Source organism: Rhizobium sp. P28RR-XV (genome assembly GCF_012641385.1).
Lineage (GTDB): Bacteria > Pseudomonadota > Alphaproteobacteria > Rhizobiales > Rhizobiaceae > Rhizobium.
Map to the genome: position 1 here is coordinate 171,245 of NZ_JABAIG010000007.1, position 220,288 is coordinate 391,532.

207 protein-coding genes and 17 pseudogenes (1 of these 224 only partly in view) are annotated in these 220,288 nt (G+C 58.8%); 108 read left to right on the forward strand and 116 right to left on the reverse strand.

The window, feature by feature from the left end; translation table 11 throughout:
• On the reverse strand, positions 1-456 hold the 5' portion of the coding sequence (locus HGP12_RS16485; RefSeq protein ID WP_168879300.1) for an SDR family NAD(P)-dependent oxidoreductase. It extends 336 nt beyond the left edge of the window; only the first 456 of its 792 coding nucleotides appear in the window; it begins with the start codon at positions 454-456; the stop codon falls past the left edge of the window.
• A gap of 97 nt (positions 457-553) precedes the next feature.
• Between HGP12_RS16485 and HGP12_RS16490 the strand changes: the two genes are divergently transcribed.
• Positions 554-1,474: a LysR substrate-binding domain-containing protein gene (locus HGP12_RS16490; RefSeq protein WP_168879301.1), complete on the forward strand. Its 921-nt coding sequence runs from the start codon at positions 554-556 to the stop codon at positions 1,472-1,474.
• A gap of 55 nt (positions 1,475-1,529) precedes the next feature.
• Here the strand turns inward: HGP12_RS16490 and HGP12_RS16495 are convergent, their stop codons facing one another.
• A complete protein-coding gene (locus tag HGP12_RS16495) occupies positions 1,530-1,802 on the reverse strand; it encodes a hypothetical protein (protein WP_168879171.1) in 273 nt (90 codons plus the stop codon).
• A gap of 66 nt (positions 1,803-1,868) precedes the next feature.
• Positions 1,869-2,256, reverse strand: a pseudogene (locus tag HGP12_RS16500) (AcrB/AcrD/AcrF family protein); the annotation flags it as partial.
• A 9-nt stretch (positions 2,257-2,265) separates the two neighbouring features.
• Here HGP12_RS16500 and HGP12_RS34805 point away from each other — a divergent pair.
• Positions 2,266-2,475, forward strand: coding sequence for an EamA family transporter (locus tag HGP12_RS34805; protein ID WP_409527222.1), 210 nt, complete (start codon positions 2,266-2,268; stop codon positions 2,473-2,475).
• On the opposite strand, the gene HGP12_RS16510 is transcribed toward HGP12_RS34805, so the two are convergent.
• From HGP12_RS16510 to HGP12_RS16530, 5 genes and pseudogenes are all read right to left on the reverse strand, one after another.
• A complete protein-coding gene (locus HGP12_RS16510; protein ID WP_168879302.1) occupies positions 2,447-3,748 on the reverse strand; it encodes a type II toxin-antitoxin system HipA family toxin in 1,302 nt (433 codons plus the stop codon). The genes HGP12_RS34805 and HGP12_RS16510 overlap by 29 nt on opposite strands.
• Positions 3,748-4,146, reverse strand: coding sequence for a helix-turn-helix transcriptional regulator (locus HGP12_RS16515; RefSeq protein ID WP_312862907.1), 399 nt, complete (start codon positions 4,144-4,146; stop codon positions 3,748-3,750). Before HGP12_RS16515 ends, HGP12_RS16510 begins: the two co-directional genes overlap by 1 nt.
• 507 nt (positions 4,147-4,653) lie before the next feature.
• Positions 4,654-4,764: pseudogene (locus HGP12_RS16520) on the reverse strand (L,D-transpeptidase); the annotation flags it as partial.
• Positions 4,765-4,808: 44 nt separating this feature from the next.
• Positions 4,809-5,334, reverse strand: a pseudogene (locus HGP12_RS16525) (VOC family protein).
• Positions 5,335-5,536: 202 nt separating this feature from the next.
• Entirely contained in the window at positions 5,537-5,959 is a 423-nt protein-coding gene (locus tag HGP12_RS16530) for a helix-turn-helix domain-containing protein (protein ID WP_168879303.1), read from the reverse strand.
• Positions 5,960-6,054: 95 nt separating this feature from the next.
• Between HGP12_RS16530 and HGP12_RS16535 the strand changes: the two genes are divergently transcribed.
• Positions 6,055-6,783 carry an SDR family NAD(P)-dependent oxidoreductase gene (locus tag HGP12_RS16535; RefSeq protein WP_168879304.1) on the forward strand — a complete coding sequence of 243 codons (729 nt, stop codon included), beginning with the start codon at positions 6,055-6,057 and terminating at the stop codon, positions 6,781-6,783.
• A gap of 315 nt (positions 6,784-7,098) precedes the next feature.
• Here the strand turns inward: HGP12_RS16535 and HGP12_RS16540 are convergent, their stop codons facing one another.
• Positions 7,099-7,773 (reverse strand): AraC family transcriptional regulator, encoded by a 675-nt coding sequence (locus HGP12_RS16540; protein ID WP_312862908.1) that lies wholly within the window; start codon positions 7,771-7,773, stop codon positions 7,099-7,101.
• A gap of 237 nt (positions 7,774-8,010) precedes the next feature.
• Between HGP12_RS16540 and HGP12_RS16545 the strand changes: the two genes are divergently transcribed.
• The 9 genes and pseudogenes from HGP12_RS16545 to HGP12_RS16585 all read left to right on the forward strand — a co-directional run.
• Positions 8,011-9,189 (forward strand): FAD-dependent oxidoreductase, encoded by a 1,179-nt coding sequence (locus HGP12_RS16545; protein ID WP_168879306.1) that lies wholly within the window; start codon positions 8,011-8,013, stop codon positions 9,187-9,189.
• An 11-nt stretch (positions 9,190-9,200) separates the two neighbouring features.
• Entirely contained in the window at positions 9,201-9,641 is a 441-nt protein-coding gene (locus tag HGP12_RS16550) for a hypothetical protein (RefSeq protein ID WP_168879307.1), read from the forward strand.
• Positions 9,642-9,881: 240 nt separating this feature from the next.
• Positions 9,882-10,388, forward strand: coding sequence for an RNA polymerase sigma factor (locus tag HGP12_RS16555; RefSeq protein WP_168879308.1), 507 nt, complete (start codon positions 9,882-9,884; stop codon positions 10,386-10,388).
• Positions 10,389-10,486: 98 nt separating this feature from the next.
• A complete protein-coding gene (locus tag HGP12_RS16560) occupies positions 10,487-11,422 on the forward strand; it encodes a FecR family protein (RefSeq protein ID WP_168879309.1) in 936 nt (311 codons plus the stop codon).
• Between the two features lie 136 nt (positions 11,423-11,558).
• Positions 11,559-14,012 (forward strand): TonB-dependent siderophore receptor, encoded by a 2,454-nt coding sequence (locus tag HGP12_RS16565; protein WP_168879310.1) that lies wholly within the window; start codon positions 11,559-11,561, stop codon positions 14,010-14,012.
• Positions 14,012-14,938: an ABC transporter substrate-binding protein gene (locus HGP12_RS16570; RefSeq protein ID WP_168879311.1), complete on the forward strand. Its 927-nt coding sequence runs from the start codon at positions 14,012-14,014 to the stop codon at positions 14,936-14,938. Before HGP12_RS16565 ends, HGP12_RS16570 begins: the two co-directional genes overlap by 1 nt.
• Positions 14,935-16,920, forward strand: coding sequence for a Fe(3+)-hydroxamate ABC transporter permease FhuB (gene fhuB, locus HGP12_RS16575; RefSeq protein WP_168879312.1), 1,986 nt, complete (start codon positions 14,935-14,937; stop codon positions 16,918-16,920). The genes HGP12_RS16570 and fhuB overlap by 4 nt, the downstream gene beginning before the upstream one ends.
• Before the next feature lie 138 nt (positions 16,921-17,058).
• Positions 17,059-17,865: an ATP-binding cassette domain-containing protein gene (locus HGP12_RS16580; RefSeq protein ID WP_246703456.1), complete on the forward strand. Its 807-nt coding sequence runs from the start codon at positions 17,059-17,061 to the stop codon at positions 17,863-17,865.
• 134 nt (positions 17,866-17,999) lie between these two features.
• Positions 18,000-18,245, forward strand: a pseudogene (locus HGP12_RS16585) (helix-turn-helix domain-containing protein); the annotation flags it as partial.
• Positions 18,246-18,484: 239 nt separating this feature from the next.
• Here the strand turns inward: HGP12_RS16585 and HGP12_RS16590 are convergent.
• The 9 genes and pseudogenes from HGP12_RS16590 to HGP12_RS16625 form a co-directional block, all read right to left on the reverse strand.
• Entirely contained in the window at positions 18,485-19,000 is a 516-nt protein-coding gene (locus HGP12_RS16590) for a DoxX family protein (RefSeq protein WP_168879475.1), read from the reverse strand.
• Positions 19,000-19,800: a DNA-binding domain-containing protein gene (locus HGP12_RS16595; protein WP_168879313.1), complete on the reverse strand. Its 801-nt coding sequence runs from the start codon at positions 19,798-19,800 to the stop codon at positions 19,000-19,002. Before HGP12_RS16595 ends, HGP12_RS16590 begins: the two co-directional genes overlap by 1 nt.
• Positions 19,787-20,719 (reverse strand): DUF692 domain-containing protein, encoded by a 933-nt coding sequence (locus HGP12_RS16600; protein ID WP_168879314.1) that lies wholly within the window; start codon positions 20,717-20,719, stop codon positions 19,787-19,789. Before HGP12_RS16600 ends, HGP12_RS16595 begins: the two co-directional genes overlap by 14 nt.
• A gap of 40 nt (positions 20,720-20,759) precedes the next feature.
• Positions 20,760-21,065 (reverse strand): DUF2282 domain-containing protein, encoded by a 306-nt coding sequence (locus tag HGP12_RS16605; RefSeq protein WP_168841546.1) that lies wholly within the window; start codon positions 21,063-21,065, stop codon positions 20,760-20,762.
• Between the two features lie 399 nt (positions 21,066-21,464).
• Complete coding sequence (locus HGP12_RS16610) at positions 21,465-22,199, reverse strand: NrsF family protein (protein WP_246703433.1); 735 nt, start codon at positions 22,197-22,199, stop codon at positions 21,465-21,467.
• A gap of 19 nt (positions 22,200-22,218) precedes the next feature.
• Positions 22,219-22,377: pseudogene (locus tag HGP12_RS34115) on the reverse strand (aspartate aminotransferase family protein); the annotation flags it as partial.
• Positions 22,378-22,739: 362 nt separating this feature from the next.
• Positions 22,740-23,375, reverse strand: a complete 636-nt coding sequence (locus HGP12_RS16615; protein ID WP_168841547.1) for an NrsF family protein — start codon at positions 23,373-23,375, stop codon at positions 22,740-22,742.
• Positions 23,372-23,929, reverse strand: coding sequence for a sigma-70 family RNA polymerase sigma factor (locus HGP12_RS16620; RefSeq protein ID WP_168879315.1), 558 nt, complete (start codon positions 23,927-23,929; stop codon positions 23,372-23,374). The genes HGP12_RS16615 and HGP12_RS16620 overlap by 4 nt, the downstream gene beginning before the upstream one ends.
• 112 nt (positions 23,930-24,041) lie before the next feature.
• Entirely contained in the window at positions 24,042-24,656 is a 615-nt protein-coding gene (locus HGP12_RS16625; RefSeq protein WP_168879316.1) for a TetR/AcrR family transcriptional regulator, read from the reverse strand.
• 155 nt (positions 24,657-24,811) lie between these two features.
• On the opposite strand from HGP12_RS16625, the gene HGP12_RS16630 reads away from it, so the two are divergent.
• Genes HGP12_RS16630 through HGP12_RS16640 form a run of 3 tightly spaced genes read left to right on the forward strand, consistent with a single transcriptional unit; the run spans position 24,812 to position 26,624 of the window.
• The gene (locus HGP12_RS16630) at positions 24,812-25,462 is read left to right on the forward strand and encodes a peroxiredoxin-like family protein (RefSeq protein ID WP_168879317.1); all 651 of its coding nucleotides are present in this window, start codon (positions 24,812-24,814) and stop codon (positions 25,460-25,462) included.
• Positions 25,463-25,500: 38 nt separating this feature from the next.
• Positions 25,501-26,307, forward strand: a complete 807-nt coding sequence (locus HGP12_RS16635; RefSeq protein ID WP_168879318.1) for an SDR family NAD(P)-dependent oxidoreductase — start codon at positions 25,501-25,503, stop codon at positions 26,305-26,307.
• 14 nt (positions 26,308-26,321) lie between these two features.
• Positions 26,322-26,624: a putative quinol monooxygenase gene (locus HGP12_RS16640; RefSeq protein WP_168879319.1), complete on the forward strand. Its 303-nt coding sequence runs from the start codon at positions 26,322-26,324 to the stop codon at positions 26,622-26,624.
• 59 nt (positions 26,625-26,683) lie between these two features.
• Here the strand turns inward: HGP12_RS16640 and HGP12_RS16645 are convergent, their stop codons facing one another.
• Entirely contained in the window at positions 26,684-27,430 is a 747-nt protein-coding gene (locus tag HGP12_RS16645) for an alpha/beta hydrolase (RefSeq protein WP_205926492.1), read from the reverse strand.
• Positions 27,431-27,629: 199 nt separating this feature from the next.
• Between HGP12_RS16645 and HGP12_RS16650 the strand changes: the two genes are divergently transcribed.
• Entirely contained in the window at positions 27,630-28,328 is a 699-nt protein-coding gene (locus tag HGP12_RS16650) for a thioredoxin family protein (RefSeq protein WP_168879320.1), read from the forward strand.
• Between the two features lie 249 nt (positions 28,329-28,577).
• On the opposite strand, the gene HGP12_RS16655 is transcribed toward HGP12_RS16650, so the two are convergent.
• The 4 genes from HGP12_RS16655 to HGP12_RS16670 all read right to left on the reverse strand — a co-directional run bounded on the left by HGP12_RS16655 (position 28,578) and on the right by HGP12_RS16670 (position 31,921).
• Positions 28,578-29,282 carry a glutathione S-transferase family protein gene (locus HGP12_RS16655; protein WP_168879321.1) on the reverse strand — a complete coding sequence of 235 codons (705 nt, stop codon included), beginning with the start codon at positions 29,280-29,282 and terminating at the stop codon, positions 28,578-28,580.
• Between the two features lie 75 nt (positions 29,283-29,357).
• Positions 29,358-29,771 (reverse strand): CopD family protein, encoded by a 414-nt coding sequence (locus HGP12_RS16660; protein ID WP_168879322.1) that lies wholly within the window; start codon positions 29,769-29,771, stop codon positions 29,358-29,360.
• A 6-nt stretch (positions 29,772-29,777) separates the two neighbouring features.
• Positions 29,778-30,518, reverse strand: a complete 741-nt coding sequence (locus tag HGP12_RS16665) for a haloacid dehalogenase type II (RefSeq protein ID WP_312862909.1) — start codon at positions 30,516-30,518, stop codon at positions 29,778-29,780.
• A gap of 11 nt (positions 30,519-30,529) precedes the next feature.
• Positions 30,530-31,921, reverse strand: coding sequence for a 50S ribosomal protein L11 methyltransferase (locus tag HGP12_RS16670; protein ID WP_168879323.1), 1,392 nt, complete (start codon positions 31,919-31,921; stop codon positions 30,530-30,532).
• A gap of 191 nt (positions 31,922-32,112) precedes the next feature.
• On the opposite strand from HGP12_RS16670, the gene HGP12_RS16675 reads away from it, so the two are divergent.
• Entirely contained in the window at positions 32,113-32,514 is a 402-nt protein-coding gene (locus tag HGP12_RS16675) for a hypothetical protein (RefSeq protein WP_168879324.1), read from the forward strand.
• Positions 32,515-32,674: 160 nt separating this feature from the next.
• Here the strand turns inward: HGP12_RS16675 and HGP12_RS16680 are convergent, their stop codons facing one another.
• The 8 genes from HGP12_RS16680 to HGP12_RS16715 all read right to left on the reverse strand — a co-directional run bounded on the left by HGP12_RS16680 (position 32,675) and on the right by HGP12_RS16715 (position 39,254).
• The gene (locus tag HGP12_RS16680; RefSeq protein ID WP_168879325.1) at positions 32,675-35,296 is read right to left on the reverse strand and encodes an MGH1-like glycoside hydrolase domain-containing protein; all 2,622 of its coding nucleotides are present in this window, start codon (positions 35,294-35,296) and stop codon (positions 32,675-32,677) included.
• A gap of 52 nt (positions 35,297-35,348) precedes the next feature.
• Positions 35,349-35,543, reverse strand: a complete 195-nt coding sequence (locus tag HGP12_RS16685) for a DUF2934 domain-containing protein (protein WP_168879326.1) — start codon at positions 35,541-35,543, stop codon at positions 35,349-35,351.
• Positions 35,544-36,088: 545 nt separating this feature from the next.
• Positions 36,089-36,295 (reverse strand): hypothetical protein, encoded by a 207-nt coding sequence (locus tag HGP12_RS16690; protein WP_168879327.1) that lies wholly within the window; start codon positions 36,293-36,295, stop codon positions 36,089-36,091.
• The gene (locus HGP12_RS16695; RefSeq protein WP_168879328.1) at positions 36,292-37,062 is read right to left on the reverse strand and encodes a hypothetical protein; all 771 of its coding nucleotides are present in this window, start codon (positions 37,060-37,062) and stop codon (positions 36,292-36,294) included. Before HGP12_RS16695 ends, HGP12_RS16690 begins: the two co-directional genes overlap by 4 nt.
• On the reverse strand, positions 37,062-38,159 hold the full coding sequence (locus tag HGP12_RS16700; protein WP_168879329.1) for a Rieske (2Fe-2S) protein: 1,098 nt from the start codon (positions 38,157-38,159) through the stop codon (positions 37,062-37,064). Before HGP12_RS16700 ends, HGP12_RS16695 begins: the two co-directional genes overlap by 1 nt.
• The gene (locus HGP12_RS16705; RefSeq protein WP_168841563.1) at positions 38,156-38,317 is read right to left on the reverse strand and encodes a hypothetical protein; all 162 of its coding nucleotides are present in this window, start codon (positions 38,315-38,317) and stop codon (positions 38,156-38,158) included. The genes HGP12_RS16700 and HGP12_RS16705 overlap by 4 nt, the downstream gene beginning before the upstream one ends.
• Position 38,318: 1 nt before the next feature.
• Complete coding sequence (locus HGP12_RS16710) at positions 38,319-38,534, reverse strand: hypothetical protein (protein WP_168879330.1); 216 nt, start codon at positions 38,532-38,534, stop codon at positions 38,319-38,321.
• A gap of 6 nt (positions 38,535-38,540) precedes the next feature.
• A complete protein-coding gene (locus tag HGP12_RS16715; RefSeq protein ID WP_246703435.1) occupies positions 38,541-39,254 on the reverse strand; it encodes an SDR family NAD(P)-dependent oxidoreductase in 714 nt (237 codons plus the stop codon).
• Between the two features lie 247 nt (positions 39,255-39,501).
• Here HGP12_RS16715 and HGP12_RS16720 point away from each other — a divergent pair, with 247 nt between their 5' ends.
• From HGP12_RS16720 to HGP12_RS16740, 5 genes are all read left to right on the forward strand, one after another.
• Positions 39,502-40,830, forward strand: coding sequence for a tetratricopeptide repeat protein (locus tag HGP12_RS16720; RefSeq protein ID WP_168879331.1), 1,329 nt, complete (start codon positions 39,502-39,504; stop codon positions 40,828-40,830).
• Between the two features lie 28 nt (positions 40,831-40,858).
• Positions 40,859-41,341, forward strand: a complete 483-nt coding sequence (locus HGP12_RS16725) for a hypothetical protein (protein ID WP_168879332.1) — start codon at positions 40,859-40,861, stop codon at positions 41,339-41,341.
• Between the two features lie 90 nt (positions 41,342-41,431).
• Positions 41,432-43,060, forward strand: coding sequence for a thiamine pyrophosphate-binding protein (locus HGP12_RS16730; RefSeq protein ID WP_168879333.1), 1,629 nt, complete (start codon positions 41,432-41,434; stop codon positions 43,058-43,060).
• A complete protein-coding gene (locus tag HGP12_RS16735) occupies positions 43,032-44,189 on the forward strand; it encodes an OpgC domain-containing protein (RefSeq protein ID WP_168879334.1) in 1,158 nt (385 codons plus the stop codon). Before HGP12_RS16730 ends, HGP12_RS16735 begins: the two co-directional genes overlap by 29 nt.
• Positions 44,190-44,196: 7 nt before the next feature.
• The gene (locus HGP12_RS16740) at positions 44,197-45,411 is read left to right on the forward strand and encodes a CaiB/BaiF CoA-transferase family protein (protein WP_168879335.1); all 1,215 of its coding nucleotides are present in this window, start codon (positions 44,197-44,199) and stop codon (positions 45,409-45,411) included.
• Positions 45,412-45,579: 168 nt separating this feature from the next.
• Here the strand turns inward: HGP12_RS16740 and HGP12_RS16745 are convergent, their stop codons facing one another.
• From HGP12_RS16745 to HGP12_RS16775, 7 genes and pseudogenes are all read right to left on the reverse strand, one after another.
• Complete coding sequence (locus HGP12_RS16745) at positions 45,580-46,191, reverse strand: DsbA family protein (RefSeq protein ID WP_168879336.1); 612 nt, start codon at positions 46,189-46,191, stop codon at positions 45,580-45,582.
• 36 nt (positions 46,192-46,227) lie between these two features.
• Positions 46,228-48,054, reverse strand: a complete 1,827-nt coding sequence (dsbD, locus tag HGP12_RS16750; RefSeq protein WP_168879337.1) for a protein-disulfide reductase DsbD — start codon at positions 48,052-48,054, stop codon at positions 46,228-46,230.
• A 71-nt stretch (positions 48,055-48,125) separates the two neighbouring features.
• Positions 48,126-48,407, reverse strand: a complete 282-nt coding sequence (locus tag HGP12_RS16755) for a hypothetical protein (protein WP_168879338.1) — start codon at positions 48,405-48,407, stop codon at positions 48,126-48,128.
• The gene (locus HGP12_RS16760; RefSeq protein ID WP_168879339.1) at positions 48,404-48,868 is read right to left on the reverse strand and encodes a YHS domain-containing (seleno)protein; all 465 of its coding nucleotides are present in this window, start codon (positions 48,866-48,868) and stop codon (positions 48,404-48,406) included. Before HGP12_RS16760 ends, HGP12_RS16755 begins: the two co-directional genes overlap by 4 nt.
• 102 nt (positions 48,869-48,970) lie before the next feature.
• Positions 48,971-49,516 (reverse strand): hypothetical protein, encoded by a 546-nt coding sequence (locus HGP12_RS16765; RefSeq protein WP_168879340.1) that lies wholly within the window; start codon positions 49,514-49,516, stop codon positions 48,971-48,973.
• Positions 49,517-49,651: 135 nt separating this feature from the next.
• A complete protein-coding gene (locus HGP12_RS16770) occupies positions 49,652-50,461 on the reverse strand; it encodes an alpha/beta hydrolase family esterase (protein WP_168879341.1) in 810 nt (269 codons plus the stop codon).
• 221 nt (positions 50,462-50,682) lie between these two features.
• Positions 50,683-50,939, reverse strand: a pseudogene (locus HGP12_RS16775) (LysR substrate-binding domain-containing protein); the annotation flags it as partial.
• Position 50,940: 1 nt separating this feature from the next.
• Here HGP12_RS16775 and HGP12_RS34120 point away from each other — a divergent pair.
• A pseudogene (locus tag HGP12_RS34120) lies at positions 50,941-51,277 on the forward strand (DDE-type integrase/transposase/recombinase); the annotation flags it as partial.
• Positions 51,278-51,309: 32 nt separating this feature from the next.
• On the opposite strand, the gene HGP12_RS16780 reads toward HGP12_RS34120, so the two are convergent.
• Together HGP12_RS16780 and HGP12_RS34125 are read right to left on the reverse strand one after the other, a co-directional pair.
• Complete coding sequence (locus HGP12_RS16780; RefSeq protein WP_246703458.1) at positions 51,310-52,029, reverse strand: substrate binding domain-containing protein; 720 nt, start codon at positions 52,027-52,029, stop codon at positions 51,310-51,312.
• An 18-nt stretch (positions 52,030-52,047) separates the two neighbouring features.
• Positions 52,048-52,221: pseudogene (locus HGP12_RS34125) on the reverse strand (LysR family transcriptional regulator); the annotation flags it as partial.
• A 140-nt stretch (positions 52,222-52,361) separates the two neighbouring features.
• Between HGP12_RS34125 and HGP12_RS16785 the strand changes: the two are divergent.
• Both HGP12_RS16785 and HGP12_RS16790 read left to right on the forward strand, forming a co-directional pair.
• Complete coding sequence (locus tag HGP12_RS16785; protein ID WP_205926493.1) at positions 52,362-53,468, forward strand: NADH:flavin oxidoreductase; 1,107 nt, start codon at positions 52,362-52,364, stop codon at positions 53,466-53,468.
• 613 nt (positions 53,469-54,081) lie between these two features.
• Positions 54,082-54,792 (forward strand): SDR family NAD(P)-dependent oxidoreductase, encoded by a 711-nt coding sequence (locus HGP12_RS16790; RefSeq protein WP_168879343.1) that lies wholly within the window; start codon positions 54,082-54,084, stop codon positions 54,790-54,792.
• A gap of 21 nt (positions 54,793-54,813) precedes the next feature.
• Here HGP12_RS16790 and HGP12_RS16795 read toward each other — a convergent pair whose 3' ends face one another.
• Positions 54,814-55,701, reverse strand: a complete 888-nt coding sequence (locus HGP12_RS16795) for a LysR family transcriptional regulator (protein ID WP_205926494.1) — start codon at positions 55,699-55,701, stop codon at positions 54,814-54,816.
• Between the two features lie 123 nt (positions 55,702-55,824).
• Here HGP12_RS16795 and HGP12_RS16800 point away from each other — a divergent pair, with 123 nt between their 5' ends.
• Complete coding sequence (locus HGP12_RS16800) at positions 55,825-56,523, forward strand: peroxiredoxin-like family protein (protein ID WP_168879344.1); 699 nt, start codon at positions 55,825-55,827, stop codon at positions 56,521-56,523.
• Between the two features lie 752 nt (positions 56,524-57,275).
• Complete coding sequence (locus HGP12_RS16805) at positions 57,276-57,944, forward strand: hypothetical protein (RefSeq protein WP_246703437.1); 669 nt, start codon at positions 57,276-57,278, stop codon at positions 57,942-57,944.
• A gap of 286 nt (positions 57,945-58,230) precedes the next feature.
• On the opposite strand, the gene HGP12_RS16810 is transcribed toward HGP12_RS16805, so the two are convergent.
• Positions 58,231-58,863: a TetR family transcriptional regulator C-terminal domain-containing protein gene (locus tag HGP12_RS16810; protein WP_168879345.1), complete on the reverse strand. Its 633-nt coding sequence runs from the start codon at positions 58,861-58,863 to the stop codon at positions 58,231-58,233.
• Positions 58,864-59,113: 250 nt separating this feature from the next.
• On the opposite strand from HGP12_RS16810, the gene HGP12_RS16815 reads away from it, so the two are divergent.
• From HGP12_RS16815 to HGP12_RS16900, 18 genes are all read left to right on the forward strand, one after another.
• Positions 59,114-59,941: a uracil-DNA glycosylase gene (locus HGP12_RS16815; RefSeq protein ID WP_168879346.1), complete on the forward strand. Its 828-nt coding sequence runs from the start codon at positions 59,114-59,116 to the stop codon at positions 59,939-59,941.
• 5 nt (positions 59,942-59,946) lie between these two features.
• Positions 59,947-61,569, forward strand: coding sequence for a GMC family oxidoreductase (locus HGP12_RS16820; protein WP_168879347.1), 1,623 nt, complete (start codon positions 59,947-59,949; stop codon positions 61,567-61,569).
• A gap of 10 nt (positions 61,570-61,579) precedes the next feature.
• Positions 61,580-61,918, forward strand: coding sequence for an NIPSNAP family protein (locus HGP12_RS16825; protein ID WP_168841582.1), 339 nt, complete (start codon positions 61,580-61,582; stop codon positions 61,916-61,918).
• Positions 61,919-62,024: 106 nt separating this feature from the next.
• Positions 62,025-63,047, forward strand: coding sequence for a BMP family ABC transporter substrate-binding protein (locus HGP12_RS16830; RefSeq protein WP_168879482.1), 1,023 nt, complete (start codon positions 62,025-62,027; stop codon positions 63,045-63,047).
• Positions 63,048-63,174: 127 nt separating this feature from the next.
• Positions 63,175-64,770 carry an ABC transporter ATP-binding protein gene (locus HGP12_RS16835; RefSeq protein WP_168879348.1) on the forward strand — a complete coding sequence of 532 codons (1,596 nt, stop codon included), beginning with the start codon at positions 63,175-63,177 and terminating at the stop codon, positions 64,768-64,770.
• The gene (locus HGP12_RS16840; protein WP_168879349.1) at positions 64,767-65,804 is read left to right on the forward strand and encodes an ABC transporter permease; all 1,038 of its coding nucleotides are present in this window, start codon (positions 64,767-64,769) and stop codon (positions 65,802-65,804) included. The genes HGP12_RS16835 and HGP12_RS16840 overlap by 4 nt, the downstream gene beginning before the upstream one ends.
• Entirely contained in the window at positions 65,801-66,694 is an 894-nt protein-coding gene (locus HGP12_RS16845; RefSeq protein ID WP_168879350.1) for an ABC transporter permease, read from the forward strand. Before HGP12_RS16840 ends, HGP12_RS16845 begins: the two co-directional genes overlap by 4 nt.
• Before the next feature lie 16 nt (positions 66,695-66,710).
• Complete coding sequence (locus HGP12_RS16850) at positions 66,711-67,142, forward strand: VOC family protein (protein WP_168841586.1); 432 nt, start codon at positions 66,711-66,713, stop codon at positions 67,140-67,142.
• Positions 67,139-68,077 carry a nucleoside hydrolase gene (locus HGP12_RS16855; RefSeq protein WP_168879351.1) on the forward strand — a complete coding sequence of 313 codons (939 nt, stop codon included), beginning with the start codon at positions 67,139-67,141 and terminating at the stop codon, positions 68,075-68,077. Before HGP12_RS16850 ends, HGP12_RS16855 begins: the two co-directional genes overlap by 4 nt.
• Entirely contained in the window at positions 68,074-69,606 is a 1,533-nt protein-coding gene (locus tag HGP12_RS16860; RefSeq protein ID WP_168879352.1) for an amidohydrolase family protein, read from the forward strand. Before HGP12_RS16855 ends, HGP12_RS16860 begins: the two co-directional genes overlap by 4 nt.
• Positions 69,607-70,299: 693 nt before the next feature.
• Positions 70,300-71,334: an ABC transporter substrate-binding protein gene (locus HGP12_RS16865; protein ID WP_168879353.1), complete on the forward strand. Its 1,035-nt coding sequence runs from the start codon at positions 70,300-70,302 to the stop codon at positions 71,332-71,334.
• Positions 71,335-71,339: 5 nt separating this feature from the next.
• Complete coding sequence (locus HGP12_RS16870) at positions 71,340-72,152, forward strand: ABC transporter ATP-binding protein (RefSeq protein ID WP_168879354.1); 813 nt, start codon at positions 71,340-71,342, stop codon at positions 72,150-72,152.
• Positions 72,143-72,982, forward strand: a complete 840-nt coding sequence (locus HGP12_RS16875; protein WP_205926496.1) for an ABC transporter permease — start codon at positions 72,143-72,145, stop codon at positions 72,980-72,982. Before HGP12_RS16870 ends, HGP12_RS16875 begins: the two co-directional genes overlap by 10 nt.
• A gap of 27 nt (positions 72,983-73,009) precedes the next feature.
• Complete coding sequence (locus HGP12_RS16880; protein ID WP_168879355.1) at positions 73,010-74,368, forward strand: FAD-dependent oxidoreductase; 1,359 nt, start codon at positions 73,010-73,012, stop codon at positions 74,366-74,368.
• A complete protein-coding gene (locus HGP12_RS16885; protein ID WP_168879356.1) occupies positions 74,365-75,522 on the forward strand; it encodes a CaiB/BaiF CoA-transferase family protein in 1,158 nt (385 codons plus the stop codon). The genes HGP12_RS16880 and HGP12_RS16885 overlap by 4 nt, the downstream gene beginning before the upstream one ends.
• Positions 75,519-76,295, forward strand: a complete 777-nt coding sequence (locus HGP12_RS16890) for an enoyl-CoA hydratase-related protein (RefSeq protein WP_168879357.1) — start codon at positions 75,519-75,521, stop codon at positions 76,293-76,295. The genes HGP12_RS16885 and HGP12_RS16890 overlap by 4 nt, the downstream gene beginning before the upstream one ends.
• A 35-nt stretch (positions 76,296-76,330) precedes the next feature.
• The gene (locus HGP12_RS16895) at positions 76,331-77,254 is read left to right on the forward strand and encodes a LysR family transcriptional regulator (protein ID WP_168879358.1); all 924 of its coding nucleotides are present in this window, start codon (positions 76,331-76,333) and stop codon (positions 77,252-77,254) included.
• Positions 77,255-77,260: 6 nt separating this feature from the next.
• Positions 77,261-78,658 carry an amidohydrolase family protein gene (locus tag HGP12_RS16900; protein WP_168879359.1) on the forward strand — a complete coding sequence of 466 codons (1,398 nt, stop codon included), beginning with the start codon at positions 77,261-77,263 and terminating at the stop codon, positions 78,656-78,658.
• An 18-nt stretch (positions 78,659-78,676) separates the two neighbouring features.
• Here the strand turns inward: HGP12_RS16900 and HGP12_RS16905 are convergent, their stop codons facing one another.
• The 3 genes from HGP12_RS16905 to HGP12_RS16915 all read right to left on the reverse strand — a co-directional run bounded on the left by HGP12_RS16905 (position 78,677) and on the right by HGP12_RS16915 (position 81,223).
• Positions 78,677-79,567 carry a dihydrodipicolinate synthase family protein gene (locus HGP12_RS16905; RefSeq protein ID WP_168879360.1) on the reverse strand — a complete coding sequence of 297 codons (891 nt, stop codon included), beginning with the start codon at positions 79,565-79,567 and terminating at the stop codon, positions 78,677-78,679.
• A gap of 21 nt (positions 79,568-79,588) precedes the next feature.
• Positions 79,589-79,930 carry a ferredoxin gene (fdxA, locus tag HGP12_RS16910; protein WP_168841598.1) on the reverse strand — a complete coding sequence of 114 codons (342 nt, stop codon included), beginning with the start codon at positions 79,928-79,930 and terminating at the stop codon, positions 79,589-79,591.
• A 570-nt stretch (positions 79,931-80,500) separates the two neighbouring features.
• Positions 80,501-81,223 carry a DUF72 domain-containing protein gene (locus HGP12_RS16915; RefSeq protein ID WP_168879361.1) on the reverse strand — a complete coding sequence of 241 codons (723 nt, stop codon included), beginning with the start codon at positions 81,221-81,223 and terminating at the stop codon, positions 80,501-80,503.
• Positions 81,224-81,498: 275 nt separating this feature from the next.
• Here HGP12_RS16915 and HGP12_RS33790 point away from each other — a divergent pair, with 275 nt between their 5' ends.
• Positions 81,499-81,720, forward strand: a complete 222-nt coding sequence (locus tag HGP12_RS33790) for a hypothetical protein (RefSeq protein ID WP_205926497.1) — start codon at positions 81,499-81,501, stop codon at positions 81,718-81,720.
• Positions 81,721-81,883: 163 nt separating this feature from the next.
• On the opposite strand, the gene HGP12_RS16925 is transcribed toward HGP12_RS33790, so the two are convergent.
• The 5 genes from HGP12_RS16925 to HGP12_RS16945 form a co-directional block, all read right to left on the reverse strand.
• Positions 81,884-82,996: an ABC transporter permease gene (locus tag HGP12_RS16925; RefSeq protein ID WP_168879362.1), complete on the reverse strand. Its 1,113-nt coding sequence runs from the start codon at positions 82,994-82,996 to the stop codon at positions 81,884-81,886.
• 2 nt (positions 82,997-82,998) lie between these two features.
• Positions 82,999-85,770 carry a ribosome-associated ATPase/putative transporter RbbA gene (gene rbbA / locus HGP12_RS16930; protein ID WP_168879363.1) on the reverse strand — a complete coding sequence of 924 codons (2,772 nt, stop codon included), beginning with the start codon at positions 85,768-85,770 and terminating at the stop codon, positions 82,999-83,001.
• Positions 85,767-86,843, reverse strand: a complete 1,077-nt coding sequence (locus tag HGP12_RS16935; RefSeq protein WP_168879364.1) for an HlyD family secretion protein — start codon at positions 86,841-86,843, stop codon at positions 85,767-85,769. Before HGP12_RS16935 ends, rbbA begins: the two co-directional genes overlap by 4 nt.
• Positions 86,844-86,968: 125 nt before the next feature.
• Positions 86,969-87,655 (reverse strand): hypothetical protein, encoded by a 687-nt coding sequence (locus HGP12_RS16940; RefSeq protein ID WP_168879365.1) that lies wholly within the window; start codon positions 87,653-87,655, stop codon positions 86,969-86,971.
• Between the two features lie 343 nt (positions 87,656-87,998).
• Positions 87,999-89,243, reverse strand: coding sequence for an acetate/propionate family kinase (locus HGP12_RS16945; protein WP_168879366.1), 1,245 nt, complete (start codon positions 89,241-89,243; stop codon positions 87,999-88,001).
• Positions 89,244-89,382: 139 nt separating this feature from the next.
• Here HGP12_RS16945 and HGP12_RS16950 point away from each other — a divergent pair, with 139 nt between their 5' ends.
• Together HGP12_RS16950 and mgtA are read left to right on the forward strand one after the other, a co-directional pair.
• Entirely contained in the window at positions 89,383-91,755 is a 2,373-nt protein-coding gene (locus HGP12_RS16950) for a phosphoketolase (RefSeq protein WP_168879367.1), read from the forward strand.
• A 615-nt stretch (positions 91,756-92,370) separates the two neighbouring features.
• A complete protein-coding gene (mgtA, locus tag HGP12_RS16955) occupies positions 92,371-94,944 on the forward strand; it encodes a magnesium-translocating P-type ATPase (RefSeq protein ID WP_246703438.1) in 2,574 nt (857 codons plus the stop codon).
• An 82-nt stretch (positions 94,945-95,026) separates the two neighbouring features.
• On the opposite strand, the pseudogene HGP12_RS16960 reads toward mgtA, so the two are convergent.
• Positions 95,027-95,435: pseudogene (locus HGP12_RS16960) on the reverse strand (alcohol dehydrogenase catalytic domain-containing protein); the annotation flags it as partial.
• A gap of 251 nt (positions 95,436-95,686) precedes the next feature.
• On the opposite strand from HGP12_RS16960, the gene HGP12_RS34500 reads away from it, so the two are divergent.
• Both HGP12_RS34500 and HGP12_RS16965 read left to right on the forward strand, forming a co-directional pair.
• Positions 95,687-95,809 (forward strand): hypothetical protein, encoded by a 123-nt coding sequence (locus HGP12_RS34500; RefSeq protein ID WP_281408521.1) that lies wholly within the window; start codon positions 95,687-95,689, stop codon positions 95,807-95,809.
• Positions 95,806-96,840, forward strand: coding sequence for an ABC transporter transmembrane domain-containing protein (locus HGP12_RS16965; protein WP_312862911.1), 1,035 nt, complete (start codon positions 95,806-95,808; stop codon positions 96,838-96,840). The genes HGP12_RS34500 and HGP12_RS16965 overlap by 4 nt, the downstream gene beginning before the upstream one ends.
• Before the next feature lie 595 nt (positions 96,841-97,435).
• Here the strand turns inward: HGP12_RS16965 and HGP12_RS16970 are convergent.
• Positions 97,436-97,627: a hypothetical protein gene (locus tag HGP12_RS16970; protein WP_168879368.1), complete on the reverse strand. Its 192-nt coding sequence runs from the start codon at positions 97,625-97,627 to the stop codon at positions 97,436-97,438.
• 165 nt (positions 97,628-97,792) lie between these two features.
• Between HGP12_RS16970 and HGP12_RS16975 the strand changes: the two are divergent.
• Positions 97,793-98,498 (forward strand): annotated as a pseudogene (locus tag HGP12_RS16975) (IS6 family transposase).
• Positions 98,499-98,578: 80 nt separating this feature from the next.
• On the opposite strand, the gene HGP12_RS16980 reads toward HGP12_RS16975, so the two are convergent.
• The 9 genes from HGP12_RS16980 to HGP12_RS17020 all read right to left on the reverse strand — a co-directional run bounded on the left by HGP12_RS16980 (position 98,579) and on the right by HGP12_RS17020 (position 108,421).
• Positions 98,579-100,333 carry an ABC transporter ATP-binding protein/permease gene (locus tag HGP12_RS16980; RefSeq protein WP_168879369.1) on the reverse strand — a complete coding sequence of 585 codons (1,755 nt, stop codon included), beginning with the start codon at positions 100,331-100,333 and terminating at the stop codon, positions 98,579-98,581.
• A gap of 84 nt (positions 100,334-100,417) precedes the next feature.
• Entirely contained in the window at positions 100,418-101,743 is a 1,326-nt protein-coding gene (locus HGP12_RS16985; protein ID WP_168879370.1) for an MFS transporter, read from the reverse strand.
• Between the two features lie 14 nt (positions 101,744-101,757).
• Positions 101,758-102,186 carry an EF-hand domain-containing protein gene (locus HGP12_RS16990; RefSeq protein ID WP_168879371.1) on the reverse strand — a complete coding sequence of 143 codons (429 nt, stop codon included), beginning with the start codon at positions 102,184-102,186 and terminating at the stop codon, positions 101,758-101,760.
• Between the two features lie 98 nt (positions 102,187-102,284).
• The gene (locus tag HGP12_RS16995; RefSeq protein WP_168879372.1) at positions 102,285-104,510 is read right to left on the reverse strand and encodes a copper-translocating P-type ATPase; all 2,226 of its coding nucleotides are present in this window, start codon (positions 104,508-104,510) and stop codon (positions 102,285-102,287) included.
• A complete protein-coding gene (locus HGP12_RS17000; RefSeq protein ID WP_168879373.1) occupies positions 104,503-105,180 on the reverse strand; it encodes an isoprenylcysteine carboxylmethyltransferase family protein in 678 nt (225 codons plus the stop codon). Before HGP12_RS17000 ends, HGP12_RS16995 begins: the two co-directional genes overlap by 8 nt.
• Positions 105,173-105,439: a DUF2933 domain-containing protein gene (locus tag HGP12_RS17005; RefSeq protein WP_168879374.1), complete on the reverse strand. Its 267-nt coding sequence runs from the start codon at positions 105,437-105,439 to the stop codon at positions 105,173-105,175. The genes HGP12_RS17000 and HGP12_RS17005 overlap by 8 nt, the downstream gene beginning before the upstream one ends.
• A 55-nt stretch (positions 105,440-105,494) precedes the next feature.
• A complete protein-coding gene (locus HGP12_RS17010) occupies positions 105,495-106,979 on the reverse strand; it encodes a multicopper oxidase family protein (protein WP_168879375.1) in 1,485 nt (494 codons plus the stop codon).
• A 110-nt stretch (positions 106,980-107,089) separates the two neighbouring features.
• On the reverse strand, positions 107,090-107,467 hold the full coding sequence (locus HGP12_RS17015) for a hypothetical protein (RefSeq protein WP_168879257.1): 378 nt from the start codon (positions 107,465-107,467) through the stop codon (positions 107,090-107,092).
• Between the two features lie 489 nt (positions 107,468-107,956).
• Positions 107,957-108,421 (reverse strand): SDR family oxidoreductase, encoded by a 465-nt coding sequence (locus tag HGP12_RS17020; protein ID WP_168879485.1) that lies wholly within the window; start codon positions 108,419-108,421, stop codon positions 107,957-107,959.
• Between the two features lie 230 nt (positions 108,422-108,651).
• Here HGP12_RS17020 and HGP12_RS17025 point away from each other — a divergent pair, with 230 nt between their 5' ends.
• The 7 genes from HGP12_RS17025 (at position 108,652) to HGP12_RS17055 (ending at position 116,008) form a co-directional block, all read left to right on the forward strand.
• Positions 108,652-109,587: a sugar-binding transcriptional regulator gene (locus HGP12_RS17025; protein WP_168879376.1), complete on the forward strand. Its 936-nt coding sequence runs from the start codon at positions 108,652-108,654 to the stop codon at positions 109,585-109,587.
• Between the two features lie 86 nt (positions 109,588-109,673).
• Positions 109,674-110,303 carry an SIS domain-containing protein gene (locus HGP12_RS17030; RefSeq protein WP_168879377.1) on the forward strand — a complete coding sequence of 210 codons (630 nt, stop codon included), beginning with the start codon at positions 109,674-109,676 and terminating at the stop codon, positions 110,301-110,303.
• 4 nt (positions 110,304-110,307) lie between these two features.
• Complete coding sequence (xylB, locus tag HGP12_RS17035; protein WP_168879378.1) at positions 110,308-111,768, forward strand: xylulokinase; 1,461 nt, start codon at positions 110,308-110,310, stop codon at positions 111,766-111,768.
• Positions 111,769-111,773: 5 nt separating this feature from the next.
• The gene (locus HGP12_RS17040; RefSeq protein WP_246703440.1) at positions 111,774-112,787 is read left to right on the forward strand and encodes an ABC transporter permease; all 1,014 of its coding nucleotides are present in this window, start codon (positions 111,774-111,776) and stop codon (positions 112,785-112,787) included.
• Positions 112,788-112,856: 69 nt separating this feature from the next.
• Positions 112,857-113,813 (forward strand): substrate-binding domain-containing protein, encoded by a 957-nt coding sequence (locus tag HGP12_RS17045; RefSeq protein ID WP_168879380.1) that lies wholly within the window; start codon positions 112,857-112,859, stop codon positions 113,811-113,813.
• Positions 113,814-113,882: 69 nt separating this feature from the next.
• Positions 113,883-115,373, forward strand: a complete 1,491-nt coding sequence (locus tag HGP12_RS17050; protein ID WP_168879381.1) for a sugar ABC transporter ATP-binding protein — start codon at positions 113,883-113,885, stop codon at positions 115,371-115,373.
• Positions 115,370-116,008: a hypothetical protein gene (locus HGP12_RS17055; protein ID WP_168879382.1), complete on the forward strand. Its 639-nt coding sequence runs from the start codon at positions 115,370-115,372 to the stop codon at positions 116,006-116,008. The genes HGP12_RS17050 and HGP12_RS17055 overlap by 4 nt, the downstream gene beginning before the upstream one ends.
• Before the next feature lie 353 nt (positions 116,009-116,361).
• Here the strand turns inward: HGP12_RS17055 and HGP12_RS17060 are convergent, their stop codons facing one another.
• Positions 116,362-117,195: an AraC family transcriptional regulator gene (locus HGP12_RS17060; protein ID WP_168879383.1), complete on the reverse strand. Its 834-nt coding sequence runs from the start codon at positions 117,193-117,195 to the stop codon at positions 116,362-116,364.
• Between the two features lie 21 nt (positions 117,196-117,216).
• Here HGP12_RS17060 and HGP12_RS17065 point away from each other — a divergent pair, with 21 nt between their 5' ends.
• From HGP12_RS17065 to HGP12_RS17075, 3 genes are all read left to right on the forward strand, one after another.
• Entirely contained in the window at positions 117,217-118,074 is an 858-nt protein-coding gene (locus HGP12_RS17065; protein WP_205926498.1) for an AzlC family ABC transporter permease, read from the forward strand.
• Positions 118,071-118,391: an AzlD domain-containing protein gene (locus HGP12_RS17070; RefSeq protein WP_168879384.1), complete on the forward strand. Its 321-nt coding sequence runs from the start codon at positions 118,071-118,073 to the stop codon at positions 118,389-118,391. The genes HGP12_RS17065 and HGP12_RS17070 overlap by 4 nt, the downstream gene beginning before the upstream one ends.
• A gap of 148 nt (positions 118,392-118,539) precedes the next feature.
• Entirely contained in the window at positions 118,540-119,088 is a 549-nt protein-coding gene (locus tag HGP12_RS17075; RefSeq protein ID WP_205926499.1) for a sugar O-acetyltransferase, read from the forward strand.
• A 362-nt stretch (positions 119,089-119,450) separates the two neighbouring features.
• Here the strand turns inward: HGP12_RS17075 and HGP12_RS17080 are convergent, their stop codons facing one another.
• On the reverse strand, positions 119,451-121,805 hold the full coding sequence (locus HGP12_RS17080) for a helix-turn-helix transcriptional regulator (protein ID WP_168879386.1): 2,355 nt from the start codon (positions 121,803-121,805) through the stop codon (positions 119,451-119,453).
• Between the two features lie 136 nt (positions 121,806-121,941).
• Between HGP12_RS17080 and HGP12_RS17085 the strand changes: the two genes are divergently transcribed.
• The 9 genes from HGP12_RS17085 to HGP12_RS17125 all read left to right on the forward strand — a co-directional run bounded on the left by HGP12_RS17085 (position 121,942) and on the right by HGP12_RS17125 (position 133,667).
• Positions 121,942-122,970: an ABC transporter permease gene (locus tag HGP12_RS17085; protein WP_168879387.1), complete on the forward strand. Its 1,029-nt coding sequence runs from the start codon at positions 121,942-121,944 to the stop codon at positions 122,968-122,970.
• Positions 122,970-123,851, forward strand: coding sequence for an ABC transporter permease (locus HGP12_RS17090; protein WP_168879388.1), 882 nt, complete (start codon positions 122,970-122,972; stop codon positions 123,849-123,851). The genes HGP12_RS17085 and HGP12_RS17090 overlap by 1 nt, the downstream gene beginning before the upstream one ends.
• A gap of 3 nt (positions 123,852-123,854) precedes the next feature.
• Positions 123,855-125,501: an ABC transporter ATP-binding protein gene (locus tag HGP12_RS17095; protein WP_168879389.1), complete on the forward strand. Its 1,647-nt coding sequence runs from the start codon at positions 123,855-123,857 to the stop codon at positions 125,499-125,501.
• Between the two features lie 17 nt (positions 125,502-125,518).
• Positions 125,519-127,075: a hydantoinase/oxoprolinase N-terminal domain-containing protein gene (locus HGP12_RS17100; protein ID WP_168879390.1), complete on the forward strand. Its 1,557-nt coding sequence runs from the start codon at positions 125,519-125,521 to the stop codon at positions 127,073-127,075.
• The gene (locus HGP12_RS17105) at positions 127,068-128,201 is read left to right on the forward strand and encodes a DUF917 domain-containing protein (RefSeq protein ID WP_168879391.1); all 1,134 of its coding nucleotides are present in this window, start codon (positions 127,068-127,070) and stop codon (positions 128,199-128,201) included. The genes HGP12_RS17100 and HGP12_RS17105 overlap by 8 nt, the downstream gene beginning before the upstream one ends.
• A 41-nt stretch (positions 128,202-128,242) precedes the next feature.
• Entirely contained in the window at positions 128,243-129,838 is a 1,596-nt protein-coding gene (locus tag HGP12_RS17110; protein WP_168879392.1) for an ABC transporter substrate-binding protein, read from the forward strand.
• A 181-nt stretch (positions 129,839-130,019) separates the two neighbouring features.
• On the forward strand, positions 130,020-131,096 hold the full coding sequence (locus HGP12_RS17115; RefSeq protein WP_168879393.1) for a DUF917 domain-containing protein: 1,077 nt from the start codon (positions 130,020-130,022) through the stop codon (positions 131,094-131,096).
• A complete protein-coding gene (locus tag HGP12_RS17120) occupies positions 131,093-132,631 on the forward strand; it encodes a hydantoinase/oxoprolinase N-terminal domain-containing protein (RefSeq protein ID WP_168879394.1) in 1,539 nt (512 codons plus the stop codon). The genes HGP12_RS17115 and HGP12_RS17120 overlap by 4 nt, the downstream gene beginning before the upstream one ends.
• Positions 132,632-132,722: 91 nt before the next feature.
• Entirely contained in the window at positions 132,723-133,667 is a 945-nt protein-coding gene (locus HGP12_RS17125) for an isoaspartyl peptidase/L-asparaginase family protein (RefSeq protein ID WP_168879395.1), read from the forward strand.
• A gap of 234 nt (positions 133,668-133,901) precedes the next feature.
• Here the strand turns inward: HGP12_RS17125 and HGP12_RS34810 are convergent, their stop codons facing one another.
• The 18 genes from HGP12_RS34810 to HGP12_RS17220 all read right to left on the reverse strand — a co-directional run bounded on the left by HGP12_RS34810 (position 133,902) and on the right by HGP12_RS17220 (position 149,451).
• Positions 133,902-134,039 carry a hypothetical protein gene (locus tag HGP12_RS34810; RefSeq protein ID WP_409527218.1) on the reverse strand — a complete coding sequence of 46 codons (138 nt, stop codon included), beginning with the start codon at positions 134,037-134,039 and terminating at the stop codon, positions 133,902-133,904.
• 290 nt (positions 134,040-134,329) lie between these two features.
• Positions 134,330-134,734: a hypothetical protein gene (locus HGP12_RS17140; protein ID WP_168879396.1), complete on the reverse strand. Its 405-nt coding sequence runs from the start codon at positions 134,732-134,734 to the stop codon at positions 134,330-134,332.
• A gap of 18 nt (positions 134,735-134,752) precedes the next feature.
• Positions 134,753-135,148, reverse strand: coding sequence for an RHS repeat-associated core domain-containing protein (locus HGP12_RS34815; RefSeq protein WP_409527219.1), 396 nt, complete (start codon positions 135,146-135,148; stop codon positions 134,753-134,755).
• Positions 135,149-135,166: 18 nt separating this feature from the next.
• The gene (locus HGP12_RS17150) at positions 135,167-136,231 is read right to left on the reverse strand and encodes an ABC transporter permease (protein ID WP_168879487.1); all 1,065 of its coding nucleotides are present in this window, start codon (positions 136,229-136,231) and stop codon (positions 135,167-135,169) included.
• Positions 136,232-136,236: 5 nt separating this feature from the next.
• Entirely contained in the window at positions 136,237-136,413 is a 177-nt protein-coding gene (locus tag HGP12_RS33795) for a hypothetical protein (protein ID WP_205926522.1), read from the reverse strand.
• Positions 136,414-136,564: 151 nt separating this feature from the next.
• Positions 136,565-136,831 (reverse strand): hypothetical protein, encoded by a 267-nt coding sequence (locus tag HGP12_RS17160; RefSeq protein ID WP_168879398.1) that lies wholly within the window; start codon positions 136,829-136,831, stop codon positions 136,565-136,567.
• Positions 136,832-136,993: 162 nt separating this feature from the next.
• Positions 136,994-138,025 carry an LLM class flavin-dependent oxidoreductase gene (locus HGP12_RS17165; protein WP_168879399.1) on the reverse strand — a complete coding sequence of 344 codons (1,032 nt, stop codon included), beginning with the start codon at positions 138,023-138,025 and terminating at the stop codon, positions 136,994-136,996.
• 79 nt (positions 138,026-138,104) lie between these two features.
• Entirely contained in the window at positions 138,105-138,791 is a 687-nt protein-coding gene (locus tag HGP12_RS17170; protein ID WP_168879400.1) for a YoaK family protein, read from the reverse strand.
• Positions 138,792-138,814: 23 nt separating this feature from the next.
• Positions 138,815-140,251, reverse strand: a complete 1,437-nt coding sequence (locus tag HGP12_RS17175) for an alginate export family protein (RefSeq protein ID WP_246703441.1) — start codon at positions 140,249-140,251, stop codon at positions 138,815-138,817.
• Positions 140,252-140,274: 23 nt separating this feature from the next.
• Complete coding sequence (locus HGP12_RS17180; protein WP_409527220.1) at positions 140,275-141,183, reverse strand: glyoxalase; 909 nt, start codon at positions 141,181-141,183, stop codon at positions 140,275-140,277.
• Positions 141,184-141,360: 177 nt separating this feature from the next.
• Positions 141,361-142,947, reverse strand: a complete 1,587-nt coding sequence (locus tag HGP12_RS17185; RefSeq protein ID WP_246703442.1) for a Na+/H+ antiporter — start codon at positions 142,945-142,947, stop codon at positions 141,361-141,363.
• A gap of 35 nt (positions 142,948-142,982) precedes the next feature.
• Positions 142,983-143,426, reverse strand: a complete 444-nt coding sequence (locus tag HGP12_RS17190; protein WP_168879401.1) for a DoxX family protein — start codon at positions 143,424-143,426, stop codon at positions 142,983-142,985.
• 25 nt (positions 143,427-143,451) lie between these two features.
• On the reverse strand, positions 143,452-144,078 hold the full coding sequence (locus HGP12_RS17195; protein ID WP_168879402.1) for a hydrolase: 627 nt from the start codon (positions 144,076-144,078) through the stop codon (positions 143,452-143,454).
• A 105-nt stretch (positions 144,079-144,183) separates the two neighbouring features.
• Complete coding sequence (locus tag HGP12_RS17200) at positions 144,184-146,166, reverse strand: amidohydrolase (protein WP_168879403.1); 1,983 nt, start codon at positions 146,164-146,166, stop codon at positions 144,184-144,186.
• Positions 146,166-146,453, reverse strand: coding sequence for a XapX domain-containing protein (locus tag HGP12_RS17205; protein WP_168879404.1), 288 nt, complete (start codon positions 146,451-146,453; stop codon positions 146,166-146,168). Before HGP12_RS17205 ends, HGP12_RS17200 begins: the two co-directional genes overlap by 1 nt.
• A gap of 63 nt (positions 146,454-146,516) precedes the next feature.
• Complete coding sequence (locus tag HGP12_RS17210; protein ID WP_168879405.1) at positions 146,517-147,206, reverse strand: hydrolase; 690 nt, start codon at positions 147,204-147,206, stop codon at positions 146,517-146,519.
• A 306-nt stretch (positions 147,207-147,512) separates the two neighbouring features.
• Positions 147,513-148,430: a LysR family transcriptional regulator gene (locus tag HGP12_RS17215; protein ID WP_168879406.1), complete on the reverse strand. Its 918-nt coding sequence runs from the start codon at positions 148,428-148,430 to the stop codon at positions 147,513-147,515.
• Positions 148,431-148,518: 88 nt separating this feature from the next.
• Positions 148,519-149,451 carry a VOC family protein gene (locus HGP12_RS17220; RefSeq protein WP_168879407.1) on the reverse strand — a complete coding sequence of 311 codons (933 nt, stop codon included), beginning with the start codon at positions 149,449-149,451 and terminating at the stop codon, positions 148,519-148,521.
• A 120-nt stretch (positions 149,452-149,571) separates the two neighbouring features.
• Here HGP12_RS17220 and HGP12_RS17225 point away from each other — a divergent pair, with 120 nt between their 5' ends.
• Both HGP12_RS17225 and HGP12_RS34135 read left to right on the forward strand, forming a co-directional pair.
• Complete coding sequence (locus tag HGP12_RS17225) at positions 149,572-150,471, forward strand: LysR family transcriptional regulator (RefSeq protein ID WP_168879408.1); 900 nt, start codon at positions 149,572-149,574, stop codon at positions 150,469-150,471.
• 115 nt (positions 150,472-150,586) lie between these two features.
• Positions 150,587-150,877 (forward strand): annotated as a pseudogene (locus HGP12_RS34135) (hypothetical protein); the annotation flags it as partial.
• Positions 150,878-150,938: 61 nt separating this feature from the next.
• Here the strand turns inward: HGP12_RS34135 and HGP12_RS17235 are convergent.
• Positions 150,939-152,441, reverse strand: a complete 1,503-nt coding sequence (locus HGP12_RS17235) for a mechanosensitive ion channel family protein (RefSeq protein WP_168879409.1) — start codon at positions 152,439-152,441, stop codon at positions 150,939-150,941.
• Between the two features lie 383 nt (positions 152,442-152,824).
• Between HGP12_RS17235 and HGP12_RS17240 the strand changes: the two are divergent.
• From HGP12_RS17240 to HGP12_RS17255, 4 genes and pseudogenes are all read left to right on the forward strand, one after another.
• Positions 152,825-152,977: pseudogene (locus HGP12_RS17240) on the forward strand (helix-turn-helix domain-containing protein); the annotation flags it as partial.
• Positions 152,978-153,460: 483 nt separating this feature from the next.
• Positions 153,461-153,700, forward strand: a complete 240-nt coding sequence (locus HGP12_RS17245) for a hypothetical protein (RefSeq protein ID WP_168879410.1) — start codon at positions 153,461-153,463, stop codon at positions 153,698-153,700.
• 209 nt (positions 153,701-153,909) lie between these two features.
• Positions 153,910-154,239: a helix-turn-helix domain-containing protein gene (locus HGP12_RS34820; protein ID WP_168879411.1), complete on the forward strand. Its 330-nt coding sequence runs from the start codon at positions 153,910-153,912 to the stop codon at positions 154,237-154,239.
• A gap of 717 nt (positions 154,240-154,956) precedes the next feature.
• Positions 154,957-155,277 (forward strand): low affinity iron permease family protein, encoded by a 321-nt coding sequence (locus HGP12_RS17255; RefSeq protein ID WP_168879412.1) that lies wholly within the window; start codon positions 154,957-154,959, stop codon positions 155,275-155,277.
• A gap of 320 nt (positions 155,278-155,597) precedes the next feature.
• Here the strand turns inward: HGP12_RS17255 and HGP12_RS17260 are convergent, their stop codons facing one another.
• Entirely contained in the window at positions 155,598-157,262 is a 1,665-nt protein-coding gene (locus HGP12_RS17260) for an alpha-amylase family protein (RefSeq protein WP_168879413.1), read from the reverse strand.
• Positions 157,263-157,478: 216 nt separating this feature from the next.
• Entirely contained in the window at positions 157,479-157,643 is a 165-nt protein-coding gene (locus tag HGP12_RS17265) for a DUF1328 domain-containing protein (RefSeq protein WP_168879414.1), read from the reverse strand.
• A gap of 899 nt (positions 157,644-158,542) precedes the next feature.
• Between HGP12_RS17265 and HGP12_RS17270 the strand changes: the two genes are divergently transcribed.
• Entirely contained in the window at positions 158,543-158,770 is a 228-nt protein-coding gene (locus HGP12_RS17270) for a hypothetical protein (RefSeq protein ID WP_168879415.1), read from the forward strand.
• 118 nt (positions 158,771-158,888) lie between these two features.
• Entirely contained in the window at positions 158,889-159,329 is a 441-nt protein-coding gene (locus tag HGP12_RS17275) for a DUF4189 domain-containing protein (protein WP_168879491.1), read from the forward strand.
• 86 nt (positions 159,330-159,415) lie between these two features.
• On the opposite strand, the gene HGP12_RS17280 is transcribed toward HGP12_RS17275, so the two are convergent.
• Together HGP12_RS17280 and HGP12_RS17285 are read right to left on the reverse strand one after the other, a co-directional pair.
• Positions 159,416-159,811 (reverse strand): DUF805 domain-containing protein, encoded by a 396-nt coding sequence (locus HGP12_RS17280; protein WP_168879416.1) that lies wholly within the window; start codon positions 159,809-159,811, stop codon positions 159,416-159,418.
• 786 nt (positions 159,812-160,597) lie between these two features.
• A complete protein-coding gene (locus HGP12_RS17285; RefSeq protein ID WP_168841622.1) occupies positions 160,598-161,065 on the reverse strand; it encodes a hypothetical protein in 468 nt (155 codons plus the stop codon).
• Positions 161,066-161,692: 627 nt separating this feature from the next.
• Here HGP12_RS17285 and HGP12_RS17290 point away from each other — a divergent pair.
• From HGP12_RS17290 to HGP12_RS34140, 7 genes and pseudogenes are all read left to right on the forward strand, one after another.
• A complete protein-coding gene (locus HGP12_RS17290) occupies positions 161,693-162,112 on the forward strand; it encodes a hypothetical protein (protein ID WP_246703443.1) in 420 nt (139 codons plus the stop codon).
• 485 nt (positions 162,113-162,597) lie between these two features.
• A complete protein-coding gene (gene bioB / locus HGP12_RS17295) occupies positions 162,598-163,566 on the forward strand; it encodes a biotin synthase BioB (protein ID WP_312862914.1) in 969 nt (322 codons plus the stop codon).
• Positions 163,567-163,571: 5 nt separating this feature from the next.
• The gene (locus tag HGP12_RS17300; protein WP_168879493.1) at positions 163,572-164,705 is read left to right on the forward strand and encodes an 8-amino-7-oxononanoate synthase; all 1,134 of its coding nucleotides are present in this window, start codon (positions 163,572-163,574) and stop codon (positions 164,703-164,705) included.
• Positions 164,702-165,340: a dethiobiotin synthase gene (gene bioD / locus HGP12_RS17305; RefSeq protein ID WP_168879417.1), complete on the forward strand. Its 639-nt coding sequence runs from the start codon at positions 164,702-164,704 to the stop codon at positions 165,338-165,340. Before HGP12_RS17300 ends, bioD begins: the two co-directional genes overlap by 4 nt.
• Positions 165,337-166,608, forward strand: a complete 1,272-nt coding sequence (locus tag HGP12_RS17310; protein WP_168879418.1) for an adenosylmethionine--8-amino-7-oxononanoate transaminase — start codon at positions 165,337-165,339, stop codon at positions 166,606-166,608. The genes bioD and HGP12_RS17310 overlap by 4 nt, the downstream gene beginning before the upstream one ends.
• Complete coding sequence (locus tag HGP12_RS17315) at positions 166,605-167,591, forward strand: beta-ketoacyl-ACP synthase III (RefSeq protein WP_168879419.1); 987 nt, start codon at positions 166,605-166,607, stop codon at positions 167,589-167,591. The genes HGP12_RS17310 and HGP12_RS17315 overlap by 4 nt, the downstream gene beginning before the upstream one ends.
• Positions 167,592-167,704: 113 nt before the next feature.
• Positions 167,705-167,833, forward strand: a pseudogene (locus tag HGP12_RS34140) (GntR family transcriptional regulator); the annotation flags it as partial.
• A gap of 52 nt (positions 167,834-167,885) precedes the next feature.
• Here HGP12_RS34140 and HGP12_RS17325 read toward each other — a convergent pair.
• Positions 167,886-168,590: an IS6 family transposase gene (locus HGP12_RS17325; RefSeq protein WP_168879420.1), complete on the reverse strand. Its 705-nt coding sequence runs from the start codon at positions 168,588-168,590 to the stop codon at positions 167,886-167,888.
• A gap of 311 nt (positions 168,591-168,901) precedes the next feature.
• Here HGP12_RS17325 and HGP12_RS17330 point away from each other — a divergent pair, with 311 nt between their 5' ends.
• Positions 168,902-169,081, forward strand: coding sequence for a helix-turn-helix domain-containing protein (locus HGP12_RS17330; protein WP_168879421.1), 180 nt, complete (start codon positions 168,902-168,904; stop codon positions 169,079-169,081).
• Here the strand turns inward: HGP12_RS17330 and HGP12_RS17335 are convergent.
• The 3 genes from HGP12_RS17335 to HGP12_RS17345 form a co-directional block, all read right to left on the reverse strand.
• Complete coding sequence (locus HGP12_RS17335) at positions 169,078-170,937, reverse strand: TRAP transporter large permease subunit (protein ID WP_168879422.1); 1,860 nt, start codon at positions 170,935-170,937, stop codon at positions 169,078-169,080. The genes HGP12_RS17330 and HGP12_RS17335 overlap by 4 nt on opposite strands.
• 147 nt (positions 170,938-171,084) lie before the next feature.
• The gene (locus HGP12_RS17340; protein ID WP_168879423.1) at positions 171,085-172,095 is read right to left on the reverse strand and encodes a TRAP transporter substrate-binding protein; all 1,011 of its coding nucleotides are present in this window, start codon (positions 172,093-172,095) and stop codon (positions 171,085-171,087) included.
• A gap of 356 nt (positions 172,096-172,451) precedes the next feature.
• Positions 172,452-173,195: a GntR family transcriptional regulator gene (locus tag HGP12_RS17345; protein ID WP_168879424.1), complete on the reverse strand. Its 744-nt coding sequence runs from the start codon at positions 173,193-173,195 to the stop codon at positions 172,452-172,454.
• A gap of 218 nt (positions 173,196-173,413) precedes the next feature.
• On the opposite strand from HGP12_RS17345, the gene HGP12_RS17350 reads away from it, so the two are divergent.
• The 9 genes from HGP12_RS17350 to HGP12_RS17390 all read left to right on the forward strand — a co-directional run bounded on the left by HGP12_RS17350 (position 173,414) and on the right by HGP12_RS17390 (position 183,835).
• Positions 173,414-174,490 carry an ABC transporter substrate-binding protein gene (locus tag HGP12_RS17350; RefSeq protein WP_168879425.1) on the forward strand — a complete coding sequence of 359 codons (1,077 nt, stop codon included), beginning with the start codon at positions 173,414-173,416 and terminating at the stop codon, positions 174,488-174,490.
• An 11-nt stretch (positions 174,491-174,501) separates the two neighbouring features.
• Positions 174,502-175,962, forward strand: coding sequence for a sugar ABC transporter ATP-binding protein (locus HGP12_RS17355; RefSeq protein ID WP_168879426.1), 1,461 nt, complete (start codon positions 174,502-174,504; stop codon positions 175,960-175,962).
• Positions 175,955-176,920, forward strand: a complete 966-nt coding sequence (locus tag HGP12_RS17360) for an ABC transporter permease (protein WP_168879427.1) — start codon at positions 175,955-175,957, stop codon at positions 176,918-176,920. The genes HGP12_RS17355 and HGP12_RS17360 overlap by 8 nt, the downstream gene beginning before the upstream one ends.
• Positions 176,917-177,852 carry an ABC transporter permease gene (locus HGP12_RS17365; protein ID WP_168879428.1) on the forward strand — a complete coding sequence of 312 codons (936 nt, stop codon included), beginning with the start codon at positions 176,917-176,919 and terminating at the stop codon, positions 177,850-177,852. The genes HGP12_RS17360 and HGP12_RS17365 overlap by 4 nt, the downstream gene beginning before the upstream one ends.
• Before the next feature lies 1 nt (position 177,853).
• Positions 177,854-178,591: a cyclase family protein gene (locus HGP12_RS17370; protein WP_168879429.1), complete on the forward strand. Its 738-nt coding sequence runs from the start codon at positions 177,854-177,856 to the stop codon at positions 178,589-178,591.
• A 26-nt stretch (positions 178,592-178,617) separates the two neighbouring features.
• Positions 178,618-179,814 carry a mannonate dehydratase gene (uxuA, locus tag HGP12_RS17375; protein WP_168879430.1) on the forward strand — a complete coding sequence of 399 codons (1,197 nt, stop codon included), beginning with the start codon at positions 178,618-178,620 and terminating at the stop codon, positions 179,812-179,814.
• A gap of 3 nt (positions 179,815-179,817) precedes the next feature.
• Entirely contained in the window at positions 179,818-181,233 is a 1,416-nt protein-coding gene (locus HGP12_RS17380; RefSeq protein WP_168879431.1) for a mannitol dehydrogenase family protein, read from the forward strand.
• A 39-nt stretch (positions 181,234-181,272) separates the two neighbouring features.
• On the forward strand, positions 181,273-182,289 hold the full coding sequence (locus HGP12_RS17385) for a Zn-dependent oxidoreductase (protein ID WP_168879432.1): 1,017 nt from the start codon (positions 181,273-181,275) through the stop codon (positions 182,287-182,289).
• Between the two features lie 418 nt (positions 182,290-182,707).
• Positions 182,708-183,835 carry a Fic family protein gene (locus tag HGP12_RS17390; protein WP_168879433.1) on the forward strand — a complete coding sequence of 376 codons (1,128 nt, stop codon included), beginning with the start codon at positions 182,708-182,710 and terminating at the stop codon, positions 183,833-183,835.
• A gap of 541 nt (positions 183,836-184,376) precedes the next feature.
• Here HGP12_RS17390 and HGP12_RS17395 read toward each other — a convergent pair.
• Positions 184,377-185,600 (reverse strand): ATP-binding protein, encoded by a 1,224-nt coding sequence (locus HGP12_RS17395; RefSeq protein WP_168879434.1) that lies wholly within the window; start codon positions 185,598-185,600, stop codon positions 184,377-184,379.
• Positions 185,601-186,171: 571 nt separating this feature from the next.
• Here HGP12_RS17395 and HGP12_RS17400 point away from each other — a divergent pair.
• The gene (locus HGP12_RS17400) at positions 186,172-186,585 is read left to right on the forward strand and encodes a hypothetical protein (protein WP_168844167.1); all 414 of its coding nucleotides are present in this window, start codon (positions 186,172-186,174) and stop codon (positions 186,583-186,585) included.
• A 141-nt stretch (positions 186,586-186,726) separates the two neighbouring features.
• On the forward strand, positions 186,727-187,329 hold the full coding sequence (locus HGP12_RS17405; RefSeq protein ID WP_168879435.1) for a hypothetical protein: 603 nt from the start codon (positions 186,727-186,729) through the stop codon (positions 187,327-187,329).
• A 715-nt stretch (positions 187,330-188,044) separates the two neighbouring features.
• On the opposite strand, the pseudogene dnaE2 reads toward HGP12_RS17405, so the two are convergent.
• The 3 genes and pseudogenes from dnaE2 to HGP12_RS17420 form a co-directional block, all read right to left on the reverse strand.
• Positions 188,045-188,523, reverse strand: a pseudogene (gene dnaE2, locus HGP12_RS17410) (error-prone DNA polymerase); the annotation flags it as partial.
• Position 188,524: 1 nt separating this feature from the next.
• Complete coding sequence (locus HGP12_RS17415; RefSeq protein ID WP_168879436.1) at positions 188,525-189,946, reverse strand: diguanylate cyclase domain-containing protein; 1,422 nt, start codon at positions 189,944-189,946, stop codon at positions 188,525-188,527.
• Positions 189,947-190,503: 557 nt separating this feature from the next.
• A complete protein-coding gene (locus tag HGP12_RS17420) occupies positions 190,504-191,403 on the reverse strand; it encodes a LysR family transcriptional regulator (protein ID WP_168879437.1) in 900 nt (299 codons plus the stop codon).
• 92 nt (positions 191,404-191,495) lie between these two features.
• Between HGP12_RS17420 and HGP12_RS17425 the strand changes: the two genes are divergently transcribed.
• Both HGP12_RS17425 and HGP12_RS17430 read left to right on the forward strand, forming a co-directional pair.
• Positions 191,496-192,476: a zinc-binding dehydrogenase gene (locus HGP12_RS17425; protein ID WP_168879438.1), complete on the forward strand. Its 981-nt coding sequence runs from the start codon at positions 191,496-191,498 to the stop codon at positions 192,474-192,476.
• Between the two features lie 56 nt (positions 192,477-192,532).
• Complete coding sequence (locus tag HGP12_RS17430) at positions 192,533-192,697, forward strand: hypothetical protein (protein ID WP_168879439.1); 165 nt, start codon at positions 192,533-192,535, stop codon at positions 192,695-192,697.
• Between the two features lie 801 nt (positions 192,698-193,498).
• Here the strand turns inward: HGP12_RS17430 and HGP12_RS17435 are convergent.
• Positions 193,499-194,923 carry a PLP-dependent aminotransferase family protein gene (locus HGP12_RS17435; protein ID WP_168879440.1) on the reverse strand — a complete coding sequence of 475 codons (1,425 nt, stop codon included), beginning with the start codon at positions 194,921-194,923 and terminating at the stop codon, positions 193,499-193,501.
• A 60-nt stretch (positions 194,924-194,983) separates the two neighbouring features.
• Between HGP12_RS17435 and HGP12_RS17440 the strand changes: the two genes are divergently transcribed.
• Both HGP12_RS17440 and HGP12_RS17445 read left to right on the forward strand, forming a co-directional pair.
• Entirely contained in the window at positions 194,984-196,162 is a 1,179-nt protein-coding gene (locus HGP12_RS17440) for an MFS transporter (RefSeq protein ID WP_168879441.1), read from the forward strand.
• Between the two features lie 114 nt (positions 196,163-196,276).
• Positions 196,277-196,843 (forward strand): dihydrofolate reductase family protein, encoded by a 567-nt coding sequence (locus tag HGP12_RS17445; protein ID WP_168879442.1) that lies wholly within the window; start codon positions 196,277-196,279, stop codon positions 196,841-196,843.
• A 154-nt stretch (positions 196,844-196,997) separates the two neighbouring features.
• Here HGP12_RS17445 and HGP12_RS17450 read toward each other — a convergent pair whose 3' ends face one another.
• The 11 genes and pseudogenes from HGP12_RS17450 to HGP12_RS17500 all read right to left on the reverse strand — a co-directional run bounded on the left by HGP12_RS17450 (position 196,998) and on the right by HGP12_RS17500 (position 206,277).
• Positions 196,998-197,420 carry an SRPBCC domain-containing protein gene (locus tag HGP12_RS17450; protein WP_168844175.1) on the reverse strand — a complete coding sequence of 141 codons (423 nt, stop codon included), beginning with the start codon at positions 197,418-197,420 and terminating at the stop codon, positions 196,998-197,000.
• A gap of 162 nt (positions 197,421-197,582) precedes the next feature.
• The gene (locus HGP12_RS17455) at positions 197,583-197,924 is read right to left on the reverse strand and encodes a hypothetical protein (RefSeq protein WP_168879172.1); all 342 of its coding nucleotides are present in this window, start codon (positions 197,922-197,924) and stop codon (positions 197,583-197,585) included.
• 434 nt (positions 197,925-198,358) lie between these two features.
• The gene (locus tag HGP12_RS34145; protein ID WP_246703444.1) at positions 198,359-198,496 is read right to left on the reverse strand and encodes a hypothetical protein; all 138 of its coding nucleotides are present in this window, start codon (positions 198,494-198,496) and stop codon (positions 198,359-198,361) included.
• 34 nt (positions 198,497-198,530) lie between these two features.
• A pseudogene (locus HGP12_RS17465) lies at positions 198,531-198,918 on the reverse strand (amidase family protein); the annotation flags it as partial.
• Positions 198,919-198,959: 41 nt separating this feature from the next.
• Positions 198,960-199,667: an ABC transporter ATP-binding protein gene (locus tag HGP12_RS17470; protein ID WP_168879443.1), complete on the reverse strand. Its 708-nt coding sequence runs from the start codon at positions 199,665-199,667 to the stop codon at positions 198,960-198,962.
• Positions 199,660-201,417: an ABC transporter permease subunit gene (locus HGP12_RS17475; protein ID WP_168879444.1), complete on the reverse strand. Its 1,758-nt coding sequence runs from the start codon at positions 201,415-201,417 to the stop codon at positions 199,660-199,662. The genes HGP12_RS17470 and HGP12_RS17475 overlap by 8 nt, the downstream gene beginning before the upstream one ends.
• Positions 201,410-202,243 carry a branched-chain amino acid ABC transporter permease gene (locus tag HGP12_RS17480; protein WP_168879445.1) on the reverse strand — a complete coding sequence of 278 codons (834 nt, stop codon included), beginning with the start codon at positions 202,241-202,243 and terminating at the stop codon, positions 201,410-201,412. The genes HGP12_RS17475 and HGP12_RS17480 overlap by 8 nt, the downstream gene beginning before the upstream one ends.
• A gap of 51 nt (positions 202,244-202,294) precedes the next feature.
• Positions 202,295-203,443, reverse strand: a complete 1,149-nt coding sequence (locus HGP12_RS17485) for a substrate-binding protein (RefSeq protein WP_168879446.1) — start codon at positions 203,441-203,443, stop codon at positions 202,295-202,297.
• A 33-nt stretch (positions 203,444-203,476) separates the two neighbouring features.
• Complete coding sequence (locus tag HGP12_RS17490; protein ID WP_168844181.1) at positions 203,477-204,322, reverse strand: nitrilase family protein; 846 nt, start codon at positions 204,320-204,322, stop codon at positions 203,477-203,479.
• 196 nt (positions 204,323-204,518) lie between these two features.
• Positions 204,519-205,142 (reverse strand): ANTAR domain-containing response regulator, encoded by a 624-nt coding sequence (locus HGP12_RS17495; RefSeq protein WP_168879447.1) that lies wholly within the window; start codon positions 205,140-205,142, stop codon positions 204,519-204,521.
• A 1-nt stretch (position 205,143) separates the two neighbouring features.
• Complete coding sequence (locus HGP12_RS17500) at positions 205,144-206,277, reverse strand: transporter substrate-binding domain-containing protein (protein ID WP_168879448.1); 1,134 nt, start codon at positions 206,275-206,277, stop codon at positions 205,144-205,146.
• A gap of 583 nt (positions 206,278-206,860) precedes the next feature.
• Between HGP12_RS17500 and HGP12_RS17505 the strand changes: the two genes are divergently transcribed.
• The 4 genes from HGP12_RS17505 to HGP12_RS17520 all read left to right on the forward strand — a co-directional run bounded on the left by HGP12_RS17505 (position 206,861) and on the right by HGP12_RS17520 (position 208,624).
• Complete coding sequence (locus tag HGP12_RS17505; protein WP_281408295.1) at positions 206,861-207,319, forward strand: mobile mystery protein A; 459 nt, start codon at positions 206,861-206,863, stop codon at positions 207,317-207,319.
• 5 nt (positions 207,320-207,324) lie between these two features.
• Entirely contained in the window at positions 207,325-207,918 is a 594-nt protein-coding gene (locus HGP12_RS17510; protein WP_168879449.1) for a mobile mystery protein B, read from the forward strand.
• 48 nt (positions 207,919-207,966) lie between these two features.
• Positions 207,967-208,104, forward strand: coding sequence for a hypothetical protein (locus HGP12_RS17515; RefSeq protein ID WP_205926503.1), 138 nt, complete (start codon positions 207,967-207,969; stop codon positions 208,102-208,104).
• Between the two features lie 199 nt (positions 208,105-208,303).
• Complete coding sequence (locus HGP12_RS17520) at positions 208,304-208,624, forward strand: SDR family NAD(P)-dependent oxidoreductase (RefSeq protein WP_246703446.1); 321 nt, start codon at positions 208,304-208,306, stop codon at positions 208,622-208,624.
• A gap of 8 nt (positions 208,625-208,632) precedes the next feature.
• Here the strand turns inward: HGP12_RS17520 and HGP12_RS17525 are convergent, their stop codons facing one another.
• Complete coding sequence (locus HGP12_RS17525; RefSeq protein WP_168879450.1) at positions 208,633-209,334, reverse strand: helix-turn-helix transcriptional regulator; 702 nt, start codon at positions 209,332-209,334, stop codon at positions 208,633-208,635.
• Between the two features lie 129 nt (positions 209,335-209,463).
• On the opposite strand from HGP12_RS17525, the gene HGP12_RS17530 reads away from it, so the two are divergent.
• Positions 209,464-210,231 carry a metallophosphoesterase gene (locus HGP12_RS17530; protein ID WP_168879451.1) on the forward strand — a complete coding sequence of 256 codons (768 nt, stop codon included), beginning with the start codon at positions 209,464-209,466 and terminating at the stop codon, positions 210,229-210,231.
• Between the two features lie 50 nt (positions 210,232-210,281).
• Here HGP12_RS17530 and HGP12_RS17535 read toward each other — a convergent pair whose 3' ends face one another.
• The 5 genes and pseudogenes from HGP12_RS17535 to HGP12_RS17555 all read right to left on the reverse strand — a co-directional run bounded on the left by HGP12_RS17535 (position 210,282) and on the right by HGP12_RS17555 (position 214,502).
• A complete protein-coding gene (locus tag HGP12_RS17535; protein ID WP_168879452.1) occupies positions 210,282-211,460 on the reverse strand; it encodes an aminotransferase class V-fold PLP-dependent enzyme in 1,179 nt (392 codons plus the stop codon).
• A gap of 76 nt (positions 211,461-211,536) precedes the next feature.
• Positions 211,537-212,166 carry an NAD(P)-dependent oxidoreductase gene (locus tag HGP12_RS17540; protein WP_168879453.1) on the reverse strand — a complete coding sequence of 210 codons (630 nt, stop codon included), beginning with the start codon at positions 212,164-212,166 and terminating at the stop codon, positions 211,537-211,539.
• Between the two features lie 83 nt (positions 212,167-212,249).
• On the reverse strand, positions 212,250-212,618 hold the full coding sequence (locus HGP12_RS17545; RefSeq protein WP_168879454.1) for a hypothetical protein: 369 nt from the start codon (positions 212,616-212,618) through the stop codon (positions 212,250-212,252).
• Between the two features lie 2 nt (positions 212,619-212,620).
• Complete coding sequence (locus tag HGP12_RS17550) at positions 212,621-213,580, reverse strand: alpha/beta hydrolase (RefSeq protein WP_168879455.1); 960 nt, start codon at positions 213,578-213,580, stop codon at positions 212,621-212,623.
• 44 nt (positions 213,581-213,624) lie between these two features.
• Positions 213,625-214,502 (reverse strand): annotated as a pseudogene (locus HGP12_RS17555) (NmrA/HSCARG family protein).
• Positions 214,503-214,621: 119 nt separating this feature from the next.
• Between HGP12_RS17555 and HGP12_RS17560 the strand changes: the two are divergent.
• Positions 214,622-215,521 carry a LysR family transcriptional regulator gene (locus HGP12_RS17560; RefSeq protein WP_168844199.1) on the forward strand — a complete coding sequence of 300 codons (900 nt, stop codon included), beginning with the start codon at positions 214,622-214,624 and terminating at the stop codon, positions 215,519-215,521.
• Between the two features lie 31 nt (positions 215,522-215,552).
• Here the strand turns inward: HGP12_RS17560 and HGP12_RS17565 are convergent.
• Both HGP12_RS17565 and HGP12_RS17570 read right to left on the reverse strand, forming a co-directional pair.
• A pseudogene (locus HGP12_RS17565) lies at positions 215,553-215,804 on the reverse strand (IS6 family transposase); the annotation flags it as partial.
• 277 nt (positions 215,805-216,081) lie between these two features.
• Positions 216,082-216,378, reverse strand: coding sequence for a DNA-binding transcriptional regulator (locus HGP12_RS17570; RefSeq protein ID WP_168879456.1), 297 nt, complete (start codon positions 216,376-216,378; stop codon positions 216,082-216,084).
• A gap of 496 nt (positions 216,379-216,874) precedes the next feature.
• On the opposite strand from HGP12_RS17570, the gene HGP12_RS17575 reads away from it, so the two are divergent.
• Positions 216,875-217,414: an AAA family ATPase gene (locus tag HGP12_RS17575; protein WP_168844195.1), complete on the forward strand. Its 540-nt coding sequence runs from the start codon at positions 216,875-216,877 to the stop codon at positions 217,412-217,414.
• A gap of 146 nt (positions 217,415-217,560) precedes the next feature.
• On the opposite strand, the gene HGP12_RS17580 is transcribed toward HGP12_RS17575, so the two are convergent.
• Together HGP12_RS17580 and HGP12_RS17585 are read right to left on the reverse strand one after the other, a co-directional pair.
• Entirely contained in the window at positions 217,561-217,872 is a 312-nt protein-coding gene (locus HGP12_RS17580) for a DUF982 domain-containing protein (protein ID WP_168844196.1), read from the reverse strand.
• A 78-nt stretch (positions 217,873-217,950) separates the two neighbouring features.
• On the reverse strand, positions 217,951-219,741 hold the full coding sequence (locus tag HGP12_RS17585; RefSeq protein ID WP_168844197.1) for an ABC transporter ATP-binding protein: 1,791 nt from the start codon (positions 219,739-219,741) through the stop codon (positions 217,951-217,953).
• Positions 219,742-220,288: the final 547 nt, after the last annotated feature.

Consider the following 220,288-nt stretch of genomic DNA (forward strand, 5'->3'; position numbering starts at 1 on the left):
GTGGATCATGTCCTCAGGGATAGCGAGACCTGACTCGCTCGAGATGAAGACGATGCGGCCCCAGTTGCGATCCAGCATGCCGGGAAGATAGTTCCGCGACAGGCGCACGCCACTCATGACGTTGACGTCGAACAGATGACTCCAGTCGGTGTCGGGGATGTCGCCGAACGCCTTGCTCTCGTAGATGCCGAGATTGTTGACCAGGATGTCGATCGAAGGCTCGACGCTGGCGATAATCGCAGCACCCTCGGCGGTGGCGGCATCTGACAGAACGCCGGTAATCTCAGATCCACCCGAAGCTTTGACGGCAGCAATCGCGCTGTCGAGCTTGGTGCGGTCCCGTCCCGTGATGATTACACGCGCGCCTTCTGTGGCGAGCGTGCGGGCGATTTCCAGGCCAATGCCGGCGGTCGCGCCGGTTACAAGGGCGGTCTTTCCTTTGAGTTGCAGATCCATATCGTCTCTCCAGATTGTTGCTGGAGGAAACCTATGATTTAAGCTCAATTCGCACTATTGCCTGCGAAAGACACGCACCTGTGAATGAGGATCATCAATGCCACGCATCCTGATGGAACGCTCCGGCGAGATGGAGGTGTTTGCCCGCGTTGTTCAGGATGGGGGTTTCTCCGCCGCCGCCCGCAACCTCGACCTGACCCCATCGGCGGTCAGCAAGCTGATCGCGCGGCTGGAGATGAGGCTTGGCACGCGCCTTCTTGTGCGAACGACCCGTGCCCTGACGCTGACCGAAGAAGGCGAGGCCTATCACCATGCGGCGCTGCGGATTCTCCAGGAGTTGAACGATGCCGATGAGGAAGCGACAGGTGGTGCGGTCCGCGGGCGGTTGCGGATCAATACCACCATACCGTTTGGCACGATGTTCGTCGCTCCCGCGATTCCGGAATTCGCTGCGCGCAATCCGGGTCTGGTCGTCGATCTCTCCTTCACCGACGGGATTATCGACCTTGTAGCGGAGAAAACCGACGTCGCCATCCGCATGGGCAACCTGCCCGACAGCGGGCTCATCGCGCGCAAGCTTGGACAGAGCCGGCGCGTGGTCTGTGCCGCCCCGGCCTACCTCAGGCGCAAGGGGACGCCCGAAACGCCGGCGGATCTTGAGCATCACGACTGCCTGACATTCAACTTCCGCCGTGCAAGGCCGTCATGGCCATTTCGCAGCGATGGTCGGGATATCGCACAGCCGGTCAAAGGCACGATCGTTGTGAACAACGGCGAGACGATGAAGCAGATGGCGTTGGCTGGCGCAGGCATCGCTCGGGTGGGCCTGTTTCATGTGGCGGACGAGATCGCGGTGGGAAGGCTGATCCCGTTGCTCGAAGACTACAATCCGGGCGACCTGGAACTGGTCCATGCCATTTATGTCGGCGGCGGCCCCCTGCCCCACCGCGTCCGTGCCTTCATCGAACATATGATCCAGACATTGCGCGATTCACCGTTACTGAATGGCACGTCCTGACCCGGAGAGGCGGAAGAAAGGCGAGCTTCCGGATGCCTCACCTTTCTTCACCCGATCAGTCTCGATAGTCCGGCGCTTGCCGGTGCAGCACCCGCCGGATGCTTTGCAGATGCATCCTGGCACTTTCCGGGTCGCCTTCGCGCATCCGCCGTGCCGCTTCGGCGGTAACATCGGGCAAAACCGGCAGGAGATTGCGGCCCGAACCCATCGGTGATCGGGCGGCTCTTTTGTGACGGTTGGCGATGCCCTCTTCGTGCGCTTCGGCGGGAACTGCGTGAAGTGGCCAAGGCAGGAAGCGATCGTCCGATCGCCGGATCATATCGGTCAACTCGGGCGCGCCCCCTCAAACCAGCTGAGCGGCGGCAGCGGACAGCTCGATGGATCGCGAACGAGCTCAATTTTCCGCCGGTTTCGGTTCCTTCAACCAGGCAACATAGAGCGCCGACAGAAAGAGCAATGTCAGCACGGTGCCCGCAATGATGCCCCCCATCATCGCGAAAGCCATCAGGCCCCAGAAAATCTCGCGAGCGATCGGGAGCAGCGCAGGGGTCGCGGCGGCCGCGGTCAACATCATTGGCCGCATGCAGTGCTCGGAGGCTTCGGCCATTGCTGTCCAGGATAGCCACGAAGCCATGCGGCGCGCCGCTTGGCACAAGAGGCGCGACCGCGACCACGAGGAACAACCGCTGGAAGCTCTGCAGCTGCAGGATGAACCCGGTAACCGGTTGGCTGCGTGCCAGGGGCTCGGATATTACGCCGCCGGCTTCACCATGGCCACCAACATGGCGATCATGCTCTCGCTCGTGCCGCTGCTGACGCTGATCCTCAGCGCAGTTTTCCTCGGTGAAAGGCCGTCCAGCCTCGCCGTGATCGGCGGTGTCGTTTCCCTGTCGGGCATATTTGTCGTCCTGGGCCAGGGCGATCCGTCCCGCCTCCTGTCACAGGGTATGGGACGCGGAGAGCGCTCACTTTCTATTGACCTTTCGCGAGCCCACCTCTGATTTCGTCCACCAGTGTGAGCGTATTCAATCGGTCGAGCAGCCTCGCTGCCTTCTCCTCTCCCAGCAAATGGGGAGCAACCGACGGCCATGCCTCGAGCGCGCGGATAACGGCTGTTCTGACTTCGTGAAGGATTAGTTTGGGATCAAGTCGCAGGAAACTTGCGACGCGCTCAAAGCGGTGAAGATTCACGGTTTCAAAATTGTGCGTTTTGACAAAGCGGAGCGCCATTGTATCAGTCGGCTGAAAAAGGACCGTGGGTACGATATCGTAGGCGGGTGAGAGCCGGATTCCCCCCCGCCTCGGAAACCAGAACGACCAGTTCTTGAGATGATTATCTCCATTGCCAAGCAAAACGTCGGCGACGACGCGGCGAACGGCTTCCAGGATGTCGTCTCGATGATCGGAGCTGAAGCGACGAACCATGTTGAAGACCGTTTCGGTCGTCGCCATCGTATATTTCCGCTCGCCAATGGCTCCGATGACCTGGCCGGCATCCTCGATGTGAATTCTTCCGCCGTCTTCTGTCCGGTCAAACCGATCGACGACTAATACATTTTCCCCGTGAGCGAGCAGCTCGGACGGTACGTTGCTTACCGCATCACGCGATACGAGCCGGCATCTGGCGGTCCTGACGCCGATCATCGCAGCCATACGCATCCCTGCATATTCGGCCTCCGGAAGGCCGGGAAACCGGTCCGTTGCAATTTTTATGATGCAGCGGCCGGACTCGCCGCGGGCCGGTGCCGTGAGGCGTTCGCCGACGGGATTGCCGGTAAACTTAAGTTGGACGCCGGCGAGCGAGAACTTAACGGTACCCTCCGGTAGCGGCGCCTTAAATCCCTGTACCCTCTCAAGATCGAGGGGACCAGCTGAAGACGGCACGCGGGTTTCCGGGACAACGAAGACCGCTCCGGGCAAGTCTGCGCCGAGGCGGGTCAGAACGTCAAACTCGTCGTGATCGCCAGGTCCCATTTCAGACATGACCAGTTCTCTTAAGGCGCCTTCCGGCAGCAGGCCCGAAAACCAGGGAGGCAAGGTGCCATACAGTCCAATTTTATCCCCACGACTTGCGAGCCGATCGCGGGTCTTGCTCTCATCTTCCGGATCATACCATCCGAGACTGAGGATCGGACGGGTGGGATCCCGCAGGAAGGTTTCTGCTACCACGAAGGACACCGCGCCATCTCCGTCGCGTGTCATAGTCCCCGCCCTGATGGGGCCATGCATCTGATCAAGGATGTAAACGCCGAGAACAGCCGCTGTTTTTGCCATTATCTCTCCTGAGAATCACTATCATCATCGAGATCGATGAACAGGTCATCAAACGCAGAGGATGGTTTCGCCGACTGCCTGGGTGGCAGATCGTGTTCGATGAAGGGCCGCAGTTCCGAGACGCGCGATTTTGGGACGAGAAGAGGCACGAGATTAAGAGCGTCACAAAGTTCCACAAAAAGGGTTAGCCGATCCCGTCCAAGACGGTTGACCGCCAGATCGCGTTCCAGTTCCGATATGCGCGCGCGGTTGCGTCCAACTCGTGTGGCAAGATCGGGCTGGGTCAGACCGCGCCGACGCCGCGCCGCAAGCAGCTGTTCACCGAGAAAGTTGAAGATCGTAGAATTCATGCGGTATTTCGATCCAATACACAATAACGAGCGGAATTCCGCACGCACTTCATTTACCTGAATAAGCGGAATTCCGCAACAATTGTTTCAAGAGAGCGGAATTCCGATGAACCTTGCGTGCATTTGGCCCATAACTATCGGACCCATATCCGGGCTACTTCATAAAGGAAGCCGCAGCCGTTCAGCGATCTGATCCCGTTTGCGACTGTAAATCACGCCGCGCCCACCCATTTGCAGAGTAGTCTTGATCTATCTGCTTTCGTGTAGGATGAGTTCGTCGGACAAACGGATGTCGATCGCTTCGAGACTAGCGAGCACGAACTCGCCGCTTAACCGCTTCAGTACTTATAGTGGAACCTCAAGTGAGCGACGCTTGCAATTCAGTAGAATAACATACTCGAAATAGCTAAGTCGTTGGAAATATTTATCCGATTTTCGCGACGCGCTTCTTTAAACCTATGAGCGCAATCCCTACGTCATCTGCATCGACCGCATAGGCGCTCAATCTCCCCGCCTTATCAATCAACACCAACCGGGCGGCTGTCGGGTGGAGACTTACTGCTTGACGACGATCGGCGACTTTGTCGGCGCGCGATCGTAGAGGTCGATGATGTCCTGGTTGAGCAGGCGCACGCAGCCCGACGAAACGGCCTTGCCGATCGAACGCCTGCGGCGGGACGTTGTGTTTTCAACGCTCATATCGCTCTGTCCTAGGCCTGCCACCTGCGCAGATCCGTGTGGTCATTGTAGGCCATGCGGTCGGGCGTGGTGATAAACTCAATCGCCGTGCCCCATGGCATGCGGCAATAGCAGGCCTTGTTTCCAAGACCTTTTTCGGTTGCATAGGGAATAGCGCGCGCCGCGGTAAAGGACGTGCCTCCAGCCTCTTCGAAGCGCTCAACCGAAGCGTCGATGTCGTTGGTGTAGACAGCGAAGTGCGTAATGCCGAACTAGCTCGCTCGAACCGGCTGGGCTTGCTGGGGGCCGTGCATTTCGAAGAGCTCGATGTCAGGTCCGGTTCCGATTTTAACCATCGCCTGCGCACGGACGACCGTTCCAGGGAAAGCGTCAACGGCTCGCTCGAATTCCGGTCCCTGACGCGTCGGAGCCTGCGGTCCGAAGGACTGATAGATCACCCTGGCCGCCAAGAGCTTCCACCAGGAACGATTTTGCTGCTTCGATGTCGGGCACCGTGATGCCGATATGATTAACGCCGCGAACGACAGGTGCGGTCATGGTAGTTTTCCTTTCTTGTTTCATCGATCGGACGCAACTCGCCCGCAATGTCATGATCCGCCCCCCGCGACGGGCGGCAGAATTTTAATTAACCTTGAGGAAATCGATCAGAGCGGCCGCTACTTCATTGGGCCGCTCGTCAGCGACATAGTAGCTGCACCGCCCCGGTCGAACATTCGAATGTCGGCCGATGTCAGCCGAGCTAGTTTCGAACCCGATCGTATTCTTCTTGCGCGCGTTCAAGCTCCGGACCGTAGGTCATGGACCAGGCGTAGAGCGCCTCGAACGGTTGCTGAAGGGAACGGCCGAGCGAGGTGATGGTATATTCGACGCCAACCGGCGTTGTCGTGGTGAGCACTTCACGGCGAACGAGGCCATTGCGCTCCAGACGCTTCAACGCGTCGGCGAGCGCTTTGTGCGTAATTCCGTCGAGGCGCCGCATGATGTCGTTGAAGCGTGACGGCCTGGTGCACAGAACGGTCAGGATCAGGACCGACCACTTGTTTGCGATCTGCTCAAGCACGGGGCGCGCCTTCTCAACGTCCAATAACGCCTCGGCGGAGACAGCCTTGTGGCTATGAGACGAGCAAGCGTTGATGAGCAGACTTTTGTTCGTTGTGGGCATCGATATACTCCTCGATATCTGCTTTACTATTAGTGCGTAATTGACCGTAGGTATAGAGGATATATCTTAGCTTCATCATTGTTGATGGAGTTAGCATGAGCAGATTAGCAAACAAAATCTCCCTCGTGATCGGCGGTGTCGGTGGGATCGGCGGAGCCATTTCTCAAAGGTTCGCGGGCGAAGGAGCGCAGGTCTACGCGACCAGCCGCAAAGGCGCAGAGAGCCAACCAAAGTCAGCCGCCATGGGCAGCATCCAGACGGTCCAAGCAGATGCCAGTGACACCGCCGATCTTCAGCGCGTCTTCGAGCAGATAAGATCGGAACAAGGCCGCATCGACGTGCTTGTCGTGAACGCGGGCCTATCCGAATACGCACCGCTTGAAGACATTTCTGAGGATCATTTTGATAGGACATTCGGCCTGAACGTCCGGTCCCTCGTGTTCGCAGCGCAGGGTGCCATCGACATGATGCAGCCCGGTGGAACGATTGTGCTGATTGGCTCAATCGCGGGCGAGATAGGCACCAAAGGATACGGTGTCTATGGCGCGACGAAAGCCGCAGTCCGTTCGTTCGCACGCACGTGGGCCAATGAACTCGCTCCAAAAGGCATACGCGTTAACGTTGTCAGCCCTGGACCGACCGATACGGTGATGATGGCGGCTGCCTCACAGGAAATTCGAGACGCACTGTCCAGCATGATCCCTCTTGGGCGCATGGGTAGACCTGACGAGGTGGCGGCAGCAGCCCTCTTCCTTGCAAGCGACGAGAGCAGTTTTACCACAGGAGCAGAGCTCGTCGTTGATGGGGGTATGGCTCAGGTCTGAGGCCTTCCTTCGAGAAGCCGGAAACGACACCTAAACTAAAGTACATAGGCAGGCAGGCCGGCCGCCGACCGATCGTTTCTCCAGGGATGATACGAGGCATCATCCCTGGAGAAGCAAGCTCCGTGTTGGACATGAGATGACGGAGTTACGTGACGCATAATTGGCCCGGCGATGATAACAATACCCATTTTGCTCCTCAAGCGATCTGAACCGGCGACCCTATTATTATAACGAGCAGCCACCACAACGCCGACGCGTGGCGGCCTAAAGACAGGAAGATATCCTTCGCGGACGCCGAACGACCTTCGGCGTCCGTCACGATTTTCTGACGGTAAGATAGCGGCGCGGCGACAGGCCGAATGCCTTCCTGGACATGGCGATGAAGCTGCTGGCGCTTGCGTAGCCCAAGCCGTCCGCCACCTCGATAATCGATCGGCCCGCAGTTAAATATTCGAGCGCAAGCAGCAATCGGGCTTGCTGTCGCCAATTGGCAAAAGTCATGCCCGTTTCCACATTGAACAGTCGCCTTGCCGATCGCTCGGAGATACCGGCTTGCTGCGCCAGTTCATGAAAGGTTTGCTCGCGAGCGGGATCCGCGAGCACGGCGTCGGCAATACGGAGCACGCGCCGATCCGTAGGCATGGGTAGGTGCAGACTTTCGGTCGGCGCCGCGCGAACCTCATCCATCAAGACAGCAGCAAGACGGCGCTGCGGCGGCGAGAGCCTTTCCTCCCAATGCCAGGTGGCGGTTCTTTGTACCAGCGCGCGCAAGACCTCGGTGACGCTGAGAACGCATGGGGTTTTCGGCAAGCCGACGCTCGCCGCTGGCGTCAGCAAAATGCCCCAACCGCTCAACACGCCGTTGGTGCTTGCCTTGTGCATCATATCCGGCGGAATCCAGCCAGATCGGCGCGGCGGAAACAACCAGGAGCCCTCCGGCGTACGCATGTGCACAAGCCCGCTTTCTATGCAGAACAGCTGACCGCGCACGTGGGAATGCCAGTCATATTCGAAGGTGCCAAGACGGAACGCGCTGTCGGGCTCATCCGATCCCCAGAAGGTAATAAGCGGCGGTCCATCAAGGCTGTCGCCAATGTTTTCAAGGTCCACGTTTGTTTGACCGGTTTGCGATATTTATAGTCCGAATGTCATTATCACGTTCACGGCTACCTGCGCTATCGTTCTTGCGAACTGAGAGTTTGGACGTGGAACGGAACCGAAGAATTCATGCAGGATTTTCATGTCGTCATCATCGGCGCGGGCCCTGGAGGCCTATGCCTCGCACAGGGTTTGAAGCGCGCTGGCGTCAGTTTTGACGTCTATGAACGCGACCCGGCGCCCGATAGCCGCGTTCAGGGCTACCGCATCCGGATAGACGCCGACGGGCAAAAGGCTCTGCGAGCATGCCTGACACCCGAACTCTTTGGCCTCTTTCGAGCAACGGCTTCCATCAGCACCTCGGCCGGTCGCTTCCTGACGCCGCAACTTCTGCCCATCTCGGGCCGAACGCCGGCAAGCTGGAATACGGATGAGGACGAGGACGCAGGCGATCTGAGCGTCAATCGGCAGACCCTTCGCGAAATCCTGCTGTCCGAAATCGAAGAGCATGTTCATTTCGGGCATGGATTCACAGGCTATCGCTGCATGCGTGATGGATCTGTGGAGGCTCTATTCAAAAGCCTCTCTCCAATATCCTGCAGCCTGCTGGTCGGCGCGGATGGCGTGAATTCGGCGATGCGTCGACAGCTGATCCCCTATGCCGAACCGATAGATACAGGGTCGCTCTGCGTCTACGGCAAGATCGACTTGCCACTGGTGATGGATTCCGGCGTCTTCAGCGATGGGACCACTGTGATCTTTGCCGATGGCTGCACCGCGATTTTCGATGCCATGCGTTTTGCTGACGATTTTTCGAAGCTTGCCACAGGACATGCCCCCGACTGCAAACTGACCCCGATAGCCGACTATCTCTATTGGGCGTTGATCGGCCCGGCTGAGCGACTTGGTCTGAAGAACTACGATCACGCACAAGACCTGCCGATCCTGCTTGGGACTGCGATGCGCGGCTGGCACGCCGACCTCAAGCAGATCGTCACCCGCAGCAAGCCGGAGGCGGTGGCTGCGCTACCCGTTCGAAGCGGGCGCCCCGATGCCCTCTGGCCGTTCGGCTCTGTCACGCTTGTGGGGGATGCGATCCATGCGATGAGCCCGGCCGGCGGGCTCGGCGCGAACACGGCGCTTGAGGACGCGCGTGTACTGGCGGAAATCCTTGCCGATGCCCGAGCGACCGCAAGGCCGGCCAATATCGCGCTGCTCGACTACGAAGCCGACATGCGCGAACGCGCGGGCCGCGCCATTGATGCGTCCCAACGCGGCGCAGCGATGTTGTTCAAAGATATTGCTTGAGGAAAAATATTATGACAATCGACGCAACCACCTTCATCTTTCACGATGTCTCCCTGTGGCCGATCGTCCGCCAGAGCGCTCAATCGGTACGGCCGGGCTATGCTGCACAATGGGAGCGGGAGATGGATTCCTTCCTCGCCATCTCCATGCCCTTCGTCGTGATCATGGAAGGTGACCAGCCGGCAGAAGATCATGAGGATCGCAAGGCAAGGGGCATCTGGCTGAAGAGAAACAAGACAGCTCTGGCCGCAACCTGCAAGGCCGTCATCGGCATCGAGACCAGCTCCATCAAGCGTGCAGCCATACAGGTTCAAATGAGCCTGGCGACGAAAGCATTCGGCACCCGCATGGAAATTGTCGCCTCACAGAAGGAGGCGCTCGACCTCGCCGAGAAGATTCTCAAGGCAAAAGCGGACGGTACGGATGGCTGGTATCGGCCGCGGCTTGCGTAACGATACGTTGCTCAATGGCAACAGATGTTTAAAAACTTGAAATTCATAGTCAAGATAAATCCCGCCTGTGAAGGAGGCCGATCGAATAAAAGCAAGCACTTACCGCGGCGGCGCGCTAATGACCATGAAGCGCGCACCCCCAATTTAGAAGGGATCTAATAGATTGAGATTGCGGGGAATTTATCGATCACCTACAGCCGACATTCGGGTCTTTCGAGGCTTGAAGTCTGGATGAAGTCGATGAATGCTAAGACCTTTGACATCGCTGGTTTATACGTTTCCGAACAAGGGCGCCTGCGCCAGATCGTCAGACGCCTTGTCGGCAACAAGGCGACGACGGAAGATCTCGTCCATCAGGCTTTCATCAAGCTGCTCGCTGCCGCGGATGCTAGCAATCTCGACAATTGCCCGGCCTATTTGACGACGACGGCGCGCAACCTCGCGCTCAATCACCTCCGTGATCTCAAGCGGCACGGCGAAATCGGCATTTCGGACGCAGAGCTCCACGCCATACCGGACGCCCGTCCCTCGCCGGAAATGACGGCAGTTTATCGCTGCGAGTTGCGGCGCGTTCTGCAGGCGGTCGCATCGCTACCGCCGAAACGCCGTGAGGCCTTCGTCCTCAACAAATTCGAGGGCATGAGCTACGACGAAATCGCCGCGCGCCAGGGCGTTTCCCGTAACACCGTGATTTCTCATATTGTTATCGCGCTTGCCGATCTCGACCGGAAGATCGGTCGCAATTAATCCGGTTTCCCATTCATTAGATTGCTCGCTTGAAGTGTCATGAAGAATAGAGGCCTTGAGACACCGGAGCGGGCCGAGCGCCCGGACTGTGCAGCGATATGAACGAAGACGCCACTGATCCGATCGTCATGGAAGCCTTGGAATGGTTCGTGCGGATGCGCGACGACAAGGTTACGGCGGCCGACCGACAAGCCTTCGAAGCCTGGCTCACCGCAAATGAAGCCCATGCCGCCGCCTGGAAGCATGCGCAGACCCTGTGGGCACGCTTCGATATCATGCAGCCGGAATTCGATCGAATGCGCCGTGGTCGTCCCCTTCTGTCACGACGCAATTTCATCCTGGGCTCTGTCGCGGTCATCGGAGGGCTTGGTGGCCTCTATGCCATCAATCAGCCAGGCCTTTTTGCGGAATACAAAACCGACATAGGCCAGCGCATGACGATCGGTCTACCCGATGACAGTACTGTCGAGCTGGGGAGCTATTCGGCGCTCTCGGCGCATTTCAGCGAAACGGAGCGGCGCGTCGAGCTTTATCGCGGCGAAGGCTTCTTCGATGTGTCACGCGATCCGGCCCGCCCATTTCTCGTCGATGCTGGCGGTGGAAGCACCCGGGCGCTCGGAACGAAGTTCGACGTGAAATTCGTAGACGATCTCGTCATCGTCGCCGTCAGCGAGCATGCCGTGCAAGTGCAGGGAGGCAGCTTTTCCAATCTGCGACTGGAAGAGGGATGGCAGGTGAGCTATGGCCGCAACGGCCTCGGCCAGCCGACCGAGGCAAGTCTCGACACTGTGCAAGCATGGCGCAGTGACCGTATCATCTTCCAGGACGTGCCCCTACGGCGCGTATTGGCGGAACTGGAGCGATACCGGCGCGGCCGCATCATTCTCATGGACAGCAGCATCGGCGACATACCGGTTACGGCGATCTTTGAAACGGCCCGTACCGAGAGCGCTTTGGAGACCATTGCCGATACGCTCGGTATCCGCCTCTTGAGCGCCGCCAACTATGTCACGCTTGTCTACCGCGCCGGCTAAATTCTAAAAATATGAATTTTTTTCTCAACTCTTTCATTAGCTCCACCCGGTCGGGTGTCTAACTTTTCGGGGCCATCGAACCGAGGCCTTCTTGAGCAGCAATCCCGCATTGGCGGGCACAGAATGCAGGTGGGCGATGCAGTACCGCGGAAGTGACAATCGGAGATCTCAGCAAAACGAGGGAAGCGGCAATTCGCGCCGTGACCGTTCCTTTGCATTCGCGCTGCTGGTCACGACTGCGCTCGGCACCATCATTGCTGCCCCTGCACCGGTCTTCGCGCAAGCGGCCGAGAAGACAGGCCGCGTCGCCTACAACATCCCGCCGCAACCTCTGTCCCAAGCTCTCGTCCAATTTTCGAAGGTGGCCGGCATCCAGCTTTTCTTCAGCGCCGATGTCGCGCGCGGCATAAGCTCAGGAGGTGTCAGTGGATCGCTGACCCGGACCGAAGCGCTGGACAAGATCCTGGCCGGATCAGGCCTGACCTATCATTTCACCAACACAACGACGGTGACGATCTCCAACCCGAGCGCTGCAGCCGTAGGCGCGGCGGCTGCCAATGGAGCAACTGCGCTCGCTCCCATCGTGGTGCAGGCGGCCAAGCAGAACGGTTTCGTCTCGACCGACGGCAATGTCGCGTCGAAGTCGGGCATCCCGCTGCTGGAAACGCCGCAATCGGTGCAGGTTGTGACGAAAGCCCAGCTTGAGGTTCAAAAGCCGCAGACCGTCCGCCAGGCCATTGCCTATTCGGCCGGCGTGACCTCGCCTGACAGCCCTGACAACCGGCTCGACAACTTCCTGGTCCGTGGCTTCCAGATCGATCAATATTATAATGGCTTGAAGCTCCAGCAGGGAACCTGGGCCGTCCCGAAGGTCGATCCCTTCTTCCTCGACAGCATCGAAGTGCTCCAGGGTCCGGCCTCGGTTCTCTACGGCCAGGGATCGCCCGGCGGTCTTCTCAACATGGTCGGCAAGAGGCCGACGGATGAACCGCTGCACGAGATCCAGTTTCAGACCGGCAGCTACAGCCGCGCCCAGGCGGCCTTCGATTTTAGCGGACCTGTGAATGACGATGGCACATTGCTCTATCGCCTGACCGGATTGGGCCGCACGACCGGCACCCAGGTCGAGAACCAGCGCGAAGAGCGCGTCGAGATTGCCCCGTCGGTGACCATCAAGCCGGATGAAGATACCAAGCTGACGATCCTCGCAGACTACCTCAACGACCCCAGGGGCGGTTTCTGGAGCCGTCTGCCGGCAACCGGAACCATATTCCCCACCAGCCGCGGCACCTATTTTCCGACCGACCTCTTCACGGGCGACAAGGATTTCGATTACATGCGGCGCCAGCAGCAGAGCATTGGTTACGAATTCGAGCACCGCTTCAACGATGTGTGGGCCATACGGCAGAATGTGCGCTTCCAGCACATGAGCGTCGACTATGCCGAATTGCAGGCCTCCGCCCTGGCGGCCGATGGCCATACGTTGAGCCGATCGGCCTATATGGCGCAGGAGCAGCTCAACACGCTTGCAATCGATAACCAGGCCGAAGCCGACTTCGATACGGGTCCTGTCGCGCACAAGGCCATTCTGGGATTGGACTACCAGTATAAGAACTGGAACAATCTCACCCGTTATGGCGCAGGCCCGTCACTCGATCTCGACAATCCCGACTATACTCAGGCCGTCAAGCTTCCTCCCATTTTCCAGAATGCCAACCAGAGACAGCAGCAGTTCGGCATCTATGCGCAGGACCAGCTCAAGCTTGATAATTGGGCGCTGCTATTGTCCGCTCGTCAGGATTGGGCTTCGACCGACAGCGACAACTATCTGAAAAACACGACCACCGATCAGAACGACCATGCCTTCACATGGCGCGCCGGCCTGACCTATCTCTTCGACAACGGCTTCGCGCCCTATGCGAGTTATGCAACCTCCTTCAACCCCACGATCGGTGTCAACGCCTCGGGCGACCCCTTCAAGCCGACGACCGGCGATCAATATGAGGTCGGTTTCAAATATCAGCCGACGGGCTATGACAGCTTCATCACTGCGTCACTCTATGACCTGAGGCAGCAGAACTACCTGACCAATACCCTGACGACACCCGTCGTCCAGACACAGGTTGGAGAGGTCAGAAGCAGAGGCGGTCAGATCTCCGGCGTTGCCAGCATCAATGACGAGCTCAACCTGACGGCCTCCTACGCCTATCTCAGCAACGAAATACGGAAGGCGAGCGACGGCACGGCGGGCAATCGCATCGCCAATCTGCCTGCCAACACCGCGTCGCTGTGGGCCGATTACAAATTTCAGGATGGAACCGCCGACGGCCTCGGCCTCGGCTTTGGCGTCCGCTATATCGGCAGCCGTTACACCACCAATGCCAATACGGCGAAGATGCCCGATCATGTCGTATTCGATGCCGCCTTGAACTACGATCTCGGAAAACTCTCGAACGAAATGCGCGGAGCAACATTTGCCTTGAACGTATCGAACCTGTTCGACAAGCACTTCATCAGCGATTGCACCGCGGCGGGCTGCGTATACGGCATGCGTCGCACCGTCTTCGCTACGCTTGGGTACAAATGGTGATGAGAGACGGAAGGCATCCCATAGCAAGCATCGGGCGGCGCGCGCTGCTGGCAGGTCTTGTGGCCTCGTTGGCAGGCGGATTTTCATTGCGGGCAGCCGGCCTTCCTGACGGCTCAGCTTCAGGCGTTCCTCGGATCGCTGTTCTTGACTGGGGTATTGCTGCTACGCTGGTCGCTCTCGGGGTGGTGCCGGTCGGAGTGCCGGCACCTGCCTGGTATGCGCGCTATGTCGTCGATCCCGTTCTGCCGAGTTCGGTGGTCGACATCGGCCTGTTGTTTACGCCGAATTTCGAGCTGCTGCAGGCGCTTGCCCCACAGCTCATTGTCGCCACGCCCGTCCTGCAGCAGGCAGCGCCGATGCTCCAGCGGATCGCGCCCGTCTATACCAGCCTGCTGTTTCAACCTTCGCCAGATGTATTGGAAACTGCCGAACGCGGAACGCTCAGTCTTGCCGACAAGATCGGAGTTCGCGCTTTGGGCGAGCGCCTCGTCGAAGCTACTCGCGCCGAATTGATCCTGACCGGTCAACGCCTTTCGGGCCTGAAAGATCGCCCCCTGCTCCTGGCAAGCCCGCTCGATAACAGGCATGTCAGCCTCTTCGGGCCGAACAGCCTTTATGGCGCCGTGCTGCGACAGGTCGGCCTGACGCTCGCGGAACCGAACATCGCCGGCGAGTTCATCGCAGTCGGGCTGGAGAAGCTCGGCGCCTTTGGCGACGCCACGATGGTTCTGCTCGACAGTCCGGCCGCGCCGGGAATGGCGGGCCGATTGGGGAATAATCGTTTATGGCAAACCTTCCCCTTTGTCCGCGAAGGGCGATTGCGCGTCCTGCCCGCTGTGCTGGGCTCTGGTGGCTTGCCGTCTGCATCCCGCTTCGCACGCTTGCTCACCGTCGCGTGGAGCGACAATGAGGGGGGATCGCGATGATGCCGACACAAGAGAAGAGTCGCATCGGTCCAGCCGCGATCATGCTGTGCCTGTTTTTGGCCGCTCTCATTTCGGCCGCGATGCGGCTGTCGGAGCTTTTGCCCTTACATGACTGGTGGCAGGTCGCTATCAACCCCGACCTCAATTCCTATGCACAGGTTCTGGTTCATGACAGCGTTCTGCCGCGTTTCCTTATCGCGCTTTCCGCCGGCGGGGCGCTAGGACTGTCGGGCATCATCTTCCAGCAGGTACTGCGCACCCCCCTTGCCGATCCTTCGACGCTCGGCGTCTCAGCCGGGGCTTATCTCGCCCTTGCATTTGCAACCTTGTGGGCACCCGCCCTGGCAGCGTCAGCGCGCGAGCTGGTGGCCCTCATTGGCGGGTTGGCAGCCTTTGCACTCGTTTTCCTGATAGCATGGCCTCATCGCCTTTCGCCCGTATCTTTGATCCTGGCCGGTCTCGTCATAACCTTCGTCTGCGGAGCCGTGTCGGCCGCAGTCAGCCTGTCCTATGGCATGGGAATGACCGGTCTCTTCGTCTGGGCCAGCGGCTCGCTCACGCAAAACGACTGGGCGGCGGTTTCTCGCCTGCTCCCGTACACTTTGTGCGCCTGCCTCGGGGCTGCATTCTTGGTCCGGCCTCTAGAACTTCTGTCGCTGAACGACGAAGGAGCCAGATCACTCGGGCTACCGCTTTTTCACGTGCGCCTGCTGTCGATCATTCTTGCTGTATTGCTCGCCGCCTTCACTGTCAGCGCCGTCGGCGTCATCGGCTTCGTTGGATTTGCAGCGCCGTTTATCGCTCGTGCCGCAGGTGCCCGCAGACTGCAGCCGCGCATGATCGCCAGCGTCGCGATCGGCGCGATTCTGCTGCTTGCCGCCGATGAAGCGCTGCAGCAGGCTGCGCGCTTCGTACGCGAAATCCCTGCCGGTGCCGCGACCGGCCTTCTCGGTGCACCGCTCATCGTCATCTTCCTGAAACGGTTGCCGGTCGTGGATACCCCGGCGTCGCCAATCGCAGAGAAACGCATCCATCGTCCTCTCATCTACCTGGCGACCACGACGGTCATGCTGCTCGCCCTGATCTGGGTTTCCCTGTCGCTCGGCCCATCGCTGAATGGCTGGAGCTTTGTGTCTCCTTCACAGATGCAATCGTTGTTGATCTGGCGGCTTCCGCGTCTCGCTGCCGCCGCCGCCGCTGGCATTCTCTTTGCGCTCTCGGGAACGATCATCCAGCGCATGACCAGCAATCCGATGGCAAGCCCTGAAGTCATCGGCGTCAGCACTGGGGCCGCTCTCGGCATCCTCCTGCTCGTACTGCTTGCACCGAGTTTTACGCCCATCTCACAGCTGGGGGCCGCTGCTGCCGGTGCTATCGTCAGCTTGGTCGCCGTTCTCCTGATGGGGTATCGAAGCCGCTACAATCCAGACCACGTGCTGCTTTTCGGCATTGCGATCAATACCGCTTTCACCGCTTTGATTGCGATCCTGCTCGGTACCGGACTGCCAAAGATCTTCGGGGTTTTACAATGGATGGTGGGCTCGACATACAGCACAACCCCGATGCAAGCGACGATCGCCGTCGCCGTCGCTGCGGTGGCCCTCGTGATAACACCGCTCTTCACCCGCTGGCTCGACCTTCTGCCATTAGGCGAGGCTTCATCGAAGGGCCTCGGCCTCAGCACATCGATCAGCCGGGCGGCACTTCTCCTGTTTTCGGCGATATCGGCTTCCGCCGCAACCCTGCTCATCGGCCCTCTCAGCTTTGTTGGCCTGATGGCCCCGCATATTGCGCGAACGCTCGGCTTCCAGCGAGCGCTTCCGCAGATGATCGCCGCGGCTCTCGCCGGAGCCGCCATCACCACAGGCGCAGACTTTATCGGGCGCATCGCGCTGTTTCCGAACCAGCTGCCGGTCGGCATCGTCACCAGTTTGATTGGCGGCCCGTATTTTCTATGGCTCATGCGAAGACAAGGTCGATGACGCGACGACACCAGCGGCAACCAAGGTCGATCTCATGCCGGAATCAAATGCAACCATTGGAAATCCGCCTGCGGGTCAATGCTGCGGAAAGACAAAGGACCACGAATGATGACGACGACTGCCTACGAAGCATCCGCCATGCCGTCGGTGAGCGGACCAGCAGCGAATGACGAAGCACTCTTCCAACTCGATGCGGTCGGCTTTGCCGTGTCGGGCCGGACGTTGCTCCACCCGCTCACCCTGGCGCTGGCACCCCGGAAAGTCGTCGGCCTCATCGGCCATAACGGCTCCGGTAAATCAACTTTTTTGAAACTGCTTGCTCGCCAGCAGAACCCGACCAGCGGCACTATCCACTTCGAGGGCATGTCCCTGTCCGAATGGGGCGACCGCCCCTTTGCTCGCAAAGTTGCCTATCTGCCCCAGTCGACACCTGCTGCCACCGGCATGCTGGTGCGCGAACTCGTTGCGCTTGGACGTTACCCATGGCACGGGGCGCTCGGCCGTTTCAGCCAGATTGACCGTGAAAAAGTCCAGGAAGCTATGAAGCTCACGGATGTCGCCGGAATGGCCGATCGGCTCGTCGACACACTTTCTGGTGGCGAACGCCAGCGCGTCTGGCTCGCCATGCTGATCGCCCAGGACACGGAATGCCTGCTCCTCGACGAACCGATCTCTGCACTCGACATCGCCCATCAGATCGAGGTCCTGTCACTGGTACAAAGCCTCAGCCACGCCAGGGGTCTGGGCGTGGTGGTCGTTTTGCATGACGTCAACAGCGCCGCCCGCTTCTGTGACCACATCATCGCCCTGCATTCGGGCAGGATTATCGCAAACGGTCCGACGGATGACATCCTCACCACCGAAGCGCTACGCGCGATTTACGGCATTGAGATGCACATCCTCCAACACCCAGCTTCGGGCCGCCCAGTTGCTATACCGATGTGAGCGATCCAATCGTCACAAGCAGACGGTACGCCGCTTCTTGGGAATTATGTGCGAATTGCCAGATGACCCGAGAGATAGGTGACGTTTCGTACCGGACACATGGGTAACACTTTTCCCTTTTGCGGGAGATGTTGATGCCGTGGAAAGAGACCTCGGTGTTGGAGGAACGTCTGCGTTTTGTCGCCCGGCTGCTGGAGGGCGAAGGCATGAGCGACGTGTGCCGGGAGTTCGGCATCTCGCGCAAGACCGGTTACAAGATCTTCGATCGCTATACGGACCGGTCTCGAAGGCCCGTGCGTTATGCCAACCAGTTGCCTAAGCCGGTCGAGGCGATGATCGTCTCGTGCAAGAAGAACAAACCCCACTGGGGTGCCAGGAAGACGGTAATGTTTGCTGCGAGGCAATGCCCGCCTTGATAGGAATAGGACCAACGACCCTGCCCTTCTATACTGCCAGCGTAAAGGATTCCGTTGGTGAAGGAGGAACTTAGGTTGCCGGCACTGGACGATCTGGGCTGGTAGGCTGGCTATTCTCCCCTTCTGGCCTCACTGCGAATGCAGACACCTGATCCGGTAGATTAGTATTGCTATAGAAAGGCACCAACTGCCGGCCGATAGTATCAAACTCTATAAACGAACCATTTCGCCATGAGATGATCGATAGAAAGCTTTCCCGGACCCCAGGCCATAAGCGAGAACGCCATCGCAGCCCAGGTGATATGGATCGGCCACCCATCCGGCACGGTGAGTTCGACGATGAGCGTCATAAACAGCAGGCCAGACGCAGCGAAACGGGTAGCTAGGCCGAGAACCAGCAGGATCGGAAAAGTGATCTCCGCCGAACCGGAGAGGAAGGCCGTAGTCACCGGTGCCGGGTAGGGATATGGGCCGCCGGGCAGATGCAGCATGAATTCATCGGTAAAGAGGGTGACGGCCGTGTCGTTCAGTTGCAAGAATCCGTCCCATTTCAGAATGCCCGATTTCCAGAAGGGTACGGCGAGGGCGACACGCATAACGGCTTGAACGAGCGCCGGCTGCGCGATTATACGAACCAGGTTTTGCGCCATCTCGACGAGCGTCACGACCGGCTGTAACCGCGCTTTGATGGAGGATTGCTGTGTGGTGGTCGATATCATCATAAGTCTCCAAGAGTGATGGCCGAAAACACGCCGGCTTCGATCATGCCCGCGACACTGACCGCGATATCGAAGGATGGGCAGACGTCGATGGCCTTGGCGGCGGCGATGCCCAAAGGCTCGCCGGAAATGAGGAAGATCAGGAATTCCGCGCCGCCGGGAGGAAGGTGTCGCACGATCACCTCCATATCCGGCCGGGTGATGAGTGTGTCTTCCGGCTCGTTTGCCTCGATCGGCCCGACGAGATCATCACTGCGGTTGGCGGCAAAGATTGTCAGCGCCCGATAGTGCGAGCGAACGATCCTTGTCGCCGGATGAGCTGTAAAAACCAGTTCGGCGAGACGCTCCGGCGGTACGGCTCCGAGAGCGTCGGCAGCAAGCATGTGAACATCCAGCGCATGGTAAGCGTCCAGCCAAGCCCGCTCGATCCTCGCAACGTCCGCCAGCCAAGGCAACGACCGGGCGTATTCGTAACGTTCGATGAAAGCTGGAAAACCGCGGCCATATTCGAAGAGCAGGGGTGACGTCGGCGGGCTCTCGCGCAAATGATAGCGCGCCATAGCCCGAAAGAATTCGACACCGGTCAGGCGCTGGACAGCAGGGTAAATCCCTGAAAGCGCGTCGATCAGGCTGACGGTAACGTTGTTGCGATAAACATTGTAGCGCTTCACCGCTCCCTTGCCGTTCGGGCCGACAATGCCTAGGGGTGTCTCTGCGTCCGGGTTCGTCAAGGCCGGCGCGAAATCCGCAGCATAGCCGAGAGGTTGTGTTCGTTCGAACGTGGTTTCAAGCTGCTGCATGGCTTCGACCCGGTAAGGCGATGGAGACGTCACGGTCGAGGATAGCCTGTGCAGCGAGCGCCTCGGAGCGCAACACCGGCCAGTCCGGAATATCGCTGTCCCATTCGATAAGCGTCGGGATTGGACCGCAACGAGCAACCACGATCTCATAAAGCTTCCAGACGGCATCCGCGACCGGTCCGTCATGGCTGTCGATCAGGAGCAGATCGCCCTCGTCGTCGGCTTGTTCGGCATGCCCGGCAAGATGGATCTCGCCGACTGCGGCAAGCGGAAAATCCGAAAGATAATCTAATGCCGAATAACCATGATTGGTCGCCGAGACGAAGACATTGTTGACGTCAAGGAGAAGACCGCATCCGGTGCGCCGGGCGATCGAGTGGATGAAATCGGTCTCACTCATCGTCGATTGGCGGAACGTCACATAGGTGGAAGGATTCTCCAGGAGGATCGGGCGTCCGATGGTTTCCTGCACCTGTTCAATGTGTTCACAAACCCGCGCCAAGCTCTCCGGGGTATAAGGCAGAGGAAGGAGGTCATTGAGAAATGTCGTCTGATGCGTCGACCAGGCCAGATGTTCCGACACCAAGGCCGGTTCGTAGCGATCAACGAGAGATTTGAAGCGGTCAAGATGTGCTTTGTCGAGTGGCTGAGGTCCACCGATAGACATGCAGACGCCGTGAAGCGACACCGGATTGTCCCGGCGGATCTGCTCGAGCATCCGCAGTGGCGGCCCGCCTGCGCCCATGTAGTTTTCGGCGTGAACTTCGAAGAAACCACGATGCGGCCCTTCTTCGGTGATCGCGGCGAAATGTTCGTGCTTGAAGCTGGTCCCTGCCAAACCTGCGATCGGATAGGGTGGAAAGCGGAGAGGATGTGCCTCTGGCGGTGACGAATTTACGACACTGTATGTCTGCTGCATTTGTTCTTCTCCGCTTCCAATTTGTTGCGGCTCCCGCGAATTAAATCGCCTTCAACGAGCCGTGCTTACCGTTTGGCAACTTGATCGACGTGCAGGTGCCCCCTTGAACGAACTTCCAGGAATTGCCCTGGAAATCGACCGTAGACGTACCCTGGCAGGTCGTTCCCGGACCGGCAGCGCAATCGTTCTGGCCCTTAAGGGCCACGCCGAAGCATTTTTCCTTATGAGCAGCAACTGCAGCGGTGGCCTCAGCCTTGGTGAGCGGAGCGGCACTGACGATTGAAGCAAGGGCAGTGGTAACGGCGCCGGCGAGCACAACGGATGAAATCGCGGTTTTAACGGACATGAAATTCTCCTGTTTGGTAGACGCTCTTTTTGAACGCATCAGGAGTTCGCAAACGTTCGATCTTTCGTTACGTGTCCCTCGGTCACATGTTTGTGATGAGCTACGTTGAACGATCCTGTCCACGAGGTCCGTGAAATTAATAAGCATGTCACGGCCATGGTCGCGACCGCTCGTGAGCAATCAACTGGCCTGCAGGAAATCGATAGCGCCGTGGGGCCTTAGACCCGGTAATTCAAGACAACGAAACCATGGTTCGACTGACCACAGAGGCAAGCCGCAACCTTGCCCAAGAAGCCGAAAGCGTTAAGGACGTTCTCGCTCAATTCTCTCTTGACCGATGCCACGTATGCGCGAGAAGGCAAAAAGCCGGCGTGCGGCTTGAGAAGGAAGGGCGGTCCTTCACCAGCGCAAAAAGCGCCTGCCCGCAACATATCCGACCGCGGTCACGATTAACGTCGCCAGTGGGTACCAGATCACGACGAACAAGGGGCTGTCGTCAAAACAATTCGAGGCGTAAAGGGTGGCCGCTATTCCCACTGAAATCAGGCCGGCCAACGCACCGGCGAGGCCTGGATGTTCGGGCGCACCTTGACGCATGGCGACGAACAGCAAAAATCCAGGTAACAATGATAGTGCCGGAATAATGGTGAGGCAGTGCAGCGCGTTGTGCCCGACCAGCTTGTCGAGCCATAATTGCGACGGCGTCACGCTCAGCTCCATGGCGGTTGCCGCCAAGAGCAGGGCTGGTGCTGCCACTAAGACCCATCGGCGGGCGCCCGGATCCCTGCCGGGTCGAACGGTTGCGCCCAAAAGCGAAACTGCAGTCGCCAGCAAGGTTAGCGTCACCACGAATTTGAAGATGAACCGGACCGTCTCGACAGCCTGTGCAATGTCGTGTCGAAAGCCAATGGTTGCAAAGAATGCCATTGCAGCAAGCACGGCGCCGCCCAACACCGCGCCCGCCAGGAGCAGAGACAAATTGACAGGCCGCCGCGTGTCTTGCGCCATCAAGGTAATCAGGTCTTCTGTTTTCACGCCGTCACTTCCCAATACGCCAATCCGATCACGTAGAACGAACTCGCAAACATCCATAAACGCACATTTGGTGTTCAAACAGCAGAACATCAACGGCATCGGGCAATCCACCTCTCATCATGTCCCTCGAAACCGCCTCCGCGATCCGGTCTCGTCCGTGGCCAGTATTGACACACCAGAGACCTGCGGTGCCGTCGCGATCTTCGAAGAACATGCCTTTCGCTGAGGAAAGCATCCGCGGTGACGTCCTATATTGACGATTTGCCGTGAATGGCATTCAAAAATTCGATAGCGATTGCTTGTTTGTGTCTTTGTTCATAGGCCTCTGCCGGATCAAATCAGTCAGTTTCAATGGTTGTTCACACGTCGGCCCGCGAGGGGCGAAGCGCGACTTCCCGCTTTGCTTGTTGCCACGCCTGCGTTGTACGCAGACGGGCGATAAACATCAAATGCAGGCGCGTGGGCGGGAGCGAATTCGAACCAGGTCAAAAAATTGAGCGGGTCGACAAGATCAAGCCTGTGATAGAGTTGGCGTAATGGCCGCAGCGGCGGTCGCCGTAGAATGGATCGGACGGCGTTGATACGCCACTGTCCGTCTCCGGCCGCACTAAAAACGGAAGGTATTCGCATTCGCAGAACCTACCAGCGAAGGAGACGACACCCGGCCAGGGCACCTGCGGCCGTAACAACGCAAATGGCAATCGGATACCAAAGCAGGACAAAGAGCGGGCTGTCGTCGTTGCAGTTCGCAGCGTAAAACGTTGCCGCGATTCCGGCGGACGCCAAGCCCGCAACTGCGCCAGCGAATGCAGGCTTTGCTGGAGCTCCATGGCGCAACGCGAGCAAAAAGCATGCTAAAGGCCCGATCGAAAGCAACGGGATAATCGTCAGACATAACCTCGAATTATGTCCGATCATGCGTATACCCCAAGTCTCAGGCGGCATGACCGACAACTCGAAGACCGCTGCGCCGATCGCAAGAGCCAGGGGGACCAGCAAACTCCATGCCACCGATTGCCAGGGAACGCCTGGCTTGCCAATCCGGAACATGACCAATCCACCGCTAGTCGCCAGCGAAATGGTGATTACGAACTTGAACAGAAAGCGCCCGGTGCCCATCGCGTTGTCGATGTCAGGGCGGAAACCGATGGCTGAAAAAAAGCCGATCGCTGCAATCAGGATCGCGGCAATTATTGCCTGCTGAAGCATATGGTCGAGATTGGAGCGAACCTGTGCATCTTGCGCAATCAGCATAATGAGATTGTCGGTCTTCATTTCATTTGCTCCGAATAGAGCACTGACAACGCTTTTAACGCGCGATGGAGCGACACGCGCACTGCTACCTCCGTCATCTTCAGACGCTCCGCCGTCTCGCGGACGCTCGAGCCCTCGATTGATATCGATTGCACGATCGTCCGCTGAGGATCCTTCAGACGCCCTAGAATCTGCTCGACGTCCATCCGGTCGCCGGCATCCATCCGCTCCTCGCTTTCGAGTATGGCGATCACATCATCCAACGGAACGCTGGCTTGTCGCCCTCTCCGACGAAGGCTGTCGATCAACTTGTTGCGCACTAGAGCGGCCATCCATGGGCCAAGCGGCCGGGCCGGATCCCATGTGCCTCGCTTGAGGTGTATTGCCAGCAATACTTCCTGAACCACGTCTTCCGCCTCGCTCGCCGACGCGCCATACCGTTCGCACCGTCTGCGGGCCATCGTACGGAGATGGGGCGTGACCGCTGTGAGCAGCTTATGGTAGGCCCGTCCGTCGCCCGCGATTGCGGATCGCATCCAGGAGGCCCATTCATCTTCGCGCGTCGAGTTGTTCATTCGACATACCCGTTTTCGGAAAGCAGACAGGATTCGTTACAGGAGATGTCAGAATTTTTTCGCTGTTGAGATAAAGTTGTGGGCGGGAGATCTCGTCTAGTGCGGCATTCAATCATGATCGAGCGGCTTCCAATTGCTTTGTCGCATTGGGTTCGAGCAGCGCGAAGACGGGCTGGATCAGCCCCTCTAGCAATTCCTTTTCAGGCCGGGTACGCGCAAGAACCCGGATGCCAAGCAGGCTTCCCAGTAGCGTGCGCGCGAGATTGGTCGCGGGGTGCCGGTTACCGATGCTTCCGTCCTCCTGCCCCCTCTGAACGCAGCGCAGGAAAAATCCCTCGACCTGGACGAGAACGTCCGCGACCACCCGTTGAAACTCGGCGTCGTGCGGCGCGACTTCGAGGGCGGAATTGACAAGCATGCAGCCCTTCCGCTTGGAATCGCTCAGGGATCGTTCGATGATCTCGGAAAAAAAAGCGTCGATCGCCAAGCGGGGGGACTTCGTTTCGAACCGCCCGACGCGATCGACAAAACTCCGCTCTACATAGAAATCAAGTGCCCGTCGATAAACGGCCCGCTTATCCCCGAACGCGTTGTAGACGCTGGCGGTCGTGAGCCCCATGGCCTCGGCAAGGTCTCGGATCGATGTCGCTTCGTACCCCCGTTCCCAGAATTGCTCCACTGCCAACTCCAGCACTTTTTCTTCATCGAACTCTCTTGGCCGGGCCATGCATCGTCTCTCGGAAAATTGATTACGCCAGCAGCATAGCCGCGAACTTTCGGAGATACATTTTATAACGATTGATTTAAAACGCAATCATGCTCCGATCACGGATGCGCGTTTCCGATGGGCTTGCGGCCCAAAATTCACAAGGGTAAGCGGTGATGGGTCTGGAGCAGGAGTTCGCTGACTTTAACGCAAAATTCGAGGCGGGGGCATCTGCCGGTGCCGCGGCGTTTCTGAATGCAAAGATCGATGAGCTGACGGCGGTCTTTCCGTTCGATCGCGTCCTGAAGCCCGGCGATCTTGCTCCTGAATTCGCCCTGCCCGGCGCCACCGGCGAGACGATCTCGTTACTGGAGACGCTCGCCGGCGGCTCAGTGGTCTTGTCCTTCTACTGTGGTGCCTGGTGTCCCTATTGTAACATTCAGCTCGCAGCATACGAACGGGCGCTTCCGGCGATCTCTGAAGCAGGTGGATACCTTATTGCCATTTCGCCACAGAAGCCGGACGGGTCCTTGATCATGGCGCAAAAGAATAATTTGACATTCGAAGTGCTCAGCGACGCCGGAAATGTGGTCGCGAGGAAGTTCGGGCTCGTCTACAAACTATCTGACGACCTCGTGTTGGACTTTCCGTCGTTCGGCGTCGATCTCACCGCCATCAACGGCGATAACAGCTGGGAGCTGCCGATAGCCGCGACGTTCGTGATCGGTCGCAACGGCCGTGTGCGGCTTGCCAACCCTGAAACAGATCAGCGCAAGCGACTGTCTCCGGAGGCGATCGTTGACGCATTGGTGGCGGCTGGCGTGTGAGCCCAAACTGCATCCAAAGAGGGAACGAGACGAAGAGCATGAATCTCGAAGGAAAGCGTGTTCTGATCACGGGTGGCTCGAGTGGCATCGGCTTGGCGATCGCGCGGGCCATGCTGGCAAAAGGCGCGAGGGTTGTTGTCACGGGCCGCAATGGGAAGCGGCTGGCGGAAGCGGTCGGGAGCCTCCAAACGGGCGGTTTGCCCGCTACAGGGTTCGTGGCGGATGCAGCGACGCGACAAGGTCGGGCTCTGACCCTGCAGGAGGCAACGGAAATCCTCGACGGACTTGATGTGCTGGTGAACAACGCCGGCGGCGTTCGGGCCGGGCGTCTGGAAAACATGGCCGAGGAGGAAATAAGGACGATGGTCGAGGTTGATCTCGTCGCGCCGATCCTGCTGACGCAGGCCGCTCTTCCGCATTTGCGTGCGTCAGGCGATGGACTTGTCGTCAATGTGACTTCCGGAATCGCTCTGGTGGGCGCGCCGTTCTATACGGCCTATGCCGCCGCGAAAGCGGGGCTCTCAAGATTCGGCGAGGCTTTACGGCGAGAATTGAAAGGCGAAGGGATCCACGTTCTGACACTCTATCCCGGCGCAACCGATACGCCGATGATGAGAACCTCCAGAGCCGCGTCGGAGCTTGGCTTCACGCGAGAACCGGCGAGCGCCGTCGCCGATGCCCTGATCGATGGCATCGAGGCAAACGTCTTCGAGGTGATCCGCGGAGGGGAAGCGCGCGCAAAGATGATTGCCGCCAATCGCGACTATCCGGCGACAATCGATGAACGCTTTATGACGATGAAACCCGCGCTCGAAGAGGCGGTCAGCGACCACTTTGCACTCTAGAAGAGGAGACGACCATGACCAAAGTAGCTCTGTTTGTGCAGCTGAAGGCTAAAGCTGGAAAGGAAGAGGAGGTCGCCGCGTTTCTGAAAGGCGTGCAGGCGCTCCTTCAGCAGGAGCCGCTGACCGTTGCGTGGTTTGCGGTTCGCTTTGACGCCTCGACATTCGGTATATTCGACGCTTTCGAAGCCGAAGAGGGACGCCAGGCACATCTCAACGGGCAGATCGCAGCTGCCCTCATGGCAAAGTATGACGACCTATTCGAAGGTCCGCTCGACATCAGGCAGCCTCAAGTCCTTGCCGACCGGTTACCCGGCTGAGACGCTCGCGGCGAAGCCGGGTGCCCGCCCGGCTTGGTATCGTGGGGACGCGGGGTCGATCAACGACGCGGGAAGGCACCATCGAGAAAGGCCATCACATGCTTCCAGTTTTCGGAGGCACCCTGTGGATCTTTGTCGATCCTAAGCGTCGATGATCCGTGGACGCCGTTGTGCGGAACATATTGAACCGCTCTATGATCCGGTACAGCCCGCGCCAGCGCTTTCGCGCTTAAAATCTCATCATTGTCCGGCGCGGACGTGATGAAAACCGGAATGGAGAGCTTTGCGGCTTCTTTCTCGATGGAATAGCCCGATATGTATTCGCCCGGCGAAAATGCAAGCAATGCCTTTACCTCGGGATGCCTTGCAGCAGCGACGAACACCAATGCCGAGGAATAACTTGATCCCCAGAGAGCAATGGGACCGGAATGTTGCGCATTGCCATAGGCTATGGCTGCCTCCAGATCCGGCAAAGCGTCCGCGTATCCGGCGCCAGCCTTTGTTTTGGCTGCGGTCTGATTGACACTGCCCCAAAGATCGCCACCAGAGCGCTGGTCGATCGCAAGCGTGGCGAACCCCGCCCTATTGAGAACAGGCGCCAGGGGTGCATACTCCTGTCTGTTGGACCCTGCCATATGGAACAGCAGAATGGTAGCCCTCGGCTTACCCTCGGGGCGCTGGAATTCGCCATATATTTTCACACCATCCTTCGCATTGAAGGAGACTGGTTCGGCGAAGGCTGGCATGGCCAACGCGGCACAGATCGCTGTCGTCGTGCCCAGAACGATGGATCGGAACGGAATCATGGTCTCTCCCATAGAAAATTGTGATGACCCAACACATACGCAGGCGGTTGCCCAGTCGTTACGATGGAGCCAATCACTGTTTTGTCATCGCGATTTGACGGATCACGAAGATGTGACGCTGTAACTTTATCGCTGGCTCGAGCGAACTCCCTTTAGACCGCCCGGATTGCCTGGTGCGGCCTCGGTTAGGAGCATCACCATGGATAAACCCGGCAGGATCGGCGGATCGATCCTCATGTCCTTGTTAACGGCCGTTGCGGCAACTCCGGTTGCGGCGGCTGACTTGCAGCCGAAAGTCGTCGAACTCTTCACCAGCCAGGGCTGTTCGTCTTGTCCTCCAGCAAACGCCAACCTGATCAAGATGAGCAACCGGAAGGATGTGCTCGCTTTGAGCTTCTCGGTAACCTACTGGGACTATCTCGGATGGAAAGATACTTACGGGAGACCTGAATTTACCGAGCGTCAAGTCGCCTACGAGCCCGCCTTGAAACAAGCCGGTCCTTTTACGCCGCAGATGGTCGTCAACGGTGCGTCCACGGTGGTCGGAAATGATCTGTCCGAAGTTGAAAAACTTCTTGCCCAAGCAGCTCCTCTGAAAGGCCCGGCTCTGGCGTTCAGCGGAGATCACATCGAAATCGGTGCGGGCGCTGAACACGCAAATGCCGACGTCTGGCTGGTGCGATATGATCCCCAGGTCGAGGCCGTGCCGATCGCGCGAGGAGAAAACGAGGGAGCAACATTGCAGCATACGCATGTGGTCCGTCGACTGGATCGGTTGGGCACATGGGACGGCAGCAAGACCTCATTCTCCCTGCCCAACAAGGTCGCGAGATTGAAAACCGCGGTACTCGTACAGCGCCCCGAAGGTGGCCCGATCCTGTCGGCGATCACTGACTGACGGAGTGACCAGACACACTTGAAAGGCCGGCCGCCGGAACAGAAAAAGAGCGAGCGACCGGCCGGGCGACTTGGTGGGAGTATCATGGCTCGCTAGGAGCGGGTGCCTCCAGCTTTATCTCAGACTTCGTGTCGACATTGGAGGCGATTGCAAGCAGCTCCTCCACCGTGATCGTGACCTTCTGACGATCTGGCGCGCATGTCGGCAAGGCTAAATCCTCAGTTTCCGATCCGGCAATCCCCGCGTCGCTTATACTGTGGGCGGATAATTCGACGGAAAGAGAGCTCTTCTCGTTTCCTCGTCGTTTATCCGCTTGAATGCATGATCCTTTCCCACCGCGCGAGCGCGAGCGACCGCTGGACGCGCGTCGACTGTGCTAAAGAGGCGTTTCAGGTTCGGATATGTCGCAAAAGGATCTTCCGTCCCCTTAAGCACCCTCGACGCCCGGTCCAGCCATCCCCAAGCCGACATGTCGGCAATCGTATATCCACTACCGACCAAAAAGGACCGTCCTTCCAGATGGTCATTCAACACCTGATAGTGGCGTTCCGCCTCACGCCGATAACGGTTGACCGCATAGTCGAGCCCTTCTGGTGCAGAATGCTGGAAATGCACCGCCTGACCGGAAAAGGGCCCGAGGCCAGTCGCTAGAAACATCAGCCAGGAGAGCAGTTCTGGCCGGTCTTCCGGCGAACCCAAAAACTGACCGGTCTTCTCAGCGAGGTAAACAAGGATTGCCGTCGAATCAAAAACCCGGGTCTCATTGCCACTAGGTCCGTCTGTATCGATAATCGCCGGCACCTTGCCGTTGGGATTGATCGACCGAAACGCCGGCTGATGCTGCTCTCCCTTGCTGGTATCGACGGGCACCGTCTCGTAAGCCAGCCCCGCCTCTTCAAGAAAGAGCGCGACTTTAGCGGGATTGGGTGTGGGATGAAAATAAAAGCGGATCATTTGCGTCTCCTGTGTTTGTCACTCTTTATGCGCCGCGTTCGATCTATCTTCGCCACCGCGCGGTCGGCTGCCTCATCAAAAGGGCTTGGCGATCGCTAGCCAGTCGACCACCGCAAAGGCCAGAAGGATTGCAATTGGCGCCCTCCGGTAGAGCGCGATTGATCGTCGGCTCTGGAGAAACCGCTTCAAGGCCGATCCTTGGAAAAGGTGCATGCCGGTTAGAAACGCAGCGGGAACCAACTTGAGCAAGAGCCAGGATGAACCGGTCCAACCCGCACCGAATGCCATCGTCAAACCTGCCATCCAAACCACCGCGAGTGCCGGCGTCGTTACCAGGCCGTCCCACCGCAGAAGGTATTCGCCGAATCGCCGGGCGGCCATGTCGCCCGGCATGATCGCGAGGATCCGCAGTGCAAATGCCATGGCAAGCATTCCGCTGATGAGGAGAACGACGGCAAAGACATGAACCGCTTTCACATAGAGATACATTAGGCGTCATGCCCCCGGGCTTTCAAAGATGTGCGGAATTTCCGCCAGCGAGCGCACGGTTAAATCCGCAGTGTAATTCAAGGTCTCGGCCCGACCGCGCAGAAGGTCGAATAGAGCGCGCTCGTCGACCCGCCGGCGCATGGCCTTGTCGCGATCTCCCGAACGCGCGACACGAATAACCGTGAACCCAAAACTCTTCGCCCCGCAAATATCGAAGCCGTTCGAAGACACGAAGACGACCTCGTTGGGCCTTACGCCGAACGTCTCACCGACCAAGCCATAGGCGTCTGGAGCCGGCTTGAACGCTTGTTTGGTGTCGACGCTTAGCACGCGATCGAAACACTGATCGAACCCGGAGAATTTTACAAGTTCGGCAAGCATCGCGGGACTACCGTTCGACAATATTGCGCGCTTGTGCGAAATCAGCCCATCGAGACAATGTCGCGCGTCATCATAAGGCCGCAGGTGGAAATAGGCAGCGGCTATGCACTCGACACGATGTGCCGTCGCGTCCAGATGGAGCGAACGAAGCGTATAGTCGAGAGCACGCTTCGTCAGAACCCAGAAGTCCTCGTACTTGCCCATCATCGACGTGAGCCATGTGTATTCCAGCTGTTTCATTCGCCAGACGGCGGTGATTAGGCTCCCGTAGCCCGGAAACGCGGCCTCTACCGTTTGCTCAACCGATCTGATGTCGTAAAGCGTACCATATGCGTCGAAGACGAATGCCTTGATCCCTTGTCGCACCGATTTCCCTCTCACGAAAATGAGTTTGAAACGCTATCAGCCAGTAGCGGCGCCGCCATCACGATCAGGCTGTTACGGTCATGACCGACAACGACCTTGAATGTCGTCCCCTGCACGACTGAGATCGGCGCTGGAAATGGATGCAGGACCTGCAGCCATCCACCGTCTGAATAGTCGTCTGGATGGTTGGTGAATTCGATTCCTTCTGCAAGATCGATCTTCAGCCATTGCACGATGCCGGCGGCCATTCCGTTCGATGTGACGGGAATGTCGATGACGCGATATTCCCCGGCGTGAATCGGGACGGTTAGGTCGATGGTCTGCAAATCAATATCGTGCGACAGACGCTTCCATTCGGTCATCGTTCCGTGGATTGGAAGCTTATTCGGCGCGAGCGATGAAAAAGCGGAGACGTCAAAGCCAGAAACTTCGTCGACAAATGCGTATTTGCTTAAAATCTCGCTTTCCACGAGGCAACCGACCGCGGTCGCGCCTCGCGGAATGATAATCGCATCCGCGTTGATCAACCGCTTATGTGCGTCCTCGAAGGTCTCGACAACATCCTCTGCGAGAAGATCACTCGACAGGATTTCCGATACGAGGATGTCGGCCCGGCAGTCCATATCCGTGCCGACAACAAGTTCGGAAGAACTTTTGTTGACCACGACGACGCGATCGGAAAGGCCATTTTGCTCTACAACTTTTCTGGCCGTTTCGGCGATAATCGGGACAACCTCACAGGTGACGACATGCTTTGCCCCTGCTCTCGCCGCCATCATCGACAGCAGCCCACTGCCGGTCCCGATATCAAGAATTTGCGCATCCGGCCCCCGATCGGCGATCGCTTTGGCAATAGCCGCTTCGAACGCATCGTTCCGGGGAGCATCGTTCAGCATCGGAATATGCCAGAACGGCACGATGCGGGACGTCAAGCGACGAAGCTGGTGTTGCGCCAAGACGTTGCTCGGTTGATGTTGCACCAGGGCGCGGAACTTCTCCAGAGCATCATGTTGGCGATTGGCTTGGGTAAGCGCGACCGCGAGATTGTTGAGTGCGAGCATATTATCCGGGGAGCCCAGCGTTGCAGCTTCAAAACAGCTCACTGCCTCAGCCGCCTGCCCCACTTTCAGGTGAAGAGCGCCTTTTTCGAGAAGCGCGACCGGGTGGTCGGGACGAATCCGCAACAGGTCGCTCCAATATGCAATCGCGGCCTCGTACTTTCCACGCGCGCCTACCACCCCCGCAAGCAATGGTAAGATGTCCGGGATCCGGTAGCTTTGCTTCAACACTTCGACATAATACTGCTCCGCAGGTTCGAGATCGCCGGAGGCGTGGAATTTCATAGCTTCATTCAGGAATTCACGCGCCTTTGAGAAGTCCTGTTGCAAATGTTCTGCCGTCATCAAATGTCCCCGAGCGACTAGATCGATCCTCGTGCGTCTTCGCTGGCAGAACTAGTTTCGTTACAGTCGCTCGCAGAAATAATCGGAATTCGTCGCCTTCCCTGCGCCCGGATCGTCGCTCCGCCGTCCGCACACGCCTTCATGATTTCGAATCACAATCCCATTCTCTGAATTATCAAGAGATTAGCTCCGTGAATTGCGCCTATCCGGCCGCTCCCGAAGGATATCTGAACCTCTCTAACACGCTGGCCAAGAGCAAGCTTGCAGAACCGACCCACGAACGCATCGCGCTTGTCGTCGCGCAGATCAAGGGTACGACTATTGCCTTTCAGCCCATCACTACCTCGGCAAGAACCTTGCCAAGCTCGACGAAGCCGAAAACGCTGCCAACCCAAATGGTGCTTCGAACCATCCCGGCACCGATACGGCGGGGCGCTTTGCCACTGAGGTGGCACGCGAGCGCGGCCATGTCGAGGACCTCTCTGCATAGACGTGGCGCCGGCTACAGTGATGGCGAGATTATCGAAATCCTCCTTCATGTCGCTTTGAATCTGGACGAATTATCTCAACGAAATCGCCAAGACCAATATTGATTCCCAGCACGTGAAGACGAAGCCATGGCCTCCCGGGATTCCCCCTCGAGCAGGGGTGCCCGATCTGATAACGATTTGGCTCCGTTGACGACCGGCTATAACAAGGCGGCGGCCAAAACGACTTCGCGATATGCGGTCGCTCACACGGTCTAAGGTGACATTACCGCTGGATGAGGTTCGCGATAAGCGCAGTCCAGCCCGTCTGATGTGCGGCGCCAAGGCCCTTGCCGGTATCGCCGTGGAAGTATTCGTGGAACAACAGATTGTCGTCAATCACCGAATCCGACGTCAGCGAGGCGCGGCGTCCTTTGGCGTCTGCAATGAAGAGCCGTTGCAGGCGCCGACTCAGCTCGTCGGCGACGCCGGCAAGACTGAGCATCACACCCGAACCGACAGGGCATTCCACACGGTAGTCGTCGCCGAAGTAGGTGTGAAGCTTTTGCAAGGAGTCGATCAGCAAAAAATTGACCGGCATCCAGATCGGTCCCCTCCAATTCGAATTGCCTCCGAAAAGTCCGGTCAGGGACTCTCCGGGCGTATAGGTCGCGTCGAAGCGCATACCGGCAAATACGAGATCGCAAGGAGCCTTAAGATGGGCCTTCGACATGGATCGCACGCCAAAATCCGATAGAAATTCCTCCGGATCGAGCATTCGGCGAAGCAAATCTCTCAAGCGATCGCCATGCAGCAACGAAAGGAGGGCGCGTTCCCCGGATCCAGGTTCGGTCCACTTGGGAACAAGGTTTGCAAGCTGTGGTCGATGCTGCAGAAGCCAACGCAGACGTTTTGAAAATTCCGGAACCTTGTCGAGCATTGCCTGATCGAGAACCTCGACTGCAAAGATGGGGATCAGGCCAACCATCGACCTCACTGGGATCGCCTGGATTTCGCCCCCTCTCGTATGCAAAGTGTCGTAGAAGAAGCCGTCGGCCTCGTGCCAGAGGCTTTGCCCGCTGCCTGCCACGTCAGCCATTGCGCCGGCGATCGAGAGGAAATGCTCGAAGAACTTTGTCGCGACATCCTCATACACCGGATCTGTCATCGACAATTCAAGTGCAATGCGCATCAGGTTGAGCGCATACATTGCCATCCAGGCGGTGCCATCCGCCTGGTCGATCGAGGCACCGTCCGGCAGGATCTCCGAGCGATTGAACGGGCTGATGTTGTCGAGGCCGAGAAAGCCTCCCTGAAAGATATTCCGGCCCCCACTGTCCTTGCGATTGACCCACCAAGTAAAGTTCAGCATCAGCTTGTGAAATATTCTTTTGAGAAAAGCCGTATCAGCAATACCGGTAAGGCTGCGATCCGCCTGATAGACCTTCAAAGCTGCCCACGCATGAACCGGCGGATTGACGTCACCGAACTCCCATTCATAGGCAGGAAGCTGCCCGTTCGGATGCATGAACCATTCGCGAGTAAAAAGAACCAGCTGGTCTTTCGCAAAACCCGGATCGACAAGAGCGAGAGATACGCAGTGGAATGCAAGGTCCCAGGCCGCATACCAAGGATATTCCCATGTATCTGGCATGGAAATGACATCGGCATTGTTGAGATGGCGCCAGTCGGCATTTCGGCCCTTCAGCCGCTGGATTGGCGGCGTTGGCTGAGCCGGATCCCCCGCCAGCCAGATCGGGACGTCAAAATAGTAAACCTGCTTTGACCACAGCATGCCTGCGAGCGCCTGCCGATGGATTCCGCGCGCATCCGCATCACGGATACCTACCTGAACGACCTCGTAAAATTCATTTGCCTCCACGATACGCTGGTTGAAGATCGCATTGAAGTCTTCGAAAGGTTCGCTTGCAACGCCGTCCGGGCGCCAGCGCATCCGGATCTCGCGACTTCCAAGAGGTGGCAGGTCGAGAATAATATGAGCCGCTGCTTTCGTCCCGAGCCCATCGACGCTGACGGCGGTCTTCGTTGCGTTGACGACGTAGTCGTTGATGCCATCCTTGAATAGGCCCAGACCCGCCGAACCGAACAAAAGAGGCGCGTTTGTTTCGTTTTCACAAAACAGCAACTCCGCGGTACTGTCGCTGCTCCAGCGCCACGTCTTCTTGCCTGCCCGACACGCCAGCACGTCCCCGGATGCGGTCGCCTTGAGGATCGGCCGTTCGCTGCCCGGTTTCCACGACCATGTGTTTCTCGCCCAGACATGCGGCAAGACGTGGATACGTGCGGCGTGTGGTGCAGCATTCTTGACCGATACCCGCATCAAGATGTCATCCGGTGATGCCTTGGCGTACTCGACCGTGACGTCAAAAAAGCGCCCATCGGCAAAAATACCGGTGTCGCCGAGTTCATACTCCGCGTCCCACCTGGAACGCTGTCCGTTGACTCGGATCAGTTCCTCATAGGGAAACGCCCCTTGGGGGTAGCGATAGACCATCTTCTGATAGGAATGTGTCGGGGTCGCGTCGAGATAGTGATAGACTTCCTTGACGTCCTCCCCATGATTGCCCTGTTCGTTGCTGAGACCGAACAGCCGCTCCTTGAGAACCTTATCCTGGCCGTTCCACATCGCCAATCCGAGGCACCATCGCATGCTCTGGTCACAAAAGCCGGCGATTCCGTCTTCGCCCCAGCGATAGGCGCGGCTACGTGCATGATCAAAGGTCAGCGCGTTCCACGCATCACCATTGGCGCTATAGTCTTCCCGGACGGTGCCCCACTGCCGCTCCGCGAGATAGGGGCCCCACCGGCGCCAGCCGACGCCGGTCGCTATTTCGCGCAGGCGCCTGCCTTCGCTGGTTTCGAAGATCGATGAGATCGTTGAGGCCATGGTGGTCCCATGTCAATTCGGGGGTCAGGGAAACTGTCCCCCGAAAGAATTACTAGTTCGTTGCATCCGCCCCGGTCGTAATGGGATCGGTTTTGGAAATCGATCCAAGCGCATCGGCACGCGCCTTGTGCCAATGCTCGTCGGCTCGTCCTTCCGGCTGTCCATCCTCAAGCCACAGCAGATAAGCCCGCTCGCGGATGATGTCCTCGTCAATATCTCGTCTCGTCTCGTCGGCTGTTGTTTTCATGGGCGTATTCCAGATTTGCGTTTCGGAAAGTCCTCTTGAAGATCTTTCGTTTGCCAGTGAGCGACGAAAGATGGGACATCCCATATTCGCCGCCACAGCGCAAAACGTTACAGCACATCGCGTTTTTGGGTAACTCAAAGCCAAGAATCCCAATTCTACAGTCGGTGGGCCAACGCGACCCGCGGCGGGCCAGGGTTCGTCGTATTCCGTCTATGCCATCACAACGGAGTCGAACTGTCCCTTCTCATCGACAAATGGGCGTCGGCCGATCCATGGCTTTGACCGACAGTTCCATAGAACCGGCTTCATTAAGGTGCGGATGGTTGGAAAGCCGGTGGCGCGGCATCTCATCAGAGTATATGTCGGCATGGGCCAACGCGCATTTTCACGTCACCTCGACCAGATAATCGGACGTCTCACGTTCGGTGGAGAGCATAATGGCAGGACACCGCAAGCGTGATAGATGTTCGGCGGGAATGTCACGCAATCGGGTTGCATCTCACATCGCTCGGCAATGGAACAGTCATACTGATCCTTTTGGAGGCTCACATCAGCTTCGTCATGAGGGCGTTCAGGCCCGAAAGAAGTCCAATCACCACGGCGCCGAAGATTGCGTATCGCAATTCCTCGAATGGTGTCCCGTCGAGATACTCGAGCGCATACTCCCAGATGAGCACGATGACGGCGATGGCGATGGCAGCCACCAAAAGGCCAAACAGATGACGCCACATGCCCTGGACAGGCACCGTCATGCGCCCGTTCCGTTCGCAAAGCGATCGACTCTGAAGATGAAGAGATCGTCCCGACGCTCGACGCGACCTTCAAGCACAACCGGTACACTCGTCTTGTCGAGTAGCCCTGCCGGCATAGGGCCACCATCTTTCGACGCGAGCATGAAGAAAACACGGCCGTCGACCGGTGCGGTGGAGACGAAGACCGGCGGAACGCCGCCGGAAATGCAAAGATTGGCGCAGGCCTTGTGCGCGAGGCCCGTTCCGGGCTTCATTGCCCCGCCTCCGCATTTCCCGTCACAGATCTCGCCGGTCAGCCGCCATCGTCCGAGATCCTGCGGGGCCGAAATCGCAGGCGCTGCGGGACTTTGCGGGTCAGCGGCCTTCAATTCATCTCCCCCGCCCACGAGAAGCATTTCGAGATCTCCGCGCTTGACGAAGATGCCGCCAACCCTTGCCGCTTTGCCCGCAAGTGGCAACGCTCGGTCATCGACGCCAAATTTGCCGGACCCTGCCAGCATAATGGCGCGCGCAGGTGTCGTACCATTTCCAGGCACGCGCAATATCGGATAAGGTTCGACCTCCATCGTGCCAGTCAAGTGCTCGCCGTGTAGCTCGTCGGCATAGCTTCCCGCGCCGGGACTTTCGGTATTAAGAGACAAAAACACCGATGCTGATGCCATGCCGGCGAGAAAGAATACCATGAAGCCGATCATCAGCGCTCGCACATCGGACGGCACCTTCTTGAAGTACCCGACGAAAAATCCTCGTTCCCTAGGTCCTAGCATCACTGTCCACCTAACTTGGCTGAGCCAGCAACCGCGGCAAGCAACTCCGCGGGAATACGAAACGGCTCCATCTTCGTTCCAAGCGGCAGGGGCTCAGGATCGACGAGGACGCTCGAACCCTGCATTTGCACACGATATTTGCGGATACGCTCCCGGAACGGCGGCGGTGAACAGCCATCCTCAAGCCGATACTGATAGCCGTGCCATGGACATGTGATGAAACCGGCAATGACCTTGCCCTCGCCGATCGGCCCGTTTTGGTGCGAGCAGACATTCGATACGGCGGACAAACTGCCCTTTGAGCGAAAGACCGCGATCCGTTCACCGCCGGGAGAAGCGCCAATGATCGCCCTGCCCTCGGCGATCTCGGAAAGATCGCCAACGATGATCCAGGGCTCCTCCGGCGCCTTGGCGGAGGCGGCCGCATCTGCTGCCGTCTCTCGGCGCCCGGCGATCAGATGTAGCGTGCAAAGCAGCGCCAAGCCGCCAATCAGTAGCAAGCCGAGGGCAAGATCGTGACGATCGAGCAGCGCGCCGAGCGCCACATGGCAGACGATTGCGGCATAAGCGAAATAGACGCTCATGTGGATGGCCTTCCATATGGGCGGCGTCAGAAAGGAAAGCCAGAAGTCATGGCTGGTGGCCGCGAGAACAGCCAAAACGACGAGCGCGAAGACGCCAAACAGCTCGAACGGAAAGCCGACGATGCTTGTAAAACTAGTATTACTTGTAAAGAGCGCCGTCAGTTGCGGGGTTGGGCTGTAGGAAAAATACCAGCCGAAAACGTAATAGGCGTGCGTTGCCGCAACGATCGCCGTCATCACGCCGAAGTGGCGCCTGTTGTAAAGCAGCGGAATGAAGCGCGTATCGATGCGGGCGAGCGGCCCGATCGCCAGCACGATTGTAAGCATCAGCAGCGCCAGCGAACCGAAAGCGCGCATCCTCTGCGTCGGGAGATCGATATCGCGCAGCGCTAGTGAAAGCAACGGGCCGGCCTTCAGGAAAGTTAGGATGTAGATCACGATGCCGGCGAGCAGCACGCCATCGTAGATCATTTTGGTCCGGTTCCAGATGACTGGCTTGTAGGACACGCTCATGGCTGCCCTCCGCCCGCAACCTTGCCGTCGAGACGGATTGCCGGCGCGTCGGCCGGCAGTTTCGGCGCACTTGCAAAGATGATGGCAAGAAACAGTGGTAGAGCCACTGCAAGTCCAGCCCAGATCGCGGCATGGGCGCGACGATGGCGACGCTGCATCTTACCGTCCTCCCCTCACGAGGCTCAGCCAACGCCAGATGACGAGCGGCCAAAGGAGAACGAGGCCGGGAATGAGAAGGGGCCTCACCGCATAGGCATCATGAGCGCCCGGATCGACCTTGTCGAAGCCGTAAAGCAGAAACGCAGCAGCGACGACAAGCCCGACCCCGGCCCATAGCGACAGCGCTGCAGCAATCGGATCGGATGAATTGAGCATAGTCCCTCACACGCGTCCCATTGCCGGGATCGCCGCGCCTGTGACGATGCCGCCTGCTGGCGAGACAAGAAAACCAATAAGCTTGGCAATATCGGCCGGTTGAACCCAGGCGTCTGTCTTTGCGTTCGGCATCGCCGCTCGATTTTGTGGCGTGTCGATCGTGCCAGGCAGGATGCAATTTGCGGTGATGCGCCGATCACGGTTTTCCGCGGCGATTGCCTCCGTGAGGCGGATGACGGCACTCTTCGACGCGGCGTACGCTGCCTGGCTGGCACCCGCCTTCAACCCGGGTGCGGCCGCGATGTGGACGATACGGCCGTAACCTGCGTCCTGCATGGGCTTCAGAGCTGCGGCACTGATTGCGTAGGCGGTCCGAGCATTCATCTGGAACATGTGGTCCCATTGGTCGAGGCCCTGCTCCTCGACCGGTCCGGTCTGGAAGCCGCCAACCGTGTTGACGAGCGCATCGAGGCGGCCAAAGGCATCAAGCGTCCGCCGAACAGCGTCCTGACAGGCGGAGAGGTCCGTGAGGTCGATACCCTCAAGGTCCAGGATTTCGCCCTTCTGCCAACTTGCTCGCCTATCTTGATCAAGCAAATGTCGTTCGACAGCTGCCACCTTTGCACCGGTATCAAGGAACTCCGCAACAACCGCGCCGCCGAGATTGCCGGCGGCACCGGTCACCATCACGACAAACTTGTTTCTTGATGCTTCTCCCATTGGCGTGCCCCTTTTCGCTCTACCGATCGGAAATCATAACCGCATTTATACGAACTAGACATTCATTTTGTTACGGATGTTTTAAAATTTTTCCAGCGTCATTGAATCCGAAGGTGATTTGCTGCGGTAGCGAAAAAAGTGTCGGCCGATGTAACGAACCCGGCCCCACCACCGTAAAGGCCCTTGTCGGACCTGAGCTTCTGGTTTTCCCAATCCGAACTGAAAGGCCCTCCTGAAGGAGAATAGCATGAGACGCGATGCATACGACCTTGTAACCAGCACGGACAGCATGGAAGCACAGCGCGCGTTTGAAAGCGCCGTGTTCGGAATTGCGGCGCACAGGCCCAACACCGGTGCGGCACTTCAGGCGACGCTTGCGGCCGATCCGCACCATGTCGCCGGTCATGCGCTGAAGGGATTTGCAAACCTGATCCTAGCCCGCTCCGAACTTACGACGGTTGCCGCTGGTGCCTTGGGCGACGCACGGACCGCGCTGCTGAAGAACAACGGTGGAACGACCGATGAGCGCATCCTGATTGCAGCGCTTGAGGCGGCGGAGGCTGGCCTTTTCGCACAGGCCGCCCGTATTCTGGATGCCGGCTTCGAAGACCGCCCTGCGACCTTCCTTCCTTTCAAGCTCGCCCATGCGCTGCGGTTCATGGTCGGCGATGCTGCCGGTATGCTCGCTGCGAGTGCGCGCGCCGCGCGGCATATCGATACGGCAAGCAATGCGGCAGGGTTTGTCCTTGGCTGCCATGCGTTCTCGCTGGAAGAACACGGGCGCTATGGCGAAGCATTGCGGATCGGCCAACGCGCCGTTGCGCTGCAGCCTGACGATGCCTGGGGATTGCATGCCGTCTCCCACGTCTTCGAGATGAAGGGCGACGCGAAGCAAGGGATCGACTGGCTCGAAGGCAGCCGCAAGAGCTGGTCGCGCTGCAACAATTTCTCGTTTCACATGGCCTGGCATCTTGGCTTGCTACACCTCGAGCGCGGAGACCACGACCGTGTACTGGCACTCTACGACGACGAAGTCCGTCCGCAACAGACAGATGACTTTCGCGATATGGCCAATGCGATTTCCCTCCTATGGCGCCTTGAGCAATCGGGTGTGCATGTCGGGAATCGCTGGGCGGATGTTGCGGAGATTGCCCGCCGGCGCACGAGTGACACGACGCTCATTTTTGCGGCACTTCATAACCTGGCTGCGCTGGTAGCGGTTGGCGACCTCGAGGGCGTCGCCGAACTTGTGGCTCAGATTGACGCCAAGGCGCTCGGCTTCGACGATCAGGCCCATATCGCAGCCGAGATCGGCGTTCCGATGGCGCGCGTGCTGGCCGGTCTCGACGCGCCTGCCGATCAAAGGATGATCGACCGGATGGTCGCCAATCTGCCCAAGATCGGCGGCAGCAATGCCCAGCGTGACTTTTTCGTCCTGGCCCTGGCAAAGGCGGTGGGTGCGGGCGGCGATGGTGCCGCGGTCTATCGAATCGGCCAGATCCGCCAGCGGCTGAAGGCCGACGACCAGCTTTTCAAATCGATCGAACGCTCCGTCGGCATGCGCCTGTCGGCCTGAGATCATCTGTGGAATAAGGAGAACTTCAATGTCCATGATGGGAATGCAGAAGGCGAATGTCTTCCCCGACATCCAACCGACCCTCGCCCGAACAATCGTATTGTCGGGACTTGCCGCCGATATCACCTGGGAGATCTGGGCCCGCATCATCACGCCGCTTTGGGTCGGCGGACCGCTCGAACCCGCTGCACTGGTGCAATCGGTCTTCGGCTTCAACAACCTGCTGCTGGCAGAATTGATTCACGCCGTCGTCGGCATCATCTTATACCCGATCGGCTATCTGTTCATCGCTCGTCCACTGCAGAGATTGATTTTTCCGAGACTGCCGGTGCTTCTGACGGGTATCGGATTCGGTACGGGCCTCTGGGTGTTTGCACTTTATGTGATGGCTCATCTCTTCGCCGGATTGCCTGCATTTCTCGGCTTCATCACGCTGACCTGGGCCTCACTGATCGGCCATATACTGTTCGGCACCGTCGTCGCGTCCGTCGTCCGCCTGACGGAACGTTGACAAGTGTCGCAGAGGAGGCCTGTCCGGTCTTACCATCCACCGGACAGGCCTCTGACCGAAAGCATCCTCCAATCGAAATGGCTGTTTGCAATGTCTGAAACAGAAAACCCCACACGCGTCGCGGATATCGTTGCACTGACACTGCATGGACATCAGGTTCGCCACGCCTTCGGCGTGCCGGGCGGAGAGGTCGTCACTCTGATGGACGCTCTGCAGGCCACCGGCATCGCTTTTAACCTGACACGTCACGAAACATCAGCCGCTATCATGGCAGCCGGTGCCAGCACCATCAGCGGCAATCCCGAACTGCTGGTGACGACCGTCGGTCCCGGACTTGCAAACGCAGTCAACGGCATTGCCGATGCGCTTCAGGAACGTGTTCCGCTGATTGTCATTTCCGGTGTCGTCGATCGCGCCACCCGGGCACGCTATACTCATCAGGTGATCGACCATGCCCAGCTCCTGCGTCCGCTGGTCAAGGCCTCTTTCGAAGTCGAACCTGAAAGCGTTGCTTCCACCGTCGCACGCGCTGTCGCGATCGCAACGGCGGAGCCGATGGGCCCGGTGCATCTGGATCTTTCGCCCTCGGTTGCAGCAATGATCGCTCCGAATGTCTCTGTAGCCATCCCTCCGAAGCGGTTTGCAGCAAGTGCTTCAGTGACGGATCCGGCTGTTCGCGCTCTCTCGGAACGCCTCCGTACGGCCGACCGGCCGTTGATCATCGCTGGCCTGGAGGCGGTACGCAGCAACGCGGGGCCGTCTCTGCAACACCTGGCCGAGACGATTGGAGCGCCCCTCATTACGACCTATAAGGCGAAGGGCATCATTCCCGAAGACCACCCGCTGTCCCTTGGTAGCGCCGGCCTGTCGCCGCTTGCCGACCACGTCCTGCTTCCCTTGTTCGAGAGGGCGGATCTGGTGCTCGCCTTCGGCTATGATCCAATCGAGATGCGGCTCGGCTGGCTCGATTTCGTGGCCGACCAGACGAAGCTCATCGATATTTCCAAAGCCCCCCGCGACCACGGGATGCATCATGCTGGAACGTGGATCTCTGCCGAACCTCGCAGCATATTACAAGCGCTCAATGGTTCGCTGGTGGAGCGCAAAGCCTGGGCCGGCGGTGAACCGGCTGAAGCGAAAGCCGAGCTTGATCGCGTCTTTTCAACCAGGCATGCGTGGGGCCCGCACGCCATTGTCGACCACCTGAATGAAGCGGCGGGGACAGATGGCCTTGTTACGGTCGACAGCGGCGCCCACCGTATTCTGCTCTCGCAAAAATGGCGCGCGGCAACACCGCTCTCCCTCCTGCAGTCGGCCGGGTTCTGCACGATGAACGCGGCTTTACCGCTGGCGATCGGCGCAAAGGTCGCCGACCGTTCGCGGCGGGTGTTTGCGGTCATGGGTGATGGTGGTCTGGAGATGGGTATTGGCGAACTTGCGACCGTTCGGGATCTCGGCCTCCCGCTGGCGATCGTCCTGTTCCAGGATCGCAGCCTCGCACTGATCGCCATGAAACAGGCATCCGCCGGCCTAGCGCCAGCGGGGGTCACCCTCGGTGAGACAGATTTTGCCACCGTAGCGTTTGGGTTCGGTGGCTACGGCGTGAATGTGGAGACGATCTATGACTTCCGTAACGAACTTGAGGCTGCCGGCAGACGCAAGAGCTTCAGCCTCATCGCCTGCAGGTTTGATGCCAGCGCCTATGATGGCGCTTTCTGATGCCACGTCGGCGGTAACGCCAGCCGGACAAAAAGTGAAGCGTCCTCGCGATCCGCGCCTCGACTTCTTTCGTGGCGTCGGCATGCTCATCATCCTGCTTGCGCATATACCGAGTGACGGATGGGCCCTCTGGATTCCCGCCCGCTTCGGTTTCTCCGACGCCACAGAGATGTTCGTCTTCCAGTCGGGCATGGCTTCCGCCATCGCTTTCGGCTCTACCTATGACCGCAACGGCGCGATTGCGCTGATTGCGCGCGTTGCTCAACGCGTATGGCAAATTTTTTGGGCACACATCCTGGTCTTCATCGTGGTCGCAGCCGCCATGGTGGTAGCAGGAACCCGCTATGACGGCGTCACTTATGTCGACAGCCTGAACCTCGTGCCGTTCATGAAGGATCCGGGTCACCTGCTGGTCGGCTTGCTGACGCTGACCTACGTGCCGAACTATTTCGATATCCTGCCGATGTATATCGTCATCCTGGCGCTGATGCCGTTGATGATCTTCAGTTCGATAGCCGGCCGCTATCTGCCGTTTTTTCCGATGACGGCCTTATGGGTTGCTACACAATTCGGCCTGACGCGTCTGCCGGCTGAACCGTGGTCGGATCGGCCATGGTTCTTCAATCCGTTCGGCTGGCAGTTTTTATTCTTCACCGGTTTCTTCTTGATGCGAGGCGTCCTGCCGGCGCCTGGCTATGACCGCCGACTGATGACGCTCGCAATTGCTGTCGTTATCCTGACTGTACCTTTTGCATGGGTTCGCTTCCAGGAACTCCATCCGTTCTTCCAACAGGCAGCCGCACGGATCGCGCCGCTGACCGACAAAACCGACTTCGGCCCGCTGCGCTTCGTCCATTTCATGGCACTGTGTTACATCGCCGTCCATCTGGTCGGCGAGAATGGATCGCGGCTGCGGGGACGGGTCGTCCAGGTCCTGACCGTCGTCGGTCAGCAATCGCTCGCGGTTTTCATCACGGGCATGCTGATCGCTCAGCCGATCGGTATCGCACTGGATCACGCCGGTCGCACGACCGCCGCAGAGGCCGTCGGGAATCTGTTCGGGTTCGCGACCCTGATCGGTACGGCCTATCTCGTCCGCTGGTTCAAGTCCTCTCCCTGGAAATCGTGAGGCATCGATGTCCGATCATCAAAAACCCGCCAGCCTCCAGGGTCTTCGCATCCTCGATCTCTCACGGATCCTCGCCGGTCCGACAGCGACACAGCTTCTCGCCGATCTCGGAGCGGATGTCATCAAGGTCGAGCGGCCGGGCGCCGGCGACGACACGCGTGGCTGGGGTCCGCCTTTTGTCCCGAACGCCGACGGCAGCGACAGTGATCTCAGCGCCTATTTTCTTTCTGCCAACCGCAACAAGCGATCGATCGCCATCGATCTTGCAAGTGAGGACGGGATCTCTCTCGTCAAACGGTTGGCGGCGATATCCGACGTGGTGATCGAAAATTACAAGCCGGGGGACCTCGCCCGCCGCGGCCTCGGCTACCTGGATATCAGCAAGATTAAACCGGATATCGTCTGGTGCGCGATTTCCGGCTTTGGCCAGTCTGGGCCTTATGCCGATCGCACAGGTTATGACTTTCTGATCCAGGCGATGGGCGGGATCATGAGCATCACAGGCGACAGCGATACCAACGGCGGCCGTCCCGTCAAAGTTGGTCTCGGGATCGCCGACGTCATGTGCGGCATGTACGCGACCGTCGGTATTCTTGCCGCCCTGCGTCATCGCGACAGCACTGGCGAAGGGCAATACATAGATCTCGCTCTCTATGACACGCAGGTGGCATGGCTTATCAATGCCGGAACCAACCACCTCGTGTCCGGCAGGGTGCCAGGGCGTATCGGCAACCGGCATCCCAACATTGCACCTTATCAGACGTTTGCTACGGCCGATGGAGAGATTGCCGTGGCCGTCGGGAACGATCAGCAATTCCAGCGTTTTGCCGTAGCGATCGGCAGGCCGGAGCTATCTAACGATTTGCGTTTCCGCCGTAACCGCGACCGGGTTGTCAATATCGATGCGCTTGACGCGTTGATCTCCAGCGCGCTCGCACACGGCACCGCCGACGGATGGGTCGAGAAGATCCTTGCGGCAGAGGTTCCTGCCGGAAAAGTGGCCGATATCGGTCAGGTCCTGAGCGATCCGCACACGCTTGCCCGTGACATGGTCGTCACCATGAGGGCCGATAGGCTCGGTGACGTGAGGCTGCTCGGCAACCCATTGAAAATGTCCGCCACGCCGGTCCAGTTCCGACGACCTCCCCCTCATGTTGACCAGGACCGCCTCGATGTTCTCGCGGAACTCGAGGAGATCGAGGTCCGAGGGGAAAACGAATAGATACGCTGCCTCCACCGGTTCTCGAAGAAGGTAGAGCCCATCTGTGGAGACGGATCTTCCGATGGGCAAAAGCTTGTCAGACGCCAACATTTATGGCGAAGACGCGACTGATGTGGGTGAGATCCTTCCCACTCTCACCAGACCGGCGGTCAAGTGCGAAGCCATTTCCTAGACGGCACGCGCTTGTCGTATGGCTTCAATCAGTTGCTCCTTCCCGAGCACGCCCGAAAAAGTGCTCTTTCCGATCACAAAGGACGGCGTACCGGCAAAATGAAAAGCCAGGGCCTGATTGTAATTGCGGGTAAGGAGATCTGAAATCTTCCTGTCATTGCGCTGCACGGCCTCAGCGATCTCGGAAAGATCAAGACCAGCTGACGTCAGAAGTCTTTTGACGTCATCTTCACTGAGCGATGCGGGCGTTGCCATCAATGCATCCATGGCTTTCCTGTAGGCGCCGATCTCGTTCGCGCCAAGAACCGCCTGCGACGCGAATACGGAAACGTCGCCGAAGACCGGCCAGTCCTTCATGATCAACCTGACATTGCCATCTTCGGCAACGACCGATTCCACGTCTCGATAGCTTTTCTTGCAATAGGGGCATTGATAGTCAAAAAACTCGACGATGGTTACGTCGCCATGGGGGTTGCCAAGAACCGGAGCATCTGGATCGCGGAAAACATCGTCCTGCGTCAACTGTTGGGCAAGGCTCAGCCGAGGAGCCAAAGCAGCAGCAACGACACCCCCGGCGGCGACAGAAAGAAATTGCCTGCGAATGAACATATCGTTTTCCTATTTTTGAATAATGCCGTCTTGGGCCTAGGGATCGGCTCTTGCGGCCAAAGCTGCTTTCAAGACTTCGTCTGCGCCGAACTCACCAATCAACCGTCCGACAGTGTGTCCGCCATCGGCCGGAAAGAAGATCATTGTCGGCGGCCCTACGACGTTCAGTTCGCGCATCAACTCACGCCGTTCAGGACTGATATCGGTCAGATCGACCTTGAATGTCTTCAGCGGCGTCAGCGCATCGGCGACGTCCGGCCTGGAGAAAACATTGCGATCGATCGAGCGGCAGCTCACACACCAATCGGCAGTAAAATAGACGAGGCTCGCCTTGCCAGCCGAACGCGCTGCATTGAGTTGGATGGCGAGCTGCGAGTTCGATGCGAGTGACGACATTTGGGCTTCTGGGTCCGCCCGCGAGGCGGCACGCACGCCGGCGAAGCCATCAAGCGGACGTAGCGGATCGACGGAACCTGCAGCAAAGCCGACAAGCAGCACCACCGCATAGACGGCCGCAAGCAACCCCAGTGACTGCAAGCCCATACGAATTGGGGTCGTGCGGCCTTTCGCGACGTCAAATGCGCCCAAGAAAACAGCGATCGCCATGGTCCAGATAGCCCAGAGAGCAAGAGGTAGCCATTGCGGCAACACGGGTTGCGCCATCCAGATCGAAAAGGCGAAAAACATGAAGCCGAACACATGCTTGACCGAAGTCATCCAAGCGCCAGCTCGCGGCAAAGCCTGAGCGCCAGCTGTTCCGAAAATCACCAGCGGGATGCCCTTGCCGAGACCGAGGGCGAAGAGCGTCGCCGCCCCGAGAACGATATCTCCCGTTCGAGCGACATACAGTAACGCACCCGCGAGCGGCGCTGTCACGCAGGGACCGATGATGAAGGCGGAGGAAAATCCGAGTATCGCGGCCGAACCAACCGAGCCGCCTCGCTTCTTATCAAACCGGCTGAGACCCTTCACCCAGGCCGAAGGCAGTTGGAGTTCGAACATACCGAACATAGACAACGCCAGAAGAGCAAATATGCACGCCACGGCGGCGATCGTTATCGGCGATTGAAGGGCGATCTGCAGGTTCTCTCCCGTCCAGGCAGCCGCCGCGCCAAAAATCGCAAACGCCGAGGCGAGCGCGATTGCATAGCTTGCAGACAGGACGAAACCGCGCTGCGCAGTCAGCCTTTCTCCTTCGCGCGCGAGTGTGGCCGCCAAAATCGGATAAAGCGGGAAAACACACGGGGTAAACGCCAAGAGAAAGCCAAACCCAACGAAAGCGGCAAGGAGAAGCGGGACGCCCCCACGCGACAGGAAACCACCGACGATATCGTCCTCATTTGCCGCAGCCACTGCCGATCTGGCATTCACGGAGGTTGGCGCATCAGTAGCGCTGTCAGCCGTTGTCGGATTGGACCATGCTGATTGTCCGCCCATCGGTGGTGAAAAGACCGGCTGTTCGGAAACCGCAAGCGTTGTCGGATCGATGATGCGCCGAGCTGGAGGATAGCAGAGACCATGCTCCTGGCACCCCTGGTAGGTGACAGTCACGGGCGAGCTCACGGGACCGAGCTCCGCATCGGTGTGATCGAAATAAACCTCAGATGTGCCGAAATTCGGGTCATTCTTTTCCGCTCCGGGCGGAGTTACGAGCGGAACAGAAGCGCCACCTGCGGTCTTGGCTGAGAGATATTGTCGGTAGAGATAATATCCTGGCGGCATCCGCCATAGCAGACGGATCGATCCGGACGACGTGCGATCCACTGAAAACTTGAATGCGTCGTTCATCGCAAGCGGCGTCTCGGCCGCGAGTACCGGGCTGACGGCAAAGATGAATAAGAAGACAAAGGTCGGGAAGCGCATGCTTTGCTCGCAGAACGTGGAAACATTAAAAACGCCAGGCCGCTACGCCACGCGGCGCGACGGCTGGCCAACTAGTCGACCATTGTGCGAAGCAAGCCACCTGCGTCTTCTGGTTCGGCATCCAACAGGTCGGCACGGACCATGACGACCTCCCGCCTGCTCCAGCCCGCAACGGTTGCCCGATCGATCAGGTTGTCAAGATCAGTGACAATCGATCTTTGACAATCGTGAAGTCGGTTCGGATGGTCATGGGAAATACGAGGTGCAGCAATCATGGCTTGGGACCTGAAATTGGTGATGTTCTGCCCGCCCGCGATCGCGGACGAGCGATGCTTGGTGACCGCGTCAGTCATGGAGCAGGCTGGGTCCTTACAGCATCCCAATTGGCATTTGCCTTTTTGATGTAACCGCCAATATCGGACCGCCAAGTCTTTGCGACCTCGTCGTTGTAATTGAGATAGAGCTTGTCATTGACGACGGTGAAAGCTTGCGGCTGGGTGGGCGCCTTGTGCCCCTCGGCGGTCCCGAAGGCACAGTATCCACCATATTGCGGAGCATAGTGTCCCGGGTTCTTTGCAAAGGCATCGCGATGTGCAGCGGACGCGAAATAGAAGGTCGCGCCCTTGTAAGAGGTCGAGAACTCTCGCGCGCCCTTTACCGGCTTATGGTCGGTGAAATATGCGACAACGTCGTAGCCGTTGATGGCAATGCCATCGGTTGTGAAGATTTCATCGGCGAAAGCGATCGACGCCGAAGACAGCGCGAGGACGGCTGCCGCCGCGAGAGGCACGATACGCGGGATGAACAAGGTCATGGTCTTTTCCTCTTAAGTTGACGAACAGCCCCGATACGCAGATGGCCGGAAAGACGTTACAGGTCACAGCCTTCACGATTTTGTGCGTCCCTGTGCAGAAGCTCACTGCGAGCACATCGCAAGCACGACCTGAGCTCGAAGCTGCTGAATTTCCTGATCCTTCGCGGTAGACTCACGCTGCAGCTGATCGAAACGGGCATCGCCTGCCCGCGAAATCTCCCAAAATGTCACGCTGAAGACGACAGGAATGGTGGAGGCCATTTCGGGTTTGCCGGAAGGTTCCTGTCCAGTCGATCCCTCCGCTGATGCGCGCCCCCAGAACTTGAGGGTGCAGTCGCCGTCAACATTGAGGCGAATAAAGGTCTCGACGGTGGCATCCGGTCGGCCGGTGGCATGGCGAAAAGCCGTCGTTCCAATATGAAGCCGCAGTGTCGATGCATCCATGACGTGGGGCAGCATGGCGATGCCCGTCTCGACCTCGAAAACAATTCCAGGGCGGACGCGGGAAAAATAGATAGGAATCTCGCGTTGGGATTGAACCAGGTGAGCGATGCTCGGTGTGATCACTTGCCCCCATGCGGCGGCGCCTTCCCCGAAATGATGTACGATGGCGTGGCCCATGCTGGGACAAACGATAGAATGCATCATGATCAAGTTCCTTTGTAACCTCTAGGCCGAACCTCTCGGTCAGATCTTGCCAAGGCCGAACACCTTGCTGATCATTAGTTCGCAAGATGCCGCCCGGTTGTTACAAGGATCATCAGCTAATTTTCGGAAAGAGGGTCATCGCGGAAAGCCGATCGCCGTCAGACCGGCATCGAGCATGTCGGCAGGTGCCTCGTGGCCGCCGGCATGGATACACATGATGCTGTCGCCCCGGATGCAGCCAGGCACATCGTCGCACTTGATTCCGTCTAGCGTGATCGCCTTTGCATCCTTCACGTCACATTTTGCGCGCGCACGCAGGATAGCCATGCTGTCATAGGCGTTGCCCTGGTGAAAGTTTGCGCCAATGGAGCGCCCGGCAAGCGGAAAGGTCTGATCCGCCGTTCCATGAAAATGGATGATTGGTGGAATGTCCGCGATGCAATCGTCAGCCCTTGGAAGGGGATCCCAGAAAACGCCAGAGAAGGTCACCATCGCGGCAGCTTTATCACCCTGTTGGCATGCCGTGTACCACGCCATCGAAGCGCCTATGGAAAAGCCTCCGACAATCGTTTTATCAGGCGTGAACCCGTAGCGTTGTCGCAGATCGTCGAAGACGCTGGCGATGAATGTCTTTTCATCTCGTCCTGGGCGGGCGCTGTGGGGAAACGCCCAACTGCCATCGATGCCATCCACGGCAATATATGCAAGGTGATGCGACAGCGTCGTATCGACGAGTGGGCGTTGTTGCATCTGCAATTCAGCTGAGCTTTTGTATCCATGGAAAAAGACATAAGCACCGCGAATGTCGCCGTCTTTCGGCAGCTCGATCCGATAGTTCCCATCTAGAACCCGACACGGGGTCGGCCCGCCACAAGCAACTGCGGCGAAAAGATGGAGCGGCAACACCATCAATATCAAAAGGCATAACAAAAGACTTCTGGCCATCGAGACGGTCTCCACTGAATGCAGTGAGATGCGTAGGCGCTCGTTTGATCCAAGACAATTTGCTTGAAGATCAAATTAGCGAGAGGGGTCAGCAGGGACGGCGCTGTTTTCATCTTATTGAGACACTCTGACTTCATACGGAAGTAGCGATGCCACATGAGGTAGGGTCCCATGAGGGCGGACGTATAAGAGCTTCGCACAAGCGGTTTCGCCCGTGACCGTCAGGGTAATTCGGTCAAGGTGTCGAGAAAGGCGCAAACGGCCGGGCTGGATCGGCGGCTTCGGGCCACAGCGCCGTGATGTTGTGTCGATCTACGGCACAGTCCGCGAGCATCGAGACCAACGCTCCACACCTCACCCATACAGCGGCCATAAAGCTCGTCGCCATTCCGATACCCGCGCCCGCAGCAATGGTCGCGAGTACAGCCTCGCTCGCATCGACGACGATGCCGAATGATGGGACGATCTCGATCTCTCTATTGCGCTCCTATGGAGCAGCCCGCGCCAGGCCATCCCGCACGTTGAACACCGATCCCGCGAGGGTCTGAACACCGGGCTGAGAATTCACATGTGCCGCTGCGAAAACGGGAGCGGATAATGCAAGGCCTCCTATCACCAGAAGGCCTTCAGCGGTTTCGTCTCTGTCTTTTCCGCTGTCCGTAACCTCTTTGTCCCACCGCGCTCAAACCCTCCGCATTGCAAAACCGCGTTCACCGCATCCAGGCGATCGCACAGTGGGGCCGCTACGGCCGACGCCATGCCCTGAGACCAATCCCCAGAGCCGTCTCCCGTCTATCCGAATTTAAGTTGAGGTGACATCGCCACGACAGGCCTTAATTGATGCGCAATCAAGGAATTGCGGCCGTCAGACGCCTTGGTTGAATATCCGTGAGCAACCGCTCCCGCAGCGCATCAATGAAAACTCGCACCCGGGCGGGCACGCGGGTACGAGTAGGGAAAACCGCCCAGATACCAATTCCGACCGGTTCGACGTCAGAAAGGACGATGCTCTGCAATTCTCCGCGTTCGATCAGTTTGTGGACGTCCCAGTAGGTCATCATGGCAATACCGACACCCGCGACGCACGCTGCCCGAACTGCATCGACCGAACTAGCTGAAAACGGACCGCTTACACGAACGCGATGAAGTTCGCTACCAAGCATAAACGGCCAAGTGTCCATCGCGTGTAGTTTGATGCACGGGTGCGCCACCAGGTCGCCTGTCGTCGATGGTCTTCCATGGCGGTTGATGTAATCGGCTGACGCGCAAAGGGTATAGGGATTGTCGGCCACTTTCGTCGCAACCATGTCGGAAGGCTTCATTAGCGCGACGCGAACGGCAACGTCCAGACCCGTCGTCGCAATGTCGATAACACCGTCGCTGAGAGTCAGGTCGACGTGTAGCCCGGGATTGCCGGCGATCAAATCGGCCACGACGGGAACAACGATGGAGTGGCCGATAACGTTTGGAGCCGTAATTTTCAACACGCCTGAGAGGCCTGAGCGGCCGGAGGACACCGACTCAAATGCTGAATCGCGAGCTTCGATGAGTGCAATGGCATGGGGCAAAAAGGCCTCGCCCTCAGGCGTTAGCGAAAGGGATCGCGTTGTTCGGTGGAACAAGCGCGCGCCCAACTCGGCTTCAAGGCCTGCTAACCTGCGGCTGACTAGCATTGGTGTAAGACCCAACTGACGAGCCGCGGCCGACAGGCTGCCGACGGACGCGATGACACGAAAGAGAGTTACGTCCGCTAGGTCCATATTTTAACGCTAGGCGATATACTGCTTAGCGTCAATCCCATCTTCTCCCCTCGGCATTCAAAAGCTATTTCTAGAGCCAGCAGCCGATTATCTCTGACATTCATGCTGAGTACGGCCGATTTTATGCTCTGGAGGTTTGGATGATAAACATTGATACTAGCACGCTTTTCGCGCCGATCGTTATAAACGGCCATCCTGTGAAGAACCGCCTCTCGGTCGCGCCGATGACACGTATCACCGCGACCGAGGACGGCCGGGCAACCGAGACGATGACCCGCTACTACGAGCGCTTCGCGCGGGGCGGTTTCGGCGCGGTGACCACGGAAGGCATCTACACCGACCAGGCTTTCTCGCAGGGTTACATCCATCAGCCGGGCATGACTGACGAGGCCCAAGCCAGCGCCTGGAAGCCGGTCGTCAACGGCATCAAGGCACATGGAGCGCTCGCTATCGCCCAGTTAATGCACGCCGGCGCAATCAGCCAGGGCAATCGCTTTCGAGACACCACGGTCGGGCCGTCTCCAATCCAACCCAAGGGCGAGCAGATGACGTTTTATCACGGCAGGGACCGCTACGTTTTGCCCAGCACGATGACGGAGGAGCAGATCGCCGATGCCATCGCTGGTTTTGCCGGCTCAGCCGCACGGGCGATCGAAGTCGCCGGGTTTGACGCCATCGAAATCCACGGCGCCAACGGCTACCTGCTCGACCAGTTTTTGACCGACTACGCCAACACGAGAATGGATCGCTGGGGCGGTGCCACTGAGAACCGCATGCGATTGATTCTAGAAACGTTCAAGGCGGTTCGTGCGGAGGTCGGCGCCAATGTCCCTGTCGGCGTCCGGATCTCGCAAGGCAAGGTTAACGATTATCATCATAAGTGGGCGGGTGCGGAGAGCGACGCCGAAATCGTCTTCGGCAGCCTCGCCGATGCTGGCGCCGACTTCATCCATGTTACCGAGTTCGAGGCCTACAAGCCTGCGTTCGCCGAGGGTGGCCCATCATTGATGCGCCTCGCCAAGCGATACGCACCCAAAGCAGCGATCTTTGCCAATGGCAGTCTGCACAATGTTGAGCAGGCCGTGGCTGCGCTTAACGACGGCGCCGATGTCATCACGATAGCGCGGGGAGCGCTGGCAAATCCCGACCTGCCTAAACGCTGGTCCAACAACATCGCCCTGGAGGAGTTCGATCCCACGATCCTCGGTCCAATCGCGAACATCAAGGAAACTGAACTGGCGATGTGATGGCCGCGCTGCTGGCAGCTGCCTTGAACGCAGATCAAGGTCAATCAAAATGGGTAGCGTTGCAATATTCTGGTTGCAGCTTCTGGTGAATTGCGTCGTCTTTGCCGTCCTCGCGGCATGGCACGTATGGCCAACACTGGCCAATCTACGTCGCAATTTTGCTCTAATTCCGCTGCTCTGGGTGCAATGCCCCGCTAAGTGGGAATGACCTTGTTGGCTATGGCATGGTCGATCCGAAACTGCCCAACGAGCTCCTTTCCAGTGCGGCTTGCGGTGATCTGTTGGAAGCGGCGCTGGCTCTCGCCTCCCTGGTCGCTCTGCGGAGCAATTCGCGGCGCCGTTTTGCTCGTACGGGGGACCAATATATAGGGATTTGTCGATCTACTAAATGGTGTACGCGGTGTCTTGCAGCTGAACGTTCCAAGCTTCAACCTGGCCACCTTCTGGTATATCTACACGTTCTACACCGTGGTGATTATCTCTCATGCGATGGTCTTCTGGGTTTTAATCAAGTCTGGATCATGGAAGAAGTAAGGCTTCAGCTATCGGCGTCAGGAAACAACATTCGCCGCATCGTCCGCAGCTTGGGGACCAAGTAATTTAGGAGGCACAGATGGCAGAGCGCGCAACTGCGATCATCTTCGGCGTTGGCCCCGGCCTTGGGTGGGCGCTTGCAAAGCGTTTCGCGATAGAGACTATGCAGGTCGCAGTAGTCGCTCGGAACGAAGAGAAGCTGAATTCACTAATTCAGTCCGAAGGGGCTCACGATATTCGCGCTTATGCTGCCGACGTTTCAAAGAGCGATGATGTCCTCCGGGTCTTCAATGATGTCGGTCGCGACCTCGGAGAACCAGATCTCGTCGTATTCAACGCCGGCGCCTTTCAAAAGGCCAACGTCCTCGACATCAATCCTGCCGACTTTGAGCGATGCTGGCGCATCGGCTGCCTTGGGGGCTTGCTCGTCGCGCAAGCGGCCGCACGTCGTATGATCAAGCGGGGACACGGGACAATCATCTTCAGCGGTGCGACCGCCGCGCTGCGAGGCAGCGCTGGCTTTGCCAACCTGGCCGTCCCGAAATTCGGCTTGCGCGCCCTCGCCCAGAGCATGGCTCGGGAGCTGGGACCCCAAGGCATACATGTCGGATTCGTTATTATTGATGGACAAATCGAGTCCGAACGCTATCGGCATCTGGTCGAGGAGCGCGGGGAGGATTCTCTCCTGGCACCGGATGCGATCGCTGAGCTTTATCTGCAACTACATCGACAGCCGCGCAGCGCCTGGTCCCACGAGATCGATGTTCGTCCATGGTCGGAGAAGTTCTAGCTTGCTGGACCGGCGGTGATGTTAGACCGCAGAGAAGTTTTCCTCAAACCAGTTGACGAAGGCGCGTGCTTTCGCCGTCGGCAGTCTCCCACTCGGATAGAGAGCCCACAAGTCAGCGCCCGGAAGCTTCCAGTCAGCAAGCACCGGAACAACGCTCCCGCTCGCAAGCTCTGGTTCCATCATCCAGCGTGCGCTGATCGCGACGCCAAGACCGGCGATTACCGCCTCGCGAACGCCCTCGGCTGCACTGAATGAGAGCCGGGTGGGAATGCGCACGGACGTATCTTCAGTTGCGCGACGAAAACGCCATTCCTCCGCCACCAAGCCCTGTGTGTAGACAATTGCAGTGTGGTCGAGGAGATCATCCGGAGCGGATGGTATACCCATTCGCGAGAGATAGGCCGGGCTTGCCACGACCAAGCGTTCGCAGCTTGCAAGTTTACGTGCGGTAAGGCTGGAATCGGGTAATTCGCCAGCACGCAGGGCCACGTCAATATTCTCGCCCATTAAGTCAATGTAGCGGTCATCCATGACGAAATCGACGCGAAGATTGGGATGCGCGTCCAAGAATGCGCCGATCCTCGGGACAATGTGTAATCTGGCGAAGGTGACGGACGCGCAAACGCGCAATCGCCCATCGAGCCCTTTGCTCAATCCACGAGCAGCAGTCTCAGCCTCATCGGCTTCCGCGAGTGTTCGGCGCGCGCGCTCATAGAAGGCCTGCCCAGCTTCCGTTGGGTGAAGTTGGCGGGTCGAGCGGACGAGAAGTCGAACCTGGAGATGATCCTCCAATGCCGCAACCAATTTCGACACAGCCGGCTGCCCAATCCGCAAATCCTGCGCAGCCGCCGAGAAGGAGCCTGTCTCAACGACCCGGACAAATACCTCCATTGCATGCAACCGATCCATATTACACCATATATTCTAATTAGGAATATATCCTATCGCCTCAGCCATCCTTCCGCAAGGATGAGGAATAGTTCATTTAGGCATTACGCCAGCGATATTGCTGGATGGACCAGGAGAATTTTGATGACCCTTCAGGAAACCCTCGCCACGATCGCGAAATCCGGCCTGCCGCTGCAAGGCAAGCTCGATGCGTTAAAATTCGAGTTTGATAACAACATCGCGCCGCCGGCGGCCGTCGAGGTACTGCACCGTGCCACCGAAGAACTGATCTCGTCCGGCGCGCAGAGCCGCGCACTGAAAGTTGGGGACGTTGCGCCAGAGTTCATCCTTCCTGATCCTGATGGCAAACTCGTCTCTTCCCGGGTGCTCCTCGAATACGGACCACTTGTGGTCACGTTCTATCGCGGCGCCTGGTGTCCATTTTGCAACTTCGACCTGAGCGCGCTTGAAGAAGCCCGTTCGGAAATCGAAGCGCGCGGCGCGACCTTGGTTGCGATCTCGCAGCAAACGGCGCCCAACAGCCGCAAATCACAGCGGCAGAACGGACTGGGGTTTCCGATCCTCGGTGACCATGGCGGGGAAATCGCCGCTCAGTTCCGCGTGCGCTGGACTTTGCCGGCCTACCTGCGTGAGGTCCAGAAGGCGCTCGGTGCGGACCTGACGCAGTTCAACGGAGAGGACAGTTGGACCCTGCCGATGCCCTCTCGATACGTGATCGCCCAAGATGGTACGATCGCCTACGCTGAGGTCAACGCAGACTATACGCGGCGCCCCGAGCCCTCTGCGATATTCCCGATTTTAGAACAGCTGTCGCGCCGGTAGGCCGACGATCCTTTGGCAATTCGCCCATTCAAGTCTTCGGCGCCTAAAATGCTGAAGACTATGCGCCCAAATCCAAAGTTCTATTTGTTGCGGGTTGCGATCGCCTATAACACACCACGAAAGATAATGATAACGATGCCCCTTCCAGTAATCCCCTCGATCGAAACCGCCTCGGCTGTGGTGGCGTCGCTTTTTTGGTGTCCGCCATCGTCCAACATTTAACGAATACGATTAAGCGCGGCGCCCAGTCTGGCATGGCATCGTAAAGTTAAAGGGCTCCGGTCACTCCGCCGTTTATGGTATGGCTCGGGCACTCAACGTGCTCAGTGCCCGACACCTGCCTGGGCACAGCAGCAGACTTATTGAGCCATAACCACGCCTGACAGTTACAGTACGGACGCCGGCGCGGAGCGGGGCATCTCGCGCATCTGTTTCAACATCTGAACCGCAGCTCAGATTCCCAATCCGCTTTGGAAGGAAGATCTGTATGGGCGCCCAACCACTCCATCGGAGCCAGAAGGAGGTGGGCAGCAGTACTTACCTCGTTTCTCGGAAATCGGTTGTCGCGCGTCTGGCGGATTGTAAAAAACGAGGCGCGCACTACAACTTATCTGGCAACGATTAGGATCGATAGCGCTCTGTTACACGTCGCGGCTAAGCGGCATTGGCGCGGATCGGCGACGGGCACCGAGACGCCTGATCGGAGATAGGTTGGGAATTTGCGAAAACAGCTTTCATTTCCGAGGTTTGATATGCAGATCATATGGCGCGCCGTTGTTCTGGCGACCACAACATTTCTTTGCGTCACCGCATTTCAGGCGCGGCGGCAGACGAACGGGCAGAAATGGTTAAAGGACCCGAATTATCCGTGCGCATCGGTCTCGCCGGTATCGCTCACCGTCGGCCGAACCTATTGGGTCGGCGAATGCGCGGTCAATAAGGCAAGTGGCTTCGGAATGCTCAGGCGGCGCGACGGCGACCACGCCGGTCGCGCCTTTTATGGCGAGATGCGCGTCGGCGTTCCGGCGGTCGGCGTTATCGACAACGAGGGTTACCGCGTCGGCCGCTTCAAGGATGGCGACATCGGTGACGATGCGGAGCTTGTGTTTCAAGTCAGGATGGATGCATTCGAAGCGGCTGTCAGAGCAGCGCGCGAGGTTGATGCCGATATGCCAAACAGGGAAATCAGACTTCCGCCCGCCTGCACGAGGGGGTCGCGAAACAGCTTGAGGAGCAGATCGAATAATGTCGCAAGCTCTCATCCGGCCTTTGTTGCTCGCAGCCTTGTCGCTCACAATCTTGCCGGCCTTTTCCCGGGCTCAAAGCATCCCGTCAAACGGTCCAGCCCTTCCGGCGGAGGTCAAAGCCTTTATCACCCGGCGGAACGACTGCGACCATTTCCGTGGCGAAGCCTCGCCTGATGCGGGCCGTCAGGCTCAGATCGACAAGGAGGTACGCCGGCTTTGCACCGGCACCGACGCCGCGTTGGCGCGTCTCCTGAAGCGCTATGCCAAGAACGCTGCAGTTCAGGGGGCGTTGGCAGATTACGAGTCAAATATAGAAAGACACTGAAGTCCTTCTTTTCTCCCAAGCGTGGGTGGTTCAGCATCGCAGCTTGAGAAACTCATGACACGATCGGATTTATCAAGACGAACAATAGATCGTCTGAGCGTTGCTCAGTCCTTCGCAAAGTTCTCGCTTTGCCAATCATGCCTTTGGCAATATGCCGCAGAGAAGGGTTTCAATAACGGTTTCTGCTGCCTTGTCGTAATCCTCCGCCTTGAGGCGACTTTTGCGCAAAGCGTCACATGCCAGCGGCTCGAAGTCGCTATAGAACTGCGTTGCGGCCCATAGCATGATAAACAGATGCCGAGCGTCGGTCGGCATCATCTTCCCAGCGGCTATCCATCCGTCCACGACCTCGACATGCCGATCCGTGACCTGGCGCATATGTTCGCGATCCTTTTTCTTCAGAAAACGCGCGCCATGGATAATCTCACTGGCGAACAGGCGGGATTCTGCGGCATTCCTGCGCGTATATTCCAACTTCGCCCGCACGTAGTTTCTGAACGCGTCAGCAGGTTCGCTTTCGGCAGTTATCGGCTTGAGTGCATCGTCCCAGCTTTCGATCAGATGGGCGACGATGGCGGTATAAATCTCCTCCTTGGAGGAAAAGTAGTAATAGACGTTCGCCTTGGGTAGGCCGGACTTTTCCGCGATTTCCGCAATGCGCGTCCCATCGAAGCCCTTGCGTGAGAAGACGTCTATTCCAGCCTTCAAGATCAGCCGTCTGTTGCGTTCGCGAATTCGCTCTTCCTGGTCTCTCGCCGTTCTTGCCATGCCTGCTCCTCGCCTCCCGTCGCTTCCCGATCTTTCCAAGGCAGCACCAACGGATTTGCTCCATGTGTCGCCTTTGCGCTGGAAATGCAAGCTTCCGTCCTTGTGAAAATCCTGACCATATCGTCAGCTTTTTTTGACTGAAACGTCATTTTCTGTGTTTCGTAAGTTGACACTTTGGTCAGCTTTTGCCTAGTCTTCTCGTCAACGATAAAGGGGACAACCGCTGATGCCGATGCGATTGAGAGATGCGATGGCGGAATCATTGGGCGGTTGGGAAGCCGACCTTCCGGTTGCCTGGCGCGCGGCGATCGGACCCATTGGAGATGATCTATCGGGCATTGACGCCGGACTGGAATTCGAAGCCTGGGAACCCATCTTCCCGGTGCGCCGCGGCAAGCACTTTCCCGGCCAGCCCAGCGGTGCTCACGCGCTGCGCGCCTTCGACGACATCGCCCCCGAAGCAGTGCGCTGCGTGGTCCTCGGCCAGGACCCTTATCCGGAGCCCGGTTTTGCAACGGGCCGTGCCTTCGAGGCGGGCAATCTGGCGGGGTGGCATGAACTCGACAAGATGTTTTCGAAAAGCATCCGGGCCTACATGCAGCTGATCGTTGCTGCGCGCACCGGCAATGATGCTTATGCCCGCGCCTTCGACGACTGGCCGGCCACGCGAAAGTATCTGGAAAATCCGGAAAACGGCTTCGAGAGCACAGCTGAGATAGCAGATCGATGGGTGCGGGAAGGCGTACTCCTGCTCAATGCGTCGTTGACGCTCTCACGTTTCAAGGTTGATATCGATCCACACCAGTCTCGTGGTCACCTGCCCTTCTGGAGGCCGCTTATGCTGCGCATCGCCGAAATGCTGATTACGCGTGGTAGTCCACTGGTTTTCATCGGCTTCGGCAAGGCAGCCCAGAGCATTCTGGGAGAGGCGGGCCTGACGGAGGGCCTTTCCGGCCAGGTCGGCTGCGTACTGCGCGAACATCCAGCTTTCGCGGACGAGGTGCTTGGCAAGGAAAACCCTTTCACCCTTTGCAACAGCTATCTGGAGATGATGGGTGCGCAGCCCATCGCGTGGTGACGGCGATGGTTCAGGCAAATCACTACGATTTCATCATCGTCGGTGCCGGGTCGGCGGGTTGCGTGCTTGCCAACCGGCTCTCGAGAGATCCGGCAAACAATGTGCTGCTTCTGGAAGCCGGTGGCCGGGATCGCAACCCGCTGTTTCGCCTGCCCATGCTCATGGGGAAGCTGTTCCATTCGGGTATCTACAACTGGCACTATCATACGGAGCCGGAGCCCTATCTCAACGGGCGCTCGCTTTATTGGCCGCGCGGCAAGGTGTTGGGCGGCACATCGACGATCAACGGCATGATCTATGTTCGGGGCAACCGTCATGATTACGATCGCTGGTCGCAAATGGGCTTACCCGGCTGGTCCTATGATGAAGTGTTGCCGGCCTTCCGCCGATCCGAGGTGCACGTCGAGCGCAATGATGCGTTTCATAATGATGACGGCGAGCTGACGGTCTGCCGGGCACGCGGCTCCAATCAGCTGATCGATGTCTTCTGTGAAGCCGGCAGCCAGGCGGGCTATCCGCTGAACGACGATTTCAATGGCGCGAGCCAGGAAGGTTTCGGGCGTTACGACTTCACGATCAAGAAGGGCAAGCGGTGGTCCTCCGCTTGGGCGTTCTTGCGCCCTGCGCTCGATCGACCAAACCTGACGGTTCTAACGGAGGCTGAGACCAGCCGGGTTTTGATCGAAAATGGCCGTGCCGTTGGTGTCCGCTATATCGTCGGCGGCGTCGAGGCCACCGCCCATGCAGATCGCGAGGTCATTCTGTCAGCCGGAGTCGTCAACACGCCGAAAGCGCTGTTGCTGTCAGGAATAGGACCTGCGGGTGAATTGATGAAGGTCGGCGTGAAACCGCTTCACGATCTTCCCGGTGTCGGCAAGAATCTGCAGGACCACGTCGACTGTGTTATGAGTTGGGAATGCCGCGAACCGATCACTCTTTTCGGCGATCTGCGCGCCGACAGGCTTATCCCGGCCGTCGCCCAGGGCCTGCTTTTTGGCAAGGGCATCACCACGACATTTCCCTACGAAGCCGGCGCATTTATTCGTTCGAATGATGCCCTGGTAGCGCCTGACATTCAGCTGCATTTCATGCCGGCACTGGAAAAGACCGCGAATCTGCATTTTCCGAATCCGTTCCGGAAGCGCGCCACCGAGGCCGATCACGGTTTTACCCTGCGCGTCGGCCCGGTCAATCCGCTGAGCCGTGGCGAGATCACCTTGCGATCCTCCGATCCTGCGGACGCGCCGAAAATACAGGCCAACTACCTGCAGGCGGATTTCGACATTCGCACCATGATCGATGGCATCAGGCTGACCCGCGACGTGATTAGCCAGAAGGCCTTCGACAGATATCGCGGCCGGGAACTGGCCCCCGGCCCCCAAGCGGACACTGATGCCGCGCTGACGAAATGGCTGCGCGCCACGGCCATGACGACATTCCATCCCGTGGGTACCGCGAAGATGGGTACCGATCCGATGGCCGTCGTCGACGCGAAGCTCAAGGTCCATGGAATAGACGGCCTGCGCGTAGCCGACGCTTCGATCATGCCGATCATTTCGAGTGGCAATACCAATGCCCCTTCTATCATGATCGGCGAGAAATGTGCCGAATTCATCCTGACAGCATAGGACCGGACCGATGATCCTCGAACACCGCATGTACACGTTTCGGCCCGGTACGGTCGACAGATGGATGAAGAAGTACGAGGCCGAAGGCCTGCCGGTGCAGAAGCGGCATCTCAATACCTACGTTGGCCTATACGTCTCCGAGATCGGCACGCTGCATACGACGGTGCTGATGTGGGCCTACGACAGCCTTGCAGATCGCGAGCGGCGGCGCAAAGCCATGTACGCAGATCCCGACTGGCAGAAATTCATCTCCGAAGTCTGGGCGCTCGACGCGATCCAGAAGCAGGAGGTGATGATCATGTATCCGGCGCCCTCCTCTCCCGCCGTAACAACACAAACCGGAGAGTAATTACACGGTCGGAACCACCGGCCGAACCCGAAACGCAAGTCAGGCAACAAAATAAGGGAACATCACCATGACTGGCAACAACATTGGGACTTTCAAGAATATGACAATAGGCCGGCGCAGCTTTTTGCAGATGGGTGTGGGTGCCGCTGCACTGGGGCTTGCAGACGGCCTGATCCCCGACCTGGCGCGTGCCGCAGGCGGTCTCGTCGCCCTGGTGCATACGCAGGCCGCGGGCGATAATGGCCCTGTCGATTCGATGATCGAGAAGCTCAAGCAGCTCGCGGGTGAAAAAGGCTTCCAATACCGCGCGGTCTACGCCCAGGACCCGGCTACCTACGAAACGGTATTCCGCACGCTGGCAGATGCCGGTGCGGCGATCATCGTTTCGACCTTCAACGAGGTGGCCGAACCCTTCAAGGCACTCGCGCCTTCCTATCCCAACACCAAGTGGATTCAGCTCTTCGCTGACCCCTTCACTCCAACCATCGCGAATGTCGTCACAGTTTCATACGACTACTACCTGGGATGCTACCTCTCCGGTATGTTCGCCGCCAAGGTCTCGAAGACCGGCAAGATCGGCTATATCGGTGGTATCTCCATTCCGCCACTCAACGCCGATTTCAATGCGCTGAAGGCCGGCGCGTTGTCGGTCAACCCGAATGCTGCCGTTACCTCCGCCTTTGCCGGCTCGTTCCAGGATCCGGCGAAGGGTCAGGAAATCGCCACACAGATGTATAATGACGGCATCGACTATATCCAGACGGATTCGGCAGCGACCGACGGTGGCATCATCGCGGCGGCCAACGAGAAGGCCGGACGCATGGTATCAGGCATCTCGCCAGCCCAATACAAGCTCGGACCCAAGTCAGTCATTGCACTCGTCTCGCTGGATTTCGGCCAGTCTCTCTATAACGAGGTGACGAAAGCACTCGACCCGAGCTGGAAGGGTGACCATATGCCGACCGGCCTCGGCACAGGCGTCATCGACTTCATCGCTTCTCCGGTCTTTGCCAGGCAGGGTCCGAGCGAATTGGCAGCCGAGGCACAGGAAGCCTGGGCCGATCTCGAAAAGGCGAAGAAGGGCATCCTGGACGGAACGATCAAAGTGCCGTTCAGCACCACGCTCTAATCTGAGGCAAGGAGTTGGCGATCCCTACCCGGATTGCCCTGGGTCCGCGGCCCCGTCACACTCGCCCTCGTCAGGGCCGCGAACCCGTCCGTCGATGGCCTTTTTAGTCGGATCTTTGGGGTAAGACATGTCTAATTCGTTTCAACCCGCGCTGGGCCTCGGCGGCGTCACCGTGCGCTATGGCGAGGTGGCGGCACTTTCCGGTGTTTCCGTTGGATTCGCGCCGGGTCTCATCCATGCTGTCGTCGGCCAGAACGGCGCGGGCAAGACGACGTTCGCTCGCGTCGCCGCTGGCATCGTCCGGCCGGCCGACGGCGTCGTCAGCATCCACGGTCGCGCAATCCGCACCGGCGATGTCGGAGAAAGCCGGGCGGCGGGCGTGGAGCTTGTGCATCAGAGTTTTGCTTTGCCTCCCTCCTTCACTGTTGCGGAAGCTATGGAGTTCGGCGCAAGCGGCAAGGGTGGCATCTTCTCCCGAAAGGGTTTGGTCAGGCGCTGGACACCGCATCTCGAAAGCCTCGAAGTGCAGATCGATTTCGGCAAGCGCATTCGCGATTTGCCGATCGAAACGCAGCAAGGTATCGAGATCGCCCGCGCGCTGGTGACGGATGCCAAGATCCTCGTCCTCGACGAGCCCACCGCTGTACTGTCGCCATCGGGCATCGAGACGCTTTTCGCCCGCGTTCGAAAGCTGAAGGAACGCGGCGTCACCGTCATCCTTATCCTTCACAAGATTCGCGAAGTTCTGGGTATCGCCGACACGGTGACGGTGCTGCGTGGCGGGAAGCTGATCGACGGCCCGCTCGCCTGCACCGATATCAGTGCCGAACGCCTCGCAACACTGATCGTCGGCGACGCCGTCCGGAACATTGGAGCCGACGACCGAAAAGCCCTGACCGGCTCGGAGACTGTTGATCATGCGCAAGGCCAAAGTTCGCTGGACGCAGCTCCTGTCCTGGCATTGTCAGGCATTTCCACCAGGCCGGACAGCGAAGGCACGGCGCTGGATGGCATCAATCTTTTGCTCAGGCCAGGCGAGATACTCGGCATCGCCGGCGTCGAGGGCAATGGTCAGAAGACATTGGTGCGAGCCATCGCCAATCTTGCCGACCTTGCTTCGGGTAATATCACACTGGGCAGCCACGACATAAGCACCGAACCGCTGACCGTCCGCCGTCGACTGGGACTTCGCATCATTCCCTTCGAGCGCAATGTTGAAGGGCTCAGCCTCACGAGTTCGCTCTGGGAAAACTGGAGCGCCCGCGACCTGCTCCAGGGATCACTGCTCCGGCTGGTCAATCCCTCGAAAATCCGAAGTCTTTGCGACAAGGCGCTCAAAGGATGGGACGTTCGCTATTTCTCGTCGCTACAGAAGGCTGGATCACTTTCAGGCGGCAATGCCCAGAAGGTCGTCCTCGCACGCGAGATCGATCAGGACGCCAAGGTTATCATCGCCGCACAGCCGACACGCGGGCTCGACATTGGCGCCACAACCTTCGTCTGGCAATCGCTGCGGGCAGCGCGAGATCGGGGTTCGGCCATCTTGCTTATCTCCTCCGATCTGGATGAGCTGTTCGATATTTCCGATCGGGTGATGGTCATGCTGTCCGGCAGGTTCGTGGGCGAATTCGCTCCTGCGTACGATATTCAGGCTGTGGGTGCTGCCATGACGGGGTTGGGAGGAAGTGCGGCAAGACTGGCGGCTACGGAGGCATTCACATGAGGGACCGTATCCTCACTATCATTCGCAGTCTGATTTTCGTGGTTCTGGCCCTGGTGCTCTGCGCCATCGTCTTCCAGTTTGCCGGCTACGACGCCTGGCTTATGCTCACTTCGGTGGCTGACGGCGCCTTCCTGCATCCAGGCGCGTTGCAGCAAAGCCTTCGCTGGGCCCTGCCGCTGTTTATAACCGCCGCTGGTGTCTCGATCTCCTTTCGCGCCGGCTTCTTCAACATTGGCGCACAAGGTCAGTTCTACGTCGGCGCAATATGCGCGGCCTTTGCGGCCGAATGGCTGAAAGGCGGCCCCGCGGTAGTTGTCATACCTGCCTGTTTCATCGCGGGAATGACCGGCGGCGCGCTTTGGGCGCTATGGCCAGGTTTGCTGCGGCTTCGCTCCGGAACGGACGAGGTGATCACCACGCTCATGGGCAACTTTCTCGCAGGCCTGCTGCTAATCTATGTCACCTCCGGCCCGCTCAAGGATCCATCCGGCTCCGGCCAGCAAGCCTCTAGCCGACCGCTCGATGCCGCTTATCGGATTTCCAATTCGCTTGGTCTGTCGCCGGCCATCATCGTCATCGCGGCGTTAGTCGGCATTGCCATGTGGTTGCTCGTCAACCGCACCGCCTTCGGTGTGCTGGCGAACCTTGCGGGCCGCAATGGCACCATGGTGCAGTGGCAGGGTGCAAAGCTCTGGCAACTGGGCCTATCCTCATTCCTGATCTCAGGCGCAATGGCGGGACTTGCGGGCACGATCGAGCTGATGGGTCCGAATGGTCGTCTTGCCTCCGGCTTCCTGCCGACCCACGGCTTTACTGCCATCCTGATTGCCCTGGTCGCCAATCTGTCGATTGTCGGAACCGCGGTCGTCTCGCTCTTCTTCGGCGGGCTTGCCTCTGCTGCTCTCTATCTGCCGATTATGGCGGGCCTGCCTGCAGCGGCCATCGACATCATCAATGCCGCCATCGCGCTCTTCATCACCGCCCGTGCCGAGTTTCTCGACCGGCTTCTCAAGATCGGAAGGCGCTCACCATGAACGACGTCATAATTGCCATCCTTCGATCCGGCACGCCGCTCGTCTATGTGACCCTTGCCGGCATGATTGCACAGCGCGCCGGCGTCTGGAACCTCGGCCTCGAAGGCATCATGATCATCGGCTCGTGTGCGATCATTCTCGGCATCATGCTAACCAATTCCTTCTGGCTCGCCATGCTGATCGCGATCGTCCTCTGCGTGCTGGCTTCCGTCCTGCTCTGGTTTGTCATCGACCGGCTCAAGGCAAATCCGATCATCGCCGGCCTGGGCCTGACGGGGCTCGGCATCGGCGGCACAGCTCTCGCGGTGGAATCGATCTTCGGCAGCCAGGCGACCGTCTCTGCCCCTTTCGGCGCGCCGAAGCTGGGTCCGGCCTTTGGCGATTACGGAGTGCTTTCAGTTTTCGTGCCTTCCATGCCCTTCGTCGTCTTAGGTCTGTGGGTGCTACTTAGACGCACCCGCTTTGGCTTGCGGCTTGCAGCCTGCGGCGAGCACCCCTTCGCTGCGCGCTCGATTGGCGCCAACCCATCGCGGATGCGGCTGATTGCCCTTTGCATAGGCGGTGTGCTCTGCGCTGTCGGTGGAGCGGAACTGGCGGCGGGCAGCCTGCAGTTCTTTGCCCAGGGCATGACGTCGGGGCGGGGATTCATGGCTTTCGCCGCCGTCATATTCGGCGCCGCCCATCCCATCGGCTCAAGCTTCGCAGCACTCTTTTTCGCGGTCGTGGGTGCCATCGGCATTCGCGCCCAGCTTACTTTCGGTGACAAGGTTCCCCAGGATCTCCTACAGGCACTGCCTTACCTGGCCACCATCCTCGGCGTCTGGCTTTCGGGCAAGCTGCGCGGCGGCGCGAAGGCGGCGACCGGTTTTGCCGAACTCAAAGACCAATAATCAGGGAAGAAACATCATGAAATTCGCGCAAGTCCATCCGATCCAGGATGTCTGTATTCTCGTCACCGACATCGAGAGGTCGATCCGCTTCTATACCAAAAAACTCGGCTTCGACCTGAAGCACCGAGCACCCGGATTTGCTGATTTTACCGGCGCCGGCCTGACGTTGGCACTCTGGGAACGCAACCATATCGAACACCATGCCGGCGTACATGTGAAGGCAGGATCGGCATCCGCTGTGCTGATCGCCGTCAAGCTCGATAGCGCTGTTGAACTCGATCTGGTTCATGATCAACTGAAGGCCGATGGTGTCGAATTCGTCAGCCCGCCGGCCGATTATGCCTGGAACGCACGGGGTGCCTATTTCTACGGACCGGATGGCGAAACCTGGGAGCTCTACGCATGGCTTGAGGGCGGTGCGCCGGGCAAGATTGAGGCGGCGGCATGACGCGCAAGCTCATCATTCTTACTGACCCAGGTCAGGATCAAGCGGCTGCAATCCTGATGATACTCGGTCAACGCGAGGCTTTCGACGTACTTGGCCTTGTGGCAACGGCCGGCAACATCAGCCTCGACCATACGATCACCAACTGCCTGAAGCTGGTGGAACTGGCCGGACGGCCCGATATTCCGGTCTTTGCAGGCTGCCCGCAGCCGATCATCCGGCCGCTGGTCATGGCCGAGCATGTTCACGGACCAACAGGGCTCGATGGCGCCCATCTGCCCATGCCGGCCATCAAGGTGCAGCAGAGACACGGCGTCGATTTCATCATCGACACCGTGCGGGCGCATCCCGGCGAGATTACCATCTGCTCCCTGTCTCCACTCACCAACCTTGCCGTGGCCCTGCGCAAGGCCCCGGACATTGCCGGGAAGATTGTCGAGATCGTCGCCATGCTCGGTGCCTATTTCGAGGTCGGAAACATCACGCCCACGGCCGAATTCAACTGCTATGTCGATCCCGAGGCCGCCGACATCGTCCTGAAGGCCGGTATCCGGACGACCCTGTTGCCGCTCGACGTGACCCATCAGATGCGTTCGACGCCGGAGCGCCTACAGGCCATGCTGGCATTCGGCAACAGATGCAGCGTCGCCACTGCCGAAATGCTGGAATTTTCACAGGCTTTTGATCTCGGGAAGTATGGCTGGGAAGGCGCGCCGCTGCACGGACCCTGCGTCCCGGCCTTCATGCTTGCGCCGGAGATTTTTTCGGGCCGGCTGATTAGCGTCGCGGTCGAACTGAATGGCACGCTGACTGCAGGCATGACGGTTGCCGACTGGTGGCAGATAACCGATCGACCGAAGAATGTGTTCTATGTCAGAGATGGTGACCCGAATGCCTATTATGACCTCCTCATTCGCTCGCTGGGAAACCTGCCATGACTGAGACCCTTGTCCGCGGCGCTAAAATTCTCTCCGTCGATGAGAAGCACGGGACTGTGCCTTTCGACGGCGATATCCTGATAGAAGGCACGACGATCAAGGCCATCGGTTCGAACCTCCAGGCTGAGCCGGGTGCACAGGTCATCGATGGCCGCGGCAAGCTGGTCATGCCGGGACTGGTCAACGCGCATACGCATTCGAGCGAGACGTTCTTTCGCGGTCGCTATCAGGGCATGCCGTTGGAAATCTGGCTGCTCTATGCCTATCCTCTCCTGATGAACGACGCGATAGGCGAAAGGCTCCTCTATCTCCGCAGCCTGCTGCTAGCGATGGAATCTCTCGGGAGCGGCGTGACGACATTCTGCGATGACTTCTTCGATCCGCCTGCGCACGATCTGGACCGCTTGAGCACGGTGTTTCGGGCTTATGATGATGTTGGCATTCGCGCAAATGTCTCAAGCGCGGTCATGAACATCCACACACTCGACGCCCTTCCCTACGCCCGGGAAGTCATGCCGCAGCATTTGCAGGACATGCTCGATTTCGGGCCGCCGATAACGACCCATGACTACATCGATTACTGCAGGTCCGCTTTTTCCGCCCTTCATGACCGCGCCGGCCGGCTGAATTTCATGATCGCACCTTCGGCGCCCCAGCGCTGCACGCCGGATCTCATGGTCGCATGCATGGATCTCGCGATCGAAAAGGGCGTCCCTTATCACACCCACGTCCTGGAGACGAAGACGCAGGCTGTCACGGGTCACGAGATCCTTGGCAAGTCGATTGTTGCCCATATGAACGGACTTGGCCTGCTCAAGCGCAATACGACCTTTGCCCATTCGGTATGGGTGAGCGAGGAGGATATCGCGCTGATGGGGGAGGCCGGCATGTCGATCGCCCATAATGCCGTTTCCAACCAGAAGCTTGGCGCCGGCATAGCGCCGATCAGACGGCTATTGGACGCAGGGGTCACGGTAGGATTGGGGACGGACGGTGTCTGCTCCAATGACACATCACGCATTTTCGACGTCATGCGTGTCGCGGGCCTGATCCATAGCGCATCCGGCCCGGATTACTCGAAATGGGTAAGGGCCGACGAAATCTTGCGCATGGCCACAATCGGCGGTGCGCGCAGCGCGATGCTGGAAGAGATCACTGGGACGCTGGAGGTCGGCAAGGCAGCCGATCTTCTGATCCTCAATCTCAATTCTTATGCCTTCACGCCTTTCAACGATGCCACCCGACAGCTGGTCTTTTCCGAGAATGGCTCTTCGATCGAGACCGTGATGGTCGCGGGTCGTGTGGTTATGCAACATGGTCAACTGACCACGGTCAACAAGGCGGAAATCTTCGCCGAACTCGGCGAGCTGCTGCCCGCTTACCTTACCGAACACGCCGAACTTGAACGCCGAAACAGTATCTTCGAACCGACCATGGCCGAAATTCACCGTCGTGCGACGCTTCAAGACATCAGCCTCGACCGTTACCAAGGAGACATGCCTGCTTTCGATGGCTCAAACCTGGCGTAATATAGCCGCACGGCGCATTGGGCCCGGGACGCACGCCCGTGGCAGTCCAGCCCGCCTCGAAAAGATGCCTATGTCTTGAAGGATGCGGACCGCTGACCGTAATTGCGCTGACCTTATTGAAGTTTGCTTTTCGCATAGGATCTAGCGACTGCGTCGCGGTGGTGCCCAATATCATCGTGCAAGGCTGCCCGCGGTGATCGGCCTCAGCCAACCGCAAGACGTTTTCGCAGCTTGCGCATTTGATCCAACAAGGGCCGTGACGTGCACCTTTCGGTCTCATCCGCACCCTCGCCCAGCCGGTGGCTGAAGGCTCAATGATAATCGGGCCCTCAGGCTAGCAAAAGGATTCCAAGGACGCGAGCTGCTTCAAAGATGGACAAGCGGGGAGCCAGTTCGAATTGGATCCCCTCCAAATCCGGGTTTGCGCTGCCAGGATGCTCTTCCCAAGAGCCGCCTGATTATCTGAAAATCCCTTTTCCCATATCTTCCCGCTCCCCCATCTCCGCCGGGAGTCCGCGATCGGCGGACGAACCTCCCGCATCGACCTAAACGAACCCGAGCAGAGTTGCCTTTTTGGCAATGGAGAATGCGCATAATTGTTCTTTATTAGAACACGGAATTCCCCCATCATCCGATCATTGGTGGATAACGAGGCAAAAGTCCGATCGCCCAATCAACAGGGGAACTGTCAAAATGCCGCAATTCATGATGAATCGTCGCCGCTTCCTATCCAACGCTGCTGTAATCGGAGGTCTCGCCGCCACCCAGAGTCTCGTCAGCATCCGTGCCGGAAATGCTTCCGATATTGCCGAAGTACGCATGCAGCTCGGCTGGCTTGCTTCCAACGGGCTAATCGGCGAAGTCGCGGCACAGAAGAAGGGTTTCTTCACCGAGCAGGGCATCCATCTCACCATCGTCCCCGGTGGCCCGAATGTCGATGGCGTCGCCGGTGTGGCGGCCGGGCAATCCACGATCGGCCAGATCTCCTCAAGTCCCTCCGTCATGCTCGCGCGCTCGGCCGGCATGCCGGTTAAGGCGTTCCTTGCCGGATACCGCAAACACCCATTTACATATTTCTCGCTGAAGAAGTCGCCCATCCGCGAGCCGAAGGACATGATCGGCAAGACGATTGCCACACAGCCGACCGCCTTCATCCTTCTGCGCGCGCTCCTCGCCAAAAATGGCATTCCAGAAGACAAGGTGAAGATGGTCAACATGGGTTCCGACATGAACCAGCTGATCACCGGCCAGGCCGATGCCGTCACCGGTTGGGTGACGAACACCAATGCGCTGAAGGTGCTGGGCGATGAGCGTGTCGACATGATGCTCTGGGATGCCGGCCTGCAGCTCTACGCCAACGTCTATTATACGACCGACGAAGAGCTCGACCAACATTCCGACGTGCTGGTGCGCTTCACCACGGCCGCCGCCAAAGGCTGGGGTTACGTTCGCGACCATCCGGAAGAAGCCGTCGACATGCTGGTCGACGCCTATCCCAATCTCGACAAGGCGAGCGAACTTGAAGCCGTCCACCCGGTCATCGATTTCTCCTTCGGCAATAGCACCAAGCAGACCGGCTGGGGCGCGATGAATAAGGACAATTGGGCAGCACAGATCAAGGCTTACGCCGACCTGAAACAATTCACCGGCACGGTACCGACAGTCGACGACGTCGCCACCATGGCGATCCTCGATGCGACGACCGAAATCCGCAAACAAATCGGGTGAACGCCATGATAAGCGCCGCCACCATAAAACAGTCGTTGCCCGTTGCCGAAACGGCAAGGCTCGCCGTCTCCATTCGCGATCTCGATATCCGCTTCGGCGACAAGGGCAACGAGTTCACCGCTCTTTCCAACGTGTCAGTCGATATTGCCGAAGGATCCTTCGTCACCATGCTCGGGCCATCAGGCTGCGGCAAGTCGACCCTGCTGCGCTGCATTGCCGATCTTGTTGGCATCAGTGACGGCTCGGTCTCGGTGTTCGGCCGCCCGCCGCGCGAGGCCCGCGAAGGTCGCGATTTCGCCTTCGTTTTTCAAGAAGCGACACTGCTGCCGTGGCGTAGCGTTATAGACAATGTCCGCCTGCCGCTCGAAGTCGGCAGGCACGACAAGAGTTCCTACGCGGACCCCATGGAACTGCTGGCCCTGGTCGGCTTGAAGGGGCGCGAAAATGCCCTGCCGCATGAGCTGTCGGGCGGCATGCGACAGCGTGTGGCGATCGCCCGCGCGCTGGTGACCAAGCCGCGCATCCTGCTGATGGACGAGCCCTTCGGCGCGTTGGACGAAATCACCCGCGACAAGCTCAACGAGGAATTGCTGCGTATCTGGCGGGAAACGGGCACGACCATCGTCTTCGTGACCCACTCCATTCCGGAAGCCGTTTTCCTCGGCCAGCATGTACTGATGCTGCAGGCCCATCCCGGCCGTGTAAAGGAATTCATGAAGGTCGACCTTCCCTATCCCCGCGCGCTTTCCATGCGCGACACCGTCGATTTCATCAGAGTAACCGCGCATCTACGCGTACTGCTGGAGGAATGCATGTGAGCAACGCTGTGCACCCCGAAATCGGTGGTATTGGCAAAGCGCCGCGCAAGGCCGCGATCCTCGATGCAACCATTGGCGTTCTGTCTTCGAACATGCCGGCGATCCTGGCGGCCCTCGGCTGCATCGTGCTGTGGCAGGCCGTCATCTGGATCTTCAAGATCCCGACCTTCATGGCGCCAGCTCCGGTCGATGTCCTCTACGCGTTTCGCGACAATGCCGCGACACTAACGCGCAACCTCCTGCCGACGCTACTCGAAGCCGTTCTCGGTTTCGTCTTCGGCAATCTCGTCGCGATCATGCTGGCGATCTGGTTCGTTCACAGCGCGACGGCGGAAAGGGCCTTCTATCCGATTGCCGTCTTCGTCAAGGCGATCCCGATCATCGCCCTGGCACCGATCCTCGTTTTGATCTTCGGCAACGGCGTCGCCCCGAAGATCATTATCGCCGGCCTCATCTGTTTCTTCCCGACGCTGGTCAACATGGTCCAGGGTCTTCGCGCGGCCAGTCCGGCCATGCTAGACCTCATGCGGGTGCTTTCGGCCAGCAATTTCGAAATCCTCTGGAAGGTCCGCCTTCCAAGCTCCCTCCCCTTCCTGTTCGCAGCCTTGAAGATCGCGGCGACCAGCAGTGTCATGGGAGCGATCGTCGCCGAATGGATCGGGTCTAGCTTCGGGCTCGGCGCACTGATTATCGAGGCGACCTATAATTTCCGCTCGCCGCTTCTCTACGCGACGGTTGTCATTGCCGCCCTGCTCGCCGTGATCCTCTTTTTCATCGTCTCGATCGCCGAGGCGAAGATGGTCCGCTGGAAACCGGCCGGGCAGCACTGAGCGCTCAACAACATCAAGGAAACACCAATGACACAGGTTATTCATCAGCCTGCACGGGATATCTCTGTCGTCGATCGCTCCGATGTGGTGGTGGTCGGCGGCGGACCGGCCGGGATCGCAGCAGCCGTCTCGGCCGCCAGGAACGGCGCCAGCGTCACACTTCTCGAACGCTATCCCTATGTCGGCGGGCTTGCCGCCGGCGGCATGGTGCTGGTGCTCGACGACATGATCAACGAGCTTGAGATCACCGTGCGCGGCATCTGCTTGGAAATGATCGAGCGTATGAAGGTTTGGGGCCTTTGCGTGACACCGACCGATCGCGACCGCCTGATCGAGTTCAGGGAGACGCCGGAGGCCTGGCAGCGCTGGGCACGCTGGGGTCTCTTCGACTTTCACACCAAGGCGATGCCGCACCCTATCTGTTTTTCGGCAGCGTTCGATCCCGACGCGTTCAAGCGCGCCGCCTATGACATGATCGGCGAAGCCAGGATCAAGCTTAGAACCCATAGCTGGTTCTCCTCGGCGATCGTCGAGGATGGAACGATCAAGGGCGTGATCTGCCAGACGAAGGAAGGCATGCAGGCTATTCTCGGCGATGTCGTCATCGACACGACAGGCGATCTGGACGTGGCGGCCAGCGCCGGCGCCGCCTATATCGAATCCAATTTCATCCTGACCACGGTTTCGCGCTGGGGTGGCATCGATACTGGGGCCGCCGAGCGCTTCGAACGGCAGGAACCCGAAGCCTTCAAGGCGCTCGATCACGAGGCCAAGCGACTGATCGGCGGCTGCTGGTCCTTCTGGTGGCTAAAGACACCGCTGCCAGGCATCGTCTGGCTGAACTGCCCGCATATGCCGACGCTGAGCGGCCTGAAGGTGGCGGACCTGACAAAAGCCGAGATCGAGGGCCGCTCGCGCATTGCGAAATTGCTCGAATTTGCCCGTCAGAAGATGCCCGGCTTTGAGAATGCCTATGTCGTCGACTTCGCGCCGCAGACGGGCGTGCGCCAGACACGGCAGCTGGAAGGCGCCTACGTAGTCACCAAGGACGATGTCATGTCGCGCCGTCACTTCGCCGATACCGTCTGCCGTGGCCGCGACTACTACACCCCCTATCGCGCAATGCTGCCAAAGGAGATCGATCAGCTGATCGTCGCCGGCCGGCATTATTCGGCAACCCCGCAGGCACAGAAATCCAGCCGCGAAATCCCGCCGTGTATGGCGATGGGCGAGGCGGCGGGCGTTGCGGCAACCGTCGCGCTCAATGCCGGAACGACTGTCCGCAGAGCCGATATCAGTACGATACAGAAGCAGATGCGAGCCCAGGGAGCCGACCCCGGCGACATCCCATCGGAGAACGCCACATATTTGGAGGCTGCAGAATGATGACTTTGCCACTCGACGGAATCCGCGTGATCGATTTCACGCAAGTCATGCTTGGACCCTCCTGCACGCAGGTTCTGGCTGATTACGGCGCCGAGGTGATCAAGATCGAAAAGGTGAAGATCGGCGATCTGTCGCGCTGGTCGCTCGGCTCCGATCCTGATGGACTGAACAATCCCGTCTTCTGCTCGCTGAACCGCAACAAGAAGAGCCTGGCACTGGATCTCAAAGATCCGGCGGCACAAAAATCCGTCCTGACGCTGCTGGAGACGGCCGACGTGGTCGTCAACAACTTCCGGCCCGGCGTCATGGAGCGCATGGGCTTCGGCTACGAGGACCTGAAGAAGATCAATCCGCGTCTGATCTACGCCGTCGGCACCGGCTTCGGATTGACCGGCCCCTATCAGCACAAGGGCGGTCAGGATGTGCTTGCACAGGCTGTCTCCGGTGTCATGCGCAGAAAGTCCGACAACAGCCATCCGACTTCAATCTATGCCACGCCGCTCGCCGACTATTCGGCCGGCATGCATCTCGTCCAGGGCATCCTGCTTGCCCTTCTGCAGCGCGACAAAACAGGCGAAGGACAGCAGGTGGCCGTCAGCCTCTACAACTCCATGATCGCCATGCAGATGCAGGAAGGCACGACGCATCTGATGCGGCAGAAAGATCTGAACTGGGGCGCATTCCCACTGACAGGCGTCTTCGAAACCACGGACAGCGCCATCGTCATGGTCGGCGCGTTCAAGCCGAATCCGCTGCGCGACATCTGTGAGGCACTGGAGATCGAGGACCTGTCGCAATATCCGCACTACAAGGATTTCGACGCGCAGATGGCGCGACGGCCGGAGCTGCAGGCAATCTTCCGTGAGAATTTCGCCAAGAACCGCACCGCGCACTGGATCGCCCGACTGGAAGGCGTCGATATCCTCTGCGCGCCGGTGCGTTCACTCCCCGAGGCGTTGAAGGACGAGCAGACGATCATCAACAAGATGATACTTGAGGCAGGCGAGACCGCCGCCGGTCCGATCCGCTTGATCGGTTCGCCGATCGACATGTCGGCCGCACCGGTCACCGTGCGGATCGCACCGCCACAGCTCGGCCAGCACAATGAGGAAATTCTGGCCTCGCTTTCCGCGCTGCAGGGAGACGCCGCATGAGCGTTTCCTTCACCGTTGAAGACCGCGTCGCCCGCGTTACGCTTGACCGGCCCGACCGGATGAATGCGGTTGATGCGGAGACCGAGGCAAGGCTGGAGTCGGTCTGGACAGAGATCGAGAGGCGCGACGACATCAGCTGCGTTGTCCTGACGGGCTCAGGCGAAAAGGCCTTTTGCGCAGGCGCGGATCTGAAGGGCGGAAGCGGCAGTTCTGGCGTCGACTACTGGACGGTCGGGCGAGAAAACGGCTTTGGCGGCCTCGCCTTCCGCCGCTCGCTCGACGTGCCCGTCATCGCCCGGGTAAACGGCTACGCGCTTGGCGGCGGTTTCGAGATGGTGCTCGGCTGCGACATCGTCATTGCTGTGGAAACGGCACGGTTCGGCCTTCCAGAAGCACGCGTCGGCCGGATGCCGCTCGATGGCGGCATGGTGCTCCTGCAGCGCAAGATTCCGTTCAACCGTGCCATGGCCGTGATGCTGACGGGGCGACAGTTCGGCGCGCAGGAAATGGCGAGTTTCGGCGTCGTCAACGAAGTCGTGTCGGCTGCCGAACTGGACGCCGCCGTCAATCGCTGGGTCGCCGACATCGTTGGCTGTGCGCCGCTGTCGTTGCGGGCGATCAAGCAGACGGTCAATCGCACAGCACATCTAAGCCCTGCAGAGGCGCAAGCGTTGCGGACGCCCGCGCTCATCAAGGCCTTGAAAAGCGAGGATGCCATGGAAGGTGTAGCGGCCTTCCGCGAGAAGCGGGCGCCCGTTTGGCGCGGCAGATAGGCATGCTATAGCTTCAAGATTGCCGAGGGCTTTTCATGCATGCCAGCATTCTGAAATATTTCGCCGAGGTCGCACGCTCCGGATCGATCCGAAAGGCATCTGAAGAGCTGCATGTGGCAACGTCCGCCGTCAGCCGCCAAATCAAGAAGCTGGAAGACGAGCTTGGGACACCGCTGTTCGAGCGCTTTTCCGACGGTTTGCGCCTAACTTCTGCGGGCGAAATCGTGCTGCGCCATGCCAAGGAGACGCTGCAGGACTTCGAGGTCATGAAGTCCAATCTCGGCGACCTTCAGGGAAAGAATACGGGCCGCGTCCATATCGCCGCCCTCGATAGCCTGCTCGTCACGTTTCTTCCTGATTTCATCAAGAGGTTTCATAAGCTGCATCCTGCAGTCGACTTTCGCGTGCGAGCAGGAGCCTACAACAATATTTTCCATTTCATGGCGGCTGGCGACATTGATATCGGCATCAGCTTTGATCTTGCAACCCCACATGACTTGAAGCTTGTGGGCTCGATCCGCACAGCCTTCATGGCCATGGTCGCTCCATCGCACCCATTAGCGCGGGCGAAATCGGTGACCTTGCCAGAATGCGCCCAGTTTAAGCTTCTTCTGGCGCTCGACAGCGAAGTCGTCAGTTCGGCGATAGCGGTCGAACTTGCGGGGCTCAATCGAGTGGGGCGAACGTTGGTCGCATCCAACAATCCAATCCTCCTCAAACCATTAATCATGTCTGGAGACGGCATTGGTTTTTTTACGCCGGTGGGACTCTGGCCGGAAATCCAGACGGGCGAAATCGTTGCCATCCCGATCCGGGACTTCAAGCTTAGCATAGTGGATATCGGTATTTTCGTGCCGCGCGACCGGCATCTAACTCATGCCAGCCAAGCAGTTATCGAGCAGCTTAATACCGAACTGCGCAGGTTTGGCGAGGATTTGAGAACCATTGTCAGCAGATGAGAAAGCATGAAAAAGATCCGCCTGCTAAAATGTCCTGGCTATGGCCCGGCCACGCGCTTCGACACATTGACAGACCTACCACTGCAATTCGACACTGCGACCGCGCTGCCCGGCGATCTGATCATGCCGTCACCTGTCAATGCTCACGATCATGGCTACGGCATCCGCACCCTTGATTTCGGCGCGACCGACGACGCACTGGAAGCTTGGATACCGGGCCTCAGACTGCGGCCGCGAACGGATGCCTACCTCGAAGCGCTCGTCGCCTTCGGCCGGCTTGCCAGAACCGGCATCGGCGCGACCATGCATTGCCACAACTCCCTCAACATTGATCGTCTGGTCGAGGAAGCAAGCGCGGTTATGCGGGCAGCAGGTGATGTCGGCATTCGGCTTGGCCTCTCCTGCCCACTGCTCGACAACGATGCCTGGGCCTATGATGGCGGCCCGCAGCGATTGCGCCCATTTCTCTCCGAAGGTGATTGGAATGCACTTGCCGGAACGATTCCGAACTATGCTCCCATTCACACACAGCTCGTTGCCGTCGAGGCTGTCGCCGCCGCAAATACCAATCCCCTCATCGATGTGCAGTATGGCCCGATCGGGCCGCAATGGTGTTCGAATGCGCTTCTGGAGGCGATTGCTGAGGCTTCCGCGCTGCGTGGCCGGCGCATCCATATGCACTTGCTCGAAAGCCCGCGGCAACGCTTCTGGCTCGATCGGCGTTTTCCCGAGGGCATCGTCACCTATCTCGACAAAATCGGCTTTCTGTCGTCGCGGCTCGCTATTGCCCACGGCGTCCAATTGCGCCCCGATGAACTCGAACTGCTTGCTGAGCGGGGCGTGCAGCTCGTTAGCAATCCCTCAGCCAATCTCCGCCTCCGCTCAGGCGTCGCTCCGATCACCTCCACGTTAGAGATCGGCGGCCCCGCCTTCGCCATTGGTCTTGACGGCACCGGATTGGATGACGATCAGGATCTATGGCGGGAGATGCGGCTCCTCTATCTCCTGCAGGGCGGTCGCGGCCTGACGCGACGGCTGACGGCGCGGAATGTGTTCGATGCCGTCATTCGCGTCGGCGGCCAAGTGATCAATGCATACGAAGCCGAAGATTTCACCATCATCGACTATGAGGGCTTGATCACCGAAGCACTGTTCGACGACGCCGACGAAGCGGAAATCCTGTTGACCCGCATGAGCGCTAAATATGCCAAGGGGCTTGTCATTGCGGGCCGAGAGGTCATGCACCAAGGAAAACTGACAGGCATCGACTTTGACGCAGCCTTGTGCGAACTCCTGGCCCAGGCCAGAGCCGATCTGACAAGGCTTGAGAAGCAACGTCCTCTTGTTCGAGCTTTGTCCGAGGCCACGCGTGCCTATTATGCGACCTGGCCGGGGATCTTATGATTTCGAGCCCGGCGGAGATCATGCGTCGACTACCGCGACGAGTCGCAACGCATCGAGGCTATCGAGCCTTTTCCTGTCAGTAATCGGCAATTGAGGCGGCAACACCCTGGTCCAGACCGGATTTCCGCTGCGCTTGCCAACGAGGTACTTGACCCCCGGAATAAGGGGATGAGCGGCGATGTTCTGCCGCAGACGACGCACCTGATCCCGCAGCTGGGCATTCTCCTGATCGTGCCATAGTTGTTGCGACGAGGGAGGGTCGATGTTGACCGTCGCTGAGATGCAGCCCGCATAGCCATCGCGACCGGCATCGGCAAGCGCCGCCTCGCTGCTCGGGAAGACGCCGAAGCCGGCGATCTTGGCGAGCTCACGCGCATAGGCAAGATTGCCCGAACTATCCTTCGCCCCAAGAATCCGCTTTGGAAAAGCCTGCGAAAGCCGCGCTGACAAGGCGGGTGAAAACTCGATGCCGGTCAATTGCGGGAAGTTATAGAGGTAGATCGCAATCGGCGTCTCCGCCGTCCTTGCTACAAGCTCGGCAAACCACGCAAACAAGCCGTCTTCCTCAACAGGCTTGTAGTAATAGGGCGGCAGCACGAGCGCTGCCGCAAAACCAAGATCGAAGGCACGGCGCGTCAATGCAACCGTCGTTTCCAGATCCGGCGTGCCGGTCCCGACCATCAGCCTGCTGCCATCCAATTCCCGCGCTGCGGTCATCATGAGAGCGCTGCGCTGGGTGGCGGAAAGAGAGTTGGCCTCACCCGTCGTTCCTAGCACGTTCAGGAAATCGCAGCCATTATCAAGGCACCAGCGAGCGTGTTCGATGAAGGCGGCATCATCGATGTCGCCATGATAGTCGAAGGGCGTGGGCAGGGCGGCGATCACGCCGGAAATCCGGGTCTGCGTCACGAAAAGGCTCCTCCCATTTTATCAGATTCTGCGTTCCATCGGGCTACGATAGGCTGCCACGAAAGGATGATCGAGGCTGGTGACGCGGCTCTTGTCCCAACCGCCGGGGGCGCCCCATCCGGTGACGTCATTGGCAAAGAAATCGCGATTGACCTCGCGCAGGAACAGCCGCTCCGTTGGCATTTCCTCGTCCCACAAGATTGCGTCAACTGGGCAAACAGAAAGGCAGAGCCCGCAATTGATGCATTCCTCCGGCTGAATGTAGAACATCCTTCCGCCCTCATAGATGCAATCGACCGGACAGGCGACCGTGCAGGCCCCATCCTTCGTATCGATGCAGGGTTCAGTAATTACATAAGCCATGTCCTTCGCCTCACGGCGCTCTGAACGGCGCCTTTAGCAAACTATGACAAACTAGAGCGTTCTTAAGAAGCGCCGATTTTCGGCTCTTTCCTTGCCGAAACGGCAATGCTCGGGCCAAGCGAGCGGTTCGCAATACAGATGGTGTAGTTCTTTCAGCCGGCATGCAGTAGCTGCTTGCTGGTCTACTCATCCGCTGCAATATCACGCGACAATCGCCTTTCTTTCGCAAGAAAGAGACGATGGGGAGCGGGAAAGTCGTGAAGCAGCTCGTGGGCGATGTCACGTTGTTTCTTGGAGGCCTGAGCAAGGCGCTTGTTTTTGACGTCAGGCCGTTGCGCCGGTTACAGTTGCGCCATTGCGCGGACCCGATTAATCTGAAGGGAAAGGCTGGGCGTTTCCAATGCGGCGGAGCGAAGAGATTTGGGACTGCGGAAAAGATCGATGTGAAACGCTCAGGTCAGGTATCCGAAATTTAGGCTCTTGAACAGATTCGAACCATCGATCCGGCCGCCCACTCTGTAATTATGATGCGCAAAAGTCTCAACACTTTAGCTTCCGCCGCAGGTCGCCTCATCTGAACATCCTGCGGGCCGCATCGCAGATTGCAAAAACCTGCATCGTTAGCGCGTTTTCGATTGCGGCGCCGGAAGCGGTATTGTCGAACACGCACCAGCCGTCCGGCGCCAAAAGTTTCGAGAACGATCGGATGTCCTCATCTGCGTAGCTCGAGTAGTAGATTTTCGGTTTACCGTGGAGACGAACGTATCGCGGCACCGTGTCGAAATCCTCCGCCGGCCACACCGGCGCAGGATCGGCGAGAACCCGGTCGATCGCAAAGCTTTTGATCAGATCCAATGCCTCGGCCGATGCCCAGCTCTTGTGCCTTACCTCGATCACGATCGGTCCCTTATCGGCGCTCCGCATCGCCTGAAACGTCGTCTCGAACGCATCAGTGTCGAACGCCAGCGACGGTGGCAGCTGGCAGAGCAGCGGACCGCGTTTTTCTCCAAGGGGCGCGATCTCATCGAGAAATGTGTGGAACGGCTGGGCGATGCCTTTCATCGCTCGAGTATGGGTAATCTCTTTGGGGATCTTTACCGCAAACCGGAAGTTCTCGGGGACCGTTTCGGCCCAGCGTGCGAAAGTTGATGTTCTGTGATGGCGGTAAAACGTGGAATTGATCTCGACGCCATCGAACACCGAAGCGTATCGAGTCAAACCGCTTCCCTCCTGTGCAAACCGGCCGGCCACTTTTTTGGGAATGGACCAAGCCGCGGTGGCAATGATCGGCAAATCGACTTCCTCCGAGCTTTTGGGCGCTCGAACGAAACGAGGGAGCCAATGGCAGAGTTCCCGCCGCTGGGCATTAGCAAATGGCTCGATTGCGTTCTATGTCGCGAAACGGGCGCCATCCAGGCATGACAACGCCATCAACGCAGGTCAGCGCGCAGATCGCGCACGCCTCTTCCCAGGCGCTGGCGTAAGAGCGTGCCTAGTGTCGCCCCGTCGATATAACCGACCTCGGCTGCTATAGCGTCGAGGTCGAGACCGGTTCCATGGAGGAGAGATTGGGCGTGCTCGACACGCGGGATGCGTACCGCGTATGGGTCTTCCGTGTACACAACGATATTGTTTGCCCGCACGATCATTTCCCGCGTACCTTCGACCCGACCGGGCCGGTAAAGTCGGGGGTGCTCTGGAAGCTTCGCGACTTTGGTCTAGATATCATCTTTCAATCTTTGCGCTGCGTCGGGATTGTCGTCAGAGATGTAGTCGATAATCGCAGTTGATCGGCTCGAGCTGGTTTCAGCCATTCAAGCTCGCGCACGGACGTATCCATATGGCAAACGCTGCTTCCAATGAGCACGACGCGATCACTCTCGCGAGTTCCCTCGCGTCCTTTGATCGTCTCGCGGTAATGCTTACGCCTTTCATCGCGACACGATGGCTATCTCATCTCAAGAACTGTCGGAACCTATGAAGTGAAGCTATAAAAAAGATAGCTGCGATCAATGCCAGCACAAGCAGTTGAGGCCAGACGACGCCAATTCCCGCACCCCGAAAAAGCACGCTTTGCGCCAGAATGACAAAATGGGTGTTGGGCGCGGCCAACATAATGGTCTGAATAATCTCTGGCATGCTCTCACGGGGCGTCATTCCGCCGGATAGCATCTGAAGAGGCAACAGAACCAGCATGAGGAGCATTCCGAATTGCGGCATCGATCCGGCAATGGTCGCCAGGAATATGCCCAGGCAGGTCGTTGCGATGACGTCCAGAACGGTCGCGAGCATGAAAAGTGCGATCGATCCTTCGATCGGCACTTTGAGCAGCAACTGAACGACAACCACGATGGAGAAGAAGGCAGCAGCAACCACGACCGCTCCCATTGACCAAATCTTGCTCAGCATGATTTCAGTCGGCGTGACGGGCATGACGAGAAGATGCTCGATCGTCCCGTGCTCACGTTCCCGGATCAGGGCAGCTCCGGCGAGGATGATCGACAACATGGTGACAGACGAGATGACGTTGTTGATCGCCCCGAACCACCCTTTATCGAGATCGGGATTGAACCGCGCCCTTAGGGCCAAATCGATCGAAGGGGGCTTGCTAGATCTGGAATGGTCAACGAATTCGTTGACCTGGCCGGAAACGATAGACTGAACGTAACCGCCGCCGGTAAATGCCTGCGACATTCGGGTCGCATCAATATTGAGCTGGATCGACGGAGATCTGCCCGCCAAGAGATCGCGTTGGAAGTTCGGCGGTATGTCCACCGCAAACGTGTCCAGGCCGGCGTCCATGCGATTGTCCATCTGTGACGCTGAAATCAATTCGGGAACCGCGAAATAGGGCGGGTAGAATGCGGTGATAACACGGGACGATATCGGGGATTGATCTTCATCGACGATCGCGATCGGTGCGTTATTGAGCGTATCGGGCGATGCTCGCGATGCCGTATAGACCGAAAGTGTAAACGCGTAGACAATCAGGATCATCATCATGGGATCGCGCGCGAGACCCCACAACTCTTTTACGCCTAGCCGCAAAACACTCTCGACACGCATCTTCAGCGCTCCTGCTTGCTGAGCAACAATACGCCCAACATCATCACTACAGGGACCGCGAGGATCAGCGGGAAGAAGGACCCTGCCAGATCCGCGAGCCCCAAGCCTTTCGAAAACGTTCCACGAGAAATGGTGACAAAGTGGGTGGCAGGGTAAATCCGACCAATAAAAGCCCCCGCCCCGCGAAGCGAGGAAACGGGATCGGTGATACCGGAATACTGCGAGGCCGGAATGACCGTTGCCAGCACCGTGCCGAAAATAGCTGCGATCTGGCTGCTCATGAAGGTTGAGATCAGCAGACCCATGCTGGTCGCCACAGTTACGTACAAGATTGCTGCCAGGGCGAACGTCAACAGGCTGCCGGTGAACGGAACCGCGAATATAAAGACTGCAAACGCCGTCAGCATCGCAAAATTGAGCATCCCAAGAGCGATATATGGAAGTTGTTTGCCAAGCAGGAATTCAAACCGTGAGACCGGGGTGGTATAGAAGTTGATGATAGACCCGAGTTCCTTTTCCCGCACGACGCTCAGGGCAGCCAGCATCGCAGGTATCATGAGAAGTAGAAGCGGGATGACGCCGGGAACCATGGCCACTAGGCTCTTGACGTCAGGATTGTAACGATAGCGCACTTCGAGTTGAAACGCTCCCGTCGATGAGGTTGCACTCGAACTGGCGTCCTGGACGCGTTGCGCGAGCCATTGCGCGTGAACGCCCTGCACATAGCCGAGGATTGTTTCGGCGCGAGAGGGCATTGCGCCGTCAATCCACACCCCGATCTGCACGTTGCGACCTCGCGATACGTCCCGACCGAAGGCCGGTGGGATCTCGACCGCCATGGTCAATTCCCCATTGCGCATGCGACGATCCATGTCGTCATAATCGACGATAGGCGGCTTCTCGCTGAAGTAACGTGAGCCGGCAATCTGGAGAACGTAGTCCTGGCTGATCATCGTCTGGTCACGATCGAGGACAGCAAACGAAAGGTTTTCGACATCCAGATTGATGCCGTATCCGATCACGAACATCAAAATAACACTGCCGAGGATCGCCAAGGTTGCCCGGATTGGATCCCGCTGCAATTCCAGGGCCTCGCGCCTGGAGTAGGCAAACATCCTGTTGAAACTGAATAGACGCTGTGAACGATCGTCTGTGGCATGGAACTTGAGATCTGAAGCCTCGGGACCGGCGGCGGGTGCTGTCGAAGCGATGGCCAGATTCGCATCTCCGCCGATTGCGTCTTCCAGATAGGCGATGAATGCATCTTGTAGGCTTTCGGCCGATCGGCTCTCCACGATCGCCGCAGGGCTGTCGGTCACCAGGATCCTGCCCGCGTGCATCAGCGAGATGCGGTCACACAGGGCAGCCTCGTTCATGAAGTGCGTTGAAACGAAAATCGTCACATTGTCGTTTCGAGATAGATCGGAAAGGATCTGCCAGAACTTGTCTCTGGCGATAGGATCGACGCCGGACGTGGGCTCGTCGAGAATAAGGATGTCTGGGCCGTGGATCATCGCGACCGCAAGCGACAATCTCTGGCGGATTCCGAGTGGCAAGGCATCTGGAAGCGTATCGATGACATCAGCGAGATCGCAGCGTCGGACCATCTCCCGCATGCGGTCCGGGATAACTGAGGCATCGACGCTGAAAAGGCGGGCGTGAAGCTCCAGATTCTGCCGCACGGTCAGTTCGCTATAAAGCGAAAAGGCTTGCGACATATAGCCGACTCGGCGGCGCACCTCCATGTTGGCGGCATCAATCTCTTGACCGTTGAGACGCGCCGTACCGACGCTTGCCGGCAGGAGGCCGGTGAGCATTTTCATCGTCGTCGTCTTTCCACAACCGTTGGAGCCGAGAAAGCCAAAGATCTCACCACGCGCGATACTCAGATTGACGTCGTCGACCGCCGTGAAATCACCAAAACGCATCGTCAGATGCTCGGCCTCGATGGCCGGCTCGCTGCCTGAGGTGCTCGATCGCGCCGGGATATGCACGTCGACATGGCCTATCCGCCTTTCTTCAGGCAAAAGGGCGATGAATGCGGCATCAAGATTGGTCGTTCCGGTTCGTTCCAAAAGGTCGGCCGGCGATCCGGTTGCGAGGACGCGCCCGGCGTCCATTGCAACCAGCCAATCGAAGTTGGCCGCTTCCTCCATATAGGCCGTGGCGACGATTACACTCATCCCGGGGCGGCCTGTGCGGATCGCGGCGATCAGGTCCCAGAATTGACGGCGGGAGAGCGGGTCCACGCCGGTCGTCGGCTCGTCGAGAATGAGCAGGTCGGGATCGTGGATCAGGGCGCAGCAGAGGCTCAGCTTCTGCTTCATACCCCCCGAAAGTTTGCCAACAGCGCGATCGGCAAAGGCTGAAAGACCAGTATCCTTGAGCAGGGATCCTATTCGCTGCCTGCGCTCGGCTGTGTCCTGTCCGAAAAGGCGTGCAAAAAAATCGATGTTTTCAAAGACGGAGAGCGTCGGATAAAGATTCTTGCCGAGACCCTGGGGCATGTAAGCAATGCGCGGAGAGGTGCGCTCGCGGTGCTTTGCATCGGCTATATCGCCGTCCAGAACTGTGATTAGGCCCTCTTGCACGACCCGGGCTCCCGCGATAAGCGACAGAAGACTGGACTTGCCGACGCCGTCAGGCCCAATCAATCCGAGCATTTGCCCAGCAGGCAAATCCAGCGTTACCTTCTCAAGCGCGCGTGTTTTTCCGTAGGAAAGCCCAACGCCGTGAAGACATCCAACAAGCGCGCGATTGCCGGCCGCGCTCATTGGACGACGGTTCCCTCAACATTCTTTGGCCATACAGCCTGAGGATCGAGCTTTACATATGCCACTCCCGGCAGGCCGGTCTTGACCATCTGGATGTATTTGCGAAGCAGGTCTTCCGGGATTTTGGCCTTTATACGGAACATGAGTTTCTGGCGTTCGTCGGCCGTCTCGACTGTCTTTGGCGTGAATTGCGCCACATTGTCGACAAACGTCACCTTCGCTGGGATGACGTATTTGGGGGCCGCATCGAGCACAAGCCGCACGTCGGCTCCAAGTGCAACGCGGCCCGCCTGATCGGTGGGCAGGAAGAAGGTCATATAGACGTCGCTGAGATCGACGAGGTCAAGAACGCGCCCGCCAGCGGCAAGCACCTCGCCCGGCTGGGCAACCTTGTACTGGATACGGCCGGCGAGCGGTGATTTCAGGGTACTGTCATCGATATCGGCCTGAATGCTCTCTGCGGCGGCACGGGCTGCATCGACCGCAGCCTTGGCATCTATAACTTGCGCGTTCGACGAAGATAGCGCGGCCTCTGACGCGGCGACCTGAGCCTGCGCTGCCGAGAGCGCGGCCTTCGCAGCAAGGGCTGCGGCTCTGTCGTCGTCCAGAACCTGTTGCGCAGCGGAGTTTGCCTTGACCAGCTGTTCAGATCTTTTTTCCTTGATCTGCGCGGAATCGAGTTCAGCCTGGCGTTGCGCTACCACCGCATCGGCCGATGTTTTCTCCGCCTGTCTTTGTTTGACGAGGCTGCTTGCGGTGTCGACACCGACCACTGCCCTCTGTACTTCCGCCAGAGCCTGCCGCGACTGTGCTTCCAGCTGAGCGATATCCATATGAGCGAGCACCTGTCCGGCTTGGACGAGATCGCCCTCATCCACGGTGACATCCTTGATTCGCCCGGCGGCTTTCGTCGAAATGTCGACCTCGACTGCCTCGATACGGCCGTTGCCGCTTGCAATTCCCGCCGGCTGCCCTTGGCCAGCATATTTTTGCCAAACGAACCAGCCGATGAGGCAAGCTATCACGCCGATTACCAGCCAAACCCAGTTGCGGCGCAGACCGGTTTTTGTCATCCCGGCGACCGATGCTTCAGACGAAACCGACTTATCCATATGGTGAAACTCTATGTCATTGCTAATGTAATGTGATGGTATCTTTGCGATCGAATTCGAAGGACAAAGCTCTTGTCTAAGTCATGTCAACAAAGCTGGCGAGCTCGAGGCCGACATAGGAATGTTCCAGCTGGCGGGAGGCGATGAGGCGCGGTCGAGCGCGCTTTGACGCGCGGGGAGACAGCGATCTGGCCGCCTGGTGGCTCGCTTTGTGCGCCGACGGGAAAATTGGCACCGATCGGGCCGCAAAGGTCATCGACGGAAATATTAAACTGCTTCACGATCGCCTGGACCGCCTCGCTCCGCGGCAGCTCGTAAAGCAGATGCTCGGTATCGACTTCACACTTGCCGTACTGGACGGCGTGCTCGGCTGCGTGCTGAAGAATTTCCTTCGCCTGCTCGCTGAAATGGTACTGCGGACCGACCGAATCGCGATCGGGTCGAGCCAGAGGCACTGAACCTTTGCTTTGGGAGCTTGCGGTGCCCGGATCGAATAAGTTGTAGAACGGGCCGCCGCGAAAGAGGGATTCCAAGGCCGATAGGTCGCGCTGACGTCGCGTCAGCTGCGCATAGTCATGATCGCAAACGTTCGGCTGCTTCGGCCTACCGTTCTGGACAACGGCGGCGCGCTCGCTGGCAGGCCGCGCACTAAAAATATCGGACGTGATTGCTGCCATTTCGTTTTCCTTCTCGTGGCGCGGCGTTCCCAGGCAGCAGGAGCCAGGAAGATTCTGGCACCCATCCTCGGGAATCCCCGCTTCTGTTGCGAACAAGCAACCGCTCTGACGTGCCGCAAGCTTGCCATGCTGGCACTGATCTTAATCAATTTGCGATGAATTCTGATCAATTCGTTGCTGTCGCTGCGAGCCGTTTCCGTGGATCGAAGCGGCAAACCGTGGCCGGATAACCTCAATGACTTGGGAGCGGCCAACAGCGCCTTTTACGAGCGGCAACTGCATCTGCTCGGCGCACCAGCAATTTGGACCGTCGAAAGAACGCCTCAGTAACCTCGCGCTTGATCAGGCGGTTCTTCAACTGCCGTTACATGAGGCGAATATTGGCGACCGTCAGACGAAGCAGCATCTGAACAGCGCGCCACATAAAATGTGCTTCAATCTATCCATTCGTTGGCCGGCTTCTGTCGAGACCCGGCAGGAAAGCCGCGGCAGGCGCTCTTGCCGACCGGTCAAGCGCTTCTGTCGTGTGAAGTGCAATCATTCGCTCCTCGTCGGTTGGTAAAACACGGATAATCACACGGCTTTCAGCCGTACTGATAATCGCGTCATGACGGGCATTGGCATCTGGGTCGACTGCAACATCCAGCCAGGCAAGCCGTTCACAAACCAGACGGCGAATTTCCACGGCGTTCTCGCCGATACCGGCAGTGAAGATGAAACCATCTAAGCCGCCCATCGAGCTCACAAGCGCGCCGGCTTCACGGGCAATGTGGTAGCAAAACAGCTCGACAGCTTCGGTCGCGTGCGGATTATCGCTGCCGAGAAGCTCGCGCATGTCGCTGGAGATTCCGGATACACCGAGCAAGCCGGATTGATCGTAAAGGAGATGGGATAACGCTGCCGGCGTCATACCCTGATGTTGGAGCAAATAGAGCAAAACGCCGGGGTCGATAGATCCGCAGCGCGTCCCCATGACCAGTCCGTCCAGCGCGGTGAAGCCCATGGTCGTATCGATGCTACGCCCGCCCTTGATAGCGCACAGGCTGGCGCCGTTGCCGAGGTGAGCGACGATGATCTTGCCGGCGGCGAGAGCCGGATCGATCTCTGCCAGACGTCGGGCGATAAACTCATAGGAAATGCCGTGGAAGCCATAGCGCTTGACGCCCTCGGCGCTAAGGGCACGCGGTATGGCAAGCCGTGATGCGACCGGCGGCTGGTCATGATGAAACGCCGTGTCGAAACACGCCACCTGCGCAAGCTGCGGCCGCACTGCAGCGACGGCTTCGATAGCCGCCAGGTTATGCGGCTGATGCAGCGGCGCCAGCGGGATCAATGCTTTCAAGGCTCCGAGCAACGAAGGCGTCACACGAGCCGGCCGATAGAAGTGCGCACCGCCATGAACCACGCGGTGACCTGCGCCAATCAGCTCAGCGCCACCGAGATGCTCCTCGATCCAGTCGAGCAATTGCCTGAAAAAATCTTCATGCCCAAGACCTGAACCGTTTTCCCAGCGGTGCTCCGTCAGCACCCTGCCGCTCATGTCTTTCGCAATGAGGTGCGGCGCTGTCCCGATACCCTCGATCTTACCGTGGACCTTTTGATCTAGCGCAATGCCATCATGGCTGAACACTGCAAACTTCAGGCTTGATGAGCCTGCGTTCAATGTGATGAGGGCTTTAGTCATTCAAACACCGTGAGAAAATCGTCACTGCCGGCACGCCATTTTTCTGTCAAACAGAAACTGACATCACCGGATAACGGTTTAAAAGTCTGTCTCACAAAAAGGCTACGTTTCGATCGCGTCAATAGGTTGAGGTTGAATAATGAATACGCTTTTTGAGAACCACCTTCCAGCGATACCGCAAGACGAATTGCTCAGGATGCACGCCTGGTGGCGAGCGGCGAACTATCTCAATGTCGGACAGATCTATCTCCGCGCCAATCCGCTGCTCAAGGAAAAGCTGACGGTCGAGCATATCAAGCCCCGTCTGCTCGGCCATTGGGGCACCTCTCCCGGCCTCAACCTCGTCTATGTTCATCTCAACCGGCTGATCAAGAAGTACGATCTCGATACGATCTACATGGCCGGTCCCGGCCATGGCGGCCCGGCGATCATCGCCAATGTCTGGCTGGAAGGCAGCTACAGCGAATTCTATCCCGAGATCACCAATGACGAAACCGGCATGCTAAAGCTGTTTCGACAGTTTTCGACGCCGGGCGGCATCCCCAGCCACGTCAGTGTGCCGACACCTGGCTCGATTCATGAAGGCGGCGAACTTGGTTATGTCCTGCTCCACGCCTTCGGGGCCGTCATGGACAATTCCGATCTGCTCGTCGCGGCCGTCGTTGGCGACGGTGAATCCGAAACAGGCCCGCTAGCGGGCAGCTGGAAGAGCATCGATTTCATCAACCCGAAGCGGGACGGCGCAGTGCTGCCGATCCTGCATCTCAATGGTTACAAGATCTCCGGCCCGACGGTCTGGGCGCGCCATAGCGACGAAGATCTGAGAAAATTTTTCGAGGGTCAGGGTTACGCGCCATGTTTCGTGGAGGGCGACGATCCGATGATCGTGCATCAGAGCTTCGGCGCGGCGATGGAAAAAGCCGTCCTTGCGATCCGTGCCATTCAGAAGGCTGCCCGTGAGGATGGTGCCGACGAGCGGCCTCGGTGGCCATTGATCGTATTGCGAACACCAAAGGGATGGACCGGTCCGAAGATTGTCGACGGTATCCAGGTCGAAGGCACGTTCCGCTCGCATCAGGTGCCAGTCGCCGATATCCTGACCAATCCAGAGCATCTTCATATCCTCGAAGCCTGGATGCGGAGCTACAAGCCGGAGGAGCTCTTTGACGACCGCGGCGCCTTCCGCCCGGAATATGCCGCCCTGGCGCCTGAAGGCAAACGACGCATGGGGTCGAACCCGCAGAGCAATGGCGGCGAGCTGACGCAGGCGCTCAAGTTGCCGAACTTTGAAGAGTTTCAAGTCAAGTTCGAGCAGCGCGCCCGGGAGCGCCTCGGATCGACGCAGATATTGGGAAGCTATATCCGGGAAATCTATCGGAACAATCCGACGAACTTCCGCCTGTTTTGCCCCGACGAGACGAACTCGAACCGCCTCGGCGCTGTCTTCGACGTCTCCGACCGCGGCCTTATGAGCGAGATACAACCCGGCGACGATCACATCTCTCATGACGGCCGGGTCATGGAAGTGCTGAGCGAGCATTGCTGCCACGGCTGGCTCGAGGGCTATAACCTCACCGGCCGCCATGGTCTGTTCGCGACCTACGAAGCCTTTGCAATGATCGTGGATTCGATGGCGATGCAGCATGCCAAATGGATCGAGCACGCCGAACGCGTCTCCTGGCGCGCGCCGATCCCGTCACTAAACTATCTCTTGACGTCAACCTGTTGGCGCAACGACCACAACGGTTTCAGCCATCAGGGGCCTGGTTTCATCGACACGATTATTCACCGCAAGCCGGCAGTGGCCCGCGTCTACCTACCGCCGGACGCCAATTGCCTGCTGTCGGTGGCCGACCACTGCTTTACCAGCCGCAACTATCTGAACCTGATCGTCATCGACAAGCAGCCACAATTGCAATGGCTGACGATGGAAGAGGCAAAGGCCCATTGCGCCAAGGGCGCAGGCGTCTGGGACATGTACAGCAACCAGCCGGACGAGCCGGATATCGTGCTCGCCTGCGCCGGCGACATCCCGACTCAGGAAACGATCGCCGCCGCCTGGCTGCTGCGGCGTTATGCCCCCGATCTCAAGGTGCGCGTCGTCAATGTCGTCGACCTAATGCGGCTATGCTCCTCAGACCGGCATCCGCACGGCATGAGTGATACTGAATTCACCGGGATTTTCACGACAAAAGCACCGGTGATCTTCGTCTTCCACGGCTACCCCGGCGTGATCCACGATCTCTTGCACGGCCGGGAAGCACACGATCAGTTTCACGTGCGCGGCTACCTGGAGGAAGGAACGACAACCACCCCATTCGATATGGTCGTGCTCAATCGCATCAGCCGGCTACATCTATGCCTCGACGTGCTGCGCTATGTACCTGACCTACTGGTCAAAAGCCCCGAGCTGGCCGTCCATTGCAAGTCTCTCTTAGAAGAGCATGACCGGTACATCCGGGAGCATTTCGATGACCTTCCGGAAATCAGGGACTGGGTCTGGTCGGACTGATGAAAGAGTCTTTGCTGGCCTTTTCGGGATGGGTGTGGCCTACCGCGACTGGCGGAACAGTTTTGCCAATATCTTCATGCTCCCCTGTTTGCTTTCGTCGACCAGCGACCACAGCGCTCAGGGCCGGACAAAACTTCTGTCTTCGGACTGCGATTGATCGTCATAATGGGCACATTACTCCTCATACTTAACAAGTGGGAGACCGTGACCGGGGATTTATGGGGCCACTACACCCACGAAGAGCACGCGAGCGTTGAAATCCGCTTTCTTCGGAGCCTCGGTTACACTTTATGAAATCGGTAAGTTTGCCGCCTTCTTCATGAAAGAAGAAATCCTGGGTCTGGTTACCGGGAGGCCGATATGCAGATAGCCATATTCCGCGGTCGAGATAGGCGCGGTTTCGTCCCGTGGAAGATGCCTGCAAACCCAAAGGGCACCTATTGGCAGCGCTAATCGCTCGATTGACGTCCGCTTTCGACTTAATCGGCGTTTTCTCCCGCGCGACGTCCCGGGACTGAAAGAGGTCCACCGCAATGAATCGCGAGTTTTGACTGGCGTCAATGAAGCACTGGGATCGGCCGGCTAATGTCAGTTGTACTCACGGGATCAATTGATATGAACGCTCCGCTTAGAAGTCCAGATTCCGCAAACCAAAATTCAATGCTTCCGGCCTCGCCTTTTTGGTCGAAGACCGAAGACGTCCTAGTAGAAGATCTTGGTTCGCGGATAACAGGTCTTTCGCCTGAAGAAGCAACTTCCCGGTTAAAAGCCCACGGACCGAACACAGTTCTCGCTGTGACGCACACGAATGCCCTTCACATTCTGCTACGTCAATTCCTGAATCCCCTCGTTCTCATTCTTATCTTTGCCGCGACGGTATCATCACTGGTTGGGGAGATGCATGACGCCATCATCATCAGCGTCATCGTCCTTGCGAGCTGCCTGCTCGGCTTTTCCCAGGAATATGGAGCGACGAAGGCGCTGGAGGCGTTAAAGAAAAGCATTTCGTTGTCCGCGACAGTCGTAAGGGGCGGAATAGAAGTCCTCGTCCCGGCAAGTACAATCGTCCCGGGTGACATCATCAAGCTTGCGGCCGGCAGTCTTGTGCCGGCCGATGGTATGATCCTTTGGTCGCGCGACTTGAGTGTCAGCGAGGCCACTCTGACGGGCGAGACCTTCCCGGTCGGCAAGATGGCCGGTGTTTGTCCACCCGAGGCTCCGATCGCCGCTAGGTCCAATTGCGTTTTCACCGGCACATCGGTTCGCAGCGGTACGGCAACTGTCATCGCTGTCGAAACAGGTGGACGCACCGAATATGCAACCATCGCTGGAGCAATCGCGAAACAGATACCCGAAACGGACTTTTCACGAGGTATACGCCGCTTCGGCTATTTGATGACACGCATCATGCTGGTGATCGTCATTAGCGTGTTTGTTGCCAACCTGCTCCTTCATCGGCCGTTGATCGACTCTCTCCTATTTTCTCTGGCGTTGGCGGTCGGCCTCACTCCGGAGCTTCTGCCGGCGATCATCAGCATGACGCTTGCCCGCGGCGCGCGCGCCATGGCCGCCGGCGGCGTCATCGTTCGCCGGTTGGACGCCATTGAAAATCTCGGGAGCATGAACCTTCTATGCACCGACAAGACCGGCACGCTGACGGAAGGCATCATAAAACTCGATGATTGCGTCGACCCCGGCGGCATGCACTCGCAACATGTCCACTTACTCGCCGTTTTGAACGCATCGTTGCAGGCGGGCCTCAAAAACCCGCTCGACGATGCTATACTGGCGTCCGGCGAGATTGGCGCAGATCTGAAAGCCTTCGTGAAGAAAGACGAGATTCCATATGATTTCATGCGCAAACGGTTGTCGGTCATCGTGGATGAGGCCGGCCAGGATGCGATGTTGGTCTGCAAGGGCGCCGTCGTCAATATTCTTTCCGTGTGTACCACCGTCAGATCAGGCGATGCTACCGAATCCCTCAACGAAAAGCAGCGCCTGCAAATCGACACGCGCTATCGCGATTGGGGCGAGAACGGCATTCGGGTGATCGCAATCGCCACCCGGTGCTTCGTAGAGAGCAAAGAATCCTATGACGTGGGCGACGAATGCGAACTTTGCCTCGAAGGCTTTCTCCTGTTTCTTGACCCACCGAAGGCAGGAATTAAGAATGCCCTAGCAGGATTGAGACATCGTGGTATCGGCATCAAGATCATATCCGGGGACAACCGCTACATCGTCAAGCACCTGGCCGACACGATCGGGCTAAGGACGAAACGTGTTTTGACTGGCGCAGAACTGGTATCGATGAGCAGTGATGCATTGTTCGCCCGTGCGCCCAAAACAGATCTGTTTGTCGAGATTGATCCCAACCAGAAAGAGCTCATTATCAAGGCGCTGCGGCGGTCTGGCCATGTGGTCGGATATATGGGCGACGGCATCAACGACGCTCCAGCCCTTCATGAGGCCGACGTCGGCATTTCCGTCGACGGCGCAGTCGATGTCGCCCGGGAGGCTGCGGATCTCGTCCTGTTGCGACAAGACCTCAACGTGCTGATCCGCGGCGTGGACGATGGTCGGAGAACCTTTGCCAATACCATGAAATACATATCGATCGCGACGAGCGCGAACTTCGGCAACATGATCAGCATGGCGATCGCCTCGCTGTTCCTCCCATTCCTGCCACTGCTCGCTAAGCAGATCCTACTCAACAACCTGCTTGCCGACATTCCATCTATGGCAATCGCCACGGATAGGGTCGATCGACAGCAAGTGCGGCGCCCGCGGCGATGGGACATTCGTGCCATCCAAAGATTTATGATCTTCTTTGGCCCGGTCAGTTCGTTGTTCGATTTCGTGACGTTCGGATTTCTGTTGTTTGTCGTCAACGTAACAACCAGTCAGTTCCGCACGGCCTGGTTTGTCGAATCACTCATTACACAGCTCGTGACCATGCTGATCGTTCGCACGACCCTGGCGGCATGGAAAGATAGACCGGGGCCTCTACTCCTTTGGTCGACGGTGGTCATCACCCTCATCGCCCTCGTGCTTCCCTATTTTCCGCTGGTTGCAGGCATATTCGATTTCACGCCGCTGCCCATTCCGTTGTTGGGAGGGCTGATCGCGATCTCGGCAATCTACGCCGCCGCGCTCGAGCTGGTGAAGCGATTCTATTTCCGACAGGGATGAAAGTGTCGGCGGGATGGCAAGACCCGTTGTCATATCGGGTAGCTTGCCTCGGGCATCAATACCGCGGCCCCGACGAGACGCCCGGCACGGCGTCCGCATCGAGATCGAATGCAAAGGATGCGTCGGCCACAACAGCGTCGTGAAGCCGCCGTCGCGGGCGTAGCCGGTGAATTGCGGCCGGTCATACTCAGTCTTCATTTGACAGAAGAAATACGTTCCGTACGTGTGACCGAGCCAGGGAACGCCGACGCGGCGCCCAAGTTTGTCATTCTCAACGCAGCAGCCTACCGTATCGACAATACCCACGATCTCATGACCAGGTGCGAACGGAAGCTTCGGATGGTTGAGGTCCCTTCCACAACGTGAAGATCAGTATGACAGACGGCGCAAGTCTCAACCTTGATCCTAAGTTCGCCGACGCCAGACTTTGGATCATCGCGTTCGACAAATACCAACGATTTCCCGATTTGTTGAAGAACCATTGCTTTCATGGCTGAAGCCCATCGAAATTGTGGCTGGTTTCGAAGTTCGGTATCGGGCCAAAAGGCGGGAAACGGCGTGTCGCCTCTCCGTTCAATCGGATTTTTTGTCTCTGAATGACTTCGGCGAGCGGGTTAATTTACCACTCTTCGCGTCCTACAGAAATGGTGCGTCGGCTTTGACGCGAATCAACGCATGCGCCGCGAGAACGTGAAAACGTCGAAAAACCGGGCAAATCATATGGCGTACCAGGAGGGTATCGGTGCAAAAGCTATTACTGATCATATTGATCGCCATGATCGCCACGATCATGGGCATCTTATGGGTGAGGCCGATCTCCAAGACTGGACGACAGGCAGCGCTTGAGAGATCGGGAACGCAATGAGCGTCCTGAAAACATATTGCAGTCCAACGGCGGCGATATCTCGTCAGTTCTCGAAGGAAATCATTCTGCCGCGAAAGCTATATGGCTTCGTTTTTCGATCATCAGGATGGCACCAACTCGTTACCGCGATCTTATCCGTCATGCTCTTTACAGCGGGAACGATACCCTTGGAGATACAGAGACGGATCGTGAATGCGGCAACAGAGAATGGGTCTTATCGAACGATCGCCTTTCTGGTGCTGTTGTACATCCTTTTGGCTCTGACCGAGGGGACCGTGAAGCTCGTGCTTAAAATCTACAGCAGTTGGATTGGAGAAGCCGCCGTGCGACGGCTGCGCCTGCAGATGTTCCAGGCGGCACCCGCATCAGGGACAAGCAGCTCCATGATGGCGAGCGAAGGCGTCCAGCTCTCGATCATCCTGGCTGAAGCCGAACCCGTCGGAGGCTTCGTCGGCACAAGTATCTCCGAGCCTTTATTGCAGATCGGCATATTGACGGCTGTTTGCAGCTATCTCGTTTATCTGCAGCCGATGATGACGATCATCGTCATCACGATCTTTCTTCCCCAAAGTGGCTTTGTCCCGATCATGCAGGCAGCGATCAACCGACGCGTCGGCAAAAAGATCAGCATCATGCGCAATGTCAGCGAGGACATCGTCGAGATGGGGCGCGCTATTGACACGAACGGGCTTCAGGCGTCGCGCATCGGAGATGTCTTCCGCATCAACATGAGCATCTACAAAATCAAGTTCACGATGAATTTCATGATGAACATGATGACACAGATAGGTTACGCGGGCATTTTCGCGACGGGCGGCTACCTTGTGGTCACCGGAAAGACCGAAATCGGGACTGTCGTCGCCTTCATATCTGGCCTGTCAAAAATAAACGACCCTTGGGGCGATCTCGTCAACTGGTATCGCGATTTGCGCGTGACGCAGGTTAAGTACGGCCTCATATACAATTCTGCCCAGATTGGCACCGTATCAGCGGGCGAATTGCCTCTCGAGGCTCATTCTTCCAAAACATGACGAGTCACTCCGCTGATCATCGCAAGCGCCAGCACCAAGATTTTGTGGAAAGCGGCAAGCCGTGTTGAGATTTGTCACATCTTAGCAACGAAGGTTCTGCCGGCCGAATACGCCGCCTAGATTGCCCTGTAATTTCCTACAAGGCCAGTTACTGCCGCGACCGAGTGGCCAACGCCTTCGCTGCAATGCCGGAAGGAAACGGACAGCAGGTGGAGAGTGTTGTGCGAAGACACCCCAGATATCGACGACCAGAATTGCTACCCATGTGGCTTAGCCTGCCCGTCGGGACATCACAAATTGCGGTGCCTGCCAAGAGCCATGTGAGAATTGACAGGCCGTCAGGCTTCGTCAGAAGCCGGCGCTTGGGCATTCTTCCGCGATATTTGTGTTCTCAGGTCGTCAGAAGGCACCACTGACAGATGCAGCACCAGACGACGTCGCGGATTTTGCGTATCCGAGGAAGAAATACCTGGGAGACGAAAATCTGATCTCCTACGGGCTTCCGGTCAACAGCGTCGCGCGAGGGCGACGACGTTGACCACGACAATCGGGTTGCATTTTGCCATTATGTCATTCCCCTGAACATCGTTAGAAATCAAAAGCCATTGCCTTTTGTCGGCGGGATGTAGGGATCGGGATAGCCAAGCTTAGGTTTGGCGGTTCCGTTGCCGGTACTGCTCGACGACCGTTCGCTTGGTTCTTTTGGTTTGTCGGAGCCACTGGATTGGTAAGCGTATGCACCGAAGATAACACCTGCTATCACGGTAACCAGCAGAGCTGTACGCATGCTTTTCTCCTTATCACGAATCAATCGTTTGAAATCACAGCGAATGATGAGATTTCCGCTGCATTCGTGATCAAATTCTCGGCTCCATTGGGGATTGCGGCCTTGATATACATCAAAAGGGCATCAACTTAACAGAATTTGAAATGTGATGTGCGACGAAGGTCTATGACACCCCGCAATCCACTGTACCGCCGCCATCGTTTTCCCGCAGACATCATCGCCCACGCCGTGTGGCTCTATTTCCGTTTTCCATTGAGCCTACGGATGGTCAAAGACTTGCTGGCGGCACGAGGGATTATCGTCTCTCACCAGACGGTCCGACTGTGGACGGAGAAATTCAGCCGCGCATTCGCCAACGGACATCCCGCCGCCGCTCATCAGGCCGGCTCGGCGACAAATGGCATCTCGATGAGGCCGTGGTTTTGATCCGCGGCAAGAGGACTGGCTCTGGCGTGTCGTTGACCAGGACAGTTTCGTTCTGGAGGTTCTGGTCCAAAGCCGCCGCGATGCCTAGGCGGCCAAACACCTGATCCGTAAGCTTTTGAAGGGTCAAGGCCGTGCGCCGCGTGTTATGATCACCGACAAGCTTCGATCCTACGACGCAGCAAAACGAGAGATCAGGCCGGATGTCGAGCATCGATCGCATAAAGGACTGAACAACCGGGCGGAGAATTCACACCAGCCCATCCGACGACGAGAACGGATCATGAAGCGCTTCAAGTCGAGACGACAATTGCAATCCTTCATCTCTCTTCAAAACCCGATTGCCAACCTGTTCCACATCCCACGCCACGACATGTCTTCCAACCATCGTCGCGAACTGCGCGCCGAGGCGATGAACCTGTGGATCAGGCCCATATGGCAGCTCTGAACGCACCATAAAATGATACTCCCTTGCCATGTTCTGCTCCGCATTGCGTCATGTTGCTGACCATATCAGCTCGCCCTTGATCACGTCTTCTTTGGAGTTGCGTCGGCTCGTGGGTGCACGGTTAAATGAAGTATCCTTGAATAGAAGCCGTACTGCGCGTCGTTACTGGATATGCTGACGACGGCAGTCTTTGAAAGCTCGTTGCCAAAGATCGAAAACAGCATCCTGCGATCGTCGTCGTTCAGGTGGCATAGGGCCTCATCGCTGACGACCCATTGGGGCCTGTGGACGAGAATCCGAGCGAACGCCAGGTGCTGCTGCTCGTCGACCGTCAGTTCCCTGTCCCAGCGCGTGACGCGATCAAGCAAAGGCACCAGATGGTGCAGATCGGTACGTTCGAGCGCGCAGGCGAAATCCTTCTCCGCAAAGGCAGAGGGGTCGAATGGATAGGCCAGAACCTCGCCCAGGGAGCCGTTCGGAACATATGGCCTCTGGGGCAAGAAGATTGTGCACGCCCTCGACGGCAGGCGCACCCGCCCGGTGCCCCGCGGCCAGAGTCCCGCCAGCGCACGGAACAGCATGCTCTTGCCCGTCCCCGGCTCGCCGATGATGAGCAGATGTTCGCCCGGTTCGACGGCAACGACCGGCTCGTCGACGGTCACCAGCCGGTCCGCCACGTGCACGGTCAGGTTTTCGAGAACGAGCGCCGGCTCGTCCTCGATGACGGCGATGCGGCTCTCCGAGGGCGCGGTCTGGTCAAGGTCGAGGAGCGCCTGGCGCAGGCCCATGACACGCTGGAGTGTGGCCCGCCAGTCTGCGATGTTGCCGGCATTGTCGACGTACCATCGCAGGGCTTGCTGAACCTGATTGAAGGCTCCGACGACCATCATCAGCTCGCCGAAGGTGAGCTGGCCACCGAAATATCCCGGCGCGGCGGCAACGATCGGGGCCACGGTGGCGAACCATCCGTACCCCGACGTCACGCCCGTCAGCATCGTGGCAACGTTGGCGATCCGCCGCGTGACGCCGATCACACCGTCGAATTCGCGTTCCAGTCGCACTCGTTCGCCCAGCTCTCCTCCTGAAAGGGCTATGCCATCACTGGCTTCGTTCGCCCGTATGAGTCCGAAGCGAAATTCCGCGTCGCGGGCGTATCGCGTTGCGTTAAGCTCAATCAGCGGACGGCCCAGACGCCAGCTCAGCCACGAGCCTGACGCCGCATAGATCAGAGCCGCCCAGACCATGAATCCCGGAATATGGAAGCTGCTCCCACCGTATTCGAACACGAAGCCGCGGGACAGCAGCCACAGCACGCCGACGAAGCTGGTGAGCAGCAGCGTGGACTGGAAAATTCCGACCGCAAGGGACACGGTAAGCTCCGTCAGCCGCCGTGTGTCCTCCTGGACGCGCTGATCAGGATCCACGCCGACCGGGCCTGCGCCGGCGAGCAGAAAAGCCCTTCGGGGCATGAACCACTGGAGCAAGAGCTCGCGGGTGACGCAGTCGCGCAGGGCGATCTTCGTCCACTGGTCTAGCCATGTCTGCGCGATGTTCAGGAAAATGAGGACTCCGGCGACGACGGCGAACACGGCGATCTGCCGGATAAACGAGGCAAGGTCCTTGTTCTTCACTGCATCGAAGAATGGTTCGTACCAGGCGTTCAGCCGAAGCTGGCCGATCGTCGTCGCGCCGATGGCGACAGCCAGAGCGGCGACCAGCAGGAGAAGTTTATAGCGGCCCACTGAGCCGCAGACGGCGTCGCCGTAAGCGCGGAGCTGCCGGGCGGTTCCAAGTGCGCCCGGAACCGAAGCGAGCAGGGATTGGTCTTGTGACATGGGGCCTCGATCTGGAATCCGGGGAATGTGGGGCGTCGGCGGGGGCACCTGGAGAAAAGGGCATCCTCCTTGGCGCCATGCCTCTCACGGGCTGCGTCCTTCTCCAACGACCGCCACGGATGATTCGACACATGGAGATGGCGGGCCTCGTTCATCCGACTCGTCCCGCCCGGGCTGCGTCAGAAGGCGCGGCACGCCCATGCTCGCGGCAAGCCCAAGGAGAACGACCACCGCCGCCAGTATAAAGGACGCGTTCGGCACGAAGGCGACGCCGAAGAGAAGACCTCCGACCGCCGATCCGGTGGCCTGGCCGAGACTGGCGGACGCGGTCTGCAGGCCGAGGTCGGCGCCCTGCCGTATACCGGCGCTCATCGAAATCCAATAGGTGGCGACGGGTGAAAGAATGCCGGCGCTGGCCGCGATCATGGCGACGATGATCGCAATGCCGACGGCCGACGATGCAAAGGGCACGGCCGCAACTCCTACCGCCAGGATCGCCAGCGATGGCGCCACAAGCCAGCGCGTGGACTCCGGCCTGACAAGCGGCGAGAACACGATCGACTGTGCGATCAGCATGACCAAGGCGCACTCGGTGAACATGAGGCCGAGCCTGTATGTGTTCATTTCGAGGTCCTGGACGCCACGTAGCGACAGACCGACTTCGAATGCGCCGACAGCCAGCGCGGTCACAAAAGAAATTGCCAGCAATCGAGGCAGTGCGGCTCGTCCCTCTGGCGCTCTCGCATCCTCCCATCCGACTGAGCCACAGATGATCCCGCCAGGCACCAATGCAAGAACGAGAACGGCCACAATAAACGCGAAGGCCGCGGTGACAAAAAATGGAGACCGAGAGATCGCCACTTCGCTCAGGCCGGGCAGAACGACGCCTGCGCTCGAGATGACAAGACCTCCCAGCATTGGTCCGACAAGGAAGCCGCTTGCTCCAGCGATGTTGAGGAGGGCGAACCGATGGGCGCGCCATTCCTTCGTGGACGCGTGATCTCCGACAAGAGCGTAGGCCGCCGGCGCGATCGCTGAGGCGAACATCCCGTTCAGGAAACGGCCGAGATAAAGCTGCGGCAGGCTTCCTGCCACGGCAAACAGCGCCAGGCTCAAGGCGAAGCCCATCAGCCCCAAGACGATCATGGGCCGTCGTCCGTACCTGTCCGCGAGACGACCCCCCAAGGGTGCGAATAGGAACAGCGCAAGCGTGTAGGTTCCCGTAAGGACGCCGGCATGCCGTGCCAGGACAGCCGGATCCGAGGTGCCGGCGATCCTCGCGATCGTGGATGGGAGGATCGGCAGCAGGAATCCGTAGCCGAGGGCGATCGCGAACATCGCCAGGAGCAGTGCCGCCAACGACCGTAGTCGCAGCGACTGAGGGAGGGAGTTATCGATCCTCTCGGTCATGTGTCCGGAGCCTACTATCGCCAGAAGGCCTGCATCTCTTCGGGTGTGACCTTGCCGTCCTTGTTGGCGTCCACGGCGTCGAAGATCCGCTTATGGATCGCTGTCATCTCCTCGTAGGACAACGCGCCATCTCCGTTGGTGTCGGCGATTGCAAACAGGATCTTCATCGTAGGCCCGTGCGCACCCATCATCGGCATGCCACCCATCATGCCAGGCTGCATCATGCCCCGACCCATCATATCACCTGGCATCATGTTAGAGCCGGGTAGGCCTTCCCCACCCTGTCCGGTCATCCCCTCCATTCCGGAAGGCGAGCTCTTCTGCGACGCGTTCGCCGGATGATGGGGATCCGTCTCGTTCGTCTGGGCGAAGGAATAGCCGGCTCCGCCGATCGCGATTAGCGCGGCCAGCAGGACCACGTTTGAAATTCTCGTCGTTCTCATGTCGTTTTTTCCTTTGACTTGATTTCTTTTGCGCCTGCTTTCTGAAACGGAAGCAGGATGGAGTCGATGTGGTGTCCGGCGGACGCGCCGCCGACCATCTAGTCGATCGCCGAGCGGCGCAGCCGCAGCGAGTTGCCGATGACGCTGACCGAGGACAGCGCCATGGCGGCTGCCGCGATGATTGGCGACAGCAGCAGTCCGAAGGCCGGATAGAGGACGCCGGCCGCAACAGGCACGCCGGCCGCGTTGTAGATGAACGCGAAGAACAGGTTTTGGCGGATGTTGCTCATGGTCGCGTGGCTGAGTTTGCGCGCCCTGGCGATGCCCTGCAGGTCGCCCTTCAATAGCGTGACGCCGGCGCTCTCTATGGCAACGTCGGTTCCCGTCCCCATAGCGATACCGACGTCGGCCGCAGCGAGCGCCGGAGCGTCGTTGACCCCGTCGCCAGCCATGGCGACGATACGTCCCTCGCTTCGAAGGCGCGCGACCACCTTGCCCTTGTCCTCCGGCAGGATCTCTGCCTCGACCTCGTCAATGCCAAGCTTTTTCGCAACCGCCTGCGCCGTCGTGCGGTTGTCCCCGGTCAGCATGACGACGCGGATGTTCTCTTGCTTCAGCGAACGCAGCGCCGCCGGCGTGGTCTCCTTGACCGGGTCTGCGATGGCGATAAGGCCGCCTACCCTGCCATCGACGGCGACGTAGATTACTGTCGCCCCCTCGCCACGCAGCGCCTCCGCTTCGGGCATAAGGGCCGAGAGGTCGACGCCCGCTTCCGCCATGATCCGGTGGCTGCCGATGACAAGCCTCCTTCCGTCGACAATTCCGGTGACACCCTTGCCGACGGGGCTGTCGAATTCGCTGGCTTCGCCGAGCGCTAGTCCCTTCTCCTTGGCCGCCGCGACGATGGCTGCAGCAAGCGGATGCTCGCTGGCACGTTCGAGAGTGGCCGCGATCCGCAGAAGTTCCATGTCGTCAATACCGCCCGCCGCTTTCAATGCCGTGACCTTCGGCCGGCCTTCCGTCAGCGTGCCGGTCTTGTCGACGACGAGCGTGTCGATCTTCTCGAAACGCTCCAACGCCTCGGCGTTCTTGATGAGCACACCCATCCGGGCGCCACGGCCGACGCCGACCATGATCGACATTGGCGTCGCCAGTCCGAGGGCGCAGGGGCAGGCGATGATCAGAACCGCGACCGCTGCGACGAGGCCGTAGGCGAAGCGCGGCTCCGGCCCCCATATCCCCCAGGCGACGAAGGCGGCGATCGCGATGAGGATCACGGCTGGGACGAACCAGCCGGAAACCTGATCGGCCAGTCGCTGGATCGGCGCGCGGGAGCGCTGGGCGTCGGCAACCATGCGCACGATCTGCGCCAGCATGGTGTCGCGGCCGACCTTGCCAGCGCGCATGACGAAGCCGCCGCTCTGGTTGAGCGTGCCGCCGATCAGCTTCGCGTCGACTCCCTTGGTAACCGGCATTGATTCACCGGTGATCATGGATTCGTCGACGGAGCTACGTCCCTCGACGAGCTCGCCATCGACCGGCACCTTCTCGCCCGGCCTGACGCGCAGGCGGTCTCCGACCACGACGACGTCTAGCCCCACGTCTTCGTCGGTTCCATCCTCCCTGATGCGGCGGGCCGTCTTCGGTGCAAGGTCGAGCAGCGCCCGGATGGCGCCGCCGGTCTGCTCGCGCGCCCTGAGCTCGAGCACCTGTCCTAGCAGCACGAGGACGGTGATGACGGAGGCCGCCTCGAAGTAGATGGCGACGGAACCGTCAGTGGCGCGGAACGTATTTGGGAAGATGCCGGGCACCGCCGTGGCAACGACGCTGTAGATCCAGGCCACACCCGTTCCCATCGCGATCAGCGTGAACATGTTGAGACTGCGATTGACGAGCGACGCCCAGGCCCGATTGAAGAATGGCCATCCCGCCCACAGCACGACCGGCGTTGCCAGCATGAGCTGGATCCAGTTCGAAAGCTGCGCGCCGAGCAGCATGTGCAGGTTCGTGAGATGGCCGCCCATCTCCAGGGCGAGCACGGGCACCGTCAGCACGAGGCCAATTTGGAACCGCCGCGTCATGTCCATAAGCTCGGCGCTTGGCCCCGTCGCCGCAGTCGCGACCTCCGGCTCCAGCGTCATGCCGCAGATCGGGCAGGTACCGGGACCGAGCTGCCTAATCTGGGGATGCATCGGGCAGGTGTAGATCACGCCTTCCCGAGGCTCTGGCCCGACGCTCGCCTGCGCGGCGGGCTTCTTCTCTTCGTGATGATGATGATCGCCATGGGAGTGCGTATGGCCTTCATACGCGTGATGATCAGTCATGGATCGCTCCTCCTGAGTGACGTCCTGCCGCTTCAGCCCGGCGGCCAAGCCTCGGGATGAACCGAGGTACGGTTCTCGCATAGGAGTCCCACGCCGCTCCGAACTCGGCGCGCGAGGCCTCCTCCTCCCGTTTCGCCAGGCGCACATAGACCCAGACCAGAACTGGGAACATGGCGAGGGTCACCAGTGTCGGCCACTGCAGCAGGAACCCGATCATGATCACCACGAAGGCATCGTATTGCGGATGCCGGACGCGAGCATATGGCCCGGTTGTCGCCAGGCGATGGTCGCGCTGGGCGGCGTAGAGCACATGCCAGCTCGACGCGAGCAGCCAGAAGCCGGCAATGATCAGGACGTTGCTTGCGAGATGGAACGGCCCGAAATGCGGATTGACCCGCCAGCCGAACATCATCTCCAGCAGGTGGCCGGCGTCGTGCGACCAGAAGTCGACACCGGGAAACTGCCGTCCGAGCCACCCGGACAACAGGTAGATGGTCAGCGGGAAGCCGTACATCTCCGTGAAGAGCGCGACGATGAAGGCGGAAAAAGCGCCGAGCGAACGCCAGTCCCGCTTGGTCTCGAGCTTGGTGAAGCTTGCAGCAAAGACGATGAACACCACGGAATTGATGATCACCAGGCTCCAGAGTCCATAGGCCGGGGTATCAGACATCGTCGGCCTCCTTCTTTGGCTGGTTCGTACCGGCCCCATGGCCCGCATGGTCGTGGCCGGAATGGCCACCATGACCGCCATGGCCGTGATACATGAAGACATGCATCAGCGGGCAGGCCAGAATGAGAAGCCACGGCAGGATGCCGAGGACATGCACGCGATGTTCGTAGGCGATGAGAAGCAGCGCGATTGCCGTGAAGGCGATAAAGACGGTCCGGCTGTAAACGCTCCAGGCCGACCGAGGATGATTGTCGTTCATGAGGATGCCTCGTTCGAATGAGTTCGGAAACAGCTTCGCGGTTGCCTGAACCGCGTCAGCCAATGCCGTCGTACGTGACGTAGGTCATCATCCCCGTCGCCATGTGATACAGGTGATGGCAATGGAGCGGCCAGTGGCCGGGATTGTCGGCGTCGAAGGCCAGGATGACGCTCGCCATTGCCGGCAGAAGGACCGTGTCCCTGACTGCGCCCGCGACCGGTATTCCGTTGATACCGATCACCTGGAAATGGTGCCCGTGCAGGTGCATCGGATGCGCCATCATCGACGTGTTGGTGATGGCGACCTCGACCCTTTCACCGCGCTTGACGACGAGACCGTCCGCGCCGTCAATCGCCCAGTTATAGGCGGCCATGTCGCCGGTCAGCGAAAGTTCGAAGCGGCGGTCCGCCGGGCGTGCCGCCAGCGGGCTGATTGGACGCAGCCGCTGTTCCAGATCGAGGCCGAGAACCGGTCCCTTCGCATCGCCTTCGACCGCAATCTTGCGGATGGCCGCGCCCGCGCTGGCAAGGATGATACCGGTACGCTCCACGGCTCCCTCGCGCAGGCCGAGGATGGGAAACGCACCGCCGTCCTTTGGAAGGCTAAGAAGGATGTCGAGGCGCTGGCCCATCGAGACCGGAAAGGACGTGCCGGCGACTGGCTGCACGCCCTGGCCGTCGACAGCGATCAGTTCCCCGGAGAGGCGACCGGTGTCGATAGTGAAGGCGGTCGCAGTAGCGCCGTTGATGATGCGGAGACGGACCCGACCGCCCTTCTCGACTCTTACGACCTCGGGATCGTCGAGCGTCCGGTCGTTGGCGAGATAGGCATCGTAGTCGATATCGTTGAGATCCATGGCCGCCATTCCCGGCATCGCCATGCCCGACATGCCGTTGCCGGCGGACATCATGTGCTGCATGCCGGCCATGCCCTGCATCGAACCGTGGTTCATCGGCATGGCGCCGTGCGTGGCACTTCCCTTCAGCTTCGCTAGCAGCTCCTCCGCCGACAGGAAGGAGAAATCGTGCAGCAAGACGACGACCTCCTGCTCGTCCCGCCTTTTATCGTCCGCGGTCCGTACGATGAGTGGAGCGGCGAGCAGGTTCTGCTCCTGCAGCGTATGCGCATGCATCCAGTGCGTGCCACCCGTGCCGACCGGAAAGGCGTAACGACGGGTTTCCGACGGCGTCAACAATGCGGCCGGATTGTCCGGCACGCCGTCGGTCGCCCAGGGCGGCGTCAGTCCGTGCCAGTGGATCAGGGTCGGCTCATCGATGGCGCTCGACAGTGCGACGTCGAAATCGGTTCCGGCGTCCAGTGCCAGTCCTGGCGTTCCGTCGGGCTGGACGAGACCGTAGACGCGGGCCGATCTGCCATTTACCTCGATCGTCCTGTAGCCGACGGAGAGAATACTGGACGCTTCCTTTGCGGATGGGGTTTGGGCGTCCTGCGCAAAGGTGTGGATGGGACGGAGAGCGGCCGATGTGACGAGCGCTGCCGCGCCGACCATCAGGCCGTTGAGAAAATCACGGCGGTTCATTGTATTGATCCTTGGGTCGAGGTCGGGCGATGCCGACCATTGGTCTTGGGCGTCCGAAGGGAAGCCCATGGAATCGACCGGGCGCCGCTATGGTGCGGCCCGCGGCACCTTCAGACCGAAAGACGAGGAGGACCAAGCATGGGCGGAAGCGCCAGACCGCTGCCAGTCTGGTCAGCCCATGCAAAACGAAGGAAGGAACTCATGGCAGCGGGAGCATCCTCCCTATCGACGACCGCCAGGACGACGCAGAAGGCACACCGAACGGCACAGCAGCCTTTATGGTCGGGTGTATGGAAGCCGCTATCGGACGAAGCCTGCGTGTTCCTCAAGACGGGAGAATGCACGAAGCTGGACTGTTGTGCATGATCCAGACGGTCATGACATGCCATCGCCTGCACACTTGCCACTGGCGCGAAGAGAAGCGCAAGCGCGACCAGCAAGGTCAGCATCGCGTCCATCCATGCGAACCTGCGGCGGTCGGCGGCCATGTGTGCGGGTCCTTTTCCCTGATCAGCCGAAGTGTCGGCTAACGACGATCGTCCGGCAATTTGTTATTGGCGTCTTTGATTCAGGTCAAGAATCGTAGATGGACATGTGACGATCGATTGGGTCGCCTCATCGATTATCTCCGTGTCAGCACCGAGGGACAAGATTTAGTCTCTCAGCTCGACCGACGCCGCCCGGCCGAATGCAGTCCAATTTTTTAAGAGAAGCGTCTTGGTAGGAGCACCTGCGATCGTCCCCAGCTTCGGAAGATGTTGAAGGAGCTAAAGGCAGTGGCCTTGAACCCTTTATCGACACCACCTCGAAAAATCTCTGCAGAGAGAAGGCTATGGCTTTTCGGACTTAATCGGGTGGCCTGCCAAGAAGGCATTCGCCGTGATATTAACTGCGAAGCAAAGAAGTGACATCGCTTCCATCACGACCCGCACGCCCGGCGCGAAGCCACCCTGACGTTGGCCAAATCATTGCCACTCTCAACGGCAGAGTGTTTGTCGTTTGCACCCCCTCGGTGACGGTACGGCCGTGGATTGACGTGCGACCGCACCAGGGCTGACTGTGTTGACGCGGATTTTGCGGTCGAGCAGTTCAGCGGACCAGGTGCGGGCCAGCGAGCGCACGGCTGCCTTCGATGCCGACAGCATCGACAGTCCAGGCGTGCCGACCTTGTTTAGCCATGACATGCTCAGGATGACCAAGGCACCCTCCCGCAGGATGGGCGAAACGGCCTGCATGGAGAAGAAGACGCCCTTGACGTTGATATCCATCAGCTCGTCGTAACGTGCTTCCTCTGTGGCCGTCAGCGGCGTGCCGAAGGCGCCGCCGGCATTGGCGCGCAAGACGTCAAGGCCGCGAATGCGAAACAGGAAGATCTTGACGTCCGCTAAAGGAAATCTTTGTCGTCGAACTTTGGCACTCCGGTCGCGCCGGCAACTGGATATGAGTTCTGTAGAATGCCCTCACCACGCCAAACGACAAGTGCCGCCTTACTCAGCGTCAAACCCGATTGGAATTTGTCGAAATCCGTGTCGGCCATATTCGTTGTCGCAGCGATGTCGGATCTTGGCTGGATCGCTGAGCGGCGCTTTCGACACTGCGCCGGCATTGCCGAGCGTATCACGATCTGTCACTACATTCCCTATACGCAACAAATGAGCAGAAGGGCTCTCAGATGGCACGACGCCCATTACAGAAATTGCAGGCTTCACTCGTTGCCCGTCGCTTCTATATCGAGCAAAAAACAAAATCTCAGATCGCCGACGAACTTGGAATCTCACGGTTCAAAGTGGCCCGGCTGCTGGATACCGCGCTTGCCGATGGGATCGTCAAGATCGAGATCAATGATCAGGGGGACATGAATACAGAACTGGCGGAAAAGCTGCGGCAGAGATTTGGTTTGAAGGCTGCGCTGGTCCTTGATGGTCCTGATCTCCATTCAAGCGAACTGTTCGAGCCGCTCGGACTGCTTGCTGCCGACTATCTCGAGGAATCACTCATAGACGGACAGCTGCTCGGCATCTCCTGGGGGCGAACATTGTCGGCAACCAGCAAGGCGCTTGGACGACTGCCGCGAGTCGACGTGGTGCAGGCGGGCGGGAGCCCAGCCGGCTTGGATCTGTCCCAGAACCCGACCGAGCTTGTGCACCGTGTCGCGCGAGCCAGCGGTGGCGCAGCCTACCCGTTATTCGGCCCGATGTGGGTGGACGATCCGGACTTAATCGCAAGGCTTCGCAAAGAGACGTCAATTGCGAGCGCAATGTCGCGATACGACAAGATCGACGTCCTTGCGGTTGGCATCGGTTCCTGGCGCCCGGCTGAATCGTGCCTCTGCTCGGGCTTTCCAGACGGCTGGAGACGCGACGCTTTGAAGAAGAACGTCTGCGCCGACGTCTGCGCCACCCTGATCGACGAGACCGGTGCGGCTGTCCCCAGTCCGCTCGACCAAACCGGCCTTTGCCTCAGTACGGAACAGCTCAGGCGGATTCCCGAGCGCATTGGCATCGGCGGAGGCGTGGAGAAAGCTGTCGCGATCATGGCGGCGTTGAAGGGCAAATGGATTACGACGCTCATCACGGATGCGGGCGTGGCCCGCAAACTTGTCGCGTAGATCATAGCGCTCAAATGAGCGCTATGATACTCACTTGACGTATTTTCGTTCGTGTCTTATGACTCCCTCATCAAGGGAGGCTTCTTATGCAGGCAGAACACGAGTGGGCTAATCGCGCTAAACAGGTCATCCGTGCGGACGCCGCGGCAGTCCTTGGCGTACTCGACGGAGTTGACGCGACCTTTCTCGCTGTCGCCAAGAAACTCACAGAATGCACCGGCAAGGTTCTGGTCACCGGCAGCGGAACGTCGGGCGCGATTGCCAGTCGTGCAGCGCACCTGCTCTCTGTAGGCGGCACCCCGGCCTTCTATCTGCCTCCGGCCGACGGCCTTCACGGTGGTCTTGGCGTCCTACAGGCGGATGATGTCGTTCTCGCCCTCTCAAAGGGTGGTGGCTCGGAAGAGCTCAACGACTTTTGCAATCGCGCCAAAACGCTGTGCGCCGGCGTAATTTCCATTACCGCCGATCCGACGTCTCCACTCGCGCTCATGTCAGATCACGTGATTCGGCTGGTTCTGCCGGCGGACAGCGATCTTGGCGCCGTCGTCGCTACCGGCAGCTCGCTTGCAACGGCTGCACTCACAGATGCCCTCGTCGAAGTCTGTCGCGTCGCCCGCGGCTACGGATGGGACAAGCTTCTGTTCACGCACCCTTCCGGCGCGGTCGGACGCGACGCCGAGGAAAGTTTGAAGCGACTTCAGGGCTCGGGGGGCTAACGCGATGCACCGCGATCTGGTTGCCGGGATCGACTCCTCCACGCAGTCCTGCACAATTGTCCTGCGCAGCCTGCAGGACGGTGCGGTCGTCGCCGAAGCCCGCAAGCCGCATCCCCGGACGACGCCGCCCTTCAGCGAACAGGCGCCGCAGGCCTGGTGGGACGCGCTGGTTTCCGCCTTTGGGGAATTGACAGCCCATCTTCCGCGCATTGCCGGCATCTCGGTCGGCGGACAAGGGCATGGATTGGTCTTGCTCGGCGCCGACGGATCGCCGCTTCGCGATGCCAAGCTTTGGAATGATACGCAATCAGCTCCCGATGCGGACGGCCTGCGTCTGAAGCTGTCGGCCAAGGAATGGGTACAGCGGACCGGTTCGGTTCCGGCCGCCGCCTTGACGATCAGCAAGCTCGCTTGGACTGAGAGGGTGCATCCCGGTCTGGTCGGCAAAGCAAGCCACATCATGCTACCGTCCGATTACCTTCTCTATCGGCTGACCGGCCGCGCAGCGACGGAGCGGGGCGTTTCCTCCGGGACCGGTTACTTCGATCCGTTCACGAACAAATGGGACTACGCGCTCGCCGATCTAACTGCGCCGGGCATCGAATGGGATCGCGTCCTGCCCGAGATCATCGGGTCGAGCGAGGCATCGGGCGCTGTTCAGCGGATCGACGGGCTCGAGGCGATTGAGGGCGCGATCGTGGGAGCCGGTTCCGGCGACAACATGACCGCGGCTCTCGGCATGGGCATCCGTCAAGGGGATGTTGTAATTTCGTTCGGTACCAGTGGAACGGTCTATGGGCGCACGGCAGTCGGCATCAAGGACCCGGCGGGCTTCGTCAATGGCTACGCTGACGCCGCCGACGCCTTCCTCCCGATGATCACGACCTTGAATGCCGCAAAGGTAACCGACGCCTTCCGGCGAATCTTGCGGGCGACGACCGACGAGTTCGACGCCATGGCGCTGGCAGCAGAGCCGGGTGCTCGCGGCCTCGTGCTGATCCCCTATCTTGACGGCGAGCGGACCCCGGATCTGCCAAACGCGACGGGAATTCTCGCAGGGCTCCGCAGCGACGCTGAACCTGGCCAGATCGCCAGGGCCGCCGTCGAAGGGGTCATCTGCGGCCTGCTCGAAGGCAGCGACCATCTCGCCGCGCTCGGCCTGGAGCGGAGCGGACGTCTGATCGTTACCGGCGGGGCATCCCGATCGCAAGCCTACCGTCAGATCCTCGCCGACCTGACAGGCAAGGAAGTTTGGACTTGCAATTTGCCGGAAGCAGCTGCGGCTGGCGCTGCCGTTCAGGCTGCAGCAGCCGTCTCCGGACGGACGACGTCGCAGGTCGCCGAACAATGGGAGCCGCAATACGAAATCGTGGCGGAGCCGCGCGAGGGAGATCTCGCGCGAATGGAAGAGGTGCGGGGCGCCTACCGGGCGGCGCTACCCCTCGCACAGTGGAGGAAGGAATGACAGACATGACACGGACCCAACCGCATGAAAGCAAGGGGATACGCGTTCCCGCCGAAGCAGGAATAGCCCTCGTTCTCCTCGTTGTGATGATCGCCGGCGCCGTTGCGTCTCCGAACTTCCTCACGCTATCGAACATGTTCGTCCTGCTTCTCAACGGCGCTGTAATCGGCTTCCTTTGCCTCGGCCAGTCCTTCGTGCTGTTTACCGGCGGCATCGATTTGTCCTGTGGTTCGATCGTGGCCATGACCTGCGTTCTTGCCGCTGTGTTCATGGAATATCTCGGCTTGCCTTGGCCGGTAGCGGCCATTTTGGTGCTGGCTGCCGGCGCCCTTGCTGGCGCGCTAAACGGATTGCTCATCGATAAGACAGGTGTGCCGCCGTTCATCGTCACCTTTGCGATGATGGGTGTGGCCGCATCGATCCCGCAGATTATCACGGGGGCGGAATCGATCCGGGTTATGGATTTCGGCTATCGCTTCATCGGACAATACAAGCTGTTCGGCATTCCGTTTCCGGTCATCGCCCTTGTTGTCGCCGTCGTCGTTGCCGCGCTGTTCATCAAAAGGACTGTCACCGGTACCCACATCTTTGCGGTTGGTGGGAACGTCGATGCTGCCCGCCTTGCCGGGGTCAACACGTCCCGGATCACAGTGCTGGTCTACGCTATTTCCGGCTTCTGCGGTGCCTGTGGCGGCCTGATCTACGGCTCGCGTCTGATGACAGGTTATCCGACCGCCGGGCGTGGTGACGAACTGTTCTTCTCGATCGCGGGTGCCGTGGTCGGTGGGGTCAGTTTGTTCGGCGGCATCGGATCGATCTGGGGCGCCATGATCGGAGCAACTCTGATTGCCACCATTTCCAATCTCATGAACGTGCTGAATGTGAGCGCCTACTGGCAGCCCCTCGTCATCGGCGTGATCATTCTCGTCGGCGTCACCTTCGACACGATGCGTTCATCAAGCCGGCTATCCCTTCCCTGGGTGGCATTGCTCAAGAAGAAGTTTTCGGCCAGCGCCTGAGGCGTGAAGCAGGGACGGCGCCGGCCGAACCGGTATCTGTGAAGTTCATCATCCAAGAGGAGGATAACGATGAAGAGACTTTTGAAGAATTCCGCATTGGCAGCGTTGGGAGTGTCCCTGATTGCATTGGCAGGATCCGCCTATGCACAGGACAAGAAAGTTCTGGGTGTGGCGCTTCCAAACCTGACCAATCCCTATTATGTCGCGATGAAGAAGAGCTTCGAGGAAAACGGCGCGAAGCAAGGCTTTGAAGTCCGTGTTCTGATCGCCGATAACGACGACGCCAAGCAGCTCTCTCAGATCCAGACGATGGTCCAGCAAGGGGTGAACGCCGTTGCCCTCAACTGTGTCTCGTCCGGTCCTTGCGTCGCATCTGTCTCCGAATTGAATCAGGCAAAGATTCCGGTCTTCACGATTAATCTGCTTCCCGACCCCGAAGGTCTGAAGGCTGAGAAACTGAAGGTCGAACAGGCCGTTCAGACCGACCAGAAGGCAGGTGGCGTCTACATCGGCAAGCAGCTTCTCAAGGATATCGGCGCCGACGGCAAGGCCGTTGTCGGCATCGTCGGCGAGCCGACCTCGGTCGCCGCCAACGCTCGTGACGACGGTTTCAAGGAAGCCGTGGCTTCCAACCCCAACGTCAAGTTTGTCGCGCTGGTCAACGGCAAGGTCGAAGAAACGACTTCGCTCAAGGTCACAACCGAAATGCTTCAGGGCCATCCGGACATCACCGTCGTCTATTCGGACACGGAACCGTCCGCTCTCGGCGCCATCGCCGCAATCGAGCAGCTCGGCCGGGACGACGTGAAGCTTTACGCCTTCGTCGACAAGCTCGGTGTCAAGCATATCCAAGACAACACCACGCTCAAGGCCGGCGCGATCCAGGAGCCCGCTAAACTCGCCCAGATCCAGGTCGAGAACATCAAGAAGTTCTTCGCCGGCGAAAAGCTTGCCCCTGTGATCGATAGCCCGCCGCTGCTGGTCAATAAGGACAATGCCGCTGACGTCGTCGACAAGGCCTATTAAGAGCCTTCGGGGCGCGCGAACAAGTTTCGCGCGCCCTACCGTTCAGCCTGAAGATCTGAGGGTATGCAAATGTTGAGCTACAAAGCGACGGGCATAACAAAATCCTTCGCGGGCGTCGGCGTGCTGCATGGCATCGATTTCGACGTGAAGCCCGGAACGATCCACGCTTTGCTCGGTCATAACGGCGCTGGAAAGTCGACGCTACTGAAGATCCTCGCCGGAGCTCAGCCGCAGGATGATGGCGTGCTGTCGGTCGACGGCGAGACAGTTCGGCTCGCATCCCCCAGGGAAGCGTTGGCGAAAGGCATCGGCTGCGTCTATCAGGAACTCCGCTTGATCCAGAACCTGACAGTGGCAGAGAATATTTTTCTCGGCCGCGAGGTCACGATGCGGGGACTAAAATGCACCGCGGAGATGAACGACTATAGCCGGATGCTTCTTTCCAGCTATGGCCTCGATATCGATGTCACGCGGACTGTTAAGGGGCTTTCCCATCCGGAGAAGCAACTCGTCGAAGTGGTTGCAAATCTCGAAGGCAAGGCGCGCTATCTCTTTCTCGACGAACCGACGACGGCACTCGACGGCAAGCAATCGGCCGAATTGCTTACCCATGTGCGCCAGATCGCGATCGAGCGCAACATTGGTGTCGTGTTAGTGTCGCACAAACTGGACGAGGTTCTTCCCGTTTGTGACGAGGCAACGGTGCTTTCAGGCGGGCGCGTCGTCTATCATGCGGTTGGTGCCGACGTCAGCAAACAAGCCGTGGTCGGCGCAATCGTCGGCGACGCCCATGGCAAGCATGCGGTGGACCGGCATGATGCGCGAACGGCGGGTGACGTCTTCCTGCACGTTCACGGCTTGGCGGGCAAGAGGCTGAAAGGCGTGGACGTCGAGGCGCGCCGGGGTGAAGTCCTCGGTCTCTATGGGCTCGTGGGCTCCGGGCGGACCCGTTTTCTCAGAACGCTTTACGGCATGGAGCCACTGACGGCCGGGACCGTCGAGATCGATGGAAAGCCCTATGAACCGTCCAACCCCAGGCATGCGATCGGCAACGGGATCGCCTTTCTCACGGAAGAACGCAAGATCGACGGCTTCATCCCGCTTATGTCGTCGTTTCAGAATGTCGTGCTGTCGACGATGAGCCGGTACCGCCACCATGGATTGGTGGATCTTGCCGAAGCCCAGAACGCCGCACGCCGCACCCTCGCCTCTATCGGAACACGCGGACGCCTGGACGCGCCGACCAAATCCCTTTCGGGCGGCAACCAACAAAAAGTGCTCCTGGCGCGCATCATAGAGCAAGGTGCTCAGCTCGTTCTTCTCGACGAGCCGACAAAGGGGGTCGATATCGGCGCCAAATCCGACATCTACAACATCATTCGCCGCCTCGCCGACGAGGGTCGCTGCATCGTTGTCGTCTCCTCCGAAGAAGAAGAACTGGTTGAAATATGTGATCGCATCGCGATCTTCCAGCATGGCTATTGTACTGCAGAGCCCAGATCGGTTGGAGAGTGGTCGCTGGCCAAACTTCGCGAAGCGGCGTGGGCACCGGCGGCATGACGGCTCTCTCCGCATCGTTGTTCGCAGCAGACCCGTTTCGACTTGCTGAAGAGATTGACGCGGTCCTTTCCAATGTGGAATCCTTACACCTGGATGTCATGGACGGCATCTTTGCACCCGAGTTCGGGCTAAATGCGCGCATCATTCGAGACTTGAGTGAACGTTCTTCAACTCCGCTCGACGTCCACCTGATGATCGCAAAACCAAAGCACCTAGCCATCCGCTTCGCGGAGATGGGAGTGCGATCGATCGCCATCCATCTGGAATCCGACGACGATTTTGTAGAGATATCGAGGATCGTCAGAAGTAACGGCACTGAGGCATACGTGGCTTTGCGGCATACCACGCCGGTGTCGGTGCTACTTGAAATGGCCGACCACTCGGATGGCTGTCTCCTGCTAACCGCCCCGGCCGGTGGTGGTGCGTTCGACGAACATGCATTCACGCGACTGGCGCAGCGCCCGGCTGGACTCTACACTGTCGTGGACGGCAAGATCGGTCCTGATCATTTTGAGAGCCTGATCGACCTTCAGGTTGATCTAGCCGTGGTGGGTGCCGCTCTTTTCGATGGTGACGACGCTAAGGAGCGTGCGAAGGCCTTCTCAAGGATGCTTGCAGGCCATCAGGTATCCTAACTCCGTATTGTTGTTGGCAGGCTCCTGTTCTGCACTGTCTCGTATGATGCATTGAATTGGGCCAAAGACATGCCGTGATGGTTCGCATCCACTTGAACGAAACCGTCCGCGTCTGGCTGGCAAAACGTGAAACCACAGCGCCGGCGGCGTGCGGGACTGGCGGTATTGTCGGGTACTGCTCTCTCCAATGTCGGATAGGCTCATCCCTAGTCCTGACAAGAAGGCGGAGAGCACCGCGCTTCGTAACCTCCGCCCCCAAAAGATTGGGGCACGGTAAGCTCAAGGCGGAGACCTAGGCGGTTTCGCGAGCTCAAGCATGTGGGGGATCGCGCCTAAAATGCGTTGGCGGCATCCTAGCAGCAGGCCGCAGCAAACTCGCGGGGCGTCGCACCATAGTGCTGGCGGAAGTGGCGAATGAGATGGCTTTGATCGAAGAAGCCGACGCTCACCGCAGCTTCGACCGAGCTTACGCCGCAAGACAGCAGGCTTTTCGCTCGATTGAGCCGTATCTGGGTCAGGTAGCTATGCACGGACAGTCCAGTGCTCGCCCGGAACACGCGCATGAAATGATATTCACTAAGGCCGGCGACGGTTGCGACCTCGCTGACGGAAACGGTTTCGGCAAAGTGTTCTTGCAGGTAGTCGATTGCCCTGCGCATATCGGCCCGGCCGACACGCGCAAGGCGTCCATGACGTGACTGTTGGCCGTAGCGGGCGATGATCGCGCCAAAGCCGTCATAGGCGGCGCATTCCTTCTCCATTCGATCCGGGGCGCTGGCAATGACGGCATGCGCACGAAGAAGGTGCCGCGTGACATCGGCATCATCGAGTATTGGGTCATTGCCGAAGTCGAGATACCCACCCCTGCCAAGAAGGTCGTCGGCGATGGATTCGAGAAAGCGACGGGTGGGGTAGAAGGCACAATAGTCCCATCCGCGATCCCGCTCAGCGGCCTCGCCGGTCTGAACCTCGCCGGGCGGGATAATGAGGATCGTCCCTGCGCTGGCGACGCCTTCGCGCCCTGCGATCCTGTGGCGCTGCGCCCCGCGGGCAAAAGCCGCAACCACAAACTCTTCATGGAAATGCGCCGGATATCGGTAGTCGAAGCAAGACGCGCGCAGAAGTTCGAGCCCGTCCGGGAGGCTGCTGTCCCGCCAAAGCCTGATCTTTTCCTGCTTCCTTGTCATGCTTGCTCTCCGAGCCATTTCTTGCGCGCCGGCCAGGCGATGCGCAGGATTCTCCAATCCTGTTTGCCATATCGGGGGCTAAGACGCGCTCAAGCAGACGTTAGGCTACGGCCGACTATGAAAGAGATTATTTCAGTGAACCTCACCATCCGCCATCACGATCAACTTCCCTTAGCGCTTTTTCGGCAAGGTGTCATCGCCTGCCTGCCAACGATACTCGGTTTTTGGAGCATCGGCTTTGCGGCCGGCGCCATCGGTTCGTTGGCCGGCTTCTCGGTCCTCAACATCACGCTTCTAGCGGTCTTCCTCTACGCCGGATCGGCGCAATTCATGTTTTACTCGCTGCATGCGGCCGGGGCGGGCGTTCTGGGAATTATCCTTGGTGTCATGCTTATCAACATGCGCTATGTCTTGATGAGTTCCTATATGGCCATCTATTTCACCAAGGCCAGTTCCCTCGAGAAATTCGTCAGCGGCGCGCTCCTGACGGACGAAACTTTTGGCGTCGCCGCCCAACACGGCAACCGAACCGGCGAATTGCCTTTTGCCTGGATGCTCGGCCTCAACGTCACGGCCTGGCTCAACTGGATCGTGGCTAATCTGGCAGGGGCGCTGCTGGCAGCGTCGCTGCCGAAGCCGATCACGCAAGGTCTGAGCTTTAGCCTTGTCGCCATGTTCATCGGACTGCTGCTGATGACATGGTTCGGCAGCCGACATCGCCTGCTCGAAACCGTCGCCATAGCAATCTCGGTCGCCGTAATCGCCGCCACCTCCCAGACTCTCGACGTCAATATCGGCGTGCTGGTTGCCACGGTAGGCGCTGCAACCGTTGCGACTTTGTTGGTGCGGCGGAACCTCGCCGGGAAAGGCGAACAGTGACCAGTTCTCTCTACTTTGCGATCACACTTTCTGCCGTGGTCACCATCGCCCTCCGATCCTTGCCGGTGCTGCTTTTATCCCGCTTCGCCATGCCACAAATCGTCCGGGACTGGCTCGGCTTCGTTCCGGCCGCCATCATGGCGGCGATCGTGGCGGCGGAGCTCATCCACAAGCCGGAACTCACCCCATCGGGCATAAGCATTTCGCTGGTCGCCGCTGTCGCGGCGTCGGTGACCGGCGCTGTCTCCCGCAGCCTGTTTCTAACAGTCATCGCGGGCGTCGCAGCATTTCTGATGGTGCGGACGTTTTTGGGATAGGCTCGTGAGATGTGTTTAACGCCAACGCAGTCGCTTGCCCGCAGCGCCTGAGGGTAGACGCGATCCGTGGCGTTCGGGCAATTGTGAGCGCAGATGGCGGACGAGATGAAACTGTGTAACCTAGAGGCATATTTCGATGAATTCACCAATGACCGAAAAGCAGAAAATGCTGGCGGGCGAGCTTTACCACGCCGACGAGGAGCTGATCGCAGAGATTTTGCGAGCACAAAGCCTGCTCCTGCAGTTCAACGGATCTCGGCCTGATGATTTCGCTGGCTCTCTTGGTATTCTAAAATCACTTCTCGGACATGTAGGCGATCAGGCCTATGTTAGGCAAACCTTCCGGTGTGACTATGGCTACAATATTTCGATCGGCGACCGGACCTTCGTGAACTTCGACTGCGTGTTTCTCGATTGCAATCCCATAACTATCGGAAATGAGGTTCAAATCGCTCCAGGTGTACATATCTATACTGCGACGCACCCGTTGGAGACAACGGCGCGCCGATCGGGGCTGGAGTTCGCTGAGCCCGTAACCATCGGCGACGGAGTGTGGCTTGGAGGGCGCGTCGTCGTGTGCCCAGGCGTCACAATCGGAGAAAACACTGTTGTAGGCGCCGGAAGCGTCGTGACGGAAAACCTTCCAGCTAATGTACTCGCAGTTGGAGCGCCAGCTCGTGCAATCCGCGCTTTATAATTTCGTCAAAGAGCGTTCGATCCAGAGGTGGTTGTTGCTTCCATCCTACGGCTGGATACTATTTCATGTGCGCGACAGCGAGATCGACCGAACTCGCTAGTGAACTCGTGTTTCATCAAGTTCGACGTAGTCCATTGCCAAGGGGATAGCGGAGAAACTCGCTTCCAGCAGAGTCTTGCTATGCCGATTTGGAGATCCACGTGCTGTAATTGCGTAATCGGGTGATCACGGGTTTACAGGAAGCGGAGGAATGGAAAAGCCCAGCAACAGGTAGCCAACAGCGCACGAGGTCGTGAACCCATAAAACTGACGGCGCGAAATCGATTGCGAAAGGTTCCTTGCTGGCGCTGATGATAGGGCACTTACAACCAGCCGAGCGCGGTTGCCGCTCGGATGGCTTCGGCGCGGCGATGACAGCCGATCTTGCGAAACAGATTTCCGAGGTGAAACTTCACCGTCACCTCGGAAACATTGAGGGTGTGGGCAATGCGCTTGTTCGACATGCCGCTGGCGATCAGCTGGATCATCTGCACCTCGCGCTGCGAGAGGCCGCCCTGCAAGGCCTTCGCCTGCGGCGAATTCATCGAAGCGGCAAAGAGCGAAAGCGCGGTGCGGACATCGGACGAGGTCTCGATGAAGGTGCGGATGCGCTTGTTCTTGAGCAGCGGCGAAAGGAAGATTCGCTCCTCCGAGAGCACGCCGTTGCAGCCGAGCCGCGTCGCACCTTCAAGCGCGGATAGCAGGTGTGCGCGCGTCGCGGCATTGTCACGGCGCTGATAGGAAGTATAGCTCTGCCAAAGCTGGAGCGCGACTTTCTCGCGGTTGGTGACTTTTGGGTTGGCGATCAGCGCATCGATCTGGCGCGACAAATAGGGGCGCGGCCCCGAAAGGCGCACGGAATCGCGCAACCATGCCATGGCGTAGGAAATCTCATCCCGTCTCGTCAGGCGGGTCAGCTCTTCATTGGCGCTTTCGACCCAGTTGCGGCCGATGCGCATACGGACAGCAGACAGTGTTGCTGCCGCGTCACTCCAGCGATTGGCGTTCTGGTAGGCGATGGCGGTGCGGATCTCCATCATGGCGTGAAATTGCAGACCTTCCGACAGATGAATCCAGAGCCCATCGAGAAAACCGGGCCGGATCACCATCGGAAAATGATCGGCCAGGACCTGTGACGCATAATGAAGCGCGAACTGCATCAGGCTCGGCCAGATTTCGGCGGCAGCGAAACCATCAAACTCGTTCTGAACAAACTGCAGGAGATCGCGGGGCTGTCCGGCCTCATAGGCGATGCAGGCTTCGGCGAGCCGCAGCATACGGAATTCCGCCTCTGCCGCGTGCGGTACCTGTTCCAGTTTCTGCCGCGCCTCCTGGATGGCCCGACGTGCAAAAAGAGCATCGCCGCTCATCAGACGCAATACCGTCTGATGGAGATGGATGAAGAATTCCAGCAACGGCTGGCCGCCCATATGGCCAAGATAGATCAAGGTACGGGCAGCGGCGGCCTCCGCCTCGCGAAAATTCCGGCGGCGAATTTCGAATTCCAGCAGCGCGTTATAATAGGCCGCCCATTTGCCGTGATCACCCATTGGATAATCCGCCATGAACTCTCCGAGGCGGGTGATCATGGCGTCGGTCGGCATCAGGTCTTCGGAAATCATGAGATTGAGCCGAAAGGTTCGCGCCGCGAAGGAAAAACGCGACCCACGCAACAAGACCTTCAACGGATCGAGATAATCAGAACCCAGATGCTTGCCAACCAGATGGCGCACGCGCTGCAGCTCGCCAAGCTTCAGGAGTGTGCGGGCCATGGCAAAGAGTACGACCTCATTGGTCGCGATCATCTCATGGGAAAAGCGCATGATGATGTCGCGAAAGGTCTGGAGGCTATTTCGATAAATCAGTTCCAGGCCGCGGGCACGCTCCAGAATTTGCGCAGCATGGGCCTCGTGCCCGTGATCCAGAAGCAGGGCCATGGCGTCAAGTGGTCGTCCCGCTCGTTCAAAGGCGGAGGCTACCTCGACTACCGCGGCCGTCGTCTGAAAGCTTGCAAGCCTTTCGCTGGCGGCGATCGCAAGAAGCTTCAAGAATGCCAGGTGGTCATTTGGGGCTCTTGCAAGAAGGGGTGGCAATAGGCTTTCCCATTCTTCGTCCGGGAACGAGGTAGCGGTCTCGAGCCAGATTGAGAGGGACGCCGTCTGTCCCGGCGAAAGGTGTGCAAGGAAATTTTCGCGCAGATAGTCGATGGCCAGCCCTTCATCCTGCAGCAGCGTCAGCGGCAGAAATGCCGGCCAGCCGGCATAATCCTTGACAAACCGGTCTGCCTCTTCAGCAGGAAGCTCCCCCAGCTCCTGCCGGGAAAAAGTCAGATCACCAGCGTCGAGCGTGACCGCGCCCCGATGCAGGACAAGCCGCGCCAGACCACTGATGCGTTGATTGGGACGGCAGGCAACCACCAGAACGTCGATGGTCTCCATGAGCTGGGCGGAAAGGCGGACCGATCGAGCTGAAACGGGTACGTCCCAGAAAAGCTGCCCAGCCTCGACATCGCTCATGCGCGGCTGCTGCAGGCTGCAAACCTTCCTGCCCATCGCCTCTGCGGCCATGGACAGAACAGTGGTCTTTCCGGAACCTGCAGGGGCGCGCAGAAAGATCACACCGGCTCGCTCTGCAGCGATGCGACGGCAAAGATGGGGCCGTGGGATCAATCTGTTCATGCGGGGTTTGTAAGCATATATCGAAAAATAACCTATACCATAAAGCTAAAAAACTATACCTTTGTCCTGTTGTTCATCGCCGGAAGATGCGGATTGTTGTTGCCAGGTTAGCTGGCGAACAAGGAACCTCCCGTCGATGCAGCAACATCCGTTGGTCGCAATCCTGACGCGGCTCGGCACTTTCATGCTGGTCATGATCGCGCTCTCCATCATGATTTTCGCGCTGGCGCGCGTCGTGCCGGGAGATCCGGCGCGCATGGCGCTCGGCCCCGCGGCAACGCAGGAGCAGGTCGATGCGCTGCGTGTTCGGATCGGATTGGATAAGCCGCTTCCGGTGCAATATGTCGACTATGTCGGCAAGGCACTGCGTGGTGATCTCGGCATGTCGCTGGTTTCTCAACGTCCCGTCACGACCGATCTGGAGCAGACGGTGCCGGCCACAGTGGAGTTGGTACTCGTCTCCGTGATCTTTATGTTCGTGGTGGCTGTTCCGCTCGGCGTCATTACTGCGCATTTTAGGGATCGCGCGTTGGATCATATCGGCCGCATCCTGTCTTTGACCGGTGTGACCATTCCGAGCTTCCTATTTGCGATCAGCCTGCAATTACTGGCAGCCCGTTGTCTACCGAACTGGCCGATCATCGGCCGCCTCGATCACTCCTTGAACTTTCAGGCAGGGCCGACTGGCTTCCTTTTGGTTGACGGTTTGCTGGCAGGACGTGTGGATGTGTTCGTCGATGCGCTCCAGCACCTCGTCCTGCCGGCCTTTGCGCTTGCCATGGCCGGCATTGGGCAGATTACCCGCATTACTCGGTCATCCATGCTGGAGAACCAGCGCAAGGACCACGTTCTGACCCTGCAGAGTTTCGGCGTGCCGGAGCGGGTCATCATCTTCCGCTATCTCCTCAAGCTCTCGTCGATCGCGCCGCTCACGATCATGGGCCTCGAATTCGCGTCGCTGATCGGCAATGCCTTCGTCATCGAGATGGTGTTCGCCTGGGGCGGTTTTGCCTCCTACGGGCTGAACGCCATCCTGCAGAAGGACCTCAATGCGGTGACCGCCGTCGTGCTGGTCGCCGGCCTGTTTTTCATCGTTGCGAACCTGGTCGTGGACGTCCTGATCTCGATCATCGACCCGCGTCTGCGCCGCAAGGAGGCACGCTGATGGCCGACATAAAGATGCTTGACGCGTCCGACCGCAGGCTGAGCACGAGTTACATGATGTGGTATCGCTTCAGCCATAATCCAGCTGCGGTGATCGGCACGCTGATGCTCATTTCCGTCATCGTGCTGGCGGTCTTCGCGCCATGGCTGACGCCCTATCCCAAGCATGTGGGCGCCGTGGTCGATTTCCGTGCACGGCATGTGGCGCCCGACGCCACTCATTGGTTCGGCACCGACAAAGTCGGCCGGGATATCTTCTCCCGCACAGTTTTCGGCATGCGCGTCTCCCTGCTTCTGGTCATCGGCGTACTCGGCATTTCCGTGCCGATCGGCACGGTACTCGGCCTGATCGCCGGTTATTTCGGTGGCTGGGTCGAAAAGATCATCACGGGCCTGACGAACGTCATGCTGGCGATGCCGCCACTCGTCATGGCGCTTGCCGTGTCGAACCTGCTCGAGCCGAACCTGATGAACGCGATGATCGCCATCACGCTGCTATGGTGGACATGGCATGCGCGGCTGATTTACTCCGTTTCCAAGTCCGTTGCGTCCGAAGATTACATCGAGGCGGCCCGCCTTGCCGGTGCCGGCCCAATGCACATCCTTTTCCGAGAAATCCTTCCGAATTGTGTTGCGGTTATTTCCGTCAAAACGACGCTGGATGCAGCCTTCGTCATTCTGTTCGGCGCGACGCTCAGCTTCCTCGGCTTCGGGGTGAAGCCGCCCATCCCGGACCTCGGCTCTATGGTCGCCGATGGCCGCCAGTTCATGCCAAACTATTGGTGGGAAGTGGTTTGCCCCGGTGCAGCCGTCTTCTACGTGACGCTCGGTTTTAATCTTCTGGGCGATGGCTTGCGCGACATGTTCGATGTGGAGAGCTAAGCCATGAGTGAGCCGCTTCTCAAGATCGAGGCCTTGAACGTTTCCTTCACGACCTATGGCCGCACACGCCAAGTGCTGCGTGACATCGCCTTCACCGTCGCAGCTGGCGAGCGCGTCGCACTGATCGGCGAGACCGGGTCGGGCAAATCCGTCACGGCAAAGGCGATCATCGGCACTTTACCGAAAAACGCATCCATCGCCTCGGGTACGATCTCGGTCGCAGGGCGCAACGTTTTGAAAATGCACCGCAGGGAGCGGGAAGCGCTAAAAGGCACGGCCTTTTCCCTGATCATGCAGGATCCGCTTTCCTCCTTCAATCCGGTCTTCAAGATCGGCACACATCTCGATGACGTCATGCGTTTTGCCGACAAGCGCGACGGCGTTCGCTCGTCGAAAGCCGAGCGTCGGACGCGGATCGCCGCCGTCTTGCGGCGCGTGCAGCTTGCCGATGCCGCGCGTGTGATGAACGCCTATCCGTCCGAGCTGTCGGGCGGCATGCGCCAGCGCGTCCTGATCGGCCTTGCGCTTTTGCACCAGCCGAAGCTCCTGATCGCGGACGAACCCGGCACGGCGCTCGACGTGACGACGCAGGACGAGATCCTGAACCTGATCAACCAGCTGGTGGTCGAGGAGAATATGGCCCTCCTCATGATCACCCACAATCTCGGTGTCGTGCGCAAGGTCGCGGACCGTGTGGTGGTCATGCATCACGGCGATATCGTCGAGGCCGGCCCTTGCGCCGAGATTCTCACCAGCCCGCGGCAGCCTTATACCAAGGCGCTGTTGGAAGCCGTGCCGCCTCTTTACGGCGAGCGCGTCAGCGATCTGCCGCAGAGCGACCGGGCGCCCATCGTCAAAGTCGAAGGCCTGAACAAGATTTATGGCAGGAAGCCGGGTTTCCATGCTGTTCGCGATGTGAACCTGACGTTGCGTCAGGGCGAAATCTTCGGATTGGCCGGCGAATCTGGCTCCGGCAAGACATCGGTCGCACGCATCATCATGGATCTGTCGCGCCCGACATCGGGCAGCGTCACCATTGATGCGCCGGCACCGGGGCGTGGCAAGCCGCTGACCCAGATCGTCTACCAAAACCCCGGCACGTCGCTCAATCCCAAGCGCAATGTCCAGCAAACCCTGTCACTGCCACTGAAATCGATCGGTATGGATGGGCCGGCTCGTGACGCTCGAATGAAGCAGCTCATGGAGCTCGTGCGTTTGCCGCGATCCTATCTGGCAAAATACCCGCATGAGCTTTCGGGCGGCCAGAAGCAGCGGGTGGCGATCGCCCGCGCGCTGGCGGCAGAACCGAAGATCCTGATCCTTGACGAGCCGACCGCGGCGTTGGACGTCTCGGTACAGAAGACCGTCATCGAACTGCTGCTACAGCTGCGCGAGGAGCTCGGCCTCACCTATCTGATGATTTCGCATGACCTGTCGCTGATGCGCAATTTCTGCTCGCGTATCGCCATCATGCTGCGCGGCGAGATCGTTGAGGAAGGGCCGACGCCGAAGGTTTTTGCCGCACCCAATCACCCCTACACACGCGCGCTGATCGCCGCGATCCCTGTCGTCACTGATGAGGAGGAGCGTCAGAAGCCCGTAGTAACCGAGGAAGAGCGCACGCGCTTCCTCGTCAAAACCACAGATTGATCGAAGAGGAGCCTGACGTGTATCGCGTTGGAATTGACGTCGGCGGCACCAACACGGATGCTGTCGTCCTGGAGGGAAAGATCGTTCTGGCCGGGGTCAAGGCCTCGACGACCGAGGACGTGACTTCGGGCGTAATCGAGGCATTGGAGAAGGTCATCGAGGCCTCCGGAATCGATCGTACACGCATTGCCGCCGTCATGATCGGCACCACACATTTCACCAATGCGGTGATCGAGCGCCGTCACATGGACGAGGTCGCAGCCATCCGGTTGAGCCTTCCGTCTGGCGCCGGCCTGCCGCCGATGGTCGACTGGCCCGATGACCTGCGCGATATCGTCGGCAATCATGGCTATCAGGTCAAGGGCGGCTACGAGTTCGACGGGCGCGAGCTTTCGCCGCTCGATGAGGATGCCATCGTGCGCATTGCCGGCGAAATCCGTGCAAAGGGCCTGAAGGCTGCCGCCGTGACCTGCGTCTTTGCCGGCATCAACGATGCCATGGAGCTGCGGGCTAAGGAAATTCTGCAGCAGCATTGCCCGGGCCTGCCGGTCGTCATGTCGAAGGACATTGGTCGTCACGGCCTGTTGGCGCGGGAAAGTGCCGCGATCATGAATGCGAGCCTGCTGTCGCTTGCGGAGCGCACGGTTGCCGCTTTTGGCAAGGCGCTGGCGACCGCCGGCATCCCCTGCCCGTTTTATATCACCCAGAACGACGGCACGCTGATGGCGGCCGATGCCGTGCGTGCCTTTCCGGTGCTGACCTTTGCCTCTGGCCCGACCAATTCCATGCGCGGCGCGGCGTTCCTCACCGGATTGAAAGACGCCGTCGTCGTCGATGTCGGCGGTACCACCTCGGATGTCGGCGCTCTGTCGCACGGCTTCCCGCGCCAGGCCTCCACAACGGTCGACATTGGCGGAGTCCGCACCAATTTCCGTATGCCCGACGTCTTTTCGATCGGCCTTGGCGGCGGTTCGCTTGTTGTCAGAGGTGACGCGGGTATCACCGTCGGACCGAAATCGGTCGGTTATCGCGTGCGCAAGGAAGCGCTCTGCTTTGGCGGGTCGACATTGACCACCACCGATATCGCCGTTGCCGCCGGTAAGGCCGATATCGGCAATCATGCGCTGGTCGCCAATCTCGACAAGACGCTTGTCGAGGCTGCCGTTGCAAAAATCAACGCCATGCTTGAGGCCTGTGTCGAGCGGAGCCGCATTTCCTCGACGCCGGTACCGGTCATCGCGGTCGGCGGCGGCTCGATCCTGATGCCCGATCGTATCGGAGATCTCGAAGTGATCTTGCCGGAAAATTTTGCCGTGGCCAATGCGGTTGGCGCCGCCATTGCCCAGATCAGCGGCGAGACCGATCGTGTCTTCTCGCTCATCGACGGTCGTACCCGCGAGAGTGCGCTTGCCGAGGCAGAAGCCGAAGCGCGCCAAAAGGCAATCGCCGCCGGCGCGCTTGCAGAAACTCTTGAAGTTATCGAGCGCGAGGATACGCCGCTTGCCTATCTGCCAGGCAACGCCACGCGCATCCACGTCAAAGTCGTCGGTGAAATGGGAGGCCATCATGCCTGAGACGCGCAAGCAGAAATATGACGACGCCGCCCTACGCCGGCTGACGCCAGAGGATCTGGATGCCCTCGAAATCGGTGCGGGCATTCTCGGCACCGGTGGCGGCGGCAATCCCTACCAGGGCAAGCTTCTTGTCCTCGAAGCCATGAAGGCTGGCTACGAGATGAAGGTGCTCGCAACGGACGCCATCGAACCGGATGCTCTGTGCATGTCGATCGGCGGCATCGGTGCGCCGGTCGTCGGTGTCGAGCGCATCCGCGAGGGGCGTGAGGGGTTGCGTTGCCTGCGCGCCATGGAAGAGCTGATCCGCACGCCGATCGATGCCATCGTCTGCGAAGAGATCGGCGGTGCGAATTCGATGAACCCGCTCGTCACAGCGGCTCTCGGCGGCCTGCCGATCCTCGATTGCGACGGTATGGGCCGTGCCTTCCCCGAAATGCAGATGACGACTTTTTCGATCTATGGCCACAGCTCCACGCCTTCGGTCATGTGCGACCTGCATGGCAATGCCGTGATCTTCAGCCATGCCGTCTCGGAGGTCTGGCATGAGCGCATGGCGCGCGCCTGCGTCGTGGCGCAGGGCGGCGGTGCTATGCTGGCGACGGCGCCGATGCAAGCTCGCTACGTCCATCAGTACGGCATTCCGAAGAGCTTCACCAAGGCGATCGCGCTCGGCGAAGCGGTAATCCGTGCGCGCAAGGCGCAGGAAGACCCGATTGCCGCCGTTTGCGCCCTGGAAGGCGGTCGACGAGTGTTCAACGGCAAGATCACCGACCTGAAGCGCCATCTGCGCGGTGGTTTCGTCATCGGCGATATGGAACTCGCTGGCTTCGACGACTGCAACGGGCAGACGGGGAACGTGGCGATCCAGAACGAATTCCTCGTTTTCCGCCGCGATGGCGTAATGGAGGTCTGCGTGCCGGACCTGATCGTCCTGCTCGATGTCGATACCGGCTATCCGATCACCACCGAAATGCTGCGCTACGGCCAGCGCGTCGCCGTCGTCGCCATTCCCTGTCACGAGCTGTTGCGCAGCGCGCGTGCGCTCGATGTCGTCGGCCCGACTGCCTTCGGCTACCCGGACATCACCTATTCGCCGCTGCCGGCTCCAGGCCGAAAGGCAGCCTAATCATAAGCGGGCCAGTTCCCGCATCAAAGAGGAGAACTAGAATGAAGATGGGTTCCAGAAATCTGCGTCTTTCGGCACTTCTGCTCGCCAGCGCCTTGGCGTTACCGTTGGCTTCGGTTGCTGCATCGGCGGCCGACAAGGTGTCAATTGCCGTCAACACGATGCAGATTTTCAGCTCGCTCGATCCGGCCAAGGTCACGGACTACACGGGCTATATGGCGATCGTGAATATGTATGACGCGCTCACGACCGTCAGCCCTTCGGGCGAGATCGTGCCGCATCTGGCAAAATCCTGGGATATCTCGCAGGATGGGCTGACATACACGTTCCATCTTCGCGATGACGCCAAGTTCCAGGACGGCACACCGGTCAAGGCTTCCGATTTCGTCTGGTCGATCCGGCGCCTGATCGGCATCAACAAGGGTCCCTCGAACCTTATCGTCGGCCTCGTGCAGCCCGACAACGTCACCGCGCCCGATGACAAGACCGTCGTCGTCAAGCTCGATCGCCAGTTCTCTCCATTCATGGCCGTGACGCCGCTAATGATGGCGCTGAACGAGAAGCTGATCGAAGCCAATACCAAGCCGGACGACAAATGGGGTGAAGCCTACGTCGGCGAACACTCCGCCGGTTCGGGTCCCTACAAGCTTGTCAGCTATAATCGCTCCGCGGATATGGTGATCGCGCGCAATCTCGATTATTTCCTGGGCTGGACCAAGGGGACACCAATCGACGAAGTGCGTTTCGTCCAGACGAGCGACGACGCCACCGTCAAGGCGCTTGCCGAAAAGGGCGAGCTCGGACTTTCCTCGCACGGTCTTGGCAACGACACTTATGAAACCATCGGCAAGATGCCGGGCTACAAGTTGCTCCAGTCGACGACGGCCGGCGGCTTCGTCATCAAGCTGAACAGCAAGGTCTACCCGACGGACGATGTGCATGTGCGCCGGGCAATTGCCTATGCCACTGACTACAAGACCATCCAGGAAGCAATCTATCCGGGCTTCGACATGACCGGCCCGCTTTCGACCGTCTTCAAGGATGCGCACAACGACGACATCCCGCCCGGCGTCTTCGATCTCGAAAAGGCGAAGGAAGAGCTCGCCAAGTCGAAATATGCCGGCCAGAAAATCACGCTGGTCAACAGCTATGTCGCCTCGCTCGCCTTCGAATCTGAAGTGGCGCTGCTGATGCAGGCCAATCTCGAACAGATCGGCATCACGCTCGACATCAAGCCCGAGCCCTGGAACCGCATCGTCGAGCTCTCCTCGAAGCCCGAAACCACGCCCGCCTCGACGCAGGTCAACATTTCGCCCAACTATCCATCGCCCGACGCAATTTTCTATAACCAATATCACTCCAAGGCTTCCGGGACCTGGATGTCGATGGAATGGCTGCAGAATCCCGAGGTCGACGCGCTGATCGACAAGGCAAGGGCGACCACCGACATCAAGTCGCAGAACGCGACCTATAAGGAGCTGCAAGTCAAGCTCGCCGAGCTGCAACCCGATGTGTGGGCGGTATCGCCAAACCGGCGCTATGCGGCGAACAAGTGCTTGCAGGGCTATGCGTTCATTCCCATGCAGAGCTGGGATCTGAACTTCTCGAACTTCCATTGGGACTGCAAGGCGAACTGATCTTTGCCTGCATAAGATCTAAGCCCGACCCTTTTCGGGGTCGGGATAGCAAAAGCAATTCCAGGAAAAGTGCGGAGCGGTTTTTCGTGCGGGATTGCGAGAAAACAACGAGAAAACAACAAGATAAAGCGGCTCAGAGTTTCCGTGAAAAGCTGAACCCCTCTATTGCCGAAGGTGAAACATGCTTCAGGATTTTTCCGAAGACGATATCGAGCCGCTCGCAACGGGAGCCTGGATTCTGGGAACCGGCGGCGGTGGCAATCCCTATATCTCCACCCTCAATCTTCGCAGGCTCTATGCCGAGGGCCGTCGCGTGCAGGTGATGGATCCCATGGTGCTCGATGATGACGATATGGTAGCCGTTGTCTCGAAAATGGGCGCACCGTTGGTCGGGCAGGAGCGCCTCGGCGACCCCGTGCATCTGGCGCGAGCGGTCGAGGTCATGGAGGACTATCTCGGAAAACCTTTCCGCGCGATTATGAGCGTCGAGATCGGCGGCTCAAATGCGTTGTCCTCCTTCCTTGCCGCCGCGATGCTGGGCAGGCCTGTTGTCAACGCGGATGCCATGGGGCGTGCCTATCCAGAGGCTCAGATGACCTCCTTTGCGATCGGCAATCTGCCGATGTACCCGCTCTCCCTCGTCGATGTGCGCGACAATGAGGTTATCGTCACAAAGGCTGCATCCTGGAAGTGGATGGAGCGGATTTCGCGCAAGGTCTGCACTGAAGTTGGTTCCACCGCCGCGACCTGCAAGGCCCCACGTACCGGACGCGAGGTGAAGGAATGGGGTATTCACTACACGATCACCAAAGCGACTGAACTCGGCCGTACCGTCATCGAAGCGCGTGCGCGTCACGACGACCCGGTGAAGGCGGTTCTCGATCATGAAGACGGCACGCAATTGTTCCGCGGCAAGGTAATCGATGTGGCGCGAGAAACCACAGGCGGCTTCCTGCATGGCAGGACCGTGATCGAAGGCATCGATGCCGACAAGGGCTCCAGGATGGAGCTCGCCTTCCAGAACGAATGGGCTGTCGCCTTCCGCGACGGCGAGCCCGTAGCGATGACACCGGATCTTCTTTGCCTGCTCGATACGATTTCGGGCAGCGCGATCGGCACGGAGTCGGTGCGTTACGGCCAGCGCGTGACCGTTGTCGCTCTGCCGGCGCCCGAGCTCTTGACCTCGCCTGCGGGAATTTCCGCCGTTGGCCCGCGTGCTTTCGGCTATGACATTGATTTCAGATCGGTATTCGCATGAAGCGCATTGGTATTGACGTTGGCGGCACCAATACGGACGCCGTTCTGATCGACGGTGAGAAGATCATCGCCTCCATCAAGGTTCCCACGACACAGGACGTCATGTCCGGCGTGAAGACGGCCTTGAGCCATGTGGCCGGCCATGCCGGCACATCCGGGCGGCCGATCGATGCTGTCATGATCGGCACCACGCATTTCACCAACGCCGTCGTCGAGCGGGCGCGGCTGGAAAGAGTGGCAGCGATCCGCATTGCGCTGCCGACCGGTGCCTCTTTGCCGCCCATGTGCGACTGGCCTGATGATTTGCGCGCGGCTGTCGATCCACTCATCTTCATGGTTCATGGTGGTCATGAATATGACGGCAGTCCGCTCGTGCCGATGATCCCCGACGAGATCCGTGAAGCGGCCATGAAGATCCGCGATGCCGGCATCACGTCGATCGCCATATCGGCGACCTTCTCGCCGCTGACGACCGAATGCGAGGTCAGGGCTGCCGAGATCGTCCGCTCGGTAATCCCGGACGCGAAGATCACGCTATCGCATACCCTCGGGCGGATCGGATTGCTCGAACGCGAGAATGTCGCGCTTCTCAATGCGGCGCTGCAGTCGCTCGGCAGGACCACGGTGCAGGCGTTCTCGGATGCGTTGCGCGACGCAGGCGTTACCGCACCGTTCTATCTGACACAGAACGACGGTACGGTGGCGCTGGCGGATGTCGCCGCAGCCAATCCGGTTCATAGTTTTGCTTCTGGCCCGACGAACTCGATGCGGGGCGCGGCCTTCCTGACTGGCTTGAGCGACGCCATGGTCGTCGATGTCGGCGGCACGACATCGGATATAGGCTGCCTCGTCGGCGGCTTCCCGCGCGAGGCTAATAACATCGTCCATATCGGTGGCGTGCGCACGCTGTTCCGCATGCCTGATCTCCTGCCGATCGCCCTTGGCGGCGGAACGATCATCGATCCGGAAACGGGCAAGATCGGTCCGCGTTCGGTTGGCTATCGCATTCTGAGTGAGGCGCGCGTCTTTGGTGGCAACACACTGACCACCTCGGATGTCGCGGTTGCGGCCGGTCTGATCGACATGGGAGACAAGGATCGCGTTCGCGGTCTCAATCCGGCTTTCGTGAAGGCAAGCCTCGAACGCATCCGCGACAAGGTGACGGATAGCTTCGACCAGATGAAAACGTCAGCCGAGGATGTGCCACTGATTGCTGTCGGTGGTGGCGCCTTCCTGATCCCGGAAAAGATCGCGGGAGCGTCCCAGGTTCTTCGCATCGAAAATGCCGGTGTCGCCAATGCGCTCGGCGCCGCGATGGCGCAGGTGTCGGGCGAGGTCGACCAGGTGTTTTCGGGGTTGAGCCGCGACGAAGCCATCGCGAAAGCGGAAGCCGAGGCGCAGGATGCCGCCGTTGCTTCCGGCGCGAGCCGCGAAAGTTTGAAGACGCTCGAAGTCGAAGATATCCCGATCGCTTATCTGCCTGGTGGTGCGCGCCGCGTGAGAGTGAGGGTCATCGGCGATATCGCCTTCAGCTGAATCAGGAGTGCCTGATCGTTACAGTCATACATCATTCATAGGGGCGGCGATCGGTGAACAGGTTTGGTCGATGCCGGATCGGGAGCAGGAAATGACAAACATTGCGCTGGCTATTCACGGTGGCTGCGGGGTCATGCCGGAAGACAGCATGACGCCCGACGAGTGGGAGGGTGCGCGCCGTGATCTGGCCGCCGCTTTGCGGGCTGGTTATGCGCGGCTAAAGGCGGGTGATAGCGCGATCGACGCTGTCGAGGCCGCCGTCATGGTCATGGAAGACAGTCCACATTTCAACGCCGGGCATGGTGCAGCCCTCAACGAGAACGGCGTGCATGAGCTTGATGCGTCGATCATGGATGGAGCGACGCTGCACGCTGGCGCCATCAGTGCCTCGCGCGCGATCCGCAATCCCGTCAGGGCAGCCCGAGCATTGATGGAGGATGGTCGCGCCGTCTACATGACTGGCCCCGCCGCCGATCGTTTTGCCGAGGCCAAGGGGCTGCAGGTCGAGCCACAATCCTATTTTACCACGGAGAAGCGGGTCGAGGCGCTGGAGGCGATGAAGCGCCATGCTGCTGCGGGCACCGAAGGGACGGAAAACGAAAAGCACGGCACCGTCGGCGCCGTGGCCCTCGATGCTGCCGGCCATCTTGCCGCGGCCACCTCGACGGGTGGCTACAACAACAAGCCTGACGGTCGCGTGGGCGACAGCCCGATCATCGGGGCCGGCACCTATGCGCGCGATGGGGTCTGCGCAGTTTCGGGAACAGGCAAGGGGGAGTTCTTCATCCGCTATGTCGTTGGGCACGAGATCGCCTCCCGCATGGCCTATCTGAGGCAGGATCTCGCAACTGCAACCGACGAGCTTATCAATCATGATCTGGCGCCGCATCAGATCGGCGCTGGCTTGGTCGCCATAGACGCTCAGGGAGTCGCCGTCGCGCCATACAACACGCCGGGGATGTTTCGCGGCTGGATCACACCCGAAGGCAAGGCCTTCGTAGCGACCCATGAGCAAGTCTATGAGGTCGAGCCGTAAGAAAATTACCCAAGGTGAGCTTATGACGGCATTGGACGCAATCCTCCGATCTAAGAGGGTCGAATCTTTCGGCAAAGCTACCCCAGCAGCGCTCGAACGTCTGGTAAATGAGCACGGCGTATGTCTTTCCAAGGACTACCTACCGCTTCTGACCCGCTGCAAGGGTTTGCGCACGACATTCGACTTGGATGAAGTGAGAAAGCTTTTCAGCAATATGCCGCTCGACATCGCTCACTAGGGCTTCAATGAGTTTATTCGCCTGCTTCTTGCTGATGCCCTCCTTCTCTGGATCACGGTCGCCCTTATGACAGAGTCCGCTCGATCGAATGAAAGGTCGATGTCCTCGGAAAAGCGACGGATGGCGCCGAGCACCTTGGAAAGGGATGTACCACCCCTGAAACCAGGGATGTTACATCTTTCTCATGCAGGCCAAAAAGCCTCTTCAAGGTCCAGCAGACCCAGAAGTCCTTTTCGATGATCGTGTTACCCCGCGCTTGGCGCCGGTTTCGCCAAAAAGGGCAGCTCGATCGTCGGATCCCACCGGCCAAGGAACTACGGCGGCGCTTGCGGAAGCTCATACGCTATTCCACGACTACGTCGGATGGTCATTGAGAAATTGACAGGCCGTTGGTCACCGGTGGGAGGTGACTGATCATTGTAGCTCACGTCGTCGTGGAGTAAAATTCATCAATAAATAATAGCGCTTTCTTCTCGTCGTGGGTAAGCTTGGCGTCCTCTAGGCCTTTTCCACCTAATCTGTATCTTCTATCTAATCCGGTCATTATCTGATAAATTTCAATCGGAAGCGTCTTAACAGATTTAATGATCGCCTCAGATTCGCCCGGAGCTGCAACCGCCAATCCTGTTTCTCTATCAAAATTACAATTTTCTTGGGTCGTTATTCGCCTAGCGTATATTTTCTTACTATCTACATGTGTAACTATACATACTAGGCTCGCGCCGTTTTTTGACTCGGCATGGAATATATCCAGAACCTCAAGCAGTTTTATTTTTTCAATCAACGAGTTTTCGTTGAGATTCTGGTTGGACACTCCCACCACGATCATATAATCCTCGATTATACTTCAGCGCCGCAAAAACAGCTTAAGCGTTTTCTCTTGTTCCACCCCTGCGTCATCTTCGAGCCTCAGTCTTTTTACTGCACAATCTCGACAAATATTTCTGCCAGATACGCAATACATGGCGCTCATTCCATAAGTACCTCCCGCACTGCGATTGGCATCCACAAATTGATAGGATTGCCCAAGAGGATCAGTTTTATAAAGCGGGTCAAGCAGTACAAAAGTGTAAAGATTCGCGACAGAATCGGTCCCCTTCCCTACCGGATCCTTCGACAGCCACCGTCCGGTATCGGGCCTGTAGGCGCGAAACCAAGCGAGAGAGAGCACGACGCGATCACTCTCGCAAGTTCCCTCGCATCCTTTGATCGTCCCGCGAAAATGCTTACAAACGCCTTTCATCGCGACACGATGGCTATCTCATCTCAAGAACTGTCGGAACCTATGAAGTGAAGCTATAAAAAAGATAGCTGCGATCAATGCCAGCACAAGCAGTTGAGGCCAGACGACGCCAATTCCCGCACCCCGAAAAAGCACGCTTTGCGCCAGAATGACAAAATGGGTGTTGGGCGCGGCCAACATAATGGTCTGAATAATCTCTGGCATGCTCTCACGGGGCGTCATTCCGCCGGATAGCATCTGAAGAGGCAACAGAACCAGCATGAGGAGCATTCCGAATTGCGGCATCGATCCGGCAATGGTCGCCAGGAATATGCCCAGGCAGGTCGTTGCGATGACGTCCAGAACGGTCGCGAGCATGAAAAGTGCGATCGATCCTTCGATCGGCACTTTGAGCAGCAACTGAACGACAACCACGATGGAGAAGAAGGTAGCAGCAACCACGACCGCTCCCATTGACCAAATCTTGCTCAGCATGATTTCAGTCGGCGTGACGGGCATGACGAGAAGATGCTCGATCGTCCCGTGCTCACGTTCCCGGATCAGGGCAGCTCCGGCGAGGATGATCGACAACATGGTGACAGACGAGATGACGTTGTTGATCGCCCCGAACCACCCTTTATCGAGATCGGGATTGAACCGCGCCCTTAGGGCCAAATCGATCGAAGGGGGCTTGCTAGATCTGGAATGGTCAACGAATTCGTTGACCTGGCCGGAAACGATAGACTGAACGTAACCGCCGCCGGTAAATGCCTGCGACATTCGGGTCGCATCAATATTGAGCTGGATCGACGGAGATCTGCCCGCCAAGAGATCGCGTTGGAAGTTCGGCGGTATGTCCACCGCAAACGTGTCCAGGCCGGCGTCCATGCGATTGTCCATCTGTGACGCTGAAATCAATTCGGGAACCGCGAAATAGGGCGGGTAGAATGCGGTGATAACACGGGACGATATCGGGGATTGATCTTCATCGACGATCGCGATCGGTGCGTTATTGAGCGTATCGGGCGATGCTCGCGATGCCGTATAGACCGAAAGTGTAAACGCGTAGGCAACCGAAGAAAAGGGCATCCTCCTTGGCGCCATGCCTCTCACGGGCTGTGTCCTTCTCCAACAATCGCCACGGACGATCCGGCACATGGAGAGGGCGGGCCTCGTTCATCCGGCTCGTCCCGCTCGGGCTGCTTCAGAAGGCGCGGCACGCCGATGCTCGCGGCGAGCCCAAGGAGAACGACCACCGCCGCCAGCATGAAGGACGCATTCGGCACGAAGGCGACGCCGAAGAGAAGACCTCCGACCGCCGATCCGGTGGCCTGGCCGAGACTGGCGAACGGTAGCGGGCCGTGAAAGGTTGGTCCTCAAGCAGCGACAACGATGCCTCGGTCGATTGTCATTGAAGAAGGTTTCCTAGGGCCTAGTTCAGGGTGCATCATGAGGTGCGACCGGATGGACAGTCGTGTCACCATCAGCTGAAACCGTTGCACTGAAACGACGCTCGCCGACAGCGTCACACAGTACGATGCCCGATCCTCCTGCGTTATTGAGGAAGACGTATGAGGTGGCACCGCCCATGCGGTCGAATTTGACATGTGCTCCCATATCATCGATCTCGAGCGACACCGTCGGTAGGGCGGGCGAGAGGTTGTCAAACACCAGGGCCGGTCGACCAACCGCGTCGAGCTTCAACGAAGCCGCCTGGCTACCGTCGATCCGCATCAAGCGGAGGGAGGGCTGCCCCCGTCAGTGGTCAACACGATGCGGGCGCGCCCGTCCGTATCGACGATCGTCAGCGCAGAGGTCTCGATCGCGGTGCTGTCTTTTGACATCCATGCAACTCCAATTCGGAAATCAGGCAAGCAGCTTGCGCACGAGGGGGACCACCTTCGTGCCGAATAGTTCGATGCTGTTCATGAGCTTTGCATGCTCCATCGGTCCGGCTGAATATTTCATCTGGAACCGGGAGATTCCAAGCGTACGGACGAGAGATGCAATCTTCCTGGCGACTGTCTCGGGAGATCCGGCGTAAAGCGATCCACGCTCGATTTCGTTTCCGAAATCCTGTTCGGTCACGGGCGGCCAACCGCGTTCTCTGCCAAGCCTGTTGCGGATCTTCTTGAAATGCGGGAAGAGATCCCGGCGCGCCTGCTCGTCGCTCTCGGCAACATAGCCTGGCGAATGGACACCGATTTCCCGGGGTGCTCGACCGGCCTGTTGCGAAGCCTTCCGGTATAGCTCGACGTAAGGCGCAAACCGTTGTGGGTCGCCACCGATGATCGCAAGCATCAGTCGCATATCATACCGCACGGCCCGGAGGACGGACTCAGGGCTGCCGCCGACCCCGATCCAGGTCTTCAATCGTCCGTCCGCGATTGGCGGATAAACATGCTGGTCCTTCAAAGGCGTGCGCCAGCTCCCCTCGAAGTTGATGGTGTCCTGCGTCGCCAGTTTCGAGAACAGCTCGAGCTTTTGTTCGAATAGTTCTTCGTAATGCGACAGGTCATATCCGAAGAGCGGGAAGGATTCGATGAATGAACCTCGGCCGAGAATGACTTCGGCCCGTCCTCTGGAAAGGGCATCCAAGGTCGAAAATCGCTGGAAGACACGGATCGGGTCATCCGAGCTCAAAACCGTGACGGCCGAGCCAAGGCGGATACGGTCCGTACAGGCGGCGATGGCTGCAAGCACCACTTCGGGAGCGGACACCGCGAAGTCCTGTCGGTGGTGTTCGCCAATCCCGAAGAAGTCGATGCCGCTTCTGTCCGCCATGACGGCTTCCGCAACGACGTTGCGGATGACTTCGGGCTGCGGAAGAAGGTCGCCATCCGCGCCGATCGTGACGTCACCAAAAGTATCGAGGCCGAATTCCAGAGGGAATGTCATTTGAACTCACCAAAAAATTTTAAACTGCGGCGTCCGATGTGGGAACAGATGGCTATGGCAAATGCCTTTGCGGCAGGGGCTATTTTGCGTCGCCTTCGGGTGTCTCGATCTCGGCTAGCAGCGCGAGTAGACCAAGGATTGGCGGAATCGCGAGGCACCAGATACCGAGCCAGATGAACGACGCAGCCGCGACACCACATCCGATGGCGAACGCGCACACGCTGGTCAACATCTTAAGCATCCGCTTCTTGGCCGTGGTTGCGGCTTCCAGACTCTCGCCACGGATGACATCCGCCAGATCGATCATGATCTGCGTGGTATTGCCAGTCATCATCGTCGTCGGAGGCGCCTTGGCGAGATGGATCTTGTGTGCGGCATTCTGGATCGCCATCGCCGCCACAAGTACCATACCGGTCACGATCGCCGGCCAGCCATCTCCCTTGGGGAAGGGACCATAGGAAACAGCGAGAACAGCCGCCAGGATCAGCAATGCGAGCTTGACGCGCATCATGGTACTCAAGACCGGATATTTCTGCTTCATCAGCCAGAAGCTTGCCAGTCTGGTGACAAGGATGACCGCGCAGAAGACTGGAAGGGCCAAAAGCTTGGCGATGATACCAGACGTCCCAAGGACCACGGCGGCTCCAAACGTCACGAAGTTGCCGGTCACATGTGCTGTGAACAGTCCCTGGAGCGCCAGAAAGCCCGCGGTATCGACATATCCGGCATCGAAGCTCAGGACGGTGGCGAGGGAAATCTTCTTCATCTGTTTTATCCTTTTGCGTCCCGTTACCAGGAGAATTTCAGCTCTGCGCCGAGATAGTTGCTGTTGTGGCCACCCGCCTGCCGAATGGTGTCACCCACATCGTAGTGAACGGCTTCGACGGCACCGGTCAGATTGGCGTTGAAAGCGTAATCGGCGCGGGCCTGAAAGTAGGCGCCCGTCCAGAGGCCTCCGTGACCGGCGGTTCCAGCAAGCGCAATGTTGGGTTGGACGTAGATCGCATCCCGCGTCGTCTGCCGCCATAGCATTCCGACCGCACCCATTAGCGTCAGCTGGTCAGTAGGCTTGACGGTGATGGACGGCTTCAACTGGATGAGGTTCGCATAGCCCGTGTAGCCGGAAAGCGAGAAATAGTTGCCATTCGGGAAAAGCGGATTGAAGGTACCGACCGTGTTGTCTCCAGCGTGGCTGTCGCCGGAAGCGATGTCCGCCTGTATGCCGATGCGTGGTGCCCAGCCGATGTCTTCAAATGTGTAACCGGTTCGCGCACCCGCCGCCCACGCTCGAATATCCTTGGAGCCGATCGTCCCTATCTGGCCCATTGCTTCAAGATCCCAGTCCAGGCCATTGCTGGAGCCGGCAAAGCGGGTGTCGAATATGTGCCTCTGCTCGTAACCGCCGCCATCGTGATAATGCGCATTATCTTTCTGATAGAGCGAATAGTAGGCGGAAAGCTCGTTCTTTCCGAGCACTTGCCGCTCGATACGCAAGGTACTGAAGCGGAAGTCGCCATTTGAGGTATCATCGAAGGCCTTCTCATCCGCGTACTGAACGGGCTGACTGACGAAGCCGATAAAGCGCCACGGCCCGGTCTCCCAGTCCGCCCAGATCGCGTCGAACGACTGACGTACGTTCGGCCCGTCACGCGATGAGACGAAGCGCTGCAAATCGAAAGCAAAATCCTGCCGTCCGACACGAGCCTTGAAAGTGCCGGCTTCAAAATCTTCGGTATAAGCGAGGAAGGCGAGGCGCAGATCGACCCGGTCCTGGTCGGCCCCGCCAATCGTCGTCTTGCCGAATGCGCGATCGTCTTCCAACTGCGTAAAGAACTGCCAATTCTCGTTGATGTGAAAATCGGCATGGATCTGCGCCCGCTGCAACAGATAGGAGTCATGCTCCACGCCGCCGATGCCGAAGGAGGGTGCGCCATTGCTCTCGAAGCGCTCTCGAACCGTCGCGCCGAAGGAAACGTAGCTCTGCGGATCCGAAGGGATCAAAGGAACATACTTCAAACTGTCGAGTGGCTCCGTTCGAAGGGCTGGATCCGCCAGCACCGACCAATCCTCCTGCCAGCGGTTGGTCTTGATGGCGGGCCTCTTGGCTGCCTGCTTCGGACCTGCGTCTGCGGACAAGGCGCCTGCCGCAGATGACAGCAGAATGATCGTTGCAATTGCGACGCTAGAAGCGTTTCGGCCGATCGACATCGACTTTTTCTCAACCATCTTAGCAGCCTCCACGAAGTTGATCATTGCATGGCCAGCGGTGCGTGGATCTCTGCGATGTATCCGCCCGGAAATTGAACGATGGCCGCTTGACGCTTGTCGGACTTGTAGGGCTGGACGAGCACTTTTGCGCCTGAAGCCGTAGCCTTGGCGAGGGTCGCATCCAAGTCCTTCACTTCATAACCTGTCGTCTCATAGCCATAGGGATAGGGGAGGTGTCCGTCGGTTACGAGAACCGACATGTTGCCGAAGTCTGAGGTGATGCGAACGCGCCTGTAAGTGTCGGCTGGGCGACCGATCTCAATGCCGGGCGCAGTTTTGTCATCGGAAACAACCTTTCCCTTAGAGAACGTCAGGAAGTCACGGATGAAGGCGCTGACAGAATCCTTCGAAACGTAGATCTTGTTTTCGGGGACGGTATCGAATTTTGCGTAATTCGGCGCTTTGGTGTGCCAGTAGAGCTGCATGTTGACACCGCCCGGCCATTGAATGACGGCATCACGGCCGATGGGGTCCGGAAAAGCCTCGACGATGACGGAAGCGCCGGCGTTGCGGGCATCGCGGATCGCACGGTCCATGTCTGTGACGAGATAGCCGGTCCGTTCGTTGCCAAATGGGTAGGGGATCGGCGTCTTGAACCCGAACAGCGAAACCGTGCCGGCAGGTGTCTGGATCAGCTGTGAGGTCGTGCTGCTCGGGGTCGGGGTGACCGTGGCAACGATCTGCTTAGTGGACGTTCCGCCGAAGGTGGCAACGAAGCTCGTTGCGAAAGCATCGACATCGGCGACCGGAACGTAGACATGAGTAGTGTCGTACTGCGATCCCACCGCAAGGCTTTTGCCGGCGGCCTGAGCAGGGGATGAGCCCAAGATTGCAACAAAGGCCGCGGCTAGGAGTTTCAATCCTGTTGAACCAGCAGATGGAAATGTCACGGTATCGTCCTCAAGATGTTGGCAGGAAAAGTATTCGGCTTGGCTGAATCTCTGTTGCGAGCAATATTGCGCCGAGACAATGCGGCAAACAATTGCAACAATCGTGTCGAGTGAATTGCGTATTTCGTAATTATAAGGAGGTTTTCTCCATCGACGGCAATCTCGTCGCGACGGTCCCTAACTTCGGTTTTCAGCGGCCATCTCCTGCAGATCTAAGTCATGTTCGAGTTGGCGCATGACGGTGTCGTGGATCTCGCCGGCGCGATGCATCTTTAAAATCTCCGTGCGGCCGGCTTTTACAGCAGCGAGCACGGCCTTGAAGTGTTGTGACTTGATGCCGTCATGCGTGGTCCGATCCGATTCGTAGGATGCGGCGACTTTGGCACGATGATCGTATTGCTCCAGAAGACGAGGATGCTTGACGGCGCCATCTTCTCCGACGGCAAGCGATCGGATGGCTCGATATTGGGCTTCGGCCATCCGCCTCCAGGCAGCCGCTTCGTTGTCCTTCATGGAATTTGTTTCTTCTGGATTGATGATCTTCAGGAGAGATGCGAGGCTTCCCAGCGTGCTGCCCTGCAAAAGCACGGTGACTATGATGACGGCGAATGCGGTAACGAGAATGATGTCCCTTCCCGGAAACGTTGCTGGCAGCGAAAGGGCTCCTGTCAACGTCACGACACCGCGCATCCCGGCCCAACTCATGATCGCCGTCGTTGCGAAGGCGGAGCTTGGATCAAATCGTTTCCGGTTGCCGCACAATAGCAGCTGGCCGGCGCCGGCGCCGGTCATCCAGACGAAACGAGCAAGAATGACGGTAAGCACTATCGCAAGGAGCGGCAGCCACAACTCCCCCAGCCCATGCCTGAGGCCCCCGATCCGTTCAAGAACGCCGCGTAGAGACAACCCGATCAGCACGAACAGCAAGGATTCCAGTAGGAAGACCAATATCCCCCAAAACGCCTGCGCGCGTACGCGGGTCTCGGCTGAAAAGGCTCCGTGTTGATGCCAGCCGAGAAGCAGTCCAGTCGCAACTGTTGAAAGAACGCCTGAACTTCCTATCGCTTCTGCGGCTATGTAGGAAATAACTGCAAGCAGAAGCGTTGTGGTGATGACCAGATCACTGTTGCCGAGCCTGCGTATGACAAACAGGCCGACCAAGCCGATCAACAATCCGGCGGCAATGCCACCTGTTGATACCCACGCCAATGAGCCCAGCGCTTCGACGGTGCTGAAGGTCCCTGTCATTGCCGCGGCAACGGCAAATCGCAGAAGCACCAGGCCACTCGCATCGTTTACCAGACTTTCGCCTTCTAAAAGCGTGGTGATGCGACTTGGAAGCTGGAGCCGTTCGAGTATCGCGCTGGCGGCAACAGCATCGGGAGGTGACACGATTGCCCCAAGGGCAAACCCAACGGCCCAGGGGAAATGTGGCACCAGCAGGTGAAATACGATGCCTACCGCGAGTGTGGTAAAAGCAACGGCACCCAACGCCAGGGAGGTAATGCCACCGATGTAACGCTTGAAATCGCTCCAGACGGTAAAATAAGCGCTGCTCATCAAAAGCGGTGGGAGGAAAACCAGCATAACGAGATCTGGATCGAGCGAAATCGATGGGATGCCGGGAATGAGGGCAAGCACGATGCCCCCGATGATCAATGAAGTCGCCGGAGGCAACCTGAGGCGGCGGCCCGCCAATTCCAGCACGACGGTCGCAACAAGCAGGAATGCGATGAATTTGTAGGTAGCTTCCGAGCTCATCATGGCTTCAAATTCTCATCGCGGTTTCCCCGCATTCCTCATGCTTTCGTTGTGCGGGCATTAGCCTGCTTTCGCAGATCGTTGAGAGCAACGAAGACGAAAGCGCCGCTAAGGCCGATATGCTCGAAGAAACCATTCATGGCGGCTGAATGTTCGGGGCCGGCCGGGACCTCCCAGAACCGCAAGGCAAGGTATGTCGCCATCAGGGTGAATACGGCCAAAGCGAGCGCACCCAGCCAGCGCAGCCGTCCCGAAAGGATAAGGGCCGACATGGCGAGCTCAAAGATCGGAACGGCTACCGCGTAGAACGGCGCTGGCGCCAACCCGAAATGGTTCATCTCGGCAATAGCGGCCTGGAAATCGAGAGCTTTCGTTAGCGGTCCCTGGATATAGGCCGAGCAGAGAGCGAGCAATGCCAGGAACTCTGCGGTAGGCGCCTTGCCAGCGGTGCTGCCGGCATTCTGCGTGGTTACGGTTGTCATAAAATTGACCTCGAAGCGTCTAGCGTTAAAGCGGGTGGATCATGTCGCGGGCATAGGTGAGACCGATGCCATAGCCACCGGCATGTGCCTCGACGATGGCGCGGGCGTCGGCATAGGTTTCCTTCCGTGTCCAGTCGCGCTGGAGCTCGAGAAGGACCTGAAGCCAGGATGTCATCGTCGCGCCTTCGGCTTCCATTCGACGCAGCGCAAGAGCATGGCTATCGGATGTGACGCCGCCGCACGCGTCGGCTACAACGGAAACCGCATAGCCCTCGGCAAGCGCCGAAAGCACGGGGAAGGATATACAGGCCTCCGTCAGAAGCCCTGACACCAGCAGTGTCTTTCGGCCAGTCTGAGCGACTGCCGCCTTCACCGCGTCGTCCTCCCAGGCATTCATGTTTCGACGCTCGATGGATGTAACATCTGGAATGATGCTCTGAATGGCAGGCATCAGCGGGCCGCTATAGACCTTCGAGGCGGAGGTCGAAACGATCACCGGTAGGTTGAACGCCGTGGCTATCTTTGCCAGCGCGACCATGTTGCTCAGAAGGACCTGGCGATCGGTCGACCCGACACCAAAAGCGAGACCAGCCTGCTGGTCGATCATCAGGACAGCCGGCTGTGCCGGTTCAAGTAGGGGGATGTTTTGCATGACTGTCTCCAGCTTTGAGCGTTTCGGTCCAATCAGATTGTTCACTTGAGGCGTCCGCCTTCGATTGCGGGCGGGCGCAGCGCTCGTATCGACTTGATGGCGTGCTCAAACGGCCCAGCACGAGCACCCGAGAGCACCGAAGAAGCCCTTGAGATCGGCGATCGGCAGCTTGGATGTCCAGGCTCCGGCATGGTCATGGCCATGGACGCCGCAATCGCTGGCGCAGCCGCAGGTCGAGATGGCCGTGCGGCGCAGCGAGCGTGCTCCTGCACCCTCCGGTTCGCCCCAGGCGGCATAACCGCCGAACTTGCGCACCGGCGACCAGTCCGGCATGGCGGGCGGAATGTCGTTCTCGTCGAGCGTCGAAAAGTCGCCCGCACCATAGACGATCTTGCCGCCGACCATGGTCAGTTCCGACACGAGGAAGGAAATCTCGTCTTCGGCGCAGGCAAAGAAGTCCTTGTCCGGCACCACGAGGTCGGCGAACTGGTCCTTTTCGATACGGCCCTTCTTGCCCTCCTCGTTGGAGAACCAGGTGACCTTTTCTGTCCACATCCTGAGCGCCGTTTCGCGGTCGAGGCAGTTGGCGCGCGGATAAAGCTGCATGCCGCCGACGGTCTTGCCGGTCACCATCCACGACAACGATACCCACGGATTGTAGGAGGCGACACGGGTGGCATCGGTGCCGGCCGAAACGTTTACACCCTTGTCGAGCATCTTCCTGATCGGCGGCGTCGCTTCAGCAACGCCATGTCCGTAACGCTCGACGAAGTATTCCCCCTGGTAGGCCATGCGATGCTGCGTGGCGATGCCGCCGCCAAGCGCCGCGATACGGTCGATCGAACGATCGGAGATCGTTTCGGCGTGATCGAAGAACCAGTTCAGCCCTTCGAGGGGCACGTCTTTGTTCACTTTCTCAAACACGTCGAGGGCGCGGGAGATCGTTTCGTCATAGGTGGCATGCAGACGCCACGGCCAACGGTTTTCGGCAAGAATGCGCACGACGTCTTCAAGTTCGCCTTCCATTTCCGGCGGCATGTCCGGGCGTGGCTGACGAAAATCTTCGAAGTCTGCCGCCGAGAAGACGAGCATTTCTCCGGCGCCGTTGTGGCGGAAGTAGTCATTGCCCTGTTTGTATTTGACAGACTGCGTCCAGTTCAGGAAGTCCTGCTTTTCTTCCTTCGGCTTCTGGGTGAACAGATTATACGCCAGACGAACCGTCATCTGGTTCTCGTCGGACAGCTTCTGGATGACTTCGTAGTCGTCGGGATAGTTCTGGAAGCCGCCGCCGGCATCGATGACGCCGGTTACGCCGAGGCGGTTGAGCTCGCGCATGAAATGGCGGGTAGAGTTGACCTGGTAGTCGAGCGGAAGCTTCGGTCCCTTGGCGAGCGTCGAATAAAGGATGCCGGCATTCGGCTTGGCCAGTAGCAGGCCCGTCGGGTTGCCGTTGGCGTCGCGGGTGATCTCGCCGCCCGGCGGGTTGGGCGTGTCTCTGCTGTAACCGACGGCGCGCAGAGCTGCACCGTTGAGCAACGCGCGGTCATAAAGGTGGAGTAGGAAGACGGGCGTGTCCGGCGCGACCGCGTTGATCTCTTCGATCGTGGGGAGGCGTTTTTCCGCAAACTGATGCTCGGTGAAGCCGCCGACCACGCGCACCCACTGTGGTGCAGGCGTGATCGCCACCTGGCGCTTCAGCATGTCCATGGCATCCGCCAGCGAGCGTACGCCGTCCCAGCGCAGTTCCATGTTGAAGTTCAACCCGCCGCGCACGACGTGGGTGTGGTTGTCGATCAGGCCGGGCAGCACGCGCTTGCCTTTGAGATCGACGATCTTGGTGCCGGATCCAGCCAGCGCCATGATTTCGCTATCCGAACCAACCTCTTGGAACAGGCCGTTTTTAATGGCGACTGCAGTCGCGCTCGGATTGGCGCGGTCAAGCGTGGTGACGCGGCCGTTGTGCAGGATCAGGTCGGGATACATGCTGTCTACTCCGGTCTGTGTGGGATCGGCGGCATTAGCCGTTGAGAAGAGGCTCGAGAACGCCAGGCTTGATGCTCCTCCCAGAAAGGATCGACGCGTCGTCATCAGCCATGATCCCCCATTTTCGCCTCCGCCTGACGAGCGCCGACAATGCTGTCGCCACCCTTCGGCAAATGACCGAACATATGCGGCTTGATTTGATGGATCCACGAGGTCGCCGCCGGCTCCTTATTCACAAGGGTCTTGGCGAACGGTATCAGTTGTTCGCCGACCAGAATGCCGAGGAGGCCGACGAGTGCGATGACCGGTGGGGCCGGCGAACGGACGTTGAGCAGGCTGTAGACAATGCCAACAAGCAAGCCCGCGCCTAGCGACAGAAGGTAGACTTTCATGGGATGTTCTCCGGTTGCGAGAAAAGCCGTTCCGACGGGATTGTCGGAGCGGCGGGGAAAACACTATTTCGCGGGATTCGGGCCGATGCGGTTGCCGTGCTTTACGCGTTCTTGGGCTCCATGAACCATGGTATAGGCGTAGTCGATGCCCATGCCATAGGCGCCGGAATGCTCCTTCACGAGCGTTGCGACCGCGTCGTAGGTCTCCCTATGAGCCCAGTCGCGCTGCCATTCGAGCAGAACCTGCTGCCAGGTAACCGGGATCACGCCAGCCTGCACCATCCGGTCCATCGCGTACTTATGCGCGTCGGCCGAAGTGCCGCCGGAGGCGTCTGCGACCATGTAGATTTCATAGTCAGGAACGTCGTGGAGGGCGGAAAGCGAGAACGTCGTGTTGCAGACTTCCGTCCAAAGGCCTGACACGACGATCTTCTTGCGGCCGTTGGCGGCGTTCTTCGCCAGCGCGTCGCGAACGTTCTGGTCGTCCCAGGAATTCATCGAGGTACGCTCGAGGATGTCGTTCTCCGGATAGACGGAGAGCAGTTCCGGAAACGTGTTGCCCGAGAAAGACAACGTCTCGACCGTCGTAATCGTCGTCGGGACGTTGAAGATCTTCGCAGCCTTGGCGAGGGCGACGACGTTGTTCTTCAGCGTCTGGCGGTCGATCGACTGCACGCCGAAAGCCATCTGCGGCTGCTGGTCGATGAAGATGAGCTGGCTGTTCGCCGGGGTCAAGACTTCGAGCTTAGACATGATATTTCCCTTTGGTTGTTTGGGCCGCGAATGCGGCTGGTTGTGAAATGAGCTGGTCGGACGGACGCCATGTTCTGGAACACGGCTTTAAAGGCTCTAGAGTCGAAACCGATGCTTCGTTGCCTCGGCTGCTGAAAGGGATGTAGCGTGACTAGAGCTTGCGAAAAATGGCATATTAATTGTGATTGAATTGCCTTCCGCGCAATAATTAATGGCAACTCCCATGAGCTGCGGGAATAGCTCGAAAGAGTTGATTGGAGAAGCCCGTCGTTGTGGAGTAACTATCCATGAAAATAGATAAAGCCCCTAGGATGGGCCTGTGCCATCGTCGTAGGCCGAAAATACGCCTGCAACCCAGTCCGCAAAGACCTGATACTTCACGCTTGGAAACCGGCCCGCTGGCCTTAGAATGTGAACAGGATAACGTGGTGGCGCCCAGCCGTTCATGATTGGGACCAGAGCGCCACGAGCGATATGGGGCCGTGCCAAGAATTCAAATGTCTGTCCTATGCCCAGTCCTGCTAATATCCCTTGCAAATGCGCCGTCGCATCACTCGTGGAGAGTTTGATCGGGCTGTAGATCTCTATTTTCTCATCGCCTTTCATCAGTCGAACGGGTGCCGCTTTCAGGCTGCGTGCAAAAAAGTATTGCACGAAAACATGATCACCCTTTAGATCCGATGGCGAATTTGGCACGCCGTACTTTTCAAGGTATCCCGGAGTTGCGCAGGTCACTATCTCGACGCTGCATAACTTCCTAGCCACAATAGATGCGCTTGGCAGATCGCCTGCGCGTATGACGCAGTCTATACCCTCTTCGACGATGTCCGCCTGACGTTCTGTTACACCAAGATGTAACTCGATCTCTGGATAGAGCGCGTAGAACTCTGGCAACCGGGGGATCAGAATTGCGTTCGCGAAGGTCCCTCCTACGTCAACCCGAAGTTTTCCCCGGGTGGCTAGGCGCCCACCGGTAGCCTCGTTGTTCATTTCATCGAAATCGGCGATCAGGCGAATGGCGCGCTCATAATAGGCGACGCCCTCAGATGTCACGGTGAGTGAACGTGTCGTGCGTTCGAGTAGTTTGAGACTCAAGCTTGCCTCGAGATCCTGAACAAGCTTACTCACGGTCGACCGTGGCGCACCCATCGTGTCTGCAGCCTTCGCAAAGGACCCCGCCTCTACGACGCGCACAAAAGCTCTGATCGCTCCCATTTGATCCATTGCCATCTCTCCATCGAATTCGCGCGAGCGACTGCCATAGGCTTAGTTGTCAATCAGTTGCGAAGCACACTGTTCTTGCGCAGTGTTATCAGGCAGCCAATGGGACGAGGTTGGCCTCTATCTGGCTTCGAAATTCCTCATAACGGCTGGGCAACTTGAGCGCCTCGCCGAGATGCGCCGTGTCTTCGTCACGGTTAAACCCAGGCTCGTTCGTGGCGACCTCGAACAGGATACCACCCGGCGTGCGGAAGTAGATTGCCCAGAAATAATCGCGATCGATAACCGGGGTCACCTGGTAGCCAGTGTCCATTAAGGCCTTCCGGACTTCGAGCTGCTTTTCCCGGTTTTCGACCGCAAAAGCGATATGATGAACCGAACCGGCGCCTTGACGAGCAAATGGGGTCTTCGGGAGTGCCGCAAGGTCTATCGTGTCCGCACCATTGCCGTCCGGGATAACATAACGAGTAACATTGCCCTCGGCTTCAGAGCGCTCATAGCCCATGAAGCCAAGAAGCTCCGCGGTAGATGCCGTATCGTGCAGGTTGAAACGAGCGCCCGAAAAGCCGCGAATTGCAACATCGTTCGAAACGCCTTCGCTGCTCCAGGCAGGGCGCTTGTCATCGGGCGTCTCCACGAGTGCGAAGGCATCACCGTCGGGACCGATGAAACGCAGTCGCTCGGCACCGAACACGGTGTCGGTCTCTACGTCGCCCACCCCTTGTGCTGCAAACCTTTCTTTCCAGAAAGACAGCGATCCTTCGGGGACCGAGAACTGGGTCTCTCCGACTTCGCCGACACCTGGACGACCGAGCATCATGTTCGCGAACGGAAAATAGGTCATGACAGTGCCGGGCGTACCGTTTTCGTCCCCAAAGTAGAGGTGATATACGTTCGGATCGTCGAAGTTCACCGTCTTCTTCACGCGACGCAGACCCAGCGTATCCGTGAAAAACCTGTTGTTCTGGCGGGCGTCCGATGCCATCGACGTGATGTGGTGAAGACCTTTGATGTCCTTGATCATGGCGTGAGCCTTTCTTCGCTAACGGTGTTTGTGCTGTTGGATGAATATTTAGCTGCATTGATCAACGGAGAGAATTGCAATATTACTGTCGAATGAATTGCGTATTTTGAAACAATTGGCATGAACGATTATAAAGCCCTCAAGACCTTCCTACTGGCTGCCGAGAAGCGCAATTTTGCCCAGGTCGCCCGCGAACTCGACATGACACCGGCCGCAGTTACGCGGGCAATCGCCGCTCTCGAGGACGATCTCGGGGTCCAGTTGTTCGTGCGGACCACACGCCAGGTATCGCTGACAACGGACGGCGCGGTGTTTGCAGCGCAGATCCAGCCCGCTGTCGACGCGCTGGAAAGTGCTCGCAGGGAAGTGCGCAATGCCCACAAGGTAGACGAGGGCCGATTGAGGATCAGCGCGCCGACCTGGTTTGGGAAGGCGGTTCTGCCACCCATCCTTTCAGGCTTCCGGCAGCTTTATCCGAAGATGAGCTTCGAAATCTCGTTGTCCGACGGACTCATCAATATTGTCGACGACGACTACGATCTGGCGATCCGCATCTCTGCGCAGCCGTCGGACAAATTCACGATTTGGCGAAAGATTCGCGTCGTGCCGCGCATCCTCGTCGCCGCACCGGGCAGCTGCTTCGTCGGCATGCAGCATCCAAGTGAGCTGACACCTGATGATTGCCTTGCCTATAGCGGCGAAAGCCGAAGCGAGACCTGGGTGCTCTCGGATGGCGGGTCAAGCATGACGGTCTCTGCAGGCAGGGCGTTCAGCGCCAATAGCGGCGAGGTTCTCGCCGACATGGCCGCCGACGGCGCCGGTGTCGCCATGCTGCCTGGATTTCACATCTCGGAGCATCTGCGGACGGGGCGGCTGGTTCACGTCCTGCGCGGATGGGCTCCACCGGACCTGTGGCTGACCCTGTATTATCCGCCCTATCAGGCTTTGCCCCCGAGGATCGCGTCATTCTCCAAATTCTTTGAAGAACAGGTCGCATCGCATATGGTGACGCTCGACTAATTGGTGATGCACACGAATTGGTTGGTCATCTTTACGGAACCTGGAATTGCGCCTTCTGAAGTCCAATGATCTCATTCGCCACAAGCTCCTGCAACACCGCTCTGCAAAAGGCTGTATGAAGGCTCGCTCGACTCACATTTATACGGTCGAAGACGTTGCCACCATGATCGGCGAGAACCTTGAGCTCCTCCAAGAGATCGCTGCCAACTCCGACAATATCGACTACGGCGAAATGGTGCATATCCCTACCGGCTCCGATAACGGCACCACGAGCTTTACCACGCGCGGCATCGAAAGCGCTCAGGAGTTCCTCGCCGAGATCAGGTCATGGAACGGAGGTGTTCGCGAGATCCTGGTCTACGAGAACTGCGATCCAGAAATGATCGTGCGCGTCATGGCTGATGAGGCCAACCATCAGTCTAAACCGAAAAATCCGTTGCCCGAACGCTCACATCATGCTCGGCGCATTAGCGCCGATGATTTCGCCGATGGTCCTCGTCTTTGGGGATCTCCGAAATCTTGCGGAGGAAACTGCGTAGCTTCGATAGAAACATTTCCGGCTCGTCAAAGTGATCGATTTGCCGCGCAACCACATCCCGGCGTTGCATCTCCTGCCCCCTGCGGGCCAACACTTCGAGGCTGTTGATGAGTTCAGGCCGCGAGGCGATGGCATCGCTGATCCCCTTCCTGTTCAGGCAGTAGGCGGCTACCGACGTCAGCGCGGTCGCGGTCGCGGCATAAGGAGTGCCGGTGATCATGCCGATCGCCCCGAGACTGCCTCCCGGTCCCAATCGAAAGATCACGCTGCTCGATGGCGGAGTATCACTGGTAATCTCGACCGTCCCCGAGGCGAGAATAAACAGCTCCTGCGGCTCGTCCCCTTGCTTTATCAGCTTATCGCCAGCCGCAAACCAATGCTCGATTAAATGCTCCGCCAAAAGGTTTCGATCAGCCTCCGCAAGCATGCCGAACCAGTCCGATTCCTGGAGCAGCGTTGCGGCGGTCGGTACTTCCAGACGCCTCTGGATCGGCAAGCCGGGTACGGCAAGGGCAATCCCTGCATGGCGCAGGTGCGTTTGGACATGCCCAAGTAACTCAGTTCGAGCGGCGACAAGCACATCGATGCTCGGTATCGAAAAGCTGATATCATAGGCCACACCGTCGCCCTGCAGTTCGGTGCGGGCGACACTTGGCGCCGGCGTATCGGACATCAGCATGCAGGTCTTGACCGCCGCTGTCAGCACCGCCATGCAGCGATCCGGCCGTTCGTTGGCGGCAAGTCGGACGGTGATCGAGACGCCGCGAACGGTCGTTGGCATGCTGTGATTGACGAGTCGGGCCTTCGCCATGACGCTATTCGGCACGATGGCCACGTCGCGGTTCATCGTGGCAATATGGGTGGAACGCCAGTTAACCTGGATTACCCGGCCCTCGATCCCACCTTCGACCCAAACCAGATCACCGGGACTATAGGGCCGCTCTATGCCCACGGCGATGCCTGAAAAGACATCAGACAGACTGCTCTGTAGCGCCAGACCCAGCACGATCGCGATGACGCCGGATGTGGCAAGCAGTCCGCCGATCGGTACCGCGAAAACGAAGTTGGTGACCGCGAACAGCGTCAGCAGATGAATAAGCCCGGCCAGCAGATCGGAGACGATCCGGGACTCACGCGGCTTGCTCTCGAAGACGACCAGCAGTCGGGCAATGCCAATCGCGCACTGGGCGGCCGTCAGCCACCAGCCGATTTCGATGAGCTGTTCCCATACCTTCTCGCCCGGCTGCTGCGTGTCGAACGACGGTGCAAACGGCGAGCCGTTCGTTAGGAAAACCAAGTAGGTAAGTACGGCAAACACAGCCAGACGCCACGTCGCTCGCGCCCAGAGCGGCCACTGCCGGGTGATCCATGGAACGACCACTGCCGCGAGTAGTAAAAGGGTCGCGCTAATGTGGGCTGCTTCGTCGGTCATGGGATTCCTAGTGCGATACAGAGTCGAGCGAGGTGCATCGACCACGGCGGGCTCTTCCCGCACGAGATCATTACCAAACCTCCCGCAACATCTCTATCTTGATCTGTCTTCAGGTTTCGGAGCGCTCTATACATCCTGAGGATTCGGTGCCCTCCTCGGGCCGCCATTGACAGGTGTCATGTTTGATTTTTACCATGCCTATGCCTATGCCTATGCCATTATCTTTTCGATCTTGCTTCTGCTGATTGCCGCTATTAGCTGCACCAAAGTCACTGATCCCAGCGGGGACTACTAAAAATTATGCTTTTTCGCTCTGGTGGGTTCAAGGATGAAGTGCGACTTGCGAATGATACCAATGGGTTATCACTCGCAAGGAAGACGCAATGGAACGCACCTACTCCCAGATCGACATAGATGAACGTCCCAGGATTGCTCGCTGGCGAGCGGCCGGCCTAAGTGCCACCGTCATCGCAGAGAAGCTCGGCCGTCAACGTTCGACGATTTTCCATGAACTCAAGCGAAATGCTTTTGAGGATGCGTAGATGCCGCGCCATAGGTATGGCCAAGCTCTTACCGCAGCGGGGCACTGGCGTATCCTTCGTGGTTGGCGCCGGATGCCTCAGCGGACACCAAGGTATGATCGATAACGTGAGTACTCGGCCATAGCCTCCGGCGCCAGCTCAAGAAGCTCCTTCGAGGCGGGTGGCCCCAAAAGCCGGATGAAAATCGGCCGTGGCTTGTCCACTTGCGTCGGCGTGCTCGTCGAGGAACAGCGCGCCCAGCCCCAATCCGCGACGCAGCGGACACAAAACCTACATCTTCGCGCGGAGAATGCAGAGCTTTGCTTAGAAACAACCGGCCTCAAGATCGAAACTAACAAGAATGGAGCTATACCACTATGGTGTCGTCGCTTCGAGTGATTTTGGCAGATGCCGCTAAAACACCTATCCCACCCAGCCACGTCGCTGGAACTTCCCTCGCCGACGAGGGTTCTCCTTCACAGAAGTAGGAGGAACATCATGACCGACGAACTCAGTGCTGGCTTCACAGGAACACCCGCAGAGCCACCGACAGGTGTCCGGAAGGCGGCAAAGGATGCGAAGGACGCTGTCGTCCGCGAGAGCACCGCCGTGGTCGTCGGCGCTGCTGAGCATCCGCAGACGGCAACCGGGATCGTCCTCACGATCGGCGTCCTCGCCTTCGCAATTGGCTACGTTCTCGGGCGCGATGCGTCGTCAAATGATTCTCGATGGTGGTGAGGGGATTGGTGGCACGCTCCGAGCGCCATTCGCGTCCTGGCAGATCGTGCGAACTCGTTTATCTCGCCCTGCTTCAAGGAGCGGTACGCCAACCAGTCAATCTCTCTGGTCGTGAATACACCCTTTGCATGCCATAGCCATTGTTGGAGTCGCATCCAGATGCGGCAGCTCTACACCTTTGGATATCTTTGAAACTAAGGGATCAGGAAATGCTATCTGGCAGGCAGATTTCGGCCGCTCGAGCGCTCATCGGCATGTCGCAAGCAGCGCTCGCTCTCGCTGCGAATATCTCAGTGCCGACGCTGAAACGCCTGGAAGCAAGCGAAGGCAAGGCGGCCGGTATGCAGAATGATGTTGCCGCAATCCGCACCATCCTCCAAACGGCTGGCGTGACTTTCCTAGAGGCTGGCGGCGTTGCGTCCGGTCCGGGCGTCTCACTGCGTAAGGCTAGTGGTGTTGCGATCGATATGGACGAAAATGAGGTTGTCCAGTACCCCGAGAACTTAGAGAACGACGCACCCCCCGGCGCCGGGGGCTAGAACCGGGCTTGACCGCGTAAGCTTCCTCCAACAGCCTTCATCTGCAGCCAAAATCCGCGAGCACACCACCACACCCAGAAAAAAATAAAAGAGCTTTTCGGTGCGCGAGCGCCGGCGGCAACGGGACATGATTGGTTGTTTGATTGGTACTATGAGTGCAAGGTCCGCGGTGGCGCCAGAGCAAAGATGGACGATTTGAGGGAAGACCTGCGGATCCAGCGCGCCAGGCTAATGTTTCACATCGAACAGATGACGAGCGACCTAGCCGAATTGGATTCCGGTGCGGTAAGGATCACCGCAGGAGGCAGAGCCTTACCATTCATTCCGGGATACCAACGCCTTTAGGGGCCTCCAGCGCATTTACACGGAAACGTACCGCACGCGTTCTCAGCTGACCCTCGTTAAGAGCCCGGTGTCCATGAACCAAACGACACCGAGCAAGGTCCAGATCGATTAACAGTTCGATGTTGGGCCGTTTCACAGAAGCTGTTCGGCTCAAGCGTCCGCCGGCTCCTCCAGATCGCAATCATTCGCAAGCCGGCGAGACGGGAGGCGATAGCCGATTTGTGATGCTGACCGACCTTCCGCGGATCATGAGCTCTCTCGCGAACCCTACGTCTCCTCGCCGGCCAAATCGATTGCACCTCGCGGGATTTCCAAAGTCGGAACACAAGCACGTCTCAAGGGTTCCATCTTCACGAAGATCGGAGATGCTTGATGCGATTTCGTTCATTGTTGACAGATCTGGGCACTTGGACGGCGAGCCCATACGCGTTCGTGATCGTCGCCATCTACGGCGTGTCCTGGCTGTTTTTCAGTCCCGCGACCCTGGAATGGCATGGGCTCGCCACGCTGATCACCTGGATCATGACATTGTTTATCCAGCGCGCCGAACATCGAGACACGCAAGCCATCCACGCCAAGCTTGACGAACTTCTCCACGTCCACGGCGACGCCCGCAACGACATCACCCAGCTGGACGACAAGGAACCTGAACAGATCGAGGCGTTCCGCGATCAGCACACAAGGGCCGACTAGCGCCGTTCGCACCATCGCCCAGGACGCCACTGCAGTTAGCATAGCTGACCGTCACGTTGACGTTGCCAAGCGGGTCAGTCCTTCCCATTCCTTCCAGGTCTACCTTGAAAGCCGTGGCAATGCCGAAGTCCTCGTTGACCTTTCGCACGTAGTCGCGTCCGACGATGTCTGGGAGCGGGACGTTGTTATGAGGGCGCCCTCCGACAGCACGGGAAGAGCGAATCTCTGACGCATAAACATAGCTCAATAGAGCAAAAGCAATAGCGTTTTCATTAGCCTAGATGTTCCCCATCCGACCTTTCTCCCCTCATCAAATGCCATCAAACTTCCGATCGGCGTAGCAGATAGTCCAGGCCACCGAGGCGATACCAGCGATAGCCGTAAGCATCGAGAAGTAACGTGTGACGTCCCTTGTCGTCGGCTTCGCTGTTGCCGCCGTCCATGATATCAATGAGCCTGTTGCCACCTGTCCCCTCCCCATCCAGTTGGAGTTCGAACTCGACCGGCTTAGGATGAAGGTTGTGCACGACCAGTACCGAGTTGTTCCGCCAGTCGTATCGAAGTGCGAGTATGCCGGGATCGCCGGTGTCGAGCGAGATGCAGTCTCCCCATCCGATCTCGGGGGCTTCTTTTCGCATCCGGATTAGGCGCTCCAGCCAGTTCAGCATGGAGTCGGCGTCACGCCGCTGGTCGGCGACGTTCACATGGTGGTAGCCGTATGGACCGTCGACGATCACGGGCAGCTCCGGCTTGGAACTCTTCGTAAAGCCCGCTTGCGGCTCGACCGACCATTGCATAGGCGTGCGCGCGCAATTGCGTTCCGGGAGGCTCAGATCATCGCCCATCGCGATTTCGTCGCCGTAGCGGATGACAGGCGTTCCCGGCAAAGAAAACATCAGGCTATAGGCCTGCCGGATCCGTCGCGGATCTCCATCCAGCATGGGCGCGAGCCGTCGGCGGATTCCACGATCGTAGAGCTGCATGTCTTTGTCGGGACCGAAAGCATCGAACACGGTCTGCCGATGCGTTTCGGGCAGACGACCGAGATCGAGCTCGTCGTGGTTGCGCAGGAACATGCCCCATTGGGCTGTCGCAGGCCGGACGCTTGTCTTTTCGATTGCCTTGACCAGCGGCCGAGCATCTGCCGAAGCCAGGGCGTAGAACATCGACTGGTTGACCTGGAAGTTGAACATCATGTGCATGCGGTCGCCATCGTCCCCGAAATACTCGAAGTCGGTCTCGGGAAGCACGTTGGCTTCTGCCAGAATGATGGCGTCGCCCTTCCGCCACTGGAGGAACTCGCGAAACCGCCGGAGCATGCCATACTGCTCACTTGGCTTTGTCACCTCCGCGCCCTTCTCGGCGATGACGAACGGCACGGCGTCCATCCGGAAGCCAGAGACGCCGAGTTGGATCCAGAAGCCCATAATCTTGAGGATTTCGGCCTGGACAAGCGGGTTGGCGGTGTTCAGATCGGGCTGGAAGTCGTAGAAGCGATGGAAGTAGTAGGCTGCGGCTTTTTCGTCATAGGTCCATGTTGATTTCTGGACGCCGGGGAAAACCATTCCCTTGTTTGCATTCGCAGGCTTTTTCTCCGACCAGATATACCAGTCCCGGTATCGTGAGTCCGGATCGGAGCGCGCCGACTTGAACCAAGCGTGCTCGCTCGAGGTATGATTGACGACAAGGTCTATCAGCACGCGAATGCCCCGCTGCTTGGCGGCATGAGTAAACTCGACAAAATCGCCGAGCGAGCCATAGCGGGGATCGACGTTGTAGTAGTCCGAAACGTCATAGCCGTCGTCACGACCGGGCGAAGTCTGGAACGGCATGAGCCAGATCGCCGTCACTCCAAGGCCGCCTAGGTAGTCCATCCGGCGCATCAATCCTTGGAAGTCACCGACACCGTCGCCGTCAGTATCCTGAAAGGAACCAACTGACAGGCAGTAAATGACGGCGTTCTTGTACCATAGGTCGTTGATCATAGGTGCCACTTGTTCACTTGCAGTCGGAGTTAAGGCTCAACCGATGGCCGTGAAGAGCATTGTTGCACCGGCAACAGCCTTCAAGTCGAAAAGCGAGCGAAACCGACCTGGATTGCGCATGGGATAGTGCGGAAACCCGACGCGACACGCCGGGTGTGTCGTTGTCATTCTGGTGAGGGGCAGGCGCTCTCATGCCATCATTCCCGCTGGGATGCCTTAAACTCGGCGCACCAGTCGCATCACGATCGATACGACGAACAAAATCACGAAAATGAAGAATAGAACCTGGGCGATTGAAGCAGAAGCGCCGGCGATGCCACCGAATCCAAGTACGCCGGCAATCAGGGCAACGACGAGAAATACCAAAGCGTAGTAAAGCATTGCGATCTCCTTTTTGGGCGCTGCTGACAAAACGGAGATCGGTCGATTAGGTTCCAGCAACCATAAGCATAACCTAGCTGAAAGTGGGGGAAGGTGTCACGCTTGGCCGAAATGAAGTTCGTGATCGAGCGCGACTCGTCTCCATTGCTAGGAACCGACGGCTTGGCGGCATCCAGATAGAACGTGGTTGGTGCGGTCAGCGCGAACCACTGGCTGGCTCCGAAACATGAAGGCTGCTCCAATCGGGTCCGCCTGCAGGCAGCTCATTCCGGCTGCCTGCAGTATCCCTAGCGTCGGCCTATAGCCGACGCTGACGAGGCGATACGATCAGGGGAATGGCATCTTTCAGTCGGTCCCTCAAACCGCCCGCTATCCGAAATGGAGGCGCAAAGCAGTCGTCCCGCGGTTGGCTGTGGGGCCACTTTTTAAGACGACAACCCACAGCCAACAAAACCGGATCTATTGATGTGAACGGAATTGAACTTACGACGCATAATATTGACGGGTTAAATATCCGGTTAGTCAACGGGTTGAACTCATCCGGATCCGTATCGAGACGTGATTAAACTAAACAGCTTTTGTCCTGCGGTTCCTTCAATTCCGGGTTTGCGTCAAGAATACGCCGCGCGAGTTCGGTTCGTCCTGGAGGTCCTCCGGCGTCGACGCCTCATAGAATGGCGTCGTCGCCAGTCAATGCTTGATCTCTTGACTTGGCCCTGCCCGCAGACTGCAGCCTGTTAGGGCGAATTGCCTCAAATACGCGGCACAATCGCAAATCTTCCTGAATTAATTCACGAGATGCTGGTGTCTCTCCGCGGGCGATTTCGGAACAAGAGGGTTTATCTACCAACATGCAAAAAGATCCGCATAGCATGCGACCAATCCTGGGAGCATTTTCGATGGACGGCAGGGTCGGCGCGACAGTAATCCTGAAGGGACGGTGTAACCTTCCCTTAGGTAAAGCGCTATGCGCTAAGATCAAAATTCCTGGCAAGGACATTATTGAAGCAATCGCATATAAGGATTGGCCGTACCCCAAGCCAGCGGCTAACGCGGGCTATCTTTTGTTGGGAATCTCGCAGACCGATCTGACCGACGGAACGACGATCACAATTGAGTTGCCGTAACGCGGGACACATAAGGTGTTTAGTCGCTGCTTGGTGAAAGTTCCGTGGCAGGTCACTCTTTTTATCGCGCGAAAAGTCGTTCCAAAAATCATCCGGGTCCCATTGAAGACGGCGAAGTATGGGCTATCAGATATACGTTCCATCGGACATACGGCGGGTGGAACATCTTCAAGGGATCCTCATCATTATGAAAAGCATTGTTAGGATTATGCTTCTTACCGCCTTCGCCACGGCCGCTATTGCCGGTGGCGCGCTCGCTGGCGACAGCAAGTGGGGCGCATTTGCAGTTGATTCATCGCACAAGAGCAAGGAGCCCTATTACGGCGTCGGCGGCGGTGATACGGAGAAAGAAGCTTCCGACTATGCAATGAAGTTCTGCAACGAAGAAGGTGGCAAAGACTGCACACTCGCCATGACCTACGAACAGTGCGGGGCGCTGGCGTCGGACGGCAAGTCGATCGGCTGGGGTAAGGCTCCGACAAAGAAGAAGGCAGAGGAGCAGTCGATCCAAGGCTGCGATGGCGACAGCTGCAAGATTGTGGCCTCGGACTGCAACTGAACACAAAAGCGGTGCCAGGCAGTCCCGGCACCGCTTTTGGCCTGAGTTTCACATCGTTCGAATGCTCTAATTGTGCTCTGGGCGCATTAGGCGGCGATCGCGTCCTCGCCAAAACGGTTCGTGCCCGTGGTGCCTTTTAGAAGCAGGACCTCCACCAGATACCAGATGCTACCAATCAGCGGGACGAATTGGATTAAGAAGAACCAGCCAGACTTGTTACGGTCATGTAGTCGCTTGATGGCGACGGCAAGACCCGACCAAACGCTGAAGATAATATAGGCAAGACTAAGGACGATGTAGGGAACGGCTACGGCTCCTTCGACGTGGTACGTGCCGTCCTCGCTGATGGAGCCGGGAATCACGGACCAAAGGAGCGTGAAAACAAGGCCAACAACGGCAGCGGCGATAATGTGAATAAGTACCGCGAACCACATCTTCTGGCGGTTGATGCGGCCCTCGAATGTAAAAAGAAGTTTTTTCATGATGTCACTCGATTGCAATATTTTCAAACTATTGATAGTTGCTCGGAAACCGTCAAAAAATTGATAATATTGCGCCTCTCGACAGAAAAAATTCTGCGTTTATTTTATACCAACCAGATTTATCTAATTTCCTTTAGCTAAACACGGAAAACAAGACAGGGGCATCCGCTCGAATTTACATCATTGATACTATCAATTTGAATATTACCTTGCTCATAAAATATAAACTACTGCTAAATCCGCAGGCGCTTGGCCGATCGATCCTGCTGCAACATGATCATCATCCCTGCGATGGTTTCGGCCGTCGTACGGATTGTCCCCCACCCCATAGCGGGAGAGACCAACGCCGTACAAATACTGGACTAGATGGCGGAAAGCTTGAAAACTCATGGCGACATTCTGCATGCCTCTCTGGCCGCAGAAAAATGCAATGCTCCGCTTACAAACTTCTGGCATCCTATCTTTAACTCGGAGCTACTTGGCAACGTCATCTATAGTTATGACTGCCCGGCCTCTCCGTGCCTCCCAGGCAACAGATGCGAGGCGACGTCAAACCTGCTACTTCTACCTTTCAGGCAAGTGGGGGAATTTTGGTTGACAGATTTTCGCCAAGGGCACGTAAAGAAGTGCGCATAAGCGCTTGCTCTGCGAGGTGGTTACCGGCTTACTTTGAATTGTCCTCGCATCTAAGTCTTTCGCCGTCGTTGAAGACTTTTCGGAGGTTCGGCTGACATAGATATGGCGGGCAACATAATACCCGCCATATCAGTCGCAAATGGGTACGGCTTAGTTAGCGGTCGGCGCCAACTGGGTGGTCATACACTCGGACAGGCCTACAAAGGCCTTCTCGCCCCCCTCGAGGCTGAAATCGACGGTGGTGCTGTTGGCGGTCAGGCTCAGCGACTTGCCGCTGGTCAGCGCCGCAACGGCTTCGGTCGTGTTCGGGACGTCGATCGTTGCCGTTGCTGCGGTATCAGCAGTCGACGAGAAATTCGTGGCCGTGCCGCCATCGACCGACCAGGAGCCACTTACCTGATCGCCTTTGGCGAAAGTGAACTTCGAAGAATTGGCAAATAGTGCGACCTTGTCGCCAACGGCAAGAAAGCCGACGCCTGTCGCGGTATTCTGAGCGAGGCAACCGATAAAGCTGTCGCCGTCTTTCAGCGGCGTGACGGAGAAATCGGCAGCATCGACGGACGCGGTGGTCAGAAGCATGGTGGCGAGGGTCATGGTTGTCAGCTGAAGTCTGTTCACGGCAATTCCTTCATTAGCGGGTAAAGTGATTAAGTGCTTGGTTACAAAGCCTCCAACCCCGGCTTGGACGGAACGGAGAATCTACGTTTAGCGAAACGGAAGCTCCGCCGAAACCCTCAGGTCGTTGCCCGGATTGTCGCTTCCACTTCAAACTTGGCAAAATGGTTTCGCTCCAATCCGCAAATAGAAGGTACCGGATATTTTCGTGGTTCATTTCTGGGGTGATTTGCTATTCTTGACGGCGAATGCTTCTCTACGTAACGGCGAGCAAGAGCCGCTATGGATTTGCCGAATTGATCACACAACCCAGGTCTCGATCGAGCTTGATGCTATCGCCCATTGCTGCCAAGCCCAGACCGCTTCAACAGAAAAACATCGAAAGTCTTGTCGCAACGCACCGACGGGACGCAAGGGTGGATCAAGCCGAGGGGCATCTCGTGCGAAGCTTAGTAAAGCCTAGCTATCGAGGGACGGCGGATGGACGATGACGTTCGCACCACGTTCGATGTTAGCGCGGGATTTGAAGTGTTCTTGTGCTGGCCCTAAAATGAGTCTCTGCTTTTGATGCAAAAGATGCGATGCAGGTGGCAAGGCAAGCCCGTTCAAGCGACTTTCTCAAGGATTAAAATGCACCGCCTTCTCCTTTCCGGCCTCTTCACCATCATCACCGCCTCTGCGACATTCGCCCAGCAAGCAGATCACTATACGGCGACGAGCAACACAGCCATGAGCATTACCGGCGATGTCTGGCTCGACGATTTCAGTATCAAGTTCGAAAATGGAGAGACGCTCGAATTCTCCGATCTCGTCGCAGATCACTTCAACGCGAATGGCCGCTCGGTGCCGGCTTCAGTTTATCGTGTCAAAGAGCCGGCCGATCCGGAACTGCAAAATGGTAACCAACTCTGCGGCTCGGGCGACGTTACCTTTGTCGCATCGTGGGCCGATGGATCGGAGACGACGGCAATTGCCGTCTTCACCGGCAAGCGTGCGCCCCGTAGCAGTTCCGAAATGTGCGCGCTATATACCTATGAGGATCCCAAATAGGCCCTATCTGTTGCGCTGAGAGCTGATCCGGGAGACCCATACCGTGCGAGGACGATCTCTGGCGCTTCCGGGTACTCGGCACAATTATCCCAGATCTGGAGGGTCTTCCTCACTTTGTGCGGGGCTCAGCCAATTTGACAGACATCATCCGCGCTCTCAGACGCTCCGAACCGCCCGCCAGTACTATGGCCAAGCAGGCCGACAATCTCGGCGACCCTCGTTGTCCTGCGGGCGTAAGGGGTTGCACCGCGCAACTGCGTAAACTCGCCACAAGCGTCTCGTCGAGAACTACGCGAACAGCGTGACATCGCCCGCGATTACACAACTCCATCCCTTCTGCGTGGAAGCCAACGCCTGATAATCCAAACGAATTTCTGAACTCCCAATTTACGCTTGCCAAATTATCGATAATATGTAGTTTTATCTATAATTTTATCAGGGAGCTTATCATCGTGAACAAGCCGAACGCGAATCAGCCATTTTCCATCGAAAGCGAAGCCAAGGCGCCGCTGATCACGACACACGAAGCAAAAACTATCTATAATTTACCGTTCAATGATCTGCTCTTCCGAGCCCAGACCATCCACCGCGCGCATTTCGACGCCAACGCTGTGCAGATGAGCCGACTTCTGTCGATCAAGACAGGCGGATGCGTCGAGGATTGCGGCTATTGCAGCCAGTCCGCCCACTATCCAACCGGCCTGAAGGCCTCGAAACTGATGAAGGTCGAACGCGTTCTGGCCGAGGCGCGCAAGGCCAAGGATGCGGGGGCGACACGCTACTGCATGGGTGCAGCGTGGCGCAGTCCGAAGGACCGCGATATGGATACGCTCGTTGCCATGGTCGAGGGCGTAAAGGGGCTCGGCATGGAGACCTGCATGACGCTCGGCATGCTGACCGAAACCCACGCGAGCGAACTTGCGGAAGCCGGCCTCGACTACTACAACCACAACATCGACACGTCAGAACGCTTCTATTCGGAAATCATCACGACTCGAAGTTTCGAAGATCGGCTCGATACGCTGGAAACCGTACGCATGGCCGGCATCAAGGTCTGTGCTGGCGGAATCCTCGGCATGGGCGAGACTGTCGATGACCGGATCTCGATGCTGCTGACGCTGGCGAACCTGCCCGTGCCGCCCGAAAGCGTGCCGATCAACCAGCTCATCCCCATTCCCGGTTCGAAGCTTGCGGACGCTGAACCTGTCGATCCGATCGATTTCGTCCGCACGATCGCACTGGCGCGCATCCTGATGCCTGCCTCGCATTTGCGCCTTTCGGCCGGACGTACCGAGATGAGCGACGAAATGCAGGCGCTTTGTTTCTTCGCGGGCGCCAACTCCATCTTCGTCGGCGACACGCTGCTGACGACGGACAATCCCGGCGAGGATCACGATACGGCGCTCTTCCGCCGCCTCGGCCTTCACCCCATGCCGCTGGAGCCGGCGGTGTGACGGCGATGCTCTCGGATTATGCCGCCACGCTGGAGGGATTGCGGCGCAAGGCGCGGCTACGCAGCCTTGTACCGCAGCATGGCATCGACTTTACCTCCAACGATTTTCTCGCTCTTGCCGGCACGCCGCGCCTCAAGGCTGCGATCATGGCGGCGATGGAAAGCGGCGTTCCGGCGGGCGCGGGCGGCTCGCGCCTGCTGCGCGGCAACCATCCCGAACATGAAGCGCTGGAAGCCGAAGCCGCCGAATTTTTCGGCGTGGAGCGCGTGCTGTATTTTGGCAGCGGCTATGCCGCCAATTCGGCGCTTTTCTCGACCTTGCCGCGGCACCAAGATCTGATCGTCCACGACGCGCTCATCCATGCGAGCGCGCGCGAGGGGATTGCAGCCAGCAAGGCGACGGCCGTCAGCGTCGGCCACAACGACGCGAACGCCTTCGACGAGGCGATCCGAAACTGGCGCGGCAACGGCGGCCGGGGCCGGCCCTGGATTGCGATCGAAAGCCTCTATTCCATGGACGGCGACAGAGCGCCGCTTGCCGCCCTTGCCGACATGGCCGACCATCACCAGGGTTTTCTGGTGGTCGACGAAGCCCATGCCACGGGTGTTTTCGGCGCGGGCGGCAGAGGGCTGACCGCGGTGCTGGAGGGCCGGGACAATGTGCTTGCCCTTCATACGTGCGGCAAAGCGCTGGGCGTTTGCGGAGCCTTGCTTGCGGTCCCCCGTTTGCTTGGCGATTATCTGGTTAACCGCGCCCGTGCCTTCATCTATTCGACTGCGCCCTCGCCTCTCATGGCCGCTGGCGTACGCGAGGCCTTGCGCATGGTCGATGACGAGCCTGAGCGCCGCGATGCCCTGGAACGTCTGGTCGCCTTTGTCGGCGACGGATTGAAGAGCCGGTTGGGCATGGAGCCAAGCGGATCGCAGATCCAGCCGGTCGTCATCGGCGACAATGCGCGCGCGGTCCGAATTGCCGAAACTCTTCAGGCGGAAGGGTTCGACATCCGCGCGATCCGTCCGCCGACCGTGCCGGAAGGCACAGCACGCCTGCGGCTGTCGATCACGCTCAACGTTATTCCGCAGCAGGTTGCGAGCATGCTGGATTGCCTCAGTGCCGCCATGGAGGACCACAGGAGATGACCGCCCGTTTCGTGGTAACCGGTACGGATACAGGCATCGGCAAGACGGTGTTTGCCGCGGCGCTGGCCGGTGCGCTCAATGCGCGATACTGGAAACCTGTACAATCCGGACTGGAAGGGGAAACAGACAGCCGCACTGTCGCCCGCCTGAGCGGGCTGCCCGCCGACCGTGTGCTGCCGGAAGCCTATCGCCTTTCCACCCCGGTCTCACCGCATCTTTCGGCACGTCTCGATGGAGTGGAGATCGACCCGGCCAGACTTGAGCTGCCGGCCGGCACCGGTCCGCTGGTCATCGAGGGGGCCGGCGGCCTCATGGTCCCGCTTACGAAAAACACCGTCTTTGCCGACGTCTTCACCCGGTGGCGCATTCCCGTCATTCTCTGCGCCCGAACGTCGCTCGGCACCATCAATCACACGCTGTTGTCCATTGAGGCGCTGCGCAGCCGTAATATTCCTTTCCATGGCGTTGCATTCATCGGCGCGGAAAATGCCGACACCGAGGCGACCATCGCCGCCATCGGCCAAGCGGAGGTGTTGGGCCGGCTGCCGCTGTTGGAAAACCTGACGAATGAGACCCTGCGTCGCGCTTTCCACGAAAATTTCGACATCGTCGCCCTGACGGAGGGACGCCCATGACCCTCACCCCTGTCTGGCATCCCTTCACACAACATGCCCTCGAAGCGCCGATGAAGCGCATCGTCGCGACCGAGGGCGCATATCTGTTCGACGAGGACGGCAATCGCGTCCTCGATGCAATCTCGTCATGGTGGGTGATCACCCATGGCCATCGCCATCCCGGCATCATGGCGGCAATCTGCGAGGCGACGGAGGCGTATGACCAAATCATTTTCGCCGAATATACCCATGAACCAGCGGAAATCCTCGCCGAACGTCTGCTCGCCTTCGCGCCCTCCGAACTGAAACATGTCTTTTATTCGGATAGCGGATCGACGGCAGTCGAGGTGGCGATCAAGATGGCGCTCGGCACGTTCCACAATCGCGGCGTCGCGCGTGACCGGCTTGTCGTCATGGAACACGGCTATCATGGCGACACGATCGGCACCATGTCGGCGGGAGAACGTGGCGTGTTCAATGCGCCCTTCGAGCCGCTGCTCTTCGGCGTCGACCGCCTACCCTTCCCCGACCCCGGCCGAGAGCAGGAAACGCTCGATGCATTCGAAACGATCTGCCGCAAAGGAACGGTCGCCGCCATTCTGGTCGAACCGCTGGTGCTTGGCGCCGGCGGCATGAAGTTTTATGGCAGCGCCGTGCTTTCCGCGCTCAAGGAAATCGCCAGTCGATTTGGCTGCCTGTTCATCGCCGATGAGGTCATGACCGGCTGGGGTCGCACCGGCACACGCTTTGCCTGCGAACAGGCAGGCGTCACCCCGGATATTCTCTGCACATCGAAGGGTCTGACTGGAGGCGCCCTGCCCCTGGCAGCAACCCTTTGCACGACGGAGATTTTCGAGGCGCATCTGTCTTTCGACCGGCGCAAGACCTTTTTTCATTCGAGTTCCTACACCGCCAACGCAATCGCCTGCGCGGCGGCCGTCGCCAATCTGCAGATCTGGCAGGACGAACCGGTGGACGTGCGGATTGCCGCGCTTGCAGCCCAGCACAACCAGCATCTCCAACGCTTCCAGAACGACACCAGGTTCGCAAACGTCAGGCAGTGCGGGACGATCGCTGCCCTCGATCTTGCGGTACCCTCGGGCGGCTATCTGGCTGACGTGGGGCCGCGCATGCGCCAGCTGTTCCGCGAACGCGGGCTGCTTGTGCGCCCCCTTGGGAATGTCGTCTACCTGATGCCGCCCTATTGCACCAGCGCCGCAGATATCGCGGCCGCTTATGATGCGATCGACGACGTCGCATCGATCGTCCTCAAGGAGACCGCATCTTGACGCCTATCTCCTCCCGCCTTGCCGGATTCGGTCACGCGGTTCCGTCCCGCATCGTCCAAAACGCGGAAATCGAAAGCCGGCTCGGCCTCGAGGCCGGTTGGATCGAAAGGCGTACCGGCATCCGATCCCGCCATTGGGCCAGCAAGGGAGATACGTTAAGCGACCTTGCGGCAGAGGCTGGCAAAATGGCCCTCAACGATGCCGGGATTGCGCCGGGCGAGATCGCCATGACCCTGCTTGCCACTTCGACGCCGGATCATCTCTTACCACCTTCGGCGCCGCTTCTGGCGCACAAGCTCGGTTTGCAAAATTCAGGAGCCATCGACCTTGCAGGCGCCTGTTCGGGCTTCCTCTACGCACTGACGCTGGCGGATAGTTTCGTGCGCGCGCATGGACGGGCTGTGCTCGTCGTGGCGGCCAATATTCTCAGCCGCCGGATCAACCCGGCAGAACGCGCCAGTGCCGTTCTGTTTGCCGACGGCGCCGGCGCAGTCGTGCTTGCCCCTTGCCGAAACGGGCAAAGCGGCCTCAAATCAGCAGCCCTTGCTTCGGATGGAAGCGGCTATGATCTGATTGCGATCCCGTCCGGCGGCAGCAACAAGCCTTTTTCTCCCGAAACCGCGGCAGACCAAGTGCTGATGACGATGCGCGATGGGCGCGAGGTTTTCTCACGAGCCGTCGATCTGATGACGCAAACCTCGCGCCAGGCGATGAATGAGGCAAACGTAGAAATCTCCGCTATCGACCGCTTCATTCCGCATCAGGCCAATCTCCGCCTTTGCGACGCAGTTCGCCACTGTCTCGAATTGGAGGAAAGCAAGCTTGTCAGCACGATCGCCGAATTCGGCAACTCTTCGGCGGCGACCATTCCGCTTTCCCTTTCCGTCGAAAATCATCACAAACCGTTCAAGCTAGGAGAACGCCTCCTCATGACCGCGGCCGGCGCGGGTTTGGCGGGCGGTGCCGTCATCTTTGCGGCATGAGGCGACGCGGTGGAACAATTACAATCGACGAAGGATATGGAGAATCAACAAGGAGGCAAGTAAGCTTAGATATCGAGTCGCTGCACATCCGTTTTAAAGCCGATGCTAATCCAATGGGCGTTGCAAAAGATGATCCTATCGCTGTACGGATAAGCCGGACGCTCGCCGATCGCATTATCTCGGGAGAGATAGACGCCGGTGCCAAGCTTCGGCAGGACCATATTGCCGAGGAATTCGGCACCAGGCGATGTCACGTTGTTTCACCAAAGCCAGACCAGGCATTTGTCAGTGAACTTATGCAATAGCGGCGGTCACGACTTTCCACTGCGCCATTGCGCGAATTCGATGAATGTGGGTGGCCAGGGCTGAGCGTTTGTGATGCGGTGCGACGAAGAGATTTCTGACTGCTGAAAAGACCGAGATGAAACGTTGCAAGCCTCCGACAGATCGGAAGCACTGCATCATTCGTTCTCGTTTTCGAAGCGGCACGTGGGAATTCTCCGCGCGATTGTTCAGGCCTTTATGCGATCGATGTTCGACAGCGGGCATCACATCCCGTCTTGCCGCTCCGTACGAGCGCAGTTTGTCGGTGACGATGCGTTTCGGCGTCAGGCCTTGCTTCCTCAGCAGCCTGACCAGCAATCGCTTGGCAGACCTGGTATCGCGGCGGGTCTGGACGATCTCATCCAGAACGTAACCGTCCTGATCAACGGCACGCCAAAGCCAATGTTTTCGGCCGCGGATGGAAATCGCCACCTCGTCCAAATGCCAGATATCTTTTCGAGACGGTTTCTTTTTGCGCAACTGCTTCGCATAAGCCGCTCCGAATTTTCGGCCCCATCGCCGGATCGTTTCGTAAGACACGACGATGCCGCGCTCCAACAGCATTTCTTCGACCAGCCGCAAGCTCAAGGGGAACTGAAAATACAGCCAGACCGCGTGCGCGATGATCTGATGTGGAAAGCGGTGGTTCTTGTAACTAATCGTCGGTTCGCTCATCCCCGCCCAATTATCTGCCAACCGTTAAGTCACCGACAACGTGACATCGCCTGCCCGACACCTAAGCCGTCGACACAGGTAGTGCGACCAACCCGGCCTATGTGGCCTCTACGATATCCGTTTCTAGGACGACCACCTTTGATGTCTTTCGCCACGAAGAATTGCGCAGCATGTATGTCCGTGCGGGAAGCGTGAGGCACCGGGCCCGGATACATGAACAAGGGCATGAAGCGAACCTCGACAGACTACCGCGACGATCAACTTGAGACGCGTAGCGACGCGGACTGAGCGTTCTGCCGAAGGAGGCGGTAGTGGCGGATAGTAAATTCCTTACGCCTGACGAGGTCGCCGAACGCTACCGGGACGGCATTTCACTTAGGACCCTTCGAAATTGGCGTGCGACGCGCCTCGGTCTCTCTTTCGTCAAAATTGGCAAGGTGGTGCTCTACCCGCTCGACGAGCTTGGTGTACGGGATGAGTTGAGGCGCTAGAGGAAGCCGATGGAAATCCACGGAATGAAGATGATCAACAGCAAAGCGAAAAGCAACGCCATAAGATGCGGCCAGACCTTGCTGATGACGTCGTCGGGCGAAACACGGCCAATGGCGCAGGCTAGATAGAACCCGACGCCGAAGGGCGGAGAAAACAGCCCAAAGCCCATCGCAAAAACCGCGACGATCGCATAATGCACTTCGTCGATACCGAGCAGCTTGGCGATCGGGAAAAGCAGCGGTCCAAACAGAACGATCGCCGGCACGCCTTCCAGGACACTGCCCAGAATAATGAAACTCAGCGCGGAGATCAGCAGGAAGCTGATCTTTCCGCCGGGAACGCCTTGCATGAGGTCGACGAGATATTGCGAAAAACCGGATTGTGTCAGCGCCCAGCCCATGGCGGTCGCCGCGCCGACAACGAGCAGGATGGAGCCCGATAGGGAGGCTGCATCGACGAGCATCGGATAAAGCCTGCGCCACTCCATCTTGCGATAGAAGAGAGCTCCGACGATGATCGAGTAGATGATGCCGATCGTGGCGACTTCGGTGGCTGTGGCCACGCCTTCGACCACTGCCGTGCGGATGACGATCGGCAGGCCGAGGCCGGGGATCGCAGCGAGGAACAGTTTTAGCTTGAGCTTGCTATCGACCTTCTTCGCACGGCTCATATCTTCGCCACGCGTTTGGATGTAGACGACGACACAGAGCGCCAGCAGGCCGACAAAGGCAGGAAGAAGGCCAGCGGTGAACAAGGCGGCGATCGACACGCCGGTGACCGAGCCGACCGTGATCAGCACGATTGACGGCGGGATGGTCTCCGACATGACCGCAGACGCCGACAAAAGGGAGACCAGGTCGCTTTCCCGATTGCCGCGCTTCTTCATTTCCGGAAACAGCGCCGGAGCGACAGCTGCCATGTCCGCAGCCTTGGCGCCGGAGATACCCGAAACGAGATAGACTGCACCGAGCAGCACATATTGCAGGCCGCCCCGCAGATGGCCGATCAGCGAGACGAGAAAGGCGATCATCGCCTGCGCCAGTCCGGCCATCTCGATGACGGCACCCAGGAACACGAACATCGGCACCGCGAGCAGGATGATTTGCGACATGCCCTCGCTCATCCGGCCCGGCACGATGGAAAGCGGCACCCAGCTTGCGAAATTCAAATAGGCCGCGGTCGCGAGAACGAAGGCAAAAGCGATCGGCACGCCAAGTACAATAGCCACCAGCACAATGCCGAGGAAGAAGATCAGCAGGCTGTAATTGCCGATCTCGTCGAACCACGGCATCGCCAGTTGGAACAGGCCGAAGATGACAGCAAGAAGCACTAGGCTTGCAACCATCTGCACCGGCTTGCTGGACTGGATCATCTTATCGATCGCTGTGAGCAGCATCAGCACGACGCCAACAAGCATCGCAGCTTCGCGCCATGCTTCGCTGATCTGCAGGACAGGGGTCATGCTGATGATACGCTCCTCGACATGTTGCCATGTCGGCACTACCATCAAGAGCAGGAGCGCGGCGACTATCATCATCGCAAAGGCATTGGCGCGGTCTTGCCAGGGCGGCGAGAACTTACGGACGAAGGCCGTCAGCCGCATATGCTGGCCGCGGCGTAGAGCCACCACCGAGCCCAGCATGGACAACCAGATAAACAGGATCGTGGCGACTTCGTCGGACCAGACGAGCGGGCTGCGAAGGGCATATCGTGCAAGCGTCGCCCAACCGAGCAGAATGACCTCCGCCAGAACCAGCAGCGCGGCGGTCGCCTCCACGACATGGCCGAGCAGACTGTCGAAACGCTGAAACGCCCCACGCGGAGAAATCGCCTCCGCACCCGCTGTCGCGCCCATGATTGACCTCCCCAAAATACGCCGATTCGAGCGGCGCGGCCTGCCTTTTCGCAAACCGGAACGTGTAGGCGGAGCGACACGCCTCCGCTATTTGCGACAGGACGCACGCTTTACCCGAAAGCAAGCGTCCTATTCATCATCGGCCCGTTACAGCGTGCCGACATCCTTTTCCAAGAGACCCCAGGCCTCTGCGCCGAAGCTTTCTTTCCATTTCGAATAAAAGCCAGCCTTGGCAAGCGCGTCGCGGAACGGCGCGGTCTCGACCTTATTGAACTCGACACCCGTCGCCTTGATGTCGACCATGGCCTTTTCGTTGAGCTCCTTTACGTCGGCACGTTCGTTCACGGCTGCAGTGGTCAATTCCTCCTGGATGATCGTGCGCATCTCGGACGGAATAGCCTGCCAGCGGCGATTGTTGCAGAAGATGTGGTGGCCATCCCAGATATGACCCGTCAGGGCGATATACTTCTGCACTTCGTAGAGCTTCGAACTCTGGATCAACGCCAGCGGATTTTCCTGACCGTCGACGACATGGGTCTGCAGAGCCGCATAGAGCTCGCCGAAATTGAGCGGCGTCGGCGCCGCGCCCAGCGTCTGGAACAGCGTGACCCACAGCTGGTTGCCCGGAACGCGGATCTTCATTCCGTTGAGGTCTTGCGGTGCGGCAATCGGCTTGGCACCGGTGGTGATATTGCGATAGCCGTTGTCCAGCATTTTCGGGAAGACGAACAAGCCGGCATCGAGGAATGCTTTGCGGACATGATCGCCGAGTTCGCCATCCATCGCCTTCCATACATGGTCATAGGTCGGGAAGGCAAAGGCGACGGCGTTGATGCTGGCGACGGGAACGACCGTCTGGTTGACACCGGAGGTCGACATGAGGTCGAGCGCGCCGCCACGAACCTGGGTGAACATATCGGCTTCGCCGCCGAGTTGGCTATTCGGATAAACATGAAGTTCAATCGCACCTTCGGAGCGGGTTGCGATTGCCTTGGCTGCTTCGGTGATGCGAATGACGCCGGGATGGCTGGCCGGAAATGCCGTGCCGTAGCGCAACTTGACCTTCGCGGCGGCGCGGGACAGGCCCGGCGCCGACAGTAGACCGGCGGCTGCAGCTCCAGCCGTCAGCATGCCGAATGTTCTGCGAGATATGTTCATGCGTTCCTCCCTTGAATATATTGGCTATTCGAATGCTTTCGATGTATGCGCCCGCATTCGCCCCCCGACGCTGCGGCTCCGAAGTCCGTCACTATGTCGGAGGGTGCAGACACATGCTCGTACCGGGCTTTCATTCCGTGCGGAATGAAACGATGGGGGCCCGTAGGACAATCAAACCCCCGCCGCTATCGCCGATGGGAACGCGGCTTCTCCGCCCTATGCCTCTCCTCGTCTCGCCCCAGGATCATCTGGCGCGGTTTCCATGACCCGACCGACCTCCATTTCGCGACGGCTTGTAATACTACCATGGTACAATGTCAATAAATGTGTCACCGATGCGCCCGAGGGCGGGCGGATTAGCTTTCCACGAGATCGCGGCGCTGTTCGCTAAGTTTTCGCGCGGTACGAAGCACTTCGCGCAAATGCGCCGCCATATCGTTGCCTGCCTTCTCGACATCGCCTGATTCGATGGCGTCCACGATCGAACGATGCTGGGTCAGCAGAACGCGTAGGTGACCCAGATCGGGCAGACTTAGATAGCGAACACGGTCCATCTGCAGCTTGACGGACTGAATGACACGCCAACTTTTCGGCAGGCCGGCTTCCTCACAAAAACTCCGGTGGAAGGCTTCGTCGAGATCGAGAAAGAGGTCCAGCGCTTCGGTATTAACCGCCTTTTCCTGGTCGTAGAGATTACTCTTGATCTCTGTCAAGAAGCGCCGCGAACAGCCGCCAGCAAGTCTGCGGCTGACCGCAACCTCCAGAGATTCCCGAATGAATTGAGCCTCTTCGACATCACGAAGCCGGATCGGCGCCACGAAGCTCCCACGCTGTGGCAGGATGTCTATCAGCCCTTCGTCCGCAAGCCGAATCAGCGCTTCGCGAACCGGCGTCCGGCTGACGCCAAGTTGTAGGGAAAGCTCCTTTTCGCTCAACGCCTCCGAAGGCAGCATGGACAGTGTCGTAATGGCCCGTCGCAGGCGCTCGTAGATCTGCGCTGCAATAGGCTGGCGAGGATTGATGGCCTGCAGGAGTGTCGACGACGGCGCGCTCTGACGAAGCTCTTCAGCCTCTATCTGATTGGATCTCTTCGTCGCCATCGTTCCGACCTCCGCTTTGTGCAAACAATATGGCCATCGCACATTATACGACAAGAATCCATAAGCGCGATTGACACGCTACCATGGTAGTATGTATTTTCAATATCAGGCGCGACGAAAGAAACCGCATCCATGCGAATGGTTTTGCCGAATTTCCGTCCGAGACAAGGACCGCGAGCGCCGGTAACTGTGTGACGTGATCCAGGGAGGATGACACTATGAAATTGGGCTTCCACAAGACTGCAACTGCAACACTTCTTACCAGTGCGATGTTTTGCGGCACTGCGATGGCGCAGGAAGGGGTCGCGACCGGCGACACCAGCGGCAAGAAGATCGCCTTCAGCAATTCCTATGCTGGCAACTCGTTCCGCCAGGTGATGATCAAAAGCTTCGAGACGATCGGCGCCAAGGCGAAGGCCGATGGCAAGATCGCCGCTACGATCGTCGTCAGCTCGAACAACTCGGTCACCGAGCAGGCATCGCAGATACAGAACCTAATCCTGCAGGGTTATGATGCCATCATTGTCCTTGCTGGCTCGGACACGGCATTGAACGGTGCAATCAAGGACGCTTGCAACGCCGGCATCGTGGTAGTCGCCTTCGCCAGCGGCGTTACCGAACCCTGTGCATATGTGGTTGATTATAACCTGGACTCTTATGCCAAAGCTGAGCTCGATTACATGTCGAGCAGGCTCGGAGACAAGTCCGCCAACATCCTCGAAATCCGGGGCATGGCGGGTGACGGATTCGACAAACGGCTGAACGAAGGCGTGACGAAGGCTTTGGCGGCCCATCCGAATTACAAGAGGGTTGGCGAGGTCTATGGTCAATGGACCGCGACCGTGGCCCAGAAAGAAGTATCCGGCGTTCTGCCATCGCTGCCGAAGATCGATGGCGTTCTGACACAGGGCGGTGATGGTTATGGGGCAGCACAGGCCTTTAAGGCTGCGGGCCGCAATCTTCCGATCATCATCATGGGCAACCGCCAGGACGAGCTGGCGCTGTGGAAGCAGGAACATGATGCAACCGGCTACGAGACCTTCTCGCTTGGCGCAACGCCGTCCGTTTCACAGGTCGCCTTCTGGGTCGCACAACAAATCCTTGCCGGGAAGGACGTTCCGAAATTCGTTGAAGTGCCCCTCCTGCAAATCCAGCAGCAGGATCTCGACGCCTGGCTGAAGACGGTTCCGGAAGGTGGCGTCGCCAACGCCGATTATCCGCAGGACCTCGTCGCCAAGATTATCGACGCCAACGTCAGGAAGGAACCGCTGCCTATGGTTCCCGCTCCGAAGTAGGGCGACCAACAATGCTGCCCTCCCAAGCCGCCGTGGATACTGCCGCGGGCCTCCTTATCGAGGCCCGCGGGATATGCAAGAGCTTCGGCGCGGTCCACGCACTCGTCGGTGTCGATTTCAGTCTTGCCCCGGGGGAAGTCCTCGGACTGGTCGGTCATAACGGCGCCGGCAAGTCGACCCTGATGAACGTCCTCTCCGGCGCGATCCAGCGAACGGAGGGGAGATTCATTTATAGTGGTCAGGCGGCGGATCACTGGGGAACTGCAGAAGCGCAAGCTGGCGGCTTGCGGTGCGTCTTTCAGGAGCTATCGCTCTGCACCAATCTTTCGGCGGCGGAAAATGCGCGCATCATCCATCGCAGCCTGCGTGGCTTCGGCTGGCGGGAAAAGGCGCGCAGGCTGATCACCAAGGCTTTGGACGATATCTTTCCAGGCCATGGAATCGATGTCGATGCCAAGATCGCCGACCTTTCGATCGGCGAGCGGCAGATGGTCGAGATTGCCCGCACCTTCACCGAAACGGAAGGCAAGACGCGCTGCATTATCCTAGATGAGCCCACCTCGGCTCTCGGGCATAAGCCGGCAGAGCAATTGCTCGCCTATATCAAGACGGCGTCGACGCGTGGCGTCGCCTGCATTCTCATCACCCACCGCCTCAACGAAATCCTAGCCGTCTGCGACCGTGTTGTGGTGATGATGGATGGGGCAATCGTCGGAGACCGGTCGGCGGCCGGCCTGAAGCGCTCCGATCTGGTCGGGATGATGGGCAATATCGAGACGCCGCATGAGCAGAAGGCTGTCCCCACGCGCAAAGCGGGCCAAGCCCTGACCGTAAACCATGCCGGCATCGATAGCGCGGATCTGCCGATCAAGGCATCTCCCGGTGACATCATCGGTTTCGCCGGTCTCGATGGTCACGGGCAGCGCGAACGCCTGCGGGCCATTTATACTGCTATCCGCAAGGTGCCCGTTGCCTTTGTCGCCGGAGACCGCGGCGTCGAAGGCGTCATGCCGCTTTGGTCGATCGCCGACAACCTGACGCTTCGCAGCCTCAACGCGCTTCAGAAGGGTGGCTTTGTATCGCCATCCGTCGCGCGTGCGCTCGCGCAAACCTGGTCACAGCGTCTCAAGGTCAAGGCACCGTCGATCGATACACCGATCTTATCGCTCAGCGGCGGCAACCAGCAGAAAGTGCTGTTTGCCCGCGCGCTCGCGTCTGACGGTCAGGTCATCCTGCTCGATGATCCGATGCGCGGCGTCGATGTCGGCACCAAGCAGGAAGTCTATCAGCTCATTCGTGACGAGGCCGAGCGCGGCCGGATCTTCATCTGGTACACGACCGAATTCGAAGAACTGAAGAATTGCGACCGTCTCTACGTTTTCCGCGAAGGTCGTGCTGTTGCCGAAGTCGCCGGCGACACGATCGATCACAACCGCATCCTCGAAGCATCGTTCGGAGGCGCGAATGGCTGACTTTGTCCTCCCCCGGCAGAACCGCAACTTTGCAAAACGGCTCGCGTCCGCCTTGCAGGCCGGTCTTCCGGCCATCGCCCTCGTGGTCATGCTGACCGTGATCTTCTGGATTCGCCCAGCGGCGATGAGCTATTTCGGCTTCACGCTGCTGTTCAAGCTGGCTGTGCCGCTGATGTTTGCAGCGCTGGCACAGATGCTCGTCATCATGCTCGGCGACATCGACCTGTCGATCGGCTCCTTTGTCGGCTTCGTCACTTGCGTCACTGCGCTCTATCTCGACACGGCCCCGATACTCGCAATCGCGATTTTTATCGGTAGCATCTTGGTCTATGCCGGCATCGGCCTTGTCATCCATCTGCGGCAGTTGCCGTCGATCATCGTGACGCTCGGCATGTCGTTCATCTGGCTTGGCGTCGCGATCATCATCCTGCCCGCTCCGGGTGGCGCTGCGCCCGCATGGCTGTCCGGATTCATGGCCTGGCGGCCGCCGCTCCTGCCTTTACCGGTGCTGCTTGCTATTGCCGCGGCCCTCATGGGTCATTTCGTCATCAGCCGATCGTCCTACGGGGCTGTGCTAAGGGGTGCGGGCGGCAACCCGCGCGCCATCCAGCGCGCCGGCTGGTCGATCGCCATGATCCGCGCCGCTGTCTATGCCGCTGCCGGCCTGCTCGGTCTCATTGCCGGCATCACCCTGACCGGCCTGACAACGTCCGGCGATCCGAATGTTGCACCGGCCTACACCCTCCTCGGTGTCGGCGCCGTCATCCTCGGTGGTGGTTCTTTCACAGGTGGCATCGTCTCCCCGGTCGGAACGGTCATCGGTGCACTGACGCTTGCAATTGCTGGATCACTCCTGAGCTTCCTGCAAGTGCCGCCGACATGGCAGATCGGCGCACAGGGCGGCATCCTCTTCCTGGTGCTAGCCGGACGCATCGTGCTCGCGGAAGACAAATCATGAGCGGCTTCTCTCTGAAACCCTGGACCTACGGCTTCATTGTCGCGCTTGTCATGTGGATTGCGATCATCGCTTATTCCGGTTTTGCAAGCGCGGTGCCGACCCTATCTTCGGCGCTCGTCTTTGCTGCCTTCAGCGTCGTTGTCGGCACCGGTCAGATGGTTGTGATCGCGTCCGGTCCTGGAAACATCGATCTGTCCATGCCATCCGTGTTGACCCTGTCGGCCTATCTGTCGATGTCCGTCATGAGTGGCAGCAACGACATGATCCTTCCGGGTCTTCTGGTCGCGCTGCTAGTTGGAGCATTGGCCGGTGCGGCAAACTTCCTCGCGATCACGATGCTACGCCTGCCGCCGATCATCGCGACGCTCGCCTGGAGCTTCGTTTTCCAGTCACTCGCCTTCAATCTCGGCGGCGAAGCGACGTTGAAGCCTCCGGCGGCCCTTTCGGCCTTCACCTTCTGGTCGGTCGCGGGTATGCGGATCATGCCGATCGCTGCATTCGTCCTGACCATCGCCGTCGTCGTTATTCTTGCCCGCAGCGTCTGGGGCCGGCGGTTGCTGGCGGTCGGGCAGAGCGAACGGGCAGCACGCCTCGCCGGTGTCCCCGTCATCCGCGTCCGATTGATCGCCTATGTGTTCTGCGGCGTGACCGCAGCCCTTACCGGCTTCCTGCTTGCGGGCTTTTCAGGCGGCGCGGCGCTCAATATGGGCGATACTTATTTGCTGGAAGCAATCGCGGTCGTGGTCCTTGGCGGCACTAGCGTCGCCGGTGGCCAGGCCAACGCAGTCGGCATCTGGGGTGCGGCACTTTTTTTCAACCTGATGGCGACGATGCTCAACACCTTCCAGATGCAGGCCGGTGTGCGCTTCGTCCTCACCGGCGCGCTGATCATCCTCATCGTCGCGCTCGTCCCGAAACCGAAGGCCGCGTGACATGGACGTCGCCACCTTGAAAAAGGCCTTTGGAAGCGACATGACGCTTGTGGATCTCACCCATGCGTTGACCCCGCAGATCCCCGTATGGCCAACGCATCCCTTCTTTTGCAAGGAAGTGATCGAAAGCTATGATCGCGGCGATCTCGCCTGCAACCATTCCCTCGGCATGAGCGAGCATACCGGCACGCATTTTGATGCGCCGCTGCACTTCGTCAAAGGCGGCGCCGGGATGGACGCCGTTCATCTGCAGACCTTTTTCGGACGCATGGCGAAGATCGACGCACGTGACTGCAGCCCCAGGGAGGCCGTCAGTGTCGGGCGGATCAAGGCATTCGAAGCCGCCCAGGGCGAAATCACCGCCGACGACGCCGTGTTTTTCCACTTCGGCTGGGATCGCTTTTGGCACAACCCGGCGAACCATCCGCACTTCCTGAGCGACTGGCCCGGCTTGTCGCACGAGGCGTGCGAATACCTGCTTAACCGCGGTATCCGGATAGCAGGCTCGGACTGCCTGTCGCTCGACTGTTTCGGCACCACGGATTTCCCGGCCCATAAGGTGCTGCTCGGCGCGGGTGTGCTCATCGGCGAGAACTTCGCCCGCCTCGGCGACCTGCCGGCCTTTTCATTCCTGATCACTCTGCCGTTGCCGATCGCCGGCGGATCGGGCTCGCCTCTTCGCGCCGTCGCAGCCTTTGCCGCGAACGGTCAGTCGAATACCGCTGCGGCCCTGGCTTGAGCCTGGCCCATATAAGGAAGACAAGCATGAGACATATTTGGCGCTGGTTCGGTCCTATCGACAAGGTGAGCGTGCGTGATGCTGCTCAGGCCGGGGCTCAGGGCATCGTCAGCGCTCTACATCATGTGCCGACCGGAAGCGCATGGACTTTCGAGGAAATCCGCAAGCGACAGGACGAAGTCCGCGCCGGCGGCCTGGACTGGGAACTCGTCGAAAGCATTCCCGTCTCCGAAAGCATCAAGACCATGACCGGTGATTGGAAGGCTCATATCGGGGCTTGGAAAGAAAGCTTGCGCCAGCTGGCCAAGGCCGGCATTTCCACGGTCTGCTACAACTTCATGCCTGTGCTAGACTGGACCCGCACGGACCTGCGCTGGGAAACCGCCGATGGCGCCCGCGCCATGCGCTTCGATCTCGTTGATTTCATCGCATTCGACATCCACGTGCTGCAGCGGCCCGGCGCGCTGGAGGACTATCCGCCGCAACTGGTCGAAGCTGCCAGGGAACGCTTCACCGGCATGCCACAAGAGAAAATCGCCGCCCTTTCCCGCAATATCGGCGCCGGCCTTCCAGGCTCATCCGACGGCTATAGCATCGGCGAATTACGCACCGCGCTGGCGCGCTATGACGACATCGGTGCCGATGCGCTGCGCGACAATCTCATCGACTTTCTCTCTGAAGTCGTGCCGGTCGCGGAGAAACTCGAGATGCGTCTTTGTGCACATGGCGACGATCCGCCATGGCCGCTCCTCGGCCTGCCGCGCATCCTCTCGACCGAGCAGGATTACGTTAGGGTTCTCGATGCCGTCGATCGCAACGCCAATGGCGTGACCTTTTGCACGGGATCGCTCGGCGCCCGCCCGGACAACGATCTGCCCACCATCGTGAAGCGTCTCGCGCCGCGCATCCACTTCGCCCATCTGCGCAATGTCCGTCGAGAGAGCGAAGGCTACCCCTGCTCCTTCTTCGAGGACCAGCATCTCGACGGCAACACCGACATGGTCGCGGTCGTTGCCCAGCTGGTGAGCGAGGAACGCCGCCGCATGGCTGAGGGGCGCACCGATCATCAGATATTCATGCGTCCGGACCACGGCCAGGAAATCCTGGACGATCTGACGCGTTGCGCCCAGCCCGGCTATCCCGCCATCGGTCGGCTCAAGGGTCTTGCCGAACTGCGCGGCATCGAGCAGACACTGTCGCATCCCGAATTTGGAATGAATTGAGCGATGAACCGCCTCGGCAAGAACACCTCCCTCCCCTCGAGCGTCGAGCGCCCGTCCTTCGATCCCGCGGGGCTCAAGGTCGGCATCGTCCACATCGGCATTGGCGCCTTCCATCGCGCCCATCAGGCGATCTACACAGATAAGGCTATCGATGCCCGGTATGGCGATTGGGGCATCGCCGGCGCAAGCCTGAGGTCGGTCGACATCGTCGCCGACCTCGAGGCACAGGACCACCGCTACAGCGTCGTCAGCCGCGGCGCCCATGGCGACCAAGCCCGCATCGTCGGCTCGATCACCGATGCCATTGCCGCAACCGAGGAGCGCGAACGCCTGCTCCAGCGGCTTTCCGACAACGGCACCCGCATCGTCACCCTGACAGTGAGCGAAAAGGCTTATGGCATCGATCCGGTATCCAGCGGGCTCGACCTGTCGCATGCCGCCATCGCTCACGACCTGGAGCATCGTCAGGAGCCTGTCGGCGTGATCGGCGTTCTCGTCGAAGCGCTTGCGCGCCGTATGACGCTCGGCCGCGACCCGCTCACCGTTCTGTGCTGCGATAATCTGCCGGGCAACGGCCACATCGTGCGCCGTCTCGTCGCTGAAATGGCCGAACGCCGCGATCGCGCGTTGGCGGCCTGGATCGAGCGAGAAATCCGCTTTCCTTCCAGCATGGTCGACCGAATCGTGCCGGCGGCGACGGACGCAACGCGTGCGCTCGCCGCGTCGCTCATCGGCGCGGAAGATCGCCTGGCGCTCGAAACCGAACCCTACATCCAATGGGTGATCGAGGACGATTTCGCCGCCGGCCGCCCCGCCTGGGAAGCCGGCGGCGCGATCTTCGTCAAGGATGTCCACGCCTACGAGAAGATGAAACTCCGGCTGCTCAACGGTTCCCACTCACTGATAGCCTATCTCGGCCAGTTGAACGGACTACAATATGTTCGCGACGTCATGGCAATCCCCGCACATGCCGAGCGGGTGCGACGGCACATGGAGGCGGTCTTACCGACGCTCGACGCGGTGCCGCAGATCGACCTCGCGTCCTATCGCGAAGAACTCGTGGCCCGATTTTCGAACCCCGCCATCGCCCATCGCACTGTCCAGATCGCAATGGACGGCACGCAGAAGATGCCTCAGCGTATTTTCGCACCCGCGATGGAGCGGCGGGCGACCGGCGGCGATGCCGCGGATTTTGCCGACGTCGTGGCGCTATGGTTGGCCTACGTGATCACGACCGAACACCTCGACGATCCGCGCTCGTCCGACCTTAAATCAGCGGCGGCGGCTGTCGCGGCATCACCCGGCTCGGCAGCACCGTTCTTCGATATCGCCGGCTTGTTTCCCGCCCCCCTCATCAGTGACGACACTTGGCGTATGCGTGTCGACAGCCGACTGGCGGCTGCCCTGTGTGCAGCATGACGTCACACAAATACCACGACTTGCAGGAGGACAAAGACCATGGTGACGATTTCCGTTCGCGAACCGCATAGCCTCGTCGTCGACGACAGGCAGGCACTGCAACCAGGCCCCCGTGAAGTGGCCATCCGCGTACAGCGCGCCGGCATTTGCGGCTCGGACATGCACATCCTGCATGGCTCGAACCCCTTCGTGACCTATCCTCGCGTAATAGGCCACGAATTCGCAGGCGTCATCGAGGCGCTCGGCGCCGGTGTCTCCTCGCTCGCGATCGGCGACCACGTCGTCGCCGATCCGGTGATCTCCTGCGGCGCCTGCCATCCCTGCCGCACCGGCCGTTCGAACGTCTGCGCAAAACTCCAGGTGATCGGCGTCCACCGTGATGGCGGTTTCCGCTCCGTTGCGGTCGTGCCTGAGGCCAACGCAGTCAAGGTATCTCCAAAGCTGGGACTCGATATTGCAGCGCTCGCAGAACCGCTTGCGGTCGCGGCAAACGTCCTGTGGCGGACGGAGTGCGCCAAGGATGACATCGTTCTGATCTACGGCGCCGGAACCGTCGGCATCACCGTGCTGCAAGTCGCCAAGATGCGCGGCGCCCGCTGCATCATCGCCGATATCGATGCTGACCGCCTGGAGCGTGCGAAGAAATTCGGTGCTGACGTCATCATCCATTCTCGTGAGCAGTCTGTTGCCGAAATGGTGGCGTCGGAACTCGACGGTCTCGGCCCTTCGGTGGTGATCGACGGCGCCGGCATCCCGAGCCTGTTGGAAGAAGCGTGCCGAATTGCCGCTCCGGCCGGCCGCATCGGCCTGCTCGGCTTTTCGCCTGCGCCGTGCAATATCAGTCAGCAGGAAATCGTTCGCAAAGAACTGACGCTGGCCGGCTCGCGCCTCAATCGCCGATTCATTCCAGAGGTCGTGACTTGGTTGGAATCGGGTGCACTACGCCCGGAGGCAATGATCACCCAGAGTTTTGACGCCGGGGATGCGCGCGCCGCCTTCGACCTCGTAGAGCGGCATCCGGAGCGGACCCTCAAGGTTCAGCTCGTTTTCGAGTGAGCAAATCGCCAACCAGAGAGTCATGGCTTTGGACAGACGCTTCTTCTCGCTCGACGACGGATTTGTGGAGAACCTAGCGGGTTACGTTCATCTTGATCGGGCAGGCCTCCGGGAAAAATGACTTGTCAAAGCGCAGAGCGGGGCTATGCGTCCTGGGCTCTTGAACAGATATGAACCTGTGCCCGACTATATCGTCGATCATCGACGCTCACAATGCAAGTGAATCAATTAGTTAGAATAGAGCTACCTCAGAAGAATGGACCGAGCCTCCCATTGACCTATAAATCCAATCGCCTTGTGGTGGACGATTTCGTACCATGCTCACACTAACTGCCTTTACGGAGATTACGTCATTATTTTCCGCATTATTGCGGAGAATATGCTTGCTATTCTCCGCAACGGCGACATATTTTAAGATATGACCTATATTTGGCAGTCTCCTAATTGGCCCGCGTTTGAATGGCAGTCCGACCAGCTCGCGACCAGTCTTGCGATCATTCGCCTTGATCAAGGCCGCCTTATTGGTCGTGTGGAAGGGCTTGGCTTTCGCACCCGTGAAGCAACATTCCTACGGGCTCTGACAGATGACGTTGTCAAATCGTCAGCGATCGAGGGCGAACGGCTGGATGAGCAACAGGTCCGATCCTCTTTGGCTAGGCGGCTCGGCATAAACATCGACGGCTTCGTGACGCCTAACCGCTCAGTCGAGGGCATCGTTCATATAACACTTGATGCTACGATCGACTGTTTCAAGCCGTTAACAGCCGAACGCCTCTTTCAATGGCACGCAGCTCTATTTCCAACCGGGCGCAACGAATGGGGACAAAGACTTCGGGTCGGCGGTTGGCGGGACGATTCCGGTGGCCGGATGGAAATCATGTCCGGCGCGTTCGGACATGAGAAAGTACACTATGTTGCGCCACCCGCCGACCGCCTGGAGCAGGAGATGACGGCCTTCCTCGATTGGTTCAACGGATCAGAGGAGATGGATCCTCTTGTCAAAGCAGCTGTCGCCCATTTGTGGTTCGTGGCCATCCATCCGTTCGGCGATGGCAATGGCCGAATAACCCGTGCGATTGCCGACATGACCCTTGCCCGCGGTGGCGAGGGAGCTCAGCGGCTATATTCCATGTCCGCGGCTATCGAGAAATCGCGGACCGGCTATTACGAAGCTCTTCAGTCGATAACCGCCAAAGAGGAACTCGATATCACGAAATGGATTCAGTGGTTTCTGGATCGTCTGGGCAACGCAGTGGGTGCCGCATTGCAGACCCTCGACAACGTCATACTCAAAAACGAATTCTGGCAGGCCCATGCCGCCCGTGATCTCAATCCCCGACAGGCCAAGGTTCTCAACTGGTTGCTGGAAGGGAATTTCGACGGGAAGCTCACATCGACCAAGTGGGCAAAATTAACGGGTGCATCCCAAGACACAGCCTCGCGTGACATCTCAGACCTCTTGGCTAAAGGCATCCTGCGCAAAGGCGAGGCCGGCGGCCGCAGCACAGCTTACGAACTGGTTTCAGATGTTTCCACGGACCGCTAAATCCAATCCGAGTAGGATCGGCGCGTATGAGGCGCGGGTCTCTCGCATTTCTACGCCAGCATCTCACACGCGCTAACGGCTCGGGCGACCGCTATCCAAGGAATTGGTGGCAGTGAAGGTAATGCTGTTCGGACCAGCAATCCCGATGCGGATGTGTACGTGAAGGTGGTGCAGGATGAAGTTACGGCGCCATGGTTTGACGGAGACACAATGGCGCTCGAGGCACCGACCCACCAGTTTGAACGGGAAAGTTAAGTTGTTTGTCAAGTTGGCAAAACGGTCCTCGTCCCTACAGCGAGTAGTACAGGGGATTGCCTTACCACAATTGTCAAGGATTTTGAGGTTGAAAACAGCGCACCCGTCCCTGTTGAATCGTACGTTGCAGCCATGGTGAAATCATACGCTCCTAGCGTCGTGAGATACCGACAGCCGAAAATCAGATCCGTTGATGTGAAAGGATTCGAACCGGGGGCCGGCTTTATCGAAACGGTCGAAGTTTCAAGAATGCTCAAGTCTGGAACTGAAGAGAACTTCCCATGGGCTAACGCCACAATGCCGAAATTGGCACGGCGGAAAGGCGCTCCCCAAACGGGATCACTTTGTCATGGTCGTACAGGACAATGCCTGAAACAAACCGCTCTCCACATGCTTCGGCCAACATTCGCAATCCGGAAAAATCGGAAGTCGAGACGGATGCTGCCGCCTTTATCTCGATACCGACAACCCTCCCGCTTCTGTCTTCGATGACAATATCGACCTCGTTCTGCTGCTTGTCACGAAAGTGCGAAAACTCAAAGCGGCTATGTCCACTGCTGGCGAGTTTAAGGATTTCACCGAAGACGAAAGTCTCCAGCAGCGCTCCGAACGGCCCTCTGTCATCGCGGAGTCTCTCGAGAGAGAGGTCACGAAGGGAGGCGAGAAGACCAGAATCGAGGAAATGTATTTTGGGGGTCTTGGTCAGACGCTTCAGTTTGTTGGAAAACCAGGGTTGGATTGTTCTGGCGAGGAACAGGCTCTCGAATATGCCAACGTATTTTTGCGTTGTGATATGGTTCATCCCGATGGCGGCGCCAATTCCGGAATAGTTCACGAGTTGTCCCGAATGTTCTGCAAGGATGCGCAGCAGCCGCGGCATCTGCGCGATCTGCTCGATTTGCGCGACATCGCGGACGTCGCGTTGAACGATTGCCTGGATGTAATCCGCATACCAGTCCTGTCTGCGGTTTAAGGTTTTGCGAGCCAATGCCTCGGGATATCCTCCTGCCAGAACTGCAGCCATCAGGTCGTCGCCGACAATTGGGTCTCCGGCTTTGGCTTCGTTTCGGAAGGCGTCGACCAAAAAGCTTCCACCGGCCGTTCTGATTTCGCTTTGAGCGAGCGGCAGCAATCGGACGACTTCCATGCGCCCAGCGAGCGAGTCTGCCACGCGTGGCAGCGTCATGAGATGGGCTGAACCGGTCAGTAGGAAACGCCCTGGACGCATGTCCACATCCACGCTTTCTTTAATCGCCAACAACAGCTCGGGGGCGCGCTGGATTTCGTCGAGAATGGCGCGATCCATTCCTCTTACAAAACCAACTGGATCCCGCCGCGCCGCGTTGAGCGTCGTCGCATCGTCCAGCGTGTAATACTGCATCCCCTCCTCGGCCATCTTCCTGGCCAGCGTCGTTTTCCCGGATTGTCGGGGACCCACGATTAGGACGACTCGCGTGTCTGACATCGCGTCGGCAACGCGTTGCTCAACGAGCCTTGGATACAGCGGCATAGCTTCATTCCTTTGATGACCATTTGAAACTATGGTGACGACTAATTGAAAGTCAAGGAATGACTAATTGAAATCTACTTGGCGACTGATTGAAACCGAGCCCAATACAGATGGCACGCCAAATTGCAGGATGAGGGCGTTGGAAGGCCAGGCAGGCGCTGCTGAACCAGCATTTCGCCCGAGAGCGAGATACTGTCGCAGCCTTCCTCGATCTTCTCCGGCAGAAGCAAAGCCGTGGATACATCCATCCCTGCGGCAGCCCGTCATTGAAGGTCGGCGATCCCTTGCAGCCACCTGGCTGACTTTTATTTGTCGGTGAGGAATGGAGGCTCAGCCGATCGGGGTAAGAAAAGGAGACTTTGCCGTTGCGGAAAGCCGATCGAGGCGCAGCCGCTCTTCGGTCAGACATGCCTCACCGAGCGCGCATGGACCCGCCCATTGTCGGACAATGAAAAGGAATTCCCACATGGCTCCCCGTCAAACATCGATTGCACGCGAAATCGCCTCTCCATGGATTGACTTTAAGTAACGACGAATCAAATGCTTGGCGGCCTAACAGAGGAGAACACTGATGGCCGACGAACTCACGATTGAGACCACTGCGACGACCGAAACGCCAACTGCAGCACCCGCTGAGAAGAAGACACGCAAGTCACGCACGCCGAAAGCTGCCGCCGAAGCCAGCAACGTCGAAGCTGCCGTTGCATCTGCTGAAAAGCCGGCCAAGAAGACGCGCGCAAAGCGTGGCTCCAAAGTGGTTCCGGTGAAAGCCGAAAAGCCGGTTGCCGCACCGACGGTGGCCACCACTCGCGCGCGCCGGGTTCAAGCTGCTGCTTCCGCTCCGGTCTCCACCGCCGCTGACGTCATTGACGATATCGCCGACCTCATCAAGCTTGAGGAAGAGAACAAGCAGCTTCGTAAGGAGCTCTCCGAAAAGCTGCGCACCGAAAACGCAGATCTGCGCAAGCGGCTCGGCAAGGCCTGATTTCTGGTTTTGAGGGGCGCCACGTATTTCCATGCGATGGCGCCGCCGATCTTTCGTCCGATTGGTCGGGATCAATGCGACCTAGGTGACAATAAATGACCGCGGCGATGTCCCGCCGCCATACTTTGAAGGTTACATGTGATGAGAACACCATGGAGATTTGTAGCCGACCTGGTGTCGCGTAAACCGAAACCACATACTCATGACGACAGCCCAGCAGTCGAACCGAAGACAATTGCTCCCGAATATAAGACCGTCCCAGAAGAGGAACAACCTGGCCTCGGTGCGACGGCGATCGACCGCTCCGCAGAGCCTGGCTCCGCGGCGCAAGTCAATGCCAGCCGACCGGAACCTGACACCGTCCCGACTGAAGCCAGAACGGCGGCGCCAGTTGCAGCGGAAGCTCCTGCGGCCGCAGTCAGTAACGAGGAGACCGCAACCCTCGCCACCACGCAGCGGGCCGAGCAAACTTCACCTGCCTCCCCTGCGATCGAAGGTGCCGAAACGCTGCGGAAACCAGCGCCAGCAAGCCGAAAGAGGGTTGAGCCGATCGCGGTGTCGACGGCTTCGATCGGAACAGCGTTGGGGGAACCTCCTGCCGTCGCAGAGGGCCCGAGATCCCTCACGGATGAAATGGCCGACCTCGATGCGGAAATCTCTACGTTACGGCGTCAGCTTGCAAAGAAGCTCATCGAGCAGAATGCGCAATTGCGCAAGATGCTCGCCAGGTTCGAGGCGAGCTAATCGCGCGCCGCCATTCCGATCGAGGTAAGGCCCCGCCGATGGCGGAGCCCTGGGATGTTCATCAATCCCAGTTCGGTGAATCGGCGTCACCGAATGACCCCGCCCATAGTTGAAATATCAATACCTTGTGACGCCGATCTGCCTCTAATCAACGCGCCGATTCACAAGCTAAGGGTCGTGACCAACAACCTGCGGCTAACGCGGACCCGTGGTAATCTCATGAGACTGCCAACTGTAGTTTGAGATGGAGGCGGCGATTATCGCAGAGGACCTAGAAGTTGCGCGCCGAGCTAGGAACTCAGCTGTTCGACAAAGTCGAGCGCAAACGAAACATGGGGGGTGTAGCTTTGATAAAACCATATCATTCCCGCCCGTCGAAACTCAACGTGACAGCGGGAAAGTTTGCTACAGCCAAAAGCCAGTACAATGATGCTACCAAAGTCCAGGACAGCCCTTCGTCTGCTTGCGCGAACCTCCAAACTTTCCGGGACGGGTATTAGTCGTTGGCGGACCTTCAGATCGTGGAATTTTCCGATCGTGACATGCAAAGTCGCCGGGACGATCTTCTGAAAGCCTTCGGTGATCGCCCATTCAAGGAATTCGTCTCGATTAAGAAGCTCTCTGATGACAAACCTTCGCTTCTCTAGCAGAGCTGTCCGAGAACCGCTATTCGGTTGAAAAGAGGCGTCACCGCCCGATTGGCATCGCCTGCCGCTTAACGCCTTGATGGCTTAAGATACGTGTTTAACGATGTCGTTAAACACGTATCTTGGATATGCAAATCAGGCTCATAAATCTCCCATACCTTCATCGCCGCCCGCTCGCGTGAATCCGGACTTCCGGGCGTCCCATGCGCGAATTCATCGCCGCGACCGGTCGGCAGCTTGAATGTCTCATCGCGATCGGCAAGACCGGAGAGATCGACGGTCAAATCAAAAAGCTGCTGGGCGATCAGATGCACAACGTCCCCTTCGCGCTGAATGCGGCCATTGATCGCCATCATGCTGGATCCAAGCACGATGCGCCGGCGGCGTTCGAAGAGTGTTGGCCAGACGACGACGTTGGCTGGGCCGGTCTCGACGGTCGGGAACATGACGCCCTTGGCCGAACCCGGCCTCTGTCGCACCAGCACAAGGCCTGCCGTCATCAGCAACGGCCATCGCGGGCCGACATCGCCTCTTCGCAGGTGACGATATTAACCCACTGCTTTGAGAGGATATGAGTCGAATTGGTCAACCCCCATGTTTGCATCTAGGACGACGCTCCCACGCCCGGCCGATTTCGCGCAGTAGAGAGCCGCGTCCGCTGACTTCAAGGCAACTTCGCAGCCTGGACTATTCACTGTCACTTCGCTGATCCCAAACGACGCGCCAATGGACACTTCGCAGCCCGACAGTTTCATTTTGCCGGAAAGAGAGCTTGAGAGGTGTCGGCACATGTCCGCCGCTTGCGTTGCTGACAGGCAAGGCACCATGATGGCGAACTCATCGCCGCCCAACCGAAACAGCTTATCTTCCGTGCGAACGCCTGCTCGAAGCCTTGAAGCGACGACCTTCAAGAGCTCGTCGCCAACCGCATGCCCGTGGGCATCGTTGACGGCCTTGAAGCCATCCAGATCGAGACAAACGACGCTGAAAGTGCCCTTCTCCGCCAATGCCATAAATTCCGAATTCAAGAGCGAGCGATTAGCGAGGCCCGTTAGAAAATCATGGGTCGCGGCGTGCCACATCTGTCGTTCCCGGTTCACCAGCATCTTCGCTGTCGTCTGCGTGATGCGAATCATCGCAACAGCGCCGGCAGCAAGAACGAGTCCCACGGTCAGGATTAGAGGCGACGACTGCCAGAGGACATCGGACGCAGGTGTTGGCGGAAGCCAGGAGAGAACCTCAATCTCTCCCCCCGCTCCAACGGCGATTTCTGCACGGGCGCGATCCGGCGCAACCGCGGGGAGAGGACTGATTTGGGCGTCGTCGAGCAGGAAGCGCTTTCCGAAAAAATCCTGTAGGGTACTACCGATTGGCATCGCGGTGATCAAGACAGGCGCGCGCTCCCCTTTCGGCTTGGATGTCCCAAGATCGGGCTGGAATAGGCTGACCGAAAGGAGCACCGCTTCGTCCCCAATGACCTCGATCCGGCTGGTCGCAAGCGGAGATGGAATGCCGGTCTTCTTCGGTTGGTGCTCCCGAGAGCGGATATTTCTCAGCAGATCGGCGGCATCCTGGACCATGGAGGTGGGGCCACGCACGAAGAAGGGCCCATTCTTTACCGTGTCATCCGTGCGGGAATAGATGATGGTGTTCTGGGAATTGAGGACAGCCACCGAGCGTGTCCTCGACGTACCGATTAAGGACGCGCCTATGTTTCTGTCCGTCCAGTCTGCGTCGAAGGTATTATCCAGCTTTGCGATTGCTTCGTCCCAGATGGTCCAAGCTGTCAGGGAAAATTCGATGTCAGAGATCCACAAAGAGATATTACGCTCAACGAGCATCTCCTGGCTCCGTCTTGCCTCTGCATCAATGCGTTTCACGCCATAATAAGGAAACGTGGCCATCGCAGCGATGAATAAGGCTATGCCGACAATCGCCGGGCCGACGAGCCTGAAATGTAGAAAGCGCATCGCTGCCGATCGTCCTCGATATTTAACAAGTAAACTAAGCCTATTCGTTAGAGCTTACCGCGACGTTATCGAGTTCTTTTACTTACTGGAGATTTTTGCTAATCGCCTAATCAGCAGTTCGCCTCGATATGAGACTGCTTTTCATCGTCACTGATACTTTTGCGGTCAGTGCAAAGTTGGTCGACCCTCCAGGCGCCGCCTAAGCACCTGCCCGGACTCGCGCGATATGGGGCAAAGTCATGGGGATCAGCAGGCTCTTTTCAAAGGAAGCTGATCACGCGAATTGCGGATATTTTCGGCTTTCGATGTTTGCTATGGTGATGACGGCGGTCGCCTTCACCGGGGCTTTGTGTCGTTCTTTTCCTTGTGACGCCGGGCGACGGAAAGCGCACGGGCGGGCATCGAGACCTTCCTTGAAGAGGCCGTTCTCGCAATGCGATAAGCTGACCTTTGAAGCGAGACTGACCATGCGACAGCAGGGGAGCCATGCCGGATTCATTGATCCCGGTATGGTTTAAGGCCCGAGACTTACGATTCTCGACCCTTGTCAGCGTAAATCAGGGCTTATGATTGGAATCGGCGCTCGCCTGCAATACACGCCAGAGTGCCGATGCTGCTGGCCCATGCGCGCGCCCGGCTCGGCGCGCGGCGACAAGCTCGATCACGCCGCCATGGAAATAGCTATTGGCCATGGAGATCAAACGGCCGTCGCGCAACTCAGCATCGACAAGAAAATCCGGCATATGTCCCCAACCAAGTCCCTGTAGGATCACTTCTTTTTTCATGAGTTGATCACTGACGGTGCAGGTGCGGGCGCCTTCGATGACGTAGTAACTCTTAGCGGGCCATTGTTCCGCACTATCTCGAATGATGCATTGAACGAGGTCCCGCATCCGCTCCAGCGACGCCTCCTCCACTGGAAAAGGCAGAAAATTCGGAGCGACGACGGGAATCAGCCGAATACGTCGAAGATTGATCGTTTCAAAGCGCGGATCGCTTTGGTCGACGTGATGTAGGATCAAGTCCGTACGATCCTGCATTAACAGCTCCCATGGGCCGGAAATCGCGGCGAATTGAAGGTGCAAGCGAGTGGCTGGACGACCGTCGAAGAAGGTGCGCAGGAGTTGAAGCATTTCAGGAAGCGGCGATAGATCGCCGATCACAACCCGTACCTCGCTTTCCTCGCCAGCGGCAAGGTGTGCCGCATAGACCTGAAGGTCCGCCATTTCCGCCAGGACGCGCCTGGCGCGTGACAAGAACGCCTCTCCGACGGGCGTGAGCGTCATGCGATAACCAGCCCGATCGAACAGGGGAAAGCCGATTTGGTTTTCGACGTTGGTGATAGCCGTATGCAGCGTTGGATGAGTGCGCCCAAGCCTGAGCGCGGCGGCCTGCAGCGATCCTTCCGAAACGACGGCATCGATTGAGCGAAGTTGGGCAAGCGTCAGACCATTCATCGAAACAAATCTACAATGTTTGAAGACACTTTGTAAAATAAATCAGACGGCCTTGCCTGTATATCTGCCGCGAAGAAGAAGAGGAGCACAGCATGCGCGCCATTGTCATCACCAACCCAGGCGGCCCAGAAGTTCTCAGTTTCGCCGAGCGGCCCAAACCGGAACCTCGGCCGGGCGAGGTCCTGATCGCCGTGAAAGCCTTTGGTCTGAACCGAGCGGAGCTTTATTTTCGGAGCGGCGCCTGGGGCCAGGTGGCCGAGATCAGCGGAATTGAGTGCGCCGGCATCGTCGAGACCGATCCCGAGGGAATCTATACGCCCGGCCAAAAGATTATCGCTCTCATGGGAGGAATGGGACGTACACGTAATGGCTCCTATGCGGAGTTTGTGAGCGTCCCGCGCGAAAATGTTGTCCCTGTTGAGACCGATCTTCCTTGGGAGCAACTCGCCGCCCTTCCTGAATCCTACGCTACCGCTTGGACCTGTGTGATTGCTAATCTTCAACTGCGAGCCACCCAAACGCTGTTGATCCGCGGGGCAACTTCGGCGCTAGGACAAGCGGCCTTGAACATCGCCGCAGGATTGGGAGCGACAACAATCGCCACAACGCGAAGAGAACAGCGGGCGGACGTGCTCCACCGGCTTGGCGCGACGCATGTCATAATTGGCGACAGCGAATTGCGTGCCAGAGTACGCGATATCGCGCCGACTGGCGTGGATGCCGTGCTGGATCTGATTGGCACAACGACCGTGCTCGACTCCTTGGCGGCACTTCGGCGCGGCGGTCGTGTCTGTCTGGCGGGATTTCTCGGCGGGGGCGCGCCATTGGACAGATTTGATCCCGTCTTCCAAATGCCAAGCGGCGTTCATCTCAGCACATTCGCCAGCGCCTTCGCCTTTGGCACTGTAGATTACCCGCTCGATGAGATTCCGTTCCAGCAAATCGTCGACAATGCGGCGCGAGGGGTCTTCCAGGCAAAACCCATTCATGTATTTGATTTCGAGGATATTCAGACCGCACACGTGATCATGGAGGCGAATGACGCCGGCGGAAAGGTCGTCGTGCGCATTTGAAGCTGAACCATAGAGCTCTGTGGCAAGTATTCCGGATGGTGGGGAGCTCCCACTCTGTGCCGTCAAGCGGCCTGACCCTCGAGATTCTGAGCGAAGAACGCGACACCTTCCGCCGGCGCGACACGATCTTTGCCGAACCCTCCATGAGCCCGACCAGCCGGCTCGGAACCGCCATGTCGCCCCTATTGGGATTGCGTGGAAAGGCTAGCGACGAAGTATAATTGGCGCCCGATTTCGCATGGGAAACTTGAGGAAGTTCGCGTTCGCTCAGGGAATATCTTTTCCGTCGAAAGGGCGTCTCGTAACGATGGATTGTTCCGCGCTCTTGAAAGGAGCAGAACCGACAACCCTCTTATCACGCGAGCTATACGTTTGAAATTCCTCAGTGGTGGACATCGGCTTTGCCTGCTCGGGATGAACGATTTAGGCCGAAGGTGGCCGACCTGCGTTGAAGGCCGCAATAACGGGCTCAAGGCTTCGTTTGTACTGCGCAACTGAGCACCAAACGCCGGCACCTCGTCTCATGCGACCAGCGCCTTGGTCAGTTCGAGTACCTGTCGCTCGAACAGGCGACAAATGCCGTTATTGGGGCGAATGGGTCTTGATGGTCATCCTCCACAATCTTTCACTTGTCGAAGACCAGTAGTCGGTCCTGCGCACGCACGATCGAGCAGCGGTGCGCGATCACCAGCGTCCTGCGGGTCGTGGTCCCGCTTATAAACGTTAGAGCGACAGCACAAATCGTTGCGCTGTCTGCTGCAGTTTCCCGCCGATCGACAAAGGAAACTCTGGTCGGCGCTTCCCAGATCAAAAGCAGCGGCGGCAATGGGACGGACAGGCTGCGAATAGCCGATCGGGAAACCGCCATCGATCAGCACAAGAGCGTTCATATAGGATCGCGAGAAGGGAAAGGCCGATCGGCCCCGAGGGAAACTTCGGTCCCCAGTTCAGCCGGACGCATTGTGCGATGGCGGTTCGAAGAGCGCGCCAGGTGCTCGTTGACCCGCCAAGAACCTAAGCCCTTACGCGGCCAACTCGCGGATGGCCTTCGCGAGAATCTTGATGCTTGGCTCGATTGCGCTGTCGGCGATGCGGCCATATCCGACGAACAGACGACGAGGTCCAGAACAAGTCGTGCTGTAGCGCCCGAGCCCCTCGGTCGCGACGCCGTGGCGCCGCAAATGGTCGATGATGCGGGCCTCGCCGGTCGCGTCTATCTGGTCAGGCAGGCGAAGCGTCACGTGGAGCCCGGCGGCAGCGCCCTCGGTTGCGAGCTCAGGGAGGGCCGACGTCAGGCAGGAGAGCAACCGGTCGCGGCGGTCACGATAGAAGCGGCGCATCTTGCGCAGGTGCCGGTCATACGCCCCGCTGTCAATCATGTCGGCCAGCGCATCCTGGTCGATCCTCGGCGGCCCCTCGCTCCAGCGGCGCAACTCACCTGCCATCGACTCCGCAAGGTCAGGCGGCACGACCAGCCAGCCGAGCCGCAGCGCCGGTGCGAGCGTCTTGCTGGCGGTTCCCGCGTAGATGACGCGATCGGGCGCAAGGCCCTGCAAGGCGCCGATCGGCGCCTGATCGTAGCGGAATTCTGCATCGTAGTCGTCCTCGAGGGCGAATGCGTCACGTTCCCGCAGCCAGCGCACCAGTTCCTGGCGCCGCGCCGCGCTCAGCACGCCTCCGATTGGAAACTGGTGCGCTGGCGTGACGAACACGGCTTCGACCGAGAGGGCGGCAAGTTGCGGCACGTCCAGACCTTCCGCATCCACCGGTACAGGCGCGCGCCGCAGGCACGATTTGTCTACCGCAACCCAGTCGCTGTAGCTGGGATCCTCCACTGCCAGACCACGCACGCCCTTCGCGTAAAACGCCGCGCAGGCGAGCGCGCGCGCCTCCGCGAAGCCACTCGTGACGAAGATGGATGCCGGATCGGCGATCACGCCGCGGACCCGGCCGAGATAATCTGCCAGCGCGTGACGCAACACGGGACTGCCCCGCAGATCGCCATAGCCAAGATCGCTTGCGGGAAGGTCCGTGAGGACCTTTCGCAGCGAACGGAGCCAAAGGCGCCTGGGAAACATCGACAGATCCGGTATGGCCGGTCGAAGGTCGAACCGGATTTGTTCAAGCTCCGCCAACACCTCCTCGCTTCCAGGAGCCGCCACGGCTTCCCCGGCGACCACAGGTCGGGCGCCGCGGCGAAGACTCAGATAGCCCTCGGCGGCCAGTTGCGCATAGGTGTCGACCACGAGCGGTCGCGAGATGTCAAGCTGCGCCGCAAGCACGCGCGTCGAAGGCAGGCGGACGCCGGCACGTAGCGCACCGGTACGGATCAGGTCGAGGATCCCGCGGCGGAGCTGGGCCGCGAGGGTCTCCGGAATGCCTCGATCGACCGACAGGGGAAGTCCATCCGCCAAACTGGGCAATGAATTTGCATCGGAACTGGCCATGTTCAGTAGACCACTAGCACGTTAGGAATCGAACGCATAGTCACAACCAGAGACGCCGAGATGTCGATCGCAGCCACCGCAACACCTATCCCGGACGATGGAAGCAGGACGGCGATCCTCACTCCCGCGATCCTGACGTTGGCCGGTTTAATGCTGACCGCGATGGGAAGCTTCTATCTGCTTTTCTCCGCGATTCCGGCGCACGCTGCCGCGCTTGGCGGCGCGTCAGCTGCGGGCTTGTCCACCGGCGCATTGATGACGACGACCATCATCGGCGAATTGATCGCGCCCCGAGTGATCGTCAGGCTCGGGCGCCGCCGCGCGCTGGCGGCGGCGCTGCTCACGATGACACTCCCCTGTCTCGCGACGTTCTCGACCTCGCTTGCACTGCTCCTTGCCACTTGTGCCGCCCGCGGGTTTGGGGTTGGAATCCTGCTGGTTGCGGCCAGCGGCCTGGCCGCGCAACTGGCGCCGCCGGTGCGGCGCACAGAGGCGATGGGCGCATTTGGTGTCGCCTCCGCGATCCCGGCCATCGTCGCCGTCCCGCTCGGCCCCTATTCGCTCGCAACCCTCGGCCCCGGCGGAACGGCTGGCGTTGCCGTAGCTTTCGCGGTCGCCGCCTTGCTTACCGTCGCGCTTCTTCCCGAAGGCAGCCCGGCTCCTCACGATACGGGTCACGCCTCTTCGTTTCCGCCGCTTCGCGCGACGGTTTGGCCAATCACGGCGCTGGCCCAGGGCGCCGTCGTGGTCGGTGCTGCGATAACCTTCCTGCCCTTGGCGCATCCGGAACTCGATCAGGCTACGATCATAATCGCTCTCCTCCTCCAGATGTTGTTCGCGGCATGCGCTCGCTGGGCGGCGGGCCGGCCGATCGATCGGCATGGTCCCCGTGGGGCGCTGATCGCAGCGACGGGGCTCTCCATCGCCGGCTTGCTCTTCCTCGCGGCGCCGGGAGTCTTCGCAGTAATGATTGGGATGGCGGTGAGCGGCATCGCTTTCGGCGTCGCGCAGAGCGCCAGCCTCTGCCGGCTGCTCGCTCAAGCCAAGCCGGCGCAGGCGGACGCCGTGGGTGCACTCTGGAATGGAGCCTATGATGCAGGGCTGGGCATCGGAGGCTTCGCTCTCGGCGGTCTAGCCCCTGCGTTCGGTTACACGCTCTCGTTCCTGGCGGCAGGGGTCATCTTGGTCCTATTCGCGGGCGCTGCCTTCCTCCATTTCGAAAAGCGGAGCATTGCATAATGAGGCGCGAATCCGCGACTGGCGTCTGCTGAGGAAGGTAAAGGGGGAACACGCGCCATGCGGGCCCTTCCGAAAATTAGGATGCGCGGTGTTTGAGAAGGGAAGGAAATTGAGATGAGAAAGCTGAAAGTATCGACGCTCGTCACGCTTGATGGCGTGATCCAAGATCCAGGTGGTTTCGGTGAGACTGAGCAGGGTGGCTGGGCCAACCCATACTTCACTGAGGAAGCCGAGAAAGACTCGCTCGAGCACCTGATGGAGGCCGACTATTTCCTATGCGGACGCACCACCTATGAGCTTCTGTCAAAGAAGTGGGGCAAGATCAAAGGCGGCCCCTACCTCGAGCGGATGAACAGCATCCCGAAGCTTGTCGCCTCACGGACACTGGCCGAGCCGTTAGAGTGGAACGCCAAGCTGACGAGTGGTGATGTCGCCGAGGAGATTGCCAAACTGAAGCTAGAGCCTGGCAAGGACATCGAGATGTATGGCAGCGCGTTACTCCTGCAAACGCTGATGAAGCACGGCCTTGTCGACGAGTACCGAGTCTGGGTGCATCCGTTCGTGATCGGCGGCGGGAGACGCCTATTCATCGAGGGTGGGCACTCCGCAAAACTGCGGCTCGCCAGCTCGAAGACGCTCAGTTCGGGTGTTGTGATCTTGACCTACGATCCGGTCGGCTAAGGCGCAGTTCTGTGACGACCACACGTGCGCGGCCAGAGATCGTGAAGAAGCAAAGATGGCTTCGACCAGCGAGTTGGTCCATCGAACTGAAGTCCGGCTAAAGGCCAATTGCAGTTATCTACGGCCGTTACCGAGCCAAGCCTTGCGTGCATGTTCAATCAGCTTTGGCTACCTGGGCGAGGTTCGCTAGCATTTTCTTCCAAAGCTGTTGCGCGCCAGGCGGTCCGGCGCCGCTCGCCTGGAAATCCAAGTGCGAGCCTGCCCCCCTTGGTCTGATCGTCACATCGATCTGTGCCAGGCCGGCGAAGTGTTGGGGCACCGCCAAACTGAATGACAGGCGTGTAGGCGCCTCGCAAATCGCGTACCGACCGTCATGCGTGATGATGTGACTACCCTCGTGTTCGACAATTGAAAAGGCGCCACCCGCCCGAGGGTCGGTTTGTGCTTTGAGCGTGTTGGTCGGCGATTTAAACAGCCAGCGCTCCATCATCGACGGGTCGACCCATGCGGCAAATACCGCTTGGGGATCTGCGTCGAGATCGAGCGCAATCCTGGCTTTGACCTCTGCTGTCGACACTTTACGCTTTCCCTGGACGCCTTACAAAGCGCAAGACCTCTGAATTTGTTCCCTGCGGGAACGCCTGACAGTGGGCCGCTTAAAAAGCCATATCCATTGGGTCCGAATTTGATGCAGTGGACGGCTCCTTCGCTGGAACCGGGAGGTGTCACTTTGAATGGATTATTCGAAGTGAACATAAATGGGAAGCATGATCTCTGGCGCTTCCTGGCGCAGACGCGGGGTAACGACAGCCAAGCACCATTGAATCTCGGCATAGCGGCCGGCAAAATGGATCAAAGCAAGCGGCCCTATCCGATCTATCAGCTCTTTCTCGGAGAGTTGGTACCGCAGTAGGTCGTGGCAAAGGCCACAAACAGCGACAGTTTTTATGAGGCTACGTTCTATGTTGGCGAATGGCACATATTGCGTGGCGAGGCCGGTGCCGGAACATGAATCGCCATACATTACAAACTGGTGGCCGCCTGAATTCGGAAGAAGCGCGGTGATAGGCTCATGTGCCATTGTTTAAATCTTTACTCCGTTTGGGAATGTCATTGACGGTATCGCCGTCGGCGCCCCCGCCTTTGAGCGGTTGCCGCAGGTGCAGTCCGTTCGCAACGATTGACACACCGGGGTGTCTTCACGGCGCGTTCACTCGAAGTCCTGAGGCTTTATGTCTTCGGCACCGTGTTTGACGCGGAGGACAACGATTCTATCTGAATATGAACGATAGTAGATGCAGCGGTTTCGGTAGGGGGAGCCCACGCAAGCCCGGAGCGATGTGGTCGCGAGGCGAACCCGTGAAATCAACCTCTGCAATCCATGCGATCTTGGCCGTCAGATCGGTCAGAAATTCCTGGGCATAGTGAGGGCTAGTTTCGGCGATATAACGCCTTATGCTCCGCAGGTCGCTGATCGCGGACGGCGCAATAATCAGGCGCTTCGGTTTGATGGCCCTATCCTTCGTGCATAACGTCTTTGAGTAACTCAGCACCACTGGCATATTCTTTCCCAAGGCCGGATTCAATTTCGTCATCGGCCTTCTGGATATCTCTGCGAAGGGCCTGCATTTTGAGTTCGTGATCGGCAAGCATGCGAATACCTGCACGCACCGCCTCGGTCTCAGTACCGAACCGCCCGTTCCGCACAAGATCTCGGCTGCCAGCCGATGAGTCCGGCGATGGCGGCGGGCAGACGGATGGAGCCGGACGTATCCGTTCCGAGGCCGATATCCGCAAGGCCCGCAGCGGCCGCGACGGCCGAGCCCGAAGATGAATCACCCGGAATGAGATCGGGATCGGAAGGATTGATCGGCATACCGAGCTGGATGTTGCCGCCGATGAGGGAATAGACGAGTTCATCCGTATTGGTCTTGCCGACAAACTCGGCACCCGCATGCAAGAGGGGTCTGAACTAGGGGTGCTGTCGACGTCTTGATGCCGGAGGTAGCGAATAACATGGCATTGCTGGCGGCCGCCGGATAACCACTAACATCTGAAAGATCCTTGACGGCCAGGCGAAGGCCGGAAAGCGGGCCGGCAGCCGCATGCCCGCTCCCTAGATTTTCAGATGCTGCAGAACGCGGCCGCGGCTGTCCGGCCCATTGGAACTTTCGTCCTCGATCGTCCCGAGTTTGAGAATAGCCCAGCGATCCGCCACGGAAAGAGCGAAGTCCAGGTTCTGCTCGACCAGAAGGATGGTCGTGCCGCGCCTCTCACGGTCATCCCTCAATGCATCGGCGATGTTGTGGACGACGGAGGGTTGGAGGCCCTCGGAAATCTCATCGATCAGAAGGAGCTTTGGCCGCAGCATCAGCGCACGCGCCAGGATCAGCATCTTCTGTTCCCCGCCCGACAGGGTCCCGGCCTTCTGAACCAGACGGTCCTTCAGGAACGGGAAATAGCCGTAGACCCTGTCCAGAGCGGATGCCAGATCGTGATCGTTCGTGAGCGCCAGGCGCAGATTGTCGCGGATGGAAAGATCCTGAAACAGCGGCAACTCCTGCGGCGCATAGCCGATGCCGGAGGCGATCAGCTCCGTGGGCTTCCTGCCGGCAATAACAGCACCGTCTACCTCGATCTTGCCTTTGCCAACACGCAGGAAGCCAAGAATCGTCTTCAGCAGCGTTGTCTTGCCCATGCCGTTTTTGCCCATGAGGGCGAAGATCTCGCCCGGCCGAATGGCGAGCGACACGCCATTGACGACATCGACCGCACCATATCCACTCGATACGCCAGTGAGCTTGAGTTTGAACGCTTCAGCCATGGGCGCCTCCCGCGTAGATGGTACGGACCGTTTCGGAATTGACAATCTCATCCACGGTGCCGTCGAGGACGAGCTTGCCCTGATGGAGAACGACGATGCGGCTCGATATATTGCGCACGAAATCCAGATCGTGCTCGACCAGGATGGCGGCAAACCCCATCTCCTCCGTCAGCTTCCTGAGAATGGTACCGATGGTCATACGCTCGGTCTTGGTGAGACCCGCCGTCGGTTCGTCGAGAAGAATGACGCGAGGTTCCAGAGCGACGACCATCGCCAGTTCGAGAGCCTGCCTTTGACCATGCGACAGCAGCGATACCGGCTTGTCGAGCATGTCCGCCATGCCCGTCAACGTCAGAATCTCGATTGCAGCCGCAGGCAGTATTATCTCGGCAAGCGATCGCACCGGGCTGGGCGTTTCATGGCTGAGACGCGCCATCTTCAGGCACTGGCCAATGGTCATGCTGTCGAAGATGCTGGCGATCTGGAATTTGCGCCCGACGCCGAGCGCGACGATCCGTTCAGGCGCGCGACCGGCGATGCTCGTGCCACCGATATCCACCTGGCCTTCGATCTGCTGAGTGCCGTCCGAGAGGCAGCGCATCAGTGTGGTCTTACCGGCACCGTTCGGGCCGACGAGGCTGACGAGCTCTCCCCTTCCAATTTCAAGATCGATCCCCTTGAGGACGGAGAGGCTGCCATAGGCCTTGCCGAGGCCACGGATCGACAGAAGATTTTTGCCTGCGACGCCCCCCTCATTAAGGGCTGTCGGCGCCGGAAATGACTTCAGAGTGCTGTTGGAGCTTGCCGATTGCAGGAAACGCGTCACAAGCGATGCAAGGCCTCCAGGCAAGACGATGATCATAAGGACGAAAAGCGCGCCAACGATCAATTGCCACAAGAAGGGCAGGTCGCCAGAGAGACTGGCGCTCAGATAATCGATACCAACTGCCCCGACCAGGGGGCCGACAATCGTCCCGCGGCCGCCGAGCGCCGTCCAGACGACGAGTTCGGTGCCGAAAACGAAGCCGGTGTTCTCAGGTGCGACGACACCGGATGCGTTGGCATAAAGGAAGCCCGCCAGGCCGCATACGCCAGCTAGAACGCTCGTCAGGACGATCTTCAGCCGAGCTGGGTTCATGCCAAGATAAGCGATGCGCGATTCGTTGTCGCGGATTGCACCGAGCAGACGGCCGGCGTCCGACCGGACAAAGATTATTGCAAGAACGGCCAAGACCAGCAGGCACGCGCCCGACAAGCGGAAATAGCCGGGAAGCCCGAGCGGGAGAGTTTCGTAACCGACGAGGCCGCTCGATGAACCGGTCCAAGTGCCGCCCGAAAAGATGAGCTGTGTGATGACGATCGGTACGACGAGCGAAATCACGGTGGCATAGAGCGGCGTCGACCCATGATAGAAAGACAGCCAGCCGACCGCAAGGCCAAGCAGGAGCGGAACGAGGATGGCGACGGCAAGCGCGAGGAGAAATAAGGGCGGACTTGCGCCAATATGGGTGAGAACCATCGCGGTGGCATAGGCACCAACACCAAAAAATGCCGCCTGCCCGAAGGTGAGCACGCCCGTATAGCCCCAGAGCAAGTCGACAGTGATCGCCAGCATGGCGTAGATCATCGACCGTGTGAGGACGTTGAGACTGAAGCGGCCAAGAAACATCGGTCCAAAGACAATCAGCAGGATTGCGGCGAGCGCCAGCAGCAATAGCAGGACAAGCCGGAGTTTCTGTTTATCAGGCACGGGCAAATCCTTTCGGGCGTATGCGCAGCACGACCGCGCAGAGGACGGCTACGGTGATGCCGCCGAGGATGGGACTGAAATAGGTGCTGACCAGTACCTGAGCGGCACCGAAGATGAGACAGGCGGCAGCAAGCGCACCGAAAGAAGAGCCTGCTACTATCACCAGCATGAATGCGCCCGTCAGCCAGGCGACGCCCATATTGGGATCGACGCTGGTCAGCGGTGCGAGCAGCACGCCGGCCAAGGCGGCAAGGCCGGCGCCGATCATGAAAGTTGCGAGCCGCACCTTTTCCGTATCAATGCCGAGTACGCGCGCCAGCGTTTCGTTCATGATGACGGCCCGGGCGGAAAGACCAAGGCGTGTGCCATCCAAAAGAAAGGTGAAGCCGAGGCCCAGCGCGATCGCGGCGACAATGGCGAAAAGGCGGTAGGACGAATAGCCGACGCCAAACAGATCGAAAGTGCCGGGAAGTAGCGCCGGGGTGAACTGCACATCGCGGCCAAACCAAAGGGTGATGAGCTGGCCGATGACGATGCCAAGGCCCCAGGTCGCAAGAATGGCATCGAGTGGCCGGCGATACAAAGGCCGGACGATGAACCGTTCGGCGATACCGCCGAGAACTGCTCCGACTAGGAAGGCGAAGGGAATGGCAAGCCATGGATTGAGGCCGAATCCGCTGACGACCACAGCGCAGTAAGCCCCGATGGTCAGCCATGCGCCATGCGCGAAATTGATGATCTTCAGCACGCCGAAGATCGCAAGCAGCCCCGCGGCAACGATGAAGAGAATGGCTGCAGTGCTGACGATATCGAAAAAGAGCGTCATTTCTGGAACTCCGATGCTGGAGGCGGGGCATCCTGCCCCGCCACTCTGGTTTCAGAGCTTCGGGCACTGGTTGCCGGGATCGACGTCCTTAAAGCTATCGACGACCGCGACGCTGCCGTCATCCTTTACCTGGCCAAGATACATGGTCAGCGGCGCGTGGTGCTGCTTGTTCATGGAGTTCTTGCCGCGCGGACCGGTGAAGGATACCTCGGGAAGAGCCTTGAGAACCTTTGCCGTATCGGTGCTGCCGGCCTTCTCGACGGCTGCCTTGTAAAGGTAGATCGCCTCATATTGCGGGACGGAAAGGTCGTTGGGAGTGCGCAGCTCCTTGCCGAACTTCTTGTCCATGGCCGAGAGAAACGCCTTGTTTTCGGGGCTGTCGATACCGGTCACGTAGGAAGCGGAGAGAAAGATGCCCTTGGCATCCGCGCCCATGCTCTTGGCGGTTCCCTCGTCGACGGCGAGATTGCCGTAAGGCAGGGTGACGCCGGCCGAGCGCAGTTGTTTGGTCAAGGTCACGTTCGGTGCGCCGCCGGCCGTCGACGTGATGATGGCATCGGCCCCGGAGGACTTGATCTTGGAGATGATCGCCGTCCAGTCGCTGCCGTCCATCGGCAGATATTCCTCGCCGACGACCTGGGCGCCGGCTTTTTCGATATAGCCTTTGGCAAAGCTCAGCATGCCACGCCCGAAGGCATAATCCGAGCCGATGAGGAAGAACTTCTTCGCGCCCTGTTTGCTCATGAAATTGTCGACGACGGGCGGAACCTGTTGCTCGGGAACCCAGGCATCGACGAAGAGATTGGCGTTGCAGGATTTGCCTTCGTAGAAGGACGTGTAGATATACGGCACGTCGCCCTTTGAAATGATCGGCAGTCCAGCATTGCGAGCGGCACTCGTCTCCATGGAGATGACGACATTCACCTCCTTCTGGAAGACAAGGGAATCGAAGGCTTTTTGCGCGCCGGCCGCACCGGATGCGTCGTCGGCGATCTCAAGCTCCAGCGCGCGTCCGAGCACCCCGCCTTTGGCATTGATTTCTTCAACGGCGAGTTGGGCAGCCTGAACGACGGACGGCGCGACCACGCTGTTTGCTCCGGAGAGCCCGACCGGTACGCCGATCTTGATCGGGTCCGCGGCAAAAGCTGCTGTGGCGCATGCCGCCGATGCCAGTGTGAGGACGATGGTTTTCATTTGCATTTTGTTCCCTTTTTTTGATTTGGGTTGATATCATTACCCGTAGACATCTGCGCGGCGGTCGCCGAGCAGATGATTGAAGCTGTTGAGCGTGCGAATTTCAGCCACGCGCGACAGATCGATTTGCGCAAAGAGGATTTCCTCGCGATCCGTGCTCGCCGGACCGGACACTGGCCAGCCTTGAGGGCCGACAATAAGGCTGCGGCCGATGAAGAGTTGGCCGCGCTCGATGCCGATCCGGTCGGCGCAGGCGATGTAAAGGCCGTTGGTGTGCGCGGCGGCCTTGTGCAGAATATTGGCCATCGGCTCGGGAGCGCTTTCCGCGCCGGCCATCGGCACCCAGTTGGTGGGCACGCAGACCAGCTCGGCACCGGCCAGCGCCAGCTCGCGAAACGTTTCGGGAAACCAGCCATCGTAGCAGATCGCGATACCGATGCGCCCAAAGGGCAGATCGAAAACCGGCAACCCAAGATCGCCTTTCTTGAAAAAACGATTTTCATCGTTCCAGAGATGGAGCTTGCGGTATTTGCCGATATATCCCTCTGGACCGCACAGAAGAGCGCTGTTGTAAAACCGATCGCCGTCCTGCTCGGCTATACCACTGACGATGTAGAGACCGAGCTCCCCGGCAAGACGGCGCAGCAGCTCAGCACTCTGACCGCCTGGCACCGGGCCGGCCAATGCTGCAACCTCGTCGCCGTCCCGGAAGCTATAGCCGCTATCGGCCAGCTCCGGCAGGACAAGGATCTCCGCACCTTGGGCTTTCGCCGTCCTCGCCAGCCGCTCGATGGCAGCAAGATTATGGACACGATCACCGACGATCGGTTCGAACTGGACAGTCGCGACGGTTACCGTCCGTGCCGTTGAGGCCTTGACGCTCAATCTTGTCTCCAAACGCAAAAAACCTCTGGCACGGAATTCAATCCGTGAACCAGAGGCTACATAGCCACAATGTAAACGCGGCAGCCCTGCCGCTGAGCAAACCTGCTCGTTACCATTAAGTTTTCATGTGACGACGCGACCGTCAAGCGCCCCTGTCAGACATTTTTTAAAAATCGCCGAGCGATAGTCCCTGGGCTTAGAGTTCACTTTTCCCGCCAAGGGACAGTCCGAGGCTTTTCATCGTGTCTTGCGCGGCAATGATGGATTCGGCGATTGTCGCCATGGGAACGCGCTTCGACGTTGCCTGGTCGCGCAACAGCTTATAGGCCGCCTCCTCGTCGAGGCCGTTCATGACCCGCAGCGCCGAAACGGCTTTTTCGACCAGCCGGCGGCTTTTCAATGTTTCCTCGAGTTTCTGCACCTTGCCGGCCAGCCTCTTTTCGTAGCTCTGCCGATAACGCGCCAGCGCGAACTGCGTGAGGATGCCGAGCGGCCGTAGCGGTTTGCTGATGACGCCGTGGGCGTTGAGATCGATGATCGCCTGGAGTGCTGTCGGGCTCTCATAGGTCAGGATGCCGATGATCGCCGTTTGCTGGAGGTCGATGATCTGCAGCGCGTGTTCGACGTGCATGTCCTCGACATGCAGGAAGACCGTGTCTACGTCGGGAGGCAAGGCCGGTGGCAACGGCCAGGTCGCCCTGACCTCACAACCAAGGCGTTTCAGATGAGCGATCAATGTGTTGCCGTCTTCATCGCGTGGGTGGACGACCAGAACGCGCGCGCGCCGCAGATCCTGAATGATCCTGCTAGGTCCCGTCATCTCAGGCCTCCAGCCAGACGTCTTCGAAACGCGAAGCCGTCAGATACGGGTCCGGCCGGATCGGACCAGGCGCCTGCCAGGCAATCTCGAACAGCCCGTCGGCCCGCGCCACACCGATGCGCGGATGCAGCCAGAGATGACGGGTATCGGCGTCGAAGTTGATACGGCCTTCCGGCGCAAGAAAATCTTCCATGAGAATTTCTTCGGAAATGCGATGGGTCTCGAGCGAGCCCGCTCGGGCAAGCGCCCGGGCGAAAAGATGAACTTGTGCATAGGCCGGCTGCGACCAGACGCTCGTCGTCACCTCTTCGCCGAAGCGGCTCTTGAAGGCGCTGACGAAACGGTCATTCGCCTCGTTCTCGACCGTCTGGAAATAAGTCGCCGAGAGAATGTGGCCTGTGCAGGCATCGGCTCCTATCTCGCGTATCTCGGTCTCGGCCATGGTCAGACTGGCGATCGGAACCCGCTTGCGATCGATGCCGGCCTCGGCATACATGCGATAGAAGCGCTGTGCAGGCCGCCCTATAATCGTTGAGAAGACGGCGTCCGGCTGGAGGCGAACGATGTCGGAAATGACCGACCGCAGCGTTTGCTCGTCGGCATGAAGAGGAAGATATCGCTCGCTGACGACCTCGCCGCCCTTTGCCTCCACGACGTCCCGCATGACCCGATTGGATTCGCGTGGGTAGATATAATCAGCGCCGACGAAGAAAATCCGGCGTCCGTGGTTGCGCAGGAGGTATTCGGCGAGCGCAAAGGTGTTCTGATTGAGGGTGGCGCCGGTGTAGACGACATTCTCGGAATATTCAAAGCCTTCGTACATCGAGGGATAAAACAACAACCCGTTGTGCCGCTCGACAATCGGCAGCACGGCCTTGCGGCTGGCCGACATCGACGCGCCGAAGATGATATTGACGTCGTCGTCGGCCAGGAGGCGCCGCGCGAGATTGCGATAGGCGGTTTGATCGCCGCCTGGATCGTAGGCGATCGGAACGATAGGCTTGCCAAGCACGCCTCCGGCTGCATTGACCTCTTCGATCGCAAGCGCGGTGCCAAGGAAGTGCTCGGTTTCCGTAATTTCGCTGATTCCGCTTCTGGAAAAGAGCACTCCCACTCGCCATTCGGAGCTTGTCATCTTCGCCTCTTCCGACGTCGCTGGAGGTTCGACAGCTGGGAATTCTGCAATCCCCTGCCGTCGACTTCCCTACCCTTAGTGCGTTTCCATAGGATGCTGCAAGCGGGTTGGATGCAAGTCAATAGGTCAGCCATCGCTAACGGAATGAGGTGGTTTTACGGCCATGAGCCGATCCAGGCATCACATTGTCGGATATCGGGCAGATATACGCCTGCCCGTCGGTCTTGCCCGCCCATTCGGCCCTTGCCGCGGCCAAGAGTTCGGGCGTCGTCATCAGCGATAGCAAGCTCACCCTATAGCGGCATTACCAGCGAACCGCCCACAAGATCACCTCGCCCTGAAAATGACGCTGCTTAAAATCGCTCATCAAAAGTCTCGCTGAAAATTGTCAGCGCTCTTTCGCCCTTCATTGCACCAACGAAACGTTGGTAAGGTCTATCGGGGAATGGTTTTCAAAACGGCAAGGTGCTCACTAAATTATGCTGTCATTAGGGGGTATGCTCTGATATAAAGGAGCAAATTCGCAATTTCTGATCTGATTTATGTGTTTTTTCTGGATCAAAATGGACATACATTTATGAACATGCAACAGGCTGCCCTCGCGCGTAAGCATCTCGAGCGACGTCTCGCGCCCCTCCGGGAGCTTGAGCTCATGGCTCCCCCTCGTGGTTGGATGAAAGCCATCCGTGAAGCGTTAGGCATGAGCACCCGCCAGCTTGCGGCTCGGATGGGCGCGGCACCCTCTCGTATCCCGGCTATAGAGAAGGCGGAAGTTTCTGGCGCAACGACGATCAAAACGCTTCGCGAAGCCGCGGCGGCGTTAAACTGCACGTTTATATATGCTTTCGTTCCTACCAAGCCCCTTGACGTTATCCTTCGTGAGCGGGCGGCAGAAAAGGCGGGGCAGGACATCGTCCGGCTCGATCACACGATGCGTCTGGAGAATCAGGCTTTGCTCAAGTCGGATCTTGAGGAAGAGCGCCGTCGCCTGGTCGATGCAATGCTTGCAGAATCTGGACGACGCCTATGGGAGGATGATTGATCCCCATGGAAGACGATCCTCTATTTCTGGACGATGACGAAGCCAATACGCCGTTGACTGCCGAGGAGCGAGAACAACTCATTCCGTCCTACATTACCCTCAGGCACGAACTGAATGAGGCCGAGCAGATAAATATTGGCGAAGGCTTGCGCTGGGCGATGTCGCGCAAGCGTAACGTTCTCGATCAGGATCTGCTCAACGAACTGCACCGTCGCATGTTTGGCGACGTGTGGCGGTGGACGGGACAGTACCGCACGACACCTCGAAACATCGGCGTCGATGCCTACCGCATCGCGACGGATGTCAGACATATAGTCGACGATGCACGCTATTGGGTCGAACACGAAGCATACTCACCCGACGAGATAGCCGTCCGATTCAGTCATCGTTTGGTCGCCATACATCCCTTTCCAAACGGAAATGGGCGGTTCTCCCGTCTGGTGGGAGACCTGTTAGCACGCCAGCTTCAGCGGCCGCCATTTTCATGGGGACGGTCGAACTTGATCGATGCTGGCGAGACTCGGGCGCGTTACGTGGCGGCACTTCGGGCGGCCGATAACCACGAGATTAAACTGTTGCTGGAATTCGCGCGCTCATAGCGTCGGCGAAATTTGCCAGGAAGTAGATGTACGCGAGAGAGAGTAGACATGAAAACCTTCACGCGATCTCAACTCCAGGCGATCGCGGATGCGCTGGGTGATACCGACGCCGGCCTGACGGGTTCGGAAATCGGCCATCTGCTGGCAACAGTCAAGATCGTTGATACTCTCGATGCGGCGGTCTGAGGCCGCTGCGGCAGGTTCAATCGACGTAGAGCCTTGGCTTGATCTTCGCCTGACGCGAGGCGGCCAAGCGCTCGTCGTCCGAGCCATCTGATCTTGCCGAACAGGACATCTGTATCGCGAGCCTAAGCGACCCGTTCATCCAACAAACCGTGGCGGCGCGACGAACACTCCGCCCGGTCAACCTTCCAGGAGAAGCACGTTGAACATCGATCTTTCGGGCAAAGTCGCCCTCGTCACAGGATCTACTGAAAGCATCGGATTCGCCATTGCTCGCGAGCTCCACCATGCCGGCGCAGAGGTGATCATCAATGGCCGCACAAGGGAGAAAGTCGATGCGGCCGTGACACACCTCGACAGTCGCGCCCGCGGCCATGCGCTCGACCCCGCCAGCGCCGAGGGATGCGACGCCATGATCCGGACCGAACCCGAGCCGGACATCGTCGTCAGCAACCTAGACGCAGCATGCGTCGCAGCCATCTCATTCTTCGGCGGCGGCCTTTGCGGAAGTGAAGTCAGGTAGAGTGCATCTCAGAGCAAGCTCCATTCCTCGATGCCCAAATGCTCCTTCAGCACCTTCCAGCCTTTTGGCATCACGTCAACGGCGCGCGACGATGGCAACCGACGTATGCAGCTTTCTGCAAAGAGGAGATTGATGAGGTGAACGCCAAGGGGGCCAGCAAGATGATGTTGCCGCTCCGTCCAATCGAGACACTGGCGAGCAAGCCCATAGCGCGTCGGCTTGATCGCGGTCGTGTCCACGCCCATGCGGTCGAACCACTTTGTACCGGCTGGCGTGAGGTCGAACCGCTTCTTTTCGGCCGCGACAAGGAACCCCTTCTCCAACAACCCGTGGGTCACGGCGATCCCGACCCGGCCGGCCAGATGATCGTAGCAGCATCGCGCGAACCGAAGCTTCTGCGCGCCCCGGGTCAGCGGCTTTCTTCGCACGGATTCCGTCGGACCGATCGAGGCCAGGGTCTCGAGCGCCAGCGCGATATGGGAACCGGCGAGACGATAGTATCGGTGCCGCCCCTGGGTTTCCACGGCCAGCAGCCCGCCGGCCAATAATTTGCCGAGATGGGAACTGGCCGTCTGTGGCGTTACGCTGGCGGCATGGGCGAGTTCGCCGGCTGGCCGCGCCCGGCCATCGAGGAGCGCCGACAGCATGGCGGCCCGGGCAGGCTCGGCAATGAGGAGGGCAACGGCGGCTATGTTCGGCTGGGTCGTCATGTCTAGGTCTCTTCATATCAGGCTGCACCATAACACCGAAATAGTTTGCATGTTTCGACGCGCATCGAAGCATTGAGGCGAATTGCCGTCGTAGACTGGACGCTCAAGCAATTGCCACGGAACCGATCCATGACGAAGACCATCCTCGCCTTTTTCACCGACGTTCATCTCGGGCAGAAACTGATTGCCAAAGGCGAAATTACCGGCACCAAGATGGGCTATGAGGCGACACCACAAGAGCACGAGCACCATTTGCGCTTGGTCCTCGACGACATCGCCCGTAAGGGCATTTCCAAGGTCGTCTTCGGCGGCGATATCGGCACCGCACATTCGGTCGCCGGCTTTTTCGAACTCCTCCGCGCCTATGCCTTCGATGTGTCGCTTATCCTCGGCAACCACGATACCTACGTCAATGTCACGCCGTACTATGACAAGGGCGGCGGTACCGTGGCAGGCAAACTGTGCTACTCGCAGCAAGATCCGCATCTGAAACGTATTTTCCTCGATACTTCCGACAACGCCGTCGGCGACGGCCAGCGCAAGTGGCTCGCCCGAGAACTCGAGGGTGTGAAGCGGGCCGCAATCTTTCTGCACCATCCGATCGTTCCGCTCGACACGCCGATAGATCGAACCGGTGCAGCACTGCGCGATCGGGACGAGGTCAGGTCGCTTCTGATCGGCATGGGTTGCCGGGTGTCCCTGTTTTGCGGTCACTATCACATGATCGACGAAGCCCGAGAAGCAAACATCTGGCAATATGTCTCGCCGGCAGTCTCCTATCAGATCGTCAAGCAGTCCGATTGCCTCAAGGACGATACAGGGACATTCGGCTATCGTATTCTGGAGATGGACAAAGAAGAGATCAAAACGCAGGTCGTCTTGTTTTCAGAGCCGTAGGAGGCACAGCCCCCTTGCGACGAGCCGAAGCCACTCGCGGCAGACGAGGTTCATGGCTTGCTGCTGGCGACCGCTCGAACAAAGCTCTCTATTTCGTCATCGGTATTGTAATAATGCGGGGATGCTCGAACCACCGCAGGCAAATGGCGCGCCGTAGCATCAAGAAGTGTGCTCGAGGGTGCGGATATACTGACGTTATAACCCAATTGTGTAAGCTCGGCCTTTACGGTCGTTGCATCGCGTTTCTCGACCGAGAACGAAACAATGGAGACCGGATTGCGGCCAAGGTCATGGATGACAATCCCGGGCAGTGCTCGCAGGCCTTCTCGCAAACGGGCGGACAGGATGCTGCAACGCGTCTCGATATCCTCCAGACCTAACTGCAGTGCGTAATCGACAGCTCGTCCTAGCCCAAGGCGAGCGGCGTAGTTGTTTTCCCAGGTCTCAAAACGCCGGGCGTCACCACGCAACTTGTAGCGGTCAGGGGTAACCCACGGTGCGGCGAAGTGATCGATCATTGGCGGATCCATCGTGAGCATTAGGTCACGGCGGACATAAAGAAAACCGGTACCGCGCGGGCCGCGCAAGAATTTGCGGCCGGTCGCAGTCAGAATATCGCAGCCGAGTTCGTCCACTCGTGTGGGCATCTGACCAACCGCTTGGCACGCGTCAAGCAGAAAGATTACACCGCGGCGCCGTGCTATCTCGCCTACCGCTGCGGCTGGGTTGCGAAGGCCACCGTTTGTCGGGACCCACGTGATTGCGATGATCTTGACGCGGTCATCGATCATCTGCTCAAGGGCTTGGGGATCCAATACACCGTCAGCATCGTCCGGAATGACTTCTATAACAGCGCCTGTGCGCCTGGAGACCTGCAGGAAGGCGACATAGTTCGCGGCATATTCCGCCCGCGTTGTTAGAATTCGGTCTCCTGGTTGGAAAGACAGGGCATAGAACGCAAGCTGCCACGCCACGGTCGCGTTTTCCGTTAGCGCAATCTCGTCACGACTGGCACCCAAGAGGCGTGCGACGCTATCGTAGACACCATCAAGTTCTGTGGCCGCCTCACTGGCAGCTTCGTAACCACCAATCTCGGCCTCGCGCGTCAGGTAACCGAGCATGGCGTCCAGTACCGCCAGTGGCATCAATCCTGAGCCAGCATTGTTCAGGTGGATACGATGGAGGACACCCGGCGTCTCGCGCCTGACCTTCACGACGTCTATGGTCATCATATATCCTAAAGGGTTGACCTGCTGCCGGTCTCCCGACTGCGATGCTAAGGCATTTATGCCGATGCAATCAATCCTACCACGTGATCAGCGGTGCTTTGCGCAACCACGTATCCACGCAGATCTGCTGCACGACAAATTCGGCGACATCGGCTCGGGAGATGGTTCCGCCATGGACGCCAGACAGGTCGGACAACGCATTGATGTGACCGCGCGCCGGCTTGTCGTTGAGCACCGTTGGGCGGACGATGGTCCAATCGAGCTCGCTCGCCCGGATCGCATCCTCCTGGCGATCCTTGTCTTCATAGACCTTTCGCAGCATCAACGGCAGGAACAGCCGGTCGAAGAAGAAGCCGCCATGGCCACGGCTGTCGCTGGCGCCGAGGCCGGTGATGCACACCAGACGACGGACCTTCTGTGCAGCCATAACGCCAACCAGTGCGCGCGTCGCCGTCGAGAGCAGAGTTACCTCCTTGAACGGGCTCATGGCCGTCCCCAGCGAACTGACGACAGCGTCACAGCCGGCGATAGCGCGGGTAAGTGCTACGGGATCGCGGGCCTCGCCTTCGATCAGCTGGGCGCCAGCGAGGTCCGCGGCTTTTGCCTTGGAACGAACGAGGGCAGCCACCTCGTATCCCTTTGCGATGGCCTTGCCGACGATCAGCCGACCGGTGGCGCCGGTCGCGCCCAATACAAGTACTTTCATGTCAAATCTCCGAAATTGTGCTGATGGGTAGGGAAGCATCAACCCGACACCAATGGACTAAGTCAGTGAGGGCGGTCGCCGATCTACCGCGCCGCGGCCTGCGCCGTATCCTCGGGAGGCGTGCTGAATGCGGTCGCTGCCTTCGGTGCGCCCTGGTGGATCGCGTTCACGACCTTCTCAAAGAGCGGTAACCCTTTGGGCGGCAGGCGCGGGCCGCCGCCGATCACGATGCAATCGTAGTCTACGCTCGCCAATTGCGTGGCCAATGTTGCGATGCCGCTGTCATCGGGAGCGATCATGCAGGTGTCACCGTTCCAACCGCGCTCGGTCATGGTCGTTTTTGCGATGTCGATGCCAGCCTGGATTTTTTCGGCATTAGACCCGGGCGGCAAAGAGGGGTCGGAAAAGTCAACGGTCTCAGGCTCCTGGCCTACAGACAATACACGTGTCATGGTCAAGCTCCTTTGAGTGGGTTGGAAGGGTCGGCGTTTTCGGACAGGGTTTCGAGCCTATGGCGCAGGAACTCACCGATCGCGTTCACCGACCGTTCGGCCGCGAAAAACTGGCCGAGGGAAGATTGGAACACATGCGGCATGCCTTCCCAGACCGTTAGCGTGATCTCCACGCCCGCCGCTTGCGCTCGCTCAGCATAATGAATGGCGTCGGAGAGCAGTACCTCGTTGTCGCCGACATCGATGCGGATGGGCGGCAGTCCGTTGAGTGGGGCGTAAAGCGGTGATGCATCGGGAAGCGTGGCATCCTGGCCTTGAAGGTACATCTCGGAGAAGCCACGGAGGACTCCGCGCGTGCAGATCGGGTCTGCCTCGGCCCTTGTCTCGAAGCTCTCGCCGGTGAGCGTCAGATCGGTCCATGGCGACATCACTGCTGCGCCAACCGGTTGCACCATGCCCTTCGTCTTGTCGGCGGCAAGGATCGATAGCAGCGCCAGCGTCAGCCCGCCGCCGACCGAGTCACCGACAACCACGGCCCTTTCCGCCCCCTCAGAAACGAGGCCCCGATAGGCGGCGACCGCATCGTCGATCGCGGCCGGAAACGGGTGTTCAGGCGCCAGTCGGTAGTCCGGGACGAAAGCATCTGCGCCGACGCGTGCCGCGATCTGGCCGACGAAACTGGTAAACGCCTGGGCCGAGCCGAGCACATAGCCGCCGCCGTGAAGGTAGAGGATGCATGCGCCCGGTCGTGCGCTTGCCACTCGGAGCCAAGAGCCGGCAATGCCGCCGACCGTCGCTGCCTCCACTTGGACATCCTCCTCAGCGGGTGTTGCGACAAACATGGCGTCGAACATCGGTCGCGCCTCCGGCCCGAGTGCCTCGCCCTTATGGGCCGATGCGGCTTGTCGCATCGCAGCCACGGCAGGCGCGTCTTCTGTCGAGAGTGGTTGGATCGTCATCATGGCAGATCGCTTTTATTGGCTGTGAGGTAGGAGCAAGCCCGTGATCAGCCCTTCGCCCACTGGGTGGCGGCATCTTTTGCAAAAGCGGCATAGGAGCGCGGCGCACGACCGAGTAACTTGGTCAGACGCGCGATCTCATCAGCGCTGGCCACCGCGCCTTCCGTCTGATACCGGCTGAACATCAGACGCAGGTCGAGCGCATGCCAGGCGGGCAGCATGGTTTTCGTGCGCTGTTCCATGACGACGAGATCGTCGCCACCGTAGCGGACCGCGCGGCCGAGGGCATGCTCCAGATGCCGGCAATCCCTTCGCCGGTCAGGCTGTCGGGACCAACCAGAGCATAGGTCTCGCGGGCAAGCGGTGTCGGGGATTGTTCACGGCGAACCAGCTCGATCGCCGCGGCCTCGCCGATATCGCGGATATCGACCATCGAGACACCTTTCTTGCCGATCGGCGAGGCGTAGACACCGGCCTTCAACAGTCCGTCCTTCTGACGAAGATCGTTCTGGATGAAGTAGGCGGGACGCAGGACCGTCGCCGGCAGATCGAGTGCTTCGATCATCCGCTCGACCGTGTACTTGCCGGCGAAGTGCGGCACGTCGGCGTAGGCGTCGCCGCCGAAGACCGAGAGATAGACGATGCCCTTGACGCCGGCCTCATGGGCGACCGTCAGGGTCAGCATCGCCTGCGTCAGTTCATCGGCGACGTTGGGGGCGAGCACGAACAGTGTGCTGACGCCTTCGAGTGCTGCGCGCACCGAATCAGGATCGGCAAGATCACCACGGGCCGCCGTTACGCCAGCGGGAAGCTGCGCCGTCTCGGGGGAGCGCGTCAGGGCGCGAACATCGGCGTTGCGAGTTTGAAGATGGGCCAGGACCTGCGACCCGATAGTTCCTGTGCTGCCTGAAACGAGAATGCTCATATCAAAATCTCCTTGTGTCGGTGTTTGTGTTGCATCTGACGAAGGAGAAGATATCCGTTTCATTCTCGTTTTGGAGATGCCAATATCGGGACTATGTGTCTCGAATATGGAACATCATGATGGATCTTCAGGCTTTGTCCGACTTCGACCTTGTCGCTGCTAATAGCGGGTTCGGCCGCGCTGCCCGCGTCTCCGGACGCTCCAAGGCCACGCTGTCACGCCGCGTCGCCGAACTCGAGGAGAGCCTCGGTGTGAGGCTGATCGAGCGGGGGTCCCAGACCTTGCGATTGACCGACGAGGGACGAGCGCTTCATGAGCGCACACACGGGCTGCTGAGTGAAATCGCTGAGGCCGGTGAGGCGGTTGTGCTTGGCGCATCTACGCCGAAAGGCAGGTTGCGGGTTAGCGCACCTGTCGTTTTCGCGCATGTTGCGCTACCCCGGATCGGTGCACGGTTTGCTCTGGCCTATCCGGAGGTCCAACTCGAAATCGTTGCCGACGATCGCAAGGTCGATCCGGTTGAAGACGGCTATGATCTGATCATCCGGATCGACCCATCGCCGGACGAACGCCTCGTCGGCCGCCGTTTCCTAAATGATGAACGTCTGATCGTGGGACCGCCCGGCATGCCGCGTCCCGTTTCAAGTGCGGAGGGCAACGAAGCTGCCGTCAGGGCTGTCCTGCTCTCCGCAACACCGCCTGGGAGCCTCTGGCGAATCAATTCCGGAAGACAGGCGGACATTGTCCTGCGGCCGAACCCTGTTCTCCGCCTCTCGTCGCTGCTGATGGTCCGCGATGCCGTGCTGGCGGGCGCCGGCGCAGCCATGCTGCCGAAGCTACTTGTTGCCGAAGACATCGAAGCCGGTAGGCTTGCCTATTGGGGAACACAAGCTGGGCCGCCGGTGGAGATCTGGGCGCTGCAGAGCTCGCGCCGCCTGGTCGGCGCTAAGGTGCGGGCATTCCTGGAAGTGGTTGGGAAGGCGTTCCCGGAGAGGGCCTTCGTCGCGCCGGCGATATGAATGGCAAAGGGTGCCGCGTCTCAATACTCATCCATTCGCTGCGGACCTTGATGTATGTTTCGCCCCATATGCCACTTGCCAGTAACGCACCGCTTCCGACGTTTAAAGCGCTCCAGCAACTGCGGGGAGAAGTGGAGACCCATCGATGGATGGTGGAGTGATCGACACTCATGCCGCGTTCGGCCATCATCTCTTCCAGGTTCCGCAGACTCAATTTGTAAGCCAGATACCAACGGACGCACAGCACGATCACCGATCGATCGAAGTGGGGGGCGTTGAACATTACAAACTCCCCTGAAAACTAGAGGGCTTAGTGCCGAAGATAGGTTGCCATTTGGCTTTGCGACAGAACCTGAAATCTTGGCCGCGTAAAAAACTGAGCAGAAGCATTTCCGCCGCTCAACTTCGAATTTGCGACCGAGCCCTTTCGAAAGCCACCCTACTCTCGATCCTGGGGGTTAAGCTCGTTTGGTCACCTTAGGCCGAGCGGATTTGGGCTCCTCTCGCACCTGTCAAGTGCCGCTGGATGCGTCGCATGGCAGTAATGATCGAGGAATCGATCAGGCCGCGGACAGCGCGCGATAGACCGCCTCGGGCTCCTTGTCGATGACGGTCAGCAAAATTCGAGAGGGAGCATCGATGCTGGAACGCTTTTGTTCGCAATCCCTCAGGCGGCCGACTGAAAATCCATATCGCGTCGCGCAGGCTTGCTGCGACAATCCCAGCTTCTGTCGAATGGCCTTGACGTCCACTTCGGCCGGAATATGGATGGCAAAATCCACGGCGTCCGCTTCGCCCTTGGCAAAGGCAAGAGCTTCCCGTGCGCCTTGCAAAATGCGTGATCCTGCTTTGCTCATTTTCGACTCTTGATCTGCTTAACCTGCTTGCTGACGCTCTTCCGCCATGCTTGCGGAAGGGCTGTCAGGATTTCGCGAAGCTCGTTGCGCTCCGCCTGGGACAGATTTGCTTGTGTATCCTTGCTGTCGATATCCAGACGCGGTCTGCAACAGGACGCCTGGATTTGAAAGCTGGCTTTTTTCCGAGTCGGACGCCATGGTGTTCGTTGGCGAAATTGACGGAGCCACTCTATTGGCTGAGGCGGATGACGCAAAAATAGTCGCCTGCCGGAGCGCGCTTGACGAATGGCACTTTCCTGAAGTTTCAACTTCGCGGAAATCACGCGAGGAGGCCAGCCAGCCATTTATCTTTTCAGGGATAGGCAATCGGGTGACTACCATGCATATGCTGACATGACTTGAGTACGCGAGAACGCAGCCGTCGTGGATGGTGCATGTTGTACAATCGCTCCGCGCCCACGAAAACATCCTTCGAAGCATAAAGTAAGAGTTGTCGATGAACATCGATCATAGAGGTGAGATCCTCATTTTGACCGGTACTCCGGGAGCGGGCAAAACAACGACGGCGTCGGCTCTGGCAGCTTTGAGCGGGTCATCGAAGGTGCATCTGCATTCCGATGATTTCTGGCATTTTATAAAGCACGGGGCTATTAAACCGTACCTTCCAGAAGCGCACAGCCAGAACAAGGTTGTGCTTGATGTTTTGGCAAATGTCGCGGCCACCTACGCCAAAGGCGGCTATTTTGTCATCGTCGATGGCATTATCGGGCCTTGGTTTCTCGCCGCGTTTGAAGCGATCAGCTTTCCGATACACTACATCGTGCTTCGCCCACGCCTGGAGACTGCGATCGAGCGCTGCCGCAACCGAGGAGGAGATACGCTTTCCGATCCCGAACCCATCGCGGCGCTACACCAACAGTTCTCCGAACTCGGAACCCTCGAACGGCACGTTCTAGCGACCGAAGGCGATGATCGAGACGGCTTGGTGAAGCGGGTGATAGCAGCCTTGGACAGCAATAGGTTCCGACTGACGTGAGGGCGATCGGCGGCATGTCGGGACCGACTTCTGAAAGTCGCACACTGACGAAATTGGCGGGCGGTACTATCTCAGTTGGTTCGAGCAGGCAAACAAAGCGTCCGCTAGCCCGCCTACGGAGAGGCGGGCTTCAGAAACGTGAGAGGCTATAAGGAGCCCCCACTCGCCAGTCGCATCGGCCGCACTTTCGGCGGTGCCTTCGATGGCGCCAGCACGGTTGGCATTCCGGCTTCGAGACACGCCGTCAGGAACGCTTCTCTCGCAATGACAGCAGGCACGCTTCCATTGAGTGCGCCGCGGCAGGTCTTCACCGCGCGCTCGTGACGCTCACCATGCCGAAGGGGCCATTCATTTTCCAGAAAGTCCAGAGCGTCATAGACTCCTGTGAAAGTGCGCTCCAACCCGCATTGCAGCCGGATCGTCACCGGACGGATCCACAGAATATCGTTGAGTGGCATTTCGTTCCTCCTTTCCATGCCAAGGACCACTCCTGAGAACGATATTGTAACAGACGCTTGGCAGTTCAAGAGTTTGCGTCATGCCACCAGCCCCTTGGTCAGTTCGAGTGCCTGTCGTTCGAACAGCCTGCGGTAAATACCGTTATTGAGGCGAATGAGCGCTTGATGATCACCCTCTTCCACGATCTTTCCCTTGTCGAAGACCAACAGACGATCCAGCGCCCGCACTGTCGAAAGGCGATGCGCGATCACGAGCGTCGTGCGGCCTTCCATAAGGCGTTCCATCGCCTGCTGGATCTGCACCTCGCTCTCGCTATCAAGGCTCGAGGTCGCCTCGTCCAGGATTAGAATGGGCGCGTCAGCCAGAAAGGCTCTGGCGATGGCGACACGCTGACGCTCTCCGCCGGACAATTTGACGCCGCGCTCCCCTACCATCGTCTCATAGCCCTTCGGCAGGCTCATGATGAAATGATGTGCACTGGCCTGTTTCGCTGCATTCTCGATATCGCGCCGTGACGCGTTCGGCCGGCCATAGGCGATGTTTTCGGCGAGCGTGCGATGAAACAGGATCGGCTCCTGTTGCACGATGGCAATCTGGCTGCGCAGGCTCGATTGCGTGACCTGGGCGATATCCTGTCCGTCAATTCGGATCGAACCGGACTTCACGTCATGGAGACGCTGGATGAGCTTGACGAAGGTCGTCTTGCCCGAGCCAGAGTGTCCGACCAATCCGACGCGCTCGCCCGGGTTGATGGTGACCGAGAAATCGTCATAGAGCGGTGTAGGATGGGCCCCGTATTGGAAGGTGACACGATCGAACACGATTTCGCCCTTACCGATCGTGATGGCCTTCGCGTTCGGCTTGTCATCGATTCCGAGCGGTGTTTTGTCGAGCAGGACCAATTCTTCCATGTCGTTGACGGCGCGTTGCAGGTTTCGAATGTCCTGGCCTACTGAGCGTAGATAGCCCTGCAGGACGAAAAACATTGCCAGCACGAATGTGATGTCGCCCGGCGTCGCCAGCCCCTGCTGCCACATGACAAGGCCGGTACCAAGAATGCCAGCCTGCATCGAGACCATCATGAAACCCTGGATCGTGCCGTTCAGAGTCCCGCGCTTCCACGTCCGTCGCGTTCGGATGTCCCACTTGGCCAGCACATGGCGCAAGCGTTCCTCCTCGCGACGCTCAGCGCCGAAAGCCTTCACCACCGAGTTGCAGCTGATGGCATCCGCTAGCGCACCCCCCAGCTTGGTATCCCAGGCATTAGCAAGCTTTGCCGCCGGCGACACGTATCCCATGGAAAGAACGACAGTCACGCCAATATAGATCAGCGATCCTGCAGCCACGATCAGCCCCATGATCGGCCAGTAACTGCCGAGCACGATACTGGCACCCACGAGCATGACGAGCGAGGGCAGCAAGGCTATCAGTAGCAGGTCGTTAAGCGAGTCGAGCGCCCACATGCCACGAGTGATCTTGCGAACCGTCGAGCCAGCGAAACTATTGGCATGCCAATCGGTCGAGAAGCGCTGCACCTTGTGGAAGCCGTCATTGACCACGTCTGCCATGATGCGTAGCGTCAGACGGATGATCCCGTTGAAGATAAACCAGCGTAAAGCAACACTCGTCAGACCGAGGGTCACGACGATGGCGAAGGCACGGATCGCATCGCCAGACTTATTGCCGCTGGCAATTGCGTCGACGATCTGGCCGGAAAACACTGGCACCAGGACCTCGGCCAGGGTGCTTGTTATTACCAGCAGAATAATGATGCCCACCAGAGCGGGGCGATGGGTCCACTGACGAAAAACAAAGCCGAGCACATTGCGATAAGCATCGGCACGGAAGTCGAACTTCTTGCGAGTCATTTTAACCAGTCCGGCTCCGTGTTTAGTCAGCCGGCCCCAAAATCGAGAGTTAATAGACACGGCCGGAACGGAAAACGAGCTAACCCCCGGCGGATTGGTTGAGTTGTGGGGAAACGAAAAACCGCATGACGTCGTGCCCCGTGGCGGGCAACGAACGGAAATGACCTAATTTCGGCTCATTCCGGATGGAAGCGTTTCGATGGATACTGGTGTCATGCAACGCCTCCTCTAATTGATTTGCAGCGATGGAAACTACTTACCGAACAAATTCGAGTTTGCCAACCCGGTTTTTCTACTTAGTGGGGAAAATGCCGGAGTGCCACACCATTTCGGCGCATGGCGCAATCGTGCGCATCTTGATTTCAATCGACGGACTAGGTCGCGAACTCATAAATGTTGGTATGAACTTGGGCTGGCGTGCTAGGAGGTGTGGACTCTTGGGTTTCCAAGGCTGAGCAAATCAGATTCAAGACTGTCTTTTGGAGGCAGTCATGGGTGTTTTGGATCGTCTGATCCTTCGGGACGAACAGTGGGCGCGGATAGCGCA

Excerpts from the sequence above, each read along its gene's own strand:
- HGP12_RS16490 (WP_168879301.1), top strand. The coding sequence starts at position 554 with ATGCCACGCATCCTGATGGAACGCTCCGGCGAGATGGAGGTGTTTGCC.
- HGP12_RS34805 (WP_409527222.1), top strand. The coding sequence starts at position 2,266 with ATGCTCTCGCTCGTGCCGCTGCTGACGCTGATCCTCAGCGCAGTTTTC.
- HGP12_RS16510 (WP_168879302.1), bottom strand. The coding sequence starts at position 3,748 with ATGGCAAAAACAGCGGCTGTTCTCGGCGTTTACATCCTTGATCAGATG.
- HGP12_RS16530 (WP_168879303.1), bottom strand. The coding sequence starts at position 5,959 with ATGCCCACAACGAACAAAAGTCTGCTCATCAACGCTTGCTCGTCTCAT.
- HGP12_RS16535 (WP_168879304.1), top strand. The coding sequence starts at position 6,055 with ATGAGCAGATTAGCAAACAAAATCTCCCTCGTGATCGGCGGTGTCGGT.
- HGP12_RS16545 (WP_168879306.1), top strand. The coding sequence starts at position 8,011 with ATGCAGGATTTTCATGTCGTCATCATCGGCGCGGGCCCTGGAGGCCTA.
- HGP12_RS16550 (WP_168879307.1), top strand. The coding sequence starts at position 9,201 with ATGACAATCGACGCAACCACCTTCATCTTTCACGATGTCTCCCTGTGG.
- HGP12_RS16555 (WP_168879308.1), top strand. The coding sequence starts at position 9,882 with ATGAATGCTAAGACCTTTGACATCGCTGGTTTATACGTTTCCGAACAA.
- HGP12_RS16560 (WP_168879309.1), top strand. The coding sequence starts at position 10,487 with ATGAACGAAGACGCCACTGATCCGATCGTCATGGAAGCCTTGGAATGG.
- HGP12_RS16565 (WP_168879310.1), top strand. The coding sequence starts at position 11,559 with ATGCAGTACCGCGGAAGTGACAATCGGAGATCTCAGCAAAACGAGGGA.
- HGP12_RS16570 (WP_168879311.1), top strand. The coding sequence starts at position 14,012 with ATGAGAGACGGAAGGCATCCCATAGCAAGCATCGGGCGGCGCGCGCTG.
- fhuB (WP_168879312.1), top strand. The coding sequence starts at position 14,935 with ATGATGCCGACACAAGAGAAGAGTCGCATCGGTCCAGCCGCGATCATG.
- HGP12_RS16580 (WP_246703456.1), top strand. The coding sequence starts at position 17,059 with ATGCCGTCGGTGAGCGGACCAGCAGCGAATGACGAAGCACTCTTCCAA.
- HGP12_RS16590 (WP_168879475.1), bottom strand. The coding sequence starts at position 19,000 with ATGATATCGACCACCACACAGCAATCCTCCATCAAAGCGCGGTTACAG.
- HGP12_RS16595 (WP_168879313.1), bottom strand. The coding sequence starts at position 19,800 with ATGCAGCAGCTTGAAACCACGTTCGAACGAACACAACCTCTCGGCTAT.
- HGP12_RS16600 (WP_168879314.1), bottom strand. The coding sequence starts at position 20,719 with ATGCAGCAGACATACAGTGTCGTAAATTCGTCACCGCCAGAGGCACAT.
- HGP12_RS16605 (WP_168841546.1), bottom strand. The coding sequence starts at position 21,065 with ATGTCCGTTAAAACCGCGATTTCATCCGTTGTGCTCGCCGGCGCCGTT.
- HGP12_RS16610 (WP_246703433.1), bottom strand. The coding sequence starts at position 22,199 with ATGCCGTTGATGTTCTGCTGTTTGAACACCAAATGTGCGTTTATGGAT.
- HGP12_RS16615 (WP_168841547.1), bottom strand. The coding sequence starts at position 23,375 with ATGAAGACCGACAATCTCATTATGCTGATTGCGCAAGATGCACAGGTT.
- HGP12_RS16620 (WP_168879315.1), bottom strand. The coding sequence starts at position 23,929 with ATGAACAACTCGACGCGCGAAGATGAATGGGCCTCCTGGATGCGATCC.
- HGP12_RS16625 (WP_168879316.1), bottom strand. The coding sequence starts at position 24,656 with ATGGCCCGGCCAAGAGAGTTCGATGAAGAAAAAGTGCTGGAGTTGGCA.
- HGP12_RS16630 (WP_168879317.1), top strand. The coding sequence starts at position 24,812 with ATGGGTCTGGAGCAGGAGTTCGCTGACTTTAACGCAAAATTCGAGGCG.
- HGP12_RS16635 (WP_168879318.1), top strand. The coding sequence starts at position 25,501 with ATGAATCTCGAAGGAAAGCGTGTTCTGATCACGGGTGGCTCGAGTGGC.
- HGP12_RS16640 (WP_168879319.1), top strand. The coding sequence starts at position 26,322 with ATGACCAAAGTAGCTCTGTTTGTGCAGCTGAAGGCTAAAGCTGGAAAG.
- HGP12_RS16645 (WP_205926492.1), bottom strand. The coding sequence starts at position 27,430 with ATGATTCCGTTCCGATCCATCGTTCTGGGCACGACGACAGCGATCTGT.
- HGP12_RS16650 (WP_168879320.1), top strand. The coding sequence starts at position 27,630 with ATGGATAAACCCGGCAGGATCGGCGGATCGATCCTCATGTCCTTGTTA.
- HGP12_RS16655 (WP_168879321.1), bottom strand. The coding sequence starts at position 29,282 with ATGATCCGCTTTTATTTTCATCCCACACCCAATCCCGCTAAAGTCGCG.
- HGP12_RS16660 (WP_168879322.1), bottom strand. The coding sequence starts at position 29,771 with ATGTATCTCTATGTGAAAGCGGTTCATGTCTTTGCCGTCGTTCTCCTC.
- HGP12_RS16670 (WP_168879323.1), bottom strand. The coding sequence starts at position 31,921 with ATGACGGCAGAACATTTGCAACAGGACTTCTCAAAGGCGCGTGAATTC.
- HGP12_RS16680 (WP_168879325.1), bottom strand. The coding sequence starts at position 35,296 with ATGGCCTCAACGATCTCATCGATCTTCGAAACCAGCGAAGGCAGGCGC.
- HGP12_RS16685 (WP_168879326.1), bottom strand. The coding sequence starts at position 35,543 with ATGAAAACAACAGCCGACGAGACGAGACGAGATATTGACGAGGACATC.
- HGP12_RS16690 (WP_168879327.1), bottom strand. The coding sequence starts at position 36,295 with ATGACGGTGCCTGTCCAGGGCATGTGGCGTCATCTGTTTGGCCTTTTG.
- HGP12_RS16695 (WP_168879328.1), bottom strand. The coding sequence starts at position 37,062 with ATGCTAGGACCTAGGGAACGAGGATTTTTCGTCGGGTACTTCAAGAAG.
- HGP12_RS16700 (WP_168879329.1), bottom strand. The coding sequence starts at position 38,159 with ATGAGCGTGTCCTACAAGCCAGTCATCTGGAACCGGACCAAAATGATC.
- HGP12_RS16705 (WP_168841563.1), bottom strand. The coding sequence starts at position 38,317 with ATGCAGCGTCGCCATCGTCGCGCCCATGCCGCGATCTGGGCTGGACTT.
- HGP12_RS16710 (WP_168879330.1), bottom strand. The coding sequence starts at position 38,534 with ATGCTCAATTCATCCGATCCGATTGCTGCAGCGCTGTCGCTATGGGCC.
- HGP12_RS16715 (WP_246703435.1), bottom strand. The coding sequence starts at position 39,254 with ATGGGAGAAGCATCAAGAAACAAGTTTGTCGTGATGGTGACCGGTGCC.
- HGP12_RS16720 (WP_168879331.1), top strand. The coding sequence starts at position 39,502 with ATGAGACGCGATGCATACGACCTTGTAACCAGCACGGACAGCATGGAA.
- HGP12_RS16725 (WP_168879332.1), top strand. The coding sequence starts at position 40,859 with ATGTCCATGATGGGAATGCAGAAGGCGAATGTCTTCCCCGACATCCAA.
- HGP12_RS16730 (WP_168879333.1), top strand. The coding sequence starts at position 41,432 with ATGTCTGAAACAGAAAACCCCACACGCGTCGCGGATATCGTTGCACTG.
- HGP12_RS16735 (WP_168879334.1), top strand. The coding sequence starts at position 43,032 with ATGCCAGCGCCTATGATGGCGCTTTCTGATGCCACGTCGGCGGTAACG.
- HGP12_RS16740 (WP_168879335.1), top strand. The coding sequence starts at position 44,197 with ATGTCCGATCATCAAAAACCCGCCAGCCTCCAGGGTCTTCGCATCCTC.
- HGP12_RS16745 (WP_168879336.1), bottom strand. The coding sequence starts at position 46,191 with ATGTTCATTCGCAGGCAATTTCTTTCTGTCGCCGCCGGGGGTGTCGTT.
- dsbD (WP_168879337.1), bottom strand. The coding sequence starts at position 48,054 with ATGCGCTTCCCGACCTTTGTCTTCTTATTCATCTTTGCCGTCAGCCCG.
- HGP12_RS16755 (WP_168879338.1), bottom strand. The coding sequence starts at position 48,407 with ATGACTGACGCGGTCACCAAGCATCGCTCGTCCGCGATCGCGGGCGGG.
- HGP12_RS16760 (WP_168879339.1), bottom strand. The coding sequence starts at position 48,868 with ATGACCTTGTTCATCCCGCGTATCGTGCCTCTCGCGGCGGCAGCCGTC.
- HGP12_RS16765 (WP_168879340.1), bottom strand. The coding sequence starts at position 49,516 with ATGATGCATTCTATCGTTTGTCCCAGCATGGGCCACGCCATCGTACAT.
- HGP12_RS16770 (WP_168879341.1), bottom strand. The coding sequence starts at position 50,461 with ATGGCCAGAAGTCTTTTGTTATGCCTTTTGATATTGATGGTGTTGCCG.
- HGP12_RS16785 (WP_205926493.1), top strand. The coding sequence starts at position 52,362 with ATGATAAACATTGATACTAGCACGCTTTTCGCGCCGATCGTTATAAAC.
- HGP12_RS16790 (WP_168879343.1), top strand. The coding sequence starts at position 54,082 with ATGGCAGAGCGCGCAACTGCGATCATCTTCGGCGTTGGCCCCGGCCTT.
- HGP12_RS16795 (WP_205926494.1), bottom strand. The coding sequence starts at position 55,701 with ATGGATCGGTTGCATGCAATGGAGGTATTTGTCCGGGTCGTTGAGACA.
- HGP12_RS16800 (WP_168879344.1), top strand. The coding sequence starts at position 55,825 with ATGACCCTTCAGGAAACCCTCGCCACGATCGCGAAATCCGGCCTGCCG.
- HGP12_RS16805 (WP_246703437.1), top strand. The coding sequence starts at position 57,276 with ATGCAGATCATATGGCGCGCCGTTGTTCTGGCGACCACAACATTTCTT.
- HGP12_RS16810 (WP_168879345.1), bottom strand. The coding sequence starts at position 58,863 with ATGGCAAGAACGGCGAGAGACCAGGAAGAGCGAATTCGCGAACGCAAC.
- HGP12_RS16815 (WP_168879346.1), top strand. The coding sequence starts at position 59,114 with ATGGCGGAATCATTGGGCGGTTGGGAAGCCGACCTTCCGGTTGCCTGG.
- HGP12_RS16820 (WP_168879347.1), top strand. The coding sequence starts at position 59,947 with ATGGTTCAGGCAAATCACTACGATTTCATCATCGTCGGTGCCGGGTCG.
- HGP12_RS16825 (WP_168841582.1), top strand. The coding sequence starts at position 61,580 with ATGATCCTCGAACACCGCATGTACACGTTTCGGCCCGGTACGGTCGAC.
- HGP12_RS16835 (WP_168879348.1), top strand. The coding sequence starts at position 63,175 with ATGTCTAATTCGTTTCAACCCGCGCTGGGCCTCGGCGGCGTCACCGTG.
- HGP12_RS16840 (WP_168879349.1), top strand. The coding sequence starts at position 64,767 with ATGAGGGACCGTATCCTCACTATCATTCGCAGTCTGATTTTCGTGGTT.
- HGP12_RS16845 (WP_168879350.1), top strand. The coding sequence starts at position 65,801 with ATGAACGACGTCATAATTGCCATCCTTCGATCCGGCACGCCGCTCGTC.
- HGP12_RS16850 (WP_168841586.1), top strand. The coding sequence starts at position 66,711 with ATGAAATTCGCGCAAGTCCATCCGATCCAGGATGTCTGTATTCTCGTC.
- HGP12_RS16855 (WP_168879351.1), top strand. The coding sequence starts at position 67,139 with ATGACGCGCAAGCTCATCATTCTTACTGACCCAGGTCAGGATCAAGCG.
- HGP12_RS16860 (WP_168879352.1), top strand. The coding sequence starts at position 68,074 with ATGACTGAGACCCTTGTCCGCGGCGCTAAAATTCTCTCCGTCGATGAG.
- HGP12_RS16865 (WP_168879353.1), top strand. The coding sequence starts at position 70,300 with ATGCCGCAATTCATGATGAATCGTCGCCGCTTCCTATCCAACGCTGCT.
- HGP12_RS16870 (WP_168879354.1), top strand. The coding sequence starts at position 71,340 with ATGATAAGCGCCGCCACCATAAAACAGTCGTTGCCCGTTGCCGAAACG.
- HGP12_RS16875 (WP_205926496.1), top strand. The coding sequence starts at position 72,143 with ATGCATGTGAGCAACGCTGTGCACCCCGAAATCGGTGGTATTGGCAAA.
- HGP12_RS16880 (WP_168879355.1), top strand. The coding sequence starts at position 73,010 with ATGACACAGGTTATTCATCAGCCTGCACGGGATATCTCTGTCGTCGAT.
- HGP12_RS16885 (WP_168879356.1), top strand. The coding sequence starts at position 74,365 with ATGATGACTTTGCCACTCGACGGAATCCGCGTGATCGATTTCACGCAA.
- HGP12_RS16890 (WP_168879357.1), top strand. The coding sequence starts at position 75,519 with ATGAGCGTTTCCTTCACCGTTGAAGACCGCGTCGCCCGCGTTACGCTT.
- HGP12_RS16895 (WP_168879358.1), top strand. The coding sequence starts at position 76,331 with ATGCATGCCAGCATTCTGAAATATTTCGCCGAGGTCGCACGCTCCGGA.
- HGP12_RS16900 (WP_168879359.1), top strand. The coding sequence starts at position 77,261 with ATGAAAAAGATCCGCCTGCTAAAATGTCCTGGCTATGGCCCGGCCACG.
- fdxA (WP_168841598.1), bottom strand. The coding sequence starts at position 79,930 with ATGGCTTATGTAATTACTGAACCCTGCATCGATACGAAGGATGGGGCC.
- HGP12_RS16925 (WP_168879362.1), bottom strand. The coding sequence starts at position 82,996 with ATGCGTGTCGAGAGTGTTTTGCGGCTAGGCGTAAAAGAGTTGTGGGGT.
- rbbA (WP_168879363.1), bottom strand. The coding sequence starts at position 85,770 with ATGAGCGCGGCCGGCAATCGCGCGCTTGTTGGATGTCTTCACGGCGTT.
- HGP12_RS16935 (WP_168879364.1), bottom strand. The coding sequence starts at position 86,843 with ATGACAAAAACCGGTCTGCGCCGCAACTGGGTTTGGCTGGTAATCGGC.
- HGP12_RS16945 (WP_168879366.1), bottom strand. The coding sequence starts at position 89,243 with ATGACTAAAGCCCTCATCACATTGAACGCAGGCTCATCAAGCCTGAAG.
- HGP12_RS16950 (WP_168879367.1), top strand. The coding sequence starts at position 89,383 with ATGAATACGCTTTTTGAGAACCACCTTCCAGCGATACCGCAAGACGAA.
- mgtA (WP_246703438.1), top strand. The coding sequence starts at position 92,371 with ATGAACGCTCCGCTTAGAAGTCCAGATTCCGCAAACCAAAATTCAATG.
- HGP12_RS16965 (WP_312862911.1), top strand. The coding sequence starts at position 95,806 with ATGAGCGTCCTGAAAACATATTGCAGTCCAACGGCGGCGATATCTCGT.
- HGP12_RS16970 (WP_168879368.1), bottom strand. The coding sequence starts at position 97,627 with ATGCGTACAGCTCTGCTGGTTACCGTGATAGCAGGTGTTATCTTCGGT.
- HGP12_RS16980 (WP_168879369.1), bottom strand. The coding sequence starts at position 100,333 with ATGTCACAAGACCAATCCCTGCTCGCTTCGGTTCCGGGCGCACTTGGA.
- HGP12_RS16985 (WP_168879370.1), bottom strand. The coding sequence starts at position 101,743 with ATGACCGAGAGGATCGATAACTCCCTCCCTCAGTCGCTGCGACTACGG.
- HGP12_RS16990 (WP_168879371.1), bottom strand. The coding sequence starts at position 102,186 with ATGAGAACGACGAGAATTTCAAACGTGGTCCTGCTGGCCGCGCTAATC.
- HGP12_RS16995 (WP_168879372.1), bottom strand. The coding sequence starts at position 104,510 with ATGACTGATCATCACGCGTATGAAGGCCATACGCACTCCCATGGCGAT.
- HGP12_RS17000 (WP_168879373.1), bottom strand. The coding sequence starts at position 105,180 with ATGTCTGATACCCCGGCCTATGGACTCTGGAGCCTGGTGATCATCAAT.
- HGP12_RS17005 (WP_168879374.1), bottom strand. The coding sequence starts at position 105,439 with ATGAACGACAATCATCCTCGGTCGGCCTGGAGCGTTTACAGCCGGACC.
- HGP12_RS17010 (WP_168879375.1), bottom strand. The coding sequence starts at position 106,979 with ATGAACCGCCGTGATTTTCTCAACGGCCTGATGGTCGGCGCGGCAGCG.
- HGP12_RS17015 (WP_168879257.1), bottom strand. The coding sequence starts at position 107,467 with ATGGCCGCCGACCGCCGCAGGTTCGCATGGATGGACGCGATGCTGACC.
- HGP12_RS17025 (WP_168879376.1), top strand. The coding sequence starts at position 108,652 with ATGGCACGACGCCCATTACAGAAATTGCAGGCTTCACTCGTTGCCCGT.
- HGP12_RS17030 (WP_168879377.1), top strand. The coding sequence starts at position 109,674 with ATGCAGGCAGAACACGAGTGGGCTAATCGCGCTAAACAGGTCATCCGT.
- xylB (WP_168879378.1), top strand. The coding sequence starts at position 110,308 with ATGCACCGCGATCTGGTTGCCGGGATCGACTCCTCCACGCAGTCCTGC.
- HGP12_RS17040 (WP_246703440.1), top strand. The coding sequence starts at position 111,774 with ATGACACGGACCCAACCGCATGAAAGCAAGGGGATACGCGTTCCCGCC.
- HGP12_RS17045 (WP_168879380.1), top strand. The coding sequence starts at position 112,857 with ATGAAGAGACTTTTGAAGAATTCCGCATTGGCAGCGTTGGGAGTGTCC.
- HGP12_RS17050 (WP_168879381.1), top strand. The coding sequence starts at position 113,883 with ATGTTGAGCTACAAAGCGACGGGCATAACAAAATCCTTCGCGGGCGTC.
- HGP12_RS17055 (WP_168879382.1), top strand. The coding sequence starts at position 115,370 with ATGACGGCTCTCTCCGCATCGTTGTTCGCAGCAGACCCGTTTCGACTT.
- HGP12_RS17060 (WP_168879383.1), bottom strand. The coding sequence starts at position 117,195 with ATGACAAGGAAGCAGGAAAAGATCAGGCTTTGGCGGGACAGCAGCCTC.
- HGP12_RS17075 (WP_205926499.1), top strand. The coding sequence starts at position 118,540 with ATGACCGAAAAGCAGAAAATGCTGGCGGGCGAGCTTTACCACGCCGAC.
- HGP12_RS17080 (WP_168879386.1), bottom strand. The coding sequence starts at position 121,805 with ATGAACAGATTGATCCCACGGCCCCATCTTTGCCGTCGCATCGCTGCA.
- HGP12_RS17085 (WP_168879387.1), top strand. The coding sequence starts at position 121,942 with ATGCAGCAACATCCGTTGGTCGCAATCCTGACGCGGCTCGGCACTTTC.
- HGP12_RS17090 (WP_168879388.1), top strand. The coding sequence starts at position 122,970 with ATGGCCGACATAAAGATGCTTGACGCGTCCGACCGCAGGCTGAGCACG.
- HGP12_RS17095 (WP_168879389.1), top strand. The coding sequence starts at position 123,855 with ATGAGTGAGCCGCTTCTCAAGATCGAGGCCTTGAACGTTTCCTTCACG.
- HGP12_RS17105 (WP_168879391.1), top strand. The coding sequence starts at position 127,068 with ATGCCTGAGACGCGCAAGCAGAAATATGACGACGCCGCCCTACGCCGG.
- HGP12_RS17110 (WP_168879392.1), top strand. The coding sequence starts at position 128,243 with ATGAAGATGGGTTCCAGAAATCTGCGTCTTTCGGCACTTCTGCTCGCC.
- HGP12_RS17115 (WP_168879393.1), top strand. The coding sequence starts at position 130,020 with ATGCTTCAGGATTTTTCCGAAGACGATATCGAGCCGCTCGCAACGGGA.
- HGP12_RS17120 (WP_168879394.1), top strand. The coding sequence starts at position 131,093 with ATGAAGCGCATTGGTATTGACGTTGGCGGCACCAATACGGACGCCGTT.
- HGP12_RS17125 (WP_168879395.1), top strand. The coding sequence starts at position 132,723 with ATGACAAACATTGCGCTGGCTATTCACGGTGGCTGCGGGGTCATGCCG.
- HGP12_RS17140 (WP_168879396.1), bottom strand. The coding sequence starts at position 134,734 with ATGATCGTGGTGGGAGTGTCCAACCAGAATCTCAACGAAAACTCGTTG.
- HGP12_RS34815 (WP_409527219.1), bottom strand. The coding sequence starts at position 135,148 with ATGAAAGGCGTTTGTAAGCATTTTCGCGGGACGATCAAAGGATGCGAG.
- HGP12_RS17150 (WP_168879487.1), bottom strand. The coding sequence starts at position 136,231 with ATGGCGCCAAGGAGGATGCCCTTTTCTTCGGTTGCCTACGCGTTTACA.
- HGP12_RS17165 (WP_168879399.1), bottom strand. The coding sequence starts at position 138,025 with ATGACATTCCCTCTGGAATTCGGCCTCGATACTTTTGGTGACGTCACG.
- HGP12_RS17170 (WP_168879400.1), bottom strand. The coding sequence starts at position 138,791 with ATGAAGAAGATTTCCCTCGCCACCGTCCTGAGCTTCGATGCCGGATAT.
- HGP12_RS17175 (WP_246703441.1), bottom strand. The coding sequence starts at position 140,251 with ATGGTTGAGAAAAAGTCGATGTCGATCGGCCGAAACGCTTCTAGCGTC.
- HGP12_RS17185 (WP_246703442.1), bottom strand. The coding sequence starts at position 142,947 with ATGATGAGCTCGGAAGCTACCTACAAATTCATCGCATTCCTGCTTGTT.
- HGP12_RS17190 (WP_168879401.1), bottom strand. The coding sequence starts at position 143,426 with ATGACAACCGTAACCACGCAGAATGCCGGCAGCACCGCTGGCAAGGCG.
- HGP12_RS17195 (WP_168879402.1), bottom strand. The coding sequence starts at position 144,078 with ATGCAAAACATCCCCCTACTTGAACCGGCACAGCCGGCTGTCCTGATG.
- HGP12_RS17200 (WP_168879403.1), bottom strand. The coding sequence starts at position 146,166 with ATGACGACGCGTCGATCCTTTCTGGGAGGAGCATCAAGCCTGGCGTTC.
- HGP12_RS17205 (WP_168879404.1), bottom strand. The coding sequence starts at position 146,453 with ATGAAAGTCTACCTTCTGTCGCTAGGCGCGGGCTTGCTTGTTGGCATT.
- HGP12_RS17210 (WP_168879405.1), bottom strand. The coding sequence starts at position 147,206 with ATGTCTAAGCTCGAAGTCTTGACCCCGGCGAACAGCCAGCTCATCTTC.
- HGP12_RS17215 (WP_168879406.1), bottom strand. The coding sequence starts at position 148,430 with ATGGATCAAATGGGAGCGATCAGAGCTTTTGTGCGCGTCGTAGAGGCG.
- HGP12_RS17220 (WP_168879407.1), bottom strand. The coding sequence starts at position 149,451 with ATGATCAAGGACATCAAAGGTCTTCACCACATCACGTCGATGGCATCG.
- HGP12_RS17225 (WP_168879408.1), top strand. The coding sequence starts at position 149,572 with ATGAACGATTATAAAGCCCTCAAGACCTTCCTACTGGCTGCCGAGAAG.
- HGP12_RS17235 (WP_168879409.1), bottom strand. The coding sequence starts at position 152,441 with ATGACCGACGAAGCAGCCCACATTAGCGCGACCCTTTTACTACTCGCG.
- HGP12_RS17245 (WP_168879410.1), top strand. The coding sequence starts at position 153,461 with ATGACCGACGAACTCAGTGCTGGCTTCACAGGAACACCCGCAGAGCCA.
- HGP12_RS34820 (WP_168879411.1), top strand. The coding sequence starts at position 153,910 with ATGCTATCTGGCAGGCAGATTTCGGCCGCTCGAGCGCTCATCGGCATG.
- HGP12_RS17255 (WP_168879412.1), top strand. The coding sequence starts at position 154,957 with ATGCGATTTCGTTCATTGTTGACAGATCTGGGCACTTGGACGGCGAGC.
- HGP12_RS17260 (WP_168879413.1), bottom strand. The coding sequence starts at position 157,262 with ATGATCAACGACCTATGGTACAAGAACGCCGTCATTTACTGCCTGTCA.
- HGP12_RS17265 (WP_168879414.1), bottom strand. The coding sequence starts at position 157,643 with ATGCTTTACTACGCTTTGGTATTTCTCGTCGTTGCCCTGATTGCCGGC.
- HGP12_RS17270 (WP_168879415.1), top strand. The coding sequence starts at position 158,543 with ATGGACGGCAGGGTCGGCGCGACAGTAATCCTGAAGGGACGGTGTAAC.
- HGP12_RS17275 (WP_168879491.1), top strand. The coding sequence starts at position 158,889 with ATGGGCTATCAGATATACGTTCCATCGGACATACGGCGGGTGGAACAT.
- HGP12_RS17280 (WP_168879416.1), bottom strand. The coding sequence starts at position 159,811 with ATGAAAAAACTTCTTTTTACATTCGAGGGCCGCATCAACCGCCAGAAG.
- HGP12_RS17290 (WP_246703443.1), top strand. The coding sequence starts at position 161,693 with ATGCACCGCCTTCTCCTTTCCGGCCTCTTCACCATCATCACCGCCTCT.
- HGP12_RS17300 (WP_168879493.1), top strand. The coding sequence starts at position 163,572 with ATGCTCTCGGATTATGCCGCCACGCTGGAGGGATTGCGGCGCAAGGCG.
- bioD (WP_168879417.1), top strand. The coding sequence starts at position 164,702 with ATGACCGCCCGTTTCGTGGTAACCGGTACGGATACAGGCATCGGCAAG.
- HGP12_RS17310 (WP_168879418.1), top strand. The coding sequence starts at position 165,337 with ATGACCCTCACCCCTGTCTGGCATCCCTTCACACAACATGCCCTCGAA.
- HGP12_RS17325 (WP_168879420.1), bottom strand. The coding sequence starts at position 168,590 with ATGAGCGAACCGACGATTAGTTACAAGAACCACCGCTTTCCACATCAG.
- HGP12_RS17335 (WP_168879422.1), bottom strand. The coding sequence starts at position 170,937 with ATGGGCGCGACAGCGGGTGCGGAGGCGATTTCTCCGCGTGGGGCGTTT.
- HGP12_RS17340 (WP_168879423.1), bottom strand. The coding sequence starts at position 172,095 with ATGAACATATCTCGCAGAACATTCGGCATGCTGACGGCTGGAGCTGCA.
- HGP12_RS17345 (WP_168879424.1), bottom strand. The coding sequence starts at position 173,195 with ATGGCGACGAAGAGATCCAATCAGATAGAGGCTGAAGAGCTTCGTCAG.
- HGP12_RS17350 (WP_168879425.1), top strand. The coding sequence starts at position 173,414 with ATGAAATTGGGCTTCCACAAGACTGCAACTGCAACACTTCTTACCAGT.
- HGP12_RS17355 (WP_168879426.1), top strand. The coding sequence starts at position 174,502 with ATGCTGCCCTCCCAAGCCGCCGTGGATACTGCCGCGGGCCTCCTTATC.
- HGP12_RS17360 (WP_168879427.1), top strand. The coding sequence starts at position 175,955 with ATGGCTGACTTTGTCCTCCCCCGGCAGAACCGCAACTTTGCAAAACGG.
- HGP12_RS17365 (WP_168879428.1), top strand. The coding sequence starts at position 176,917 with ATGAGCGGCTTCTCTCTGAAACCCTGGACCTACGGCTTCATTGTCGCG.
- HGP12_RS17370 (WP_168879429.1), top strand. The coding sequence starts at position 177,854 with ATGGACGTCGCCACCTTGAAAAAGGCCTTTGGAAGCGACATGACGCTT.
- uxuA (WP_168879430.1), top strand. The coding sequence starts at position 178,618 with ATGAGACATATTTGGCGCTGGTTCGGTCCTATCGACAAGGTGAGCGTG.
- HGP12_RS17380 (WP_168879431.1), top strand. The coding sequence starts at position 179,818 with ATGAACCGCCTCGGCAAGAACACCTCCCTCCCCTCGAGCGTCGAGCGC.
- HGP12_RS17385 (WP_168879432.1), top strand. The coding sequence starts at position 181,273 with ATGGTGACGATTTCCGTTCGCGAACCGCATAGCCTCGTCGTCGACGAC.
- HGP12_RS17390 (WP_168879433.1), top strand. The coding sequence starts at position 182,708 with ATGACCTATATTTGGCAGTCTCCTAATTGGCCCGCGTTTGAATGGCAG.
- HGP12_RS17395 (WP_168879434.1), bottom strand. The coding sequence starts at position 185,600 with ATGCCGCTGTATCCAAGGCTCGTTGAGCAACGCGTTGCCGACGCGATG.
- HGP12_RS17400 (WP_168844167.1), top strand. The coding sequence starts at position 186,172 with ATGGCCGACGAACTCACGATTGAGACCACTGCGACGACCGAAACGCCA.
- HGP12_RS17405 (WP_168879435.1), top strand. The coding sequence starts at position 186,727 with ATGAGAACACCATGGAGATTTGTAGCCGACCTGGTGTCGCGTAAACCG.
- HGP12_RS17415 (WP_168879436.1), bottom strand. The coding sequence starts at position 189,946 with ATGCGCTTTCTACATTTCAGGCTCGTCGGCCCGGCGATTGTCGGCATA.
- HGP12_RS17420 (WP_168879437.1), bottom strand. The coding sequence starts at position 191,403 with ATGAATGGTCTGACGCTTGCCCAACTTCGCTCAATCGATGCCGTCGTT.
- HGP12_RS17425 (WP_168879438.1), top strand. The coding sequence starts at position 191,496 with ATGCGCGCCATTGTCATCACCAACCCAGGCGGCCCAGAAGTTCTCAGT.
- HGP12_RS17435 (WP_168879440.1), bottom strand. The coding sequence starts at position 194,923 with ATGGCCAGTTCCGATGCAAATTCATTGCCCAGTTTGGCGGATGGACTT.
- HGP12_RS17440 (WP_168879441.1), top strand. The coding sequence starts at position 194,984 with ATGTCGATCGCAGCCACCGCAACACCTATCCCGGACGATGGAAGCAGG.
- HGP12_RS17445 (WP_168879442.1), top strand. The coding sequence starts at position 196,277 with ATGAGAAAGCTGAAAGTATCGACGCTCGTCACGCTTGATGGCGTGATC.
- HGP12_RS17455 (WP_168879172.1), bottom strand. The coding sequence starts at position 197,924 with ATGGCACATGAGCCTATCACCGCGCTTCTTCCGAATTCAGGCGGCCAC.
- HGP12_RS34145 (WP_246703444.1), bottom strand. The coding sequence starts at position 198,496 with ATGCTTGCCGATCACGAACTCAAAATGCAGGCCCTTCGCAGAGATATC.
- HGP12_RS17470 (WP_168879443.1), bottom strand. The coding sequence starts at position 199,667 with ATGGCTGAAGCGTTCAAACTCAAGCTCACTGGCGTATCGAGTGGATAT.
- HGP12_RS17480 (WP_168879445.1), bottom strand. The coding sequence starts at position 202,243 with ATGACGCTCTTTTTCGATATCGTCAGCACTGCAGCCATTCTCTTCATC.
- HGP12_RS17485 (WP_168879446.1), bottom strand. The coding sequence starts at position 203,443 with ATGCAAATGAAAACCATCGTCCTCACACTGGCATCGGCGGCATGCGCC.
- HGP12_RS17495 (WP_168879447.1), bottom strand. The coding sequence starts at position 205,142 with ATGACGGGACCTAGCAGGATCATTCAGGATCTGCGGCGCGCGCGCGTT.
- HGP12_RS17500 (WP_168879448.1), bottom strand. The coding sequence starts at position 206,277 with ATGACAAGCTCCGAATGGCGAGTGGGAGTGCTCTTTTCCAGAAGCGGA.
- HGP12_RS17505 (WP_281408295.1), top strand. The coding sequence starts at position 206,861 with ATGCAACAGGCTGCCCTCGCGCGTAAGCATCTCGAGCGACGTCTCGCG.
- HGP12_RS17510 (WP_168879449.1), top strand. The coding sequence starts at position 207,325 with ATGGAAGACGATCCTCTATTTCTGGACGATGACGAAGCCAATACGCCG.
- HGP12_RS17515 (WP_205926503.1), top strand. The coding sequence starts at position 207,967 with ATGAAAACCTTCACGCGATCTCAACTCCAGGCGATCGCGGATGCGCTG.
- HGP12_RS17525 (WP_168879450.1), bottom strand. The coding sequence starts at position 209,334 with ATGACGACCCAGCCGAACATAGCCGCCGTTGCCCTCCTCATTGCCGAG.
- HGP12_RS17530 (WP_168879451.1), top strand. The coding sequence starts at position 209,464 with ATGACGAAGACCATCCTCGCCTTTTTCACCGACGTTCATCTCGGGCAG.
- HGP12_RS17535 (WP_168879452.1), bottom strand. The coding sequence starts at position 211,460 with ATGACCATAGACGTCGTGAAGGTCAGGCGCGAGACGCCGGGTGTCCTC.
- HGP12_RS17540 (WP_168879453.1), bottom strand. The coding sequence starts at position 212,166 with ATGAAAGTACTTGTATTGGGCGCGACCGGCGCCACCGGTCGGCTGATC.
- HGP12_RS17545 (WP_168879454.1), bottom strand. The coding sequence starts at position 212,618 with ATGACACGTGTATTGTCTGTAGGCCAGGAGCCTGAGACCGTTGACTTT.
- HGP12_RS17550 (WP_168879455.1), bottom strand. The coding sequence starts at position 213,580 with ATGATGACGATCCAACCACTCTCGACAGAAGACGCGCCTGCCGTGGCT.
- HGP12_RS17560 (WP_168844199.1), top strand. The coding sequence starts at position 214,622 with ATGGATCTTCAGGCTTTGTCCGACTTCGACCTTGTCGCTGCTAATAGC.
- HGP12_RS17570 (WP_168879456.1), bottom strand. The coding sequence starts at position 216,378 with ATGAGCAAAGCAGGATCACGCATTTTGCAAGGCGCACGGGAAGCTCTT.
- HGP12_RS17575 (WP_168844195.1), top strand. The coding sequence starts at position 216,875 with ATGAACATCGATCATAGAGGTGAGATCCTCATTTTGACCGGTACTCCG.
- HGP12_RS17580 (WP_168844196.1), bottom strand. The coding sequence starts at position 217,872 with ATGCCACTCAACGATATTCTGTGGATCCGTCCGGTGACGATCCGGCTG.
- HGP12_RS17585 (WP_168844197.1), bottom strand. The coding sequence starts at position 219,741 with ATGACTCGCAAGAAGTTCGACTTCCGTGCCGATGCTTATCGCAATGTG.